Raw genomic sequence first — 230,686 nt, 5'->3', positions numbered from 1 at the left:
AAAAGGAAATTGGGCAAACAGATTGCGTTTTGGTTTGTCATCTAATGATGATACTCCATTTGCTCCATTTGCTTTAGATAATAATTTGAATTTACGAGGTGTTGGTATTTTAGTTGATAGAGGAACAGGAAGCATTGTTTTAAATACAGAGTATCGTTATACTTTGTATGAAAAGAAATGGTTTGTTTTACAAGGAAACATCTTTACGGATGTTGGAACTTGGCGAAAGCCTGGAGGAGGATTAAGTGATTTTGTAGATAGTGATAATGTTAGAATGTATTCTGGTATCGGCTTACGTTTTATCAATAAAAAAATATTCAACGCAATTTTTAGAATTGATTATGGACATGGACTTACAAAGAATGCATCAAAAGGATTTGTATTTGGTATAGGTCAATATTTTTAATCGCAGGGTGATAACCAAGAGTTCAATCTCTAAAGGCTTTTTTTTGTATAAAAAAACGAGGTTGTGAAATACAAACCTCGCTTTTTAAGCTATTCTTTATGTAGAAAAATGTTTTATTTTTTCTTTGGGTGTACTAACTTCATTTCTTTAATTAAGTGTTTTGCTCCTGCATATTTATCAACAATAAATAATACATAGCGAACATCAACCATAATATTTCTACAAATTTCAGGATCGTAATTCATATCACTCATCGTCCCTTCCCATACACGGTCGAAGTTTAATCCAATTAAGTTTCCATGTGCGTCAATTGCAGGGCTTCCTGAGTTACCACCTGTGGTGTGATTTGTACCTAAGAAACATACAGGAACTTTTCCGTTTTTATCAGTGTATTGTCCAAAATCCTTAGCGTCATATAAATCACGTAATTTTTGTGGAACATCGAACTCATAATCACCAGGAACGTATTTTTCAATAACACCATCTAAATAACTTACAGGGTTGTAGTACACAGCATCTCTAGGAGAGTATCCACGAACTTGACCATACGTAACACGCAAAGTACTGTTAGCATCAGGGAAATAGCGTGCATTAGGTAATGCTTCCATTAATGCTTTCATGTATGTTTTTTGTAACGCTGTAATTGGCTGATTTTTCTGTTGAAATTCAGGATTGATTTTAGTATAAAACTCTTCAATCATAGGCTTTGCATATTGGTAAGCAGCATCTTTGTTTAAGTTTTTTACTACTTTTTTAGCGTCTCCTTCTAATAATTGTAAAGCTTTATCTAAATCAGTAAAACTTGTTTTGTCATAAATAGAAGCATCTACATTAGTAGGGTTGTATAATGACATTACATTTTTAAACACTCCTTTATCAACATTTGCATCAAAGTTTTTGTGAATCCCTTTAATTCGATTTACCAAAGAAGTTCTAGCTTCTTCAAACTTTTCAGGTTTGTTTAGGGCTACTTGTTCTAATTGATACGCTCTAAAAGTCATTTGCATCAACTCGTTGGTAACTAAGAAAACCTCAATAAAGTTTCTTCTTTTAATATTAATATCAGCAAAGTCTGCATATAATTTTTCAAACTCAGGAAGAATATTTCCGTAGGTTTTTTCTAATCCTTTTTCCTTTAATGCTTTTTTGAAGGTAGCTTCAAAAGCTTGACGCTCTGCAATAGCATTACTCTTTTTAATTCCTAGATTTTCACCAATCCATTTTTTCCAAGCATTTGCAATACGTGCTTGTTTTGAAGCATATTTAATACGAACAGCATCACTAGCTTTCATTTGTGCATCAATTTCTTTTAATGCAGCTTCACGAATAGCAATGTTACTTGGGTTAAACTCTTGTGTAATATGTTTAATAGCAACAGCTGGTAAATATTCATTAGTACGACCTGGGAAACCAAAAACCATAGTAAAATCACCTTCTTCAATTCCATCTAAAGAAACTGGTAAAAAGTGTTTCGGCTTGTAAGGAACATTGTCTTTGCTGTACTTAGCAGGACGATTGTTTTTATCAGCATAAATTCTGAATAATGAAAAATCTCCAGTATGACGTGGAAAAACCCAATTGTCTGTATCGCTACCAAATTTTCCAATACTACTTGGTGGTGCTCCTACTAAACGTACATCTTCAAATTTTTCAGTAACAAATAAGAAATATTGATTTCCTTTGTAAAAAGGCTTCACCTTAATGTTTTGCCAAGTTTCTTTTTGTACGTTTTTTGTAATTTCATTGATGTTCTTATCAATAGTCGATTGTTTTTCACGCTCAGTCATTGTACTAGTAACACCATTTAACGCTTTGGTAGTTACATCGTCAATACGAACAATAAACTCAACATATAAGCCTTCATTAGGCAATTCTTCTTTTTTACTCATTGCCCAAAAACCATCTTTTAGGTAATCATTTTCTAAAGAAGAGTGTGATTGAATTTGCCCAAAACCACAGTGGTGATTGGTTAATATTAATCCCTCAGGAGAAATAACTTCACTGGTACAACCACCATTAAAATGCCCAATAGCATCTTTTAAACTAGAGTTGTTTACATCGTAAATGTCTTTGGCAGTTAATTTACTTCCTAAAGAAGTCATTTCTTGTTCGTTCATTCCTTCTAAAAGTGAAGGGATCCACATACCACCTTGTTGAGCAGTAACCTGAACGACAATAAATAAGAATAGAATTTTTATGTACTTCATCTGTTAATTTTTAAAGTGATAAAGATACAAATTGAGAGCAAACTACCGAGAGGAAGCTTATATAGAAGTAAGTTAAAATACGTTAAAAATTACTCTTTTTTGATGATAAGAGTATTATGAGTTTTTAAAACTATGACAATTCTATTTCTTTCCTAATGGATATATTTCTTGGTGAATAAAGTCTTTAGGGAATTTTTCATCTCCTTCAAAACCTAACTCAATATCACGCCCGTTGTAAGGAATGTAGTTAGTTTTAAAAATGTAGTCCCATATGCTTAGTGTAATCCCAAAATTTACTCCCATTTTTCTGTTTTCAGGAAGCTCTTTTGCATGATGCCAAATATGCATTTTTGGATTGTTCAAAATATATTTTAACCAACCGTAATCCCAGTTTATATTAGCGTGATTTAAGTGTCCGATAGTAATGTTAAAAAAATGCACAATGGCTACGTCTTGCGCTGTGAATCCGCCCATAATAGCAAGCGGAATGTATTTCATTGAGTTGTATACCACAGGTTCCATCCAATGATAACGAAGGTGTGCGGCAAAGCCCATTTGTTTTACGGAATGGTGCACTTTATGAAAGTTCCATAAAAATTCATAACGATGGAGTAAAGTGTGTGTAAACCACTGCACAAAATCAATAATGATAAAAAATACGATAATTCTTGCCCAATAGGGAAATGTATTAATATCAAACAATTGAAAATTAGCAACTGATAAGCCCACTAAACCTAATATATCATTAAACAATTGCTCTGCTGCGTTTGATAAGGCAATAAGTACAATTAGATTTAATAAAAAGAAATTAAAAAACATGTAAAAAGTGTCCAACCAAAAATCCTTACGAAATAAAGGTTGATTTTTTCGCCAAGGAAAGATAATTTCTAACCCCCAAACAACAAGAGAAATTATGATTAAACCATAAAAATAATTCTCCCAGTTTAACTCCATAAGTACCGATTGCTTAATGTAATTCCAGTAACCAGTATATGAGTTTTTTATGATTTCTAAATATTTACTCATGTGTTTTAGAGGTGAGATATTCCGTAAAATTAATAAATTAAATATGTTTTAAACGTTACCTAAGTTACAATGATTTGTTAAAAACAAAAGAGACTGTCTACAAAGACAGTCTCTTAATTGTATTCGAAAAATTAAAGAGTTTATTTTTTATTTGCTTCTTTAATATATTTTTCTAAAGCCATTGTCATTGAAGGGGTTTCAGGTGTTGGTGCAGCAATATCTACACGTAAACCTCTATCTTCAACAGCTTTGATAGTAGTATTGCCAAATACGGCTATTCGAGTATTATTTTGTTTGAAATCAGGGAAGTTTTTAAATAAACTATCAATTCCTGATGGACTAAAGAATACTAAAATATCGTAAAAAACATCTTCTAAATCAGATAAATCACTCACAACGGTACGATATAAATCTGCACGTTTCCAGTCTACTCCTAACTTGTCTAATTCAGCAGGAATTAAAGGCTTTAGCTTATCAGAAGAAGGAAGTAAAAACTTCTCATCTTTATGTTTCTTAATTAGTTTGGTTAATTCAGGAAATGTTCTGTTACCAACATAAATTTTACGTTTACGGTACACAACGTATTTCTGTAAATAATAAGCTACGGCTTCAGATTGACAGAAGTACTTCATGTCATCAGGAACTGTAAAGCGCATTTCTTCAGCTATTCTAAAAAAATGATCAACAGCATTTCTACTAGTAAGTATGATTGCTGTGTAATTGTTTAAATCAACTTTTTGAGCTCTTACCTCCTTAACAGGAATTCCCTCGACATGAATAAACGATCGAAAGTCAACCTTAACCTTTTGCTTTTCCGCCAAATCAAAATATGGTGATGTTTCTGTCTTCGGTTTAGGTTGAGAGACTAAAATAGTTTTAACTTTCATAAACTTTCTCTTTATTACGTAGTTGTTGTTTTATAAAGAATTAATAGCGGTGCTATTTCAAGGGTGCAAAAGTACAAAATAAAATAAAACAACTTGCTAATTACAAGTTTTTTATTATTTGTTAAAATTAAAAAAGCCCTAAAAATAAGCAAGATAGCGAAAGAGTAAATTAAAAAATGTTTGTTGGTAAATGTATATTGATAAAGTATAATAAAAGGGAGTAACCATATGCTAAGAACATATAAATATCCTGATTTAGTATGTAAAAAATAATTTACAATTGATGATAAACCTAAAACGTTAGCTAATGAATAGTCTATTAAAAAGCGTAGCAAAAAATATAAGATAACAAATAAAAATAATCCTAGAAAAGCTAAAAAACTATGAGAGTATATTTCTGATACTAAAGTCAAGAATAAAAACAGAGAAATAACAATCGATGAAAAAGAAAATAAGAGTAGCTTAAAAGGGGTAAAAAAAGAGGCCCCTTCTTCAGTTCTTTTATGAAAAAAACCAGGAGTTATAAAAGCAACAGTATACCCATATAATTTAGTAGGTTTTAACGATTTCATCATAGCTAATAGCACAATAGCCAATACAATAACTAAGGTAATCCAACTATCATGGTTTGTAATTCGTTCTACTGCTTGCAATTGCTTTTATACTTTTTAATTAACACAAAATTAGTAATAAATAAGTGTATCTTTGCCCAGATTTATATGAAAATTACATGAAGTCAGACGCTTTAGTCATAATTCCTACGTATAACGAGAAAGAAAACATCGAAGCTATTATTCGAGCAACTTTTAGTCAAAAAAAGGTATTTCATGTATTGGTTGTTGATGATAATTCCCCTGACGGAACAGCAGAAATTGTAGAAAATTTACAAGAAGAGTTTCCTAACCAACTTTTTATTGAAAAGAGAGCAGGGAAAAATGGATTAGGTACCGCATACATTCATGGATTCAAATGGGCAATAGCAAAACAATATGATTATATCATAGAAATGGATGCCGACTTCTCACACAACCCCAATGATTTAATTAGATTGTATGATGAATGTGTTAATGAAGGAGCAGATGTGGCTATAGGTTCAAGATATTCTGTTGGGGTAAATGTGGTTAATTGGCCAATGAGTAGGGTATTACTCTCTTATTTTGCATCAAAATATGTACGACTAATTACCAGAATGCCAATTCATGATACTACCGCAGGTTTTGTGTGCTATAAAAGAAAAGTGTTAGAAACAATTAAACTTGATAAAGTTAAATTTGTTGGTTACGCATTTCAAATAGAAATGAAATATAAAGCTTGGAAGCACGGGTTTAATATCAAAGAAGTTTCGGTTATTTTTACCGATAGAGTCTTAGGAAAGTCGAAATTAAGTAAAGGAATAATTAAAGAAGCTGTTTTTGGTGTGATAAAAATGAGAATTAACGGATTACCGAAATAGGAGAATGACCACAATTACGACAAGAGAAGCAAAGAAAGAAGATTTAGAAATCTTGTTAGGGTTTGAACAAGGTATCATAGAAGCTGAAAGACCTTTTGATTCATCATTGAAAGAAGGGAAAATTAGTTACTATAATCTGGAAGAAATGATCTTTGCTGACAATGTACATTTAATTGTAGCTGTAGCTGAAGATGAAATTGTGGGGTCAGGTTATCTCAGAGTAGAGAAATCTGAAAGTTATCGTAAAAATGAATTTAATGGATATATTGGCTTTATGTATGTAAAGCCAAATTTTAGAGGCAAAAGAATAAGTTCACTAATTTTGGAGTCTTTAAAGAGTTGGGCAAAGAGTAAAGAATTAAAAGAACTAAGGTTAGATGTTTATAATGAGAATTTAGCAGCAATAAAATCTTATGAACGCTTTGGTTTTAACAAGAGTTTGATTAACATGAAAATGGAAATTTAGTAGAAAATGAAACAATCATATTTAATTAAAAACGCACAAATCGTAAACGAAAACAAGGTTTTTAAAGGCGATGTTTTAATAGAAGGAGAATTTATTAAGGAAATAGGAGAAAATATAATTCCTACGGATGATGTATTAATGGTTGATGCAGAAGGAAAGTTTTTAATTCCTGGTATGATTGACGATCAAGTACATTTTCGTGAGCCAGGTTTAACACACAAAGCAAATATAGCTACAGAAAGTAAGGCTGCAATTGCAGGAGGAATTACTTCTTTTATTGAAATGCCAAATACAGTACCTCAAGCAACAACTCAAGAATTATTAGCGGACAAGTTTGATATTGCAAGTAAAACATCGTATGCTAACTATTCTTTTATGTTCGGAGGAACTAATGACAATTTAGAAGAGTTGTTAAAAACGAATCCAAAAGACGTTGCGGGAATTAAACTATTCTTAGGGTCTTCAACAGGAAATATGTTAGTTGATAATGAAGAAGTATTAGAGAAAATATTTTCATCAACTAAGATGTTAATCTCTGTGCATTGTGAAGACGAAGTTACCATTAGAAAAAATACAGAAGAATACAAAGCAAAATATGGAGATGATATTCCTGTAAAGTATCACCCACTAATTCGTAGTGAAGAAGCTTGTTATTTATCATCTTCAAAAGCAATTGAATTAGCAAAGAAAACAGGAGCACGTTTACATATTTTCCACTTATCTACAGAAAAAGAAACGCACTTATTCCGAAATGATATTCCGCTAGAGGAAAAACAAATTACGGCAGAGGTTTGTGTACATCACTTATGGTTTACCGATGCTGATTATGATAAAAAAGGAACACATATTAAGTGGAATCCTGCAGTAAAAACCCAAAAAGACAAAGATGGTTTATGGAAAGCGTTGTTAGATGATAGAATTGATATCATTGCAACCGACCATGCACCGCATACTTTAGAAGAAAAGGATAATGTGTATACAAAGGCACCTAGTGGAGGTCCATTAGTACAGCATGCAGTTCCAGCTATTTTAGAAAAGGTGAAAGAAGGAGTGCTGTCAATAGAAAAAGCAGTAGAAAAGATGAGCCACAATCCAGCGAAAATCTTCAAAGTTGAAAAAAGAGGATTTATAAAAGAAGGTTTTTATGCTGACTTGGTTTTAGTTGATGCAGATAAGAAATGGACGGTTGATAAAGAAAATGTATTGTATAAATGCGGATGGTCTCCGTTTGAAGGTGTTGAGTTTTCAAATCAAATAACACACACTTTTGTAAACGGAAACTTAATGTATAACGAGGGAATTTTTAACGAAGAAATTAAAGGGAAACGATTATTATTTAACAGATAAATGAAGTCTTTTTTTTACATATGTATTGGTTTGCTTTTGGTGTCGTGTACCAGTAATACGATATACAAAAAGCCTGACAACTTAATTCCGAAAGATTCTATGATTTCGTTATTAACCGATATGTATATTGCTTCTTCTGCCAAAAATCAAAAAAATAAGTTTTTAAAGAGAGAAAAAAATTATATGTTTTTGGTATACGAAAAGTATAGAATTGATAGTACTCGCTTTGATGCTAGTAATACATATTACACTTCTATGGTTGATGAGTATACTGAACTTTTGAATAAAGTAAAAAAGAACATTGATTCATTAGACGTTTTATATAGAAAAAAGCAGGAAGTTCAAGACTCAATAAAAGGAATTAAAAAGGAAGGAAAATTAAAAAGAGATACAGTTTTAGATAAAGAACTATTATTGAATGATCTTCCTAAAGAATTAATAAAAAGAGAAGATAGAGAGTTTGAAAAAAAGGACTTAAAGAAAATTAAGTAACTTACTTTTTAAACTCTTTAGAAACTCTAACAATTACATCATTAACTGGTTCAAAATTAAAATCAAGTTGTTCTATAATTTTTTTAGAAGTATAGAACGATTTGTTGTGAGCAGATTTTGCAGAGTTTTTAGTTAGTAAAGGTTCCTTACCAGTAAGCTTTGTTAAAAGCCAGTCGATTTTCCAAAAAAATGAAGTAACAAACTTTCCTACTTTTTTAGAGGGTCTCTTTTTATTTAGGTTATCAGCAATACTAAATAAAACATCTTTAAACGATTTGTTTTCTGAAACAAGAATAAAACGTTCATTTTTTATGTTAGAATTCATTAGATCTATCATAGCCTTCACCACATCATTTACTCCAACAAAGCCAGTAACACCTTCAGTGTAAAAGTTAAATCCATTACTTATTTGAGTAAACATTTTACCAGAGCCTTCATTCCAAAAACCTCCTCCTAAAATTACACCAGGATTCACAATTACTACACTTAAATCTTCTTGGCTACCTCTCCAAACTTCCATTTCAGCACCATACTTGGTAATTGCATATCCATGATTTTCATCACTATCAACCCATTCGTTTTCTTCGTTAATTGGTTTTCCATTAATAGCGTTACCAACCGCAGCGATGGAACTTACAAAACAGAATTTATTTACGTTAGTATCAATAGCAAAGTTGATTAAGTTGGCAGTTCCTTCAATGTTTACCTGACGCATTTTTCTATAATCCTTTGGGTTAAAAGAAACCAATGCAGCACAATGATAAACCTGTGTGATGTTATCAAATACAGGTTCTAGGGAAGGTATATCAGTAATGTCAGCTTGTATCCACTCGATTTTAGAAAAATACTGCTGCACATCATCTGTATAAAAAGAAAAGATTTTCTTAACATATTCACGCTTTTTTTCAGTTCTAAAAATAGCTCGAATCTTGTCGTTTTTCTGGCTTAAATGATATAATAAATGTGAGCCTACTAAACCTGTTCCTCCTGTAACTAAAATCATAAAGCGAATTTAGTTTATTTTGGTTGATAAACTTATCTTTGCTTCTTTAAAAATAGAATAAAATGACCAAGAATTTAGTAGAAGAATTACAATGGCGTGGAATGATTCACGACATTATGCCAGGAACCGAAGAACAACTTCAAAAAGAAATGACATCGGTTTATATTGGCTTTGATCCAACTGCAGATTCGTTACACATTGGTAGTTTAGTTCCAATTATTTTACTAGTTCACATTGAAAAAGCAGGGCATCAACCAGTAGCTTTAGTAGGAGGTGCAACAGGTATGATCGGTGATCCTACAGGAAAATCAGATGAGCGTAATTTATTAAATGAAGAAGCTTTAGCTAAAAACGTAGCAGGTTTAAAAAGAACATTAGGTCGCTTTTTAGACTTTGATAACGGAGCTAAAAATTCCCCTTTATTAGTAAACAATTACGATTGGATGAAGGACTTTTCATTTATTGAATTTGTACGTGATGTTGGTAAGAGAATCACTGTAAACTACATGATGGCAAAAGATTCTGTAAAAAAACGTATTACAGGAGAAGCGGGTAACGGAATGAGCTTTACAGAGTTTACGTATCAATTAATTCAAGGGTATGATTTCTATCACTTATATAAAACCTTAAACTGTAAATTACAAATGGGAGGTTCTGACCAATGGGGAAATATTACCACAGGTACAGAACTAGTTCGTAGAATGACACCTGGTGAAGATGCAAAAGCATTTGCAGCTACTTGCCCATTAATTACAAAAGCTGACGGTTCTAAATTTGGAAAGTCTGAAGGAGGAAATGTTTGGTTAGATGCAGATAAAACATCAGTTTACAAGTTTTACCAATTTTGGTTAAACACTTCGGATGAAGATGCTGAAAAGTATATTAAAATATTTACGTTTTTAGATAAAGAAACTATTAATGCTTTAATTGCTGAACATAAAGAAGCACCACATCAAAGAGTTTTACAAAAGAAGTTAGCTGAAGAAGTAACAATTTTTGTACACTCTAAAGAAGAGTTAGATAAAGCAATTGCTGCTTCAAGCATTTTATTTGGTAAGTCAACAGCTGATGATTTAAAAAATTTAGACGAGCAAACTTTTTTAGATGTGTTTGACGGTGTGCCACAAGCAGAGGTGACGTCTGAGGACATAGCTGGAGGATTAGATATGATTGCAGCTTTAGCCGCTAAAACAGGATTCTTAAAATCAAACGGAGATGCGCGAAGAGCCTTAAAAGAGAATTCAATATCAGTAAATAAAGAAAAAGTAAGTGAAGATTTTGTAATCACTTCAAAAGATCTTATAGCTGATAAATACGTGTTATTACAAAGAGGTAAGAAAAATTACTTTTTATTAAAGGTAGCATAAAAAGCTTTTTTAAATAAAATTAAAAGCCCTTAAAAGAAATTTCTTTTAAGGGCTTTTTGTTTGTGATATATAAACAAACAGGGGGAAATCGTTATTAATTTATGATACTGCTTTTAAATCAAACGTTAAAGGGCATCTTTTACAATTAATTCCTTTCTTTTGATACTTATTGCAGCATTTACTTTTAGGTTTAATACAGTTACTCGTGCATGAAGAACTACAAATAGTAGTTTTCTGTAATGTTTTAACAGAGGTTGTAGAGGTAACTTTCTTGGTTTCAGTATAAAAAACAATCATTATCTTTTCGTAAAATCCGTGCAAATATAAGTCTTTTATTTAGAATAAATAAAAATTAACAAATAAAAACTTAATTAAAGTTCTCATTGCCTATTATTTATATGAGGTATTTTTTTAAGAATAACAATCATTTTTAAAAAAGATAAAATTGTCTTTTAAACATGATAATTGTCATTTTTTAGAAAGGCAGATAGCAATAATTTTGGGCAGGTAACAAATAGTAATCACAATGAAAGCATTTAAAATAATTTATTTAGTTGCATTGTTCTTGTTTTTTTCTTGTAAGAAGGAGAATAGCAATTCAAATAGTGTCAATACGACTTCAATAGAAAAAAAAGAAGTAGTAAAGCCTCAAGGGCAAGCATCTTTTGAAGACGAGGTTTCCGATCCTAATGCATTACAGAAAGCAAAAAGCATAGTAGATTTTTCAACACTAGTAACAGCTATTGAGGCTGCAGGAGTACAAGATGCAATTGTAAATGCTGGTCCGTTAACCATTTTTGCTCCGTTAAACACAGCATTTGAAAAGTTGCCAGCAAATACAGTAGAAGATTTACTAAAGCCAGCAAATAAATCAAAATTAGCTTTTGTTTTAAAAAATCATGTTGCCCCAGCAAATTTTCCTTTGGAACAGTTAAAGAAAGAAGCTAAAAAAGGGAGAAAATTATATATGGCATCTGGTAATTACATGCAGGTAGAAAATAAGGAAGGAAAAATTTATGTAGATGGAGTAGAAGTTATTCAAACAGTAAAAGTAAGTAATGGATGGATACATGTTATCGATCAAGTTTTAGTACCGTAAATAACAATAAATTATAAATCAATCAAAAATGAAACACACGCATAAACTATTAATACTAATGTTCTCTTTTGTATTGTTTTCATGCGGAAATGATAAAAAGAATAACCAAGTAGATTATTCATCTAAAAAAGCACCGGTAAAAAAAGAGGTGCAAAAGGAAAAACCTAAAGAGGCCCCTGCTGTAAAAAAAGAAGCTATGGCTAATGTAGATTTATCTAATAAAGGAATAGGGCCAGTAAAGTCGCTAGATATATCTGGTGCGATTGATCAAAAATTAGCGGATGAAGGTAAAGAGTTATTTAAAAACAAATGTTCGGCATGTCACAGAACGAATAGAAAATTTATAGGACCAAATCCGACAGGAGTATTTGATAGAAGATCACCAGAATGGGTAATGAACATGATTATTAATCCAGAAGAAATGCTTAAAAAAGATCCAATAGCAAAAGCATTATTAATAGAGTATAACGGCTCGCCAATGGCAAATCAAAACGTTAGTGAAAAAGAAGCCAGAGCAATCGTAGAATATTTTAGAACTTTAAAATAATTAGTAATGAAAAACATTATAAAGAGTACCTTATTGTTAGTTGCAACTTCCCTATTTTTTATAGGCTGTGGCAATAACGGAGGTAAAGAGCAGAAAAAAGGAGGGGCATTGGAGAATAATGTTGCCGAAAAAGTATATGTGGCTCCAGGAGAACACGATTCACATTACGCCTTTATCTCTGGAGGATACAGTGGAAACTTAACCGTTTACGGTTTGCCATCGGGTAGAATGTTTAAAGAAATTCCTGTGTTTTCGCAATTCCCAACTTCTGGATATGGATATTCAGAAGAAACAAAACCCATGTTGAATACCTCACACGGATTTATACCATGGGGAGATTCTCATCACCCAGATATTTCTCAAACCAATGGGGAAATTGATGGACGATTTATTTTTATTAATGAAAATAACACACCAAGAATCGCAAAGATTGATTTAAGAACTTTTGAAACCACAGAGATTATTGAGGTGCCAAATAGTGCAGGTAACCACAGTTCGTCTTTTGTAACAGAAAATACAGAGTATGTAGTAGCTGGTACACGTTTTTCAGTTCCAGTTCCGCAACGCGATATGCCAATTAAAGAGTACAAAGGAAACTTTCAAGGAGCCTTATCGTTTATTAGTGTAGAGCCAGAGCATGGGCATATGGATATTAAATTTCAAATTTTAATGCCAGGTTTTAATTATGATTTATCGCACCCTGGACGTGGAGCATCTCATGGTTGGTTCTTCTTCTCTACATATAATACAGAAGAGGCTAGTACATTATTAGAAGTAAATGCCTCACAAAATGATAAAGATTTTATTGCAGCTGTTAATTGGAAAAAAATTGAAGAGTATGTAAATAATGGAGGAGGTACAATGATGCCAGCAGAATATGCACATAACGTTTATGATGAGGTAACACATACTGCAACTTCTACAATGAAAAAAGAAGTTAGAGTTGTTAATCCATCTGAAGTTCCAGGAGCAGTGTATTTATTGCCTACTCCAAAGTCACCTCATGGTTGTGATGTTGACCCTACTGGTGAATATATTATAGGTAATGGTAAATTATCTGCGAATTTAACAGTGCATTCATTTACAAAAATGTTAGATGCTATCGAGAACAAAAAGTTTGCTGGTGATGCTTATGGAATTCCAATTTTAAATTTTGAAGATGTTTTGGCCGGTTCTGTTGAGCAGCCTGGATTAGGTCCTTTACACACAGAGTTTGATGATAAAGGTAATGCTTACACGACGTTCTTTATTTCTTCAGAAGTTGTAAAATGGAAATTAGGCACTTGGGAAGTGTTAGACAGAAAGCCAACATATTATTCTGTAGGGCATTTAACTATTCCTGGAGGTAACTCCAGAAAACCGCAAGGTAAATATATGTTTGCCATGAATAAGATTACAAAAGACCGTTATTTGCCAACTGGCCCAGAATTAGAGCACAGTGCACAGTTGTATGATATTTCTGGAGATAAGATGGAACTATTATTAGATTTTCCAACCCATGGAGAGCCACATTATGCTGCAGCTATGGAAGCAGATTTAATTAAGAAGCGTTCTAGAAAAATATATAAACTGGAAGAGAATAACCATCCTTATGCAGCAAAATCTGACGCAGATGTTAAAGTGGTACGAAAAGGTAACGAAGTGCATATTTATATGACAACCATTAGAAGCCACTTCTCTCCAGATAATATTGAAGGGATAAAAGTAGGCGATAAAGTATATTTCCACATAACCAATTTAGAACAGGATTTTGATGTGCCTCATGGATTTGCAGTAATCGGGCAAAACACATCTGAATTATTAATTATGCCAGGACAAACTAAAACGTCAGTTTGGGAACCTACAAAAGTAGGAGTTTGGCCATTTTATTGTACCGATTTCTGTTCAGCTTTACACCAAGAAATGCAAGGATATATTAGAGTATCTCCTAAAGATTCTCCTATAAAATTAAGTTGGTCTTTAGACGGTGAATAGAAACAAATAGAAATAAAGGGTTAGTTTTTTAGATTGAAAAGCTGTTTGAATAAACTTATCATATAACCTTTCAAGCAGCTTTTTTTACTTCAAAAGCCTAGAATCTTAAAAAATAAAATTATGATAAAACATAAAATATTAATGATTTTTGGTTCTTTATTACTGTTGCTGCTTTTTATATTTCCGTTGTGGAACATAACTCTAGAAGCTCCTCAATATCCTACCCCATTAGGAATGGATATATACATAGGTAAGTTTGCAGATATGCATCCACATGATATAAAAAATATTAACTTAATGAACCATTACGTGGGGATGAAATATATACCAGAAACTATTCCTGAGTTTAAAATTTTTCCTCCTGTTATAATTGTAATGGTAATTTTGGGTGTTTTAATAGGTTTAAAAGCTAATTACAAATGGTATTTAAGATGGTTGGTTTTAATGACTCTATTAGGAATAGCAGGGATGTACGATTTTTATTTATGGGAACATAATTACGGACATAATTTAGATCCGAAAGCAATTATGAAGTTTACCAATCCTGATGGAAGTGTTATGGGGTTTCAACCTCCATTATTTGGTAGTAAAGATATCTTAAATTTTAGAGCACACTCTTATCCTCGCTTTGGAGCTTATGCAATGTTTATAGGAATGTTTTTAACCTTTATAGCATATCTTGTAGGTAAAAAGAATCAAAAAGTAAATTATAAGTAAATGAAAGCAACTTTAATGTTTTTTTATGGATGTATGACGGTGTTGTTACTTTCATGTAAAATAGCACCCAAAGAAATTCAGTATGGTACAGATATGTGTCACTCTTGCCAAATGACAATAGTTGAAAAAACACATGCGTCTGAAATTGTTACTAAAAAAGGAAGAGCTTATAAGTACGATGCTATTGAATGTATGTTACAAGATTTAGACAAAAGAGATGTAAGTAAAATTGAGTTGTTTTTAGTAACAGATTATTCGAACCCTGCAACACTTATAAAAGCAAAAGAAGCTACCTTTTTAGTAAGTAAAGAAATAAAAAGCCCTATGGGGGCCAATCTATCGGCCTTTGCAAATAAAGAAGCTATTAATGTGCCTGGAGAGCAATTTAATTGGGATGAAATCAACGATTATATAAAATAATTAAACCAGTTAGAGCTTGTTTTAAGTATAATCCAACTATTATGAGATTACTAATATCATTTTTTTTACTAGCTATAACCAGTAACGGATTTTGTCAGCAAACCATTCAGAAAATGATTGATGCAGCACAAAAGCACGATACTATAATTGTAAAAGAAAATGTGTATAAAGAGCATGACATAACAATTACAAAACCGATAACTATTTTAGGAAAAAAGAATGTAGTAATCGACGCTGAAGCTAAAGGATATGTTTTTAAAGTTTTAGCCGATTCGGTAACTATAAAAAATATCTCAGCAAAAAATGTAGGGAAAAGTTATACCAAAGATTTTGCCGCCATATATATATCAAGAAGTGATCACATAACCATAGAAGATGTAACCCTTACAAATGTGTTTTTTGGCTTGTTGATTGAAAAAAGTAAAAATATAAGAATACGAAATAATTATATTTCGAGTAAAGCAACAACTGAGGCAGGAACAGGGAATGGAATTCATCTTTGGCATTGTTCTAATGCAGAAATAGAACAAAACGAGTTACACAGTTTACGAGACGGGATTTATTTTGAATTTGTAAAAAATAGCGTTGTTAAGAATAACCATAGCCATCATAATTTACGATATGGTTTGCACTTTATGTTTTCAAATAACAATGAGTACTTACAGAATACCTTTAATAATAATGGAGCAGGAGTTGCAGTAATGTTTTCAAAATACATAAAAATGACCCGTAACAAGTTTCTGAAAAACTGGGGAACCGCGTCATACGGATTGTTGTTAAAAGAAATTTATGATGCTGAAATTATTCATAACGAATTTTCAGAAAACACCATAGCTATTAACCTCGAAGGAGCTACGCGAATAAATTATGTTAACAATACATTTAGCAATAATGGTTGGGCATTAAAAGTGGCAGGAGCATGTTACAAAAACGTATTTAAAAAGAATAATTTTTTAAACAATTCATTCGATGTTTCCTACAATAGTAAGTTAAACGATAATAGCTTTAAAGGGAATTATTGGAGTTCATATACAGGTTATGATTTAGATAAAAACGGGATAGGAGATGTGCCTTATCGTCCTGTAAAACTATTTTCATACATCGTAAATAAAACCCCAGAAGCAATAATTTTATTAAGAAGCTTATTTGTAGATATTATCAATTTTTCCGAAAAAGTAACTCCTGTTTTTACACCTAAAAACTTGGTAGATGAGGCACCACTAATGCAGAAAGTATTATGATAGAAATTAGTAATATATGTAAAAAGTTTGGCAAGGTTCAGGTACTAGATCAGCTAGATTTAACAATAAATACTCAAGGTATTTTTGCAATATTAGGGCCAAATGGATCTGGTAAAACCACCTTAATAAAAAGTATTTTAGGAATGGTTTTATTAGATAAAGGAGATATAAAAATAAACGGAAAGTCTGTTTTACAACAGTTTGAGTATAAAAAAGAAATAAGTTACTTACCTCAAATAGCAAATTTCCCAAATAACAATACAGTTAGCGAGTTAATAAAACTTATAAAAAACTTACGTCCAAAATCAACTAATGAACAAGAGTTAATAGAAAGGTTTGGATTAGCTCCTTTTTTAGATAAAAAATTAGGAAACCTATCGGGAGGAACTAAACAAAAAGTAAATATAGTATTAACTTTTATGTTTGATAATGATCTTATTATTTTAGATGAACCTACCACTGGTTTAGATCCTATATCGCTCATTACATTAAAAAAATTAATAGAAGAAGAAAAAGAAAGAGGAAAAACAATATTAATAACCTCACACATAATGAGTTTTGTTGAAGAAATAGCAGATGAAATAGTTTTTTTGTTAGACGGAGAAATTTACTTTAAAGGCAGTAAAGAGGAGCTGTATAACAAAACGAATGAACAAAATTTAGAACAAGCCATAGCTAACTTACTATTAGTAAATCATGATTAAAATTATAACCTACTGTTTTTTCGATTTGGTGAGAAGTAGATGGAGTTATGTGTACTTCAGCTTTTATTTATTACTAAGTTTTGCATTACTGTTTTTAAACAACGATACCTCAAAAGCGGTAATTTCATTAATGAATATTATAACTGTATTAACACCACTAATAGGAACTATATTCGGAGTAATGTATTATTACAATTCACGAGAGTTTATAGAATTACTCTTGTCTCAGCCTATAAAAAGATCGCATATTTTCATTGGACAATATTTAGGGGTCGCAATTTCGTTAAGCTTGAGTTTAATTTTAGGTTTAGGAATTCCGTTTTTATTATACGGAGTGTTGCAAGGTGCTACCTCTAATTTTTTAATGTTACTAACTGTAGGAAGTTTTTTAACATTCATATTTGTAGCATTGGCATATAACATCGCCTTAACACACGAAAATAAAATCAAAGGTTTTGGGTATGCTATATTAGTATGGTTGCTAATGGCGGTTATTTATGATGGTGTATTCCTCATATCTTTAGTAATGTTTCAAGAATATCCGCTAGATAATGCATCACTTATAGCTACAGCCTTTAACCCAATAGATTTATCAAGAATTCTCATATTATTAAAATTAGATATATCTGCATTGTTAGGATATACGGGAGCAGTTTTTAAAAGCTTCTTTGGAACATCTTTGGGGTTAATAACATCACTATTTGTTTTAGTACTATGGGTAGTAATTCCAATATTCTTTATTTATAGAAAAGCACAACGAAAGGATTTTTAAAGTGAAGAAAGAGCTGTTTTAGTGCAGCTTTTGGAGGTGTCGTAAATATGGCTACCGAAAACCACAGGTTGTTAGATAACGGATTCCATGGAAAATTCTCATCAGGATATGAAACCAATGAAAATTCATTTGTAAATATGTTGCAATTACAACACGTTACGAACAAGTGAAGGTTTCGGAGTTGTTGCAAAATTGGAGGTCTTTAGCGACTACTATTTACTAACAGAGGTGGCATATGTAAAAACAGAAAATAAGAATCATGATGAATCTTAACCATTGAATTCACCTTTTACATCAAAAATTTCTGTAGGAGTAGATAAAGAAAAATACTGGGCAAAGGCACTATATAATATCGTATCAAAACAAGAAAACATTGCACCTTCTTTTGGTGAAACTGTAACGAAGGGATACCAAATTTTTGATGTAAAATTAGGAGTTAAACCCTTTAATAAATTAACATTAGGTCTTGCTTGTTTAAATATGTTTGATGAAAATTATCCGAACCATTTAAACTTCTCATATAAAAACTAAGCATATTAGCCAATGACAAGAATTAATGAACCAGAAAGAAATTTTACAGCATTTTTGCAGTATAAGTTTTAGTTTTTGTGTAAGGATGTTTAATTTTGGTGACAAATCCTCAATTAACAATTAAAAAGAAGAACATGAAAAAATCAATTTTATCAATTATTGTATTTGCTGTAGCCCTAATGTTTTCAAATGAAGTAGCAGCTCAGAAATTCGCAAACTTAGATAAAAGTCCAATGGATGCAGCTGCTTACCCAAGCAGTTACAGAATTTCAGATAAGACAGTAAAAGTTGTTTATAGTCGTCCACAATTAAAAGGAAGATCGTTATCAAAATTAGCTCCTATGGGAAAAGTATGGAGAACAGGAGCAAACGAAGCAGCTGAAATTACATTTTATAAAGATGTAACTTTTGGAGATAAAAAAGTAAAAGCAGGAACATATACATTATTTACCATTCCAGGAGAAAAAGAGTGGACCCTTATTTTAAATACAGCCAAAAATGTTTGGGGGTCTTACTTTTATAGTGAAAGTGAAGATGTAGCTAGAGTTACAGCTCCTACTTCTAAATCAGATGAAACAATCGAAGCTTTTTCTATTGTTTTTGAAGGAGAAGGTGATACTTTCAATATGTATATCGGATGGGATAACGTTATTGTTACTGTCCCTGTAAAAGGATAATTACTATTAAATATATAAAAAGCAGGCATTTTAGATGCCTGCTTTTTTGTGGGTTATATTGAAGTTTACAAATAAAAGATAACCAAAACTTCAACAAAATCTTAAGAAAGTTGGCATGATGATTGTTTCAAAGCTTCTCTATATAAATTAAAATTATTATTATGAAAAAAACAGTACTTGTGATTTTATGTATAATCGCATTTTCAGGAGTTAAAGCACAACAAGTTAAATTTGGAGTTAAAGCAGGATTGAATGTTGCTACAATCCATGGGGATAACTTAAATACCGATTCGAAATTGGGACTTCATGCAGGGGGATTAGTGGAATTGAAGTTATCAGATTCATTTTCTATTCAACCAGAAGTTTTGTACTCACAAATGGGTACAGAAAACGATGCTAATAAATTAAAAATAGATTATATTTCGTTACCAGTCATGGCTAAATATTATATTATTGATGGTTTTTCTCTTGAGGTAGGCCCTCAAATATCATTTTTAGTAGATGATGTTGTAAAAACAAATGATGGTGGAAGCTTAGATCCAGATTTAGAAAACTATGATTTGAGCGCAAATATTGGATTAGGTTACCAGTTTAAACAAGGTTTATTTGTGCAAACACGATATAATTTAGGAATAACGGCTATTCAAGAAAATCCAGATATTAAAAATGGTTCCTTTCAAATTTCTGTTGGATATCAGTTTTAACAATACAAAAAACCTCTCAAAAGAGGTTTTTTATTAAACAGTATCTACTTTTCTAAAGAGTATTTTAGCTCAATGCTTGGATCCATTTGATAAGTGTAAATAATTGAATTAAAGTGAAAAGGATGCTCAATCCCCATTTCAAGAGGAATTGTTAAAGAAGACTCATTTCTTGTTAGCCAAATATTACCATAAACATGTACCAATGTATCCAATATTAAGTAATTGTACTGTTCAATGTTTAACGATTTTACAGCTATTTTTTTATTTGGAAGTTGACTAGGAGCTATTGTGTCTATTGTATTTAATGCGATGGCTTTCCTAACATCAATAATAGTGTCAATTTCTTCAGTTATGTGCTTGGAATCAGCAATTGGGTCAATTGATAAACTCATTTTTATTAACACATTTTCTGGAATTACAGCGATATCCTCTGATAGTTGAGGTAGTAAATTAAATAAAATAGGAACATAACACTCTCTGTATAACAAGGCATCTAATGTTTCACTAAACAGTATATGGTACTTTTTAGCTTCAGGAATTTTGAAAGTAACAGCATCAGCAGCATAGTAATTTGTTATATAATCAGAAAGCTCCAGTTTTTTAATAAGGATTTTCGCATATTCTAGAGACTTATCATTAATTTCTAGTAAAGAAAACTGTACTTCTTCAGGACTAAAAAGCGGAGCAATTAGAGTAATAAACGGAGCATACGGTCCGCAACCAGCATAAAAAACATGAATTGTTTCATTAGGATGATTTTGTTGTTTTTCTTGAATCGCTATCACCATAGCTTTTAAAAACTTCACAGTTCGTTTATAATCTAACAAACATTGTGCAGCATGGTTTAATCCTAAAGCTTTTCCTTTTGAAGTTGTTATAGCTGCTAAGTGCTCTATATGATTGTCAAATCCAGTGAGTTGAGTTAATTCTTTAAAGTAAGTATGTATTTCGTTTATTAAATTTTCAATTTCAGATTGTTCAATAGAGTCTTTAAGTAAAGTAGATACTTTTTCTTTAATATCTAAAGCCGTTATAGTTTCGTTCATAGTAGGTTAGTTGTTAAGTTTCCTAAATTATAAAAATAGAACTAGTTAAAAAAGAAGCGAATGAAGTTATGTTAACAGTTTTAGAGATTGAAATGAAATCACTTATTACTCAAAAATAAGCAGTAAGGACATTTTTCAGTTTTTATAATAACTCAATTAATATTTTGCGAATAATACCAAATAAAAGAATTAGTAAAAGCATATAACGTTTAATAATTATGATGTGTAGTAACGTTAAAAGTAATTTTAACAAACATTACATACAATATAAAAAACTCTCTTATTTCAATTTTAAACCTTACAAAGCTTAAATGCTTGTGAGGTTTTTTGTTTATTTAAGCCTTTATAAAGTATTAAAAGAACTAAACTTTTTACTTACCAACAATAACTGTAAATTTGCATCCTTTAAAACAAGCGATTACAAATGCAATACAATCACCAAGAGATAGAAAAAAAGTGGCAAAAGTACTGGGCAAATCAAGGTACATTTAAAGCTGAAAATAATTCTGATAAACCAAAATATTATGTGTTAGATATGTTTCCTTATCCATCAGGAGCAGGATTACACGTAGGGCATCCGTTAGGATATATCGCATCTGATATTTATGCACGTTACAAGCGTCATAAAGGGTTTAATGTATTGCATCCGCAAGGGTATGATTCTTTTGGATTACCTGCTGAACAATATGCGATTCAAACAGGACAGCATCCAGCTATTACTACTGAAACGAATATTAAAACTTACCGTCGTCAGTTAGACAATATTGGGTTTTCATTCGATTGGTCTCGCGAGGTTCGTACTTCAGATCCTAAGTACTACAAATGGACACAGTGGATTTTTATCCAATTGTTCAACTCTTGGTATAATAAAGACACAGATAAAGCAGAAGGTATTGCAACCTTAGTAGCTAAATTTGAAGCAGAAGGGAACGCGAATGTAAATGCTGTTTCTGATGAAGATATTACGGTGTTTTCTGCAGAAGAATGGAAAAACTTCTCTGACAAAGAACAACAAGAAATACTATTACAATACCGTTTAACATTCTTATCTGATACTGAAGTAAACTGGTGTCCGGCACTAGGAACAGTATTAGCAAACGATGAAATTGTCAACGGAGTTTCAGAACGTGGTGGGCATCCAGTAGTGCGTAAAAAAATGACCCAATGGTCTATGCGAATTTCTGCGTATGCACAACGTTTGTTAGACGGATTACAAAATATCGATTGGCCACAACCATTAAAAGATTCTCAAACCAACTGGATTGGTCGCTCGCAAGGAGCGATGGTTTCTTTCGATGTGGATGGACACGATGCTAAAATAGATGTGTTTACGACACGTCCTGATACTATTTTTGGAGTGTCTTTTATGACCTTAGCTCCAGAGCACGACTTGGTAGCGAAAATTACAACTGCTGAGCAAAAAGAAGCGGTAGAAGCTTATGTTGAAGCTACAGCAAAACGTTCTGAGCGTGATCGTATGGCAGATGTAAAAACTATTTCAGGAGTGTTTACTGGTGCGTATGCATTACATCCATTTACAGGAAAACAAATACCTATTTGGATTGGTGATTACGTATTAGCAAGCTACGGTACAGGAGCAGTTATGGCAGTGCCATGTGGTGATCAACGTGATTACGATTTTGCTAAACACTTCGGATTAGAGATTCCGAATATTTTTGCAGATGTTGATATTTCTGAAAAAGCAAATGATGCTAAAGATGGAATTAAATTAGCAAACTCTGATTTTTTAGATGGTTTGAATTATAAAAAAGGAATGAAAACTGTAATCTATGAATTGGAAAAACGTGGATTTGGTTACGGAAAGATAAACTATCGTTTACGAGATGCAGTATTTAGTCGTCAACGTTATTGGGGAGAACCATTCCCAGTATACTACAAAGACGGAATGCCGCAAATGATTGATGCAAAGCATTTGCCAATCGTATTACCAGAAGTTGAGAAATATTTACCTACCGAAGATGGAAAACCACCATTAGGAAATTCAACTGAGTGGGCATGGAACATAGAAACTAATTCTGTAACGAAAAACTCTGAAATAGATAATGAAACTGTTTTTCCATTAGAGTTAAACACCATGCCAGGGTGGGCAGGAAGTTCTTGGTACTTTAACCGTTATATGGATTCAAATAATGAAGGAGAATTTGTAAGCAAAGAAGCGGTTGACTATTGGAAGCAAATAGATTTATATATTGGAGGTTCTGAACATGCTACAGGGCATTTATTATATGCACGTTTTTGGCAAAAATTCTTATTTGATAGAGGATTGTTACCTGTGGATGAATTTGCTAAAAAACTCATCAACCAAGGAATGATCTTAGGAACTTCTGCTATTGTTTATAGAGTAACAGGGACGGATAAATATGTTTCAAAAGGGTTGAAAGATGAGTATGAAACTGATGAATTGAGAGTTGATGTTAAATTGATTAATACATCAGATGAACTGGATTTAGAAGCTCTTAAAAAATGGCAGCCTCAATTTGAAAATGCTGAATTTATCTTAGAGGAAGAAAAATATGTAGTAGGAAGAGAAGTTGAGAAAATGTCTAAACGTTGGTTTAATGTAGTGAATCCAGATGATATTTGTGAAGAATACGGAGCGGATAGTTTACGTTTATTTGAAATGTTCTTAGGTCCGTTAGAGCAAACAAAGCCATGGAAAACATCAGGGATTTCAGGAGTATATTCTTTCTTAAAGAAATTATGGAAATTGTTTACTGATGAAAAAGGTATCAACGTTTCTGATGCAGAACCAACTAAAGACGAGTTAAAAACCTTACATAAAACAATTAAAAAAGTAGAAGAAGATATTGAGAACTTCTCGTTCAATACGTCAGTTTCTACCTTTATGATTGCGGTAAACGAGTTGACTGCTCAAAAGTGTAACAAGAGAGAAATATTAGAGCCATTATTAGTGCTAATTTCTCCGTATGCACCACATATTGCAGAAGAATTATGGAGTCAGTTAGGACATACCGAATCTATTTCAACTGTAGCTTTCCCAAAATTTGAAGAAAAGCATTTAGTTGAAAGTTCTAAGAACTATCCGGTTTCTTTCAATGGAAAAATGCGTTTTACATTAGAATTACCGTTAGATATGAGCAAAGACGAAATTGAAAAAACGGTCATGGCACATGAAAAAACACAACAACAATTACAAGGAAGAGAACCTAAAAAAGTAATTATTGTTCCAGGAAAAATCATAAACATTGTAGGGTAAGCTAACCTTATAAATATAGAAAGTCCACAAGCAATTAATTTGTTTGTGGGCTTTTATTTTTAAACTAAATTCGCAGCTTGTAAAAACAAATTAAAATTTCAACGAATGAAAAAGATTTTTAAAATTAGCTATGCGGTTTTGATGTGCCTAACTCTAGTAATGAGCAGCTGTTCTGATAGCGATAATGACCTAACTGGAATTGCAAACACAAAATTATCAGGAAAAGTATTTGGAACAAGTTTTACGGCTGAAGGAGGAAAAGCATTTATGTCTGGAAATAATGAATTTTCAGTACATGTTACCAATATTCAAGCAGATTGTAGTTCTGATATTTTTGACTATGAGTTAGAAATTACAACTTATGTGAAAGCAGAGTTAGGAACTTATGATAATGTGAATGTAGTTTTTAATAAGAAAGGATCTAATCCTTTAAATTACTTTCAAGGAGCTGCTGAGGTTGTAAGATTTACAAATAATGAAGTTACCATAAAAATAAAAGCAAATTCAAGTGCTGATAACTCAGTAGAAGGCTTTTTTACGGTTCCTTTTTGTGAGTAATGCTAAAAATAGTATCAATTTAAGAAGCTTTTACACTTAGGTAAAAGCTTTTTTTATGTAAAAAAATCAAAAACTTTTCTCAAATTTGCTTTCCCAAAAAAATAAAATATGAAAAAAGTATCTCTCAATAGCTCTTGGTTTTTTGCAATAATTCCAATCGGAATTTTCATTTTTGTAGCACTTCCACAATTTCAAAATATGTATGAATCGTTTCATAAAAGAGAAATTGAAGTACAGCAAAGTGTACGGGAACTAGACTCGTTACAACAGCTTACAAACCCTGCCAGAAGAGATTTAAACAATATTAAACGGCTTGAAATTAGTGTTCCAATTCAAAAGTTAGGTATTGGAAGAGAGCGATACACTTACTATAAAACAGGAGGAATGTTAGCGGTATTAGCTTTTATGTTTATTGGTATGTTTGGTTCTAGTTATTGGGCGCAAAGAAAGAAGAAATCATCTAGTAATAAACAAATAGAGTTTTCTTTTGATGACTTTACAACTGATGCTATTGGGCAACACATTTCATGGAGTGCAGTTAAAGGTTCAGGAAGTAATTTTTTAAGTGAACGTTTACGAAAAACAGCTTTTGGATATAAAATTACTTCGAGTACCTATATGAAGTTTATGGCTTGGAGTTTCTTTTTAATAGGATTAAATTATGTGGCTTGGTCTTATATAGAGTTTTTTGAGTTTTCAAAAGAGTCATTAACCTTTATGCAAGGAGGAAAAATGTTTTTTACCTCAGGAGGTCCTTTTTTGTTAATAGGTGTTTTCTTATTATTTTCTTTTGGAGCTAAAGCACTTTTAAACTCAAAAAAGAGAAAAGTATTAGTTGATGGTGAGATAATACCTTTTCAACAAGTGTATGCGTTACAAGTATTGTCAAAATTTGTAGAAGGAAATAAGTCAGGAGGTTACTATTGTTACGAGGTAAATTTAGTTACACAAAAGGGCGAACGTCATAACTTATTAAACCATGGAGACAAAGAATATTTGTTAAGTGATATGGTAAAAATAAGTAGGTTTTTAAAAGTGCCTGTTTGGAATAATGGTGTCGTCTAAATAATTTATAGGGTAATTGACAAACTTTTATTAATTTACACAAATACAAATCGTAAAAAACCACCATTATTTTATCCTGTAAAAAAAAATCATCGAATATATACTACTTTTCTTCAGTAAGGGAGATACCTGAGAATGTTTGGAAAGAACTTCAATGTACCAATAATTTATATCTACAGCCAGCATATTTAGAAGCTTTAGAACAGAACAATCAACAAATACAGTTTTCTTATATTTTATTGTTTGATGAAAAACAAAAAGCGATAGCTTTTGCTACCATTAAGTTGGTAGATTTTTACTTAGATAGTGTTCAAAACGATTTACAGTCGGTTGTAGAGTGGATACGATGTATAGGGAGGAAATTACATTTATCATCTTCCCAAAAACCTTTTAAAATACTTACATGTGGTAATATTTTTGTGAGTGGGGAGCATGGAATTTTTATCAAACCCAATCAAGATAAGAAAGAGATTGTAAAACAACTTGCTGAAGCTATCGTGGCTTTTGAGAAGGATATCTCAAAAGAAACAATCGATGCTTTTATGCTCAAAGATTTTGTGAATGAATCTCTCTTTATCACTGATGCATTACATAGCGTAGGGTATAATTCATTCAATGTAGATCCAAATATGAAACTAACATTAGATAGTGATTGGGGTACTTTTGATGATTATTTAAAGGCTTTAAAAACAAAGTATAGAGTAAAAGCAAAAAAAGCTTTAGAGAAAAGTACAGATTTACGAACGGAAGACGTAACTATTGAGTCTTTAAAGCAATTATTACCCGAAATGACGTTACTATATAAGAATGTGTCAAATAAGGCGAGCTTTAATCTTGGATACTTTAATGTTGAAACCTATACATCTTTAAAAGAAAATTTAAAGGATGATTATATTATAAAAGTATACTGGCTAGGAGATAAATTAGTTGGTTTCTTGTCAGGAATGATAAATCAAAACTCGTTAGATGCACACTTTGTAGGAATCGATTATACAGTTAATAGAGCCTATGCAGTTTATCAACGAATGTTGTATGACTATATATCGTTGGCAATTGATAGTAATTTAAAAACAATTAATTTTGGAAGAACCGCAAGTGAAATAAAAAGTTCAGTAGGAGCAGTACCACAAGATTTAACGATTTATCTACGACATAGAAAAAGTATTCCAAATCGTATTTTAAGTTTATTTTTGAATAGAATTCAACCAACAGAATTTAGGCTAATAAAGCCTTTTAAAATAAAAGATATAAAGAATTAAATCCTCTTTATTATAGTAACAAATGAAAAACACACAAGAGTTATTAAATATACTTACCCTTGACGACTTAGGTGAAGGCAATTTTAATGGAGTAAGTAGAGATATAGGAAGTCCAAATGTTTTTGGAGGTCAAGTATTAGCACAAGCACTAAATGCAGCGTATAGAACAACACCTAAAGAACGCATTTTACACTCGTTGCACTCGTATTTTTTAGAAGCAGGAAACTTGGAGTTGTCTATTACTTATAATGTGCAAACTATTCGTGATGGAGGTAGTTTTTCTACACGTAGAGTAACAGCACATCAAAAAGATAAAACAATTTTTATTCTGTCTTGTTCTTTTCATAAAAAAGAAGAAGGGTATGAGCATCAAATGCCGATAAAAAAAGATTTAAAACAACCAGAAGAGTTGTTAAGTTGGACAGATATGTTAGATCAATTTGGAGCTTTCTTGCCAAAGAAAATGAAAGACTTTTTAAGTATTGAGCGCCCTATCGATTTTAAACCTGTACAAATTGTAAATCCGTTAGATAGAAAAGATTTACCTCCAGTAGTTGATGTTTGGTTTAAATTAAAAGGAGAAGCTTCTGATTTACCATTAGGAATTAAACAGCAAATATTAACGTATATATCAGACTATAATATTTTAACCGCTTGTTTAAACCCAAATGCTAGTGTAGCTAACTTTGGAAACACACAAATGGCAAGTTTAGACCACTCGATGTGGTTTTATCGTGATTTTGACTTTAATGATTGGATGTTGTTCTCGGTAGAAAGTCCAAACACTAATGGTGCAAGAGGTTTTGCTTGTGGAAATATTTATACTAGAGATGGTAAACTAATAGCTTCGGTAGCGCAAGAAGGTTTGATGCGTCCCATGAAAAAGAAGAAATAGTTATTATTATATAGATAAGAAATAAAAAAGCCGAGTTAATTAACTCGGCTTTTTTATTTGATTAAGCTTCTATCTCAGCTGTCTTGGTGCTGATATGAAACTCTTCATAGGTTTCTAGTAAGCTCATTAACCCAGATACTAAATCTTGTGTCTCAATTAAAATACTAAAGTATAGTGTAGTATTCTTTGGACTTGTTTCGTCTGTTCTAATGCGGTCTACTTGCTTTTCAATAGATTTAGATACATCCTTTAATAACTCTTTCTTTTCGTTAATAATATGTTCTAAATTATCAAAGCTTCTATTTTCAAATGTATTAGCAATATCATCTAATAACTTAGAAAGTGTATTGTCAATACTTTTAAGATCTTTAATTTGTCCTTTTTTAAGGTTCTTATGGTTGTTGTTAACGTGCTTGTATGTAGCTCTAGAAATATAGCTAATAGATTGTGCAACGTCTTGTAAATAACCTAAAATTAAAATATAGAATCTACTTGCTTGTACCGAAGTGTCATCTAATGATTTAATAAAATAGAATACACCGTCTTTTAAACTGTCAATTTCATCGTTTAGTTTGGTAACGTGCTTATCAGTTTTACGTAATTTTACTAAATCGTGAGTAGCAAGGTCTTTTACAACGCTTGAATATAATTTATTAATGCGATTAGCAACACCAGCAATATGATCTGAGCTTTCTTCAATCACACCGTTAATAGTGATTAATTCTGCTCTTTCCATATGTACTTGTTTCTTCTCTTCTTTAGATTTTTTTCTGTGTTGTAATGTGTTTCTTGCAATTAAAAGAGCAACCACTAATAACAATACAGGAATCATTACCATATCCCAGCTAATTAAGTAAGCAACTAAAGCTGCAGTTAAGAAAGCTGTAATGGCTGTTAAGAACCATCCTCCAATAACATTAATTACACCAGCAACTCTATAAACAGCACTTTCACGTCCCCAAGCTCTATCAGCTAAAGAGGTACCCATAGCTACCATAAATGTTACATAAGTAGTTGATAATGGTAACTTCATTGAAGTTGCAATAGAAATTAAAATACCAGCAACAATTAAGTTTACAGATGCTCTTACTAAATCGAAAGCAGGCATTTCATAAGTTTTGTCTTTTGGTAGTTCAATTACAGGTTTTTGAAACTTAGAATCTATAAAGGCTAACGTTTTCTTAGGTACAATAAAGCTAACAACAGCATTTATACCCATAGCACTTCTTACTACAACTCTTGATAATGGGTTTGGTTGAAATTTTTCATGTCCGTCACCTTGACGAGATAAATCGATACCTGTCTTAATTACATTTCTCGCTTTGCTAGAAGTCCATAAAGTGACAACCATTACTGCTCCTGCTAATAATAATAACCATACGTTAGAAGGTACTTTTTTCGCTAAAATCCCCATAGAGAATGCATCAGGAGCAACACCAGATACTTCCCAAGCTTGGTATGAGTTCCAAGCAGCAATTGGTACACCAATAAAGTTTACTAAATCGTTACCAGAAAAGGCCATTGCCAAAGAGAAGGTACCTACACCAATAATCAATTTTAAGATATTGACTTTAAAAAATTGGATTAATACTTGAGATATAGCACTCCAAAAAACAAAGCCGCCAGCAATTATAACAAGTGTATTTCCTTCAATTAAATGTTTTATATCTTTATAAAAAGGAGTTCCTTTCATTCCCTTAACAAAGATAAAATATGTAATAGCCGTGATAGCAAAACCACCAAATAAAGCATTGATATAGTTAGCTCTTTTTTCAAAATTAAACGAATAAATTAAACGAGAAAAGAACTGTACAATTGCTCCAACAGAAAAAGCGACTACTACAGAGAGTAGAATACCATTTATAATCTGAATAGCTTTTTTATGGTTAATGTAGTTCCAAATGTCTGAAATTGACTGAGCGTCGTTAGCTGCAATTTTAATCAATGACACACAAACTGCGGCTCCTAATAACTCAAATACAATTGAAACTGTTGTTGAGGTAGGCATCCCTAATGAATTAAAGATATCTAACAATAAAATATCCGTAATCATAACTGCCATAAAAATAAACATGATGTCTTGGAACATAAACATGCTAGGGTTAAAAATACCCTTACGTGCCACTTCCATCATACCACTTGAGGTAACTGCTCCAAAAAACACCCCAACACTCGCAATTATCATAATATTTCTTACTTTAATTGCTTTTGAACCGATTGCTGAATTTAAAAAGTTAACAGCATCGTTACTAACTCCCACAACCAAGTCTACAATAGCTAAAACAGCTAAAGCGACTAGCATCAAAATATATGGATCTCCCATTCTCTAGTTTTTAATTAAGTTTTGCAAATTTAGTTACACAAGAATGCTCTCATGTTATGTTTATGTTATCATTTAAAGGTGGATATCTACCTGTAATCTATACATTAATTGATTTGTAGCTGCTGCTATATCTAAGTAGCTAATATCGGTTTGTACTTTTAATTTATGACCAACAATGTACTTTGATAATCCTATTGTGTATTGATTTTCAGTCCCTTTTCCTGTAATGTTTTTGTCTAAAGAAATATTAGTGAAACGACCAGATACTTCCCAGTTTTTAGCAAATAAATATCCTGACTGAAGATTTAAACCGCTTCCCACTTGTACAATTTCTCCAGTAAGAGTTCCGTCTGAGTTTTTTGCAATAGGATCTTTTGCATCTCTATATGAATATTCTCCCATAAAAGAAAATCCTTTGTATTTAAACATTGCATCCATAAAAAAGGTTGAAATGTCTGTCTGATAATACCCTTCATCATTAACCATATAAGTACCTTGGTTACTTCTAGTTTTTACGGCATTGTTATTAAAGTCATAACTCATACCAATAGCAAGTTTAGGTGTTTGTTCTCTCTTTAAATCCCCGCCTATATAATCTCCCTTACCTTCAAATTTTCCAAAAGGCAAAAGCTCTAAATGAGCAGTATATTGATGTCCACCAAGGTTTCCTACGGTAACGTTTCTTCCTTCCCCTTGTGAAAAAGCTAAAGCTTCTCTTACGATAAATGTATCAGATAAATTAAAATGATGCCTTAATTGTATCCCCATATCTCTATCAATATTAAATCGTTTATTCAATAAAGAACGATCTACTAATTGCATATTTGCTGAAGAAATAACACGTTCACGGTTTCCTGGTAGTTTGGTTTGTCCAAACCATAACTCGAAGTTTTGATGGAAATTCCATTTTAAAACAGCATCTAAAATATATCTTGGTGCATTTCCTGTGTGTTCTGAAGCTCCACTAATATCTCTATTAGATAGTCCAAGCTCCATTTTATATTTTAATTTAGGGGAAAAAGCAAATCCTTTAAATTTTAAACGAGCTCTTCTTACTAACATTGAAGATGTTGGGTTATATAAACCATCTTTGTTAGAATCCCATTCTGCTGTTGCTAAAAATTGCATTCTAGCACCCATATTCATAGACCAAGTACTATCCTTTCCTACTAGGTTAAATATACCTTTACCAAACTTTGGTGCGTTTGTTTGTTGTGCATGCGTGTAAAGTAATACAAACATACTTACTGAGGTAAGTATTGTCTTACAGTTCATTAGATGTTGTTTATTAGTTTTTGTCGCGGCAAATAACTAACCCTTATGTTAACTTAGTGTTAACCTAATATTAAAAAACTGCCTTAAAAATAAGGCAGTTTATAGTAAGTCAAATAAATAGTCGACAAAAACTAATAAATTTATAATGACTGTACACCTCTAAGTTGAGGTGACTCAAAAGTATTCACTTTTCTTAACGTCAGTATTAAGTGTAATTTAATAAACTGTTATGCAGTGTAGGGTTTGGGTTAACAAAAAGTTACGAGATTAAATATAGTTAGTTATTTTTTTGGGGCCTTCAAGAATAGTTCTTGTAATTTGCATGGTGCCATCTTCGTTAGTTACTACATGCCATTTAATAAGAGTGATTTCATTGTTTTCAATTTCTAAACCAGTAATACATCTTGGATGTACGCAACTACCATCATTAAAATGAGGAAGTGCGTTTTTTGATGGAAACCTAGGACGGTGTGTATGCCCTGTAATAATCATTTGGTTGTTGTTATTTTTAATCCATTTTTCTAAACGACGTTCTACTCTTATTAATCCTTTAAAGTTTTGAGCGGGACTTGTGGGGTCTTTAACTCCGTGTATTTGTAATGGTCGCCATAAAACACGAACTAAAAATCTACTAAACCTCCAAAAAGTATAATTAAACCAATCTGCTTGATGGCCGTGGAGTAAGAGGATAGATTTACCATTATTTTGTACTAGTTTAATTGCTTCAGAAAAAGAAGCATTTGGCATTAACTCTTTTTCTTCTCCATCAATAGTATCAAAATAAGTACTTAGGTTTTTTGTTACATTTTTAGGTTTTTTGTAATCCATATCATGGTTTCCCCAGATAAAATGTAATTTATTTTTTTGATGAAATTTTTGGAGTAATAGGTATATGTCTTTATTAGCATTAAAAATAGTTTCAAACTTATTTTCCCAAAGCTCATCACCATCTCCTAATTCTATATAGGTAAATTCTTTTTGAAAATATTGAGATAAAGCATAGTGGTATATTTTTCTATTACGAGCAAAATCATCAGCAAAACTGTTATCACCCCTATGACAATCAGAAAATAAAATGTATTTAGATTCTTTATGTAAAGGAAGTTTTTTTGCTTTTTTAAAGGCTCTGGTTATTCTATGTTCTGAATACATTAATAATGAAAGTTTATGCTCATATAAAGATGCGAAAAAAATAAAACATACCACCAAAATTCTTGAGTGTTAGAGCGAATAAATTTTTAAAAATTGATTAGGGATTAAATTGGAGGTTTAAAATATTTTGATGTTATAATGTTAATTTTTAATAACTTACAGAAAATTTATAATTAACATTAATACCCTTCAAAAATGAAAAAAAAGTATTTATTACTTTCGTTACTATTGCTGTGCCTTAGTTTTTCTAATGCTTACAGCCAAGAAAAAATGTTTTACGGTACTATTGAAACTAAAGACGCCCTAAAACTTCAAAAAGTAGCTCCTACCGATATTAAGATTCTTTCCTCCACAAATGGCTTTAGTGCTGTAAAGTTAAGTCATCATGCAGCTGAAAAATTGCATCATATGATTTTAACTCATGGCCCGGGGTTTATTTATGAATCTTCTGAAAAAGAAGCATTACAAACTATTCAGAAGCTTCAAAGTAAAAAAGCTTATCAGCAGAGAGCATCATATACTATTAGTGAAGATCAACTTGTAAATCAAAGTATAGGTTTGGTGAATAATACAAATATTGCTAATCATATTGTAGAGCTTGAAAATTATGGTACTAGATATCATACAACTCAAAAGGCAACGCAAGCTGTTCAAGATTTGAAGCAAAAATGGGAAACAATGGCTAATGGTAGATCTGATGTTAGTGTTAGAATAGTTAATCACAGTAGTACTACAATGCCTTCAGTGATTATGACAATTCAAGGAAGCGATCTTCCTAATGAATATGTAATTATAGGGGGACATATTGATTCTGTTAGTCCAGAAAGAGAAACGAATGCTCCTGGTGCTGATGATAATGCTTCTGGTATTGCTACAATTACTGAAATGGCAAGAGTACTTTTTGAAATGAATTTTGAACCAAAAAGAACTATAGAGTTTATGGCGTTTGCTGCCGAAGAAGTTGGTTTAAGAGGTTCAAAAGAAATTGCTCAGGATTATAAGAATAGAAACGTTAATGTTTTATCTTATGTACAGTTTGATATGACAAATTATAAAGGATCACTAAAAGATGTTTATATTTCTGATGATAGTTATAATAGCAGTACCCTTAATGCTTTTTTAGCTAGCCTTATGGATCATTACAATGCTTCAGGAAGTCATCAATTTACTTACGATTATACACGATGTAATTACGGTTGTTCAGATCATTATAGTTGGGCACAACAAGGATATGATGCTGCTTTTCCTTTTGAGGCTTCTTTTAATGGTTCAAGTCCTTATATTCATACAGTGAACGATACATCTAGTAGGTTTCCAACTGCCAACGCCACGCATGCGGCAAAGTTTGCCAAACTTGGTTTAGAGTATTTAATTGAGGTAGCCAAAAGTAAAGGAAGCGTTAGTGTACCAACGTATTGTGAATCAAAAGGAAATAATGTAAATGATGAATATATTCAGAATGTAACACTTGGGTCAATTAATAATAATTCAGGAGCTACAAATGGATATCAAGATTTTACTAGTATTTCTACTGATTTAGAACAAGGGAGTTCCAACACAATTACCGTTACTCCAAAATGGACAGGTACAGTTTATAAAGAAGGATATACTGTTTGGATTGATTATAATCAGGATTCTGATTTTGAAGATAACGGAGAGCAAGTGTGGGTTAAAAGTGCTTCTACTGATAATTCAGTTAATGGAAGCTTTACTGTACCTACTACTGCAAAATTAGGTGTCACAAGAATAAGAGTGTCTATGCGATACAATAATACTCCTTCTTCTTGTGGTTCGTTTGATTATGGTGAGGTTGAAGATTATACTATAAATATTATAGAAGGAGATGGAGGAACGAGTACAAATATTTGTGATGGGGTACCTCAATATGATTCTTCCCAAAACTATCAGGTTGGTGATAAGGTTGTTTATTTTAATGTTTTGTATGAGAGAACTTCAAGTGGATGGAATAATATTGGAAACTGTGGTAGTGCTAAAACCGATAATTTAAATGTAAGGCAAGTTTTAGTAAATGATAAAGATGTAATTGTCTTTTCACCTAACCCTATCGAAGGAAATTCTATAGTTTTACAAGTAAATAATGAGTTGTGGAAAAATAAAGAAGTTGCTATTTATAATGCTAACGGAAGGTTGCTTACAAAAGTAAAAATGAGCTCTAGAAATAGTAATATAGATGTTTCAAAATTATCAGCAGGAATTTATTTTGTGTCTTTAGAAGACACAGGAAAAATGTATACTAAACAATTAGTTAAAAAGTAATTTTAAAAAGAAAATAAAAAAAGCCCAAGGTTTAAACCTTGGGCTTTTGAGTTTTTATTGAAAGATAATTTATCTTACTTTAGGTGTGAATGCTCCTGGAGCATCTTGAGGAGCGTTAGTTGTACCAGCTGCACCAGTGTCATTCCATATATCCCATTCTGAGAATGTATATGTTGGGTTTCCTTGTGTTACTGAAGCTTTACGATTAGCTCTACCATCTTCAAATTCGTGATTTGTTCCTGATCCATCTTCTCCAATAATTCCGAAAATATCAATTACAGTTCCGCTTGGATCTACTAGCTCTAATTGATCATCTCCGTTAGAATCTGCTGCTGCAGAAGTAGACTCCATGTCAGCAGTAACACCATATACACTTGAAAATTCTGTAGCATTTTTTGCAATCACAAAAGTACTTCCAGCAGCAATAGTTTGACCAGATAAGTCAATTGAAGATGTTGATGAAGTAGCATCATTAGTATATCTTCTAATTATCCATCCTGTTAAATCTATGGCATCAGTTCCAGAATTATATAACTCTATAAACCTAGCATTAGCATTATTGTTAGGGTCTGCTAATTCTGAAAAGAAAATAGTATTGGTAGTACCACTACCACCTCCACCACAAGTAGTATAGTCTTCTGTAAAGTTTACATCGCTTTCATTTCTTAAATAGATTTGAACTCCATTAAAGTCAGACATTACTCCTGTAATAGTTCCTCTTTTGTCACTCACAGGGTTGTTAGCAAATGTAGCTTGAGGTCTAACATATGTTGTTAATTCATCTCCGTCACATTCAGAAATTATCTGATTACTACCGTCATAATTTTTAGTGTTGTCTTTGAACTGTACACCTTCAATTTGTACTAACTTTCCTTGGTAGTCTCCTGTTAAAGCCTGTGCTATGGTAATTATTTCAGGAGTAGGTAATGTTCCAGCTGTTGTACTAAGAATATTAGATGGAGAAACATTTAATTGTAATAAGCCATTATACTCACTTAATTTAGCCCCTCCAACAGCGATTTCTATTTCGTCTCCTAACTTTAAATCGTAAGCATCACTAAAACGTAAAGCAATACCAGCTGTTGCATCTTGAGCAAAAGCATTTTGATTTGAAATGTTATCTGTAGAAAGGTCTGAAGTAATTACAAGCTTTAATTTTAAGTTTTGAGTTACTGTAGTTTCACTACCAGTATATAAAGCCTTAACTTCTGCTAAAGAAGCTTCAGTAGGGTTGTTGTTACAACCGTATTCTTCAGTAAAGTTAACGTCATTAGTATCTCTTATGAATAACTGGTAATCACTTCTAAATTTATTTAAAATAGCAGTAACACTTCCTTTTTTATCAGGGATAGGGTAAGATTTAAAAGTAGCAAAACCGCTTGTTCTCATGATAATAGATTCAAAAGTTTCACAACTTGTAAAGTACCTGTTTACTGAAAAAGTATTATCAGGATCTGGGTCAGCATAGGTTAACCCTTTTTCTTCAGACTGTAGCCCTTCTATTTTAACTAAAGTATTAATGTGGTCATCAGTTAATTCACCAATTGTTAAGTTGGTTGGTACTATTTCAGCAATTTCAGAAGATCTATCAATAAAGTCGATATAATCGTTTGCGTCAATTCTATCCGTACTATTTCCATTTAAAACACCTATTTGAAAAGATGCGAAGTATTTACTTAAAGCAAGTCCTTTTAATTTAATGTATATTTTTCTACCTACATTATAACGAGCACCTAAATTAGTATCATCTATTCTTACTTCTAAACCAACAGTTGGGTTTTCTGGTTTATCTTGAATAATGATTGATTTAAAAAAGTTCCCTTCTCTGTCATCAGAAACTACATAACCATACACAGTAACATCCTCTACAAACTCTACAGGATCACCATTGTATTGTGCTATAATTTCGTCTAAAGACTTTAAGTTCTCGTACTGTTTGTCTGGTCCAATAGTTGGTAATTCAAAATCATTATTGTCAACACATGAAGCAGAGATTGCAATAAAAAGTATTGCAAAAATCTTGTATAAATTTATTTTTTTCATTTTGAGTGTTTTTTAGAATCTATAATTTAAGTTTAAGAAATAAGTAGTACCTCTACCGTACCAGTATTTATTTCCAAAGGTTGGTGTCCCGTTAGTATTATCGTCGCGTAATTGGTGATAATTTGCATTTCTTCCTTGCTCGAAACCACCTGTTTTATATTCTTCGTTGAATAAGTTACTAACACTAGCAAATAAACCAATGTATTTACCATCGCCTACTTTCCATGATTTCCCTCCGATGGCATTTACAACCATATAATCATCAAATTGCTCTTGAGTTAATAATTGTCTAGCTAACACTGGGTCGTAATCTGCAAAAGCAGCTCCGTCTGCATCACTTATAAAATTAGCAGTTCTTCTAATAGGAGAAACATCTACATAAGCTTCATCCATATGGTTTGCTGTAACACTAACAAACCAATAATCTGGGTCTCTATATTCAAAACCAAAAGAGTAAGCCTTATGAGGTCCAGCAGCAAGTTTATAATCTTTAAGAGAAGCAGGTCCCATATCTCTTTTACCATTAATAAAACCAGGTGTAGAAGCATTTTCTGTTGTAATAACCAAATTTGGGTTGTTGTTGTAAGTATATTGACCAACGTTTGCCGCTCCCTTTAATTTAATCGTAGGAGTAACTTGTGCTTCAATACCAAATTCAACACCAAAGTGTCTTTTATCAATACCAGTTAATATTTCTTGGATAAAAGCTGAAGTGTCTCCTCCAATACCATCAGCAAAGAAGAAAGAAATTTCAGTAGCATCTTTAATGTCTGTGTAGTAACCTGTAACTCTTGAAGTGATTAAAGGGCTTCTGAAAACATAGCTAACATCTCCAGATAATATTTTTTCACTATTCAATTCAGCAACATCAGCAACTGTAACATTGTTAGCTCTTGAATTGGCAAAAGAGTTACGTAAAGATGGTGCTTTTGTAATATAACCTCCGTTTACATCAATTAAGTGACGACCAGATATTTTATAGGTTAACCCTCCTTTAGCTCCGTAGTTAAAGAAATCTAACTTATCTGATTTTCCGTAAGAGTTAGTTGGAAAGTATCCGTTTTGGAATAAACCTTCTCTTTGGTGTGTAGTATTATTCGCTTGTCCTGCTATATAAAAATCAACTTTGTTGTATTTGAATTGTAACTGAGCAAAACCGCCATATACTTCAGAATTGAAGATATAGTTGTATTTAAAGCGATCTCCTAATCCAATTGTTCTATTAGGAGTTAAAAGGTTACTTTGTTGTTGATCAAAATTATCACCAAAAGTATTCACATCCAAATAACCTGTAGCTCCAAGCATATCTATTGGAGAAGCAAAGTTTTCAGACTTTAACTTTCTATACTCGCCACTTGCTGTTAGTGTAATATTTTCATTTAATTCTGAAGATAAAATCATATTAGCTGTTAATTGCTGATCATCGTTTCTATCTTCATATAAAATTACACGAGCATTTTCTGGACTTCCTTCGTTTCCAATATACAATTCATCCCAATCAATTTGTCCATCATTTTGGAAACCAGTTAATGATTTGTATGCATTTTCATAATCTGGTCCATTTGGGTCTGATAAATACCAGCTTGGTAACTTTCTGTAATACGTAGGGTCAGGATTGTTAGCACCGTTATAATCTAAACGGCTATTACCTATTTCTCCAAACTGAAAACCAATATTAGTGTTTAATGTAGTGTTTTCAGAAAGGTCCCAATAGTGGTTTAACATAACAATAGGTTCATATAATCTCTTAACTCTTGAGTTTCTCATTTTTCCTTTTTGATTTCCCCAGTAAGAGTTATAACGAATTCCTTTAATATCAAAAACCTCTTGAGTATTTGGTGAAGATTTTCCTCTTTCGTTTTCAGCAGCAATCACAGTTAAGTTTAAGCTGTGAGCATCATTAATTTGCTTTTCAAGTGATAAAAAGATGGAGTTAGCATCATAAAAAGTACCATCTACGTATCCTTCATTACCAGCTCTTCTACTACCAGAAACTGTTATAGCCCATCCGTTAGCTAATAAACCAGAAGAGTATGTTGCCATTAGACGGTGGTTGTAACTTCTATTAGAAGAAGCATAAGAAATACGTCCACCTTCACTATATTCAGAAGCTCTTGTGTTAATATTTGTAGAACCTAAAACACCACCAAAAGCATAGTTTGAAGGAGTTAGTCCATTACTAAATTCTTGGTTACGCAATACATCGTTTAAACCTCCCCAGTTACTCCATTGAGGTCTTCCGTTGTATAGTTTGTTCATTTCAATTCCATTAATCAAAACTTTACCGTTTTCAGAATCTAAACCACGTACTCTGTAGAATGAACCACTCCATTCAAAAGCAGCAGTACGTAAATATACATCTCTGGAAGCTTGTAGTAAACCAGAAATATTATCAGCAGCACTTGTGTCATCATTTAATTCATCATCTGTGATAGTGATGGTGCTTAAATCTTGATCTTCAGACAAATCTTCATACATAAAGATTGTACCTAAATCTACTGTTTTTCCAGATAGTTCAACTGGAAAGTTTTGGGTTTCATACCCGTTTAATGATACCGTTACAATTTGTCTTCCGTTTGGTAAACCATTTAGTGCAAAAGCCCCACTAGCATCTGTAGTACCAGAGATGTTAGCTTCTTTTACACTTACAGAAACACCTTGCATAGGATTTTCAGAATCGCCGTTTATTACGATCCCCTTTACAATATTCTGCGCATTCAAGCCAAATAAACCTGAAAAAAGCAATAACATTGTTATCGTAAAATTTCTCATAAATGATTGTTTATAAAATATTTGAATATATTAACTCCCATAGCTGTAAAATTCAGCAAAAGGGAGGCAAAATTACGAAAATTATAGTTATGTTAATATTAAGTTAAAGTTATTAATCTCGGTTTTATGTGAATTATAGGTTTTGGCTTGAAAATTGTTTTTACTTTTGTCGCGTAAAATTTATTAAATGAGAAATATAGCTTTACTTTTAGTTTTAACTCTTGGTGTTTTTTCCTCGCATGCACAGCAAGAGGCAAAAAAATATAAAATAAGAACTGTAGGTTTTTATAACTTGGAAAATCTTTTTGATACTAAGAATGACCCTGAAAAGAATGATGAGGCAAGTCCTATCATGGAAATGAAAGGAGACAAAGAGGAGGTTTATTTAGATAAAATAGATAAATTGGGAGAAGTTATTTCTCAATTAGGAGCTGAAAAAGCTAAGACAAGTCCGGCAATTTTGGGAGTAGCTGAAGTTGAGAATAAGAAAGTTTTAGAAGATTTAGTAGCGTCAGAAAGGTTAAAAAAGAAGCGTTACAGTATTATCCATTTTGATTCTCCTGATAAAAGAGGGATTGATGTAGGATTATTATATCAGCCTCGTTATTTTAAACCGATTCATTTTGAGGCATTCAACCCGAATATCTATGCTGAAAATAAAAAGATTTATACACGTGATATTTTATTAGTTTCTGGATACCTAGATGATGAGTTAGTACATATTATTGTTAACCATTGGCCATCCCGTAGAGGAGGAGAAGCTAAAAGCAGGCCTCTACGTGAAAAAGCTGCTTATAAAGTAAAGCAGATTATAGAAAAAATTAAAGAAAACGATCCAAATCCAAAAGTGTTAATTATGGGAGATTTTAACGATGATCCTATCAATTCTAGCTTTAAAACTGTTTTACAAACGAAGAGTAAGAAGAAAAACGTAAAAGAAGGAGATATTTATAATCCTTATGAAGATATGTTCCGTCGTGGATTTAATACATTAGGATACAGAGATAATATTAATTTATTTGATCAAATTATGTTTACTTCTCCTTTATTGGATAAAGGGAAAAAAGATTTTTCAACCTATAAAATGTTTAAATCAGGAATCTTTAATAAGCGTTTTTTAACCCAAAAGAGTGGACGTTATAAAGGGTATCCTTTTAGGAGTTTTTCTTATGGGAAATATACGGGAGGTTACAGTGATCATTATCCAGTATATATGTACTTGATTAAAGAAGATAAATAAATTAAAAAGGCTTGCAAATTTTGCAAGCCTTTTTAATTTTTACATATATTATTTAGGTAATTATTCATTCTTAGTTGAAATAAAGTGCCTTTTAAAAGGTCGTCTATTTGCCATAATTCAATTGATGATACTGCCATACTTACTTTATTTGAGGGAGTTTGAAGTAGAATAGATCTACAATCTTTACCCTTACTACAAGTAGCACAATTTTTTTGAAGTTTAGAGTCAGTTACTTTGTCTAAAAATAATTCTATTTCTTGCTCAGTCAAATGAAAACCCGTATCCCTAAAAATTAATTGAACTAAGTTTGAGTCGTTTTCTTTCCAATGAAAAGAAATACCTATGTTGTTGTCGTATATTTTAGTAATTCCGTCCATAACTATATTTATTTCGATAACAAATATATGAGTTTATTTGGAATTATTCTAAATAAAAAACAAAGGGGCTTTTACTACTTTAAATCTTTTAACATTAGTTGAATAGAAGTGTATCCATTCCAAGTATTTTCATCTAAGGTATAGGCAATATCAAAATCGTTTTGCGCTGAAGTTATTTTATCTCCCAAACCAAACCCAATCGCATTGTATGTTTTTTGATCTGAGCCGTAAATAATATTTAACTTTAAATGACTATTGTCGGCACCAACTTGCTTTCCATAGCCATTATCTCTTACAGCAGTTGTGGTAAAAACAGGTTTCATATTTTGTGGACCAAAAGGAGCCATTTGTTGAATAATACGGAAAAACTTAGGAGTGATTTCTGATAAGTCAATCTCAGCATCAATAGTAATTTCCGGAGTTAATAAATTTTTATCAATAGTAGTTTTAACTACTTCTTCAAATTTATTTTTAAAATTTTGATATTGCTCAGGTAACAAGGTTAAACCCGCTGCATATTTATGTCCGCCAAATTGTTCAATAAACTCTGAGCATTGTTCTAAAGCATTATATACATCAAATCCTTTTACTGAACGAGCTGAGGCGGCCAATTTTTCACCACTTTTAGTAAAAACCAAGGTAGGTCTGTAGTAAGTTTCTGTTAAACGAGAAGCTACAATACCTATTACCCCTTTGTGCCAGCTTTCATCAAAGACAACTGTGGTGTAATTTTCTTGCTCGTTGTTGTTTTCAATTTGTAATAAAGCTTCTTGTGTAATTGCTCTATCTAGCTCTTTTCTATCGGAATTGAATTTTTCAATAGCAGAAGCAAATTCAACTGCTGAGTCAAAACCCATTTCGGTTAATAATTCGACAGCATAGTTTCCATGTTTCATACGTCCAGCGGCATTTATACGTGGAGCAATGATAAAAACTACGTCTGTAATGGTAAGTTCTTTTTTTTGCAACTGATGAATGATAGCTTTAATACCATTTCTGGGTTGTGAATTAATGACTTGTAGTCCATGATAAGCTAGAACTCTATTTTCACCAGTCATTGGAACAATATCAGCTGCAATTGCAGTTGCCACTAAATCTAAATATGGAATTAGGTCTTCTATCGTTTGATTTCTTTTTGAAGCTAATGCTTGAATCAATTTAAAACCAACACCACAGCCACACAGTTCATCATATGGATAGTTACAATCTATTTGCTTAGGATTTAAAACAGCAACTGCTTTAGGAATTTCATTTCCAGGTTTGTGGTGATCGCAAATAATAAAATCAATTCCTTTTTTAGTAGCATAATCTACTTTATCAATAGCTTTAATACCGCAGTCTAAAGCTATGATGAGAGAAAATCCATTGTCTTCAGCAAAATCAATTCCTTGAAAAGAAACTCCATAGCCTTCTTCATAACGATCAGGAATGTAGGTTGCAATATTAGGATGAATTGTTTTTAGGTAAGAAGATAGCAAAGAAACAGCGGTAGTTCCGTCAACATCATAATCACCAAAAACTAAGATATTTTCGTTATTAGTAATAGCAGTTTCTATACGTTGTACTGCAAGCTCCATATCCTTCATTAAAAAGGGATCATGTAAATCGCTGAGTGATGGGCGAAAGAAATGTTTAGCTTCATCAAAGGTTTCTATCCCACGTTGTACTAAGATTCTAGCCAAGGTTGTATCGATAGATAATTCTTTGGCTAACTGTTTTACTTTAGAGGTGTCTGGTTGCGGTTTTAATGTCCAGCGCATAGCAATTTTATCGAAAATAGATTAGTTATTATGTAAGTGAATAGCAGTAGTTACATCAGCAAATTTTCTAAACATTTCCATAACACCACAGTATTTTTCTATCGATAAATCTACTGCTTTGTTAATTTTTTTTTCGTCTAAATCACTACCGTAAAAATGATAATCCACTAAAACTTTATGATAATATTTTGGGTGCTCTTCAGTTAATTCACCAGTAACAACAATTTTAAAATCATCAATTTTTACACGCATTTTTTCTAGCATAGGTACGATATCTAAACCAGAACAACCTGCTAACGATGAAAGCATCATAGCTTTAGGTCGTAATCCAGTATTATTTCCTCCATGCTCTTCAGAAGTGTCAATTACTATTGGGTGTCCACTAGGGTTGTCACTTTCAAATTGCATGTTTTCTTTCCAAACCGTTGTAACTGTGTTTGTTGCCATATCTTGATAATTTTTTGTTTATTGCGTAAGTAAGTCTCTGTGTGTTTCGACTTAATTATTTAAATAGTAACACAAACTTACAGCAAAAAGTTAGTATTAAAAACTTAAAAAATAAATCTATGCCTTTAGTAACTCCTTTAGATCCGAATCATGATGCGGAAACTAAAAAATTATCTGATTTTTATAATGAAACCTTAGGTTTTTGTCCGAATTCAGTGTTAACCATGCAACGACGACCAGAAATTTCCAAAGCATTTATCAATTTAAATAAAGCAGTAATGGCTAATCACGGTCGCGTAACTTCTGCTTTAAAACGGATGATTGCTTGGGTAAGTAGCAATGCTACTGGTTGTCGTTATTGTCAAGCTCATGCAATTCGTGCAGCGGAGCGTTATGGAGCTGAACAAGAACAATTGGATAATATTTGGGAGTATAAAACCCACCCAGCATTTTCTGATGCTGAACGCGCTGCGTTAGATTTTTCATTGGCAGCTTCTATGGTTCCAAATATGGTAGATGAAAAGATAAAAGAAGAATTGTATAAATATTGGGATGAAGGTGAAATAGTTGAAATGTTAGGTGTGATTTCTCTTTTCGGGTATTTAAATCGTTGGAATGATTCTATGGGAACAAGTATTGAAGATGGAGCGGTTGAAAGTGGTGAGCAATATTTAGGAAAACATGGTTGGGAGAAAGGAAAGCATGTGTAAAGTAGGATTATCAAAATTAAAAAAGCTCGCAATTGCGAGCTTTTTTAATTAAATATTTATGAGAGTTATTTTTTAAGTAAATCTCTGATTTCTGCTAATAATTCTTCTTGACTAGGTCCTTTTGGAGCCTCTGGAGCAGCTTCTTCTTTTTTCTTCATTGCATTTACTGCTTTTACTACCATAAACATTACAAAAGCTACGATGATAAAATCAATAACATTGGTTAAAAACTCACCGTACATAACAGCAACTTCTCCTGTTACTTTACCTGCTTCATCAGCAACACCTTCTTTAATTATATATTTTACGTCCTTAAAGTCGGCTTTGAAAATAAGTCCAATTAAAGGAGAAACAATTCCTCCAGTGAAAGAGGTCACCACTTGTTTGAAAGCAGCACCCATTACAAAACCTACTGCAATGTCCACTAAATTTCCTTTCATTGCAAAGTCTTTAAACTCTTTGAGCATTCCCATATTTTTGAATTTTAATAGTTAATTGAATTGAAAAGTATAAAAAAATTAGTGTTTTACCAATCTTTTGATGCGTTGAGATAAGGCAGTAAGTATTTCATATGAAATAGTTTCACATTTATGAGCCATATATTCTACGTGTTGTTGATGGTTGAAAATAATAACCTCGTCACCTTCATTACAATCAATTTTAGTAACATCAACCATTATCATATCCATACAGACATTTCCAATGATAGGAGCTGGTTGATTATTAATGAAGACAAATCCATTTTTATTTCCTAGTTTTCTTGATATACCATCTGCATGTCCTATAGGAATGGTAGCACTTCTTGTAGGTTGACTAGCAACAAAAGCTCTATTGTATCCAACTGTTTCACCTGGTTGAACTATATTAATCTGAGAAATTATAGATTTAAGCGTATGCGTATTTTTAAGTTGTGTAGTTTCTTGTTCATCATTTCCAAAACCATATAAGCCTATGCCTAGGCGAACCATATCAAATTGAGCTTGCGGATAATTGATAATACCAGATGTATTTAAAATATGTATCATAGGTTGGTATCCTAAGTGCTCATAAACTTGTTTTACTATATAAGCAAAGTTGTTTATTTGACCTGTAGTGAACTCTTGTTCGTTTAAATCTTCACTAGCAGCCAAATGAGAAAACATTGATTCAACTTTCACATTGTTTGATTTTTTTAGCTCTGCTACAATAGTAGGAACATCAGTATGCCAAAAACCTACTCTATTTAATCCTGTGTTAAATTTTAAATGAATAGGATAATTCATCAAAGGCTCTTCGTCAGCAAGTTTTAAAAAAGCATCAAAAATTTTAAAACTGTATAAGTTGGGCTCTAAACGATACTTAACAATATCTTTTAAATTTTGAATTTGAGGATTTAGAACCAAAATAGGGGTTGTAATTCCTGCTTCACGTAAAGCTATTCCTTCATTAGAATAAGCAACAGCAAAATAATCAACATGGTCTTGCACAATTTTGGCAATTTCTGTCGACTCACTTCCGTAACCAAAAGCTTTAACAACAACTAATATTTTTGTTGTAGGCTGTAGCTTTTGTTTAAAATAAGCTAAGTTGTGTAATACAGCTTTAGCATCAATTTCTAATACGGTAACGTGATTGTTATTCATTATTACTTTCTTTTTTATTGTGTGTTTCGTGTTCTTTCATAGCTTTGTAATAAGCAGCTCTACTTAGTGGTTCATACTCTTGAGTTTCTCCCAAAAAAACTAAGTCATCACTTTGAGCTTTTCTGTAACTATAGTGGGCTAAATTCCCTGTACGAGTACATACGGCGTGTACTTTAGTAACATATTCTGCAGTAGCCATTAACGCAGGCATTGGTCCAAAAGGTTTGCCTTTAAAATCCATGTCTAAACCAGCAACAATAACACGAACCCCTCTATTCGCTAAGTCGTTACAAACAGCTACAATTTCGTCGTCAAAAAATTGGGCTTCGTCTATTCCAACAACATCAACATCATTAGCTAATAATCTAATATTAGAAGATGCAGGAACAGGTGTAGAACGAATACTGTTTTTATTGTGAGAAACTACTTCCTCGTCATCGTATCTTGTATCAACTGCAGGTTTAAAAATTTCAACACGTTGTTTAGCAAACTGAGCACGTTTAAGTCTACGAATTAGTTCTTCGGTTTTCCCCGAAAACATTGAGCCACAAATTACCTCAATCCAACCAAATTGTTCTGTATGATTTACTGTATTTTCAAGAAACATTTTGTAATTTTAAGCTCTAATTATTGATTTTTGTATTACTTTCGAATGAGGAACAAATTTATTAAAATTTAACAGCAAAAATTAAAATCAAACGACAACTTATGCACAAAAAACTAGCATCAGATTTAACCAGTTTAGCACACAGTATCTTACAGATGAAAAATAGAGAAGATGTGTTTGAGTTAAAGCAAAAGGCATATGAGGTTTACGAAAAACTTTCGGTTTTAGCGTATGTAGAAGAATACATAAATAACACTCCTAACCCTACAAAAAATAAAGAGGAGTTGTTAAAAGATGTATTGTTAGCAGAAGAAAAAAAGAAGGCAGAGGCTTTAGTTGAAGAAGAAAAGATACATATTGAGTCTGAGAAAGAAGTTGTAAGTAATTTGATAGTTGAGGTAGAAAAGAAAGAAGAGCTAATTTCAGAAGAAATAATAGTAGAAAAGTCTACAGAACAGATAGAAGAAAATATACAGAAGGAAGAGCTTTTAGAGGAAAGAAAAGTACATCACTTAGAAGAAGACTTAAAAGAAGGTTTTGAGCAAGAAGCAGATGAAATAGCTGAGAAAGTAATTCAAGGAATTAATGAAGAAATAATTACTAATGATATCATTGAGCAACCTTTTGATGAATTAGAAGAGTTACTACATGGCGATGCTGAAGATGTAAAAAATGATGTAAAAGATGTAGGAGAAAGAAAAACACCGACTTTAGAAGATGAGTTACAAGATACGATTTCAGTAGATGTAATGACAGATTTATTTACCAAAGCAGAACCTAAGAAATCACTAAACGATCATTTTCAACAAACAATTCAGATAGATTTAAATGATAGAATAGCTTTTGTAAAACATTTATTTGATGGTGATCAAAATGATTTTAATAGAGTTATTTCTCAACTAAATACTTTTAAAACAGAAAAAGAAGCGAAAAAATTCATCAACAAAATGATAAAGCCAGACTATGATTGGTCTGAAAAAGAAGAATATGAAAATAGACTGTTAGAGATTATTGAAAGAAGATTTGCATAGATGGATTCTAACCTTGTAGTTGTACATACACACTTTCACAATAGAAGAACTGGTGTTACAAGAAGTATTGAAAATGTACTTCCTCAGTTAAAAAAGTTGTGTACAACTTATCTGTATGGATATGGTATTGAAGGAGAAAAAATTACAACTTCTAAGCTAAAAGAGTTATTATTCTCTAAAGAAGATATTGTTGTTCATTGTCATCGTAACAATGAAATTTTAAAAATGCTATGGTATAAGGTTTTAGGGGCAAAGTTCAAATTAGTAGCTACACGACATGCAGAAACAGAGCCATCAGGATTTACCAAGTTATTATTGAAGAAATCAGATGAGGTGATTACACTAACAAGCTCAATGCATAAGAGTTTACGGATACCTAACGTAAAGGTGCCGCATGGTGTAGATACAAACCTTTTTATTCCTAATCCAGAAAAAAAGTTAAGTAATATTGCTCAAAAGAATATTATTCTTTGTACAGGTAGAGTAAGAAAAGCAAAAGGGCAAAAAATATTGTTAGAAGCTGTAGTTCCTAAATTAAAAGAAAATAAAGATTGGGCATTGGTTGTGGTTGGAAAAGTAGACAAACCACCTTTCTTGGAAGAGCTAAAAGAAATAGCCGAAAAAAACAAGGTTAAAAGTCAAGTTTATTTTATTGATGAAACATCAGATATTGTTTCATATTACCAAGCAGCTACAATTTCAGTAGTTCCATCTTTTACAGAAGGGTTTTCTTTAGTTTGTGCTGAAGCAATGGCATGTGGAAATACAGTAGTGGCTACAAATAATGTTGGAGTACACTCTGAGTTGATAACGGATTTAGAATCTGGATATTTGTTTACTTCAGGAAACATAGTTGAGCTTCAGGAAATAATTACGAACCTAATAAGTAAGAAGCTTCCTCATTTAGGAGACAATGCTCGAAACGAAATTGAAGAAAATTGGAGCGCGCAAAAAGAAGCTGAAGGTTTGGTTGAAGTATATAAAGAAATCAATAAAAAATCTTAATAATTAAGTATTTTACCTGAAAAAAGATCAAACTTTTTAATTCAATAAATAATAGCTCCGTAGTTATTAATTGACTTTAAAGGAGTGTTTTTTGATATAGGGGGAAAACCCCTTTTTCCTTTTAGTGTCTGCAAGTGAGTTTGTTAAATATCTGTTAATTGATTAACTTTGTTCTCCTAACTCATAATTTCTTACATGAGTTTTTTTTCTAATCTCTCAACGAAACATCCCTTTTAACCTCTTTATTTTGTAACCTCTCTTAAAACGAAAGATTAATACTTTTAGTTATTTAACAACCTCTTTAATAGATATTTTACAGCTGATTTACTTCTTATATCGGCTAGATGTGTAACCCCTTTAATAACAAAAAATTAAAGAATAATACCATGTAAAATATTACAATATGTTGCTTAATGATACAGAACCTGCCTGTCAAAGGAGAGGGTTAAAAACGTTAAAAAACTGCATTGATGAAGGTTTTAAAAGGTGCCGATATAGTATGACGGGTTTTCTTGTCATGCTTTTTTTGTTTTCAATAAATGCAGTGAATGCGCAGTTAGTAAATACAGAAACTACAGTTCAAGCCAATTTTGGTGTTGATGCTGATGTGTATTCAGGAATAGTATCCTTTCCAAATGGAGCAGTTTTCCCATTTGGAACAGACGATTGGTTTTTAGGAGACTCAGGGAAAGGGGTGATAGACGAAACGCCAACAGCAGTAACAGCTAATCTATTAGTAGATGATAACGCTTCTGCTGAAATAAGAATGAGTGTTCCTATTTATACAGTTGTAGATGGAAGACTTTGGATTGATGCTGTATTTATCAGAGATCAGAATGCTCAGGGTAATAATACAGATTCAAATGTATTTACAGGAGGGTCAGATAAAAACAATGATAATCCAAATACTTGGACAATTACAGATGCTTCAGTACCTCAAAAAAATGATATTATAGATGTTTTTGGACATTTAAGGAGAGAGGGAGCTACTGTAGGAACAGATGAATGGGCTTTTTTAGGGGCTTCAACAAGAAATGATAGTGGAGATAGCTATTTAGACTTCGAATATTTTAGGGAAAAAGTAAACTTAGTAGGTGGAACTATTCAATCAGAGGTGGACTTATCAGCTACAGGAGGAAGAACTCCGTATGTATTTAACCCAGACGGTTCAGTACTACAACATGGAGATATTATCCTTTCTGTTAATTATGCTAATGGAGGATCAAATGCAATAATCAAACTATTTGTTTGGGTTGAATTAGTAGGGGTTCCAGATTCTTATTTCGATACACATAATACATTGCCATTTAGACCATTCGAGTTTAAACAAGATAATAATGGGTATATACAATACGATGGAGGTGATGGAGCAGGTAACTATGGGTATGCCGAAATACAATTAAGACAAGGAGCGCCAGATGCTGTGTTCTCTCAAGTAAATGATGCTGGTTCAGTACCAGCAGGACCATGGGGAACAATTGATAAAGGAGGAAATATAGTATCTGACTATTCAGAAACTACTTTTGCAGAAATTGCAATTAACGCATCAGCATTAGGGTTTGATTCGAGTAGTACTCCAGGAATAGATTGTATAAGTCCGTTAGGAAGTGTAATTGTAAAAACAAGATCATCCGACTCGTTTACTGCAGAGTTGAAAGATTTAGCAGGACCATTTAGTTTAGCAGATACACCTGAAGTAGCAGTGGTAATAGAAGGAGAAGATATAGCTTGTACAGAAGAAAGTATAACACTAACAGCAAACGCAACACCAGAAGGAAATACTTTTACGTATGTGTGGTATAAAGATGATGTTGAGATAGAGGGAGAAACAGGGAATACATTACAAGTTACAGAAGCAGGAACTTATAAAGTAGCAGCAACATTAGAGTTTGCTCCCGGTGTAGTAGGATGTACGGCGGAAGATGAGTTCGAAGTAAATGGAGAGCCTTTAATTCCTTTAAATCAAGTTTGTCCAGAAAACCAAACAATACCAGAATGTACATCACAAGAAGATATTAATAATGCTTTTACTACTTGGTTGTCTGGATTTTCAAATTCAGGAGGAAATGGAACTGTAGTGGAGAAATATTACATAGGAGAAAATGAAGTTGATGTAAATACTCTTGAAGCGCCAGATGCTTGTGGAGGAAGTATAACTTTAAGATATGAGGTTTCTGATGAATGTGAGCAAGTAGTTTCTTGTGAAAGAACATTTACAGTTACACCAGATGATGAAGCACCAGTGATTGCCGACCAAGACGATATCATGCTAGAAGAATGTAATCAAGCATGGCCAGAAGTAGTAAGCACTACATGGACTGACAACTGTGGTATCGGCGGAGAAACCTCAGGTAGCATCAATGGAGTAGCCGGAGAAGTAATGGCCGGAGACGATGGTTGTACTCAGTACCGAGACTACACATTCAACGCAACCGATGATTGTGGAAACCAAGCCACACCAGTAGTAATCCGAGTAACAAGACAATACGATGAAACCGTGCCAGTAATTGCCGACCAAGACGATATCATGCTAGAAGAATGTAATCAAGCATGGCCAGAAGTAGTAAGCACTACATGGACCGACAACTGTGGTATCGGCGGAGAAACCTCAGGTAGTATTAATGGAGTAGCCGGAGAAGTAATGGCTGGAGACGATGGTTGTACTCAGTACCGAGACTACACGTTCAATATTACAGACGATTGTGGAAACCAAGCCACACCAGTAGTAATCCGTGTAACAAGACAATACGATGAAACCGCACCAGTGATTGCCGACCAAGACGATATCATGCTAGAAGAATGTAATCAAGCATGGCCAGAAGTAGTAAGCACAACGTGGACTGACAACTGTGGATCGGGGGAGAAACCTCAGGTAGCATCAATGGAGTAGCCGGAGAAGTAATGGCTGGAGACGATGGTTGTACTCAGTACCGAGACTACACATTCAATATTACAGACGATTGTGGAAACCAAGCCACACCAGTAGTAATCCGTGTAACAAGACAATACGATGAAACCGCACCAGTGATTGCCGACCAAGACGATATCATGCTAGAAGAATGTAATCAAGCATGGCCAGAAGTAGTAAGTACTACATGGACCGATAACTGTGGTATCGGCGGAGAAACCTCAGGTAGTATTAATGGAGTAGCCGGAGAAGTAATGGCTGGAGACGATGGTTGTACTCAGTACCGAGACTACACGTTCAATATTACAGACGATTGTGGAAACCAAGCCACACCAGTAGTAATCCGTGTAACAAGACAATACGATGAAACCGCACCAGTGATTGCCGATCAAGACGATATCATGCTAGAAGAATGTAACCAAGCATGGCCAGAAGTAGTAAGCACTACATGGACTGACAACTGTGGTATCGGCGGAGAAACCTCAGGTAGCATCAATGGAGTAGCCGGAGAAGTAATGGCCGGAGACGATGGTTGTACTCAGTACCGAGACTACACATTCAATATTACAGACGATTGTGGAAACCAAGCCACACCAGTAGTAATCCGTGTAACAAGACAATACGATGAAACCGCACCAGTGATTGCCGACCAAGACGATATCATGCTAGAAGAATGTAACCAAGCATGGCCAGAAGTAGTAAGCACTACGTGGACCGATAACTGTGGTATCGGCGGAGAAACCTCAGGTAGCATCAATGGAGTAGCCGGAGAAGTAATGGCCGGAGACGATGGTTGTACTCAGTACCGAGACTACACATTCAATATTACAGACGATTGTGGAAACCAAGCCACACCAGTAGTAATCCGTGTAACAAGACAATACGATGAAACCGCGCCAGTGATTGCCGACCAAGACGATATCATGCTAGAAGAATGTAACCAAGCATGGCCAGAAGTAGTAAGCACAACGTGGACTGACAACTGTGGAATTGGGGGAGAAACCTCAGGTAACATCAATGGAGTAGCCGGAGAAGTAATGGCTGGAGACGATGGTTGTACACAATACAGAGATTACACATTCAATATTACAGACGATTGTGGAAACCAAGCCACACCAGTAGTAATCCGTGTAACAAGACAATACGATGAAACCGCGCCAGTGATTGCCGACCAAGACGATATCATGCTAGAAGAATGTAACCAAGCATGGCCAGAAGTAGTAAGTACTACGTGGACCGACAACTGTGGTATCGGCGGAGAAACCTCAGGTAACATCAATGGAGTAGCCGGAGAAGTAATGGCTGGAGACGATGGTTGTACTCAGTACCGAGACTACACGTTCAATATTACAGACGATTGTGGAAACCAAGCCACACCAGTAGTAATCCGTGTAACAAGACAATACGATGAAACCGCACCAGTGATTTCCGATCAAGACGATATCATGCTAGAAGAATGTAACCAAGCATGGCCAGAAGTAGTAAGCACTACATGGACTGACAACTGTGGTATCGGCGGAGAAACCTCAGGCAGTATCAATGGAGTAGCCGGAGAAGTAATGGCTGGAGACGATGGTTGTACTCAGTACCGAGACTACACGTTCAATATTACAGACGATTGTGGAAACCAAGCCACACCAGTAGTAATCCGTGTAACAAGACAATACGATGAAACCGCACCAGTGATTGCCGACCAAGACGATATCATGCTAGAAGAATGTAACCAAGCATGGCCAGAAGTAGTAAGCACTACGTGGACCGATAACTGTGGTATCGGCGGAGAAACCTCAGGTAGCATCAATGGAGTAGCCGGAGAAGTAATGGCTGGAGACGATGGTTGTACTCAGTACCGAGACTACACATTCAATATTACAGACGATTGTGGAAACCAAGCCACACCAGTAGTAATCCGTGTAACAAGACAATACGATGAAACCGCACCAGTGATTTCCGATCAAGACGATATCATGCTAGAAGAATGTAATCAAGCATGGCCAGAAGTAGTAAGCACTACATGGACCGACAACTGTGGTATCGGCGGAGAAACCTCAGGTAGTATTAATGGAGTAGCCGGAGAAGTAATGGCTGGAGACGATGGTTGTACTCAGTACCGAGACTACACGTTCAATATTACAGACGATTGTGGAAACCAAGCCACACCAGTAGTAATCCGTGTAACAAGACAATACGATGAAACCGCACCAGTGATTGCCGACCAAGACGATATCATGCTAGAAGAATGTAATCAAGCATGGCCAGAAGTAGTAAGTACTACATGGACCGACAACTGTGGTATCGGGGGAGAAACCTCAGGTAGCATCAATGGAGTAGCCGGAGAAGTAATGGCCGGAGACGATGGTTGTACTCAGTACCGAGACTACACATTCAATATTACAGACGATTGTGGAAACCAAGCCACACCAGTAGTAATCCGTGTAACAAGACAATACGATGAAACCGCGCCAGTGATTGCCGATCAAGACGATATCATGCTAGAAGAATGTAATCAAGCATGGCCAGAAGTAGTAAGCACTACATGGACCGACAACTGTGGTATCGGCGGAGAAACCTCAGGTAGCATCAATGGAGTAGCCGGAGAAGTAATGGCCGGAGACGATGGTTGTACTCAGTACCGAGACTACACATTCAACGCAACCGATGATTGTGGAAACCAAGCCACACCAGTAGTAATCCGTGTAACGAGACAATACGATGAAACCGCACCAGTGATTGCCGACCAAGACGATATCATGCTAGAAGAATGTAACCAAGCATGGCCAGAAGTAGTAAGCACTACGTGGACCGACAACTGTGGTATCGGGGGAGAAACCTCAGGTAGCATCAATGGAGTAGCCGGAGAAGTAATGGCCGGAGACGATGGTTGTACTCAGTACCGAGACTACACATTCAATATTACAGACGATTGTGGAAACCAAGCCACACCAGTAGTAATCCGTGTAACAAGACAATACGATGAAACCGCGCCAGTGATTGCCGACCAAGACGATATCATGCTAGAAGAATGTAACCAAGCATGGCCAGAAGTAGTAAGCACTACGTGGACCGATAACTGTGGTATCGGCGGAGAAACCTCAGGTAGCATCAATGGAGTAGCCGGAGAAGTAATGGCTGGAGACGATGGTTGTACTCAGTACCGAGACTACACATTCAATATTACAGACGATTGTGGAAACCAAGCCACACCAGTAGTAATCCGTGTAACAAGACAATACGATGAAACCGCACCAGTGATTGCCGACCAAGACGATATCATGCTAGAAGAATGTAACCAAGCATGGCCAGAAGTAGTAAGCACTACGTGGACCGACAACTGTGGTATCGGGGGAGAAACCTCAGGTAGCATCAATGGAGTAGCCGGAGAAGTAATGGCCGGAGACGATGGTTGTACTCAGTACCGAGACTACACATTCAATATTACAGACGATTGTGGAAACCAAGCCACACCAGTAGTAATCCGTGTAACAAGACAATACGATGAAACCGCGCCAGTGATTGCCGACCAAGACGATATCATGCTAGAAGAATGTAACCAAGCATGGCCAGAAGTAGTAAGCACTACGTGGACCGATAACTGTGGTATCGGCGGAGAAACCTCAGGTAGCATCAATGGAGTAGCCGGAGAAGTAATGGCTGGAGACGATGGTTGTACTCAGTACCGAGACTACACATTCAATATTACAGACGATTGTGGAAACCAAGCCACACCAGTAGTAATCCGTGTAACAAGACAATACGATGAAACCGCACCAGTGATTGCCGACCAAGACGATATCATGCTAGAAGAATGTAACCAAGCATGGCCAGAAGTAGTAAGCACTACGTGGACCGACAACTGTGGTATCGGGGGAGAAACCTCAGGTAGCATCAATGGAGTAGCCGGAGAAGTAATGGCCGGAGACGATGGTTGTACTCAGTACCGAGACTACACATTCAATATTACAGACGATTGTGGAAACCAAGCCACACCAGTAGTAATCCGTGTAACAAGACAATACGATGAAACCGCGCCAGTGATTGCCGACCAAGACGATATCATGCTAGAAGAATGTAACCAAGCATGGCCAGAAGTAGTAAGCACTACGTGGACCGATAACTGTGGTATCGGCGGAGAAACCTCAGGTAGCATCAATGGAGTAGCCGGAGAAGTAATGGCTGGAGACGATGGTTGTACTCAGTACCGAGACTACACATTCAATATTACAGACGATTGTGGAAACCAAGCCACACCAGTAGTAATCCGTGTAACAAGACAATACGATGAAACCGCACCAGTGATTGCCGACCAAGACGATATCATGCTAGAAGAATGTAATCAAGCATGGCCAGAAGTAGTAAGCACAACGTGGACTGACAACTGTGGAATTGGGGGAGAAACCTCAGGTAACATCAATGGAGTAGCCGGAGAAGTAATGGCTGGAGACGATGGTTGTACTCAGTACCGAGACTACACATTCAATATTACAGACGATTGTGGAAACCAAGCCACACCAGTAGTAATCCGTGTAACAAGACAATACGATGAGACTGATCCTGTAATAGTCGATTTACCTGAAAGTCTTGAATTATGTGATGAAGGATTACCAGAAATGTTAAATGCTAGATGGACAGATAACTGTTCAGCTGGTGGAGACTTAGTAGCATATCCTACAAATATAAGAGAAGAAGGTTGTGTTCAGTACGCAGACTATGTTTTCACAGCAACGGATAATTGTGGTAATAGTGTTACTGAAACAGTAACAATGTCAAATAAAACAGATTTATTTGAAAACTGTGAAACTGCATTTGCAAGAGGTAACGATTATACATGTTTCCTAGATGATGGCTTTAACCGTTGGGGTTGGACAAATTACTTTGCAGAAGAAGGTATCTATACAATGCCTTTATATTCAGGAGCAGCGCAATGTGATACTTCTAAGGGTGTACAATCAGGAGAGGTAACAGTTACCTATCAAGATGGGTATGTATCAGTAGAATACAACCTATTCGAAGGATATGTAATGAGTGTTGCACATGTGTATATAGGATGTGAAAAATACCCTAGCAATAAAAAAGGTAAAACAACTGTAGCTCCTGGACAATATAATTTCAATACAAGTACATTGGATTATGTGTCTAATTATACAGTAGGACCTATTGAAGCTAGTGGACCAATATATGTTATTGCTCATGCTGTAACCTGTGAAGAAGTTTGTAGATGTCACGAGTCAGTTGATAATGGTGGAACGTTTACTCCAAGTGGTTCTGTAGAACCTTGTAACGAAGAAGCGCTAGATCCAGTTCAACAGGAACCATTAAGCTTTAGTGCTTACCCTGTACCATTTGAAAATGAGTTGACAGTAGAGTATAATTATAAGTTTGATACCAATGTAGCTATTGAGATTTATACTATGAATGGTATTTTGATTAAAAGGGTAGAAAATAACTCTTATATCAAAGGAGCCAAGGAGCAGATGATAATAGATTTATCAAATGTGCAAAATCAAGCTTTAATTGTAAGAATGATTACAAGTAGAGGTGTTGTTAATAAGAAAATTATAGCAATGCGTCCTAAAAAGAGAAAGTAATCTGAATTATGAGTTGTTTAGAGAGGTCTGTAAAAAAGCTTCTCTAAACATACCTTTGAAACCGTAACTAATCAAACAAAAGAAACGCTAAGACAATCGTCTTAGCGTTTCTAATTTATTAGAGAAGTTTTTATTAAACTTTGAAGGTAAGCATAGGTTTTATTGATTTTTTAGATAAATGCTTAGTAATACTTCCATTAAAAATGTGAGCTAAACCACTTCTTCCGTGGGTTGCTAACGCAATAATGTCTGCATTAATCTTATTGGAAAAGTTTAAAATTCCTTTTTCGATTGAAGAATCGTTGTAAACGTTAATAGTGTAGTTTTTTAAATCATATTTTGCGATAAATTTTTTAATTCGTTTGTTGGTTTCTTGAGTATTTTCAAATTTTTGAGGAGTGTTTATTTTTAATAGATGAATTTTGCTGTCAAAATTCTGAGCAAAGTCTAAAAATCGTTCAAAAGCTTGTGTTTTTTCAGGTTTAAAGCTTGAAGCAAATACAAGGTTTTTAGGAATGAAATGATCCTCGTTTTTTTTAGTAACGATAACTGGGATGTCAGAATTTCTTACAATTTTCTCGGTGTTAGAGCCTATAAGAATTTCCTCTAAATTTGTGTGACCTTTAGCTCCCATAATAATGAGATCAGTTCCATTCTTTTTAGAGTAATCTTGAATTCCATCAAAGGGAGTTTGAAATCGGATAGCATGTTTGATATTGTTGTTTTTTGGAAAAAACTGTTTTTTGTAATCAAGCATTCTGTCACGAACTTTTCTAATATACAACATGCTTTCAGGAATACTAAAATTAGTCCCTGATCCCATGTCTACAAATCCAGTAGGAAGTTCAACCATATGAAGTAGGTGAACTTCGCTATTAGCTTTTTTAGCTATTGTCGAGGCAAGCTTCGAAGCATATTCCGAAGGTTTTGAAAAATCGATTGGTACTAGTATTTTTTTCATAATAAGAAGATTTAAAGAGAGATAGTCTCTTAAATATACGAAAAAACAATTAACAAATAAAAGATATTTGTGTGTTAATGAATAACTTACTATATTTGCAGCAAATTTATTAATCAGATAGATGAAGGGGACGAGAGTCCCCTCTTTTTATACCTAAGATGAATCAAGAACGAGTTAAAGAATTATTACAAGAAGCCTTACAAGAAAACGAATCGTTATATTTAATAGATTTACAATTCTTGGCAGACAATAAAATAAAAGTAATAGTAGACGGTGACTCTGGTGTGCCTCTAAGCGAATGTATTCGTATTAGTAGAAATATAGAGCATAATTTAGATAGAGAAGAAGAAGATTTTTCGTTAGAAGTTACAACACCAGATATCGCTCAGCCATTAACTGTTAAGCGTCAGTATAAAAAGAATATTAATAGAATTCTAAAAGTTAAAACAGCAATTGAAGAATTCGAAGGAACATTAACCGAGGTAACGGAAGATAATATCACGTTACAATGGAAAACAAGAGAACCTAAACCAATAGGTAAAGGGAAACATACGGTAGAGAAAACAAAGACACTAGCGTATCAAGATATTAAAGAAGCAAAAGTGAAGATCATATTTTAATTAGAGAATGAAATGGAAAATATTGCGTTAATAGAATCATTTTCGGAGTTTAAAGATAATAAAAGCATAGACAGAGTAACATTAATGTCTATCTTAGAAGAAGTATTTCGTGCTGCCTTAAAACGTAGATTTGGGTCAGATGAAAACTTTGATATCATTATCAACCCAGATAAAGGAGATTTAGAGATTTGGAGAAACCGTGTGGTGGTAGCAGATGGAATGTCTGAAGACGATAATGAGGAAATTGAACTTTCAGAAGCAAGAAAAATAGAGCCAGATTTTGAAATTGGTGAAGATGTTTCTGAAGAAGTAAAGTTAGTAGATTTAGGTAGACGCGCTATTTTAGCATTGCGTCAAAACTTAATTTCTAAAATTCACGAACACGATAGTACAAACGTTTTCAAGCAATTTAAAGATTTAGAAGGAGAAATTTATAGTGCAGAAGTGCACCATATTCGTCATAATGCTGTAATTTTGTTGGATGACGAAGGAAACGAGATTGTTTTACCAAAGAGTGAGCAAATTCGTTCTGACTTCTTTAGAAAAGGAGATGCAGTTAGAGGAGTGATAAAATCAGTAGAGTTAAGAGGTAACAAACCAGCTATTATTTTATCAAGAACTTCGCCAGCGTTCTTAGTGAAACTATTTGAACAAGAAATTCCTGAAGTTTTCGACGGTTTAATTACTATTGAAGGTGTTGCACGAATTCCTGGAGACAAAGCAAAAATAGCAGTAGATTCTTACGATGATAGAATTGATCCTGTTGGAGCTTGTGTTGGTGTAAAAGGTTCTCGTATTCACGGTATCGTTCGTGAATTAGGAAACGAAAATATAGACGTAATCAATTATACGAAAAACGAACAGTTATTCGTAGCAAGAGCATTAAGTCCTGCAAAAGTAACTTCTGTAGACATTCAAATGTATGAAGAAGAGAAAAACGGTAAAAAAGGACGCGTAAACGTTTTGTTAAAACCAGAAGAAGTATCAAAAGCAATTGGTAGAGCAGGTGTTAACATTCGTTTAGCAAGTGAATTAACAGGGTACGAAATAGATGTTCAGAGAGAAGGAATTGAAGAAGAGGATGTAGAATTAACAGAATTCTCTGACGAAATCGAAGCTTGGGTAATTGAAGAATTCAAGAAAATAGGTTTAGATACTGCAAAGAGTGTTTTAGAAAAAGACGTGTCAATGTTAGTACAAAGAACCGATTTAGAAGAAGAAACAATTTTAGATGTTCAACGAATTTTAAGAGAAGAGTTCGAAGAATAAATATAAATTATAAAAGGAAGCTAGTTTCCTACGAGTATATACTCATGTAAAATCTAGCAAAAAGCAGAAAAAAAGCATAACTATGCGTTTTACGTGTAAAGTGTGTTTTTTCAATAAAAAGTATAAAACAATATATGGCTGAAGGCAAAAAATTAAGACTAAATAAGGTTTTAAGAGAACTAAACATTTCTTTAGATAGAGCTGTAGAACACCTAGCTAAAAATGGCTATGAGATAGAAGCTCGCCCTACTACCAAAATATCAGATAAAGAATATCAAATTTTATTTGATGGTTTTCAAACTGATAAATCTAAAAAGGTGGCCTCTAAAGAAGTTAGCGAAGAAAAGAAAAAAGAGAAAGAGGCAATTCGTCAGCAATTAGAGCAAGAGCAAGAAAGAAAACGATTAGAAGAAGAAGCTAAAAAACAAGAAGTTTTAAAAGCCAAAGCTGAAAAGTTAGAACTTAAAACAGTAGGTAAGATAGATGTTGAAACAGGTAAAGCTGTTGAAGATAAACCTGAGGTAGTAAAATCAGAGCCTACAAAAAAAGAGGAGAAAGTAGAGGAACCTAAGAAAGAAGAACCTGTTCAACCAGTTCAAGAAACTAAAAAAGTGGAAGAATCTGTAAAGGTTGAAGAGAAAAAGCCAGAGCCTCCAAAAACTGAAAAGCCAAAAGAAAAAACAGTTGATACTCCTAAAAAGGAAGTAAAAAAAGAACAGCCTATAGAAGTAAAAAAGACTGTTGAAAAAAAGGTTAAAGAGGTGAAGCAATCAGAAAAAGAAACTGAGGTTACTCCAGAGAACGCTGAGAAAATTAAAACTCAGTACAAGAAATTAGAAGGTCCTAATTTTACAGGTCAAAAAATTGATTTAAAACAATTTGAAAGACCAAAAAAGAAAAAACCAGAAGCTAATAAGACAGACGGAGATAAGAAGAAGCGTAAGAGAATTAGTAAACCTGGAACTCCTGGAACTGGAGCAAAACCACAAGGAAATAATAGGGGAGGAGGTCAAAACCGAGGAGGCCAAAGAGGTGGAAACCGAGGAGGTCAAAGAGGTAGAAGACCAAGTGCAGCTCCGAAAGAAGAACTAACAGAAGCACAAATCCAAAAACAAGTTAGAGAAACCTTAGAAAAACTTCAAGGTAAATCTAAAAAAGGGAAAGGTGCTAAATATCGTAGAGATAAAAGAGATGCTCACCGTCAGCAAAGTGAAGCTGAATTACAAGCAGCACAAGCTGAAAGTAAGGTGTTAAAAGTAACAGAATTCGTTACTGTAAGTGAAGTAGCTACGATGATGGATGTTCCTGTTACTCAAATTATTTCTAGTTGTATGATGCTAGGAATGATGGTAACAATGAACCAACGTTTAGATGCTGAAACATTACAAATTGTTGCAGAAGAATTTAACTATACTGTAGAGTTTGTTGGAGCTGAAGTAGAGGAATCTATAGAAGAAGTAGAAGACAAACCAGAAGATTTAATAACTCGTGCACCTATTATTACGGTAATGGGACACGTAGATCACGGTAAAACATCATTATTAGATTACATCCGTAACGCGAATGTTATTGAAGGTGAATCAGGAGGTATCACGCAGCACATTGGTGCTTATGCAGTGAAGGTAGGAGATCAGAAAATAGCCTTCTTAGATACCCCAGGTCACGAAGCCTTTACAGCGATGCGTGCTCGTGGAGCTCAAGTAACGGATTTAGTTATTATTGTAGTAGCTGCCGATGATGATGTAATGCCGCAAACAAAAGAGGCGATTTCTCACGCGCAAGCGGCAGGAGTGCCAATTATTTTCGCAATAAACAAGATAGATAAGCCTAACGCGAATCCAGATAATATTAAAACACAACTTTCTTCTATGAATTTATTAGTAGAAGATTGGGGAGGTAACATTCAATCACAAGAAATTTCTGCTAAAACAGGACAAGGTGTTGATGAGTTATTAGAAAAAGTATTATTAGAAGCGGAAGTATTAGAGTTAAAAGCAAATCCTAATAAAAATGCAAACGGAGCTGTAGTTGAAGCTTTATTAGATAAAGGTAGAGGGTATGTATCTACAATATTAGTACAAGCAGGTACATTAAAAATTGGAGATTACATCTTAGCAGGAAAACATAGTGGAAAAGTAAGGGCTATGTTTGATGATAAAGGAAGAAAAGTAAAAGAAGCAGGACCTTCTACGCCAGTATCAATTTTAGGTTTAGATGGTGCACCACAAGCAGGTGATAAATTTAATGTATTTGAAGATGAGCGTGAAGCTAAGCAAATAGCAGCAAAACGTTCTCAATTACAACGTGAACAATCTGTTAGAACGCAAAAAACATTAACGCTTGCAGAAATTGGTCGTCGTATTGCATTAGGAGACTTCAAAGAGTTAAATATCATCTTAAAAGGAGATGTGGATGGTTCGGTAGAAGCGTTAACAGATTCGTTCCAAAAACTATCTACAGAAGAAATTCAAGTGAATATTATTCACAAAGGAGTTGGAGCAATTACAGAATCTGACGTGTTATTAGCAACTGCTTCAGATGCAATTATCGTTGGGTTTAACGTACGTCCGCAAGGAAATGCACGTTCGGTAGCAGATAGAGAAGAAGTTGATATTAGAACTTACTCAATCATTTATGATGCTATCAACGACCTGAAAGATGCAATGGAAGGAATGTTATCTCCTGAAATGAAAGAAGAAGTTCTTGGTAATGTTGAAATTAGAGAAGTTTATAAAATTTCTAAGATTGGTAACATTGCAGGATGTATGGTGATGACAGGGAAAATTACAAGAGACTCTAAAGTTCGTGTAATTAGAGATGGAATTGTAGTTCATGATGGTGTATTAGCTTCATTAAAACGTTTTAAAGACGATGTTAAGGAAGTAACTAAAGGATACGATTGTGGTCTTCAAATTAAAGGATATAACGATATTAAAGAAGGAGATACATTAGAAGCTTATACTGAAGTAGCAGTTAAGAAAAAACTTAAGTAATTACTTTAATATAGAATATAAAAGGTGCCTAATTAGGCACCTTTTTTTATGCTTTATGATTAAAAATGACTTTTTTTACCCCATTCATTATCAAGGGTTTTAAAAAAGATGTTATTATCCATTATTACTCGCAAGTGATGTTTAGAGGGATTAAACTGTTGTAAATGAGTGCGGAAAAAAAAATTTGATTGTATACTGAAAACTATATATTGCATATCGTTAAAAAACCCTTCAAATTATTATTTTAATAATAAAAAATTAACAATTTCTTTCTAGATAAGTTTTGTTTACTGTTTTTTAACAAAACAAAGAACACTATTAAGTGTTCTTAAAATTAATTTTTAAACATTCACAACATGAAAAGAATTTTTCTTACCATGGCAATTGCTGCTGGAATTTTAGTAGGTTGCCAAACAAACGAGCAAAATCCAGATTTAGAACCAGAGGCAGATGTAACAACGTTGCAAAAAGCAGAAAAACAATGTTTTGCTAATGATGTTTTAGAGGCAAATATGGCTAATGATCCTAGCTTAAAAAGCAAAATGGAAAATATTGAAAACTTTACAGCATCTTACTTACAAAAAGTTAAATCTGGAGATGTTCAAGCTAGGTTAGTAAATGGAAAAATACAAATACCAGTAGTTTATCACGTAATTTATCGTCAAGCAAGTGAAAACTTATCGTTATCAGTATTACAAGACCAAATTGATGCATTAAATGAAGATTTTAACATGCAGAATCCAAACAGAGGGGCAATGCCTGCTGAGTTTGCTGGAGTTGAAGCAAATGTAAATATCGATTTTGTTATTGAGGACGTAATTAGAGTTCAAAATACAAAAAAGAGAAGCTGGAGACCAGATGATTCAATGAAATTCACTTCTTCAGGAGGTAGTGATGTTGTTAATCCACAAGAATTTTTAAACATTTGGATTGTTAACGTTATGCCATATAGAGGAGGTCAAATTTTAGGGTATGCACAATTCCCTGGGGGTAGCTGGTCTACAGATGGTGTAGTTTTAGCACATAGTTTTGTTGGTCGTAATCAAAGAACGGCTACGCATGAAGTTGGTCACTACTTAAACTTACGTCACATTTGGGGTGATGGTGGATGTGGTGCTAGCGACTTTGTTGCTGATACTCCTGATGCTGATGGAAATAGTAGAGGATGTCCTACTTACCCAGTAATTGAATGCGGAAGTGCTAATATGACTATGAACTTTATGGATTATTCTGATGATAGCTGTATGTATATGTTTACAGAAGGTCAAAAAGCTAGAATGGATGCAGTATTTGCTCCAGGAGGATTTAGAGCTACTATGGCAGACTAATCTGTTTCTAATACGAAATTCATATATTAAGACGTTCTTTATTTAAAAGAGCGTCTTTTTATTATCATAAACTAAAAAGTAAGAATAGATGAAATACCTAAAAATAATAACTCCTGTAGTATTTTTATTAATGATGAACTGTGCTGCACAAAATAAAACAAAAGAGTTTGATAAAATAGCTTATGAAGCTCAAACTAGAGGGAGTGTGGTGAAATTAACTATTGAAGGAAATAACTTATCATACAAAACATATCGAAAAGAAGGAGCTAAAGAAGTAACTAAAGAACAACTAGAAGAGTTAAAAGCTATAATTAATGAGTTGAATTTAGAAGAAATAAGCAATTTAAAGGCGCCAAGTGAAAAAAGAATAACCGATGGGGCTTTGCATGCGGAATTTACTATTAAAATTGCTGATAAGGAATATAGGTCAAGTACATTTGATGCAGGTAACCCACCAAAAGAATTAAAAAAGCTAGAAGATTTTTTATATAAGCTTTCCGATGTAAAAGAATAAATAAACAAAAAACCGAGCAATTTGCTCGGTTTTTTGTTTATTTATTCTTTTTATAAATTTTACTTTTTTTACCGTCTTTATCAATAAAATAGAAACCTTCAGGTAGGTTTTTAATAACATTAGTTTCTTCTATTTTATTGTTGATAGTAGTTTCTTTAATCTTATTCCCGTTTACATCATGAATAGTCAACTGAGTAGGTGTTTTTGAAGAAGAGGAGTTAGCACTAGCGTAAGCCTGATTGTTACTCTCATTAGATTCAGACGTATTTCCATGGTAATCTGCTATAGCATGTAAATAATTAAAGTTTGAAAGGTTATATCCTAAGTAATTATCCCATATATATATTTCTGAGCACATCTCTTTAGTTTGGTTTGGAGCTATGTTTAACGAAGAGCTAGGATAAGGAAGGTTAGCTACAATACTTGAACTATTCAAGCTTGAGCTGTTTGTTAGAATTAAAGCTGTATTATTAATTGTACCGGTTGCAGCTCCTATGTTTTTAATATTAACACAGAATTTATGGTTTTGGTTGGTTCTTAGAGTTAATGCTCCAGATGTGTCTGTACTCGTATAAGTTCCTCCTGCATTGATAGACATACTAGCGACAACAAAATCAGGGTCACCAACAGGACACCCATTGTTAGAAGAAGGACCTGCTTGGTTAGGGCAGTTGTCTTGCCAGTTTTGTACCCCATCACCATCTGAGTCTCTATTGTCTTGTGAGTCGCATGCATCACCAATACCGTCATTATCGATGTCATTTTGATTTGCATTTGAAGTGTTAGGGCAGTTGTCTTCAGTATCATTTATTCCATCTCCATCGGTGTCCGTATTACAAGTAATATCTATTATATCACTAACATTGCTCTCATTTATGAACTCATCAGCATCTTGATCTGAACTATCTTCAGCCTGTATTATTTTTCCATAAAAATTTTGACCATCTACATCCTGAAAATAGTAAACTTCATTTATTTCTAATTTAGAAACTAAATATATATTTAGTTTATGGTGTTTCGAACCTAGATCATTACAAAATGATTCAGTTGCAACAGAAATTGAGTTTCCTAAATCTTTAACTCTGTGGTATTTGTATGATTGACCAAAACAGAATAAAGGAATAGTGAATAAAAATAATAAGGTAATTTTTTTCATAGTTTTTATATTTTATAATTAATCATTATAAAAATCAAGTTTTTTTCTTATTCATAAGTTAACCTGGGATTATCAAAAAGTAAATAAATAGAAATAAAAAAACCGAGCATATTGCTCGGTTTTTAATAAATGATTTATTAGGTAAGCTATTATAATCCAGCTTCTTTCCATGACCAAGTTGAAATATCAACTTTAGTTCCTGTTTTGTAATCAGCTGTAGTAGAAGCAGCTTCTCCATCAATTACTACGTTTGCTAAAGGTCCTCCATCTTTCATGTCAATGTTTTTGTCATACCCTTCTAACCAGATATTAGTAATGGTAGCTCCAGATGTCTTTTTAAATTGTAAAGCGGTACCACCAACAGTTGAAATAGCTGTTAAGTTTTCAAACTGAGGATTGTTGTTTACTTTATCTCCTTCAAAAGCAGTTGAGAAACCAGCAATAGTGTGAGAAATGTAAGTATTTGTTACTTTTCCGTTCCATCCTTCTGTCCAATCTACAGAATCATCTTCGTTATTTTCTAAGTATAGGTTAGTTGCAGAAACAGTTCCTCCAAAAAATTCAACTCCATCATCAGCACCGTTAATTACAGCGATATTTTCAACAACAGTTCCAGACCCTACTGAGTAGAAAGAAACTCCGTTATATTGAGATTCAGTGTTAATTTGAGCACCAGTACCTTTAATTACTAAGTTTTTAATAACTCCAGAGTTATCGTCATCTTGAGTACCACCGTAGATAAATCCTCCAACTTCAGCTGTAACATCTGTACCAGCAGAAGTTGTTGCTTTACCACAAATAGTTAAACCACCCCAATCTCCTGGTTTTCCAGCAGCAGAAGCCATCACTACAGGAGCATCAACAGTTCCATTAATGTTGATTTTTCCACCTTGTAAAACAGCTATATATACATCAGTTCCTTTTGGATCAACAATAATTTTTGTACCCGCTTCAATATTTAACGTAGCTCCGTCTTTTACGATATAAGATCCAGTTAAGTTATAAGTCTTATCAGAAGTTAATGTTACGTTTCCTGTAACTTCACCTACTAAAGGAGTAATTTCAACGATTTCACCATTGATAAATGACCAGCCAGAGATATCAACTTTAGTTCCTGCTTTGTATTCAGTATCTAATTTTGCAGCTTCTCCTTCGATAATAACGTTTGCTAAAGGACCACCGTCTTTCATATCGATATTGTCATCATATCCTTCTAAGAATAAGTTTGTAATAGTAGCACCAGATTGCTTTTTAAATTGTAAAGCAGTACCACCAACAATTGATTTAGCTGTTAAGTTAACTAACTTAGGGTTTTTGTTGTCTTTGTCAGCCTCTACAACAGTTGAGAAACCAGCTTTTGTATTTACTACATAAGAGTTTTCAACTGTACCATTCCATCCTTCAGTCCAGTCAATAGCATCATCTTCTAAGTTTTCTAAATATATATTTTTAGCAGAAACAGTTCCTCCAAAAAATTCAACTCCATCATCAGCTCCATCAAATACAGCAATGTTTTCAACTGTAGTTCCAGAACCTACTGAATAGAAAGAAACTCCATTGTATTGAGATTCAGTGTTAATTTGAGCACCAGTACCTTTAATTACTAAGTTTTTGATAACTCCTGAGTTATCATCATCTTGAGTACCACCATAAATAAATCCACCAACTTCAGCAGTAACATTTGTACCTGCAGTAGTGGTAGCTTTACCACAAATAGTTAAACCACCCCAGTCACCTGGTTTACCTTCACTAGAACTCATAACTACTGGGTTGCTGTTAGTTCCGTTAATGTTAATTTTTCCACCTTGTAAAACAGCAATATAAACATCTGTTCCTTTAGCGTCTGCAACAATACTAGTTCCTGCAGGAATAGTTAATGTAGCCCCGTCTTTAATAACGAAAGAGCTAGTTAAAGAATAAGAGGCATTTGATAATGTATAATCTTCTGAAAGCTCACCACTCATGATTCCGTTTTGTAATTTTTCTACAACATCAGAAACATCTGGAGGTAAAATAGCTGGGTCGTCACTACCACAACTTGTAAAAGTTAAAGCTGCAGCAGAAAGAGCTGCTATACTTAATAATTTGAATGATCTTTTCATTTTGACTTCTTTAGTTTAATTTTATTCTGCAAATTAAGAGCCTGTATTTTTTGTTTCTTTTAACTGAATATTAATTGATTGTTATATAAAACAATGAATATTAATTTAAGGTTAATGAAGCTTAAAATGTGTAATTTAAGCTCAGAGAAACTTGTCTTCCCTTTTTGTAAGACAGTACAGTTTCATTAGTTTCGATTAAAGTGTTTAAATCACGAACTAATTGAGTTTGTTCAATTTTTGGATCTAATAAGTTTTTACCAACTAACTTTGCAGTAAATCCTTTAAAAATTTGTTTGCTTAATACAAGATCTAGAGTTACAAAACCTTTTTCAATAATTTCATCATTATATAGGGTAGCGCTATTATCAAAATCTTCAGGAGCACCCAATGCATAAATCTTATCAGAAGCGTAGTTACCTGTTAAAGTAGCGATAAATTCATTTTCTTTATTGTTAGAATAACTTAAAGAACCATTAACAATAAAGTCTGAAGCTCCTTGTAATTCAGATTCTGATTTTCCTTTAAATTGGTATCTAGGAGATAAATCTTGATTAAACCACATCTTAGTTAAGTTAGCTGTAGCATTTAATACAGTTTCTTCGTCTTCATTCTTTAAAAGATCTAATTTACCTTCAACTTCGAAACCTATAATATCAGCTTGTTCACCTGTATTGAAGAATTTAAAGTAACCTGATGAACCTTGATCTTGTGTTAAGTTTATAGGGTTGTTGATTTGTTTGTAAAAAGCGGTAGCTGAAACTAATTGGCTTCTGCTAGGGAAAAACTCCCATTTTAAATCAACATTATATACGTCGGATTTTTCTAAATCTTCGTTACCCCCAATAACACGACCAGTTGGAGAAACGTATTCGAAAGGAGATAATTCTTTAAATTCAGGTAACGTTTGAGTTACACTTGATGCAAAACGGATAAAGTTTCTGTCGTTTAATTCATATTTTAAGTTTACACTAGGATATAAGCTTTCGTAAACTCTATTAGTTGATCCAAATCTACCAGGACGGTTAGCTACATTCCAAGCCATGTCAATTTCATCTCTCTCAAAACGCAAACCGATATTACCAGATAATTTGTTGTCGAATTTGAAGTCAAAGTTGGTATAAGCAGCTAAAACCAACAACTCACCTTGGTATAAATCTGGTTGTTGTTCTCTTAAAATTAAACCAGCGTTCGTTCCTTGTTGTAATGTTTCTGAAATTTGATCAACAGAAGGAGCTGTAAAATCCTTTGCTCTAAATCCAATAAATAAAGAGTTAAAAGATCTTTCTTTCTTACGGAAGTTTAATCCGTAGTTTAATTTATAAGGTTTTTCTTCGTATTCATCAGCAACATTACCTAAAGACCAGTGATTTTCAATAAAAGCATTGTATTCAGTATCTTCAATTTTTTGAGAAGATTTTCTTTGTTGGTAATCTCCAACATGAGCGAATTGAATTAATGGACTAGAATTAATATCTAAAATGTTTACTTCATTTCTAATACGGTTTGGCTCTTCTGCCAAAACAAAATTATAACCAGCAGCCCAGTTTAATTCATTGTTTTTATTCCACTTGTGTTCTCCCATTAATTGGTTAACAAACATAGTGGTTTGTTTAAAGTTTTGATCTCTTACAAAAGCTCCATCTTCTTGTGGGTCTTGATCAAACACATATCCTTCTCCATTTCTACCTTGTTCATATAATCCATCTTCACCTTTGTTCACAAATAAAGTGTTGTACTTTAGTTTATTGTTGTCGTTTAATTTTAAATCAACTCTTATATAACCAGTAGAGTTTGTTTTAGCAATGAAGTTTTCAACATCAGTAAACGAGTTGTTTAATACGTTAGATCTGTATGCTTTAAATAAACCATTTCTATATTCAGATGATTTAGAATGTGAAGCAGAAGCTAATATTTTCCATTCTTTATTAAATAAATTGAATCTTTTGGCTCCTGATAATGAAATTCCATAATTAATTGGAGTTTCCCCTTTTTTAGTATCCCATCCTTGTAGAGTCATTTGGTTTTGAAGAGCAAATTTCTTTTGGTGAAATCCAAAAGTTACATCATCACTAATGGTAGTTCTTCTGAAATTGTCGACTTCAATAGCGTTTGTGTTAACACCTCCACTGATACCTATAGAAAACATATCTTTTGTGTATTCTTTAGAAGCAATATCTACATTTCCTGATGCTTGGTCAGCATAACTTGAGGTAGCGTATGTTTTACTAATACCTACGTTTTGTATAACATTAGTGTTGAATAAACTTAAATTAACATTTTTATTACTTACGTCGTCTGAAGGAATTGGTAATCCATTCATAGTAGTAGATAAATATCTGTCACCTAAACCACGAATGTATATATCACCTGAGCCTTCACTTTTATTAACACCTGAAATTTTTGTAGTCGCAGCAGCAGCATCAGAAACTCCTTTTTTAGATAGTTCTTGGGCTCCAATACTTTCTTTAATTACTGTAGCTTTTCTTTGTTCTAATAGTAAAGCAGTTTCTTTTTCTCTACTAACAGTTGCGTTAATTTTAACCTCGTCTAATGCTACCCCTTCATTAGCGCCTAATTCTTGGTTTACTATAAGTGTTTCGTTTTCTTTTATTACTATTTGTTTTTCAATAGTTTGATAACCAACGAAACTAAACACAATGGTTTGGTTTCCAGCAGGCACACTAAGTGTGTACTTACCGTCCATATCGGTTGTCCCCCCGATAGAAGTTCCTTTAATAAAGACATTCGCAAAAGGTAACGCCTCTCCGCTCATTTCTTTGTCAGTAACTGTACCATTAACAGTACCTTTGCTTTGAGAAAATGCTAGATTACATAAGCTTAAAAAAGCTATAAATAATATTTTTTTCATTCTAATCTTTGAATTCTGTTTATTTATCCCGCAAAATTCAAGTTAAATAGTAAAGCTAATGTTACGTAGAAATTACGTTTGTATTATTAGAATGTTTAGTTAATGTTAACTGACTTTTGATATGTTATCAAAGTATTAATTGTTTGTAAACTTTATACCAAAAACAAAAGTTCTTGGTGTAGCAGGACCGTAAATGAAATTGCTGTCACGCTCTTTACTTATATCAAACTTTGACTGGTATTCATCAAAAATATTTTTGATTCCGGTAGTAAATTCTAGGTTCGTGTTTAGTTTTTCTAAATTAAATGTATAGCTAGCGTTAATCCCTAAATTAAAAAAAGAAGGAGAACTAAAGTACTCGTCTTCTGTTAAATTTTGGGGAGAAGCTAAATGTAGTACTTCCATACTTCCAGTATATACTAAATTTAAAGCTGTTTTAAATTTTTGGTTTGGAGTATAAGTCGCAGTAGCATATCCGTAAGTGTTTGGTGTACGTAAAAATTCTTTCTTTAAGGGTAGTTTGTCTGAGTTGTTGACAGCTGAGTTGTATTTACTAGATTGGTAGGTGAAACCAGCATCTAGCTGTAGAATTCCATCGTAGTTTAATCGTGTTTCTAAAGTAATTCCTTTTACTACGGCGCCATCACCATTCCTTTTTTCAAAAACTTCACCAAACTCATCTTCTCCAATAGACTCTAAATAAAAAGCATCTTTTAAGTTAGTGTAAAAACTCTCAAAAGTAAATCCGTAAATATAATGCTCGGTAGGTTTGTCGTAGTTGAATGAAAGTGTGTAGCTGTTAGAGCGTTCCCTTTTTAAATCATCTGCTAATAATACTCGAGAAATTCCACCACCAGCAAAAGCTATGTGTAAATCGGTGTCAAAAGCTTGTGGAGCTCTAAAACCTGTTCCCCAAGTTCCTCTAATTTGTGTGTTTTCAAAAGGCTTGTATAGTAAAGATACTCGTGGACTAGCCACGTTGTTTACAATAGTTTTTTCTGTTCCGTCTTGCTTTAAAGCGTTTAATTTATGGTTGTCGTAGCGAATACCTGTTAGTAAATTTAATTGCTTGTTGATTTCCCAGTCGCTTTGGAAAAAGAATCCTAAGTTTTGAGTTAATTGATCTACTTTGTACTCGTATGCTTCTATAACATCAAAAACATCATCTTGTACAAATTCACCGCCTAAAGTCAGTACATTATTTCCTCCTAAAAATTTCTCTAATTTATGATTGAATTGTAAACCTCCTTGAAAAGTCGTTGTCGTAGAGTTACCATATGGTGGTTTAGCTAAATGTTCTGTGTCTTCAGGAGTGTTTATGTCAGGGCGAATTCCTGTGTAGTGTTCTCTATCGGTATATTGTGTAGCTAAATAGGAAATTATAGAGCTTTTGTCATCATTAAAATTAATTTGATAATCAATATTTCCTACATAAACATCATGCACACGTTCTTCTGATTGTAGCGCAAAATGAGGAGCTTTGTCTACCATTTCACCACCATAACGATATTCATTCATTTTACTAAAGTTAACCTCTATTTTTTGATTATCTGTTGGAAGGAAGAATAAATTAGTTCCAAATGAATTATTTTTCAATTCAGGTAATTCAGAAAAATTATCACCATTAGCATCATACAGGTCTCTTTTTCTATTATTGATAAAAAACGAAGCGCCAGCATTTCTGTCTTCATTTACTATTGTAGCATTTCCAGCAATTATGTGATCTGAAACTCCTTTGATATTTTGATAAGTATAACCAATGCTGTAATTATTTTTCTTCGGAATTTTTGTAATTACATTTACAGTTCCTCCTATGGCACTTGAACCATATAAGGCAGAGCCACCACCGCGGACTACTTCTATACGTTCAATCATATTAGTAGGTACTTGTTCTAGACCATATAATCCAGTTAACGGACTAAAAATAGGGCGACCATTAATTAAAATTTGTGAATATCCGCCAGCTAAACCATTCATACGAAGTTGGGTATAGTTACAAGTTTGGCAATCTGTTTCTACACGTAAACCAGTTTGGAATTTTAATCCTTCAGATAAGTTACAAGCTTGTACATCTGATAAGGTTTGGCTATTGATAACATTAACTATAACTGGGCTGTTAGTTCTGCGTTTATCAGTACGTGTGCCAGTAACAGTAACTTGATCTAGAATTTCTGCAGTTTCAGTTAGTATGAAATTTACAGTTTTCTCTTCGTTAGAGTTTATTGTAATAGTCTTTCTTTCTGATAAAAAACCAATAGATGAAGCAACTAAAACAAATTTGTTTTTAGTTGTTTTTAATGTGTAGTTTCCAGATTCATCTGTAGTTGTTCCGTTTTCTGTTCCCTTTATAAATACATTAGCGAAAGGTATAGTTTCTCCTGAAGATGAAGTGACTTTCCCTTTAATTGTTTGTCCGCTTACAATAGTTGATAATAATATAATTACTAAGGTAATATGATTTTTCATGTTGAAAATAGTTTACTGTTAAACAGTTTTTAAAATTAAATATTTTCGCAAATATAAATTAATTTTTAGTCTTAACTAAAAATATGTTTAATTAAATCAAAAACTATATATTTGCATACCTAAAAAAAATAATGATGTTTAGTCAATCTGAAGAAAACTATATAAAAACAATGTATCATTTAGCTGCTGATTACAAAAAAGGAATTAGCACGAATGCGATTGCAAAAAGGTTAGATACAAAAGCTTCTTCAGTAACTGATATGGTTAAAAAATTATCAGAAAAAAACGTAGTTAGCTATAAAAAATACCAAGGAGTAACATTAACTGATTTTGGAAAGAAAATAGCAGCAAATATTGTTCGTAAACATAGATTGTGGGAAGTTTTCTTGGTAAAGAAACTTAATTTTTCTTGGGATGAAGTGCATGAAGTAGCAGAACAGTTAGAACATATTAAATCACCAAAGTTAATTAACGAATTAGATGCTTTTTTAGATTATCCAAAAAGAGATCCGCATGGAGACCCCATTCCAGACAAAGAAGGAAACTTGCAAATAATAGAAAAAAGTTTGTTGTCTACTTTAAATAAAAATGAAGTTGGAGTTTGTGTTGGTGTAGATGATAGTTCTTCGGAGTTTTTACGTTTTTTAGATAAACAAGAAATTGCATTAGGGAAGCAAATAAAAGTCGTAGAAAAGGAGCCTTTTGATGGGTCTTTAGTTATAGAAATGGATGGGAAAACTCTTACAGTATCCAATAAAATAGCAAGTAACTTATATATTCAAAAAACTACATTAAGCAAATAACAGGAAATAATTTTTTATAAATGGATTTATTTAATCAATTAGTAAGTTTTGGTAAAGAACACCCAATTCAAGCAGCACTGTATGCTTCGTTATTCACTTGGGGTTTAACAGCTTTAGGGGCAGCATTAGTATTCTTCTTTAAAAAAATGAATCGGGCTGTTTTAGATGGTATGCTTGGTTTTACAGGAGGAGTAATGGTTGCGGCAAGTTTTTGGAGTTTGTTGTCGCCAGCAATTGATAACAGTCCAGGAGAAGGGTTTGTAAAAGTGTTTCCTTCGGCAATTGGGTTTGCTTTAGGGGCTTTAGCTTTGTTTGGAATGGACAAATGGTTGCCACATTTACATATAAACTTCAAAGAGAATGAAGCAGAGGGTATGAAAACAAATTGGCATAAAACTACTCTGTTGGTTTTGGCAATAACTCTACATAATATTCCTGAAGGTTTGGCTGTAGGTGTTTTGTTTGGGGCAGCTTCAACAATGGTTGGGGTAGAGCAAACCGAAATGATTATCGCAGCTATTTCATTAGCTATTGGTATTGGAATTCAAAATTTCCCAGAAGGATTCGCAGTTGCTATGCCATTAAGAAGACAAGGAGTAAGTCGTTTTAGAAGTTTTTGGTATGGACAATTATCTGCTATCGTTGAGCCTATGGCAGCAGTTTTAGGTGCAGTAGCGGTATCATTTTTTACACCAATTTTGCCATATGCACTTGCTTTTGCTGCGGGAGCAATGATTTTTGTAGTAGTTGAAGAAGTAATTCCAGAAACACAACGTGATAAATATACCGATATAGCCACTTTAGGTTTTATAGGTGGGTTTATAGTAATGATGTCGTTAGATGTTGGTTTAGGCTAGAAAAACTTTAGCATAAAATACAAAAAGTATTATTCCCGCAAAAGCGGGAATCTTTTTTTGGTTAAATTGCTTGCTTAATTATATTTTACTTTGTTAGAAAACCCGTCAACTTTTCAAGTATACAATGCCTCGGCAGGTAGTGGTAAAACCTTTACATTAGTTAAAGAGTATCTAAAAGTTTTGTTGCAATCTGAAGATATTTTTCGTTTTCAAAAAATATTAGCGATTACGTTCACTAACAAGGCTGCGGGTGAAATGAAAGAGCGGGTGTTGCACAATCTACAAGTTTTTTCAGAAGGAGAAAGTAATGATTTACTAGAAATTATCTTAGAAGAAACTTCACTTGATAGAAGTGTCGTAAAAGAACGAAGTAAAAAAATACTAGATGAAATTCTTCGAAACTATTCTGCTTTTTCAATTACTACAATTGATAGCTTTACCCATAAAATTATAAAAAGCTTTGCTTATGATTTAGGATTGCCACTTAATTTTGAAGTAGAAATGGATGCTGTTTCTTTGCTAAATGAAGCGGTAGATGTACTAATTTCAAAAATAGGAAGTGATGAAGCATTGACTAAATTACTTATTGATTTTTCTCTAGATAAAGCAGATGATGATAAATCTTGGGATATCTCTCGTGAATTAAATGAGTTTGCTAAAATTTTGTTGAATGAAGATGATACAAAACATTTTAAAAAATTAGCGGATAAACAACTTACCGATTTTACTAACTTAAAAACAAAGTTGTCAAAACATCAAACGCAAATAAAAAAACGTTGGAAGGAAATCGGAGAAGAAGCTTTGCAAGTTATTCAATCAGTACAGTTAGATCATAAAGATTTTTACCGATCAATGTTGCCAAATCATTTTGTAGCACTGTCTAAAAATCCAGAAAAAGCAAAGTTTTTTGATCAAAGCAAATTAAGAGAGCGAATTGAAGAAGGTTCTTTCTATTCAAAATCAAAGTCAGAAGATGTAAAATCTGTTATTGAAGGAGTTTTGCCAGAGCTTATAAAATTGTATATGGAGTCTGAGCAGTTGTATCAACAGTTTTCAATGAATAAGCTAGCATTGAAAAGTATTATTCCATTAGCAGTTTTAAACAATATCAATCAAGAGTTAACACATCTAAAGGAAGAGAATAATTTACGATTGAATGCGGAGTTTAATCATTTAATTTCTGAAAATATCAAAGACCAACCTGCTCCGTTTATTTATGAGCGAATAGGGCAACGATTTATACATTATTTTATTGATGAAATGCAAGATACATCAACCTTACAATGGCAAAATTTAATCCCGCTAATTGATAATGCACTAGCACAAGAAAATAGTAGTTTGTTGTTGGTGGGTGATGGTAAACAAGCAATTTATCGTTGGCGTGGAGGGAAGTCAGAACAGTTTATTGGATTGGGTTCAGAAAAGGATAATCCATTTCAAATTTCAAAAGAAGTAAAAACTTTAGAAACCAATTTTAGGAGTTATGCTGAAGTGATTGATTTCAATAATCAGTTTTTTCAACATACTGCAAACTTTCTACAAAACGATTCGTATAAAGAATTGTTTGTTGAGGGTAATAAACAGTTAACAACAACTAAAAAAGGAGGATTTGTGTCGCTTTCTTTTTTAGGGAAAGAAGAAGATAAAGAAGAGGAAAAAATTAAGTATCCGAAGAAAATTTTAGAGGTTGTTAAAAACTTAGAAGCTGACTTTACGCTGAATGAGATTTGTATTTTAGTTCGTAAAAAGAAAGATGGAATTGCAGTAGCAAACTATTTGACAGAAAATGGAATAGATATCATTTCTTCAGAAACGTTATTATTAGAAAATAGTTCGAAAGTTAATTTTATAGCAAATGTTTTACAAGTAATTCAGCATCCAAATGACAAGGAAACCTGTCTGGAAATGCTTTATTTTTTGCAAGAACATTTAAGAGTAGCTAAAGATAAACATTTGTTTATCGATAGTTTAATACATCAACCAAATGAAAAACTCTTTTTAGGATTAAAAGAATATGGAATATCTTTTGAATTATCGATGTTTCATCAGTTGCCTTTTTACGAAAAAATAGAAGAGATTATTAGAGGTTTTCAATTAATTACTTCATCAGATGCTTATGTACAGTTCTTTTTAGATGTGGTGCTAGAGCAACAGCGGAAAGGAACAAGTATTCAAGAATTTCTAGATTTCTGGTCAGAAAAAAAAGATAAGCTGAGTATTGTGTCTCCTGAAGGTGGGAATGCGGCACAAGTGATGACGATTCACAAATCGAAAGGATTGGAGTTTCCTGTAGTAATTTTTCCGTATGATCTAGATGTGTACAGACAAGTGAACCCGAAAGTTTGGTTAAATGAGTTGCCAGAAAATTTTGATGGATTTGAAGAGTTGTTGGTTCCATTTAATAAAGATTTGAATTATGTAAATAACCGAGGCTTAGAAATTTATCAGCAACAAAGAGAAGAGTTAGAGTTAGATAACTTTAATCTACTGTATGTTGCTCTTACCAGAGCAGTTGAACAATTGTATATTGTAACAGAAAAGAAGATTTCGTCAAAAGGAGAAGAGAATACTAATTTTTATTCTGGAATTTTTATTAGTTATTTAAAGAAGTTAGGTAAATGGAGTGATGAAATTTTAGAGTATTCTTTTGGAAACAAAGAAAGGGTAAGTACTCCTCAAAAAGAAAATAAATCAGGAGTTAAATTACAGGAAGGTTTTATATCCACTCCTTGGAAGGAACATAATATCCATATGTTAGCAAGTGCGTCAAAATTGTGGGATACAGAACAAGGAAAAGCTATTGAATTTGGTAATTTGATTCATGAAATGATGGCAGAAATCATTACAAAAGAAGATATAGATAAGGTTGTTTATCGTTATGAACAGCAAGGAATATTACCACAAGAAAAATCATTAAAAGTAATAAAAAATATTCAAAGAATAGTTGGACACTCTGAGCTAAAAGAATATTTTTTGGGAGAAGCTGAGGTGTTTAATGAGAGAGAAATTGTAGATGTTGATGGTCAAATTATAATTCCAGATAGATTGGTTTTTAACCAAAACAAAGAAGTAGTGATTATAGATTATAAAACAGGGAAGCCCTCTAAAGTGTACCACCAACAATTATTGAGGTATGCTAGAGTATTGCAAACGATGAATTTTAAGGTGTTAAAAAAACTACTTATATATATTGATAAAGAAATTTTGGTTGAAGAAGTTTAACAACTAACTTTGACCTTTTATTTTATAGCAAACAACTTTCAAACATAAATTATGTACGGGAAAATTAAAGAACAACTACAGCAAGAAATTCAGGACATCAAAGATGCTGGATTATATAAGTCAGAGCGTATTATTACATCATCACAAGATGCAGTGATTAAAATTTCTACAGGAGAAGAAGTGATTAACTTTTGTGCAAACAATTACTTAGGATTATCTAATCACCCAGAAGTAATTCAAGCAGCAAAAGACACAATGGATACGCATGGTTTTGGAATGTCATCTGTACGTTTTATTTGTGGAACGCAAGATATTCACAAGCAACTAGAAAAAAAGATTGCCGATTTTTATACGACAGAAGATACCATTTTATATGCAGCAGCTTTTGATGCCAATGGAGGTGTTTTTGAGCCTTTATTAACCAAAGAAGATGCAATTATTTCTGATAGTTTAAACCATGCATCTATTATTGATGGAGTGCGTTTGTGTAAGGCAGCACGTTATCGTTATGATAATAACGATATGGCATCATTAGAAGAGCAATTAATTGAGGCAAATAAGCAAGGACATCGTTTTAAAATTATTGTAACTGATGGAGTTTTTTCTATGGATGGAATCGTAGCTAAGTTAGATGAAATTTGTGATTTAGCTGATAAGTACGATGCAATGGTAATGGTTGATGAATGTCATGCAGCTGGGTTTATTGGAAAAACAGGACGTGGAACTGTGGAACTAAAAAATGTAATGGATCGTGTTGATATTGTTACAGGAACCTTAGGAAAAGCACTTGGTGGAGCCATGGGAGGATATACTACAGGAAAGAAAGAAATTATTGAGATTTTACGTCAACGTTCTCGTCCATATTTGTTCTCAAACTCGTTAGCACCTGCAATTGTAGGAGCTTCATTAAAAGTATTTGATTTATTATCTAATGACACTACCTTACGTGATAAATTAGAATGGAATACCAACTATTTCCGTACTGAAATGGAGAGAGCAGGGTTTGATTTAGTAGGAGCTGATGCTGCAATTGTTCCTGTAATGTTATACGATGCTAAGTTGTCACAAGTGATGGCAAATAGGTTATTGGAAGAAGGTATTTATGTAATTGGATTTTTCTATCCAGTAGTACCAAAAGAGCAAGCAAGAATTAGAGTACAGTTATCAGCGGCTCATGAAAAAGAGCATTTAGACAAAGCAATAAAAGCATTTATCAAGGTTGGAAAAGAGCTGAAAGTGATATAAATTAGTTGCCCAAAAACTTGCATTTATTGTAAGTTTTTGTAGATTTGTTTTTGTAAATAAGTTTGAACAACTTACATTTGCGTAATATATAAACGAACTTTTAATTTAAATTTTTAATAATGAAACAATTAAAATTAGCTGTGATGGCTTTATTTGCGTTTGCTGCTGTAAACGTTAGCGCACAGGATTCAGACAACCCTTGGGCGGTTGGTTTCGGGGTTAACGCAGTAGACGTTAGGATCCCTACGAAATTTGGAGATTATGCTAAAGATTACATCGGTACTAGTGACTGGAATATCTTACCATCAATTTCAAGAGTAACTGTTGATAGATACTTAAACGATGGGTTTACATTACAATTAGCGGGGTCTTTAAACAAAATTGAAACTTTCCGTACGGAAAATGATATGGATGAGCTTTACTGGGCTATCGATGCTAACGTAAAGTATGACTTAAATAACTTAATAGGTAACACTGGTTGGTGGGATCCTTATGTATACGTTGGTGGAGGTTATACTTCTTTAGCTGATGAAGGTGAAGGTATGTTAAATGCTGGTGCTGGATTCAACGTTTGGTTCAACGATAATTTAGGAATGAACTTCCAAACAGGTGGTAAGAAAGAATTTGCTGATAAAGTTCAAGATCACTTCCAACACTCAATTGGTTTAGTATTTAAGTTCGGAGGAAAAGATACTGATGGAGACGGAGTATATGACAAAGATGATGCTTGTCCAGAAGTTGCTGGATTAAAAGAATTCAACGGATGTCCTGATACTGACGGAGACGGAATCAAAGATTCTGACGATGCATGTCCAGAAGTTGCTGGTTTAGCTGCTTTAAATGGTTGTCCTGATGCTGATGGAGATGGTATCGCTGATAAAGACGATGCTTGTCCAACTGAAAAAGGAACTAAAGCTAATAACGGATGTCCTGATGCTGACGGAGATGGTGTTGTAGACGGAAAAGATAAGTGTCCAAACGAAGCTGGTCCAGCTGCTAACAACGGATGTCCTTGGCCAGATACTGACGGAGACGGAGTATTAGACAAAGACGATAAGTGTCCAAACGAAGCAGGTGTAGCATCTAACAATGGATGTCCTGAAGTAGTAATCAAAGAAGAAGCTGTTAAGAAATTAAATGAGTTCGCAAGAGCTATCTACTTTAACTCAGGAAAATCTACTTTTAGAACTGGTACTACTGGTAAATTAGACTTAATCGCTGGAATCATGAAGGAGTATCCTAAAGCTAACTTTAGCATTCAAGGACACACTGATAGTTCAGGATCTAATTCTTTAAACCAAAGATTATCTGAAAAAAGAGCTAAGGCTGTTTTAGATTACTTAATCACTAAAGGAGGAATCGATTCAAAAAGATTAACTTCTGCTGGATTTGGTGAAGACTACCCAATTGCTGATAACAAAACAAGAGCTGGTAGAGCTGAAAACAGACGTGTTGAGATTAAATTAGTAAAGTAATTTGATTACAATTATAAGATCAATAAAGGCCTCACAAATGTGAGGCTTTTTTTTATGGAAAAATACTACGAAAGGTTTTTTAAATTCCACTAAAAAAATTACCTTTGCACCTTGAAAAAATGAGTTAAAACTCATATAGTAAATAAAATAACTTTAATTACATATAGTAATGTCTACAATAACAGGTAAAGTTTCTCAAATTATTGGTCCAGTAATCGATGTTGAGTTTAATACAGAAAATGCTGAATTACCAAAGATTTATGATTCGTTAGAAATTAAAAAAGCAGACGGTTCAACTTTAGTTTTAGAAGTTCAACAACACATTGGTGAAGATACAGTTCGTACCATTTCTATGGATGCAACTGATGGTTTACAAAGAGGACAAGAAGTAGTTGCTACAGGTAACCCAATTCAAATGCCAATAGGTAATGATATCTACGGTCGTTTATTTAATGTAACAGGTGATGCTATTGATGGATTAGGAGATTTACCTAAAGAAGGTGATGCTGGTTTACCAATTCACCGTCAAGCACCAAAATTTGAAGAATTATCAACTTCTACCGAAGTACTATTTACAGGAATTAAAGTAATCGATTTAATTGAACCTTATGCAAAAGGAGGTAAAATTGGATTGTTTGGAGGAGCAGGAGTAGGAAAAACAGTATTAATTCAGGAGTTAATTAACAACATTGCAAAAGGACACGGAGGTTTATCTGTATTCGCAGGTGTAGGTGAAAGAACTCGTGAAGGAAATGATTTATTACGTGAGATGTTAGAATCAGGAATTATCAAATATGGTGATGATTTCATGCATTCTATGGAAGACGGAGGATGGGATTTATCTAAAGTTGATAAACCAGGAATGAGAGATTCTAAAGCAACTTTCGTATTCGGTCAGATGAATGAGCCACCAGGAGCACGTGCTCGTGTAGCTTTATCTGGATTAACAATTGCTGAATATTTCCGTGATGGAGCAGGTGAAGCACAAGGAAAAGATGTATTATTCTTCGTAGATAATATCTTCCGTTTTACACAAGCAGGTTCAGAGGTATCGGCTTTATTAGGTCGTATGCCATCAGCGGTAGGATACCAACCAACATTAGCAACAGAGATGGGAGCAATGCAAGAGCGTATTACTTCTACTAAGAAAGGGTCTATTACATCTGTGCAAGCGGTTTATGTACCTGCGGATGATTTAACGGATCCAGCACCAGCAACAACGTTTGCTCACTTAGATGCTACTACAGTATTATCTCGTAAAATTGCCGAGTTAGGTATTTATCCAGCGGTAGACCCATTAGATTCTACATCAAGAATTTTAACTGCTGATGTTTTAGGAGATGAGCACTATAACTGTGCACAAAGAGTAAAAGAAATATTACAACGTTATAAAGAATTACAAGATATCATTGCCATCTTAGGTATGGAAGAATTATCTGAGGAAGATAAGTTAGTAGTTCACAGAGCACGTCGTGTACAACGTTTCTTATCTCAACCATTCCACGTAGCAGAGCAATTTACAGGAATTCCAGGTGTATTAGTAGATATTAAAGATACTATCAAAGGATTCAACATGATTATGGATGGTGAATTAGATAAGTATCCTGAAGCAGCATTCAACTTAAAAGGATCAATTAAAGAAGCAATTGATGCTGGAGAAAAAATGTTAGCAGAAGCGTAATTAATTGCCTTAAGCAATAGCTTAAAGCCCCAAAGCATTAAAATATGTATTTAGAAATTGTAACACCAGAAGCTATCTTGTTTTCATCAGAAGTTGATTCTGTAGCAGTACCAGGTGTAAATGGAGAATTCCAAATGTTAAATAATCACGCACCAGTGGTATCTGTTTTAAATGAAGGAAGAGTAAAAGTACATGTACATACTCAAGATCATTTAGTTTTTGATGATTTACATGGAAGTATTGAAAGGTTACCAGAAGATGATAAAGTTTTAACTTTAAAAATTAAGTCTGGAACTATAGAAATGAAAGACAATAAAGCAATTATTCTTGCAGATTAAGACGCTTTGATCATAAAAATAAAAAAAGCCAAACAATATTTGTTTGGCTTTTTTTTGTTCAGTAAAGAATACCAGATTGAATTTAATTATCTTTGCAGTGATGAATGGAACATTTTTATTTATTGGAGGTCCTGAGATTTTTGTAATCTTGTTAATAGTTGTCATGTTATTTGGAGCAGATAAAATTCCAGAAATAGCAAGAGGGCTGGGGAAAGGTATGCGTCAAATTAAGGATGCGACGAACGACATTAAAAAAGAGATTAATGATAGTGCCAAAAAGCAAGGTATAGATACAGATTTTGTAAGAGATATTAATAAAGAAGTAAACGAAGTAAAAGACAATATTGACGATTTTACTGGTCCTATAAAAAGGAATCGTTAAGAAAAAATAAAAATGGTGTAGTTTTCAAACTACACCATTTTTATTTTTGTAGTGTTTTTTACCTGTTTCATAACAAAAGAACTTTGAATGTTAGAAATAACTTCTAATTGTGATAATTTTTTTAATACAAAATCCTGATATTCATTCATGTCTTTTAAAACAACCTTTAATAAAAAATCGTAGACTCCAGCTATGTAAGATACTTCTACTATTTCATCTATTTTGGACATATAATCTTCAAATTCTTTAAAAGCTGTTTCTTGATGTTTAACAAGAGTTACTTGGCAATATACTATTAAACTTTTGTCAATAGTCTCTAAGTTTAATAAAGCAACATATTTATCTATAATTCCATTTACTTCCATCTTTTTTATTCGTTCATGAGTTGGAGTAATAGAAAGATTTACTTTGCTTGCTAGTTGTTTTATAGATTGTTTACAGTCCTTTTGTAACTCTTCTAATAGTTTTTTATCTACATTATCTAACTGATCCATGGTAAGTTTTTCTGTTTTAAAATATTTTCAATATTGTAAATAGGTTTTATTCCTGTTTTATTTTTAAAAATAGTTGTTTTTTCTCTATTTAAACACATTAAATAGTTTTTTGTTCTTTAGAAGTATATTTGTTAAGTGATTTAATAATGTTTAAACTAGGTAAATATGAGTAGAATAAAAGAAATTTATGATAGAATTAGTGAGGCTTCATCTAACTTTTTAGGTTATCCTTTAGCCAAAGATTTTAACTATAGCGAATTTGCGCCTTTTTTAAATTTATGTATTAATAATGTAGGGGATCCAGAGTCACCTTCAACCTTATCAATAGACACTAAAGATGTAGAAAGGGAAGTTATTAGTTTTTTTGCTGATATATTATCCTCTTCAACTAATGATGTATGGGGATATGTTACCAACGGAGGTACAGAAGGAAATCTTTATGGTTTGTATTTAGCAAGAGAAAGTTTTAATAATCCAGTAGTATATTATAGTGAGTCTACACATTATAGTGTTAAAAAGAACTTACACTTACTAAATTTAAAAAATATTGTGGTAAGAAGCCAAGACAATGGAGAGATTGATTATGATGATTTAGAAAGTCTAATAACACTTCATAGAGATAAACCAGCAATTTTCTTTTTAAATATAGGTACAACAATGACTGAAGCTGTAGATGATTTAGATAAAATTAAAGGGATTATAAAAAAGTACGCTATTAAAGATTATTATATCCATTGTGACGCAGCGTTTTTAGGATGTATTGCCCCTTTTGTAGATCCTAAGCCAAAGTTCGACTTTGCCGAAGGAATTGATAGTATTTCGATATCTGGACATAAATTTATTGGTGGACCGATACCTTGTGGAATAGTTTTAGCAAAGCGTAAACATAGAAATAGAATCGTAAATTCGGTTTCGTATGTAGGAACCTTAGATACCACGATTACAGGTTCAAGAAATGGACTGACACCTTTACTCTTATGGGCTTTTATAGAAAAGCACGGAAAAGAAGGATTGATAGCTAGAGCAAGAAAGTCACAAGAGCTTGCGGCATATACAGAGATGAAATTAAGAGAGATAGGAGTTAATGCATGGAGAAATAATGAAGCACTTACAGTGGTGTTAGAAAAACCATCTAATGCTTTGTGTAAGAAATATCAATTGGCTTCAGAGAATGATATGGCCCATATTATCTGTGTTCCTGGTATAGAAAAATGTCAAATAGATGCATTTTTAGAAGACTATACAAAGGAGTTATTTATTGCTGAAAGATTAACTCATAATTAAATCTATATCGCAACCATAAAGTAAAAAAGCAAACCTTAAGGTTTGCTTTTGTTTTTTATAGGACTCTACTAATTGTTAAACCGTCCCGTATGGGTAATAAAACGGTTTCTAAGCGATCATCTTCATTTAAAAGTCTATTATAATCTAAAAGAATTTTAGTGTCAATATCCTTAGGATCTAGCTCCTCAACAACTTTTCCACTCCACAGTACATTATCAGATAAAATAACGCCTCCTTTATTCATTTTATCAATGATCAAATGAAAATAATTTACATAATTTGATTTATCAGCATCTATAAACACTAAATCAAATTTAGAGTCAATAGAAGGAATAATATCTAAAGCGTTACCAACATACTGTGTTATTTGGTTTTTATAGTCAGATTTTTGAAAATATTTGTGTTGAAGCTCCTCTAATTCTTCATTTTTATCAACTGTATAAAGCATACCGTCTTTAGGCAAACCTTCTGCTAAACATAAAGCAGAATACCCAGTATATGTACCTATCTCTAAAATTGATTTAGGTTGAATTAGTTTTGAAATCATAGATAAAACCCTTCCTTGAAAGGCTCCACTTAACATACGAGGGTTTAAAACCTTTTGCCAAGTTTCTCTACTTAACTCTTGTAGTATTTTTGGTTCAGCTTGAGAATGTTTAACAACATAATTATCTAATTCTTCAGGTAAAAAGTGCATGCGGGTTGTTTTTAATGCGCAAAATTAAAAAAACGGAATTTATCACTATAATAAATTCCGTTTCAATCTAACAAAAAATCAAAAAATGGTTTTAAAAAAACCAAAATTGTCTAATTAAGTTTACTTAATTGTTCTTTTAATTCTTCCTTGTCTTTGCTTGACAAGCAAACTTTATTTTTATTACAGTTATTAGTTTTTACTTTCAAAATTTGTGACATTCTTTTGTTTTGTTTAGAGTATAAAGCACATACTTTACATACCAACAAATGCCAATTAAGTTGTAATTTTTCATATACTGAAGCTTCTCCATATTGACTTTTGTCGCAGATGGTTGTTGCTTCATCACATGTAATTTTAAAAAATTTGAACATTGTATCTTTACTTATTAAACCAGTTTTTTTCCATACAGCTTCTTAATTGTGTTCGTGCTCTATGAATGATAACCCATAGGTTTGACGGAGAAATGTTTAGCTCCTTACAAATATCTTCAGTTTCAAACTGTTGTATGGTTTTCATTTTAAAAACCATAGCGTATTTTTCTGGAAGCTTATCAATGCACTCGTCTAACTGATTTTTTAATTCTTCATTTTCAATATCTTTATCAGCATCGTTACCCCAAGTTTGTGGTACTCGTTCTTCAATCCAGCTACCTTCGTTTTCACCACTGTCATAAAAACTCATTCGCACTTCAGCTTGTCCTTTTTTTGAGTTTATTTTTCGATAGTAATCTATTATTTTTCTTTTTAAAATTGAAACCAACCATGTTCGTTCTGTAGACTTTCCTTCAAAATTCTTGGCAGACTTTAACCCAGCTAAAAACGTTTCTTGCACTAAATCTTTAGCAACATTGGAGTTGTTTACACGCACAATAGCATAATTAAACAAGTAATCAGCATAATTGTCTACCCACTTATCAGGAGATAAAGTATTTGAAGGATTTGTTAGATTCATTAAATCAAAGATAAGTTATTTTTTGGTGAAATGAGTAACGTAAACTCTACTTAACCCATTAGGGGTGTTTTTAATAAAATCAATTATTTCTTTAAAGTTTTTCTTTTTATTTAATTTATTTGAGATTTTACTTTTGCTAGTTGTATAGTAAATTTTATTACTGGTAAGGTCTACAAAAGGGCAGTAATCCAACTTTTTTGAATTAAGATTTATTAAATGTTCTGCTGGAAGCCATTCATTATTACTCCCTTTTTTACTAATGTACAGATCTCCTCTGCCTAAATCATCCTTCCTGCCATACGAAGTAAAAATTATAAAACTTTCATCAGGTGCTACGAAAGCATTAAACTCATATTTTTCAGAGTTTACTCCAGAGCCAAGAGAAACAGGCGTAGTATATTTTCCACCGACAAGCCTACTTACATAAATATCTTCTTTACCTTTAGAATTTTCATATTCTGCTGTGAAGAATAAATCACCTTTTTCTGTTACTGAAGGATAAAACTCATTGGCAGAAGTATTAACTGGAGAACCAATATTTATAGGTTCAGACCAATCATGAGAAAAAGACTTTCGTGTTACATACCAAATATCCATATCTTTTTTAACCTCTCCAGAGTCATTATTTTTTCTGTTAGATGCAAAGAAAAGTTTCAGTCCGTCAGGAGATAAAAAAGGTTCTAAGTCTTTATATTGACCAGAAAAATTAACAACTTTAGGTTCTAACCATTTTCCATTTATTTTTTTTGAATAAGCAATAAAAGAGTACTCTTTCAAATAACTTTCAACAGTAAAATAAAACTCATTTTGATTTTTATTCATTGAAAAATCCCTAACATTTGGTAATTCACTAAATAACTGAGGTAAGAATAATTCGGGTTTTTGCGCAAAACCAAAACAGGAAATAAATAAAAAAAGAAATCCAACTTTTTTCATAAAACTACTGTTTAAGAACTTTACAATTAGCTCTACGTCTCATATCAACTAAGTATATGATTTTCCATTTTCCATTATTATTGAAAAGCTGAAAAGAATTTGCTCCACAATGACTAAACTTTTCGTTTAGGTAAAACTCATAAGGTGTCCAAACAGAAGCCAAATTACCATCAATTTTAATATCCCATGATATTAGTTTTTCTAAATAAGTATGTTCAGGTTTTTTATTAGCAATATTGGTAAGTAGTTTGGTCTTACTTTCGGTAACCAAAACATTTTTACCCTCTTTGTTGGTAAAGGTAGTTTGAATTTTAACAGTAGAATTAAGTGTAGAACTTACAAGTGTACTGTCACCTTTATGTAACCCATCAAAAAAGGTTTCAATGGTTTTTTTTATAGCTTTTTTTTCTGAGTTTTCTTGAGCACTCACAACAGTTGTAAGAACAAAAACGATTAATAAAGTAAATATCTTTTGCATGTTAGTTTAGTTTAGCTAGGTAAAACTATTAAAAAAATAAGCGGATAAAGTTTAATTAACAGAAGATTAACTAGGCTAAAAAAGTAAAAAACAAAATGCTTAGAAGTCTAGAATAAATAAAACCATTGAATAATTATGTATTTTTACAATCCATAAAACAAAAGAAATGTCAGTAGCAAAAAAACAATATAAAAGAATTACCACTAAATCTCTTGTTGAAATGAAAGCCAATGGAGAGAAAATCTCAATGCTTACAGCTTACGACTATACCATGGCAAAAATTGTAGATGGTGCAGGAATAGATGTAATTTTAGTGGGAGATTCAGCATCAAATGTAATGGCTGGTCATGAAACTACATTACCTATTACATTAGATCAAATGATATATCATGCAAGTTCTGTAGTAAGAGGAATTGATCGTTGTCTAGTAGTTGTAGACTTACCATTTGGTAGTTATCAATCAGACCCTAAAGAGGCACTACGCTCAGCTATTCGAATAATGAAAGAAAGTGGTGCGCATTCAATAAAATTAGAAGGAGGTAAAGAGATAAAAGACTCTATCAAACGAATTTTAAATGCAGGTATTCCTGTAATGGGACATTTAGGATTAACACCACAATCTATTTATAAGTTCGGAACTTATACAGTAAGAGCAAAAGAGGAGGAGGAAGCAGAAAAGTTAATGAAAGATGCTTTAATGTTAGAAAAACTAGGATGTTTTGCCATTGTATTAGAAAAAGTTCCAGCCAAGTTAGCACAAAAAGTTGCTGAATCTTTAACAATTCCAGTGATAGGAATTGGAGCAGGAGCTGGTGTAGATGGACAAGTATTGGTAACTCACGATATGTTAGGAATGACACATGAGTTTAACCCTCGTTTTTTACGTAGGTACTTGGATTTATATACTGGAATGACAAATGCATTTGAACAGTATATTGCTGATGTAAAAAGTCAAGACTTTCCAAACGAAGAAGAACAATATTAATATAAAAGTCTTCCTTTTGGGAGACTTTTTTGTTTAAGATTATATTTTTAAAATGAAAATACTTCATTTAGACACTAATCACTCTCTGTTAATAAATAAACTAAAGAATTTAGGTTTTGAAAACTATGAAGATTATACCTCTTCAAAATCAGAAATTGAAGCTAAAATTCATTTGTATGATGGAGTTGTTATTCGTAGTCGATTTACCATTGATAAACAATTTTTAGATAAAGCAACAAACCTTAAATTTATAGGACGAGTAGGAGCTGGATTAGAAAACATTGATTGTGATTATGCTGAAAAGAAAGGAGTACACTTAATATCAGCACCAGAAGGAAATCGAAATGCAGTAGGAGAGCATACGTTAGGAATGTTACTTTCTTTGTTTAACAAGCTTAATAAAGCAGATAAAGAGGTACGAGAAGGTAAATGGTTACGAGAAGAAAACAGAGGTGTAGAGTTGGATGGAAAAACTGTTGGAATCATCGGTTATGGTAATATGGGGAAAGCCTTTGCCAAAAAACTTAGAGGATTTGATGTAGAAGTAATCTGCTACGATATTAAACTAGGTGTAGATGATGAAAATGCTCAACAAGTTTCTTTAGAAGAACTTCAAAAAAGAGCTGATGTTTTAAGTTTACATACTCCACAAACAAAATTGACGATGAATATGGTTAATTCAGGTTTTATTAATGGTTTTGAAAAACCATTTTGGTTGTTAAATACAGCTAGAGGAAAATCAGTAGTAACAAAAGATTTAGTAGTAGGCTTACAATCAGGAAAAGTTTTAGGAGCAGGATTGGATGTATTGGAGTATGAGAAAAAATCGTTTGAAAACCTATTTACAAACCAAGAAATGCCCGAGGCATTTAAGTATTTAATAAAAGCAGAAAATGTGTTGCTTTCTCCTCATGTTGCTGGTTGGACCATAGAAAGTAAAGAAAAGTTAGCGCAGACTATTGTAGATAAAATTAAAGAAAAATTTTGTTAACTTGATGCTTCAAAATCATGTAACATGAAATATGAAGCAGCTACAGTAGAAGAATATATTTCTCAAGTCCCTGAAGAACGACAAGAAGTTTTACAAAAGCTTCGTAATCTTATTAAGGAAAACCTACCTAAAGGATTTGAAGAAGGAATCAATTATAATATGATTGGGTATTATGTTCCACATTCAAAATATCCCGAAGGTTATCATTGTAATCCAAAGTTACCCCTTCCTTTTATGAATTTAGCTTCACAAAAAAACTCAATAAATCTATATCATAGCGGAATTTATGCTAAAAAAGAGTTATATGATTGGTTTGTGGCAGAATATCCTAAGTATTCAAAAAGGAAATTAGATATGGGAAAAAGCTGTATTCGTTTTAAAAAGCTGGATGATATTCCGTATGAATTAATAGCAGAATTATGTACAAAAATGACTGTAGATGAATGGATTTCTATCTACGAATCAGCTGTAAAAAAGAAATAAAATGAAGAAAAAAGGTAAAGTAATAGGAATAGGAGGAGTTTTTTTAAAACAGAAGACCCGAAAGCAACGAAAGACTGGTATAAAAATAACTTAGGTTTTAATACTGATGATTGGGGATGTACGTTTTGGTGGAAGGATAACGAAGGTAAAAAGGCATCTACTCAATGGAGTCCGTTTAGTAAAGACACTAATTATTTTGAACCCTCTAGAAAAGATTTTATGTTCAATTACCGAGTAGAAAACTTAGTAGAGTTGTTAGAAGAGTTGAAAGAAAAAGGAGTTACAGTAATGGATAAAATAGAGGAGTATGATTATGGAAAGTTTGGATGGATTGTAGATTTAGACGGAAATAAAATTGAGTTATGGGAGCCAAAAGACGAAGCTTTTTTATAAATTTAGCACCGTCTAATAAATAAAAAAATAAAAAAATGAATGTAATTGATGAAAATGGGAATACTGTTCCTAATCAAGAAAGTAAAAGAATTATTGCTGGTGTTTTAGGTTTAATTTTTGGATATTTAGGAATACATAAATTTGTATTAGGGTATACTAAAGAAGGAATTATACAGCTAATAGCTACTTTTATAACTTGTGGTTTCGCAGGAATTATTCCTTTTATTGAAGGAATCATCTATTTAACAAAATCTGATGAAGAGTTTGTAGAAATTTACCAAGTTAACCATAGAGGTTGGTTCTAAACGTTCTTTCTTAATATTTATACTATGTCTGATACTAAAAATACAAAGGATAACTTAGATAAGGCTAAAGAAGTTATGGATAACATAACGGAGAAAGCTAGTGAGTTGGCTGGAGAAACAGGCGAACACTTGGTAGATATAGTAGAAGATGTAAAAGAAAAAGTTGAAGAAATTATTTCCGATGAATCAATTCAAAAAGCTAAGGAAAAAGCAAACGAATTAACGAACGAAGCCAAAGAAGTGTTAGAAAATATCACTGAAAAAGCTTCAGAAGTGGCAGGAGAGGCGAGTGAACATATCGTTGATTTTGCAGAAGATGCAAACGAAGAATTTCAAGAAACTAAAACCAAAACTAAAAGTTTTTTTCAAAGACTCTTTGGAAAATAAAGATAAAAGAAAAGCGCCTATTGGCGCTTTTTTTATGATGCAATATTATTTGCTTTATTGGTTCTAACAATAGCCTGTTCGTTTTTCCAGTCAATCCATTTTTGACCTTTAATACGACGCATAACATTATCTATTGTACGCATAACAAAAACATTATAAACAGCCTTTCCTAAATTTTTAGGGTTACGAGCAATAGCACGTAAACTCATTGAAAAACCAGGGGTAACATAACGCATATAGTGCCAATAACCTTCAGGCATATACAATACGTTACCATGTTCAAGCTCAGCAATGTGACCTTTAGCATTTTTTAGTGCGGGCCACTTTTCAAAATCAGGATCATTAAAATCAATGTCTTCACGAGTAATTAATGAATGAGGAATTTTATACAAGAACTTATTCTGTTTTTGATCAAACAAAATACATCTCTTTTTCCCTTCAAAATGAAAGTGGAAAATATTAGCTAAATCAATATCATAATGCATAAAAGTATAAGAATCTCGTCCGCCAAAGAATAGCATTGGTAATCCTTTCATTAAGCGCAAACCAAAATCAGGAAAAGTAAAATCTTTTTGTAACTGAGGTACTTCCTTTAAAATATTCCATAAGAAAATTCTGAACTTAGTAGGTTCACGTTTTAGTAAATCTACATATTCACTCATTTTCATGGTTGCGTGAGGTTCATTAAAACCGTCTTTATAATCTACAGGTCTATCATCATATAAAGGAACTGTTTTATCGCCTGCTACTTCTTTCATATAATCTAAAGACCATTTAGAATATGCTGGCCAATCTTCAATAAAACGCTCAATAACTACAGGTTTTTGAGGCTTGAAGTAATTTTTAATAAAGTCTTCTTTAGTAATGGTTTCTACTCTGTCTATTTGTTGCAACTGTAATCCCATACATTCAATTTTTTCGAGAAGCAAAGTTAAGAAAATGTTATGATGTTTTTTTGAGTTAATAATGTTAAAAAATTAAGCCAGATTATGAGTGGGTTTTAAAAATTAACTCTAAAACTAATATTTGGTGTAAAGGGTAATGCGTAAGTATTTATCTCCTTAGCATTATCAGTATTGTTTTCATCAACAACATAATAGGTATTTATAATATTTTTTCTATTGCTAATATTAGTGAAGCCAACTCTTATAGTTGATTTTAGATTTTTTGAAAGGTTAAAATTATAACTTCCAGAAGCATTAATTCTGAAGAAATTAGAATGTCTTTCTTTATTTGGAGTATCATAATTTACAATAACTCTATTACCATCTTGAATGGTTTCATTGTCTTTTACAGGTTTTGTATATGGTGTGCCCGAACGTAAAATAGCACCTAAAGAGAGCTTAAAATTATTGGTAATGTTATAGTTAATAGCACTACTAAAAGAGTGTGTAATATCTAAACTACTAGGAAAAGTATCAGGTGTAAAAGTTTTAAATGTATAATTATTTTCAGCAAAGGTGTAACTCAACCAACTGCTAAATTTTTCAGTTTTTTTATTAATTAAAAATTCAACACCTTTTATCTTATAGTCCCCTATAGAATTTAGTGTTTGAACATTGTTATAAAAACCTTGATTGGCAACAGTAATACCATTAACAAACTTATAAAATCCAGTAAGATCTATTTGTAGGTTGTTTTTTGAATACTCTGCTCCAAAAGATACTTGTTTACTTTTAATAATAGGCGTTTTATCATTGTCAGCCAAAATCCATCTTCTTTTTTCTATACCTAAAAAGTTATCTTGAAAATCTATCTTCTGTGCAGTTGTTTGATTTTTAAACTCTCCTTCTAATTTTAAAAATAGACTATTATAAAGTTGTTGTCTTAAGTTAATCCTTGGTTCTATGATAAGTTTATTAAAATCGTGAAAATAATTAGCACGAAAACCTACTCTAGCATAAGTGTTATTCTTACGATAAACTAGCTCAGAAAAAAGAGCAGATTTAAGTAAAACTTCTTTTACAGATTTGGAAAATGTAGGAGCATTAACCGTTGTTTTGTTGGCAACACCTATTTCATTGAAAACAGCACCGTTTGTAAGTTGAAAAACATCTGAAAAATGATGATTAGTAATAAGCCTAATTTCAGACTCTAAAACCTTGTTAAATTGAGTTTGAAATTGATCAGTCTCTCTGTTAAAGTCTGATGAATTTATTGTATAATCAGAAATAAAAGTAGAGAATTCTGTAGAAAATTTAGGCGACCAATTGGCATTCCAGCTAATATTAGCTCCAAGATTCTCTTGTTTTAAATTACTGTTTTCTTCTACTGTTGAACCATTGTTTGTATATTCTTCTGTGTATTCTAAGTTGTTTTTTATACTTATTAAATTAGCTCTTAATGAATGATTTTTATTGATGTCATATAACACTTTAAAAGAGTAATCATAGAAGTAGAAATCAGTAGAGGCTTCATTTTCTTTATTGGAAGCTATAGAGTTTTCTTGAAAACTTCTGCTAAAATATTTGTCGTAGGTTGGGGTATCAAAAAAATCTGTATAAGATCTCCTTGCTGAAGCATGAATTCCTAGCTTTTTAGTTATAGGAGCCTGTAAAAAAGCGTCTGCACTTAGCAAATTAAAACCAGCACCTCCAGAGAATGTGTCAGTAATTTTGTTGTTGGTTTGCATGTTGACGGTACTGGAAACACCATCACTAAACTTTGTGCTAGTACCATTTTTGGTTACTGTCGCTTTTTCTGTTAAATATGGGTTATATGCAGAAATTAAACCAAAAAAATGACTCGTGTGGTACATCTTAATTCCATCCCAAAGCATTAAGTTTTGATCGTTTGTTCCACCTCGCACATTAATGTTCGATACACTTTCATTCACACTTTCTACACCAGGAAGTACTTTAATCGTTTTTAAAATGTCTGGTTCTATTAACCCTGGAAGAATTCCGAATTTTTTAGTTTTTAAAACAGTGCTTCCATCAATGTTTTTTTGGAGACCAGTAGTTAAAAAGTTAGAAATAATTACTTCTGATAACTCTTCTGACAAACTTTCTAGATATATTTCTTTACACAAGTTTTGAGAGAATAAATCTTTGGCCGGTAGTATAATAGGTTTGTATCCAACATAAGAAATAGTAATGTTTGCATTTGCAGGAACTGAGTTGATATTGAATTTACCGTTAGTATTAGATGTAGTTCCATTACTAGTATTATTAACTAAAATGGTAGCTAAAACCAATGGTTCAAGTGTATTACTGTCTACTATTGTTCCACAAACAGGAATTTTCTTTTTTAAGTATGATACAGTAATAAACCGATTATCTAAAACTTTAAAATTAAAGATAGTAACAGACTCTAAGTAGTTTATAGTTTCAGATAATGATAAGTTATCATCAGGTTTTGCAATGTATACACTTTCTAAATCCTTATCGGAATAAGTAAAAGTTACCTGATGCTTTTTTTCAATTTCAACTAAGACATCTTTCAGTAAAGTTTTGGTAATAATGTCCTGTGCTTTGATAGCAAAGGAAAATAGGAAGAGAAATAAAAAAGTAGTTTTTTTATTGACCATTCTTGTAAATAGTAATGTTTTTTTCTTCTATTTTATATGATAACTGTAAAGGAATTGTAACAGCTTGCAAAGCTACATTTATGTCTTTATGGGTAAAACCACCTGTATAAAGTTGTTCTAAATTAACATCCTTAGTTTTTATAACATAACCATATTGGTTTTGTAAATCGTCTAGTACAAATTGTAAAGGAGTACTTTTAAAATTAGACTCATCTTGTAACCAAGATTTATTATTAATATTAAAAGTATTTAAAGTGTCAATTTTACCATTTACAACCTTAAATATTTTTCCCTTAGCTAATTTAATTAATGAGTTGTTATAGTTTATACTAACTAAACCTTCGTAGGTTTTTACTTCAAAATAATTCTTTCTTTCTTTAACGTTAAATTGGGTTCCTAAAACAGTAACTTTTCCAACAGATGTATTAACGGTAAAAGATTTTCCCTTTTTAACTTTAAAAAAAGCTTCTCCTTTAAGTTGTATGTCTCTGCTCTTTTTCCAATCCTTTTTGTTGAATGATACAGTAGAATTTGCATTTAAAATCACTTCAGATTCGTCCGGTAAGTTAAAGGTTTTTGTTTCTGCATATTGCGTACTAAAGTTTACTGAATTATTGAAAAGTAAGAAATAAGAAGAAACTAGTAAAACAATAACTGCGGCAGCATATTTATAAAAGTTCTTGTAGTTTAATGGAACAACCTTGCTTTTTTTAGTAGTAGCTTTTTTCAATTCAAACTCTTTAAAAGCCTTTTCAATATCCACTTTAGGAGTTTCTATGTGAGAAGAGTAATGCGCTATTTTTTCAAGATTTTTAAAGTTTTTATCTTGCTTTAATAGAGACAGTTCTTCATCGGAGATTTCTCCGTTTAACCATTTTAATATGTATTGTTCATCTTTCATTTTTGTGCTTAACTAACTTTTAGACAATAAAGAAGCAAGTTTCCCTACCTTTATAACAATTCTATTTTTGATCTTAGTTTTTTTAATGCTGAAGACATTCTTTTTTCAACGGCTTTTTGCGAGATATTTAGTAACTCAGCAATTTCTCGATATTTTTTACCGTCTATTCTATTCATTAAAAAAACCTCTCGTTCAGCCTCTGTTAAATTTTCAATAGCGTTTTTTAATTTGGTTTTAAATTCTTCTTCTTCTAATAGATATTCTGGACTTTGGTTATTAATATCCAAATAGGGAGCGTTTTTAGCATAGTTTAAAACAACTTTTTCATGCTTTAATTTGTTTAAAAAAAGGTTGTTTACACTGGTAAATAAGTACGATTTTGCTTTTTCATATGATATTTCTGAACATTTTTCCCACATTTTTAAAAAGGCTTCCTGTATTAAATCTAGGGCAGTATCTTTATCATTAGATTTATAAGATGAAAAGTTGGTAACGAATTGAATATTAGTTTTATAAAACTCGTTAAAGTCTTCTTCATTACACAGTGATTTTTTAGTCATATGAATGCTTTTATAGAGTTAAAATAGAAAAAAAATCCAAAACAAAGGTAGGGTAAAACGATTTATAGTTTTCTAAAGGACAGAAAGAGCTCAAAAAAACAAATGTTTAAATATTAAAATTTATTAAGATGAAAACGATAAAATTAATAACGATAATAGCATTAACTACTCTGACAATTTTTACTTCATGTCAATCTGAAGAAAATGAACAAATAGGTACAAATCCAAATGCAAACTCTTCAACATCACAAACGGCTAAAAATTATGAAAGAACAGCAATGAATGATGGATCAGAAGATGATTTTTTAGACAATAATTCATGTACAGAGTTATTATTTCCGTTAACGGCTACTGTAAATAGTCAAGAAATTACTTTAGTGAGTAGTTTAGATTATGAGAAAGTATTAGGAATAATGGGAGAATTTAATGATGATGATGACACTGTTGTTTTTAACTTCCCTATTAGGGTAAAGTTAAGTAACTATACAGAGTTAACTATAGCTTCAGAATCAGACTTTAACGAATTAAAAGCGAAATGTGAAGAAGCTTCTAATGCAATGGAAGAAGCAATTTCATGTGTAGAGATCAGTTTTCCTATTACAATGTTAACATATGATGTTAAGATTGAACAAACAGGAACAGTTATTGTGCAGTCAGAAAAGCAATTATACAACTTTATGACTAATTTAAATTCAGATGAATACTTTTCTGTTAAATATCCTATTACTGTAACCTTAAGTAATGGAACAACTGTACAAGTAAATAGTGATGCAGAGTTCCAAGATTCAATAGAGGAGTGTACTTCTTATGAAGAGGAGGAAGAAACAGCAGAGGAAGCAGCTGATGAAGTAGAGTCTATTATCAGCAAGTCTAAATTTAAAGTAGAAAGTTTTATAGAAGCAGGAGTAGACAAAGCAAATGAGTATGCAGAGTATACCATAGAATTTACGAATGATTTAAAGTTAGTAGCAAGAAATACGGTTAATACCACATTAGAAAATATTGAAGGAACCTATAGTGTTAGTTCAGATATAAAAGTATTTTTAAACATGCATTTTGCAAGTAATACAGCTTTAAGCGCTTTGAGTAACGATTGGATTATAACGACTTATAGTAGTACAGTGGTTACGTTACAGAGTAAAACAGATGCTTCAGTAACGTTAACATTTAGAAAAATCTAAATAATTAAAGGGTTTTTAAGTTAGTTGATTTTGGAACTTTATGGCTACTCTAGTAGTAGCCTAAAGTTTTAAAAACCAATGATATTGAAATTACGTAAGTAAGATAAAGGAAGAATAATGAGAAAAAAGTTTTTCATAGTTTTACTATTCAGTGTTTTGCTTTGGGGATGTTCTACAGAAAGTGAATCAATAATTAATGATGGTGCTGAGGTTGTAAAAGAGAATAGAAAGCCCACGGGAGCGTCAGCAAATGATTTGTTATCAGACAATGTCTATAAAAAAATGATTGTAGAATTAGCTTATGTTGAAGGGTTTGAACCAACTGATGAAGCAAAGAATAACTTTAAAAGCTTTATTGAAGAAAGAACTTTTAAACCAAACGGCGTAGAGTTATATACGAAATCAATACCTGCTACAGGAAAAGAAGTATACACAATCAATGATGTTGTAACGATTGAAAACCAGTATAGAACTTATTATAACACACAAAATACCATAGCGGTTTGGGCATTGTTTGTAAATGGTAAATCTTCAAAAGATTCCGATTCTTCTTTTGTTTTAGGTACTGCATACTATAATACGTCATTTGTAATTTTTGAAGAAACTATTAGAGAACTAAGCAATGGAACATTTGAGCCAGAAAGAAGCTTATTAGAGTCTAGTGTAATCCATCATGAATTCGGACATATTTTAGGACTTACAAATTTAGGAACCCCTTTACAAACAGACCATGAAGATGCAGATCATCCAAAACATTGTAACGAAGAAAGTTGTTTAATGTATTGGGCAGCAGAAACTAGTCATGGTATTGGGAACTTATTCTCATCAAATCAAATTCCAACACTAGATAGCCAATGTATAGCAGACTTACAAGCTAATGGTGGAAGGTAGATTATAAAATTAAATCGATAAAAAATGAAAAAAATTCAGTTAGTAATATTGTTTATAACGATGATTAGTGCATCTATAGTTGCGCAAGATAGTAGTAAAAAGTCCAAAGCTGGTATTAAAGGTGGATATAACTTATCAGCTGTAAGTTTTGATGGAGATTCGGAAACAGAACAGCTACATGGATTTCATATAGGTTTTTATGGAGAGTCATTTATAGGAAATAATGTTTCACTTCAATTGGAATTACTATACTCACAACAAGGATATAAAATTATAGATGGAGGAGGTACTTATAAGCAGGAATTGGATTATATAAACCTTCCTTTAATGGTAAAAATGTATCCTTCCGAAAACTTTTTTTTAGAAGTAGGACCTCAAATAGGACTTTCAATAGCACATAAAGAAACCTTTGATAGTGGTTTTATACTGTATGACACTTCAAAAGAATTTAATCCTAGAAATTTTGATTGGGGATTGAATTTTGGTGGAGGTTTTAAAACAAATAGTGGAGTAAGTTTAGGAGTAAGGTACCATTTAGGATTGAATGATATTTACGATGAAGATAAACCCAAAAATAGAGTCTGGCAGTTTTATATAGGGTTTGACTTCTAATAAAAAGCGGTGTTTTATACATCGCTTTTTTTAATATTAAGCTCTTTAATTACAAGGGATTTCTTTTAACAGTAGTTAAATAAAGAAGCATAAAACATTATTTCTAAATTTGTAAAAATGAAAGTAAGAAGAAATGATAGAGTTGTCAGAAACATTTTGGAACAATAAGTACTTACATAATAAAACAGGATGGGATTTAGGAAAAATATCTAACCCGTTAAAAGAATATGTTGATCAATTAGAAGATAAAAACCTCCGAATTTTAATACCTGGAGGAGGAAACTCATACGAAGCGGAGTATTTATTTAATAAAGGATTTAAGAATGTTTTTGTAGTTGATATTGCTTCAGCACCGTTAAAAAGAATTCAAAATAGGGTTCCTAGCTTCCCAAAGGAAAATTTAATTCACGCTGATTTTTTTGAGTTAAAAGGTACTTTTGATTTGATTATAGAACAGACTTTTTTCTGCGCTATCAATCCGGAGTTAAGATCAAAGTATGCACAAAAAACACATAAATTACTTGTTAAAAAAGGTAAACTAGTTGGATTGTTATTTGATGCTAAATTAAATGAAGATCATCCTCCTTTTGGAGGTAGTAAACAAGAATATGAGGATTATTTTATGCCTTATTTTTTAGGAAGTATGGAGCCCTGTTACAATTCATCAGGAGGTAGAAAAGGTATGGAGCTGTTTGTGAAAAAGATAAAAAAATAACCGTTAAATTTAATTCAACGGTTATTTTTTATTTGATGTTAGGCTCTTATTTCTTTAGCCTCTTGCTTCTTTTGTTCGTTACGTTCAATTTTATGGTCTGGTCTTGTCCATTTTGGTTTTTCACCTAACGATTGATATTGTGAGTTTTCTGCTTCAACAGATTCTCTTTGTTCATGCTTAAAGAAAGGCTTCTGCGTATTTAAACCTAAATCTTCAAACATTTTCATGTCTTCGTTAATATCAGGATTTGGAGTAGTTAATAATTTATCTCCTGCAAAAATTGAGTTAGCACCTGCAAAGAAACACATTGCTTGACCTTCTCTACTCATTTGCGTTCTACCTGCTGATAAACGTACTTGTGAGTCTGGTAATACAATACGAGCAGTAGCTACCATACGAACCATTTCAAAAATGTTTACAGGAGGTTGTTCCTCTAACGGAGTTCCTTCAACGGCAACTAATGCATTGATAGGTACAGATTCTGGGTGTGGAGAGAAGCGAGTTAAAGTTTCAAGCATTCCAGCTCTGTCTTCTAATGATTCTCCCATACCAATAATACCTCCAGAGCAAACAGTTACATTTGTTTTACGTACATTTTCAATAGTGTCTACTCTATCTTTAAAAGCACGTGTAGAAATTACATCATCGTAATAATCTTCTGAAGTATCAATATTGTGGTTATAAGCATACAAACCAGCTTCCGCTAAACGTTTTGCTTGATTTTCGGTAACCATACCTAAGGTACAGCAAACCTCCATGTCTAGTTTATTAATAGTACGTACCATTTCTAACACTTGGTCAAATTCTGGTCCGTCTTTTACGTTTCTCCAAGCTGCACCCATACAAACTCTTGATGACCCACCTTCTTTGGCACGTAAAGCTTGTGCCTTAACTTGGTTTACAGTCATCAAATCATTTCCTTCAACATTGGTGTGATAACGTGCTGCCTGCGGACAATACCCACAGTCTTCAGAACATCCACCAGTTTTTATAGAAATTAAGGTGCTTACTTGTACTGTATTTGGGTCGTGGTATTTTCTATGCATAGTTGAAGCCTCGTACAAAAGCTCCATTAAAGGCTTATTGTATACTTCTAGAATTTCCTCTTTCGTCCAATCGTGTCTAATTTCAGTCATAAATTCGAGTTGTTTGTGGTGGTAAAAATAAAAAAATCCGCTTCGAAAGCGGAATTTTATGAGTCTTATTTTTCTTCGGAAGAAGAATCGTCTTGATCAATTACTTTTCCATTACTATTTGGAAGTTCTTTTCCTTTTAAATAATCGGGTAGTTGCATACCTGCCATATTAAACATTTCTTGTAATGGTGGTACTGCATTGTACATTCCTGAAATAAAGTTAGATGTTGAGGTTTTTCCATCTTTTCCTCCACCGTTTTCCCATACAGTAACTTTGTCAATCTTAATATTTTTAATAGCTTCAGATTGTAATTTTACTAATTCTGGTAATTTATCAGCAATTAATAATAAAGCAGCGTTTTGAGAATCATTACCAGCTGCTTGAACTATTTGGTCTAAACCAGCTGCTTGTTTGGTTAATACTTCATATAAACCTTGAGCTTCAGCCTGTGCCTTGAATAAAATAGCATCTGCTTCTCCTTTAGCTTTTCTACGAATTCTCTCTGCTTCCGCTTCTGCGTCAATTTCTACTTTGTTTTTATCAATTTGAGCAGGCACAATAATATCAGCCATTTGCGAAGCTCTTTCTCTCTCTGCTCTTGCCTTTTCTGCTTCTTGCTCAGCAGCATAGGCTTCTTCCAATGCTTTTGCCGATTGTACTTTTTCAGATGCAATTGCAGAACGTTCAGCTTCTGCTTCTCGTTGTCTTCTTAATGCGTTCGAGTTAGCTACTTCAATTTTAGCTGTGTTTTCACCATCAACAGCTTTTGCATTAGCAGCAGCAACTTGAGTTCTTTCATCTTGTACTGCATTTGCTTCACCAATAGAACCATCTCTGTTTTTTTCAGCAACCGATTTACGAGCAGCGTTGATTGCATGTGCAGCAGCTTCTTTACCTAAAGCTTCAATATATCCTGATTCGTCAACAATATCAGTAATGTTTACGTTGATTAATTTTAAACCAACCTTTTTCAATTCTGATTCTACACTTTGTGATATGTTAGTTAAAAATTTATCTCTATCAGAGTTAATTTCTTCAATATCCATTGAGGCAACCACTAAACGTAGTTGACCAAAAATAATTTCTTTAGCTAGTTCCTGAACATCGTTCATAGCTAAACCAAGTAAACGCTCAGCAGCATTTTGCATTACTCCAGGCTCGGTAGAAACCCCAATAGTAAAGCGAGAAGGAACATTTACACGAATGTTTTGTTTAGAAAGTGCATTTACCAAGTTTACCTCGATAGAAATTGGTGTTAAGTCTAAGAATTCATAGTCTTGAATAACAGGAAAGATGAATGCAGCACCACCATGAATACATTTAGCAGATTGTCCGCCACCAACTTTACCATATACAACTAAGATTCTGTCAGAAGGACACCTTTTATAGCGTTTTATTAAAGTTATTAATAAGATAAAAATAAATAGAATGGCAATAACAAGTCCAATAGGACCTGCAAATCCAAAGCCATCAATTTGTAATAATGTAAGTTTTAACATAGTCAATTTTTATTTTTGAGATTCAACGATTAATATTCCATTTGAGGTTACTTCGGTTACTTTGACAACCATTCCCTGTGTTAAGTCAGAATCATTATCTGTCAAAGCGTCTAGTTCTCGAAGCGAGTTTTGTACTTTAATATGTACTTTACCCATTTTAGAGCGGTTAGCTCCTATAGTTAAATACACTTCACCAATTTGATTCAGTGCGTTTTTCATTTTTAAGGTGCCACTATCTGTTAACTTACTAATGTAGTAAAATAAGCTAGCCATAATGGTCATCATTACTAAACCACAGATAATAGAAATAAAAAGGGTAGTTGTATTTGAATATCCAGCATCCATACTAGCAATACCGCTCCATCCAAAGATGGTGAAAAATGCAACCATATTTTTAAAGGTAAAAAATTGAAATCCAGCACCTGTATCGGCATCTATTTCAGTATCGATATCGCCTATGTCACCTGTATCAGCGCCTACAAAGCTACTAATAAGAACAAACACAAAAATTAATGTAAAAATACCTGCTATTCCCCAATAAACTTGTTGAAAAGAGGTCAATTCAGAAAACCATTCCATCATAAAGCAATTATTTAAATTAGTGACTAAAAGTATATAAATTGCCTGAAATCGACAATTTTTATTTTGTAATTAAAACAGAAACCGCATTTCCTCCAAAACCAACAGCATTTACTAATATTTTATTGAGTTTTTTTGGAGTGTGTTGAGATTCAGCAAAGGGAACTTCAATGATTTGTTGGTGTTGTAGCATAAGTACGGCTAATTCTAAACTTAACAAGCCAGAAGCCCCAAACGTGTGACCAAGTTTCCATTTATTGGTAGTTAAAAACGGAGTTTTGTTACAAAATATTTTTTGAATCGCATTAATTTCTGATTGATCTCCTTTAATAGTTCCTGGTGCATGCATTACAATAGCGTCAATTTCATCTGGTGAAATAGTACCCAATGCCATTTTCATTGATTTTTGAAAACATTCTGCATCTGTTGTTACAGAAGTATTGTGTTTCAAAACTTCAGTAGCATATCCAACCCCTTCAATAAAAGCGATGGCATTTTCTTTACTTCCATTCTCTAAACAAAATACAGAAGCACCTTCTCCCAGTACCATGGTGTTTTTAGTTTTGTTAAGGTCAAAAGCTTTACATGGATATTCATCATTTTCTTTAGAATATACTTTTAACGCCTGCATTTGCGCGATGGTAAAATCGGTTAGTGAAGCTTCGCTAGCGCCAATCATAAATTTCTCTGACATTCCCGATTGTAACCAAGCTACTCCATTAAGTAACGAATGCAAGCCAGTAGAACAAGTAATAGAATGTGAAATCTCTGGTCCGTTACTTTGTAAATCATGTGCAATCCAAGAGGAAATATTTCCTAAAGTAGTAGTTGGAGAACTTAAAGTAGATGATTTACCTGTTGTTAAAAACTCCTTATGGTATTTTTCAAACAAAGAAGTAGCACCGCGAGAAGAACCAATGTTAATCCCAAAGTTATCCGAAGATTTCCAGTCTGTTTGTTCCATTGCTTTTCTAGCAACAAACAGCGTGTATAAAACAGATGGATCTAAATTTTTATATTTATTATCTGAATTTTGAACCTCTTCAATAGCGTGTTTATCCTCACCAGTCAATTGTGCTACCCATGCTTTAGAATCTTCAATCTCTTTAGAGCTTAAAAAATGTTGCTTATTTAGGTAGTTTTCCCAAATTTTTTTAGGAGTGCTTCCCAAGGCTGAAACAGATGCAAATGATGTTATGGAGATAAGTTCTTTCAACACGATAAAATTTCAGCAAAAATAAAGGTAAAATCAAGTATTCTAAAGAAAATAAAAATATTTATCTTGTGATAAAATTATTGAAGTTATGAGTGAGCAACACCAAAAAAGTTGGTTTGGAAGAAACTGGTTGTGGTTTATACCATTAACTGGATGTTTAGGGTTTGTTTTATTAATTGTTTTAGGTGTGGGAGCAGCATTTTTTGGAGTATCGAAAATAATGACAAGTTCTACTCCTGTTGAATATGCTATTGAGCAGGCATCTAAAAACGAGTTAGTTATTGAAAACTTAGGTCAACCTATTGAAAAATATGGAATTCCATCAGGAAATATTTCTCTTACCAATGATGATGGAAATGTAGATTTTTCTATTCCAATAAGAGGAGATAAAGGAGAAGGTACTTTAATTGTTAGAGGTATTAAAGTAGATGGAGAATGGATTTACGAAGATTTATACGTTCATATTAAAGAAACTAAAGAAGAGATTAATTTATTAGAAAAAGTTCTAGAGACTATCTAGAACTTTTTCAATAGTTGTATATGTTTTTTCAAGTTGCTCTTTCGTAATTACGTAAGGTGGTTGAATGTAAATAGTGTTACCTAGCGGACGTAGGAAAACGCCTTCATCCATAAAAGACTTTAAAAGTTGATCTCGAAGCGTTCCGTAACGACCAGCATTGGTGTTTAAATCAATCGCTAAAATGACACCTTTACATCTTGTAGAGTTTACTTTTGGGTGATTTTCTATCTTTTCTGAAAAAGAGATATTTGAGTTTTGAATAAATTGGATATTGTCTTGAATTTCTTTGGTTTGTAATAACTCAATACTTGCCAATGCAGCACTACAAGCTATTGGGTTTGCAGAATAAGTATGGCAATGAAAAAAACCTTTGGCAATATCGTTATCTAAAAAAGCCCTATAAATTTCTTCGGTACATGAAGTAATTGACATAGGAACCAATCCAGCGGTCAATGCTTTACTTAAGCATATAATGTCTGGTTTGGTAGCGACTTCATCAGAAGCAAAATGATTACCAGTTTTTCCGAAACCAGTCATTACTTCATCAGCAATAGTTAACACGTCATTTTCTTTACAAATAGCTAAGATGCTATTCAAATCTTCGGCTTTGTGAATTTTCATTCCAGCCGCACCTTGTACTAATGGTTCGTATATGAATCCGGCAACATTATGTTCTGAAATAATCTGTTGCAATTTTTGTGCGATAGTTTCATTATTTTCACCGTTTGGCACAGGGATACGTTGAATATCCATTAAAAAATCTTCAAAAGGGCCATTGTATACTGATAATCCAGAAACAGACATCGCTCCGAAGGTATCTCCATGAAAACCATCTTCAAAAGCAATAAACGTGTTACGTTTTTCCCCTTTATTAAAATAGTATTGTAAAGCCATTTTAATTCCCGCTTCTACAGCGGTAGACCCATTATCATTAAAAAAGATTCTATTTTGATTTTTAGGAAGAATTTTAATCAATTCTTCCGATAATTTTACGGCTGGTTCGTGGGTGAAATCACTAAACATTATTTGATCTAATGTCTTCATTTGTTCATACACACGACTTGTGATATAATCATTACAATGCCCAAACATACAGGTGTACCAAGACGAAATAGCATCAATATATTCGTTACCGTGTTCGTCGGTTAGTATGCATCCTTTTGCTTTTACAATTCCTAAACTATTTGGATGTGTTTGATGTTGTTTTAGCGGATGCCACAAATGTTTTTTATCGCGTTCTTGTAAGTTCATAGGTTTCGTTCTTTTGAAAAAGAGCTGTCAAATGTACAATAGAAATACATAAAACCACTCCGAAATAGGCAATAAACAATAGCCACATAATTGAGGCCGAAAACAATTCAGAAAAAAATGCAGGAAAAACTAAAAAAGCTTCTGAAGTGAGTAAGAAAAAGGTATAAGCAATCCAGGTACTTGTATGGGTTTTTGTCTCCAATTCCATCCAAATAAAAGGCAGGTACATTCCTAAAAATAGTAAATGTAACCAAGCTATGAGCATAAACCTGTTCGTTATAACTAAGTTAGAAAAGTAAGGAATACTGCCAAAGCAATTCATAATTCCGATAAATAGTAGTATCCCAAAAAACAATTGGTATGTAAGCTTTTGTTTTGAAAATGATTTCTTTAGTTTTAGGAAAAATAGTGTCAAAATTATTGAGCTAATACCTCCTATAATTTGAATAGCCAGATGATTAAAACTATATTTTAATGAGTGTGTATATAATAGTACAAGAGCACTAATAATTAAGATGATTTGTTTTTTTGATAGTTCAACAGTTGTCCTTTGAAAAAGAATGGCAAGCATCCAAAGAAAAAAGGAACCAAAATACTGAAAGTGTAAGTAGAAAAAAATAGCTTGTTGATACCAAGGAGAGGCTTGCATTTTCATACCCATTAAGGGACCTAGTGCATACGGACCAATGGAAGAAATAAAATGAAAGATAATTCCTGCTTTTATTAATGTTAGGTCTGATTTTTTACCAACCAATTGTTTCCATAGTCTAATTACCAACCAGTAACTAATCCACAAGTGTAAGGTAGAGAATATAATGGTAATCAATGCATACCCTTGTATAATAAACCCTACTAACAAAATGGCAACACAAACTTGTAAAGCAAGATATAATCGATAGGAAGTTTTATTAATTCCATTCGTAAATCTTGTAAAAAGCAGTACAATTAAGGCATTGAAAACAAAACCTAATAACATGATGTGAGAATGGGAGTGCAATACAAACTTAAAAGGAAAGTTAGCAATGCTTCCTGTAAAAGCATAACGCAAAACCAGCCCTATAACTCCTCCTAAAAAACCAAAAATTAAAGGGAAAGACCAAAGATGTTTTGCGGTAATAGGTTTCATTTATAAATTGCTTTTAAATAATTCAGCGTATTCTTTAATCACATTCTTATCGAAATAAGGCTCTTCTTCAATACGTCCAATTACAGGCGCACCTGTCATTTTTTTGATAATATCTTCCGTTGTTTTATGTTCGTTTCCAGAAAAAATTAACGACACTTCAAACCCTTTTTCTTTTAATAATTTAACTGTTAATAGGGTGTGATTGATGCTCCCTAAATAATGACGAGACACTACAATAACTTTATAATCAGGTTTGATAATATCTAACAAGGTGTTTTTATCATTAAGAGGGACTAACAATCCACCAGCCCCTTCAATAACTAAATTATTTTTAGTCGAAGGTTCTTTTATGTCGTCAATTTCAATAGTCACTCCATCAATTTCTGCGGATGCGTGCGGACTCATAGGTGTTTGTAGTGCATATGCGTTTGGATGAAAAACAGTGGTTGAGTTAGAAATTAGTTTTTCTACCTTATGAGTATCAGAATGTTCTAGGTCACCTGACTGAATAGGTTTCCAATAATCTGCTTGCAAAGCTTCTGTGACAATAGCAGCAGCAACGGTTTTTCCTACTTCTGTAGAGATTCCTGTAATAAAATATTTTTTCATTTAAAAATTGTTTTACAATCGTTGCAGATGAATTTCTTACTTTCAAAAAAAGGAAAGAGCATAAAAAAAATGTTTTTACGTTGTAAATCGGCAACTAATATTTTTGTGGAATTACATTTTGGACAATGAATGTCATTTCCTTCTTCATCCTTTACGTAAGCCCTTATTTCGTTATAAATAGTAGCAGCTTTTTCTAAATCATTATTGTGTACCAATAGTTTAACTCCACCAATAGCTTGACTAATTAAAGGGTCAGAATCAATTGTTTTTTCATCCATTAACATGGTTCTGATATCTTCTGAATCTAATTTAGCCTTTATAACTTGTGCTTCAGTAGAGTATTCAAACACAGCTAAAATGGTATAATTATCTTGCATTATATTTTTTAAACAAAAGTAGCAAGGTTCTCTAAAACATTTGTAATTTCTTCTTTAGAATTATATGCGTGTAAACAAAAACGTAATCGTTCTTGGTTTGTAGGAACGGTAGGGGATAGAATAGGCTTTACTTCAAAACCATGTTGTTGTAATTGCAAAGCCATATTTTTTACATGTTCATTGCCAGAGATAATACAGCAATGAATGGCAGAAGTACTTTGAATGAAGTTTAATCGCAACCTATTGGACTCTGAAATAAAATGTTGAATGTTTTGTTGAAGTTGTGCTTTAGAATCGCTAATAACTAATTCGTCGTAAGCAATTTTTATCGTAGCTAGAGCATGAGGAGGTAAACTAGTAGTGTAAATAAAACTACGAGAAAAATTAATAAGATACTGTTGTAGTTGCTTGCTTCCCAAAATAGCTGCTCCATGGCAGCCTAAACCTTTTCCGAAGGTAATAATTCGGGCAAAAACCACATCTTCTAAATGTAATTTTTGAATGAGTCCAAAATCAAATACCCCCAAAGCATGTGCTTCATCTATAACAAAATGCACATTCGTATGTTTTTTGATTATTTGTGATATTGCTGTCAAGTCAGGAGAATCTCCATCCATTGAAAAAACAGATTCGGTAATCACATAAATTTCTGAATCGTTATTCTGAGTAAACCGAAGTATTTTTTCTTCTAAATCTTTTGTGTCATTATGTTTGAACTTAAAAGATTTTGCATTAGATAATAGAATTCCATCTCTTATAGAAGCATGAATAAGTTCATCATACAAAATAATATCACCACGTTGAGGTACCGAAGCAAAAAAACCGATGTTAGCATCGTAACCAGAGTTGAAAACTAAAGCTGTTTCAGAATTATGAAGTTTAGCTAGCTGTTTTTCAACTATTGTATATAGTTTGTGGTTTCCTGAGAGTAAGCGAGATCCTGTAGCTCCGTTAACCTTATGATTGTTATCAACTAAAAACTGATGTGTTTTATTAAAAATAACTTCAGATTTTGCAAAACCTAAATAGTCATTGGAAGAAAAATCAATACGTGAATTTTCTTTACCAAGACCTCTCAAAGAGTTTAGAGTTATCCGTTGTGTGATTTTATGTTGTAGTTTTTTAGGAAATTGCATAGTGTAAAAATAAAAAAAGACTTACAATATTGTAAGTCTTTTTTGCTCCCCCTCTTGGGCTCGAACCAAGGACCCTCTGATTAACAGTCAGATGCTCTAACCAACTGAGCTAAGGAGGAATGTTCATATAGAACAATATATATGTGTTGTAGAAATTATCGGCTTCTACGTTGCCTTTTGCTCCCCCTCTTGGGCTCGAACCAAGGACCCTCTGATTAACAGTCAGATGCTCTAACCAACTGAGCTAAGGAGGAATTTAAAACATGCTTGTCTTAAAATGCGAGTGCAAATTTAAGGGCTTTTTTTATATCTGCAAATTATTTTTAATAAAAAGTACGAGTAAAATCTTTTATTTCTGAAATTCAGTAATTTATTTTTTAAAAAATGTGCTTTTAACTGAAATTTAACAAAAACCTAATACTCGTTAAAGAGTTTAAAATTAGACTAAAAAGGAATGGTATTTTTCGTAAAAGTTGTACTTTTGTCACCATTATTCTTATAGATAGAAAAGTATAACAAAATATATGGACAAGTTTTCGTTCTTAAACGCAGCACATGCAGGTTTTATAGGTGATTTGTATGAACAATATCAAAAAAATCCTGATGCGATAGAACCAAGTTGGAGAAGTTTTTTTCAAGGATATGATTTGGCTAACGAGAATTACTCATTAACAGATGAAGAAGTTTCGGTAGAAGTCCCTGAAGAAGTACGTAAAGAGTTTTTAGTAATCGATTTAATCAATGGTTACCGTACTCGTGGTCATTTGTTTACCAAGACAAACCCAGTACGAGATAGAAGGACATACACTCCAACGTTAGATATTGAGAACTTTGGACTAAATCAATCAGATTTATCCACTGTTTTTAGTGCAGGAGAAATTTTAGGTATAGGGCCTAAAAGTTTAGCAGAAATCATAAACTATTTAAAATCTGTTTTCTGTGAAAGCATCGGAGTAGAGTACATGTATGTACGAAATCCTGAAGAGTTAAAATGGTGGAATGAGCGTTTGAATAAAAATGCTAACCATCCAAGATATGATGTAGAGTCTAAGAAGTATATTCTTACGAAGCTTAATCAAGCATCAACTTTCGAAAGCTTTTTACAAACAAAGTATGTAGGTCAGAAACGATTCTCTGTTGAAGGAGGTGAAACGTTAATTCCAGGGGTAAGTGTGGCGCTTAGAGACGCGGCTGAATTGTATGGAGTAGAAGAATGCGTGTTAGGAATGGCACATCGTGGACGCTTAAACACTTTGGTAAATATCTTTAAAAAACCTATTCGAGATTTATTTAGTGAGTTTGAAGGGAAAGATTTTGAAGATCAAGATATAGATGGAGATGTTAAGTATCACTTAGGTTTAACTTTAAGCAAAGCGTATCAAGGTGGACAAAAGATGAAGATGAATTTAGTTCCAAATCCATCTCACTTAGAAACCGTTGATGCAGTTGCTGAAGGAATAGTTAGAGCTAAAATAGACAAGGACTATGAGGGAAACGAAAATAAGATACTTCCAATTTTAGTACATGGTGATGCGGCTGTAGCAGCTCAGGGAATTGTTTATGAAGTTGTACAAATGGCACAATTAAATGGATACAAAACAGGAGGTACTATTCACGTTGTAGTAAATAACCAAGTAGGTTTTACAACCAATTATTTAGATGCACGTTCAAGTACGTATTGTACTGATGTAGCTAAAGTAACTTTGTCTCCAGTATTACACGTAAATGCTGATGATGCTGAGGCTGTTTGTCACGCTATGGAAATGGCTGTTGAATATCGTATGAAATTCAACAAAGACATTTTTATTGACTTATTAGGATACCGTAAATACGGTCATAATGAAGGTGATGAACCTCGTTTTACACAGCCAAAATTATATAAGGCAATTTCTAAGCATAAAAATGCAAGAGAAATTTATGCTAATAAATTAATTGAAGAAGGAAGTATAACAGTTGACTACTTACAGAAAATAACAGATGAATTTAAGACGCATTTAGAAGCTGAATTTACAGAGTCTAAAAAGAAAGAAACGTCTAAAATTCAAGAGTTCATGCCTGATGTATGGGATGGGTTTGTACGTAAGCAATTACAAGATATGTTACAACCTGTAGATACTACATACTCAGTAGATGATTTAAAAGACATCGCAAGAGTTATTTCAAAAACTCCAGAAGGACATAAGTTTGTTCGTAAAGCAGAACGTATCTTAAAAGGTCGTGAAAAAATGGTTTTTGAAGATAACTTATTAGATTGGGGAACAGCTGAAAACTTAGCATACGGTACGTTATTAGAGGAAGGATACGATGTTCGTATTTCAGGAGAAGATGTAGAAAGAGGAACGTTCTCTCACCGTCATGCAATTATGCGTGATGAAGAAACCTTAGAGCGTGTAAATTTATTAAACACGAATCCTAAGAATAAAGGAGAGATGACTATTTACAACTCTCACTTATCAGAATACGGAGTGTTAGGTTTTGATTATGGATATGCAATGGCAGCTCCAAATACCTTAACCATATGGGAAGCTCAGTTTGGTGATTTTGCTAACGGAGCACAAATTATGTTCGACCAATATATTTCTTCGGCAGAAGATAAGTGGAAGTTACAAAACGGATTGGTAATGTTACTACCTCACGGGTATGAAGGTCAAGGACCAGAACACTCATCAGGAAGAATAGAACGTTTCTTACAATCGTCATCAACTGATAACTGGACAATAGCAAACTGTTCTACGCCAGCAAATATGTATCATATTTTGCGTCGTCAGATGAAGCGTGATTTTAGAAAACCATTAATTGTTTTCACACCAAAAAGTTTATTACGTTTACCAAAAGCAGTAAATTCTATTGAAGATTTAGCAAACGGAACTTTCCAAGAAGTAATTGACGATACTATTAATACGTCAAAAGCCAAGAAAATGGTGTTCTGTACAGGTAAATTTTATTACGACTTATTAGCAGAACGTGAAAAGCTAGGAAGAGAAGATGTAGCTTTAGTTCGTATAGAGCAATTGTTCCCATTACACAATGATAAAATTAAAGAAGTAATGGACAAGTATCCAAATGTAGAACGTTATGTTTGGGCACAAGAAGAGCCAAAAAATATGGGAGCTTGGGGTTATATGTTAGAACGTTTTGAATTAGCTAGGTTAGAATGTGCTTCGGAAGAATATCGTTCGGCACCAGCAGCAGGTTCAAGTGCACGTTTTAAAAGACGTCATCAAGCTATTATAGATAAGGTTTTTGATTAAAAAATAAATGCGTTAGGGATAGAAGCAAGTTACCGTGTAGCGCGAAAAGCCCGACCCGATAGGGAAACGCCCAAATAAAAGAAATAAAATAATTCAGATATATAAAATTTAGAACTGATGGTTTTAGAAATGAAAGTTCCTTCTCCGGGGGAATCAATTACAGAAGTAGAAATCGCAACTTGGTTAGTTGAAGATGGTGATTACGTTGAGAAAGATCAACCAATTGCTGAAGTAGATTCTGACAAAGCAACGTTAGAATTGCCTGCGGAAGAAAGCGGAATAATCACTTTAAAAGCTGAAGAAGGTGATGCAGTAGCTGTAGGAGCTGTGGTTTGTCATATTGATATGGATGCTGCCAAACCTGATGGAGCTGGAGCACCAAAAGCAGCAGCACCAAAAACTGAAGAGAAAAAAGAAGCACCAAAAGCTGACCCTGCAAAAGAAACATATGCAACTGGTACAGCGTCTCCAGCAGCTAAGAAAGTATTGGCTGAAAAAGGAATGAGTGCAGCAGATGTTAAAGGAACTGGTAAAGACGGTCGTGTAACAAAGGAGGATGCTGTAAAAGCAGTACCTTCAATGGGAACTCCAGGAATGGGGTCTCGTGGCACTGAGCGTAAGAAGCTGTCTATGTTACGTCGTAAAGTGGCACAACGTTTAGTTTCTGTAAAGAACGAAACAGCGATGTTAACTACGTTTAACGAAGTAAACATGCAACCAATTTTTGACTTACGTAACGAGTATAAAGAAGAGTTTAAAGCAAAACACGGTGTAGGTTTAGGATTTATGTCATTCTTTACTTTAGCAGTAGTAAGAGCTTTAAAAATGTATCCAGATGTAAACTCTATGATTGATGGAGATTACAAAGTAAGTCACGATTTCCAAGATATTTCTATTGCAGTATCGGGTCCTAAAGGATTAATGGTTCCTGTTATCAGAAATGCTGAAAACTTAACGTTTAGAGGAGTTGAAAGTGAAGTGAAGCGTTTAGCATTACGTGCTCGTGACGGACAAATTACGGTTGATGAAATGACAGGAGGTACTTTTACAATCACTAATGGTGGTGTATTCGGTTCTATGTTATCTACACCAATTATCAACCCTCCACAAAGTGGAATTTTAGGAATGCACAACATCGTTAATCGTCCTATGGCGGTAAATGGTGAGGTAGTTATTCAACCAATTATGTATGTAGCGTTATCGTACGATCACAGAATTATTGATGGTCGTGAGTCTGTTGGATTCTTAGTAGCTGTAAAAGAAGCCTTAGAAAATCCAGTAGAATTATTAATGGATAACAACCCTAAGAAAGCCTTAGAAATGTAAGCCAAAATTTGGTTTTATAGATATTAAAATCCTGCACTTTTGTGCGGGATTTTTTGTATAAGAATTATTATTTTTAAGAAATATACAGTTTATATGTTTTATGTATGAAAAGAGAAATCCCTAACTTGTTATTTAAATCTAAATCACCAGAAATTTCAGGGATTGAAATAATCAGGTTAGAAAAAATTAAAGAAGAGAAAGAGAGTTTTACTCATTCTCCTGAAAAAGCACATCAATTAGAGTTTTATCAATTAGCTTTTTATACAGACGGAGCATCGGAGCAGTTGATAGATTTTGTTTGGCACAAAGTAGAAAAGAATACAGTAATATATGTGTCAAAAGGACAAGTAAATGCGTTTAAATTTAATGAAGATTTAAAAGGTTACTTAATACTTTTTACTGAAGATTATTTAAAAGAGCAACTGACAAAAATTCCAAAAAATACAGCTATTCGTTTATTAACCCCGCAACTTTTTTCTCCAAAGGTTCAAGTTGTTCAAACATCAAACTTATCAGCCTATGTAGAATTAATTTTTGAGGAGTTTTATAAATCGACTGAAAGTTTCAATAAAAAATACATTGTTAATTCTTTATTTAGTATCATTTTTTCTAAGGTTGAAGAGATTAAAAAAAACGAAACAGATTATATTAAAGACTCTGAAAAACTAACACTCTTTTTGAAGTTTCAAACAAAGTTAAAAAAGATGTTTATGAGTAATAAGAATGCAGATTTTTATGCGCAAGAACTAGGCTTGACTTATAAACATTTAAATGTTGTTGTTAAAGAGGTGATTAATAAAACAGCCAAACAGTATATTGATGAGTTTGTAATTTTAGAAGCCAAGAGAAACCTCGTTAATTCTACCATTAAAAGCACAGAGTTGGCTTATTTAATGGGGTTTGAAGAGCCTACTAATTTTGTGAAATATTTTAAGAAGCGTACGGGATTAACCCCAAATGATTTTAAAAAAGAGTATAATAAAGTATAGAGGTTCGATATTTACCATTTTATTCTTTTAATTGACCTATTTACCGCTTTCCGTCTACCATAATTTTGTACTATCATTTTTAAATAAGTAATCACAATGAAAAAAACGATAGTTATAGCAGTAGGTTTTGCAACATTGTTAAGTTGTAATTCAATCCAAACAAATTCAAAATTACAAGGTCAAATTAAAACAGATACTAAAATGGAAAATTTAAAAATTATAGCACAAAATGCACAAGATGCTTTTTTTACAGATTACGATGAAGAAGGAGTAAAAACATATTTCAAAGCTAATTATATTCAGCACAACCCACAGGTACCTACTGGTATTGAACCAGTATTGGGGTTTCTCCCTGTTTTAAAAGAAGCTAAAACAACATATACCAATCACAGGTTGTTACAAGATGGAGAGTATGTGATTTTTCACAATTCGTACCATAATGCAGATGCCTTTGGAGCAAAAGAAGTTGTTGCTTTTGATGTGTGGAGAATAGAAGATGGTAAAGTTGCAGAACATTGGGATAACCTTACCCCTAAAGTTGATAAAACTGCCAGTGGTCGCTCACAAGTTGATGGTGCTACAGAGGTTACTGATTTGGATAAGACAAATTCAAACAAGGAGATCGTAACGAATTTTGTCAATGATGTTTTATTTGGAAAAGCTCCTGAAAGAATCACGAATTATATTAGTACAGAAGAGTATCTTCAGCATAACCCGATGATAAAGGATGGATTAGAGGGGTTAGGAGAAGCAATAAACTATTTAACTTCTCAAAATAATATGTTTCAATATCAAAAACTGCATAAGGTATTAGGTGAAGGTAATTTTGTTCTTACAATGAGTGAAGGTGAATGGAATGGAAAACCTCAAGCTTTTTATGACTTATTTAGGTTAAAGAATGATAAAATTGTTGAACACTGGGATGTTGTACAAGAGATTCCAGAAGAAATGGCTCATACAAACGGTAAGTTCTAGGATTCTTAATCTATTAAGAAATAAAAAAACCGCACAATTTGTGCGGTTTTTTATTTATATCTGAACAATTTTAGTTTTTTAATTGCTCATTCTTTTCATAATAGAGGTTTAAAATCTCTAAATTAGATTTTATTAAGTCTTTTGTTTCTAGTAAGATACTAAAGTACAAGGTAGCATTTTTTGGGCTTGATTCTTCTGTTCTTGTTCTTTCAACCTGAAGTTGAATTGAATCTTCTACATGATTTAGTAATGCAACCTTTCCTTCAACTATTTCTGGAACAATTTTCTCAAAGCTTCTAGAATCAAAAATCTTACTGATAACATTTAATAAATCTATCAGTTTATTATTAATATCTAATAATTCAGCCGCCTGTTTTTTCTTTAAAGCTTTATGATTGTTGTTTACATGTTTGTGGCTAATTTTAGCAATTAAACTAGATGATTGAGCTAGATCTTGTAAGCTCCCTGTTACATCTATATAAAATTTACTTGCTCTTAAATAAGAGTCGTCCAATTCTTTAATAAAGTAGAAAATTTCACTTTGTAAATCTTCAATTTCTGCTTCAAGCTTATTTACATTATTCCTAGCTTTTTTAAGTAGAGCTAAATCTTGATTAATTAGACCTTTAATAGTCATGTCATTAATCTTACAAACCCTTTTTAAAGCTTTAGAAATGTTATCAGCGCTTTCTTCTATAACTCCTTGAATTGAACTTCCTTCTGCTTTACTTAATCTATCCTCTGCTTTTAATTCTTTTGTTTTTTCGTTATGAGCGATATAGTTTCTAGCTAATAATAAAATTGCAAGTAATAATAATACTGCAATTGCAGCTGGTCCGCCCAAATTAATTAACAGTGCCATTATACCAGCAGCTATAAATGCAATAATAGCGGTTCCAAACCAGCCTCCTATTACATTAAAAACCCCTGCAACTCTATATACAGCACTTTCACTCCCCCAAGCTCTATCTGCTAAAGAAGTACCCATTGCAACCATAAATGTTACATAGGTTGTAGATAGTGGTAACTTCATAGAAGTAGCAATAGAAATTAAAACTCCTGCTACCATTAAATTAACCGATGCTCTTACTTGGTCAAAGGCAGGTAACTCATGCGATTTACTCTTAGAAACTGTGATTACAGGTTTTTGAAATTGTTTATCTATTTTTTGAACTACAGACGTTGGTAACACAGTATTGGTATATTTAGAAACTAAGATTGTAAACCTAACAACTGATCTTGATAGTGTATTTGGCTTAAACTTTTCAGCTCCTTCTCCTTGTCTTGACAAACCAATTTCTGTATCAGCCACTGAGCGTGCTTTTTTTGAAAACCACAGTGTTAGTACCATAATTCCTCCTGCTAAAAATAACAATAAAGGTTCTGTAGGTACTTTTTTATCTAAGGCTTCCATAGAGAATGCGGTTGCGTCAATTCCAGAAGTAGTCCAAGCTTCGTATGAATGCCATGCAGCCATTGGTACACCTATAAAGTTTACCAAGTCATTCCCTGCAAAAGCTAATGCCAAACCAAACGTACCAATCGCTATAATAGGAATGAAAATATTCTTTTTTAAAACACTCATATATATTTGAGAAAGGATTGTCAAAGCTATAAATGAAATAAAAATGATCATAATTTCATTTCCCTCTAACACTCCTTTTATATCTTTATAATAAGGTGTTCCTTTTAAACCTTTCATAAAGATAAAGTATGTGATTGCTGTTAATGCACCACCTCCGAATAAAGCGCCTAGATACTTTATTTTCTTATCGTAATGAAAAGAAAAAATTAATCTTGAAACGTATTGCACAAGTGCTCCTACAGAAAATGCAATTATTACTGAGAGTAATATACCTGAAATGATTTGAAATGCTTTTTCTGTATTTATATATATAAGTAAATCTGAAAATGTTTGTGAATCTGAAGCACCTATTTTAATTAATGCCATTGTTACTGCGGCTCCTAACAACTCAAATACAATAGAAACTGTTGTAGAAGTTGGCATTCCTAAAGTGTTAAAGAAATCAAGGAGTAAAATATCTGTAATCATTACCGCCATGAAAATAATCATGATTTCATTAAACATAAATTCTCCAGGGACAAAAATTCCTTTTCTAGCTACCTCCATCATTCCACTAGAAAAAACGGCACCACAAAAGATTCCTAAGCTAGCAACAATCATTATTGTTTTAAAAGGAATTGCTTTAGAACCAATGGCAGAGTTCAAAAAATTAACCGCATCGTTACTAACACCAACAACCAAATCTGCTATTGCCAGTACTACTAGGGCAACAATCATTATTAAGTATATATTTTCCATGTTTTTATTTTTATTGGAAATACAATTCTTACTTTTTGTTCATAAATAAACTTAAACCAATTGCAATAATACCTATAGCAATGGTAATATATGAACCTGTGTTGTCTTGTGCCTTAACTAAATCTAAACTTCCCACTGAAACTTGTGTTTCTGGCTGAAAAAGGGTGTAAACTCCGTACGCTAAAATTACTATTCCAGCAATTAATAACATTGACCTGTAAGTTTTGCTCATAATTAACTGTTTTTCATAAAGATATAAAAAAAAGAGGAGGCAGTTTGAAATGAGTGTTTATGTTTAGTTTATTAATTTTCATTTTTATTATAAATAAAGATGTTTCATGATTTAGAATTATTTAGAGAAAGGTAAGACTGTTGAATATTGGGATGTTATACAGGGTGCTTCAGAAGAAATGATTTATACAAACGGAAAGTTCTAGTGGTTTAAATTTATTATGAAAGTTAAGCCCTGTACAATTTGTACAGGATTTTTGTTTATTTTTTTAGTAACTTTAATAACTATAAAATCAACTGATTATGAAAGTTACTGAAGAAGGATTCACCGTTTACCATAACTTTCCTATAAATGAGTTATCTAATAAAGTTTATAAAGCAATAACTAATCCGGATGACTTGGTTCATTGGTGGCCATTAAAATGTAGTGGCGTACCCAAGTTAGGAGCTGAGTATAATTTTTTCTTTGGCGAACCTTACGATTGGTACGGTGAAGTAGTTAGGAGCGAAAAAAACACCTCTTTTTATATAAAAATGACGAAGTCGGATGAAGATTGGAACCCAACCACTTTTGGTTTTGATTTGTTTGAAAAGGATGAAGGAGTCACATGGGTACATTTTTTTCATAAAGGTTGGACTGAACAAAATAACCACTTTAAACACTCGTCTTATTGTTGGGCATTGTTATTAAATGGACTTAAAAATTACGTAGAAAAAGGAATTATTATACCGTTTGAAGAAAGAAATTAAAAATATAAGATTATGAAATTAGGGGCTTTTTCAATTAGTTTAGCTGTAAAGGATATTGATAAATCAAAAGATTTTTATGAAATGCTTGGATTTACTGTTTTTGCAGGGCAGATAGAAAAGAATTATTTGATTATGAAAAACGGAAACTCATTGATTGGATTGTTTCAAGGGATGTTTGAAAATAATATTCTTACATTTAATCCAGGTTGGGATGAAAGTGCCAATGTATTGGATGATTTTGACGATGTAAGAGATATTCAAAAGCTTTTAAAGGAGAATCATATTAAGTTAAAAAGAGAAGTAGATAAAGATACTGAAGGACCTGGAAGTATTGTTTTCTTTGATCCAGACGGTAATACAATTTTAGTAGATCAACACGTATAAAAAGTAATAGAAACAATTACCGTCTCTATTACTTTAATGTCTAAAAAGGAATGTGAATTATTTACTATTTAAGTTCCAATTGTATTCTAAATAGACAATTTCAGCATTATCATTAGCTTTAACATTAGAATACTTATTAATATAGTCAACTAAAGTATTACGAGAAGTAAAATCTTCTTGGTACCATTGAAATATTTTTGATACTTCGATTTTGGTTAGGGTTATGTTGTTTTTTGTAGGGTCATTTATAAAATCTTTTATCAATTTTTTCAACTCTTTTTCTATATTATTTTTAGTAAAAGCAAAATTTACAAATCTTGGACCAGATTTAGAAGCTGCATTTAAAGCAACATGAATTCTAGGGTCGTCATACCATCTTCGAAGTATTTTATGCTCAATATAGTCTAATGAATACATTTTTTTACCAACAGTTGCAAATGGAATTTTCCAAGCATTTCTTCCTTTACGTTTTATATCGGTTATCTTTTTTAAAGGATAACTATCTAAAATTAATTTAATGGTATATGCATTATAGGCGTTTATCCAAAAAGCTTTGGCTTCATTAGAAGACCATTTATCACTAGGTATAGTGTTTTCTAAATGTTTGATGTAAATATCTAGCAAAGCACGATTTTTTCTCAATCCTTTATAGTCTACATCTCCTTCAGGGCTAACGTAGGTTTTTAAAAGAGCATCATATACATCGGTTTGTGCTTGTAATTGAATACTTACGAAAAGTAGTAAACAAGTAAAAGTGAGGGTAATTGTTTTTCGCATTTTTTAAATTTTAAGTAAATAAATTAGTTTACGGTATTTTTGACGTAGACTGATTTAATTCATTACATAAAATTTCATAGAAGTAAAAAAACAATCTATAAAAAGGTGATTTTTGATTTAAGAAATAAGGTTTTTATTTTTTCCCTATAATTGAACTCAGAGCAACAATAACAATACCAACTGCGATGGTAATGTATGAGTTGGTGTTGTCTTGAGTTTCTATTAGATCTACATCACCGATAGAAATTTGAGTTTCAGGTTTAAAAAGAGTGTATACTCCGTATGCTAAAATCACTATTCCAGAAATAAAAGCAATTGTTTTAAGTGAGTTGTTCATAATAGAATTGTTTCTTTTAAAGATAAGAAAAACAAATTATACAGCTAAATGAATGATTTTAGTTAGTGTTATTTGTCATAAAAGAGTCCTTTTGTCACAAATAAGGAGCATTTCATACCATAGGGGCTTTCATTGTAGATGAGAGGATACAGGTCAGATATTTTTGATGTGGATTAATAAATAAAAATATCAAAAATGATTACGTATTCTTACACAAAAAGACCAGTCTTATTCTTAAGTTTTATGCTCTTTTTCTTTGCTAGTTGTATTGAAGAAGATTTACCTTCTAACATGAAGCAGCAAAACTTCACAGTAAAATCAAATTCAACAAATTTTAAATACGCTATTCAAATAGGAAGTCTTAAAGAAGTTGATGTAACCAAAGAGTATCATGTAGTTTATTTACTAGATGGTGATGATTACTACAATGAATGTATGCAAATAATAAGTTCAGAAAACAATGAGAATATTATTGTAGTAAGTATTGGTTATGTTGGTGATAATGAAAGAGGAACTGATTATTCTTATCCGTACGCTAGAGATTTTGATGGAGATTCAGGAGGTGCAAAGAGATTTATTGACTTTTTAAACTCAGAGTTAATACCTAGAATTGAGGAAGATTACCAAATAAAGAGTTTAACAAAAACAATTTATGGACATTCACTTGGGGGGTATTTTGCTTTATATGTAATGATGCAAGAGGGAAAAGAAAATCCTTTTGATAATGCTATAGTAATAAGCCCTAATTTAATGTGGTATAACTCTTTTATTTTCGATTTAGAGAGCAATGCTAAGGAATTGAATTTATTAGATGGAAAAGGTGTTTATATGTCTATGGGAGACTTAGAAGGAGTTGGTATGAATGCATCTTTTGATGCTTTGACCAGACAACTTGAGCTGAGTAACTATAATGATTTTAACTTCAGTTATGAAAGATTTGAAAACACTTCACATAGAAATAGCCCAATACAAGGATTTAAAAAAGGATTACAAATTATTGAATAAGAACAAAATGAAAAATATCTTATATGTACTACTATTGAGTTGTTTTATGATGAATGCTCAAGAATCTAATACAGGAAAGTGGAAGTTGGAATTAGGTTACACAACTGATATAATCAATGCAAGTTTTGGTGAACATTATGGTTTAGTTTTTAAAGTAAAAAGGAAGTTGTTAGAAAGTAAAAAAATAACTTTAATGGCTGGAGCAGGGTATCAAAATAGTTTTATAAATGAAAATGAAAACATGTTCACAGATCATGTTGATGGTTATACAAGAGATTTATCAGTTATTGGTTTGTTTGATTTTAGTTTTTATCCATTTAACAAAAGAAGGTTTTATATGTCGGTTCAACCTTTTTTAGGGTATACGAATTTGAAATCTAAAGGGAATTTATATATAAATCATCTAAACGTTTATGAGAAATATAAGCACTCATATTCTTATTTTAATTACGGAATGATAAATTCTTTAGGTTATACTTTTAATAGAGTAGCAGTAACTTTTGATATTTGGAGTTCGTTAAAAGGAATTACTGATAGTGGAAGGTTTAGACCAGGGGATTTTGATTCAAGATTGTTTTTTGGAATGGGAGTAGGGTATATGTTATAAAAACATATCTATTTATAGTATTTGTCAAACTCCTCTTTAAATAATTTAAACTTACTTCTAGATACAGGAACCTCATGTGAAACACAGGGAAATGAAATTTTATAGTTTCTTGCGTTTCCAGAGGTTCTTCTTATGTTTTTAATATTGATTATATATGAACGATGTGTGCTTAAAATAAAAGAATAATCAGATAAATTGTTAAGCAGTTTTTGAATTGATATTCTATATGGTTTTACATCTACCGAATTAAGATTTTTAGTGTAAATATCTACATAATTCCCTTCAGATTTAGCAAATAGAAAAGTAGTAAGGTCAAGAATTAATGTTTCGTTTATATTATTCGTTTTTATAGATAAAATAACTTCTTTGTCTTTCTGTTTTAATTCCTTTTCCAATTCTTTATTGTATGCTTTAACACTTCTTAAATTTTCTTTTAAGATGATAACATAATTTATCCATATGATGATAAGTATAGGTATGGTACCTATTAAAATAACATAAGAAAAAGTATTAATTAGACTTAAAAAGAAGTTGCTATGAATGCCAATTTTAAAAGGGTATAAAAAACTATTTTGAAAAAGAGCTATGGAAATAAGTATCCCAATTGTAAAGAAAAACTCTCTTACAGTATTCCAGTTTTCTTTAATTTCAGCAGTGAAAAAAACTTTAGGAACAAATTCAGTAAAAAATAAAATACTCAAAAAAGTAACTACGCTAGCCGTTAAGCAGGCATATGGTTTGTTTGTAATTGTATTTTGAGAAAAGTAATAATTTATTAAGAATATTATGATGCTTAATGTAGAAGCAATAATAAGATTTCTTTTAGTATGAAATAAATAAGGGTAAGGAATTGATAAGTTTTTAAAAAACTTAGATTTCATAACATTAAAGAATTAAAAAAGGCATTATGTTTAATAATGCCTTTTTATTTGTTTTATAGTTCAAAACCAATGTTAACGCCTAGTTTATTGGCTATTAATTTGGTAATTCTTTTCTTAACTTGTGGTATTTTAACACTCTCTAAAACAGTATTAGCAAACGCATACATTAATAGCGCTTTTGCTTCCTTTTTAGGAATACCTCTTTGTTGCATATAAAATAATGCTTGATCATCTAATTGACCGATAGTACAACCATGAGAACATTTTACATCGTCAGCAAAAATCTCTAATTGAGGCTTTGCATTTATAGTTGCTTTATCACTAATTAAAACGTTATTATTTTGTTGATAAGCATTAGTTTTCTGAGCTTCTTTTTCAACAATAACCTTACCATTAAATACACCAGTAGAACGATTAGCATAAATACCTTTGTAGTCTTGGTGACTTTCACAGTTAGGTTCTATATGATTTACTAAAGTATGATGGTCAACATGTTGTTTACCTTCAATAATAGTAATCCCTTTTAAAATAGAGTTAATGTGCTCTCCTTTTTGATAGAAATTTAAGTTGTTTCTAGTAATATTTCCACCAAAAGAAAAAGTATGTACAGAACAGGTACTTTCTTTTTGTTGCTCAATGTATGTGTTGTCAACTAAAGAAGCATCATTATTGTCATTTTGAATCTTATAATAATCTACTGTAGCATGTGTGTCTGTGTAAATCTCAGTCACAGCATTCGTTAATACAGCATTATCATTAAGGTTTTGGTGACGCTCTATAATTTGAACGTGGGCATTTTGCTCTACAACAATTAAGTTACGTGGCTGTAACATGGTTGCATGTTCTTTGCCCGTAGTAAAATTAATTATTTGAATAGGTTTTTCAACCTCAACATTTTTAGGAATGTGAATAAAAGCACCCTCAGTAGCAAAAGCAGTATTTAAGGAAGTTAAATTATCTTGTTTTGCTATTTTGTTAAAATACTTTTCAACAATAGGTCTATATTTTTCTTTTGAAAAAGCAGCAGATAATAAACAAACATCTTTCCCATCATGAGTAGTAGTTGATAAAAAAGAGCTGTATTTTCCATCTACAAAAACTATTTTATAACTATCTATTTCGTGGATGAAATATTTTTTCACATCAGCAAACTCTACAGAAGCATCTCTATCAGGAAAAATACTATAATCTTCTTTTAAAATTGAATTTAAAGAAGTGTATTTCCAAGCTTCTAGCTTTTTAGTAGGAAAGCCTAGTTTTTCAAAATTTTGTAGCGCTTTTGTTCTTATTTCGTGTAAATCTGAATTAATATTTACACTGTCTTCAAAAGCTACGTATGATGATAATATTTTTTCTCTCAACTCCATTGTTTTTAGTTGTAAAGTTTATAAAGTATAAAAGTTTGTAAAGCTGGAAAGTTGCTTGTAATTGTAGGCAACTTTACACTTTTTACTTTTCAACTTTTCTAACTATTAGCCTCTTCTTTAATCCAATCGTACCCTTTTTCTTCAAGCTCTAAAGCAAGAGAAGCGTCACCTGTTTTAACGATTTTTCCATCGTGTAAAACATGTACATAATCAGGAACGATATAATCTAATAAACGTTGATAGTGAGTAATAACCACTACAGCGTTATCTTTAGATTTTAATTTATTAACTCCATTAGCAACAATACGTAACGCATCGATATCTAAACCAGAATCGGTTTCATCTAAAATAGCTAATTTAGGTTCTAACATTGCCATTTGAAAAATCTCATTACGTTTTTTCTCTCCACCAGAAAATCCTTCGTTTAAGGAACGAGATAAGAATTTACGATCGATTTCTAATAATTCTGATTTTTCACGAATCTTCTTAAGCATATCTTTAGCAGGCATCTCTTCTAAACCTTGAGCTTTACGAGATTCGTTAATTGCTGTTTTAATAAAGTTTGTAACAGTAACACCAGGTATTTCTACTGGGTATTGAAATGATAAGAACACACCAGCATGCGCTCTTTCTTCAGGAGCTAATTCGCTAATATCTTCACCTTCTAATTCAATAGAACCAGAAGTCATTTCATAAGTTTCATTACCAGCAATTACAGATGATAAGGTACTTTTACCTGCGCCGTTTGGTCCCATAATCGCATGAACCTCTCCTGCTTTTACTTCTAAGTTAATTCCTTTAAGAATATCTTTATCTTCTACCTGTGCGTGTAAGTTTTCTATTTTTAACATTGCTGTATAGTTACTTTTTTAATAGATTTTGTAATTTTTTGAAATCTTTAGGTGAGTGTTGAATAATCACCTCAGCATTCTTTTCTTTTGCGAAAGCTTCAAACTTTTCCATGCTTTCTATAGTTTGCTCAACATTGTAATTAAATGAAGGAACACCTTTAGTTTCTCTGTTTTCTTCAAAGTGATATAAATCACCTGTTAATAAGATTGGTTTCTCTAAACCAGCTTCAATATATAAAGCTTGATGACCTATTGTATGACCTGGCATGTATTTGATAACTACTGTACCGTCTCCAAAAACATCATGGTCGCCATTAATTTTTTCTACATTCTTCAATTCTTTAATAGAATTGTATGTGTTAGGATCTTTAACTTTTGCAGAATCATTAGTTATAAAATCATACTCATTTTCCTGAACTAACCAAGTTGCATTTTTGAATTGGTTAGCATGACCAGTATGGTCGAAATGAGGGTGAGATAAAGCGATATATTTAAAATCATCAATAGTTAACCCTATAGATTTTAACTGGTTTTTTAATGAATCTTTACGTTGTAACGTAAAAGTACCAGAAGGTTCTGTAAAAGGTTCGTCTACAATTAAGGTTTCAGGTAAACCAGCATCCCACATTAAATTTCCTTTAGGGTGAGATATTACATAAAATGCATCTGAAAACTTTTTAGATTGCCCTGTGTATGTCGTATCTTGAGAAAAAACTTCAAGTTTGTTAACTAAAATTGAACCACCATCTAAAACATGAAGTTTTACTTGAGGCTTTTCAACTGTTTTCTCTTCTGTAGTTTGTTCCTTTTTAGCATTTTTACAACTAAATGTAACAATAGTTATAAGAGCTAATAAAAATATTTTTTTCATTGTATTGCGGTTTAGGTTAGCCTACACTTCCTTCTAAACTAATTTCTAGTAGTTTTTGAGCCTCTACAGCAAATTCCATTGGTAACTTATTTAATACTTCTTTACTAAATCCGTTTACAATTAATGCAATAGCTTTCTCAGTATCAATACCACGTTGATTACAATAGAATAATTGATCTTCACCAATTTTACTTGTTGTAGCTTCGTGTTCAATTTGAGCAGATTTATTTTTAGCTTCTATATAAGGGAAAGTATGTGCACCACATTCGTTCCCCATTAATAATGAATCACATTGTGAGAAGTTACGTGCATTTTCAGCTCTAGAATTTACCTGAACTAAACCACGATAACTATTTTGTGATTTACCTGCTGAAATTCCTTTAGAAATAATAGTCGACTTAGTGTTCTTTCCTAAGTGAATCATCTTAGTACCAGTATCCGCTTGTTGATGGTTGTTAGTTACTGCAATTGAGTAAAACTCTCCGACAGAATTGTTCCCTTTTAAAATACAACTAGGGTATTTCCATGTAATTGCTGAACCTGTTTCAACTTGTGTCCAAGAGATTTTAGCATTGGTTTCACACAATCCTCTTTTGGTTACAAAGTTGAAAACTCCACCTTTTCCTTCTGAATCACCAGGGAACCAGTTTTGAACTGTTGAATATTTTATTTCAGCATCGTCTAAAGCAATAAGCTCAACAACTGCTGCGTGTAATTGATTTTCATCACGTTGCGGAGCAGTACATCCTTCTAAATAAGAAACGTAACTGCTTTCATCAGCAACAACTAAGGTACGTTCGAACTGACCAGTTCCTCCTTCGTTGATACGGAAATAAGTAGATAACTCCATTGGGCAACGAACTCCTTTTGGAATATAACAGAAAGATCCGTCAGAAAATACAGCTGAGTTTAATGCAGCATAAAAGTTATCAGTTGGTGGTACAACAGAACCTATATATTTTTTTACTAATTCTGGATGCTCTTGAATAGCTTCAGAAATAGGCATAAAAATAATTCCTTTTTCAGCTAACGTTTCTTTAAAAGTAGTAGCTACAGAAACAGAATCCATTACAATGTCAACTGCTACATTAGCTAATCTTTTTTGTTCTTCTAAAGAAATTCCTAATTTTTCAAAAGTGGCTAGTAAATCAGGGTCTACTTCATCTAAACTGTTTAGTTTAGGTTTCTTTTTAGGTGCTGAGTAATAAGAAATATCTTGGAAACTCGGTTTTTTATAGGTAACATTAGCCCACTCTGGTTCTTCCATTTGCTCCCAAATTCTAAAAGCATCTAAACGCCATTCAGTCATCCATTCTGGCTCGTTTTTCTTTTTAGAAATGGCACGAACGATATCTTCGTTTATCCCATTAGGAAACTTTTCACTTTCAATATCAGTATAAAAACCATATTCGTATTCTTTGGTTTTTAATTCTTCTCTTAAATCGTCCTCGGTGTATTTACTCATCAGTTTTTTGTATTCTTTTTGTGATGTATAGGCTTATAGAGAGAAACTCTCTCCGCAACCACAAGTTCTGTTAGCATTAGGATTGTTAAATACAAATCCTTTACCGTTTAAACCTCCAGAATATTCTAAAGTTGTTCCAACTAGGTATAAAAAACTCTTTTTGTCAACAACAATTTTTACATCGTTATCTTCAAAAACTTTATCGTTTTCTTGTTGGGTTTTGTCAAAAGTTAAGTCGTATGATAATCCTGAACAACCGCCACTTTTCACTCCAACACGAACAAAGTCGGTTGCAGTATCAAATCCGTCATCGGTCATTAGTTCAATGACTTTCTTTTTTGCTGTGTCTGAAACTTTTATCATCGTTTAAATAGATTAAATCTAAGTGACTGCAAAGATAATGACAAAATATGATTTATATCATTTTTTGAAATGAATATACTTATTAGGCGATAAAAATTGTTTATACTTTAAATCTACTTGCTGATTGTTAGAAGATTATTGTTGAAATTTAGGATTGTTTACAAAATTATCATCGGAAAGACTTAAAAGAAAAGCTTTTAAATCTGCTTTATCTTTATCTGAGAGCTGCACACCTCCTTGGTTAGCTTTTTTCATCAAAGGGTCAATGGTAGAAGATAGTTTTAATCCTTCAGAATAATGATTAATTACTTCTTCTAAAGTAGCAAATCGTCCATCGTGCATATATGGGGCAGTAAATTTTAAGTTTCGTAAGGAAGGACTTCTAAATTTTCCATTATCATTTGGGTCACCTGTAACAGCGCCTAAACCAATATCGGTAAAAGTTTCATCTAAGCCATTGTTATGAAACTTGTTGTCTGTCCATAAAGGATTGTTATCACTCCCATGACAATGAAAACAGTCTCCTCTAGTTTCATCCATAAACACATTAAACCCGTTTTGTTCTTCTGAAGTTAATTCTACCTTACCTAAAAGGTATTGGTCAAATTTTGAATTTCCTGAAATTAGAGTTCTTTCAAACTGAGCGATTGCCTTGGTAACGAAGGTCGAATCTATTTTTGATGCTCCAAAAGCTTGTTGAAAAAGGATTGGGTATTCATCGTGTTCTTGTAGTTTTTTAGCTACATTTTTCCAATCGCTATGCATTTCAATTGGATTACGAACAGGTGAGAATGCTTGACGTTCAATACTGAGTTCTTTTCCGTCCCACATAAAACGTTCATCAAAATTCCAAGCTAAATTAAATAGCGGCATTGAGTTTCGCGTTCCGAATTTACCATCGACTCCTTCACTAAAACGAGTGTCGTCGGTAAAAGCGTTTTTTGGGTCGTGACAACTAGCGCAAGATTGTGTGTTGTCTTTTGATAAAATAGGGTCGAAAAACAATTTTTTTCCCAAAGCTATTCCTTCTTCTGTTAAAGGATTGTTAGTTGGAATAACAGGAGCTATTAATTTTTGTTGAAATAACTCAGGGATTTCTAAGTTAGCAGGAACAGGTGTGTATACACTTTCTTCTTCTCCTTTTGAAGAACAACTGATTAAAAGAAGTAGAAGTAAAGAAAGGTATATACTTTTTAGCATCATTATTATTGAGAAATGTTTCCTAAACTAAATACACCACTTTTACCGTTTTCAGAAATTTCTTTCTGAGCTTCAAAATCCATCATTAAATCAACACTTTTTTCGTTTAAATCCCAATCATTAGGACTTTTAAACCACCCAGCTACATTCATTTTGATTTCTACAGTAGCATTGTTTTTTAAGAGTATAGAGCTAGTTTCAATTCTAAAAGAAGTGTCTAAAATAGAGTCTTTTTCTTTATCGTAAGCTCTTACTGCATGAAAATTATATGGATTTTCTACCCCTAAGGTATCTTTGTATTTACCATCTAGTTGCATGTAGTGATATCCTCCTCCCATCATATCGGGTACATTCCAATCAGCAGAGTTTAGATCTGGATATGTTCCACTTTGATTGTCACTATTATTAAAACCGAAGGTAAAAAGTAGTTTATAGCTTCCTTCTGATATTTTTTTAGAAAGGCTGTGTGTTAAACTGTCTGGTTTACTTACATCAATTAGCTTGTAACTATCAAACTTAGTCGTGTCTCCTGCACCATTAACAAGACTAATGCGTGAGATTAAATAGCGTAGTCTGCTTATAGTAAGTTTACTTCCTGTTTTGTTGGTGAATTCGGTGTTTTCTAAATCAGATTTTTCAATTATAGTACCATCCCAGTTTTGACTAAATTTTAGTTTTACTGAAACTTCTTTGATAGATTCATCATTATCTGAGCTACAAGAAAAAAACAATACACTAAAGAAGAGAGTTAAAAAATATTTCATTTATTATTTTAGTTTGATAATTAATAGGTCTGAAAAACCTTTGTTTGTTGTTATATCTTGATTGTTGCTGCTACTTTCACCTACAGCAATAATATTTCCGTTTGTTAATTCAACTACATCGTAACAAAAATCGATATCTGTACCTCCTATTGTTTTTTGCCATAAAAGGTTTCCGTTTGTATCAATTTTCATAATTAACGCGTCATTTTGACCTTTATTGGTAAAGTTGTTGTCAGCACTTCTTGAGCTTCCAGATATTAAAAAATCTCCGTTCAATGTTTTTTTAATAGATCTACCAACATCAAAACTAGAACCTCCATAATTTTTCTGCCAAAGTAATTTTCCTTGACTGGTTATTTTTATAGCCCATACATCAGCACCACCATTATTTTGAGATATATCTTTATTAGAACTACGTGTATCTCCTACTATAATGAAGTTTCCATCATTTGTTTTTGTTATTGCTCTAGCTTCATCAATTTCTGTACCACCAAAAGATTTTTCCCAAAGTAAATCTCCGCTTTTGTCAGTTTTAACAATCCAAAAGTCGTAAGAGCCTTTGTTGTTTTTGATGTCTACATCATTACTGTCAGAAGAGCCAATTAATAAATAGCCGTCAGTGGCTTCGGCTACATCGTAGCAAGTATCAGTATTTGTTCCTCCAAAGTATTTTCTCCATTCAATATCTCCGCTAGGATTAAGCTTAATCCCCCAATAGTCTCCACCAGCGTGTTTTGCTACTTTTTTTGAATTACCTAAGCCTCCAGATGCAGTAACGTCTAGAATACTCCCGATAAAATAACCTCCATCAGAAGTTTGAATAATTGAAAAACCTTGATCAGCTCCAGAGAAACCAGTAGTTTTTTCCCATACTATTGTACCGTTGTTGTCTAGTTTTAATACCCAAATGTCATCAAATCCTTCGTTTGTATTTACATCTCCATCATTGCTTTTTCCATAGCCCACAATAGCAAAGCCGTTATCACTTGTTTTGATAATTTTAAACGCTTTATCATCTTTTGAACCTCCATAGGTTTTTTGCCATTGAAGATTATCGCTTGCATTAAATTTTAAAACCCAAAAATCATATTGAATTGTGTTTCTAGTGGTTTTTATATCTCCATCAATACTTTGAGTATAACCAGCTACAATATAACCTCCATCAGAAGTGTTTATTACACTTCTACCACTTTCGTTTACAGAACCTCCAAGAGTTTTAACCAAACTGACTTCAGGGGCTTTTGATGAAGAATTAAAATGTATGCCATCATCTTTGCTACAACTACAAATAATGGTTAATACAAAAAGGAATGGTGAAAGTTGCTTGAGCATTTATTGTTTTTTAAGAATAAATAAGCCTCTGTTAATATCGCTTACAACAATTTTACCACTTTTAAAGAAAGGGTATACATTCCAAGCTCCATTAAAATTAGCATTGTCATTTTCTGGATGGGTATCAAAATAAGCCACTTCAGTAATGTTTTTACTTCCAATGTTTGAAATATCAATAAAACGAATACCTGCAGTATAATTAGCTAAATAAAGAGTAGTTCCACTCACGTATAAATTATGATCGATTGCTTTGGTAGGTCCGTTATAAGTAAAATGTTGTTTAGGGTTATCTAAATCGGAAAAATCAAAAATAACTGTTCTTGTATTGTTACCAAATTTTTGCTCATCTAATTCATCTCCTAAAATAAAATATTGTTGATTTTGAGTAAACCAACCTTGATGGGTGTACCCTACATTTGAATATGAAATTTTAGAAATAGTTACTGGATTTGATTTATCGGTAATATCAACAATCACCACTTCGTTTTCATTACTTCCTATCAAAACTTCTTTACCAGCATAATCGGTATCAGGACCGTTATAGGTAACTACTTGGGCATCGTGACTGTAATTATCGGTTCCCCAACCACCTTCGCTTATTGGGCTTTTAGGGTTTTGGATGTTGATAAATAAAGGACCTCCTTTGTAGGTTCCAGTTCTATCAGTACCTACAGGATAAGCATAACCAGTGGCTTCATTAATTACAATATTGTGCGCTTTTCCAAAATCGGTAAAACGTGTATCTGCTGTAAATGTATTGGGAGGATTGGTAACATTTCTTAATCTTGTCAAATCAAATACTTGCATACCATGTCCAGTATCTCCTTGGTTATTGTCGGCAACGATAAACGCATGATTATTATACACTTTTACATCTCTCCAAGCACTGCTAATAGTGGGAGTGGGAAGTTTACCTAGATACACTGGTTTTTCAGTATCAGTTATGTCAACAAAAGCGGTACCATTATCCAAGCCAACAATAGCATATTCTTTGTTAGTTGTTGGGTCTGTCCAACCCCAACTATCATTTACTTCTTTAGCATTAAATGTATTTACAGGGATATTTAATAGGAGATCGTAGCCATTGCAAGGAAAATCACCTGCCATTCCATTTTCGCAAGGTTTTTTATTGGTCTCTATTGGAGTTTCATTTGAAGATGATGAGCAAGAAGTTAAAAATAACATCCCAACTAAAACAAGTAGAATTTTCAGGTTTTTCATAAAATGGGGTTTAAAAGCACTAAATTAAGTAATTAACTATTTATATAACATACAAAAACAATAAAACCCTATTTTTATTTTATGTAGATTACCTTAAGTAAAATAGTTCTTTTTGTTTGTTAGTCGTTATCTTTGCAGCATGTTAGAAGATAAAAATCAAGAAAGAACTTCGTTAGCTGAACTTGGAGAATTTGGATTAATAAACCATTTAACAAAGCATTTTAAAATGTATCATTCTTCAACAGTGAAAGGAGTAGGAGATGATGCTGCTGTAATTAATGCGTCAGGTAAAGAAACTGTAATTACAACTGATTTGTTAGTAGAGGGGATACACTTTGATTTGAGTTATATGCCTTTGAAGCATTTAGGATATAAAGCGGTAATGGTTAACTTATCGGATGTGTATGCGATGAATGCTAATGCGGAACAAATTACAGTATCTATTGCTGTATCTAATCGTTTTCCGTTAGAAGCTATTGAGGAATTGTATGCAGGAATACAACTAGCATGCGATACGTATAAAGTAGATTTAGTAGGAGGAGATACTACTTCTTCAACAAAAGGAATATTAATTTCTGTTACAGCCATTGGTACTGCTAATAAAGAGGATATTGTATACAGAGATGGGGCTAAACCTACCGATTTAATAGTAGTTTCGGGTGATTTAGGAGGAGCATATTTAGGGTTACAAGTATTAGAACGTGAAAAGCAAGTGTTTCAAGTGAATCCTCAAAATCAACCAGATTTAGATAAGTATACTTATATAATTGAACGTCAATTAAAACCTGAGGCACGTAAGGATATTCCTAAGTTATTAGAAGAGTTAGAGGTGAAACCAACTTCAATGATAGATATTTCTGATGGATTATCTTCTGAAATTATGCATATCTGTACGCAAAGTAAAACAGGATGTAAAATATATGAAGATAAATTACCATTAGATCCGCAGGTAATTTCTACTTCTGAAGAGTTTAATATGGATAGTACCATGATAGCTTTAAGTGGTGGAGAAGATTATGAATTGTTGTTTACGGTTTCTATAGATGACTATGACAAAATAAAAGGAAATCCTAATTTAACGGTTGTAGGTCATATTACTGAGAAGAATGAAGGAATGAATTTGGTAACACGTGCTAATCAAGAAATTGAATTAAAAGCACAAGGTTGGAATTCTTTTAATAAAGACTAGAGAAGAACAAAATATAATAGATTATGAGCACCCGTGTTTGGGTGCTTTTTTAGTTTTAAAAAGACTCTTTTTAAATTATTTTGGAATACGAGTTTTGGTATAAAAATTGTATCTTAGTCAGACAGTAAAAAGAATATTAACAAAAAATCAAAAAAGAGAATGGGAATTTTTTCATTTATTAAAAATGCCGGAGCAAAAGTTTTTGGTATCGGGAAAACAACTGAAGAAGAAGCAACAGAGAAAGCTGCAAAATTAGTAGACGCAGTAAATAAACTAGAACTTTCTGTTGAAAACTTAGCTGTTAATGTAGATGATGATAAAGCTACAGTAACAGGGGAAGCAGCAGATTTAGCTACTAAAGAAAAAGTAGTTTTAGTAGTAGGTAATACAGAAGGAATTGCTTCTGTAGAAGATAATATGACCGTTAAAGAGGTTGAAGTTATTGAAGAAGCTGCAATGGCTCAATTCCATACAGTAGTTAGTGGAGATTCATTAAGTAAAATTGCAAAAGAGTTTTATGGAGATGCTATGAAGTACCCAGTAATTTTCGAAGCAAACAAACCAATGTTAACACATCCTGATAAAATTTATCCAGGACAAGTATTAAGAATACCACCTTTAGTGGACTAATCAAAAGTTAATCAACCAGAGGAAAAAGTACTGCATATGCAGTGCTTTTTTAGTTTATGTAAAAGAGATATTTTAAGATTGGTATGGGATAAAAAAGTAATAGAAAAGAAGAATATTATCATCATCTTTGCACTTGTTTTTAAAACTATTAAAAATGAACCAAAGAGCGTTAGCACTTACTGCAGCATCTATCGCAACACTTATTTACGGAATTACATTTACTGTAGCGAAAGAAGTAATGGAAGGGTATATTCAACCTTTTGGTTTTATATTACTTCGTGTTGGTGGAGCTACCATGGTTTTTTGGCTATTAGGACTTTTTGTAAAAGCACCATCTATTGAGAAAGCAGACTATAAAAAAGTAGCAATGGCAGCTTTTTTTGGAATAGCTTTCAATATGCTTACGTTTTTTAAAGGGTTAAGTTATACTACGCCGATCAATGCATCAGTTATGATGGTGACTACTCCTATTTTAGTATTAATTTTTGCTAGTATTCTTTTAAAAGAGAAATTAATTTTAAGAAAAATAGCAGGAGTTATTGTTGGTATGGTAGGAGCCATAATTTTAATAGCTTATGGTAATCCACTTAAAGGAGATGCAACTAATATGGTGTTAGGGAACTTTTTAGTATTTATTAATGCAGCATCGTATGGTATGTATTTGGTAGTCGTAAAAAAATTAATAACAAAATATAATCCTATTGTTTTTGTTAAGTGGCTATACCTTTTTGGATTGATAATGGTACTACCTTTTGGTTTTTTTGAATTGTTAGAAGTGCAGTGGCAAACAATGCCTGTTTCAATTTTCTTAAAAGCGGGTTTTGTAGTATTATTCACTACTTGTATTACTTACTTGTTTAACTTATTTGCATTATCAAAATTAAAACCAACTACAGTAAGTGTTTTTATGTATTTACAACCTGTAGTAGCGGCTATTTATGCATTGATTGTAGGAAGTGATCATTTAGATATAATTAAAATAGGTGCTGCATTATTAATCTTTTTAGGAGTATTTTTAGTAACCAAACGTCCAACAGAAACTCCCAATAAATAAACGTATCTTTGCGGATTATTAAACCGAAGTTATGATACAGTCAATGACGGGTTACGGTAAATCCGTACTACATTTACCCTCTAAAAAAGTAACAATCGAAATTAAATCTTTAAACAGTAAAAATTTAGATTTAAATACTAGAATTCCTTCATACTACAGAGAAAAGGAGTTAAATGTTCGAAAAAAATTAGCAAGTAATTTAGTGCGTGGTAAAGTAGATTTTTCTATTTATGTAGAAATGACTGCAGATGAAACTTCAACTACTGTAAATACAGGTGTAGTACGAGAGTACATGCAGCAATTAAGAAACGTAACTCAAGTAGGAACTTCTGATGATGTTGAGTTAATGAAAATGGCTGTTAGAATGCCAGATGCTTTAAAAACTGAGCGTGAAGAGTTAGATGAAGAAGAGTGGAAGCAAATAGATACTCATATTGATGAAGCATTAAAAGAAATTATTCAATATAGAACTGACGAAGCAAAATCATTAGAAGAAGATTTTAAAACAAGAATACTAAATATTCAATCTGCTTTAGAAGAAGTTAAAAAGTTAGATGGTGATAGAATAGAGCATGTTAAAGAACGCTTACAAAAAGCATTAACAGATTTAAAAGTTGAGGTTGATGAAAATCGTTTTGAACAAGAGTTAATTTACTATTTAGAGAAGTTAGATATTAACGAAGAAAAAGTACGTTTAGCTAATCACTTAGAATATTTCTTACAGCAATTAGCAACCGAAGATTCTAATGGAAAAAAATTAGGGTTTATCGTACAAGAAATAGGAAGAGAAATCAATACTACAGGGTCTAAAGCTAATTTTGCACCAATGCAAAAATTAGTCATCCAAATGAAAGACGAGTTAGAAAAAATAAAAGAGCAAATTTTAAACGTTTTATAAGAATGTCGAAAGAGTTTAAAGGGAAATTATTTGTGTTTTCAGCACCATCAGGTTCAGGTAAAACCACCATTGTACGTCATTTATTGGCGCAAGAACGTTTTAATTTGGAGTTTTCAATCTCTGCTACTTCAAGAGCTCCAAGAGGAGAAGAAGTTGATGGAAAAGATTATTATTTTATATCAGCAAAAGAATTCAAGCAAAAAATAAAAAACGATGAGTTTTTAGAGTGGGAAGAAGTGTATCGTGATAACTTTTATGGAACGTTAAAAACAGAAGTTGAACGAATTTGGGCACAAGGAAAGCATGTAATTTTTGATATTGATGTAGTTGGAGGCTTACGTATAAAAAAGAAATTTCCAGAAGAAACCTTAGCTGTGTTTGTAAAACCCCCAAGTGTTGATGAATTGAAAATTCGTTTAAAGAAAAGAAGTACTGAAAGCGAAGATAAAATCAATATGCGCATCGCGAAAGCATCAGTAGAATTAGCAACAGCACCACAGTTTGATAAAATCATTAAAAACTACGATTTACCTGTAGCATTACAAGAAGCGGAAGATTTAGTGGATGATTTTTTAGGAATAGAAAAGGAAGTGAAAAACGGATAAAGAATAAGTCTAGTATCTATGAATATGAAAAACATAGGATTATACTTCGGAACTTTTAATCCAATTCATATAGGGCATTTAATCATAGCCAATCATCTAGTTGAAAACTCAGATTTAGACGAAATTTGGATGGTGGTAACACCTCATAACCCTTTTAAAAAGAAAAGTTCGCTGTTAGACAATCATCATCGTTTAGAAATGGTGTATTTAGCAACTGAGGAATATGAGAAAATTCAGCCTTCAGATATTGAGTTTAAACTACCGCAACCAAATTATACCATAAATACGCTGGTACATATTTCGGAAAAATTCCCTAATTATAAATTTAGCCTAATTATGGGAGAAGACAATCTGAAAAGTTTACATAAATGGAAAAACTATGAGGTTATTTTAGAAGACTATGATGTTTATGTTTATCCCAGAGTATCAAACGGCGTGGTTGAAAATCAATTTAAAGATCATAAGAAAATTCATAGAGTAGAAGCCCCTATTGTACAAATATCTTCAACCATGGTTCGCAATGCTATAAATGAAGGAAAAAACTGCAAACCTTTGTTGTCTGATAAGGTGTGGAAGTATATAGATGAGATGAATTTTTATAAAAAATAGTTTCGCCGTTTTTTCGTTGTATATTTGAAATCCAAACAAGTATAAAACGTGGCAAAAAATAAAAAAAAGCGAAAGCTAAAACAAAAACTTACGGATAAGTATCGCTTAGTAATTATAAATGAAGATACGTTTCAAGAACGGTTTTCTTTAAAGCTATCACGATTAAATGTTTTTGTATTTGGAGGAGTGTTTTCTATACTTCTCATTGTACTTACTACTTTGTTAATTGCTTTCACAGGTATACGAGAATATATACCAGGATACTCTTCAACAGCTTTAAAAAAGAAAGCTACTCGCTTAACGTATGAAGCAGATTCGTTAAAAACTAGGTTATCGGTTCTTGAAGATTATACAAAAGCTTTAAAACCTGTTTTAACAGGACAAATTGAGCCAGAAAAGATAGATTCAATAACAAATGAAATGAAAACAATAGCTTTTGATGAAAGTAAACTACAAGCATCAAAGGAAGATTCATTGTTTAGAGAAAAAATAGAAAGTAAAGACCTGTTTCCTTTGTATAATGGAGGAGAAAATAGAGTTAAAAATGTATTCTTTTCGCCATTAACAGGAGGTATTTCGCAACCGTTTAATGTTAATGACAAACATTATGCGATTGATATTGTAGCTAAAACAGGCACACCAGTAAAGGCAGTAGCAGATGGTACGGTTATTTTAGCAGAATGGACAGCAGAAACAGGATATGTATTAACAATACAACATTCCAATGAATTTATATCAGTATATAAACATAATGGAACCTTGTTAAAACAGCAAGGAGATGTAGTGAAATCGGGAGAAGCAATAGCGAGTGTAGGTTCTACAGGAGAACTAACCACAGGTCCTCATTTACACTTTGAGTTGTGGAATAACGGGTTTCCAGTAAATCCAACAAACTATATAGATTTTCAGTAAATAGAAAAAGAGCATGAGTATAAAATCAATATTAGCAATTCCATTTGCGAAAATTGTCCGTAAACAAGTATATAAATGGGCAAAAAACCCACATAAAACACAAGAAAAAGTTTTTCAATATTTGGTTACAGAAGGATGTAAAACAGCATTTGGAAAAGACCATGATTTTGTATCAATTAACAATTACGAAGACTTTAAAAAAAGAGTTCCAATTAACGACTATGAAGGTTTACGTAGTTATGTAGATAGAGTTGTAGCAGGAGAAGAGAATGTTTTATGGAAAGGAAAGCCCTTGTATTTTGCCAAAACATCAGGAACAACCTCAGGAGCAAAATATATTCCTATCAGTAAAGAATCCATGCCCACACATATAAAAGCAGCTCGAAATGCTTTGTTGTTTTATATTACAGAAACAAACGATGCTAGCTTTGTTGATGGGAAGATGATTTTTTTACAGGGAAGTCCAGTTTTAGAAGATAAAAGCGGCGTGAAATTAGGGCGGTTAAGTGGAATAGCAGCGCATTATGTTCCAAATTATCTCTTAAAAAATCGTTTACCAAGTTGGGAAACCAACTGTATTGAAGATTGGGATACCAAAGTAGATAAAGTAGTTGAAGAAACCTTGCCAGAGAATATGACGGTGATAAGCGGAATTCCGTCATGGGTACAAATGTATTTTGAACGACTGATTGAGAAAACTGGAAAGACAGTTTCTGAAATTTTTCCAAACTTTAATTTCTTTGTGTATGGAGGTGTAAATTTTGAACCCTACAAGAACAAATTTGAAACGTTAATAGGAAAAAAAATAGACTATGTAGAGTTGTATCCTGCTTCAGAAGGGTTTATTGCATATCAAGATTCACAAACCGAAAAAGGAATGTTGTTGCAGTTAAACTCAGGAATGTTTTATGAATTTATTCCAGCAAATGAATTTTTTGATGAGAATCCAACAAGAATATCATTAAAAGACGTTCAATTAGGGGTGAATTATGTTATTATTTTAAACACCTCGGCGGGTTTATGGGGTTATAATATTGGAGATACTGTAGAATTTACTTCTTTAAAGCCCTACAGAATAAAAGTAACAGGACGTATAAAACACTTTATTTCTGCTTTTGGTGAGCATGTAATAGGGAAAGAGGTTGAAAAAGCATTGAATGATGCTATAAAAGGAACTGATGTGAACGTAAGCGAGTTTACAGTAGCACCGCAAGTAAATCCTGAAAGTGGATTACCCTATCACGAGTGGTTTATTGAGTTTGAAAACGAACCTGAAAACATAGATGAACTAGCATCTAAAATTGATGCTTCTATGCAAGAGCAGAATGTATATTATTTCGATTTAATTGAAGGTAAAATTTTACGTCCTCTTATCATTAGAAAAGTGAAAAAAGGAGGTTTCCATGAATATATGAAATCCATAGGAAAATTTGGAGGTCAGAATAAGATTCCACAATTATCAGACAACCGAAAAATTGCGGATGTATTGCAGAATTTTTTAATTGAATAAAGAAATAAAAATGAAAATTGTAGCCACTAACATAGGAGAAAGGAAAGAAATCGATTGGAAAGGAAAAACTGTTACCACAGGAATTTTTAAATTCCCTGTTGAAACTCCTATTTTTTTAGATGTTGAAAAAGTAAAAGATGATGCTATTTGTAATAGAGAGCATCATGGAGGAATAGATCAAGCGGTATATGCCTATTCAGAGAATCATTATGCGTATTGGAAAGAATTGCACCCTAATTTGGATTGGAAGTATGGAATGTTTGGAGAAAACTTAACTGTTTCGGATTTAGATGAAAGTCAACTGCACGTAGGAGATACCTTTAAAGTGGGAGAAGTTATTATTGAAGTAACTAAACCACGTCAACCTTGTATGAAGCTAGGAGTGCGTTTTAATGATATGAAAATAGTAAAACAGTTTTGGCAACAAAACATACCAGGAGTTTACTTTAAAATATTGCAAACAGGTTTTGTGAAAACTGGTGATAAGTTTGAGCAAATAAAAAGCTGCCCTCAAAACCCAACCATTGCCAAGGTGTATTCTGAAAAAAGAACCAAAAAAGGGATGTAAAGCTATTTTGCTTCTAACTCAAATACTTTTTGCAACATTTTATCATCTCGCTGGTCTACTTTATATAAACCCTCGTCACTAAAAAGTTCACGAGCTATCAATACTTTTAAGTTACTGCGAAGTTGATTTTTTGTTCTTTCAGAAAGTCTAAAGTCTTTTAACTCTGCTAAGAATTTATCAGAAATTTCATTGCTTTTATCAAAGTTGTTAATAAAATCTTCAACGGTTAATGAAGCGAGTTTTTTACGATTATCATCTACATATGAAAAAGCGAAATTATTTAAAGGACGGAAGAAAATCGTAGGAACATAAGCTGAGGTATCCACTGCTACAAAATAATCAGGAATAATTCCACCACCACCATATACTATTTTTCCTTTAGGAGTAGTGTATTTTAAGCTATCAACAGTTTTAATACTATCTTTGGTAAATAACTCTCCATTTTCTAGTCGATGTTCAAAATCGTGGCTATATTCTTCTGAATCTGCGTCTTTTTTATAAGGCTTTTGAATAGAACGTCCTGTTGGAGTATAATACCTAGCCGTAGTCAATCGAACCGCAGAACCATCTCCTAAATCCATTTCCTGTTGTACCAATCCTTTACCAAAGGAACGACGTCCAATGATGATTCCTTTATCGTTATCTTGCAAGGCACCAGCTACAATTTCAGAAGCAGAAGCAGAATTTTCATCTATCAATACATACAAGCCACCGTGTTCAAAATCACCTTTATCAGTAGCAAAAGACTCTACAATATCTCCTTTGTTGTTTTTTGTAAATACAATAAGCTTGTCTTTTTCTAAAAATTCATCTACAATATCATTAGCAATATCAATAAAACCACCACCATTTCCACGAAGATCTAAGACCAAATCAGTCATTCCTTTGGTGAGTAATTTGTTTAAAGAAGATTTAAATTCAATATAGGTGTTACGAGCAAAACGATCTAGTTTTATATAACCAACACTATCGTTTAACATATAAGCAACATCAACACTTTTAATATTTACTTTACCGCGATTAATAGTGATATCAAAAACACTATCATTAGTTTTTCTATAAATTTGCAAATCAACTTTAGTGTTTGGCTTTCCTTTTAAAGCTTTCATTATTTGGGATGTTTGCAGTTTTTTCCCATAGAGTGTATCCTTGTCTGCAAGTAAAATTCTATCACCTGCTTTAATTCCTGCTTCAATACTTGGTCCACCTTTAATAGGTTCTATAACGGTAATAGTATCACCAATCATACGAAATTGAACACCGATTCCTACAAAATTACCTTGCATGTTTTCGGTAACTAATTGTAGGTTTTCCTTAGGTATATATACTGAGTGAGGGTCTAATTTACCTAACATCTCTGCAATGGCTCCGTCTAACAATTCATCAGTGTTAACATCATCAACATAATCACTTTGAATGTAATCAATCAAACGTTTTATTTTTCGTTCACTTGATGAGCTTTTTCCAATAAGACTACTTGAGTTTCCGTTGCTAAAAAAGGTTCCAATAAGAATACCGAAAACCACTGCAATTGATAAATATATAGGTAAATTATTCTTGTTCATAAGGTAAATAAGTCAGTTCAACACCCGCTTTCTCTAAAAAATCTAATCCTGATCGGTCTTTGTATGCCTGTGCGTATACTACACGTTTTATTCCTGCTTGATGTATTAATTTACTACATTGTTGGCAAGGAGAAAGTGTAATATATAAAGTAGCACCTTTACATGATTGTGTAGAAGAAGCTACTTTTAAAATAGCATTGGCTTCGGCGTGTAATACATACCATTTGGTGTATCCTTCTTCGTCTTCACAATAGTTTTCAAAACCAGAAGGAGTACCATTATAGCCATCAGAAATAATCATTCGATCTTTAACAATTAAGGCACCTACTTTTTTACGAATACAGTGTGAAAGTTGTCCCCATTCATTTGCCATTTTTAAATAGGCAATGTCATATTTTAATTGTTTTTTCTTCAAAATTTCTAGTACGATTTTTCTTAGATAAGCTAAGGTAGTTAGATTTGAGTTAGTTAGTCGTTAATTTTTTACCAAAAAACACGATCAAACATCATTTGTAAAGCAAAACCAATTACGATAGAAGAGGTAATTAAAATCCAATCACGACGATTTACACTAAAGATTGATTGCACTAAGGCTCCAATTAATAAAATACCGAGTACAATAATAATTTGAGCTACTTCTACACCTAAGGCAAATTCTATTAGGGGTAAAAATTTATCAGAAGTTTTTCCAATCATAATTTTAAAATAGTTAGAAAAACCAAGTCCATGAATTAATCCGAAAAACAAAGCAAAAAATAAATTTTGATTTTCTTTTCCTACCGATGCTTTTTTTGCGGTTAATACATTCATTAATCCCGTAATAAAAATAGTTAACGGAATTAAGAATTCAATTAAATCTGCTCGTACATTTAATATCCCGTACGCTGAAAGTGCTAGGGTTATTGAATGCCCAATAGTAAACAACGTGATTAACCACAAAACTTTTGTCCACTGTTTAAATTGATATACAACAGCTAATACAATTAAGAATAAAATATGGTCATAGGCTTTAAAATCTAGTACATGAAACAAGCCCATTTTAAAGTAGAAGATAAAATCGTTCATTCGGGGTTTTAAATTTTAATTTGTCGATCTATTTGTTGGTCTAAAGATATAAAAGTTTCGGTTCTTGAAACCCCTTTTATGGTTTGAATATCCTTATTTAACAAATGCATTAAGTCTTCGTTGTTTTTACACAGTATTTTAATGAAAATAGCATAGTTACCTGTAGTGTAATGACTTTCTACGATCTCGGGAATTTCTTTTAAACGTTTAATTGCCGAAGAGTATAAGCTAGAAGAATCTAAAAATACACCAACAAAAGCGGTAGTAGTATACCCTAAAGCTTTTGGATTTAATATCATTTTGTAACCATCAATTAAATCCGATTCGTCTAACTTTCTTAATCGTTGATGAATGGCAGCGCCAGATATACCTACTTCTCGGGCGATACTTAAAATAGGCGTACGTGCATCCTTAACAAGGCGTTTGATAATGATTTTATCAATTCCGTCAATTTTTAATTTTCTAACCATGAAACAAAAATAAGGAAAGTTTGATTATCAATAAAAAATAATAAATTATTGTTTTTCGATAATTTTATTATATTTGAACCCTCATTAATTAATCAAAAATTGAATATGAAATCAACATTAAATATTTTAAAAGTATTTTGTACGCTATTGGTAATTAGTGTAGGTGTAAAACTTTTTGAAATATTTTATAAGATAGTTCATTATACCGTTTATGGAGGAAGTAAAATGGAGATATTTAAATTGACAATTCCAGAAAACTGGAGCGATGAATATTATTATTTTTTGTCTCTGATAGCTTTAGTATTGATGGGGTATGTGATGTTTTTGCTTGTTGAATTTAGAAAAGTAATTTTTAATTTTTCAAAAGATAGTGTTTTTACAAAGGAGAATAGTGACCGACTAGGAAAAGTGGGAAAAGGGTTAATTATTTACGGAATTATAGTCTTGTGTTTTACAACAGTACTAGGTTTAATAATCGAAGGTGGTTCAACTTTAAGTTCAAGTTCAGACCCAGCTTATAGTAGTGGATATATATTTGGGTATACGGTAGGGGCTTCAATAAATAAAGTACTACCAATATTTGTTATAGCATTATTTGTGCAATTTATTTCTTTCATTGTAGGAAAAGGAAATGTACTGAAAGAAGAAAACGACTTAACCATATAAACTAATTATGAGAAAATTAAAAATTTTAAAAAGCTTAATAGACTTTATTTTTATTGTATATAGTTTCATGGTTCCTTTTCTTGCTATAGGTATTCCTCTTATATTTTTTGTAACAGAACAAGGTAGTTTTAAAATTATGGGGTTAGACTTTAATGTAGGTACAAGCATAATTTCAAAAGTATTTGTAGCAATTTTTTTATTGGTGTATGTACTAGTTTATAATGCAATTTATAAGTTTAGAGTAGTGTTAACAGAATTTGTTAGAACTAAGATGTTTTCAGAAAAAGTAATTACGAATTTAAAGGGAACAGGAAATTTATTACTTATTTCAGGTGTTTTGATGATTGTTGCTAGAATTGGGTTAAAGCTAACAACAACATCAACTATAAATTTTGATTTTGGAATTGGAGCTCATTATTTAAGTATCTGTTTTGGACTTTTCTTTTTGGTGCTTTCAGAGGTATTTAGAGTTTCAAAAGAATTAAAACAAGAAAACGATTTAACCATATAAGTATGCCAATTATTGTAAACCTAGATGTAATGCTTGCCAAACGGAAGATGAAAAGCAAAGAATTGGCAGAAATTGTAGGAATTACTACTGCAAACCTGTCCATCTTAAAATCAGGAAAAGCTAAAGCGATTCGTTTTTCAACATTAGAAGCTATTTGTAAAGCATTAGATTGTCAACCCGCAGATATTTTAGAATTTGTAGAGGAGTAAAAACAGAAGATTCTGTACCTTTACAACTATGTATGCGTTGGTAGATTGTAATAACTTTTATGCTTCTTGCGAACGGGTTTTTAATCCGAATTTGCAAGGAAAGCCTGTGGCTATTTTAAGTAATAATGATGGTTGTGTTATTTCAATGAGTGATGAAGCTAAAGACTTGCAACTTCCATTTGGAGCTCCAATTTTTAAGTGGGATCAGTTTTGTAAAAACAATAATATCTCAGTGTTGTCATCAAATTATCCGTTGTACGGTGATATGAGCGCTAGAGTGATGAAGATTTTAGAACAATTTTCTCCAGATGTAGAAGTGTACTCTATTGATGAAGCTTTTTTACAATTCAAAGGTTTTGATGAATATAATTTTAATTCTTACGGAACCGAAATCAGAAGTAGAATTTTACAATGGACAGGTATTCCAACTTGTGTAGGAATTGCACCAACAAAAGCGTTGAGTAAAGTTGCTAATAAAATTGCACGAAAGTTCTTGAAAGAAACAGGTGGAGTGTATGTGATTGATTCCGAAGAAAAAAGGATTAAAGCATTAAAATGGACTCCTATAGAAAGTATTTGGGGAATTGGGAGAGGTATACAGAAGAGACTACTTACTAAAGGATGTAAAAAGGCGTACGATTTTACACAGTTAAATGATGATTGGGTGTTGAAAAACCTTTCAATAACAGGTTGGAAGTTGAAAAAAGATTTAGAAGGAGAGCCTAAAATACAGCTAGATGAGCCTACTAACAAAAAAGCAATAGCGACAACCCGAAGTTTTGAATATACATTTTCGGACTTAGATAATATTAAAGAAAGAATCTCAACGTTTGCCGTAAGTTGTGCAGAAAAATTACGTAAGCAAAACTCAAGTTGCCATATGGTAATTGTACTATTGCGCAGTGATTATCATAAAAAAGAGACTGAACAACATCGAGCAAGTAAAACGGTTGTGTTTCCGTACCCAACAAGTTCCACACTAACAATAAGTAAAAGTGCAGTACAAGCTGTAACTACTATTTTTAAGGAGGGAATAAAGTATAAAAGAGCAGGGGTAATTGTAACAGGGTTGGTGCCTTCAGATAATTATCAATTAGATATGTTTACAAAGGAAGACCCGAAGCATGCCTCTTTAATGAGCGCAATTGATAAAATTAATCAGACTTATAAAGCAGATAAGATTAAATTGGCTAATCAAGATTTACAACGTACTTGGAAGATGCGTCAAGAGCGATTATCACCAAAATACACTACCAATATTAACGATATTATCAAGGTAAAGTAAGTTTAGATAAACAACAAACAATAAGATGTTACGAAAATTAAAGCAAGTAAAAGCATCAGATTCATTAACCTTTTTTTTACCAAAAGAGTTAAATGAAAGCGAGGGAGCTATCTTTATGGATATAGGAATTTCTGCGGGGTTTCCTTCTCCTGCAGATGATTTCAGAGAAACACGTATCTCGTTAGATGAAGAACTTATTAGAAATAAAGAAGCCACTTTTTTTGCACGAGTAAGTGGACAGTCGATGATTGGAGCAGGGTTAGATGATAATGACTTGTTGGTAATTGATAGAAGTATTCCACCTACAAATAATAAGATAGCCGTTTGTTTTTTAGACGGAGAGTTTACGGTAAAACGCTTACGTGTTGAAGGAAATGAGGTGTGGTTACAACCTGAAAATCCAGATTATCCAATTATAAAAATTACCGAAGAAAATAATTTTATCATTTGGGGAATTGTTACCAATGTGATTAAGAAAGTATAAAAGAGAGTCAAGACTGCTTCGTTGTTAGATAAAAGAGTCAAGACGGTAAGTAGAAAATACTTCTAAAAACAAAGAAATCCAGTAATTTACTGGATTTCTTTGTTTTTTAGTCTAAAAGCCTTGTTTCTAAAAATTAACAAAATTCGTCGTACGCTGCTGCTAAATTTTGAGCAATAGCCTCAGCAGAACGTCCTTCGATATGATGACGCTCTAACATGTGTACTAAATTACCATCTTTAAACAAAGCAATTGCAGGTGATGATGGAGGGAAAGGAATCATGTATTCTCTTGCCTTCGCTGTAGATTCTTTTTCTACACCTGCAAATACAGTAGTTAAGTTAGTAGGAGTCTTATTTGCTCCTAAAGAAGCGATAGCACCTGGTCTTGCTGTACCAGCAGCACATCCACAAACAGAGTTTACCATTACTAACGTAGTTCCTTCTTTGGCTAAAGCATTGTCAACATCTTCAGCAGTATATAAAGCTTCAAAACCAGCATCAATTAATTGATCGCGCATTGGTTTTACTAATTCTTCTGGATACATATTTTTGAATTAAAAATTTAAAGCAAAGATACTTCTTTTCACGGCAACAATCAACCCGAAATAAGTATGGAGATAGATTGGTAATGTTTTATCTTTGTGACCTTCTAAAAAAACAAACAATGGGAAAATTTGGAAAATGGCTTGGAGCAGGAGCTGGCTTTACATTAGGTGGGCCAATAGGAGCTATTATTGGGTTTGCTGTAGGAAGTTTTATTGATGGAATTTCTGTAGAAGATTTTGTACAAGAGCAGCAAGAATATCAAAAAAAGACGGGAGGTCAACCAAGAAGGGGAAGAGCTACGTCAGGTGATTTTGAAATAAGCTTATTAATATTGGCATCAGTAGTTATCAAATCTGACGGAAAGATAGATAAGCGTGAGCTGGATTATGTTCGTATGTACTTTGTAAAAATGTATGGTAAAGAACGAGCAAATCATGCATTTAAATTATTCAACGGCATTATTAAGAAACAAGTATCTACACGACAAGTTTGTTTACAGATACGTCAGTATATGTCACATGCTACACGATTACAGTTACTACATTTTTTGTTTGGAATAGCAAAAGCAGATGGACAAGTAACTAGTGTAGAGGAAGAAGAGATTAGAAAGATAGCAAGTTACTTGTATATTAACGAACACGATTACTCTTCAATAAAGGCAATGTTTTATGATGAATCTGATGGGGCTTATAAAATGCTTGAAATAACGAAGGATTCAACTAACGAAGAAGTGAAGAAAGCGTATCGAAAAATGGCTAAAAAGCATCACCCAGATAAGTTACAAAATCTTGGAGAAGAACATAAAGAAGGAGCTAAAGAGAAATTTCAGAAAATACAAGCAGCCTATGAACAGATAAAAAAAGAGCGAGGAATTAGTTAAAATAAAAAAGATAATTATTTCAGTATTATTTAACTACAAAAGGTAAGAAGCATGGGGAAACAGTTAGTAGTAATATTTATTTTTCTTAGCGGTATTTGCTTGGGACAAAGGAAATACACAGCCGATAAGTATTTTGAAGTTTTTGCTTATAAAAAGGCAGCAGAACTATATGAGAAAATTTATGATAAAGGAAATGAGTCGTATGAAATTGTTAGTCGTTTAGGAGATTCACACTATTATAACTCAGAGTTTTTAGAAGCGGAGAAATGGTATAAAATTTTAATGGACAACTATGAGAGTATTACAGCGTCAGAATATTTTTTTAGATATGCACAATCTTTAAAAAGTAATGGAAAAATTAAAGAATCTGATAAATGGCTTTTAAAATTTAGTAAAATTAAAGAGAATGACTCTAGAGGGCAAGCTTTAGAGGAAAATGAAGATTATTTTAATAAATATAGTAACGAGAAAAAGAAAATATTTGTAAACATAACCAATCTCTCTGTAAATACTCAGTATTCGGATTTTGGTGGGTTTATCTATGATAATAAGCTTTATTTTGCTTCTACAAAACCCATTGGAGAAAATGACAAGCTATATAAATGGAACAACCAACCGCATTTAAACATCTATAAAGCAAATGAAGTTTATGATGAAGAAAAACAAATAATTGATTTAGAAGAAGAAAAAATAATTTCATCACTAAGCTCACAGTATCACGAATCTAATGCTGTGATTACTTCTGATGGTAAAACGATGTACTTTACCAGAACAAATTTTAATGGAAAGAAGTTAGAAGGAGGAGATAATCAAATAGCATATCTTAAAATATATAAAGCAGAGCTTATAAATGGAGAATGGGGAAATATAAAAGAACTTCCATTTAATAATGATAATTATTCTGCGGGGCATCCAACTTTAAGCCCAGATGAGAAAACATTGTATTTTATTTCAGATATGCCAAATGGTTTTGGAGAAACAGACATATACAAGGTAGCACTTTTAGAAGATAACACTTACGGAGAACCAGTAAATTTAGGAAAAGAAATAAATACTGAAGGAAGAGAAATGTTTCCTTTCATAGCTAAAAACAACACCTTATATTTTGCTTCAGACGGACATCTAGGTTTAGGCGCCCTTGATATTTTCGAATCAAAAAATAATTCTGATACTTATCAAAAACCAAATAATTTAGGCGCTCCAATAAATGGATCGTATGATGATTTTGCTTTTGTGATAGACGATGAAAGAAATAAAGGTTTCTTCTCCTCTAATAGAAAAGGAGGAAAAGGAGATGATGACATTTATAGCTTTATTTTATATAACTGTAAGGAAGATATAACAGGAATAGTATCGGAAGAAAAAAGTAATAAACCAATATTAGGAGCAACAGTTAAATTAATCGATTCTAACGGTAAGGTTCAAGCACAACAAGTAACAGGGAAAAATGGAGATTATAGGTTTGTTGAAGTTGATTGTGAGAAAAAATTTGTAATTATAGCAGAAAAAGAAGATTATAAAGCTGATACAAAACAATTACAAACCCTTAATGTAAATAAAGAACTTGTTACAACAAACTTATCGTTAAAACCATTAATTATAGAAAATCAAATTGTGATTAACTCGATTTACTTTGATTTTGATGAGTATACAATAAGAAAAGATGCAGAATATGAGTTAGAACATATTGTTTCGGTAATGAAAAATCACCCGGAAATGATTATTAGAATAGAATCACACACAGATAGTAGAGGATCGAAAGAATACAATAAAAAGCTGTCTGATAAAAGAGCAAAATCAACAAAAGCTTACATTGTTTCTAGAGGGATATCTCCAGAAAGAATAGAAAAAACACTAGGTTATGGTGAAGAAAAACTATTAAACAATTGTGATGATACAACAAGTTGTTCTACAAAAGAGCATCAAAAAAATAGAAGATCTTATTTTTATATAGTTAAAAAATAACAATTATAACTTATAAAGTATCAAAAACACCTCAATTTTGAGGTGTTTTTTTATATCTCAAATTCAACAATTACAAGAAAATACGTAATTTCGCACATTAAATTAATAAACCGGCAAAATGAGTAAGAAGTTTACTGAATACAAAGGATTGGATTTACCAAAAGTAGCAGAAGAAATATTAAACTATTGGGAAGAAAACAACATCTTTGAAAAAAGTATTACTACACGTGAAGGAAACGAACCATTTGTGTTTTTTGAAGGACCACCTTCAGCAAACGGTTTACCAGGAATTCACCACGTAATGGCACGCGCCATTAAAGATATTTTTTGTCGTTATAAAACCCAAAAAGGATACCAAGTTAAGCGTAAAGCAGGTTGGGATACTCATGGGTTACCAGTAGAATTGGGTGTAGAGAAAGAATTAGGAATTACTAAAGAAGATATCGGAACAAAAATTACAGTTGAAGAATACAACGAAGCATGTAAAAAAGCTGTAATGCGTTACACTGATATTTGGAATGACTTAACTCAGAAAATGGGGTATTGGGTAGATATGGAAGATCCATATATTACTTATAAACCAAAATATATGGAATCGGTTTGGTGGTTGTTAAAGCAAATCTATGATAAAGATTTATTGTATAAAGGATATACTATTCAACCGTATTCACCAAAAGCAGGAACAGGATTAAGCTCGCACGAGTTAAATCAACCTGGAACGTATCAAGATGTTACGGATACTACAGTAGTAGCTCAGTTTAAAACAGTCAAAGAAACGTTACCAGAATTTTTACAAGTTGAAGGAGATGTACATTTTTTAGCTTGGACAACGACTCCGTGGACACTTCCATCAAATACAGCATTAACGGTTGGTCCAAAAATTGAGTATGTTTTAGTAAAAACATTCAACCAATACACCTTTGAACCAATTCAAGTTGTATTGGCTAAAAATTTAGTAGCTAAACAATTTGCAGGGAAGAAATTTAATGAAGTTGAAGATGTAGCTGAATTAGCAAACTACGCTGAAGGAGACAAGCAAATTCCTTACGCAGTTGTAAAGGAATTTAAAGGAGCAGATTTAGTAGGAATTAAATACGAGCAATTGTTACCATTTGCTTTACCATATCAAAATCCAGAAAATGCTTTTAGAGTAATTTCAGGAGATTTTGTTACAACTGAAGATGGTACAGGTATCGTACACACAGCACCTACCTTTGGGGCTGATGATGCGTTAGTTGCAAAACAAGCAACTCCAGAAGTACCACCAATGTTGGTGTTAGATGAAAACGATAATCCAGTTCCGTTAGTAGATTTACAAGGTAGATTCCGTCCAGAAATGGAAGAATTTGCAGGTAAATATGTGAAGAACGAGTACTATGCTGATGGAGAAGCTCCTGAAAGATCAGTAGATGTTGAGTTAGCGATTCAATTAAAAGAAGAAAATAAAGCCTTTAAGGTTGAAAAATATGTGCACAGTTATCCGAACTGTTGGCGTACCGATAAACCAATTTTATACTATCCATTAGATTCTTGGTTTATCAAGGTAACCGATGTAAAGGATAAAATGTTCGATTTAAACGAAACTATTAACTGGAAACCAAAATCTACAGGAGAAGGACGTTTTGGTAACTGGTTAAAAAATGCGAATGACTGGAACTTATCACGCTCTCGTTTTTGGGGAATTCCATTACCTATTTGGCGTACTGAAGATGGAACAGAGCAAATCTGTATTGGTTCTGTAGCTGAATTAAAAGAAGAAATTCAAAAGTCAGTGGATGCAGGAGTAATGTCTGAAGATATTTTTGCTGATTTTGAAGTTGGAAATATGTCAGAAGAGAACTATGATAAAATCGATTTACATAAAAATGTAGTAGATAAAATCACGTTAGTTTCGGCATCAGGAAAACCAATGAAGCGTGAAAGTGATTTAATTGATGTTTGGTTCGATTCTGGTTCTATGCCTTATGCACAATGGCATTATCCGTTTGAAAATAAAGAATTAATAGATAATAAAGAAAGTTACCCAGCGAATTTTATTGCAGAAGGGGTAGATCAAACTCGTGGATGGTTCTATACCTTACATGCGATAGGAACCATGGTGTTTGACTCTGTAGCCTATAAAAATGTAGTATCTAACGGATTGGTGTTAGATAAAAATGGACAAAAAATGTCAAAGCGTTTAGGAAATGCGGTAGATCCTTTTACTACGTTGTCAGAATATGGTCCAGATGCTACTCGCTGGTACATGATTTCAAATGCAAATCCATGGGATAACTTAAAATTTGACTTAGCAGGAATAGAAGAGGTGAAACGTAAGTTCTTCGGTACTTTATACAATACCTATTCATTCTTCTCTTTATATGCCAATATTGATAATTTCACCTATAGCGAAGCTGAAATAGCTATTAATGAACGACCAGAGATTGACCGTTGGATTTTATCTGAATTAAATACCCTAGTTCAAAAAGTTGATAAATTTTATTCAGAATATGAACCTACTAAGGCAACTAGAGCTATTTCTGATTTTGTACAAGATCACTTAAGTAATTGGTATGTACGTTTGTGTAGAAGACGTTTTTGGAAAGGAGAGTACGCACAAGACAAAATTTCTGCATACCAAACGTTATACACTTGTATGTTAACGGTAGCTAAATTAGGTTCTCCGGTAGCGCCTTTCTTTATGGATCGTTTGTATAAAGATTTAATAAAAGCTACAGGAAAAGAAAGTTTTGAAAGTGTACACATAGCAGAGTTTCCAAAATACAATGCTGATTTAGTAGATAAGTCGTTAGAGCGTAAAATGGAAAATGCACAAACAATCTCGTCATTAGTTTTATCTCTAAGAGCAAAAGAGAAAATTAAAGTGCGTCAACCATTACAAAAAATCATGATTCCAGTATTAGATGCAACTCAAAAAGAAGAAATTTTAGCGGTGGCAGACTTAATAAAGTCAGAAGTTAACGTTAAAGAGATAGAGTTATTAGACGATGCTTCAGGAATTTTAGTAAAACAAATCAAGCCAAATTTTAAAGCTTTAGGGCCGAAATTTGGTAAGGATATGAAGTTGATTGCTAACAAGATACAAGGGTTTTCACAAGAAGATATCATCAAAATAGAAAAAGAAGGTGAAATTTCTGTGGAAATTAACGATAAAATGATTACTTTAGGAACCGCTGATGTGGAGATTTCATCGAAAGATATCGAAGGGTGGTTGGTAGCCAACGCAGAAGGGTTAACCGTAGCTTTAGATGTTACAATAAACGACGAATTACGCAAAGAAGGTGTGGCAAGAGAATTAGTTAATAGAATTCAAAACGCACGAAAAGACACAGGTTTAGAAGTAACCGATAAAATAAAATTAACCATTTTGCAGGCTGATGATTTAAGAGAATCGGTATTGGCAAATGAAAACTACATTAAAGCAGAAACATTAACAAACGAATTAGTTTTTGTTGATGTTTTAAGTAATGGTACAGAAATTGAGTTTGATACCATTAAAAGTAGAATGTTAATTGAAAAAATATAGCATTATGGATGATGTTAAAATAAGATATTCAGATAGTGATTTACAAGAGTTTAAGGAAATCATTCAAAAGAAAATTGAAAAAGCTGAAGAAGATTTAAGATTGCTACAAGCATCATATAAAAATGGTTCGGATAACGGAACCGATGATACGTCGCCAACATTTAAATCTTTTGAAGAAGGATCTGATACGATGGCTAAAGAGGCAAATATGCAGTTAGCTATTCGTCAAGAAAAGTTTATTCGCGATTTAAAAAATGCCTTAGTTCGTATTGAAAATAAAACCTATGGTATTTGTAGAGTTACTGGTAAGCTAATTCAAAAAGAACGTTTAAAGTTAGTACCACATGCTACTTTAAGTATCGAAGCAAAACGAAAACAATAACTTTTAAAGTTAAAATAAATAGAGCCTCTTTTAGAGGCTTTTTTTGTATGAAAAAATATCTATTGTTATTACTTATACTAAGTGTCCAATTTCTTTACTGTCAAGAAAAAATAATGCAGAAAAGAAGAATGTTAGTAAACGAACTCGAAGTCGTTACTTACGGTTTGGATGACATTGTAATTGAAAATTCAAAAGATGAACAACTCGAAGTAATTTTATTAGATGAAAATCCATATACACATAATATACTATTCAAAAAAGAAGGAGAAGTTTTTACAATAGCATTTGAATTAAATATTCCAACATTAAAAAATGAAGTCTTTCGAAAATATATAACGAGGAGGCTAGAAAGAGCTAGGGCAGTTATAAAAGTTCCCAAAAACAAACATATAAGCATTCATGGAAAAACTATCGGAGTAACTTCAAAAAGTTATAAAGGAGATGTAAATATTTATATAGAAAGAGGAAATATAAAATTAACTACTGTTCAGGGAAATTCAAACATAGATATTTTTCAGGGAAATGTTTTTGCGCAAATAACTTCAAAAAGTAAGTTAGATTTAAAAACTAATAATGGAACAATTCTTATAAATGGAGAAAGAAAAACCTCTCTGTTTTCTAAAGAAATGCCATCTGCTTCTAAAACATTTACTGTAAACTCTATTCATGCAAATATTAATATTGAATTAAAGTAATTAACAAAAATTTATAACAATTACACGTAACAAAATACAAGTTATTTTGTCTAATGGTTAATTAAAAACTAAGAAATGAATAAAAGTATACTAACCACAGCAGCCATTGCAGCATTACTATTAACAAGCTGTAATTCTACTAAAAAGACAACAAACGATTTAGCTGTTCAAATCCCAATTGTAACAACTTTAGATTTAACAAAAGTTACTAATGATAAAGTACCTGTAACAATTAACCCAGGTAGGTTTACAGTTGAAAAAGTAACATATCGACTGCCAAGAGTTGTTCAAGGAACATATTCTGTGAGTGATTTTGGTAAATATGTAGACAGCTTTAAGGCTTTAGATTATGAAGGAAACGAATTAGAAGCTACAAAAGTTGATACGAATACTTGGGAAATTACAAACGCTCAAAAATTAGATAAAGTAACTTATTTAGTAAATGATACTTTTGATATGGAAGTTTCAGGAGGGATTGGAGGAGAAACTCCATTTTCACCAGCAGGAACAAATATTGAGTCTACAAACTATGTGCTAAATCTTCACGGATTTGTGGGGTATTTTGATTCTTTAAAAAACAACCAATATAAGTTAGATGTTGTTTCGCCTACCAACTTTAAAAGAACTTCCGCTTTACAAGAAGTTGGAACAAAAACAAGTGAAGACGGTTCAACTTTAACGTCGAGTTATTTTGCACCACGTTATTTTGATATTACTGACAATCCTATGTTTTATGGAAACCTAGATGTTGAAGAATTTAAAGTAGGAGATATTAAAATTGTGTTAAGTGTATATTCTCCAAACAAAAAACACTCAGCTGAAAAAATTAAAGCTGTGATGGAAAAAATGATGCAAGCGCAAAAAGCATATTTAGGAAGCATCAACAGTACGGCACGTTACGATATTTATTTATATCTATCTGACGGAACAGAAAAAGCACCTAAAGGATTTGGGGCCTTAGAACACCATACATCAACCGTAGTAGTGTTACCAGAAGCAATGCCAGATGAAGCGTTGGCAAAAAGTATGATTGATGTTGTGTCTCATGAGTTTTTTCATATTGTAACTCCGTTAAGTGTACATTCAGAAGACGTACATTATTTCGATTACAACCAGCCAACATTCTCTAAGCATTTATGGATGTATGAAGGAATTACAGAATACTTTGCTACATTATTTCAAGTAAACCAAGGTTTGGTAACAGAAGATGAATTTTACAGCAAAATTATGGGTAAAATTAAAACAGCATCTTCTATGAACGACTCTATGAGTTTTACCAAAATGAGTGAAAATGTGTTAGACGAACCTTATGCTTCACAGTATTACAATGTGTATCAAAAAGGAGCTTTAATAGGTATGTGTATCGATATTTTAATGCGTGAAGAAAGCAATGGAGATAGAGGTGTATTATCATTAATGAAAGAGTTGTCATTAAAATATGGGAAAAACAAACCATTTGAAGATGATAAGCTAATAGAAGAAATTACTGAGATGACCTATCCATCAATAGGAGCGTTTTTAAATACACACGTAGTAGGAGGTACACCAATTAATTATAATGAGTTTTTTGCTAAAGTAGGGTTAGAGCTAAATGAGTCTAAAGTGAAAACAAATTATATCCAAAATAATGGAGCAATTATTGTTAGACCAGATAAAGCGACACAAACTATCCGATTTACAGAAGCAGTAAATGACAATAGTTTTTGGGCTGAAAATGGAGCACAACCTAACGATGCAATTAAAGAAGTAGATGGTGTTGCGGTAACAAAAGAAAATGCAAACCAGATTTTTACTAAAATGTTTATGTGGCAACCAGGAAATGAAGTTGAGGTAAAATTAGAAAGAGATGGTAAAGAGGTTGTTATTAAAACAACTTTAACTCAATCATATACAACAGGAGCTAGTTTAAAAGATGATCCTAATGCAACACAAAAGCAAAAAGAATTAAGAAAAGCTTGGTTAAAAGGATAGTCACCTTTTTTAATCGATAAGTTTAAGACCAATATGTTTAAATGGCTATTGGTCTTTTTCATTCTATAAATCAGAAGAAAAAACATAAAAATAGTTTTCTTATTTTTGTTTCCATTAAATAAAAAAAATGTCTAAAAAACACATAGCAATACTTACCGTAATTCTGGCAATTTTAATTGATCAAATTAGTAAAATTTACATCAAAACACATTTTCAGTTAGGAGAAGAAGTTGTTGTTTTTAATGATTGGTTTAGAATCCATTTTACTGAAAATAACGGAATGGCGTGGGGCTTTGAATTTGGTGGTAAAGCAGGAAAATTATTTTTAACTTTATTTAGAGTTGTTGCGGTTACAGGTATTGTGTATTGGTTATGGCAATCTATCAAGCGAAAAGCGCATACAGCCGTTATTATAGCGATAGCATTAATTTTAGCAGGAGCAGTCGGAAATATTATCGATTCTGTTTTTTATGGTGTAATTTTCGATTCTTCATACCACAACGTGGCAACACTTTTTTCAGATAATCCTTACGGAGAGCTATTTCATGGAAAAGTGGTTGATATGTTATACTTTCCTATTTATGAAGGAGAAAACTTTACTTTTTTCAATGCTATTTTTAATGGTGCAGATTCTTGGATTACTATAGGAGTGGCTTTGTTATTTATTTTCAATAAACAGGCATTTCCTAAAGAAGAAAAAGAAACAAAACAAGTTTCGTAAAACACGTTAGATACTTTTCCTATATTTATAGAAAAAGAAAACAATGCGTTTATTAAAATATCTTGCTGTTTTTGTATTAGGGTTTTTAATTGCAAAATTTTGGTATGGAAAGAAAGAGGAAAAGTACGAGCAAGAAGAAATTCAAGTGGTTTTAAACGGAATCCAGAACTTAAGTAAGCTAGTAGTTTCAGAAGGGAACTTTTCTGAAATGTATAGCTTTACAGATGCAAAGAAATACTTTTATGGATATCTTACATTTGAGAAAAAAGCAATGCTTTCTGTGAATGCCAAAGTTGAGGTGGGATATGATTTATCGAAATTAGATATTCAGATAGACAGTATTGGGAAGCAAATAATCATTAATAAAATACCTAAAGAAGAAATTCTCATTTCTCCACATATTAAGTATTTTGATTTGCAGCAAAGTCAGTTTAATACTTTTTCTAAGCAAGAACTAAACAAGCTCAACGCTAAAGCTGTTGAAAAGATTAAATCGACAATTATTGTATCTAAACTGCAAGAAGACGCTAAAACACGTTTATTTGAAGAATTATCTAAGATTTACCAACTTTCTAAAATTTACAATTGGAAAGTGGTGGATAATACCAACTCAGAGATGTTTGAACCTTTACTATTAAAAGATTAACTGAGAATAACATAATTAATCTAAAGTGCTATTCATAAATGAATAGCACTTATTGATATAATTATAGTCCTCCTGGTTCTTGCATGCACATATCAATACAACCTGTAGGCTGTAAGCTAAAGCAATTATCCCAATTTGGGCAACGTCCAGCTATAAATTCACTTAATGCAATTTCTCTACATTCAGCTCTATAGCCAGGAGTATTGTTAAGACAATAATCTGGCACTTGCCCTCCGTTAATTTGTTTTTGATCCTTTTTTGTTAAAACTTTTCCAACATTTACAATTTGTTTTCTCATAATATAAAAATTAAGTATTTGTAAAGCTGCAATCATTTAAAGACACTTGCAGTTTGTGTCTATTCTTCGCGAAAGAATTTAGTTTTTTTAGATAATTTAGGTTTTAGGTAATTGATGAAAATTGAGGTATAGTGTAACTCAAATTTTTCAAAAAACTTCAATTTAGGATATAAAGCCAAAACAAATCTAGATGTGATAAATTATAACATAATTTTAACATTTCTAAAAGGAAAACTACTCCTAGTTAAGAGACTTGTTTAGCTTTTAGGCTATCAATTATGAGTTTTAGATACTATTTAATTGGTATTATAGAGAGAAGTAGCAAAAAAGACATAACTATTCATTTAAGCGAAATAATTAAACAAGAAAAGAATAGTTAGAAAAAATATTTAATTAGGTAATTTCTTACTTAATACACCATAAATAAAAGCTCCTATAAGAGCTCCTAAGAGCACAATAATCATTGGGATTGTTCCTTGTCCAATCAAAACAAGAATAGGGGCAGGACAAGCGCCTGCTAGTGCCCAACCTAAACCGAAGATAGTGCCTCCAACTAAAGTTCTAATGAAACCTTTTTTCTTTTCTTTAATATTAATTTGGTTACCTAAGTAATCTTTAACTTTCCCAGTTTTAAAGAAGTACATAAATACAGCAGAGAGGGCTACGGCAGAACCAATAATACCATACATATGAAATGATTGAAACTTGAACATCTCATAAATTCGATACCAAGAAACCGCTTCTGATTTTGATAAAATAATTCCGAAAACTATTCCAATAACTAAAAATTTCAAATTCTTCATCTTAACCAAATATTAGAGGGAACAGTACCCAGATCATTATTAAACCACCAATAAAAAAACCAACCACAGCAATTAAAGAAGGTAATTGAAAGCTGCTTAATCCTGTAATTGCGTGCCCTGAAGTACAACCATCTGCGTAACGAGTTCCAAAACCAATTAAAAGTCCTGCAATTAATAAAATAGCAAAGCCTTTTAGGGTTAACATATTATCAATACTAAAGATTTCATTTGGTACATAGGTTTTTCCTGCTTCAGCAAAACCTAATTCTGCTAATTCGTTAACAGTGGTAGGGTTTAAATCAATTCCAGGTGTTGCAGATAAATAGTTAATAGCTATATATCCTCCAATTAATAAACCAACTAAAAAGATAATGGCCCAGTCACGTTCTTTCCAATCTTTTTTAAAATAGTCTGATACTTTACCAGCGCCAGCCATGGTACACATAGTTTCTAAGTTTGTTGATACACCAAAGTTTTTTCCGAAGTAAAAAAACAAGAAAAGTACGATAGCTATAAGTGGCCCAGATACATACCAAGGCCAAGGTTGTAATATAAAATCCATTATAATATATTTTTTAAATAAGTGATAATGGTTTTTGTTGCCCCTACATTTTTTAAAATGTAATTGTGGTTAACTTCCCCCATTTGCTGTCTTAGTTTTTTGCCTGATTTCAATAAAGCAAAATTACTAGAAAAATCGTTAGTATTTATAACGGTTTTTGCACCACCAATTTTAAGTAAATCAACTGCTTCTTGGAATTTGCTGTATTTGTTACCACCAAAAACAACAGGAATACCATATGTGGCAGGTTCTAAAATATTGTGTAAACCCGTAGCTAAACCACCTCCTACATAGGCAACATCAGCGTATGAATATATTTTGGTAAGTAAGCCAATAGTGTCAATGATAAAAACTTGATATTCTGATAACTCTTTGTTTACTTTTTCAGAGTAAAGAGCAGTTTTTTTGTTGATAGAATCTTGTAATTCTTTAATTTGCTTTCTTTGAATGTTATGTGGGGCAATGATAAATTTTTCATCACTGGAAGCATGATTATTTATATAATCTACAATAAGTTCTTCGTCTTCTTTCCAAGTACTTCCCGCAACAACAGTGTAATAATTATTTTTAAATTCAGTAATAAAATCTAAAGAGTTATTTTTTTGTAAAATATCGTATACACGGTCAAATCGCGTATCACCAGCAATGGTTACGTTATTAAAATTAATAGAATTTAATAAGTCTTTAGAAGTTTTGTTTTGTACAAAAAAGTGATTAAAAGCCATTAGTTTATTACGTATAAAACCTCCATGCCATTTAAAAAAGGATTGTTTTTTTCTGAAAATTCCTGAAATTAAAATCGTAGGAACATTATGTTTTTTTAATTCTGAAAGAAGATTAGGCCAAAACTCATACTTTATCATAATAGCCATATCTGGATGTACTTTTTTGATGAATTTTTTAACGTTCGATTTTGTGTCTAATGGTAAATAGCAAATAACATCAGCTAATGGATAGTTTTTTCTGATTTCATAACCAGAAGGAGAGAAAAAAGTAACAACTATTTTGTAACCTGTATAAAGCTGCTTTAACTCTTCAATAATAGGTCTTCCTTGTTCAAATTCCCCTAAAGAAGCAGCATGAAACCAAATTACTTTATCAGTTTTGGAAATACTGTCTAGTCTTGAAAATGTTTCTTTTCTTCCTTCATAAAATAACTTTATCTTTTTGTTGAATAAAGCCATAAACGGAAGTAGAACTGATACTATAGAAAGAAGTAAATTGTATAAGAAATTCATTATGCGAATTTATGAAATAAAAAAATCAGTGAAGTTACTCACTGATTTTTTATTCTATGTTGAAATATGTTATGATTCCATTTCAAAATCTTCCATGAACTTAGTGGTATAATTACCCGCTACGTAATCTGGATGATCCATTAATTGTCTGTGGAAAGGAATTGTTGTTTTTACACCTTCAATAACATACTCATCTAATGCACGTTTCATTTTGTTAATCGCTTCTTCACGAGTTTGTGCAGTAACAATTAACTTAGAAATCATTGAATCGTAGTTTGGTGGAATCATATATCCTGCATATACGTGAGTATCGATACGAACACCATGACCACCTGGAGCATGATAAGAGGTTATTTTTCCTGGAGCAGGTCTAAATCCGTTATAAGGATCTTCTGCATTAATTCTACATTCAATTGAGTGTAATTGTGGCTTGTAGTTTTTACCAGAAATTGGCACACCAGCCGCAACTAAAATTTGTTCACGAATTAAATCGTAGTCTACAACTTCTTCAGTAATTGGATGCTCTACCTGAATACGAGTATTCATCTCCATAAAGTAGAAGTTACGATGTTTGTCTACTAAGAACTCAACTGTACCAGCACCTTCATACTTAATATATTCAGCAGCTTTTACAGCAGCAGCTCCCATAGCATCACGTAATTCTTCTGTCATGAATGGAGAAGGAGTTTCCTCAGTTAATTTTTGGTGACGACGTTGAACTGAACAATCTCTTTCAGATAAGTGACAAGCTTTACCATAAGCATCACCTACTACTTGGATTTCAATATGGCGAGGTTCTTCAATTAACTTCTCCATATACATATCGTCATTTCCAAAAGCAGCTTTAGATTCTTGTCTAGCAGAATCCCAAGCATCTTTTAAATCTTCAGCTTTCCAAACAGCACGCATACCTTTACCACCACCACCGGCAGATGCTTTTAACATTACAGGGTATCCTGTTTCTACAGCGACTTTTTCACATTCTTCAAATGTGGTAATTACACCGTCACTACCTGGTACACACGGTACTCCAGCAGCTTTCATGGTAGCTTTAGCGTTCGCTTTGTCTCCCATTTTATCAATCATCTCAGGAGAAGCTCCGATAAACTTAATTTCGTGCTCTTCACATAGTTTTGAGAATTTAGCGTTTTCTGCTAAGAAACCATATCCTGGGTGAATTCCGTCAGCGTTTGTAATCTCTGCAGCTGCTATGATGCGATCCATTTTTAAATAAGACTCGCTACTTGGAGCAGGTCCAATACACACCGCTTCATCAGCAAATCGTACGTGTAAGCTTTCAGCATCTGCTTTAGAATAAACAGCTACTGTTTTTATCCCCATCTCTTTACAGGTTCTAATTACACGTAGCGCGATTTCGCCTCTATTGGCAATTAATATCTTTTTAAACATGTCTTTTAGTTTATGAGTTTATTGGGTTTAGTTGTTTAAGAGTTTAGCATAGCTAAACTTCTAAACTTAAAACTTCTAAACCAAAAATTATGATGGGTCTACTAAAAATAATGGTTGATCAAATTCTACTGGAGAAGAATCATCCACTAATACTTTAACTATTTTACCAGATACTTCTGATTCAATTTCGTTAAATAATTTCATTGCTTCGATGATACAAACAGTATCACCAACTTTTACTTCTGTTCCTACTTCAGCAAAATTAGGTTTATCTGGAGAAGGTTTTCTGTAGAAAGTACCTATGATAGGTGATTTTATAGTTACGTATTTTGAGTCGTCTGTAGATTCAGCTGCTACTGGGGCTGCAGCTGGTGTAGCCGGTTGTGCAACAGGGGCAGGAGTTATCATTTGTGGAGCTGCTGCTGGAGCAGGAGCTTGAATAATAGTAGTTTCAGGAGTGTCACTTCCAGTTTTAATGGTGATTTTAATATCTTCCATTTCTAGCTTTACTTCACTTGCACCTGACTTAGCTACAAACTTTATAAGACTTTGAATTTCTTTAATGTCCATTTTCCTAAATTTTAGTTGTTTAGTTATGAGTTATATGCCCATTTTAAGTAGATAGCTCCCCATGTGAAGCCCCCACCAAATGCGGCAAAAATTAAATTATCTCCTTTTTTCAACTCTTTTTCATAGTCAGCAAGTAACAACGGTAAAGTAGCAGAAGTAGTATTTCCGTACTTATGAATATTCATCATTACTTTATCATCTTCTAAGCCTACTCTATTAGCAGTAGCTTCGATGATTCTTTTATTAGCTTGGTGTGGTACTAACCACTGAATGTCATCTTTTGTTAAGTTGTTTCTGGTTAACATTTTTTCAGAAACATCTGCCATGTTAGAAACAGCAAACTTAAATACAGTTCTTCCTTCTTGATGAACAAAATGTTGCTTGCTTTTAACAGTGTCTTCTGATGCTGGTAAAATTGATCCACCTGCATCGATTTTTAAGAATTCTCGACCAATTCCGTCGCTTCTTAAATACTCATCTTGTAACCCTAAACCGTCGTTATTAGGTTCAAATAAAACAGCACCTGCCCCATCTCCAAAGATGATACAAGTAGCTCTATCGCTATAATCAATAATTGATGACATTTTATCGGCACCAATTAACAATACTTTTTTATATCTCCCGCTTTCAATATAACTAGAGGCAGTTGACATACCGTATAAAAAACTAGAGCAAGCCGCTTGTAAATCATAAGAAAAAGCATTTACGGCTCCTATTTTAGAAGCTGTATAAGCTGCTGTTGAAGCTACAGGCATATCTGGAGTAGCAGTTGCTACAATAACCATGTCGATATCTTCAGGGTTTGTATTTGATTTTTGAAGTAAATCTTCTGCTGCTTTTATTGCCATGAAAGAAGTTCCAAGACCTTCGCCTTTTAAAATCCTTCTTTCTTTGATTCCTGTTCTCGTAGTAATCCACTCATCATTGGTGTCTACCATTGTCTCTAGCTCCTTGTTAGTTAGAGCATATTCTGGAATATATTTTCCTACCGCTGTTATAGCTGCAGTTATTTTAGTCATAGTTGTTTGTTTTGTAGTAAAACGAGTTTTCAAAGTAATGAAAATTATTTCACTTTTTTATGGAAAAAAACATCAAAAAGAGTATTTTTTGATGTAAAAACATAAAAAAACCCTCAAAGTAGAGGGTTTTTTAATTTTTTAAACTAGTTTTTAAGCCTCAGCAGCAGCACTTTCTAATACTACTTGACCTCTGTAATAAAGTTTTCCTTCATGCCAGTGAGCTCTGTGGTATAAATGAGCTTCTCCAGTTGTAGGATCAACAGCTATTTGAGGTACAGAAGCTTTATAGTGAGTTCTTCTTTTATCTCTTCTAGTTTTAGATATTTTTCTCTTTGGATGTGCCATTTTATGTCTTATTTATCTGTTAGTAAATCCTTTAATTTATCCCATCTAGGGTCTGTTGATGTTTCTTCAACAGTTTTTTCTTCGTTTATTTTTAATTCCTCTAATTTTCTTAAAGCATCCGATTGCATACTACCATCAATAACATTTGGGCGTACTCTTTTGCTCGGTACTGATAACACAATTAACTCATATATATATTGAGCAACATTTACTTGATAGGCTTCATGTGGAAGTATCAAGATTTCATCGTGTTCATCATTAAACTCAGGTCCAAACTTAACAACTAAATCTAAATTACCATTGATTGGTAAATCAAATAACTCATTGGTAATATCACAAGGAACATTAACTGTTCCGCTTATGTTAAAAGCTAGCTCTAATAAAGTGCTTTTTTTAACAAATGTAATATCAGCTTTTATGTTAGCGTTGTTAAACTCGTCAAACTGAAATGCTTCAAAGAACGTTTTGTCAATTTGATATTCAAACAAATGACTTCCTTCTTTTAAACCTACAAAAGGTATGTTGAATTGTTTTAAGTCTTTCATCTACAACTATCAATTTGAGCGTGCAAAGATATAAAAAATGTTTTTACTTTTATGTTTTGAGTAAAAAAAATGAACTATTTTGCTTTTAATGCGTTTTTTGTAAGTTCTTGATACTCTTTTCGGTTCTTAAATATTTGTAATGAGGTAAATAAGGCTTCTTTAAAAGATGTGGGATTGGCATTATTTTTACCAGCAATATCAAATCCAGTTCCATGGTCTGGAGAGGTTCTTACCTTGCTCAAACCAGCAGTGAAATTTACACCATTTCCAAACGATAAAGCTTTGAATGGAGCCAAACCTTGGTCGTGATACATGGCTAAAACTCCGTCAAATTGTTTATAGGTTTTTGAACCAAAGAAACCGTCGGCTGCATACGGACCAAAAACTAATTTACCAGTCTCTTTAATTTCAGTAATAGTAGGGCGAATAATTTCGTCATCTTCAGTACCAATAATTCCATTGTCGCCACAATGTGGATTTAGCCCTAGTACAGCTATTTTAGGTTTGCTAATGTTAAAATCTTGTTTTAAAGAGTTGTACATGATTTCAACTTTAGATTTTATAAGCTCTGGTGTAATCGTTTCAGCTACTTTTGAAACAGGAATATGACCAGTTATTAAACCAATACGTAATTCATTTGTCATTAAAATCATTAAACTTCTTCCATCAAAGTTTTCTTCTAGGTATTCTGTATGCCCAGGGAACTTAAATTCTTCAGATTGAATATTTTCTTTGTTAATAGGAGCTGTAACAATAAGATCTATTTGATTCTTTTTTAAAGCCCCAACAGCTGCTTGTAATGATTTCAAGGCAAATTTACCACCTTCTTCAGTAGTTTTACCTAAGTCTACCTTAACCTCTTCTTTCCAACTGTTTAATAAATTAACTTTACCATGCACAAGTTTATCTAAAGAAGTAATTCCATGAATACTGGTATTAAGTCTTAACGTCTTTTTATGATATGAAATCAATTTGTTTGAAGCAAATAAAACTGGAGTACAAAAATCAAGCATTCGTTTGTCTTCAAATGTCTTTAAAATAATTTCGATACCAATTCCATTGATGTCCCCAACCGAAATTCCGACAATAATTTTGTTTGCTTTATCCATAGTTTACTTTCGTAGGTAAAGTTGTATTTTTGATGCTAACAAAAGTAACTAAATTTTTATAGAATGTTTACCGGAATAATAGAAACTCTTGGAATTGTAAAAGGGATTGAGCGTGAAAAAGAGAATTTACACCTTACAATAAGAAGTACAATAACCAATGAATTAAAAATAGATCAGAGCGTAGCACACAATGGTGTTTGCTTAACAGTTGTGGCAATTGATAAGGATGAATATACAGTTACAGCTATAAAAGAAACACTAGATAAAACGAATATAGGTGATTTACAGATAGGAGATGAGATAAACCTTGAAAGAGCAATGAAGTTAGGTGCTCGATTAGATGGGCACATAGTACAGGGACATGTAGATGGAACAGGGGTTTGTAAAAATATAGAAGATGCTGAAGGTAGTACAGTTTTTACTTTTTCATATGATTTTGATGGCTCTAATGTTACGATTGAAAAAGGTTCGATTACTATAAACGGAGTAAGTTTAACGGTGGTAAACTCTAAAAAGGATGAGTTTAGTGTGGCTATTATTCCATACACTTACGAGCATACAACCTTTAAAAACTTTAAAATAGGTACCAAAGTGAATTTAGAATTTGATGTGATTGGGAAATATGTGGCTAGATTACATGCTTTAAGAGGATAAGATAAAATTATAAAAATTGCATGAAAACCATGGAACTATTTAAGTCTATTGCTTTATGTTTTTCTGGAGGAGGATATAGAGCTGCTTGTTTTTCTTTAGGAACATTGTCTTTACTAGAAAAAGTAGGTTTACTAGAAAATGTAAAAGCAATTTCCACCGTTTCTGGAGGAACAATTACTGGAGTTAAGTATGCACAATCTCAAATTGAAGGAAAAGAGTTTCAAACTTTTTTTGATGAGTATTATGCGTGGTTAGCCAAGGATGAGTTAACAAGTAATGCACTTAGTCATTTGAGATGGCCTTTAATTTGGAACCAGCCCGAAAATAAGCACAAGCGAAAAAATCCGATTAATGCTTTTGCTATAGAATATAACAAGCTAACGAATCAAGCGACTTTAGGGCAAGTTCAAGATGTAATAAGCCAAGGTAAAACACATTTAGAAAGGGTGGTGTTTAATGCTACGGATTTTGATAGTACACATCAATTTAGGTTTCAAAATATTAAAGGAAACCAAAAAAGGTTTGGAAATGGGAAAGCACATAGTAAGTATAAAGAAGTAATAGATGATATAAAGTTAGGAGATGTAATTGCAGCGTCAACAGCTTTTCCAGGCGGATTTGAACCTATGGGGTTTCCGTATGATTTTAGTCCTAATCATAATAATTTAGAAGAAATAGGATTGATGGATGGGGGCATTGTTGATAATCAAGGAGCCTCTGTTTTTGTGTCAGAAGCACAAAATCAATGCGACGGTAAGCCAGAACTTCATGATTTATATTTCTTGTGTGATGTTTCTTCACCATATCCTGGAGAAGGCTTTAAGTTTGCTTCTGATTCATGGTTTAGTAAATATGTATCATACGTGTCCAGTGCTTTTACCTTATTATTTATGTTAATAATTACAGTGTTTTTTGGAGTGCAAAAAATGATGGTTTGGTATACAATAAGCGTTGTAATATTGGCTTTTTTGGTATTTATACACTTTTTATTTTTCTCTTTATCTAAATTGATGCAAAATGAAACAGGTGTAGACCAAAGATTATATTTACCGCCAAGGAGAGTTGGTTTTTATATACTTAATAGGGCAAAATCTTTAGTTCGTATGGCAAGTGTAGTTTTTCTTAAGAATGATAGAAGGCAACATGCAAATGCTATTTACAGTACTTTTCCAAATAAAATAATTACATCTACAGTTTATGAGTTACGATGTAAAGATACTTCAGGAAATCAAACAACCCGACCAGAGAACGAGAGAGGTTGGGAGGAAATAAAGAAATATACAGGAGAGATAAGCGAAGCAATTATTAAAAATTCAAATAAAAGTACATCGTTCGGCACTACTTTATGGTTTACTCAAAAAGACAAGAAAAATAACATGTTAAACAATGTTATTGCATGTGGAGAGTATACAACCTGTTATAATTTGCTGTCTTATTTGATTATTCAATACGGAGATAAGGCTACTGAACTACCAGTTTTTAAAGAGTTATTATCTCTTTGGAAGAAATTTCAAGAAAACCCCAAGTTTTTAGTAGAAGAGCGTCAAGAAAAAATAAAAACCATGAACAAATAAGTGTTCATGGTTTTTTTTATGTTTAAAAAATTAAGGTTTTTATAGTGTCAACAATAGTTTTAACAACTTTGTTTTTAAAATGGCCTAAACTTATTTTTGAGATACCAGCAGCTTGTAAAGTTTTCATTTTGAATAAATCTTTTTGACTTTCTACCAGCCATTCAAAATCTTCTACAGTAAGCTTACCTTGTGCTAATAAAGAAGTCCATCTTTCTAGTTTGTCCTTTGATTCATTTAAAAACAGTTCAATGTCTTTTTTTGACTCTTTTGAGAACTCATTAAACTTTTCACTAAATAATGAGACTAGTGATTTTTTTAATTCTTGTAATATTTTATCGAAATCCATAGCGTATTAATTGTTTGAAAGAAGTTGTAATAATTTGTTTTTTGTAGCAGGTTCTTTTTTGCTTTCGTATTCAAGTAACAGATTAAATGCCTCAGTTATTTGCTTTTTAGCTTCCGTGATAAAAAAAGGTGAAAGCTTGTCTTTTTCTTTCCATCGTTTTAAAAAACCAGCAAGTAAGTTTTTGTCTTGGTTAGCTAATAACAACCACATCTTGTAGGTTATTTCATTGTTAGGCTTGTATTTTTCGTATTCAACAATTTTAGCAATTTCATTTTGTAGTTTTTCAATTTCTTTACTGTTTTCTTCATAAGAGTTTTCAGCTTTATCTATAAGTTGATTAGCGTCTATTTTTATTTCAATAGTTTTTTGAAAAGAATATTGATCATAAGGAGCTGTTTTAAGGATGCTGCAAGAAGAAATAAAAGCAGTAATAAACATTAAGATAAAGAAGGGCTTGTTGTTTTTCATTTTGATAGTTAGGTTAATTTTTAAAGCTAGTAAATTTAACACTTTATAAATCATAATAAAGGGAAAAAACACCCAGAAAAAAGAAGTGTTTTTCAGGAATGATAAAAAAAGGAGTGTTAGGTTTTATGAGAAAAGTCATGTAAATCAACGAGTTATATTCGTATCTTTGAGAAGGATGTAAATTAATTAAGTTATGGATATATCAGTCTTTTTACTAAAGTTTTGGGGATGGTACTGTATTATTTTCTTTTTTGTGCTAAGTTTTAATCCTAAAAGAGTAAAACAAATAGTAGATAATTTACAGGATGCAAGGTTTTTAATTATTCTTTCACTCTTTGCTATTATAATTGGTTTACTAAATGTTTTAGTTCATAATGTATGGGAGGCAAATATTAAACTTTTGATTACTCTGTTTGGTTGGCTAGCTTTAATTAAGGGAATCGTTTTATTTACTTTTCCCAAGCAAATGATTAACTTATTAAAACAAACCAATTTGAAATTTATACAAGCTCTATATATGATGTTGTTTTTTTTAGGGCTGTTTTTGTTGAATGAAGCTTACGGGATTGTTCCTTTTTAATCGAATTTAAACAGAAATGAAAAAAGATTTTATTACTAACTGATTTTTCTGAAGGGTTATATAATGCAATAGCATATGCTTTAGAACTTTTTTGAACAGGAAGATGTGGCTTTTATAAACAAAAAGCATGTATTTTTTGACACTATATTCTCTAAACCATTAGTAAAAGAAGTAGGGAATAGATTAAAGATACCTGTGTTGGTGTTACATGATTTAAGAAACTAAAAAGTAAAACAATGAGAAACGTAGGGGTTTGGTTAGATAAAGAGAAAGCTCTTGTTGTAACCATTGAAAATGGGATAGAAAATATGAAAACGATTCAATCTAATATAGAAACGTTTCGTATTCATGGAGGTTCAGGAACTCGATTTAAAGGAGGTCCGCAAGATGTGGTTCAGGATAGTAAGTACTTAGAAAGGGAAAAGCATCAAACAAAAAGATATTTTGATAAACTAGCAGAAGGAGTTAACAATGCTGATTCGTTAGCTATTTTTGGTCCAGCAGAAACTTTTGAAAAATTTAAGAAAGAGCTTGAAAGCTCTCATAAAGAACTAGACGCAAAGGTTAAAACAGTGAAAAGGGTTGATAGTATGACGGATAATCAAGTAAAAGCTTTGGTTAGAGATTTCTTTAATAATGAAAACTAGTCCAAATAAAATAACAATAGTAAAGGCTTCTGGAGAGGCTGTGCTTTTTTCGTTAACTAAATTAAAAAAGTCACTTAAAAGAACTGGGGCAAATGATACTTTAGTGTCTGAAATTTTAAAAATAGTTCAAGATGAGCTATATGAGGGAATTACTACTAAAGAAATTTACAATAGAGCTTTTGCTTTACTAAAGAAAAAAAAGAATGTATTTGCTTCAAAATACAAATTAAAAAAAGCAATATACGAGTTAGGACCAACAGGTTTTCCTTTTGAACATTTTATAGCAGCAATTTTGAAATATTCTGGATATAAAGTAAAAATAGGAGAGATTTTACAAGGAGAATGTATACAGCATGAGGTTGATGTGTTGGCACATAAAAATAATGAAACTACCGTTGTAGAATGTAAATTTCACAGTGAGCAAGGATTAGTGTGTAATGTTAAAATCCCGTTGTATATCCATTCTCGTTACCAGGATGTGAAAAATCATTGGAACACTTTTAATAAGCATAAAACGACCTTAACTCAAGGTTGGGTAGTGACAAATACACGATTTACAAATGATGCTGAGCAATATGGTAATTGCGCAGGTTTGTATTTGCTGAGTTGGGATTACCCGAAAGAAAATAGCCTAAAAGATATAATTGATAGGTTAGGACTATACCCTATAACGGTCTCTACACTATTAACTAAAAGAGAAAAACAGTTTTTGTTAAATAGAGATGTAGTGTTGTGTAGAGAATTGATAAAAGATAGTTTTTACTTAGATCATTTAGGAGTTTCTGATATTAGAAAGAAAAGAATTCTTGAAGAAATACAACAGTTGTGTAATGCTTAAAAAGTAATAGTGCTTAATTTTACTAAGGCTCATTTTTTAGGGGCAACAGGTACAGTTATAGGATCAAAGTTTTTGCTCGAAATGAAAAGTAAAAACGGAGCATAAAATATTAGCTCCGTTTTTTGTAACTTTAAGAAGCGATGTAACGCTTTACTACCCATAAAGGAACATGTAAATCATGAGTGAATAACTCTTCAGTAACACTTCCCACTAAAAGAGAAGTGAAGTTGTTGTGACCTTTATCGGCAACAAACAAAATATCCGTTTTATCCTTCTCAGCAACAGCTCTTATTTTTTCAGGAATACTGTCTTCACCAGCTGAAGCTTTTATAGTTTCTACGTTTGAGGCTTTCATTTTATTAAGTAGTTTTTCAAACTGTAATCCTACATGTTTTTCTACTTTTTCACGAGCTTTATCTACTTTGATATAAGGGAAAAATAGCTGAGGAATTTTAAAAACATTTAATACTTTTAAGACAGATCCTTTTTTTTTGTTAATAGAAGAAGCAGTATTAAAAGCTTTAAGAGAAGCCGAAGAAAAATCGGTTGCAATCATTAGGTTTTCTGGATTTAGGTTGGCTTCTTTAGGAATGGAAAGAATATTACATTTTGCCATTCGTAATAACTTTCCTGAAACCGAACCAGAACCTTTATATGTGTTTTTATTGCCAAGAATAATTAAATCAGCATGATATTTGTTAGCAACATAACTAATTAAACTTTCTGTATAAGCATCGTCAGAAACTAATAACTCATAATTACAATAGGCATTAAAATGTTTGTTAATGCTGTTGTCTAACTCCTCTTCAATAATATCTTCAATACTAATGTTTTCTAACTGTTCAGAAAATAAGTTGCTTATTTCATATTTTTTTACATTATGAATAAAATATACATTTTCTGTTTCATGGTTTTTTGCAAGCATGCTACAATACTTAATAAGTGTAACATCTAGTTCAGAAAGGTCTAAGGCTACTAGTATATTTTTAATTTTCATAATTTAAGATTTTTGTTTTTTCGAATCTATTAATCTTTTCACAGTTTCTTGGTATTCTTCCTTTTCTTTTTGGTTTAGGCGTTTAAGATGTTCTTTGTAATCTTCTCTTAATCCTTTAAAAAGAGAATAGCACATTAATAACAAAAGTAAAGTAAAAGGAAGTCCGGTTGCAATAGATGCTGTTTGAAGTGCTTTTAAGCCTCCTCCTAATAATAATACAGCTGCTACAGCGCCTTCTGCAAGTGCCCAAAATATTCTTTGCCCTACAGGAGCGTCAATTTTTCCGCCTGAAGTTAAGCTATCAACTACTAATGAACCAGAATCTGATGAGGTAACAAAGAAACTAGCAATAAGTATAATGGCAATAATATTTAACGCCATTGAAAAAGGGAAATCTTCTAAGAAGACAAAAAGAGCGGTAGCAACATTGTCATTTACACCGTCTGCAATAGTAGGATCTCCGCCTAAAATTTCATGTAACGAGGTTGCTCCAAAAGCCGTAATCCAAAATAAGGTAATCAATGTGGGAACAATCAATACTCCAAGAATAAACTCTCTAATAGTCCTTCCTTTAGAAACACGGGCAATAAACATACCTACGAAAGGAGACCAAGCAATCCACCATCCCCAATAAAAAATAGTCCATGAGTTTTGCCATTCTGTTCCAGTATAGGCTTCAGCCCAAGTAGAAAGGTTGATTAAGTCGTTAACATAGCTACCAGTATTTTGGACAAATGACTTTAAAATGAAAATAGTAGGCCCTAGAATTACTACAGCAAGTAATAAAAGTACTGCAATACGCATATTCATTTCACTTAAAAATTTAACACCTTTATCAACTCCTGAAATAACAGAAATAGTAGCTATTAATGTAATTCCTACAATTAACCATATTTGTAATGAAATACCAGAATCTAAACCAAAAACATGTTCCAAACCAGCAGCAACTTGCTTAACACCTAGTCCTAACGAAGTTGCTAAACCAAAAACAGTAGCTAAAACAGCAAAAATGTCTATAATATCACCAATTCTACCATGAATTCTATCTCCTAAAAATGGGTAGAAAACAGAGCGAATTGTTAAGGGAAGTCCTCTGGAATATGTAAAATAAGCTAAAGATAACCCCACCAAGGCATAAATACCCCAAGCATGCAATCCCCAATGTAAAAAAGTAACATTCATGGCTTCTTTGGCAGCAGCAGCGGTATTAGGATCAGCTAAAGGAGGAGAAGAAAAATGATAAACAGGTTCAGCAATACTCCAAAAGAGTAGTCCAATACCCATACCAGCACTAAAGAGCATTGAAAACCAAGAGGTGGTTGAGAATTCTGGTTTAGCTTTTGCTCCACCAATACGTAAGTTTCCGTACTTACTAAAAGCTAAGTAAAGCATAAATGTTACAAAAATATTCACAGCCAAGATAAATAGCCAACCAGTTTTGTTAGCTATAAAATTCTGTGTTATATCAAAATATGATTGAGCTCTTTCTTTAAAAAGCAAAGTTAAAGCTACACTAAGTATAATTACAATTGAAGATGTGAAGAATACAGGTCCGTTAACATCGAGTCCAAAAATTGATTTCCGTTCGTCACTTCTAATTATTTTTTTTGCTTTCTTCATGTGTTAATGTTTTATTCTATTAAAAATAATATCCAATATTTATGTTAAATCTCATATCCCAATTAGCATTAGGAGTTCCGTTGGCTAAAGCATTTGTCCATACAGGTCCTAACCAAGGATGATCTTTTCCTGCTGCAAAGTCTATATAAGTATAAACATTGCCAGCTGTTACCAAGAACCCAAAAACATTCATAATACTGTCTTCAAAATTCTCAGCTGTTTTACCCATATAACCAAAATCATTATAAACTTGTATACTAGAAATAGGCTTCCATTTCACAGGGAAGGTATATGCAGCGCCTAAAGTATATGTTGTTGCTTCTGTTGCAGTAAGGTAAGGAGCTCCATAAGCAGTTAAGGCTATAAGATCTTTATAAGTAGTATTCTTTGTGTTGTATTTGTATTTAGATACTTGTGCTTTAGCATCAAAGTTTTTCACGTTTAATTGATAGTGTAAGGCAAAGGCATGATGACTAGAGGTGTCTTCGGTGTCTAAATTATAGAGACCACCATATTGTGCAGAAAACCCTATTTTGTGTTGTGTGTTTTTATTTCCGAAGTGATAATTTACTTTCCCATTTAATTGGTTTGTTTCTTTATACCTTAAGTCTAAGGTACCATCTCCATCAATGTCTATAGAGGCAACATCGTATGAGTATCGACTATCAGAAACATCAGAGTTGCTTCCAAAATTAAGTTCTTCAGCATTTTTTAAAAAAGCGAAAGCATATTCCCATTTTTCGCCTTTGTGGGTGAATTTTAATCCCATATCATGGTCGTCTTCTAAACCAAGGTAATAGTTAATACCAAAAAACCAACTATGAGAATTGTATTGAGTAATACCAAAAGGTACTTGTGTTAATCCTAATTGAATGTTGTCTTTTTCATTAAAATCATACCCTATCCAACCTTGTTTGAGCATACCGCCTCCAAAACTTTGAGAATAAAAACGGTACTCGGCATTAAGTTTTATTCCTTTGTATTTTGCTTTAGCGTTAATTCTGAAGACGTCGAAACCGAAATCGCCTCCACGTTTTTTTTGACCATCTTTCCAAGAAGATAGGTTATAGTTAAATCGTAGTGCTCCGCCAATTTTAACCTCAGGCTTTTCTTGTGAAAACATAACTGTAACAAAAGAAAAAGCGACTAAGACTAGGCTTTTTTTTGTGAAATTCATTATTTATTTTAATAAATGTAAAGAAAGCGTACTCGTAAAAGCACATTTTCAAGTGAAAGGATAAGAGAAAGCTCTTTCTAGCTTAAAAAAATGATGATTATTCTGAGGGAGGAATGAATTTATCTGACTGATTTCTAAAAACTAAAAAGTTAAAACTGAAAATTCGTTTATTCTTTTTGTCTTTGAGTTTTTTTATCATAAGGCTGCAAAGGTACTGATTAAAAAGAGGTTTTCAAAAAAGAGAACCTTTAAGTGTTGAGCTTTTGAATTAAAATGACTGTTGATGTATCTCATATCCAATTCTGTTTTTGAAGCTTTTAATGATTATTTACTGAGAAGTATGTTATGAAGCGAGGGTTATTAATGAAATATGTTAGACTTGAGAGAGTTTAGGTTAAGAAGTTAAATTGATTTAAAAAATATTGATCTTTAGTGTTTTAAGTAATGGTTTTTGTTTTTATGTTTCTAAAATTCAATATATTAGTATAATAAATATCGTGCGCAAATGAAAACCTCAATGGAAAGAAAGAACTTGTACGGTTATATCATAAATAGCATTATGGTTATAGCGTTGGGTATTATTTATTTAAAACAAATAAATTTTAATACCAGTGATGCTTGGTGGAATTGGGTTTCATTAGGGTTAATAGTTGTTATTTTAGGAATGTTAACAACAGTTTTCTTTGTTTTAAAGGCGCAGATAAAGGCAAAAAAAAAATCGGAAGAAGAGCTTGTAAAAAGTCAAGAATTATTACACTCTATAATTAATAATACAACAAATGCTATCTCTGTAAAAAAAATTAATGGGGAGTATATGTTGGTGAATAAAAAGTATCAATCAATTTTTGAAGCATATGGTAAAGATTTAATAGGAAAAACGGATCATGACATTTTACCAAAAGAATTAGCAGATAGATATCTCGAAGCCGATTTAGAGGCTATGAAGCTAGGTGAAGAAATTCAAATAGAAGAAGAGATTGAGCAGCCTGATGGAAAACATACGTACTTATCTGTTAAGTTTCCTTTATTCGATATTTCAAACAGAGTTTATGCTATTGGAAGTATATCTACAGATATTACAGAAAGAAAAACAATTATGGAGTCGCAAAAGGCTGCGGATACTTTTTTTAATATGTCTATAGATAGTTTGGTTATAGCATCTAATGAGAGGTTTTTAAAAGTAAATACTTCGTTAAGTGATCTTCTAGGGTATACAAAAGAAGAGCTTTTGAATACTCCGTTTGCTACTTACATTTTTCCTGAAGATATTGAAAAAACAAAAGAGGCAATTAAGAAGCTAGAAGAGGGTGCGAATTTAATAAGTTTTAATAACCGATGGATTTGTAAGGATAAAAGTATTAAATGGTTGTCTTGGAATGCTACTTCAGATACGAATACGGGAACATTATATGCTGTGGTTAGAGATATAACCAAAGACTTATTATTTCAAGAAGAGAATGAAAAAAGAATGAATGAGCTGTATGAAAATCAACAAAAGTTGAATATGATTATAGAAAACATTAGTGATGGAGTGTTAGTAGCAAATACGGATAAACAGGTTATATTGGCTAATGAGGTTGCTAATGAGCTTTTTGGGATAGAAGATGATTCAAAAATATCTATTGATTTTTCAGATCATTTTAAAGTGTTGAACTCATATGATGGTAAAGTTTTTCCAGTTCAAAACTTACCAGCTGAACTAGCCTTGGAAGGTAAAGTAACCAACGATATTGATGTGTTATTGATGCATAAAGAAACGAATGAAATAAGAAGAGTGTTGTTGAGTGGAAGACCTATAATTGATAATGGGAATCACATTGCAGCAGTGGTTGTAACTATAAAAGATATAAGCAGATATAAAAAATTAGAAACGGAATTAAAAAGAAAAGATCAAGAGTCAAGAAGAAGAATTGGGTTTAAAAAAAATGATTCAAAAGAAAAGAAAGAATAACGCTGTTTTTAGAGTTAAAAAGGTGTTTCTTTTTCTTAGGAAGATAGTAAGTCTAAATATTAGCAAAAAACAACACTAAAATTAAAATAAGAAGTCCTATTAAAAAACTGCTATAGGCCAGTTCTAAATAAAAATACCCACGTTTCATCTCTTTTTCTAATAAAAACATAGTTCGAACTTGATTGCCTATTTGTAATTCTTGACTGTTTAAAACTTTGTTATAAGCTTTTTCGTATTCTTCTAATGTTTTGCCACTTGACATTCCTATCATAAAAAGGTTTTCCTCTCTCTTTTTGTATTTAGAAACAACATCTCTTTTAAACCGTTTGTAAAAGGCTAAGCTGTTTGGTTTAGAGGCTAATATGGAAAAAATTAAAGAAATAAAAGATGTTATAATTAATATAATGGCAATTTTAACACCGAAGTTAATCTCAGTAATGTAGTTGAAGAAAATAACAGAAGCTGAAAGTATTGTAGCGTTCACTTTTAGCATAATAGCTGCTTTTCTATCAATTAAGTTTAAAGTACTCAGGTAGAACTTATTTTGGTTTCGTTGGTAAGTAGCGAAAGATTTTCTAGGCTCTTTTTTTGTGGTAAATAAACCTATGCTTTCTTTAAGTTCGGTTTCTTTAGTAGTCATCTCTATAAAGTTTGTGCGATAAAGGTTTACTGAGAGTGATGTAACTAATGAAGAGTTGTAGTGTTAGTTTTGTTTCATCTTATTTCTTTATTGTTGATTAATTCAACATGTTTGTTATACTGTAAAATTAAATCGCTAGTAAATTATTAGTTTATTTCTTTTTGAAAAACCTTTTCGAGGAGTGACTTAAAGATACGAAAAAAATGTGTTTTAAAGATGTTTTATGTGTAATGTGTTGGTGTTTAGTGAGTAGGAGTGTTTTTTAAAAACAAAAAAGCACCAACTAAATGTTGATGCTTTAAAGGTGGTCCCACATGGACTCGAAGTAATTGTTTGTTGTTGTGTGTGAAAATTCAAAAACCCAATAAAATATAGGTTTTACAAGGGTTTGTTGTGTGTTTTTGTTTTGTGTAAATACAGTTAAAAATAGTTTTTCTTTCCCGTTCTCTTTCCCTTTTTGTTATATTTGGGAAAAATTGTAATTATGTATTTTTATCTTAAACAACCCAAGTCAGACAAAGCTACAGTAATTGATTTAATTTATCATTTAAAAGCTGAAAAGAAAAACTTCAAATACAGTACAGGACAAAAAATAATTCCTGCGGATTGGGATTTCTCTGCCCGATACCCAAAATTAAAACGTGGAGCATCTGGAAAAAAGAATAAACAAATAGCTCTTGTTTTGGATAATTATAGGAAACATTTAGAAGATGCGATTTCTGATTTTAAAATTCAAAACCGACATTTAACAAGAGAAGATTTAAAACTAATTTTTGAGAAAAAATTTAATGCAAATTATAAGGATGATAAGATACCTTTTAATGTTAAAGATGCTATTGAAGTATTTATTGAAAATAAGAAAAAAGGAGGTGGAGTGTCGGATAATTGGAAGAAGAAATATACCAATTTAAAGAATAAGATAACCTTATTTGATGTTTATAAGAAAAGGCAAACAGTTTTTACAGATTTAAACGAAAATTGGTTAGATGCTTATTGCGGTTTTTTACGTGATTTCCCGAACTTGGTAGATAAGAAAAAAGCTAAAGAAATAAAGTCTATAGTTCCAAAAGTAGGTCAATCAGACAATACATTATATAGGCATGTTAATTTATTATTCACATTTTTAAAATGGGTAAGAAAAAATTATAAAATTGAAATTCAGGAATTAACAAATCCAGTTGATGAATACGATACCGATGATATTCATTTGACAGACGAAGAAATAAAGAAAATAGAAAGGGTTTATTTAAGAAGTGAAGTTCTACAGAGAGCTAGAGATATTTTTTTGATAGGTGTATATTCAGGACAACGCTTTTCGGATTATTCTGTTTTTGAAAAAGAAGATATAGTGCAAACTAAAAAAGGAGAAATAATAATCAAAAGGGCAGATAAAACAGAAAAAGAAAGTTTTATTCCCTTGCATAATAAATTAAGGGTATTATTGGATAGGTTTGATTGGAAAATACCTCAAATGTCTACACAAAAATTTAATCCATACATTAAGGAAGTGTGTATGAGGGCTAAAATTAATAATATAGTAAAGAAAACTACGCATAGAGGGAATAAAAAAGAAGTTGAGTATCAGGAAAAGTGGAAAATGGTAGTCAGCCACACAGCGAGAAGAACGTTCATAACATTATCTTCGGAAAAAGGAATGCCCGACCACATCATTATGAAAATTACAGGGATAAGGAATACAGAAACTTTAGCCAAGTATAAAAAAACAAGTCAAGACTCTGTATTTGATTATATGAATATTACTTGGGGTTAAAACGTTCTTTTAATCACTTTAAAAATTTGATACACTTCATTAAGGTCTAACTCAAAATCTGAATACTCGGGGCTTTTATTTCTACTATGGCAAATAATCGTCCCGTTTTCTTTATCCAGTCCGATAATATCCTTGTGAAAAACATTCTGCTTAGAAAGAATAATCCATCCGTATAAAGTAGGATTGAATCCATCCATCCAATGATGGCGTCCAAGTTCTCTACCCAACACCAAAGCTCTATTAGGGGTATCATTAATTCCGCCACCGTTCATACTATCATTTTTAGTCCTAAACGCTTCGTAATTACCACGACCGTACTTCTCTACATTAAAAGTTACTTCCTCCCATTCATAAATCACATTTGCATCATCTAGTGTTTCTAAAAAAGAAGAATAGGCATCAAAAGGAATCAATCGTGTAGTTACGTTAAAACTACCATCAGGTTTTTCTACAAAAACATTTCCATTTGCATTGACCATAGTGTCCTTGTTGACAAGTTCCCCCTCTCCTGTAAGCAAATACATATAGTTAATCTCTTTATATCTATTAGTAATCGCTTTGGCAAGCTTTGGACTTATTTTACTTCTTCCATTTCTTACATAGTAGATACGAGAATTGCTATTATCTCCAATCTCTACTGATAAGCGGTTTGCTTTGATACCTAAATGGTCTAATAACTCCTGTAAAATTTCCGAACTGGTTTTCAACATCTTATCAATTTCTTTAAATTATTTTGTCCACAATTTATTCTAAAAGTTGACAATTGATTTTATTTTTGTGTCATAATTATCCACAAATATAACAATTAACGATAGATTATTGGTATTTGTGAGCAAAAAATAAAAAATAGCACAAAAATTTAAAAATTGAATATGACCCAAGCAGACTTATTAAAAGTAAACCTTAAAGCCTTAACCATTTTTAATGCCAATGATACGATGCTTACTGTAGATGGTTGCGCAAAGTATTTAAAGGTACACCCTAATACGGTTAAAAACCGCATCCATAAAAACACCATTCAAGCAATCTTTCAAGACGGTAAATACCATATCCCTAAAATTCAATTTTTAGAAAAGATAGTAGAGAGTTTTGAACAATAACCATGAAAAAGAAAGCGCAAAAAAACGCAAAAAGCGCAAAAACACCACAGCGATAAGTAAGCACTTATTGTAAGTAACTCACAACATTCAGGTTGTGGGTTACTTAAAAAAAAGCTTTAAAGATGCAAAAAAGAGTAAACCATTTTATTATGAATTACTCTTTTTATTAAAGTTTAATGATTAGTTTTTTATAACACTAAAGTAGTGTTATAAACATCTTTATCGCATATGCAATTTATGAAAAAAATATTGATTTACAGTATATTGTAACAATAGGCTAAAAAGTTTAGTGATTAGCTCCTTTACTAACCACCAAACTTATATTCACAACATAAAACTTAGTATTATAAAAATATTGTGCAATGTTAAAAGCACTTACTAAGTATTAGAAAAACAAAGGTACAAAAAACGGTTAGCTGTCACTAACCGTTTAAAAAATTGCTATGAAAAAGAAAAAAATTCTGCAAGGACGCAGAACCTTTTAAGAACCTCGAAGATATGAAAAAAAATAATACATCGCTCACAGCGATAGGATTGTACAATCAAAAAGTACATGAGTATTTACAAAACACAACGTTGGATGCGATAACCCAACTAGCTATCAAGCTATTTAAAGACAATGCGCAGCGCAATAAGCTAAACAATACGCAATACAACAAAGCCGTAGAGGAATTTAATACCCAACACGGGTATTTGCTTTTAAAAAAGGGAAAAGAGCATGAAAAAGCGATAAGTAAACACTACAACTATATCAACTATCCTTTTTTAGATAGAAGCGCTATGAAAAGCACGATGGATAACTACCGTCAATATGTACATAGCTATAATCAGCAAGCTGTAGAATATAACAAAGCCATAGCTGAGTATAACAAAACGGTCATAGCTCCTAACACTCCAACACTAGCCCAACAAGTTGCAGACTTTACAAAGAAACACCGTAGTGAATTTACAAGTACTTACAACAAAGAGGTAGCAAAATTCAATGCGCAAAAAAACGCAAACTATATCGCAAAAAAGCGCAAACCAACTATCAAGTACACCACGGAGCTTTTATTTAATGTCTTGGTAGGCTTTTATATCGCCCAATTAAAACAACGCAATTCATATCTCTTAGAAATGAATCGTCCAACCAGTGTATTAAAAAAAGCCTTACCAAAGCTAACCATAGACCATCGCAAATTAGCGACACATACCATCGCAGAGATACCAAGACTTGCTATTTGCAAAAAAACAGCGCAAAACCACATCAAACGCCTTAGAGAAGCCAACATCTTAATCAACTATGCATATATCAACCAATACAAACCGATAACGGTTAATTTCCACCCTGAAATTCTAACAATTTTAGACGGAAATCCACCAAAACCCAAAAGAATTGAAAACCAATCTTTTAAACAGGAGAACTGGAAAGAATTACCAGATAATAATGATACTACTAGAACCTTTTTATTAAAAGAAAAAGAAATAAAAGACTGTGTACATAACACAGAGTTTCAAAAGGAAGAATTTATATGTCCTGCGGACGGCTTCTACAAGAACACCACAGTGATAAGTAAGAAAACAACCACTCGCCCGCGCCAAACTTTCAAAGCAGTCAAAGCCCTATTGCCTGATTTTTTAAAGCAAGAAAAACCAAACCAAGGCACAAACAGTCCGCTTACGCATAATTTTTTAGCTCGATTGCAAGACGATAGAGAACTAGCCCAACAATTAGCAGATGGTGTGTATGACAGTTACAAAGGATTGCGTTATGACTATTTGCAAAAAATAGAACTCTACGCAAATGTAACGACTGAAGAGTTTAAGGCAGTTTTACTACAAGATTGTATCAAAACATCTGCAAAACTTTGGAAACAGCACAATGTCTATGTAGGCGAATGGAAAAAAGCCATCAATTACCTAAACAACGAACTATTTACAAACATTACTCAAAAAGCAACCCTAATTCAAAAGCTCAAAGAATATCGTTGGAAACTAGAGTTTGCCCGCAAATGGTTTATCAAATCAGAAGTAACCGCATTGTATCCCTCATTGTACTTTGATAAAACACGTACCCAAACCCATGAGATAGGCTTTTTCGGCTTGCATAAAGTTTGGAAAACCCATGTAAAGTATCAGGAACAAAAGGCAATAGAAAAAGCGCAACGACAAACGCAACAAAACGCAAGAAATCGCAAAGCGACCTATCAAAAGAAAATTACAACAGCCATCAAGAAATATGAAAAAGGCAATTATACAGCAAAACAGCTATATACCTATGTACAAACCAACCTACCACATAGCTATCTGTCAGTATTGCCAACTATGATAACCCATAAACATCAAAACAGAACTTAAAAGCAAGTTGTAACCTTATACTAAGATTAACATAAAAATGTGTAAACTTATTTTAAGACACACTCTATATAAAACTAAAACACCTAATTAAAAATATGTTATCAATGGATTTTAGAATGACTCATAAATTAACTAATACAAATTACTTTTTTTCTATATAGAAATATGATCTTCTGTTTAGTTGGTGTTCTTTTTCGGTACACTTATTTTGATTTAAGTCATTACAGTTGTTTAACAGCTGTTCTTCGCCATAACCAATAGCACTTTTTATTCTTTTAGAAGAAATACCTCTTGATAATATATAGTCTCTTGTAGATTTGGCTCTTTTGTCTGATAATAATTTATTATATGTTTGCGATCCTCTACTATCTGTATGAGACTCAATTCTTAAACTTATATCAGGGTTGTCTTTTAATACAGAAACGATATGTTCTAATTCATATTCGGCGTCTTCACGAATATTATACAGGTCAAAATCAAAGTAAATAGGATTTATAATAATTTGATCATCTATTATTAAAGATTCAAGTTGGATGTTCTCAGTAATTAACCTTTTGTTAATGTCAAGTGTTTTTGTGTTTTTTTGAGAATTTCGGTAATCTTTTTTTGAGGCAACGACTACAAAACTTTTTTCACAATCTACTTTTTCAAATAAATAACTACCATCTTTATTGGTTGTTTTAGTCAAAATGGGCTTTCCTTGTTTGTTTATAAGCTGAACGATAGCATTGGGAATAGGTGTACCTGTTCTTGAGTCTGATATAACTCCTTTAATATTCTCTTTACAGTCGTATATTTTAAAACTATAAATATCATCATCTCCCTTACCTTCTTTTCTGTTGGAAGAAAAGTAACCTTGAGTATGTTTGTCGTTAATAATGAAAGCAAAATCATCAAAAGGACTATTTACAGGGCTTCCTAAATTTACTGGTTTTGTATAAGAGTTATTCGTGATTTTTACCTCAAAAACATCTAAACCTCCTAAGCCAATATGTCCATCAGAAGAAAAATACAAAACATTATCATTTCCTATAAAAGGAAACATTTCTTTGCTTTCTGTATTAATAGTCTTACCAAGGTTTTCAGGTTTTCCAAAAGCATCATTTTTCAAAATTGCTATTTTATAAATATCGGTGCCTCCGTAGCCGTTAGGCATATCAGAAACAAAGTAAAGTGTTTTTTCGTCAGGGCTGAGGGCGGGATGTCCGCAAGAAAAATTATTACTATTAAAAGGAAGTTCTTTCACCTCACCCCAAATATTTCCTTTTTTAGTAGTCTTATAAATTTTAAGATGGGAAATATTATTTTCATCTCCAACTAATCGCTTACCATCAAAATTGTCTCTAGTAAAATAAGCTGTTTTTCCATCTTTAGAAATAACAATGTTTGATTCGTGATATTTAGTGCTTAACCCTTTAAGAAGGATAGGTTTCTCTACATCCAAAATTTTAATAGAGTCGGTACTTTGTTTTGCTTTATAAATGTTTAAATATGGTTGTTTATTCCATCTATAGAGTTTTTTGTCTTTTTCTGTTTTAGGTTGAGTTGAAGAAAAGTATAAATAATTACCATAAATAGACCCTCCAAAGTCTGAATAAGAAGTGTTGCTAGATAGGTTGTGAATATTTATATATGTTTTGTCTCGATTAGAGTATTCAACAAAATAATTAGTATTTTCTTCTAGAGCTTTTACTCGACTATCATTTTTATTTAGCTTTAATAACCATTTGTCAGATTCTTTTACCTTACTATTGGTTTTTAAAACCTGAGCATACCTAAATATATGTTGGGGTTTGGCAGTGTCTTCGTATAATTTCATTAGCTCTTGATAGTTTTTTTCTGCCAAAGTGTACTCAAAATTAAAGTAATACGAATCTCCCAATCTACTTAATACAGTATAAGAATTATCTCCTTTATTGTAAATAGTTTGATATAATTCAGCAGATTTTTTATAAGAAAACTCTTCAAAATACTTATTGGCAGCATACTTTCGCTGACCGCTAATAGTGGTCGGTATAAATGCTATTATAAGTAAAAAATATATTGCTTTTTTCATCTTATTTATATGTAATTTAAAAAAACCTAGGAGATTTCATTGCAGGTTCTTTGAAAATTTCCCACTTTATCATTAATTCATAGGTTCCAGAGTTGTAGTTGCTGTAATTAGAGGTGGTGAGGTCATAAGCCAATCCTATGTGTAAATTTCTGGAAGCTTGAAGACCTATTAGAGCACTAATAGAATCGTCCCATCTCCAAGCGATACCAGCTGTAAATTTTTCATTGAAAAGAAAGTTAGCAGATACATCTAATGATAGAGGTGCTCCACTTACAATTTTCGTTAAAAATGCAGGTTTAAACTTAATACTTTCGTTTAAATTAAATACATATCCACCAATTAGAAATAAGTGTATTCGTTCTTTTGCAATATCCCCTCCATTATTAGAATCATCATAATGATCAGTACTAATAAAGTTAGGGATAGCAGCTCCTAAATACCAGTTGGAAGTGTAATAATAAATACCTGCTCCAATGGTTGGTAAAAGTTTATTAATATTACCCGTTAAGCTCTTATCATCTCTGTCCTTAACAAGCCCCTTGCTCCAGTCAACATTTAAATGCCTTCCTCCAAGTTTTAATCCAAAAGCCAAATTACCCTCATCACTGGTACGAACTGTATAAGAAGCATTAATATCTAAAAAAAATTCATTAGCAGGCCCTATTCTATCGTTAGTTAGATTAATACCTAGTCCAACTCCGCTAAAACCTAACGGAGTGTCAAAACTTAATGTTTGGGTGTCTGGAGCCCCTTCAACACCAACCCATTGAGTTCTTGCGAGTGCATTTATTATAGTATGTCCGCTTGATCCAGCATATGCAGGGTTTACACTCATTGTGTTATACATATATTGGGTGTATTGAGGGTCTTGTTGAGCATTTGCATTTATTAATATTTGAACTAGGAATATTAATGTGCATAAGTGTTTTAATTTCATATTATTTTTTTTATCTATTAATGTATAACCAGCCTACTTTTGGTTTTGATCCATCACCTAAATCGATAACATAAAAATAGGTGCCTGAAGGTAATTTTTCATCAACATTAATTGTTGTTCGTCCATTAGATATCCCTTTAAAAACAATATCTCTATTATTATAGCCAGAAGCTTTGTATACAGTATTTCCCCATCTATTAAAGATTTCAACAGTATTGTTACTGTATTCAGGTCTATCTACACAAGAGATAAAGAAAATATCATTATCACCATCACTACCAGGAGTCATGATATTATAGGGAGTACCACAGGGTTTTGTATTAGGGTCTAGGTAGTCAGGAATACCATTATCATCGGTGTCAAGAGCATCGTTAGTTGTTGGGTCAGGGTCTCCGGGATTTTCATCTGAAGTATTAATACCGTCGTTATCATCATCAATATCTTGAAAATCTGGAATACCATCTCCATCATTATCAGGAATGTCTACAGGAGTGCCTCCGTTATCTGTGTCATAAGTATCATCCAAACCATCTCCATCTGAATCATTGCCAGAAGGAAGGCTGTCAGGTACTCCATCACTATTACTATCATTTCCTTCAATAACATCAGGAACTCCATCATTATCACTATCGCTATCAAGACTATCAGGAATCCCGTCTTCATCAGTATCTGTGTTGCCATCCCCTTCATCAATATCCAAAATTCCATCATTATCATCATCAATATCGGTGATGTCTGGAACTCCATCATTATCAGAATCTAATAAACTGTATAGATGAGTATCTGTAGCTGAAGCAGTATTTCCAGTAGTATCTATTGTCGTAACACTTGCTTCTACAGTGGTATCAGGATCGGCTGCTAATTCTGAACCTGGCACACTAATACTGTAATTTCCACTAGCGTCTACGGTACCAGTATAGGTATTTCCGTTGATTGTTAGAGTTACCGTGTCTCCTGTATTAAAATCTCCACTTACAGTTCCGGTTACTGGAATGTTCATTCCTGCTTCTGTTGCGTCAATGATATTGTCTGGAGTGATGTCATCAATAACAATAGAAAGGGTAGGAGCTGTGGTATCTACATTGTACAGATGAGCATCTGTAGCTGAAGCAGTATTTCCAGCAATATCTGTTGTCGTAACACTTGCCTCTACAGTGGTATCTGGGTCGGCTGCTAATTCTGAACCAGGGACACTGATGCTATAGTTTCCACTAGCGTCTACGGTACCGGTATAGGTATTCCCGTTAATTGTTAGGGTTACGGTGTCTCCTGTATTAAAATCACCTCCTACTGTTCCGGTTACTGGAATGTTCGTTCCTGCTTCTGCTGCATTGATAATATTGTCTGCCGTTATGTTGTCTACACTAATGGTAGGTACTGGAGCGGTCGTGTCTATATCATAAACATGATTCGTGTTGGCGGAGCAAGTTGCATATGACAGGAAACTAGCCTCTACAGTGATATCTGGGTCGGCTGCTAAGTCTGATCCTGGGACATCAATGCTGTAGTTCCCACTGGCATCTACCGTTCTGGTATAGGTGTTTCCGTTGATTGTTAATGTTACGGTGTCGCCTGTGTTGAAGTCGCCTCCTACGGTTCCGCTTACTGGAATAGTTGTTCCTGCTTCTGCAGCATTGACAATATTGTCTGCGGTGATATCATTTATAGCTAAGTTAACTACTCCTCCTACAGTAATAGTTGCAGTTGCAGATCTCACTTCCGCACACGCTCCACTTTGTACTACTGCACGATATTGTGTGGTAGCCGTTAGGTTGGTCGCTGTTAAGGTAGTGGTGGTATTGGCGATATCGGTATCAGTGGTAAAGTTATCGGTAGAACTCTCCCAACGGATGATGTTTCCTGTATGTCCACTTAGGGTAAGTGTTGTTGAGTTGGTTCCCGTACAGACATTGGTACTTCCCGCAATACTTCCACCTACCGAAGTAGGATCCACGGTAATAGTTGCAGTTGCAGAGCTCACTTCCGCACACGCTCCACTTTGTACTACCGCACGATATTGTGTGGTAGCCGTTAGGTTGGTCGCTGTTAAGGTAGTGGTGGTATTGGCGATATCGGTATCAGTGGTAAAGTTATCGGTAGAACTCTCCCAACGGATGATGTTTCCTGTATGTCCACTTAGGGTAAGTGTTGTTGAGTTGGTTCCCGTACAGACATTGGTACTTCCCGCAATACTTCCACCTACCGAAGTAGGATCCACGGTAATAGTTGCAGTTGCAGATCTCACTTCCGCACACGCTCCACTTTGTACTACTGCACGATATTGTGTGGTAGCCGTTAGGTTGGTCGCTGTTAAGGTAGTGGTGGTATTGGCGATATCGGTATCAGTGGTAAAGTTATCGGTAGAACTCTCCCAACGGATGATGTTTCCTGTATGTCCACTTAGGGTAAGTGTTGTTGAGTTGGTTCCCGTACAGACATTGGTACTTCCCGCAATACTTCCACCTACCGAAGTAGGATCCACGGTAATAGTTGCAGTTGCAGAGCTCACTTCCGCACACGCTCCACTTTGTACTACCGCACGATATTGTGTGGTAGCCGTTAGGTTGGTCGCTGTTAAGGTAGTGGTGGTATTGGCGATATCGGTATCAGTGGTAAAGTTATCGGTAGAACTCTCCCAACGGATGATGTTTCCTGTATGTCCACTTAGGGTAAGTGTTGTTGAGTTGGTTCCCGTACAGACATTGGTACTTCCCGCAATACTTCCACCTACCGAAGTAGGATCCACGGTAATAGTTGCAGTTGCAGAGCTCACTTCCGCACACGCTCCACTTTGTACTACCGCACGATATTGTGTGGTAGCCGTTAGGTTGGTCGCTGTTAAGGTAGTGGTGGTATTGGCGATATCGGTATCAGTGGTAAAGTTATCGGTAGAACTCTCCCAACGGATGATGTTTCCTGTATGTCCACTTAGGGTAAGTGTTGTTGAGTTGGTTCCCGTACAGACATTGGTACTTCCCGCAATACTTCCACCTACCGAAGTAGGATCCACGGTAATAGTTGCAGTTGCAGATCTCACTTCCGCACACGCTCCACTTTGTACTACTGCACGATATTGTGTGGTAGCCGTTAGGTTGGTCGCTGTTAAGGTAGTGGTGGTATTGGCGATATCGGTATCAGTGGTAAAGTTATCGGTAGAACTCTCCCAACGGATGATGTTTCCTGTATGTCCACTTAGGGTAAGTGTTGTTGAGTTGGTTCCCGTACAGACATTGGTACTTCCCGCAATACTTCCACCTACCGAAGTAGGATCCACGGTAATAGTTGCAGTTGCAGAGCTCACTTCCGCACACGCTCCACTTTGTACTACTGCACGATATTGTGTGGTAGCCGTTAGGTTGGTCGCTGTTAAGGTAGTGGTGGTATTGGCGATATCGGTATCAGTGGTAAAGTTATCGGTAGAACTCTCCCAACGGATGATGTTTCCTGTATGTCCACTTAGGGTAAGTGTTGTTGAGTTGGTTCCCGTACAGACATTGGTACTTCCCGCAATACTTCCACCTACCGAAGTAGGATCCACGGTAATAGTTGCAGTTGCAGAGCTCACTTCCGCACACGCTCCACTTTGTACTACCGCACGATATTGTGTGGTAGCCGTTAGGTTGGTCGCTGTTAAGGTAGTGGTGGTATTGGCGATATCGGTATCAGTGGTAAAGTTATCGGTAGAACTCTCCCAACGGATGATGTTTCCTGTATGTCCACTTAGGGTAAGTGTTGTTGAGTTGGTTCCCGTACAGACATTGGTACTTCCCGCAATACTTCCACCTACCGAAGTAGGATCCACGGTAATAGTTGCAGTTGCAGATCTCACTTCCGCACACGCTCCACTTTGTACTACTGCACGATATTGTGTGGTAGCCGTTAGGTTGGTCGCTGTTAAGGTAGTGGTGGTATTGGCGATATCGGTATCAGTGGTAAAGTTATCGGTAGAACTCTCCCAACGGATGATGTTTCCTGTATGTCCACTTAGGGTAAGTGTTGTTGAGTTGGTTCCCGTACAGACATTGGTACTTCCCGCAATACTTCCACCTACCGAAGTAGGATCCACGGTAATAGTTGCAGTTGCAGAGCTCACTTCCGCACACGCTCCACTTTGTACTACCGCACGATATTGTGTGGTAGCCGTTAGGTTGGTCGCTGTTAAGGTAGTGGTGGTATTGGCGATATCGGTATCAGTGGTAAAGTTATCGGTAGAACTCTCCCAACGGATGATGTTTCCTGTATGTCCACTTAGGGTAAGTGTTGTTGAGTTGGTTCCCGTACAGACATTGGTACTTCCCGCAATACTTCCACCTACCGAAGTAGGATCCACGGTAATAGTTGCAGTTGCAGATCTCACTTCCGCACACGCTCCACTTTGTACTACTGCACGATATTGTGTGGTAGCCGTTAGGTTGGTCGCTGTTAAGGTAGTGGTGGTATTGGCGATATCGGTATCAGTGGTAAAGTTATCGGTAGAACTCTCCCAACGGATGATGTTTCCTGTATGTCCACTTAGGGTAAGTGTTGTTGAGTTGGTTCCCGTACAGACATTGGTACTTCCCGCAATACTTCCACCTACCGAAGTAGGATCCACGGTAATAGTTGCAGTTGCAGAGCTCACTTCCGCACACGCTCCACTTTGTACTACCGCACGATATTGTGTGGTAGCCGTTAGGTTGGTCGCTGTTAAGGTAGTGGTGGTATTGGCGATATCGGTATCAGTGGTAAAGTTATCGGTAGAACTCTCCCAACGGATGATGTTTCCTGTATGTCCACTTAGGGTAAGTGTTGTTGAGTTGGTTCCCGTACAGACATTGGTACTTCCCGCAATACTTCCACCTACCGAAGTAGGATCCACGGTAATAGTTGCAGTTGCAGATCTCACTTCCGCACACGCTCCACTTTGTACTACTGCACGATATTGTGTGGTAGCCGTTAGGTTGGTCGCTGTTAAGGTAGTGGTGGTATTGGCGATATCGGTATCAGTGGTAAAGTTATCGGTAGAACTCTCCCAACGGATGATGTTTCCTGTATGTCCACTTAGGGTAAGTGTTGTTGAGTTGGTTCCCGTACAGACATTGGTACTTCCCGCAATACTTCCACCTACCGAAGTAGGATCCACGGTAATAGTTGCAGTTGCAGAGCTCACTTCCGCACACGCTCCACTTTGTACTACCGCACGATATTGTGTGGTAGCCGTTAGGTTGGTCGCTGTTAAGGTAGTGGTGGTATTGGCGATATCGGTATCAGTGGTAAAGTTATCGGTAGAACTCTCCCAACGGATGATGTTTCCTGTATGTCCACTTAGGGTAAGTGTTGTTGAGTTGGTTCCCGTACAGACATTGGTACTTCCCGCAATACTTCCACCTACCGAAGTAGGATCCACGGTAATAGTTGCAGTTGCAGAGCTTACTTCCGCACACGCTCCACTTTGTACTACTGCATGATATTGTGTGGTAGCCGTTAGGTTGGTCGCTGTTAAGGTAGTGGTGGTATTGGCGATATCGGTATCAGTGGTAAAGTTATCGGTAGAACTCTCCCAACGGATGATGTTTCCTGTATGTCCACTTAGGGTAAGTGTTGTTGAGTTGGTTCCCGTACAGACATTGGTACTTCCCGCAATACTTCCACCTACCGAAGTAGGATCCACGGTAATAGTTGCAGTTGCAGAGCTCACTTCCGCACACGCTCCACTTTGTACTACCGCACGATATTGTGTGGTAGCCGTTAGGTTGGTCGCTGTTAAGGTAGTGGTGGTATTGGCGATATCGGTATCAGTGGTAAAGTTATCGGTAGAACTCTCCCAACGGATGATGTTTCCTGTATGTCCACTTAGGGTAAGTGTTGTTGAGTTGGTTCCCGTACAGACATTGGTACTTCCCGCAATACTTCCACCTACCGAAGTAGGATCCACGGTAATAGTTGCAGTTGCAGAGCTCACTTCCGCACACGCTCCACTTTGTACTACTGCACGATATTGTGTGGTAGCCGTTAGGTTGGTCGCTGTTAAGGTAGTGGTGGTATTGGCGATATCGGTATCAGTGGTAAAGTTATCGGTAGAACTCTCCCAACGGATGATGTTTCCTGTATGTCCACTTAGGGTAAGTGTTGTTGAGTTGGTTCCCGTACAGACATTGGTACTTCCCGCAATACTTCCACCTACCGAAGTAGGATCCACGGTAATAGTTGCAGTTGCAGAGCTCACTTCCGCACACGCTCCACTTTGTACTACGCACGATATTGTGTGGTAGCCGTTAGGTTGGTCGCTGTTAAGGTAGTGGTGGTATTGGCGATATCGGTATCAGTGGTAAAGTTATCGGTAGAACTCTCCCAACGGATGATGTTTCCTGTATGTCCACTTAGGGTAAGTGTTGTTGAGTTGGTTCCCGTACAGACATTGGTACTTCCCGCAATACTTCCACCTACCGAAGTAGGATCCACGGTAATAGTTGCAGTTGCAGAGCTCACTTCCGCACACGCTCCACTTTGTACTACTGCACGATATTGTGTGGTAGCCGTTAGGTTGGTCGCTGTTAAGGTAGTGGTGGTATTGGCGATATCGGTATCAGTGGTAAAGTTATCGGTAGAACTCTCCCAACGGATGATGTTTCCTGTATGTCCACTTAGGGTAAGTGTTGTTGAGTTGGTTCCCGTACAGACATTGGTACTTCCCGCAATACTTCCACCTACCGAAGTAGGATCCACGGTAATAGTTGCAGTTGCAGAGCTCACTTCCGCACACGCTCCACTTTGTACTACCGCACGATATTGTGTGGTAGCCGTTAGGTTGGTCGCTGTTAAGGTAGTGGTGGTATTGGCGATATCGGTATCAGTGGTAAAGTTATCGGTAGAACTCTCCCAACGGATGATGTTTCCTGTATGTCCACTTAGGGTAAGTGTTGTTGAGTTGGTTCCCGTACAGACATTGGTACTTCCCGCAATACTTCCACCTACCGAAGTAGGATCCACGGTAATAGTTGCAGTTGCAGATCTCACTTCCGCACACGCTCCACTTTGTACTACTGCACGATATTGTGTGGTAGCCGTTAGGTTGGTCGCTGTTAAGGTAGTGGTGGTATTGGCGATATCGGTATCAGTGGTAAAGTTATCGGTAGAACTCTCCCAACGGATGATGTTTCCTGTATGTCCACTTAGGGTAAGTGTTGTTGAGTTGGTTCCCGTACAGACATTGGTACTTCCCGCAATACTTCCACCTACCGAAGTAGGATCCACGGTAATAGTTGCAGTTGCAGAGCTCACTTCCGCACACGCTCCACTTTGTACTACCGCACGATATTGTGTGGTAGCCGTTAGGTTGGTCGCTGTTAAGGTAGTGGTGGTATTGGCGATATCGGTATCAGTGGTAAAGTTATCGGTAGAACTCTCCCAACGGATGATGTTTCCTGTATGTCCACTTAGGGTAAGTGTTGTTGAGTTGGTTCCCGTACAGACATTGGTACTTCCCGCAATACTTCCACCTACCGAAGTAGGATCCACGGTAATAGTTGCAGTTGCAGATCTCACTTCCGCACACGCTCCACTTTGTACTACTGCACGATATTGTGTGGTAGCCGTTAGGTTGGTCGCTGTTAAGGTAGTGGTGGTATTGGCGATATCGGTATCAGTGGTAAAGTTATCGGTAGAACTCTCCCAACGGATGATGTTTCCTGTATGTCCACTTAGGGTAAGTGTTGTTGAGTTGGTTCCCGTACAGACATTGGTACTTCCCGCAATACTTCCACCTACCGAAGTAGGATCCACGGTAATAGTTGCAGTTGCAGAGCTCACTTCCGCACACGCTCCACTTTGTACTACCGCACGATATTGTGTGGTAGCCGTTAGGTTGGTCGCTGTTAAGGTAGTGGTGGTATTGGCGATATCGGTATCAGTGGTAAAGTTATCGGTAGAACTCTCCCAACGGATGATGTTTCCTGTATGTCCACTTAGGGTAAGTGTTGTTGAGTTGGTTCCCGTACAGACATTGGTACTTCCCGCAATACTTCCACCTACCGAAGTAGGATCCACGGTAATAGTTGCAGTTGCAGATCTCACTTCCGCACACGCTCCACTTTGTACTACTGCACGATATTGTGTGGTAGCCGTTAGGTTGGTCGCTGTTAAGGTAGTGGTGGTATTGGCGATATCGGTATCAGTGGTAAAGTTATCGGTAGAACTCTCCCAACGGATGATGTTTCCTGTATGTCCACTTAGGGTAAGTGTTGTTGAGTTGGTTCCCGTACAGACATTGGTACTTCCCGCAATACTTCCACCTACCGAAGTAGGATCCACGGTAATAGTTGCAGTTGCAGAGCTCACTTCCGCACACGCTCCACTTTGTACTACCGCACGATATTGTGTGGTAGCCGTTAGGTTGGTCGCTGTTAAGGTAGTGGTGGTATTGGCGATATCGGTATCAGTGGTAAAGTTATCGGTAGAACTCTCCCAACGGATGATGTTTCCTGTATGTCCACTTAGGGTAAGTGTTGTTGAGTTGGTTCCCGTACAGACATTGGTACTTCCCGCAATACTTCCACCTACCGAAGTAGGATCCACGGTAATAGTTGCAGTTGCAGAGCTTACTTCCGCACACGCTCCACTTTGTACTACTGCATGATATTGTGTGGTAGCCGTTAGGTTGGTCGCTGTTAAGGTAGTGGTGGTATTGGCGATATCGGTATCAGTGGTAAAGTTATCGGTAGAACTCTCCCAACGGATGATGTTTCCTGTATGTCCACTTAGGGTAAGTGTTGTTGAGTTGGTTCCCGTACAGACATTGGTACTTCCCGCAATACTTCCACCTACCGAAGTAGGATCCACGGTAATAGTTGCAGTTGCAGAGCTCACTTCCGCACACGCTCCACTTTGTACTACCGCACGATATTGTGTGGTAGCCGTTAGGTTGGTCGCTGTTAAGGTAGTGGTGGTATTGGCGATATCGGTATCAGTGGTAAAGTTATCGGTAGAACTCTCCCAACGGATGATGTTTCCTGTATGTCCACTTAGGGTAAGTGTTGTTGAGTTGGTTCCCGTACAGACATTGGTACTTCCCGCAATACTTCCACCTACCGAAGTAGGATCCACGGTAATAGTTGCAGTTGCAGAGCTCACTTCCGCACACGCTCCACTTTGTACTACTGCACGATATTGTGTGGTAGCCGTTAGGTTGGTCGCTGTTAAGGTAGTGGTGGTATTGGCGATATCGGTATCAGTGGTAAAGTTATCGGTAGAACTCTCCCAACGGATGATGTTTCCTGTATGTCCACTTAGGGTAAGTGTTGTTGAGTTGGTTCCCGTACAGACATTGGTACTTCCCGCAATACTTCCACCTACCGAAGTAGGATCCACGGTAATAGTTGCAGTTGCAGAGCTCACTTCCGCACACGCTCCACTTTGTACTACCGCACGATATTGTGTGGTAGCCGTTAGGTTGGTCGCTGTTAAGGTAGTGGTGGTATTGGCGATATCGGTATCAGTGGTAAAGTTATCGGTAGAACTCTCCCAACGGATGATGTTTCCTGTATGTCCACTTAGGGTAAGTGTTGTTGAGTTGGTTCCCGTACAGACATTGGTACTTCCCGCAATACTTCCACCTACCGAAGTAGGATCCACGGTAATAGTTGCAGTTGCAGAGCTCACTTCCGCACACGCTCCACTTTGTACTACTGCACGATATTGTGTGGTAGCCGTTAGGTTGGTCGCTGTTAAGGTAGTGGTGGTATTGGCGATATCGGTATCAGTGGTAAAGTTATCGGTAGAACTCTCCCAACGGATGATGTTTCCTGTATGTCCACTTAGGGTAAGTGTTGTTGAGTTGGTTCCCGTACAGACATTGGTACTTCCCGCAATACTTCCACCTACCGAAGTAGGATCCACGGTAATAGTTGCAGTTGCAGAGCTCACTTCCGCACACGCTCCACTTTGTACTACCGCACGATATTGTGTGGTAGCCGTTAGGTTGGTCGCTGTTAAGGTAGTGGTGGTATTGGCGATATCGGTATCAGTGGTAAAGTTATCGGTAGAACTCTCCCAACGGATGATGTTTCCTGTATGTCCACTTAGGGTAAGTGTTGTTGAGTTGGTTCCCGTACAGACATTGGTACTTCCCGCAATACTTCCACCTACCGAAGTAGGATCCACGGTAATAGTTGCAGTTGCAGATCTCACTTCCGCACACGCTCCACTTTGTACTACTGCACGATATTGTGTGGTAGCCGTTAGGTTGGTCGCTGTTAAGGTAGTGGTGGTATTGGCGATATCGGTATCAGTGGTAAAGTTATCGGTAGAACTCTCCCAACGGATGATGTTTCCTGTATGTCCACTTAGGGTAAGTGTTGTTGAGTTGGTTCCCGTACAGACATTGGTACTTCCCGCAATACTTCCACCTACCGAAGTAGGATCCACGGTAATAGTTGCAGTTGCAGAGCTCACTTCCGCACACGCTCCACTTTGTACTACCGCACGATATTGTGTGGTAGCCGTTAGGTTGGTCGCTGTTAAGGTAGTGGTGGTATTGGCGATATCGGTATCAGTGGTAAAGTTATCGGTAGAACTCTCCCAACGGATGATGTTTCCTGTATGTCCACTTAGGGTAAGTGTTGTTGAGTTGGTTCCCGTACAGACATTGGTACTTCCCGCAATACTTCCACCTACCGAAGTAGGATCCACGGTAATAGTTGCAGTTGCAGAGCTTACTTCCGCACACGCTCCACTTTGTACTACTGCACGATATTGTGTGGTAGCCGTTAGGTTGGTCGCTGTTAAGGTAGTGGTGGTATTGGCGATATCGGTATCAGTGGTAAAGTTATCGGTAGAACTCTCCCAACGGATGATGTTTCCTGTATGTCCACTTAGGGTAAGTGTTGTTGAGTTGGTTCCCGTACAGACATTGGTACTTCCCGCAATACTTCCACCTACCGAAGTAGGATCCACGGTAATAGTTGCAGTTGCAGAGCTCACTTCCGCACACGCTCCACTTTGTACTACCGCACGATATTGTGTGGTAGCCGTTAGGTTGGTCGCTGTTAAGGTAGTGGTGGTATTGGCGATATCGGTATCAGTGGTAAAGTTATCGGTAGAACTCTCCCAACGGATGATGTTTCCTGTATGTCCACTTAGGGTAAGTGTTGTTGAGTTGGTTCCCGTACAGACATTGGTACTTCCCGCAATACTTCCACCTACCGAAGTAGGATCCACGGTAATAGTTGCAGTTGCAGAGCTCACTTCCGCACACGCTCCACTTTGTACTACCGCACGATATTGTGTGGTAGCCGTTAGGTTGGTCGCTGTTAAGGTAGTGGTGGTATTGGCGATATCGGTATCAGTGGTAAAGTTATCGGTAGAACTCTCCCAACGGATGATGTTTCCTGTATGTCCACTTAGGGTAAGTGTTGTTGAGTTGGTTCCCGTACAGACATTGGTACTTCCCGCAATACTTCCACCTACCGAAGTAGGTATAATTGTAAGAGATACTTCATCTGAAGCTAAAGTCTGACAGGTATTAAGTGTACTTATTACTATTAATCTATATTTATTAGTGGAAGCTGTTATTGGTGGATTGGTTAAGGTTAATGAAGGGGTAGTTGCATTGCTATATATTCCTCCATTAGAAATACTATTCCAAGCTCCAATACCTGCTACTTGCTCTAGCCATTGATATACCAATCCTGTTGTAGTACTTGTACTACCACTGTAATCAGGATTTGTTCCTGGAGCGGTTCCTGTATAAGTAGTTGTACTTAAGGAGCTTGCTGCTGCTGTAAAAGTAACATTGCTTCCTAAACATATAGTACTATCACTTGGTTGTGTGTCTATTTGTATTTGAGTAGCAATTATTTCATTACCTGTGGTTTCTTGCCCTTGATCACTTCCTACATCTGCTGCTCCAGAAGCATTAACAAGGTTAGGCACTCCATTACTATCTATGCTTCCTTGAGATGCTATATCTATTCTTCCATTTCCGTCTAATTGACCAGAAGTAACATTTTCACTTGCTTCTATGGCATCGTAACATCCATCATTATCACTATCTAAATCTAAATGATTCGGAATTCCATCATTGTCGGAATCTAAAAAACCACCACATATTAGAGCTAAGTTGATAGGAGATTTTGTATTTCCAGATTTTAGATCAAGTTTTAATGATGTTGTGGTTGTTTTAATTTCCCAAACTTCAGACGCCGCAATAGCTCCTAACGCATCAAAGTTCAAAATTCCTCCGGAGTTAGAGTTAATAGTTAAATCACCATTTGGGTCAGCTACTGTAAATTCTCCTGTTGAAGTTAATTCCCAAGTATCTCCTGCATCAAAATTTCCAGTTATACCAACTTCATGCTTTAGAGAAACTGTCACTGGGGATGAAAAAGTAAAAGTTGCTGTTCCTCCTTGAGTAACTAAAATATCTCCATTAGCATTACCTTCGTCTACTGTACCTGTTGTAGTAATTGTTACATCTATTATTTTTTCTGTATCCTGATCATAATAACTTCCAGAGGTTAAGGTGCTTCCAATTCCTGTTAAATTTAATGGAGTTCCTGTACAAGCTAATGATTCTTCTGAGTCTAATATTCCATCATTATCATCATCTAGGTCTAGTCTATCGGCTATTCCATCACCATCAGGGTCTGTTCCTGATCCATTAATGGTAATTACTAAATTAGCTGTATCAGAAGACACACCGTCAGAAATTTCATAAAAAAAAGTGTCTGTTAATGTTTGACCTATAAGTAAGCCTGCTACTGCAGGGTTTGTAGTGTCAACAATATATTCATAGTCTCCATCTGAATTCATAACAATTGTACCGTAGGTTCCGGGGTATGAAGTGTTAAGGTTGGCGGCGTTTAGATTACCTAAAGTAGTACCAAGTCTTATGGTAGTAACAGAGCCAGAACCTTGCCAATAAATATCTGAAACACCAGCAATTTGCTCAAGAGGATCAGGGTCTGTAACATTAGGTCCATAATTATAACTTAACCGCAATTGGTTGATTGGTTGTTCAAAAAACACATTAATATTCCCTGTAGCATCACTAGGTATAGCATTACCTATTCCATAAAAAGTATTTCCTCCTGTATCTACTACTCCTCCAGTTGTGACATATTTGTATGTGGCATTTACTCCATCTAATGCTCCTTCAATTTTTATTTGATCTTGCCATGAACTTCCCTGAGAAAAATCGATATCTGTCAATAAAAAACCTAAATTGAATACTGGTTGATCAAAGTCTATGACTAAAACAGTGTCGTCAGTGGGATTAGTCGTACCATCTATATTGTATAATAAATAACCAGTATGACCTCCGTTGGTAGTATAGTCTACCGATTGATTAAAGGATGTGCCAAATCCACCTGGGTCTAAGGTTGTAAATGAGAGACCTACACCGTCGACAGTTTTAGATTTTCCATCGACAGTTTCTCCGCTTGTAAAATTACTTTCCCAAAATAATGTTGATAAACCTCTGTCTACAGTATCAGAACCTCCTGTGCCTGGGTCTATAATTACATTCCCTGTGGCACTTGCATCAATAAAAGCAGTTAGAGAGTCGGTATTGTCAATAGCATCAGGAGCTTCATCTACACCGTTAATTGTTATAGTTAATATACCGTAGTCTTTTATTCCTAAAGCATCGGCAACAGTGTATGAAATTATATCATCTAAGTTTTCTCCGTTTCTTAAACCAGTAACAGAAGCATTTGTTTCATCAACATCATAAGTATAAGTACCATTTGCTTGTATTGTAATTGTACCATATAATGTGGTATATGTGTTATTAACCATAGATGGGTACACGTCTACTTCGGTAACAGATATTGCTGTTGAACCAGAATCATTTGCCAAAACATTGCCCGTGACTGTCCCTGTAGAGTTTGCTGAGATACTATTGGTTTCATCAACAACAGTTGGCGGTGTTGTATAAACTCTTATTATAGTTTGTGCAGTTGTAAAGTCTCCATTAGTGTCAAAAATAGTAACATCCATTGTTCGTACTCCGTCTGTATAAGGGCTTTGTAAGTCTCCATAAAACAAAGTTGATAAAAATGTTTCGAATTCAGAGTTCGCAATTGGATTACCTGAGGTTTCCGTTATATTGAAAGAAGTGTTTGTTAATTGGGTTATTTGTATTGTAGCCCCCCCTATGGTATAAGTAAATGGACCGGAAACAGGTACTTGTAACCATAATAAGTCAAAACCTCCTCCATTATTAATAGCTAACAATTCACCAGAGGGAAAGTCAACAATACCTGAAAAATTTAGGGTTGCACTTAAAACCCCCGCATCTGTTGTGACCTGTGGGTTTACTGTTACAGGGAACACATTAGAAGTTGTTGGTTGTAGCTGAAAATCATAATTATTTCCAGGGGTTATGTTATTTAAGTCTAAAGCAGGAGCAGCCATCATCATGTTAAAAGAAGAAGAGGAAGATTTTTGTCTTGTTCTACTTTTATTGGCTGTTGTTATTTTTTCTGTGAAGAAAGAGTTGGTTATGGAGCTTAGAGGATTACCCGAAGAATTTAGCTTATTGTCTTGCAGTGGTTTGTATGATAAAATTTTGTTAAGGTTGCCTTTTTTTAGTTTGTCTTTTACAGATACTTGACCATTAATAGTTATAGTAAATGTTAATAAAATTATATATAGTATGCTATTATATATATTATAGTAAGGGAGCTTATTTTTCATATAAAGCTAATTTTTATTTAAAACAGAGTATGATACAAATACAGAATTGTAATTATATATTAACCATATTGATGGTGTAAATTATGTGTAAATTGAATACAAAAACTATATAAAAACATATTAGAGTGTTTTTATAGTTAGTTGTGGTTTATAATTACGTTAAATTTGTATGGATATATTTTAGAGTAAATCCCACAAACTGTTTGAAAGGATTGAAAAAACTCATTAAATATATTTTGTAATTTTTTTGAGAGCTTAGTAACTACCTCTTTTTTAAAAGTAGAGGTCTGAGTTTTACATAGGAGAATGATAAAACCTAATGTGAATTTTACGTTAGATTTGAGAGAATAAAGGTGTTTCATAATTGGGAGACTTGGATTTAGTTTATACTTGTAATACTGTTATTTCATCTATAATTTCATTTAATGAGACAATTTAAAGGGAGCTATCGCTAAAAAAATATTTTTAATAATTCAGTATAAATATATAAAAAAAATTAACATTTTTTTATGTTTTTTATAAGAGAGGAATTTACTAATAGAGCTGATACTATTATACACAGTATTTAAAGCATTATTAATGAACATAATTTACAATAAAAAGAAGCTTTTCGAGAAATACTATTACTTACGAGTAGTCTGAGTAACAATTAATGAAATAATCGAAATTTGTCTATTGAGGTTGCTAAACATAAAAAAGCTATGCCCTAGTGAGGTTAGACAGTTTTTAGAAGTGTATGATTTGTAAACAATAAAATCTTACATTTGTTTTTATGGACATAAAATTGACAGAACAAGAGAAGATAAAGATTCTAAATTCCGATGATATTTACGGAATTATGCAACGCATTTTATTAAGAGATAATAAAATAGACCAAAATCGTGAGCACTTTTGGGTTATTGGTTTAGCAAATAACAACCGTATTCTTTTTATTGAGCTAATAAGTTTAGGAACTGTCAATGCAACCTTGGTAGAGCCTATGGAGGTATTTAGCTTTGCGCTGCAAAAAAGAGCTGTTAAAATCATATTATGTCATAATCATCCTAGTGGGGAATTAAAACCTTCTGAGGCTGATAAAGATATTTCTGACCGTTTAATACAAGTAGGTATTATTGTAGATACCGAAGTGGTAGACCACCTTATAATATCCGACAAAAGCTATCTAAGTTTTGAAGATACTGGATTACTAGACGAACTTAAAAAAAGCACTAAATATGTACCTAAATATGTGTTAGAACAGCGTCTAAAAAAAGAAGCTGCTGAAATAGCTGAAAAGAAAAAAGCCATTGAAATTGCTAAAGCTTTTAAAAGAAGCGGATTAGATAACGAGTTAATTGCTAAAAACACAGGTCTTACGATTGAAGAAGTAAAAAAACTACGAGTGAAAAGGTCGTAAAACAAATTTCTAATTATAAGGTAACAAAATTAATTCGTTAATACTTTTATTTTCCCTAATCAGACTAATCGAATAAAGTAAAGAAGCAAAAAGACAAATACTACTTAACAAGAAATAAAAAACTTTTGTTTATTAGATAAAGTAACTTATTTTAAAGAAGAAAATACATTAAAAAAAAGGGGGATTCTCCCCTTTTTTTAAATTAAGGATAAAGAAATGTAAAGCTAAAGGCTACGTTTATAGCGTGTTTTTGGCTTCTCTTATTCACTTTTTTTAAAAGTAAAGAAATCTTTATTGGTTTTTGAAACTGAAAAAATCGTATATTAGCTACGTTTAAACAGACAAACTATATATAGTTTCTTACAGTTTTATTTTAAACTGATGGATGTAATCACGGTTATCAAACTAACCTTTGCATTTTACCCCATAATTTTATCTTACCCTTATTTACTAGCATTCTCCCACAATAAGCATCATTACTATTTGTATGCTTGTCGTAGATAGAGTATGCTAAAAATTAACTAACGTATTTTAAAATTATCTATTATGAAAAATTTTTTATTAGCAGCTATTTTTTTAGCTTCAGGAACAGCTTTTGCACAGTTCGCTAATCCATTACCAACACCTAAAGCTAATTGTCTTGGATGTTCAGTTTCGCAAGTAGGACCTTCCTATGGAAATAGAGGAGCCGTAATTAACACAAGTTATGTAGATCAAACAGGACATATGAATGACGCAAGTGTTGTTCAAACCGGAGTTGGAAACCTGTCTAAAATTGATCAAGATGGTCAGAATCAAGGGTTTTCAGGAGGTTTGGGAAATGAAGCTACTGTATATCAAAGAGGAAGAAAGAACGAAACCGACATTAAACAACATGGAGATTATAACTCTGGTTTTGTAAATCAAGTAGGATATAAAAACTATGCACAACAAGATGTTGGTGTAGGTTGGGCAGAAAACAACAGAGCTTATGCTTATCAAACAGGACGTCAAAACACTTCTATTCAAAAACAACGTTATGATAATAATGTAGCTATTGTAGCACAATCAGGTAGAAGAAACTTTGCTCATCAAGATCAAAGCACAGGAACTAATGGTGCGCCAGGAAGTGTAGCGGGTATTTTACAAATTGGTAATTATAATAAAGCTAAACAAGTTCAAAGAGGTAGCTTTAATATAGATGGTATTGCTCAGTTTGGCAACGGAAATGTAGCTTCTACAAATCAATCTTCAAATGGAGGTTTAAATATTTCTGGTATTGCACAAACAGGTTGGGGTAACAAAGCTTGCGTTGATCAAAATGCAGATGCAGGGATTAACTTAAGTTTAATTAGTCAATTTGGTGTAGAAAATCATGCTTCTGTTATTCAAGATGCACAAGGTTCTGGAAACGCTAGTTTTATTGGACAGGCAGGTTACATGAACAAAGCTTGTGTTGAACAAACAGGATTATAAATTTTTAATTAAGCAACAAAGATAAGGGAGAATGGGAGGGTTTTCTTTTCCTCTCCCTTATTAATAAGAAACTAAAGTAATGATGAGAAGGATAAAAATGATATTGTGTATAATCCTATTAATATTTAGTTTAAAAGCTATGACACAACAAAATACATCTACTTACTTTGTGTCTGTACCTCAAATAGGAAGTGATGCTTCTTTTCTAGTTTTAGAAAAAAATATTAACTCATTAAATAATTTACAAGATTATGATAAATCGATTGATAATTATGATTTATCAATAAATCAGTTAGGAGTTAATAATGTTGCAGAAGTTAAAAACGGAATAAATGACATACAGTTGATTGGGCAAAAAGGTAGAGATAACTATTATAATTTCATAGATTATTATAATAACTCACCAACAAAAATAAATACTCTTCAAGAAGGTAATGCTAATTCATTGCTTATTTATGGAACAAACTCTTTGATGGAAAATGTAAAAATCATTCAAAAATCTAATTATAAAACAATTATAGTTAGGAATTATTAAAAAATGTTAAGGTTTATTTTTTTTAGAAACGTTTTAAAATATGTCACTCTATTGTTACTGTGTATAACTACAAGCTTTGCTCAAGAAATAAGCAATGTTAAAGCTAAAATACTTGTTCTTAAAAAAGATAATTTTATAACTGTAAAAGCAGAAGCTGAAAACGAAGGAGTGTTGTTTAAAGATGAGCTTAATTATAACTTATTAGTACTAAAAAAGAATAAAGAAGGAAACTATTCTAACAATAAACAATCGGGAGAATTTTCTTTAAAACCTAACGAGAAAAAAGAGCTTTCATTAATAAGATTGAGTTTAAACCCTGATGAAGAATTAAGAGCTTATTTATTTATAAGGCACAGGAAAAAATTAATAGATAAAGACACTCTAGTAATAATACCTAAAAAGGTAGGTGTAATGAATAAAGAAAAAATAGATGAGTCTAATTTTATATTAAAAGGATTGGTTATTGAAGAAGCAATAACAAAAATAGGAAAAGACTTTTATGACTTTTTTTATCAAGAGTATCTGCTCTCAGGCTTAAAATATCCTTTTATCATAAAAATAAAAGAAAAACCAGGATTAAGAAGAACTACAGTTTTAATTATTGAAGCTGATGATAAAAAGATTTTTGAGTTTATGACTATGCCAGGAGAAGATTTTCTTAAACGAGCTGTTAAAGCATCTTTGGTAAGATTAAGTAGTTATTCAAAACAGAGAAACACATTATTAAGTTATAAAATTTAAAAAAGTAAATTATGAAAATAGTAACCAAACTTATAACAATAGTTTTATTTTTACTAAGCTCATTTGCTTTTTCACAAGAACTAGTTTATAAACCGGTAAATCCGTTTTTTGGAGGAAACAATCCATTCGGGTATCAGCAAATTTTGGCTTCAGCTAATGCACAAAACGACTTTCAAGAAGAAGGACAAGATCCTTTTCAACAGCCTTCAGATTTAGAAAATTTTACAAATAGCTTAAACAGGCAATTACTAAATTCATTGTCGCAAGACCTATTTCAAGAACAGTTTGGAGATCAAGGATTAACTGTAGGAACTTATGTATTTGGGTCTTTAGTAGTAGAAGTTACACCTACAAGCGGGGGATTATCAGTGAATATTTTAAACACACAAACTGGTGAACAAACACAGATAATAATACCAAACAATTAAAACAAAACGATTAACTATAACTTAAATTTTATGAGAAAACTATTACTCAAATTATTATTCTCTTTATTAAGTTTTATCTTGTTTTCTAGTTGTGGAGCATACCTTAATCAGCCATTTCAGACAACGAATGCTAGAATAGGAGAAAACACCTCTTTACAAAACGATTTAATTAAAAACATTAAACCTGTCGAAAAAATAATCGTAGGAGTTTATAAATTTAGAGATCAAACAGGACAATACAAGCCTACTGAAAACGGTTCTACATTTAGTACTGCGGTAACGCAAGGAGGTACATCAATTTTATTAAAATCATTAGAAGAATCAAAATGGTTTACTCCAATAGAAAGAGAAAACATTGCTAACTTATTAAATGAACGACAAATAATAAGGTCTACAAGGCAAGAATACCAAGGAGTTAATTCTACAAAAATGCCACCATTACTTTTTGCTGGAATTATTTTAGAAGGAGGTGTGGTTTCTTATGATTCTAATATTATTACAGGGGGTTCAGGAGTTCGATATTTTGGAGCGGGAGCATCTAACCAATATAGAGAGGATAGAATAACAGTGTATTTAAGAGCTGTATCTACATCAAACGGACAAATCTTAAAAAATATTTATGTCTCAAAAACAATACTCTCGCAAGGAATTTCAGCAAACTTATATAGATATGTTTCTTTAAGAAGATTGTTAGAAGTAGAAACTGGAGTAACCAAAAACGAACCTATGCAATTAGCTGTAAAAGAAGCTATAGATAAAGCAGTAGAGCAGTTAATTATAGAAGGTGTTGTAGATGGTTTATGGACTCCTCAAGGAGGTGATACGGTTGTTAATCTCTTTAAAAAAGAATATTTAAAAGAAAAAAATGAAGCAGATAATACTTTATTGTTTAATAGAAAACAAGAAAAAAGAAGGGCTATTAATTCAATGAGTGTTATGGGAGGAACTTCAATAATTTCTGGTGATTATTCAAATCCAGTTGCAAGGTTTGGGTTTGACTTAAAATATAGGTACTTTTTTAAGGATCCAAGATTTAGTTTTGGAGGAAGTATAGGTAAGTTTTCACTAGAAAATGAAAGATCTTTTGAGAATACATTTTTAACATCAAGTCTATTTTTAGAATACAATATGTTGCCTTATGATAGGTTAACACCTTATGCGTATGTTGGGATTGGATCGGTTTTAGAAAAAAACCTAGATAATCCTATGTTTAAATTTCAGTATGGTCTGGGATTAGAGTATTTAATAACCAATAAAATAGGTTTAACTCTTTATGGAGAAAACTATCTTTTAGGCTCAGATAATTTAGATAAGTTAGTTAGAGGAAAAAGAAACGATTTTATTTGGAGAATAGGAGCAGGTATAAATGTTTATTTTTAAGAAAAAAAGTAATGAAAAGCATAATAAAAATAACAATACTTTTAATGTGTGTAACCTTATTTAACTGTAGTGAAGATACTGTGGATTTTGTTGAATTTGGCACTATTAAAGGGCGTGTAGTTAAAAAGAGAAGTTTTGAACCAATAGCCAATGCTAAAATTACATTGTCACCAACCAATAATACAACTTTTACAGATGAAGATGGTTACTTTCTAATGGAAAATGTGCCAGCACAAGACTATTCCGTAAGTGCAACTAAAGAAGGATTTTTAACAGGTTTTGAACCTGTGGGTTTAGGAGCAGAGGCAGAAATTAATGTAGTTTTTGAATTAGATATAGAAACAGCTTTAAACGACCCTCCAACTGCTCCAGAATTAAGATCCCCAGTAAGTGGTATAGAAGATGTAAATAACACGGTAGAATTAAGTTTTAAATCAACCGACCCAGATGAAGATGAAATAACATACAGAATAGAGATTAAAAACGACTTTAATAATGATGTTATATCTTTTGAAAATGTAAAAGACACTTTGTATACGGTAACCGATTTAAAATTTGGAGTAAAATATTTTTGGCAAGTAGCTGCTTCAGATAATATTAATGCAGAAGTATTAAGTACTGTAAGTACATTTAAAGTAACATCAACACCTGATAATAGATACTTTTATACAAGACAGGAAGAGGGAAATAATGTTATTTACTCAGGAGACTATATTAATGAAGCGCCAATAAATGAACTTTTGTTAACCTCCCCAACCACAAACTCCTGGAGACCTAGAAAAAATTCAGCAGCGAATTTGGTTGCCTTCTTACGGACAGACAATAACGAAACTCACATTTATACAATGAATACAGATGGTTCAGGTGTTAAAAAAGTTACTTCTAATGTTCCTGTAGTTGCGTTTGATTTAAACGAAGTTGATTTCTCTTGGTCTTCAAATGGAGATCGAATCATATATCCGCATTACGATAAATTATATTTGATAAATAAAGATGGAAGCGGTTTACAGCAAATATATCAAACAATAGATGGTAATTATATTACTGAATGCGATTGGAGTAATGATGAATCTAAAATAGCACTGAAAACCAATAATACAAGTGGGTATAATGTACAAATCTATACGATTGATATGACAGGAAATATAATTGACAATGTTTTAACAGGAGTACAAGGAGCTGCAGGAGGGATTAATTTTACAATAGATGGAAGCTCGCTGTTATACACTAGAGATATTTCTGAATATGAATCGAGTAATTATAGACTACTAAATAGTCATATCTTTTTATATGAGTTTGCTACAGCAGAAGTTACTGATTTATCAGAAGGAAAAGCTGATGGAACAAATGATTTAGACCCACGCTTATCACCTAATGAGGCTGAAATTATCTTTGTGAATACATCCAATGATGGAATTTCCACAAGAACAATTTATAAAGTACCTTTTAGTGAAGGGTCTACAACAAGAACAGCATTGTTTGAAAATGCTACAATGCCAGATTGGGAGTAAAAGAGAACTAACAATTACTGAGAGAGCGAGCGTTAAAAACGTTCGCTTTTTTCTTGGTTAAAACTTAATAATAGTAATATTTTATCATTGATTATAAAAAGAAATGAAGAATTGATTACTGGTTTTAAAAGAGTTTGGGATAATTATTATTTTAATTGGAGGTGAAATTGCTTTTGCTATTGAAGTTAAGGAGTTTTTTGGGTTTGATAATTAATTTAATGTTAGTATTAGAAAATTAAGGAGAAGTAAAAGCAAATAATTCAATTTAAAAAACATCTATTTTTAACTAACACTTACTTACAACAAATCACCACAAAACTTACCCTTAAAAAAACAAAACACTATTAATTAGTTGATTAAAATTGCTTTTGTGATCCAGAGAGTTTCCGTTATCAAAGAAAAAAGTGTGTTTGTAGCTCTGCGAAAAAGATATTGACAGACTTTTAATCATGATTTTATAACGATAAAAAATTAGAAGATTGTAGAGATATAGTTATTATTGGTTTTTGGGTAGGTTTAAGAGTCTCTGACTTTCTTAACTTACTTGAAATTAACACGGATGATGAATTTATAACTGTTCAACATAAAAAGACAAAAAACTCATCCGGGATTAAAGAGGTTACTCCTTTAGACCATAAAATAGAAGGAGTAATTAATAAAAGAGGAATGCTAAGAATGATAACAGATGTAAAACCTTAATTTGTGATGCTTTTTGGAAAAAGAATAATGGATAGGGGTGGTTAATTTAAAAAATAAAGAAGCGAAACTAAAAAGGGTAAGGTGTTTATTTATATTTTTTCTTTCCCCTCTGCTTTCCTTGTTAAAAAACAAACCCTTGAAAATCAACATTTTCAAGGGTTTAAAAGTGGTCCCACATGGGCTCGAACCATGGACCCCCTGATTATGAGTCAGGTGCTCTAACCAACTGAGCTATAGGACCCGTTAAATTTGGATTGCAAAAATAAAAACTTTTTTAAATAAAAACCTATTTTTTTACACTTTTCTGCTCATTAAATTTTTTCCAAAAGCGCGTAACCCTTCTTTATGGTTATTAGAAATGTTAAGGTGGTTTAAGCTTTCGAAAGACTTATCTGTGTAGTACTCAATAAGTTTGTGTGTCTCTTCTGGGATGTTATTTTCTTTAAAAATAGCCGAAACAGTGGTTACTTTTTCAGTATTATTTTTTTGCTTTCCGTTGTAAAGATTTAGTAAATTTTCTTTGTCAGTGCTATTTGCAACTTCTAAAGCTTTTAAGTAAAGGTAGGTTTTCTTGTTTTCAATAATGTCACCGCCAACTTGTTTTCCAAAAGATTCAGGATCTCCGAAAGTGTCTAAGTAATCATCTTGTAATTGAAAAGCAATACCTAGGTTTAAACCATAGTTGTATAAGTGTTGAGCTTGTTCTTCATCTGCTTTTGCAACAATAGCGCCCATTTTTAAAGCAGCAGCAACTAAAACAGATGTTTTTAATGTAATCATTTTAATATACTCATCAATGGTTACATCATTTCTAGTTTCAAAGTCAACATCTAATTGCTGTCCATCACAAACCTCCAAAGCAGTTTTGCTAAATAATTGTGCCAGCTTTTGAAAAATTTCAGGTTCATAATTTTCAAAATATTGATAAGCTAGAATAAGCATAGCGTCACCTGACAGAATCCCAGTATTTATATTCCACTTTTCATGTACAGTTTCCTTTCCTCTTCTTAAAGGAGCGTCATCCATTATGTCATCATGCACTAAAGTAAAGTTATGAAAAACTTCAACAGCAAATGCAGCTGGTAATGCTTTTTGATAATCGTTTGAAAATACATCAGCAGCAATTAAGGTTAATATTGGACGAATTCTTTTTCCTCCTAATCTTAAGATGTAATCTATTGGTTGGTAAAGGTTTTTAGGTTCTCTTGTAAATTTCTGAGATTCTAAAAAAGTTATAAAGTCTGATTGATATGATAATATGTCCAAATTTGAAAATTTTTGTAAAAATAAGGTAAAGATAAATTTTAACTATAACGTAATGTTAAAAAAAGATTAAAACTCTGGAAACTTTTTTTGTTTCTAGAGTTTCCTATTGTACATTTGCAAACAATTATGAGAGATAAAATAATTAATAAAGCTGGAGAAATGTTTTTAACCCTTGGGTTTAAAAGCACAACGATGGATGATATTGCGAAAGAGCTTGGAATGTCTAAAAAAACATTATACAAGTATTTTTCAAATAAAACAGCTTTGGTAGATGCTAGTACGGAATCGGTTCATAATACAATAAGTGAAACGATTGATATGGTTAAAAGCCAAAATTACAATGCTGTAGAAGAGGAGTTTGCTGTGAAGGCAATTTTTAAAGAAATGTTTAAAAATGCAAAAACTTCACCTATGTACCAATTAAAGAAGTACTATCCAGAAACGTATACAAAGCTAATAGAACGTGAGGTTTGCATGTTTAGAGACTGTAATGTAGATAATTTAAAGAAAGGAATTGAACAAGGTTTATACAGAGCAAACATAAAAGGAGACCTTTTAGTCAACTTTTATTTTACACTGGTTTTTGGTGTATTTGAAAGCGAACTATACAGCAACGATATGCAAGAGGTTATGGAAATTGAATATGAAATTTTAGAGTATCATATTAGGGCTATAGCTACTCCAAAAGGAGTACAAGAATTAGAAAAACAATTAAAAAACATAAACAAAAACTAAAAACAATGAGGAAATACATATATGGTGTATTTGTGTTCTTTTTTACGGGGTACCTATTTGCTCAAGAAAAAGAAATGAGTTTATCAATGCAAGAGGCAATTGATTATGCTATAAAAAACAGTTACGAGAATAAAGTGTCTTTAAATGATATAGAAGCAGCTAAAAAGAAAAAATGGGAAACTACTACAATAGGTTTACCGCAAATTAATGGAAAAGTTGATTATCAAAACTGGATAAAACAACAAGTTTCTTTACTGCCAGTTGCAGCTTTTGATAATACACAAAGTACCATAGATATTGTAGAGGAATATTTTGATGGAGTCGTAAGAAATGGAAATGAAGTAACAACACCAACAGGCTTTATTCCTTTGCGATTTGGAACAAAGCAAACAATGAATGCATCAGTCACATTATCTCAATTAATTTTTGATGGTTCGTATTTGGTAGGGTTACAATCGGCAAAAACATACTTGAAAATATCTGAACAAGCAAAGGAGAAAACAGAATTAGCAACGCGTGAAGCTGTTATTAATGCTTATGGAAATGTATTAGTTACTGAAAAATCAATTGAGATTTTAGAGAATAACAAGAAAATATTAGAGAAAAACTTGAATGAAACTCAAAAAACCTACGACAATGGGTTGACAGAGTTAGAAAATGTAGAGCAGTTACAAATTACTTTAGGAAACGTTGAAAGTAATCTAAGGAATGCTGAACGATTAAAAGAAATAGCATACCAAATGTTAAATGTTTCTCTAGGTAACTCAATTGATACCAAATTAACACTAACTTCTACCTTAGATAATTTGGTTATTGATAATACCGATTTAAGCTTATTAGCTACTCAATTTAATATTGATAATCATATCGATTATAAAATAGCTCAAAACGATAGAGAAAGTAAACGTTTATTAATGAAGTTAGAACAAAGTAAAGCTTTACCAAGTTTATCAGCATTTATAAATTATGGAGCTAATGCCAATTCAGACGATTTTAATTTCTTAGATAGTAATCAAAAGTGGTTTGACTATTCGTTATTTGGAGTAACCTTAAATGTGCCTATTTTTAGTAGTTTGGGAAGAAGTTCAAGAACGGCGCAAGCAAAAATAGCATTAGAAAGTGCAGATATCCGCTTAGAAGAAGCAAAGCAAAAGTTAAACCTACAAGTACAAAGAGCTAAAAGCGAGTATCAATTAGGAATTGAAAACTACGAAACAGCGAAGAAAAATTTAGCGTTAGCTGAACGAATAGAAAAAAAGCAACAAGTAAAGTTTTTTGAAGGAATTTCTTCAAGCTTCGATTTACTACAAGCACAAAATCAGTTATACACACAACAGAACAATTATGTACAATCTATGTTGAACGTAATTGCTAAGAAAGCACAATTAGAAAACGCATTAAACATACCACTAAAATAAAATCAACTATAATGAGAAAAATATATTCACTATTCGCAATTACATTGCTTTTAGCCTCATGTGGAGGTAAAAAAGAGCAATCTGTACAAGACGTAATAGCTTCTAATGATTTAGCTAAAATTAGAGAGAAAAAAGCGTCGTTAGATACACAAATGCAAACACTATCTGATGAGATTAAGATTTTAAACGACAAAATTTCTGAATTAGATACAAACAAAAAAGTTCCATTAATTACAGTTCTTTCAGCAAAGGAAGAGGTTTTTGATCACTATTTAGAATTGCAAGGAGCTGTACAAACAAAACAAAATGTATTAATTTACCCAGAAATGCCAGGGCTTCTAGTACGTATTTATGTGAAAGAAGGACAGTATGTTAAAAAAGGACAAACCTTAGCAAAAATTGACGATGGAGGTTTAGCTAATCAATTAGCTCAAATAGAAGCGCAAGCTGCATTAGCAGAAACAACGTATAAGCGTCAAAAGCGTTTATGGGACCAAAAAATAGGATCTGAAATTCAGTTTTTACAAGCAAAAACTAATTATGAAGCACAAACCAATGCGGTTAGTCAATTAAGAAGACAATTAGCAAAATCGGTAATTACTGCACCTTTTTCAGGAGTAATTGATGATGTAATTAAAGAGCAAGGAACTGTAGTTGCTCCAGGAATGGGGTCAGAAGTTTTTAGAATTGTAAACCTAAAAAACATGTATATCGAAACAGATGTACCTGAAAGTTACATTACTTCTATTAAGAAAGGAAAAAATGTAGAAGTTGAGTTTCCTGTTTTAGGAGAAAAGTTAACTTCTAAAATTCGTCAAGCAGGTAATTTTATTAATCCAGCCAATAGAACGTTTAAAGTAGAAGTAGGTGTGCCTAACCATGAGGGTAAGATTAAGCCTAACTTAACAGCAAAGTTAAAAATCAACGATTACTCTAATGAGAAAGCAATTTTAATTCCTCAAAGTATTATTTCAGAAAATGCTAATGGAGAACAGTATGTGTATGTGGTAGAAGATATCAAAGATGAGGTCGGAACTGCTAAGCAAACAATTATAACTACAGGGAAAACGCAAGGAGATATTATTGAAGTTTTAAGCGGAATTGAAAGCGGAACAAAAATTATTGAAGAAGGAGCTCGTAGTGTAAAAAACGGACAAGAGGTTAAGGTATTAACTCTTTCAGAAGAAGCAAAATAAGACACCAAAAATTATTCGTCTAATGACTGATAAAAAACAAAAAAAGCAAGTAGATAAAGAGTTTGGTTTATCTTCTTGGGCAATAAATAATAAAACAACTATCTACGTAATGATGGTTATGATACTTATAACAGGTATTTCTGCCTTTTTAAGTATGCCAAGAGAAAATTTCCCAGAAATTAGAGAAACCAAAATTTATATAAGTTCTCTGTATCCAGGAAATACAGCAGAAGACATTGAAAAGTTGATAACTGATCCGTTAGAAGATAGGCTTAAAACGGTAAGTAATGTAGTAGAAATTACGTCTACATCGCAGGAAGATTACTCAATGGTAATTGTTGAGTTTGACGAAAATATATCAGTAGATCAAGCTAAACAAAAGGTAAAAGATGAAATAGATCAAGAAACGTCAGGAGAAGATTGGCCTACATTTAACGGAGCCAAAGTAGAACCAAATGTTTTTGAGCTAAGTATTTCTGAAGAAATGCCAATTTTAAACATCAATATCTCGGGAGATTATCCAGTAGATAAATTAAAAGAATTTGGTGAGTATTTAGAAGATGAAATTGAAGATTTACAAGAGATTAAAAAAGTAGATATCCGTGGTGCAGAAGAAAAAGAAGTTGAGGTAGCTGTTGATATTTACAAAATGATGGCAGCACAAGTAAGTTTCCAAGATGTTATCAATTCGATAAATGGAGGTAACTTAACAATGTCGGCAGGTAATTTAATTGCTAGTGGACAGCGACGTACTGTTAGAATTTTAGGAGAGATTGAAGATCCGCAAGAATTACAAGACTTTGTCGTAAAATCAGAAAAAGGAAACTCAATTTACCTTAAAAACATAGCAAAGGTTTCTTTTAAAGATAAAGATAAAACTACCTACGCGCGTGAGTTTGGAGAAGCGGTAGTGATGTTGGATGTTAAAAAACGTTCAGGAAAAAACATGGTGGAGGCTGCTGAAAAAATTCAGAAAATTGTAGAAGATACCAAAGCTAACATATTTCCAAGTAATTTAAAAGTAACCATTGCTAACGATCAATCTTCAAAAACTATTGGTCAGGTAGATGATTTGGTAAATAATATCATCTTTGGGGTTATCCTAGTAGTTTTAGTATTAATGTTCTTCTTAGGGTTCAAAAATGCCCTATTTGTTGGATTTGCAATACCAATGTCAATGTTCATGTCATTAATGATCTTGAGTTGGCTAGGATATACCATGAATACTATGATTCTTTTTGGATTAATTATGGGACTTGGAATGTTAGTAGATAACGGAATTGTTGTTGTTGAAAACGTTTACCGTTTAATGGATGAAGGGATGCCTAGAATTGAGGCAGCTAAGAAAGGTATCGGTGAAATTGCTTTTCCAATTATTATCTCAACCTTAACTACAGTGGCAGCCTTTGTTCCATTAGGAATGTGGCCAGGAACTATGGGGCAGTTTATGATTTATTTTCCTGTAACATTATCTGTAGTATTAGGTTCGTCATTGTTTGTGGCAATATTTTTTAACTCAGTGTTAGTATCACAATTTATGAGTGTTGAAGATAAAAATATGCCATTAAGACGTATCATAATCTTGTCATCAGTAATGGCGGTGATAGGGTTGTTGATAGCATTTTTAGGAGGAACGTATAGGGCGTTAGGAACGGTAATGATATTTACAGCCATTATGTTGTGGGTGTATCGATTGGCATTACGCCCATGGGCAAATCGTTTTCAAAATACAGTATTACCACGATGGGAACGTTTTTATGAAAGAATGTTAAGAGCAGCTCTAAGAGGCTGGAGGCCGTATGTTATTTCTTTAGGTACGTTTGTTTTATTATTTATTGCTTTTGGAGGTTTTGGAGCCTCAATAGGAAGTCAACGTACAAAAGTTGAGTTTTTCCCAGATAACACACCAAACCAGATTATTGTGTATATCGAGTATCCTCAAGGAACTGACATTGAAAAGACAAATCTGATAATGAAAGATTTGGAAGAGCGTGTATATAAAGTATTAAACTCACCAGAATATGTAGACAACGGTTATAATTTCTTAGTAGAAAGTGCTGTTTCACAAGTAGGAGCAGGATCGGGAAATCCACAAACTGATGGAGGTTCAACCGCAGAAATGCCTCATAGAGGGAAAATTACTGCTTCCATGCGTGAATATAAATTTCGTAGAGGAGCAGATAGTAAAGAATTACAAAGAAAAGTAACCGAAGCATTAAGAGGAATTTACCCTGGATTAGAAATTTCTGTAGAAAAAGAAGCAGTAGGTCCACCAGCAGGATATCCTATCAATATTGAGTTAGAAGGAAATGATTATGCAGAATTAATTAATACTGCTGAAAAAATGAGAGATTTCATCAACTCAAAAAGTATTGCTGGTATTGATGAGTTAAAGATTGATGTAAATAAATCTAAACCATCGATGTTAGTAAATGTTGATCGCAAAAAAGCTGGAGAACTTGGAGTGAATTCATCACAAGTAGGAAACCAGTTGCGTAATGCTATTTTTGGTTCGAAAGCAGGAGTTTATAAAGAAGATGGAGATGACTACGATATCTACGTTCGCTTTAATAAAGAAAACAGATATAATAAAAGTGCAATTTTCAATCAGAAAATTACTTTTAGAGATATGTCTTCAGGTACTATTAAAGAAATACCTGTGTCAGCAGTAGCAAAACAAACAAATACCTCAGGGTTTAGTGCCATTAAGCATAAAGATGTAAAAAGAGTGGTAACGGTATATTCAGCTTTAGCCCCAGGATATACAGATGCTGCAGCGATTGTGTCAAAAATTCAAAATGAAATGAAGACGTTTACTGAAAAACCAGATTCAGTAAAAGTTGATTACACAGGGCAAATTGAAGAGCAAAACAAACAAATGGCGTTCTTAATGAAAGCATTTTTTGGAGGTTTAGGATTAATTTTCTTGATTTTAATTTTCCAGTTTAACTCAGTTTCTAAGCCAGCAATTATTATGCTAGCTATCTTCTTGAGTTTAATAGGTGTATTTGGAGGGTTAATTATAACAGCTAAGCCGTTTGTAATTATGATGACCATGATGGGAATTATTTCGCTGGCTGGTATTGTAGTAAACAATGGGGTGGTATTACTTGATTATACCCAGTTACTGATAGATAGAAAGAAAGTAGAGCAAGGATTGTCTGAAGATGAATTTGTAGATGTGCATACTTTGGGAGAAGCTGTAATTAGAGGAGGAAAAGCACGTTTACGTCCAGTATTATTAACGGCTATCACAACCATTTTAGGGTTAATTCCATTAGCAACAGGTTTAAATATTAATTTCTTTACCTTAGCTAGTGAGTTAAATCCGCATATATATGTAGGAGGGGATAACGTAATTTTCTGGGGTCCATTAGCATGGACTGTTATTTACGGATTATTTATAGCGACCTTCTTAACATTAATTGTAGTACCGATATTATTCTACTTAATCACTAAGTTTAAAATGTGGTTACGTAGCGTTTTATAATTGATTTTTTGTTAACTGTAAAAAGGGTTAAAAGTAAATTACTTTTAACCCTTTTTTAATGGTATAAAACAAAAAGTTAATCAGGCAGTCGATCTCTGTCCTTTTTTGTCCTGTTAAATCGATAAGTAAAAGTTACAGAAGAGTATCTACCAACAGGTTTGTCATACCTTGTTGCGATGTAATTTTCACCAGTAATTAACTGTTTACTTACTCTAGAATCAAAAATATTGTTCATGTTTAAAGTAAGTGTGGCTTTGTCGTTCCAAAAATCTTTGCTCACACCTATATTAGCTCTATACTGAGCTTCAGTAAAAATTTGTCCGCTCTGTCTTTCTCCAAGATAATTTAAGCTAGATTGAATGGTTAATCTTGAAAATTTCATTCTAGAATTTAAACGAGTAGACCATGTGTTGTCATCAACAGTATATATTCCTCTTTGATCGAAAGAATAATAGTTGAATTCACTTGATAACCTCCACCATTTATAAGGAGAATATCGAATGGCTAATTCAGCACCAAATCTTTTTTCTATTCCTGAGTTGATAGGTTTGGATATTAAAGCTCCAAAAGAGTTTGTTGTAACCAAAGTTTCAAACACATTAGTAGTTCGTTGGTAATATATTGATGGGTTTAAAGTGAATTTACTCCATCTTTTTAATAAGCCTAATTCGAAAGAATTCGTGTACATAGGGTTTAAATCAGGATTACCTACACGTATATTTCTACGGTCTGAAATTCCACCAAAAGGATTTAAGTGCCAAAAGCTAGGGCGTCTAATTCTTCTACTATAACTTAATTGCAAATTAGTAGCTTGATTAAAGCTGTATGTAAAATGGGCAGTAGGGAATAAATCAGTATACTTTTTACTAGTTTTAAATTGATTATTTCTATCGGTGCTTCCAGTATTGGCATGTTCAGCACGTAAACCTAGTAAGTATTGAAGTTTGTTTTTTTTGTTTCCATATTGAACATAAGCTCCATAAATACGTTCATTATATTTTAATAAGTTGTTTAAACTATCAATTATAACAGCATTATCCCAAACTTTATAGTCGCTATCAATATTTCTAATTTCTCCTTTTATTCCCATTTCCACATGTGATTTTTCTGAGATAGGTAGTTTAAAGTCAGTTTGGAATAAAAAATCTTTACTACTTTCAATGTCTCTACTTTGTAGAATGTTTATAGCTGAGGTTGTAGGAAACTGTTGTTGCTCTTTAACTAATTCATTTTCGTCATCATTCCAAAAATCGTATTGAAAATTAGCGGTAAATTTTTGTCCTTTTTTAGCAAATGTTTTTACGTAATTTAATTCAATTTGATTTGCTTTTTGAGGCTCTCTATATGATTCTTGTGTAGTAAGAATGCTATCTGTTTGTTGTGTGTTGTCTAAAAAATTAAAGGTATAATCAACATTGTTTTTACTTGTATTGTTTCTATGGTAGTAACTTAGAGTAAGTGTGTTTTTATCATTAATGTAATAATCGCTTCCAAAATAAAGATTAAAAGTATTACGACTTCTAGTAGTATTAGTTACTCTGTTAGAATAAGAGGTTATTGTACCATTATCGAGATTAGTTCTGTTCAAGTAACCATTTCCATCGAAAGACATATAACGATATCCAATATTAGAAAATAAATTGAATTTCTCTTTTTTGTAGTTCATATTGTAGTTGATGCTATGATTGTCAGGAATTCCTGTGGTTAGCTGTAAAGAGCTACCAAAACCACCGTTTTTATTTTTCTTTAAGATGATATTGATAATTCCGGCAGTCCCACTAGCATCATATTTAGCAGAAGGGTTGGTAACTACTTCAACTTTCTCGATATTCTCTGACGGAATTGATTCTAAACCATTATTAGCGGTTAAAACAGATGGTTTTCCATTAATTAAAATACGAACATTTGGGTTTCCTCGTAAGCTTATACCACCTTCAATATCTACACTTACTGACGGAACATTATTTAAAACATCATTAACAGAACCACCTTTAGAAACTAAATCTTTACCAACATTGAATACACGTTTATCTAGTTTGTACTCCGTGGTAGATTTCTCGGCTGTAATTTCTACTTCATCTAAGGCTTGTAAGTCCTCTTGAAGAAGAATAGTTTGAAGTGATTGGTTTTTAGTTAGTGAAACATTATTCATTGAATGGTTTTTAAAACCAATAAACTCTACTTTAATATTATACTGACCTTTTTTAATATTCATTAAAAATTCTCCTTGGCTATTAGTAGATTCTCCAGCAATAACTTCATTAGTTGTTGGGTTGGTTAAAATTATAGTGGCAAATTCTAAAGGTTGTTTGGTGTTTCTTTCTACAACTTTACCTGTAAGTGTTATTTGAGCAGATAACTGAATAGAAATAAATAGTAGTAGAATAAATAAAGGCTTTTTCATTATTACTTAATATTTGAATTATGCAGCAAAGATGAATTTAAAAGGCATGCGGGTTTGTTGTAATAGATAAAACACTACAAATAATCGACGTATAAAGAACTATTCAATAGGTGAAGAATTTAAGGTTTAAAAAAGCTTTGTTCAGGGGGTAAAAGGCTAAGTTTGTCGATTTGGAGTTATAAGTACACAAGCTATTTATATATTTACAAACTATGATTACAAGAGCAGCAGTTATTAAGTTTTTTTCAGAGAACAGGGTGTTACAACATGTACTATTTTGGAGTGTGTTCCTTGTTTTAGACTTTCCTAAAGATTCACTTATATATCAAGAAGAGTTTTCTTTTTTAGGAACTTTTGTAATGTCTATGTGTCATATGATTCCTAAGATAATTATATCATACTTCTTAGCTTATTATGTTATTCCAAAATTTTTATTGAAGAAAAAATATGTAATGACAGTTGTTTTATTTTTAATAGGAACATATTTATTGGCAGCGTTTAATAGAGTTTTGGTTGTACATGTAGGAGAAACATTAATAAGAAAAGGAGTTTTTACACAAGAACCTATTTTAGAGATTTTAACCGATTGGAAAAAATTGTTGTTTAAATATATTCCCAATATGTATTTAACAACGTTGGTCTTTCTTTCTGTAAAGTATTTTCTAGATTATAAAAGAGTTAAAGAAAAAGAACTGGTGTTTGAAAAAGAAAAAACGGAAGCAGAATTAAAAACATTAAAAGCACAATTAAATCCACATTTCTTATTCAATACCCTTAATAACATTTATAGTTTGTCTTTGAGTAACTCGCCAAAAACACCAGCTTCAATAGGTAAGCTATCAGAAATGTTAGATTATGTATTGTATAGGTGTAATACTAAGTTAGTGTTACTTTCTAACGAAATTAAATTGATAGAAAATTATATAGAGTTAGAAAAACTAAGGTACGATTCACGCTTAAAAGTTTCCTTGATAAATAAGGTAGAAAAAGATATCAAAATACCACCATTGATATTATTATCGTTAGTTGAAAATGCGTTTAAACATGGTGCAGGAGAAGATAGCGGATCACCAGAAATTAAGATTGAGTTTTTAAGCTCAGAGAATAGTTTTAAGTTTAAAATATCTAATACGGTTTCCAAAGATTATGTCCTAAAAAAAGAGAGTATAGGCTTATCAAACGTTAGAAAGCAATTAGATTTAATCTATCAAGACCAATATAGTTTGACAATAGAGAATGAAGAAAATAAATTTAAAGTAGTTTTAAAGGTTTATTCAAATTAAGTAGTTGATGAAAGTAAAATGTTTAGTGGTTGATGATGAACCTTTAGCAAGAGAATTAATAGAGAATCATATATCAAAAATACCAGCACTTGAAGTAGTAGGGAGCTGTGACAATGCATTGAAAGCATTTGAAGTTATAAGCTCTCAAAAAGTAGATTTATTGTTTTTAGATATAAAAATGCCAAATATTACAGGAATAGACTTTTTAAAAACAATTAAAAATCCTCCAAAAACAATTTTCACAACGGCTTATAGAGATTACGCACTTGAAAGTTATGATTTGGAAGTACTAGATTATTTATTAAAACCAATAACTTTCGAGCGTTTTTTTAAAGCAGTAGATCGTTTTTTGAGGTCAATAAAGGAGAGTGATATACCTATAACTCAAGAAAGTGAAAATACAGAAGAGTTTTTGTTATTGAAATCAGGAAGTAAGTACCACAAAGTCTTTATTGGAGATATATTATTTATAGAAAGCTTAAAAGATTATGTAAAAGTTCATACTGTTAATGATAAACGTGTTGTAACCAAGTATAAGATAAGCGATTTTGAAGAAAAGTTAAACAGTGATTTTTTAAGAGTTCACAGATCTTATATTATCAATACGACTAAAATATCAGCTTTTACAATTAACGATATTGAAATAAATTCAAAAGAAATTCCAATAGGAGCTAGTTACAAAGAAAAGGTAATCTCTTTTTTGAATCAATGGAAATAGAATTTATATTTTCGTGCTATGAACAAACCGGTTTTTACAGTTGAAGAAATAAAAAGAAAGATTGAGCAGTATTGTGTGTATCAAGATCGATGTCATAAGGAGGTAGAAGGAAAACTGAAAGAATACCGTTTAATTCCAGAAGCAAGAGAACATATTTTATTACACTTGCTAGAACACAATTTTTTAAATGAAGAACGCTTTGCCAAAAGTTTTGCTAGAGGAAAGTTCAGAATAAAAAAGTGGGGAAAAGACCGAATTGTTAGGGAGTTGAAATTCAGAGAAATTTCTGCTTACAATATAAAATCTGCCTTGAAAGAAATTGATGAACAAGAGTATATCAAAACTCTTTACGAATTGGTAGAGAAAAAAAACACATCAGTCTCAGAAACCAATCATTTCAAACGAAAAAAGAAAATTGCTGACTATCTTTTATACAGAGGGTTTGAAAGTAATTTAATTTACGAAGCTTTAAAAACTATTGATTCTTAAATAAGCTGTCAAGGTTTATTTCACTATCAAATTGCTTCTTAGTGTAAACTGTATTAATCTTATCGTTAACACTGCTAAAAAGCATCATAATTTTTTCAACTTGACTGTTAACCTGTTGCGCAGAGATAGCAGGGATAAAGGTCATATCTGCTAAACGTAAAGTTTCATTTTCAAAAACATTAATACGAGCTTTAAAAGCAGGTGTTTTAAGGAGTTCTATATTTAAACTGTCCTTTAGTTGTTTTGTAAGTGTTTTTAGTTCTAAAGCATTGTTTAAAGCTTCAGTGGGAGTTGTGTTTTTCAACTCTTGCAAAAAATCCTCAACAATAAAGTATTCTTTCCAAGGTTTAATTTCATCAACGTATTTTTCATTTATTTTAGAGTAATCAGTATGCTTAACCGAAATATTCATTTCAGTTTTAGTAGGTAACTCTTCTTTTTGCTCATTCTTCTTTTTACAAGAAGTAACTAAAAAAAATAAAGAAGCAATAACAAATAAAAAACGACTCATTTTAATAAAATAATTAAGCGATAAAAGTACATATTTTACTTGGTATTCTTTACGGAATTAAATTAGAAGTTTGAAATCAGTAAATTAGCTGTCTCTTTTGTAGATAGTTAAAAAAGAACAAATGCTTTTTGCGAAATCTTAAATTTAATAACTTTGCAAACATCTATTTTTGAATAATTTAAAATGAGTGAAACGATATTAATTTTAGGAGCTTGCGGGCAAATAGGAACAGAATTAACCCAAAAATTACGTTCTATTTATGGAGCGGATAATGTAATAGCTTCCGATATTAGAGAAGGGGATGCAGAAATGATGAATTCAGGACCTTTTGAAATCATCGATGCTACCAATCAAGAGCAAATTTTAAGTGTTGTTCAAAAACATAAAGTAACTCAAGTATATTTAATGGCTGCAATGTTATCAGCAACTGCAGAAAAATATCCATTAAAAGGTTGGGATTTAAACATGACTTCGTTATTAGCGGTGTTAGAGTTGGCAAAAGAAAAGCATATTCAAAAAATATATTGGCCTAGTTCAATGGCTGCTTTTGGACCAACATCACCAAAAATGAATACGCCACAGCAAACCATTATGGAACCTTCTACGGTTTATGGAATAAGTAAAGTAGCAGGAGAACACTGGTGTAATTATTACCACGATAAATATGGGGTTGATGTACGAAGCATTCGTTATCCAGGAATTATAAGCTGGAAAACGTTACCAGGTGGAGGAACTACTGATTATGCTGTTGATATTTATTTTGATGCTTTGAAAAAAGGAACTTTTGAGTGCTTTTTGTCAGAAAATACACGTCTACCAATGATGTATATGGACGATGCTATCAATGCAACTATCCAGTTAATGCAAGCAGATGAAGAAAATATTAAAACAAGAACTTCATATAACTTAGCGGCAATTAGTTTTACACCAGCTGAAATAGCGACTGAAATTAAAAAATACATTCCAGAATTTACCATAACGTATAATCCAGATTTTAGACAAGCGATTGCTGATAGTTGGCCTCAAGTAATTGATGATTCAGCAGCAAGAAAAGATTGGGGATGGAGGCATAAGTTTGACTTAGCTTCTATGACTAAAGATATTATTACCAATTTACAAGCTAAGACTGAAGAGTCAGCAAAAGTGTAAGGTTGTATCTATGTTTTCGTCTATGTTATTCAAGTTTTATAATGAATTGTAACTTAGGTTACCTAAGATTTATTATAGATAAAATACTTTTGTAATAACAATACATTTACGATGAAAAAAATTATTCAAAATAGCTTAGAAAAGGCATTCTCTTACAGTGAATATAGAGATTTAGTAAGTGACTTAATAGCACAAGGAAAATCTACAGGACCTAATCAATCAGATGATTTATTAAACTATAGTAAGTTAAATGATAAACGTATGAAGCGTTTAGACAAAACGGTAAAATTAACCGAAGAAACACTTGCTAAAATTAAAGATGTAAAAGAACCGCAAACTTGGTTAGTGTTAACTGAAGGATGGTGTGGTGATGCAGCACAAAACCTACCGGTAATAAATAAAATAGCAGAAGAAAATCCAAACATTAATTTAAAACTAGTTTTACGAGATGAAAACTTAGAATTAATGGACGAATTTTTAACGAATGGGGGAAGATCAATTCCTAAATTAATTGCTTTAAATAAAGAGAATGAAGTAATCAATACGTGGGGACCAAGACCTACCATAGCAACTAAAATGGTTGTTGATTATAAAGAGAAACATGGTAGTTTAGATGCTGATTTTAAAACAGATTTACAAGTTTGGTACAATAAAAATAAAGGAGAAAATACACAAGAAGATATAGTGTCAATGCTTCAATAATAAAACATATAAAATAACTAGAAACTCCCCTTTTTGTTTTTGTCAAAAAGGGGAATTGTTTTCTGTATCTTTGCGCTCATAATGAATAAATATGTTTGTAGAATTCAGTAGTTTATCAGAAGAGGCAAAAGTTTGGGTATACCCATCAAGTCGAAAATTTTACCCACAAGAAATTGACGGGCTGAAAGAAAAATTACACCATTTTGTAGAAGAGTGGAAGCCTGAAGATACTGATTTCAAAGTTTCTTTTGAATTGAAATACAATCGTTTCATTATTTTTTCTGTTGAAGAAGGTTCAGTATTAACGAATGCAGATATTGATAAACAAGTAGCATTTATTTTACAACTACAAAAGGAATATGAAGTGGAGTTGTTAGATAAAATGAATGTGTGTTTTAAGCAAGGAGAATTTATTCAGTACAAAGACGTCAAAGAGTTTAAAAAGTTGCTTAAAAACAAGTCTGTATCCGCTAAAACAATAGTTTTTGATAATTTAGTACAAACTAAAGTAGAATTAGAAAATTATTGGGAAGTGCCAATTACAGAAAGTTGGTATAGTAGATTTTTATAGGCTATTGATAAACTCATCAACACTCAATGCATTATCTACAGAAAAATCTCCAATCTTGGTTCTTCTTAAAACAGATAAATGTGCTCCAGAATTTAACACTTCCCCATAATCGTTGGCAATAGAGCGAATATAAGTTCCTTTACTGCACACAATTCTAAATTCTACGTTTGGTAAATCAATTTTGGTAATTTCAAATTCGTTGATTTCCACTTCGCGAGCCTTAATTTCAGTAGTTTCACCTTTGCGAGCTAATTCATACAAGCGCTTTCCGTCTTTTTTAATAGCTGAAAAAATTGGTGGTTTTTGCTGAATTTTACCAATAAACTGCTCTGTAGTTTTGTGTAGTAACTCTTCTGTTATATGCTCTGTAGGGAATGTTTCGTTAATTTCAGTTTCTAAATCATAACTAGGTGTGGTAGCACCCACAACAAACGTACCTGTGTATTCTTTTACTTGCCCTTGATATTCGTTAATGTTTTTGGTTTGTTTTCCAGTACAAATAATTAACAAGCCAGTAGCTAAAGGATCAAGAGTTCCAGCATGTCCCACTTTAATTTTTTTGATATTAAAATGCTTACGAATATGCCAGCGAAGTTTATTCACTACTTGAAAGGAAGTCCACTCTAAAGGTTTATCAATTAGTAAAACCTGTCCGTTTTTGTAATCTTCTGCAGTCATCTAGAAAAATAAAGAGTAGCCAATGGCAATTAAACCTACAATAGCGCAGTATAATGAGAAGTATGATAATTTACTCTTTTTAACTAAGGCTATCATCCAAGTACACGCTAATAATCCAGAGATAAAAGCAGCAACAAATCCAGCAGATAATGGAACGATCTCTGAGCTTTGAAAGTTAATATCTCCACTTAAAATATCTTTAGCAACTTTTCCTAAAATTAAAGGTACCACCATTAAAAATGAAAAACGAGCCGCTTTAGTTCGGTCTACACCTAATAATACAGATGTTGAAATAGTAGCTCCTGAACGTGAAATTCCAGGTAACATGGCAATTGCTTGAGAGATTCCTATGATAACTGAGCTTTTAAAAGAAACACTTTTGTTAGTGTTCTTAGCTTTATCAGCCAATAAAAGCAACACAGCAGTTACTAAAAGCATAAAACCTACTAATAAAACTTTTCCTCCAAAAAAACTTTCCAATTCTTTTTCAAAGGCTAAACCAATTACCACAGCAGGAATCATAGACAGCACAATTTTTACAGAAAACTGCATTTCTTCATTCCATTTAAATTGAAATAAACCTCTAAAAATCTCAGCAATTTCCTTTCTAAACACTACGACAGTACTTAATGCTGTTGCAGCATGTAAAACTACGGTGAAAGTTAAGCTCTCTTGAGGCACAGAAGTGTCTCCAAATAAAGCTTTTGCTAATTCTAAATGACCACTAGAGGATACAGGTAAAAATTCAGTAAGACCCTGGATAATTCCAAGGATAATTGCTTCTAATAAATCCATGCTTATTTTTTAGGATTGGCAAAAATAGCATAAATTTCTATACCTAATCCGATAATTACTAAGGTAGGAGCTAAACGAATTCTACGCCAACTATATATTTCTGGATTAAACACATTAGGATCATCACTACCGCCACCTGCCATTAAAATAAATCCTAAGGCAATTACAGCGATACCAATAAGCATAATGATATAGTTTCGTTTACCGAATAGAAATTCCTGTTTTGGTGAATTGTCTTTTTTCATAAATATTTTAGTAATACAAATCGTTAGTTTGTAAATTTAAGAATCGTTGTGTAGCAAAGAAGGTACTAATCCACGTAATAAAAAATGCAACCAATATAACTCCCCCAGCTACATACCCTAAAGCAACGTAATCTGTAAGTAGCTCTAATGTAGGAATGTATTTGTCTACATAATAAATTAAAATACCTAATCCGCTTATTGCTATAAAAGCTCCTAATAATCCTAGTTTTATACTTTGCCAAATAAAAGGTTTGCGAATAAAGCTTTTTGTGGCACCCACCATTTGCATGGTTTTTATATTGAATCGTTTTGAATAAATCGATAATCGGATAGAACTGTTTATTAAAATAATAGCAACCAACCCGAAAAAACCACTTAATACTAAGAGCCAAAAACTAATACGTTGAATATTTTTGGTAAGTAATTGTACTAACGGTTTGTCGTAACTTACTTCGGCTACAAATTTGTTTTTATCAAAAGATTTTTCAAGCTCACTCATTTTTTCAGGAGTTACGTAATCAGCTTTTAGATAAATGTCTATTCCGTTTTTTAACGGATTATCTCCTAAAAACTGTAAAAAATCTTCACCTAAATCTTTTTTATACTCTTTGGCAGCGTCTTCTTTAGAAATATAAACTACCTTATTAACAAACTCTTCTTTTTTAATAGACTCTTTAAGACTCTTAATATTTTTATCAGCAACTTCATCTTTTAAGAAAAGGGTCATAACTACTTTCTCCTTAAAATGATTTGCAACTTTTGTTGATTTTAAAAGGACTAGACCTAAAACACCAATCATAAAAAGTACAAGTGCAATACTTACTACTACTGATATGTATGAAGATTGTAATCGGCGTTTTTGAAAAGAATCAAAAGAGGTTGTCATTAGTAAATACTGATTTTAAGGCGTTGCAAGATACAAATATTTAATTTTTAAATACTTCCTATTCTTCTATCTCTTGGCATAACTCAATAAGTACACCATTGGTAGTTTTAGGATGTAAAAAAGCTACTAGTTTATTATCGGCTCCTTTTTTAGGAGTTTCATTCAAAACTGTAAAACCTTCACCTTGTAAACGTTTAATTTCTTCTTTTATGTTATCAACAGCAAAAGCAATGTGATGAATTCCTTCTCCCTTTTTTTCTATAAACTTGGCTATAGGGCTGTCAGGTTTCGTAGCTTCTAATAATTCAATTTTATTAGGGCCAGATTTAAAAAATGAAGTTTTTACACCTTCGCTAGCAACTTCTTCAATTTTATAATGTGATTCTCCAAAAAGAGAAGCAAATAACGAGTTAGATTTTTCTAAATCTTTAACGGCTATACCAATATGTTCAATTTTGTTCATAAGGTAAAAGTAATAAAAAGTCTTCTTAAAAGCTTCATAAAAAAACAAGAGTATATGCCATGAAAAATGAATAGTTAAAACATTTGTAGAGGTAAGGGGTTTTTCCTGTTTGTGGGTTGTAGAAGGTTAAGTAACCAGTTGATAACTCAGGTTTTAAAAGGTTTCTGTACGATTCTGTTTTTTTTATTAAGAAATAAGCCTTTATATTTAGAAAATCAAAAAATCAATTTTATTATGAAAAACACTAACCGACTTAAATTATTATTATTAACTCTTGTAATGAGTTTTGCTATTTCATGCGATAAGATAAATGGCAATAAATGTGATTGTGATGATTGGCAGTCTCAAGTGCCAGAAGGTACTTTTTGTTATTCTGATGAAGGAAGAACAAAAGAAATGCTAAACTACAAGGAAGTTATTCAAATGCTATCAAGTTATGATAGAACAAGAATTGCTCCACTAGAAGAAGCTTTAGGGTATGAAGATACACGTGCTAATACATTTGATTTTGTACAGTTCAAAAAGTACTTGGGACACGTAGAAAATTTGAGTAAAAAATCAAAAATTAAAATTACGGGAATTAGTTTTATTTCTACAGCTAAAGAAAATCATAATGATACTGGAAAAAACTACAGTAGCTTAATTTATATTCCTACAACTACAATTGATGGAAAGCAAATAGCTTTTGACCCTGTACAATCTGCAAAACAAGGAAAATTAGTAACGTTTAAAGAAATGCTAGAAAAGCATGGGTATAAATGGATATATAATACAAGAGAAGAGTTTGAGAAGGGAAAGAGAGATGATTACAATTATAGATTCAAAACTGTGAGAGAAAATAAAGCAGGATTTATGTTTGCTTCACCTCAAGATGATGAGTTATTAAGTGGAGCAGGAAACCTTGGTCAGTTAGCGCCACCTCATTAATACTTTATAAATGAAACTTGATTTTTTTATTCTTTTTTTGCAATCTGGAGCAGCAGCTCTTAGTGTATTTATATACAACAAATATAAAACAAAGTTTTTGTTCTTGTTAATGTTGTTTTTAGGGATGACGGCAGTTACTGAAGTTTATGCAAACTATGTTAAGTCTAAAGGAGGATCAAGTTTAAATTACTACCATTTGTATGTATTTATAGCATTTTTTCTTGTGTCTATAATTTATTTGAATATTATTAAAGATAGAAAAAAGAAAAAGGTGTTTTATTTCTTTGGGATAGGGTACACCCTTTTTTGGATAGCCATTTTTTTTAGAAGAGAATTATTTCCTTATTTAATAATTTTTGGAAATTTACTTGTAAGCATATATATATTATTATATCTGAGAGAGTTGTTATTATCAGATAAAATATTAAACTATAAAAAACTACCATCTTTTTGGGTAAGTGTGGGTTTTCTGATATTTTATATGTCATCAATACCTTTTTTTACCTTTTATAAATATATGATTGATAGGGATTTGTTTTTTGTTTTACATATATTAATTATCATAATGAATTTATTTATAATTTACGGATTAACTTGCAGCGAGAAGGAAGTGAAATATTAATCATATCTACTATAATTGTTATAGTCATTGTAGCTTTTTTAGTAATTCTTTTTACGGTGTTTCAACGTCGTAAGAATAAACTGTTGCAAGAAAGGGACAAAAATAAAAAACGTTATGAACGAGAGATTGCCGAGGCACAGATAGAAATAAGAGAAGAAACGTTAAGAAATATTAGTTGGGAGTTGCACGATAATATAGGACAACTCCTAACTTTAGCTAAAATACAGTTACAGCATGCTTCTCCTGAAAACATGGGAGAAATATCTGAAATTATAGCAAAAAGCTTAACAGAAGTAAGAGCTCTGTCAAAAATTATTAACCCTGATTTTATAAATAATATAAAACTAAAAGAGGCTCTAAACTTAGAAGTAGAGCGATTTAATAGGTTAAACTATATTGATGCTAAGTTAACAATTACAGGAGAAGAACAAGAGATTAATCAAAAACACGGAATTGTTATTTTTAGAATTCTTCAAGAGTTTTTTTCTAATACTATAAAGCATTCTAAGGCATCTAAATTAGACGTGTTTTTGAGTTATAAAGAAGATTCAATAGAGGTGAAAGCTCAAGATAATGGGGTAGGGTTTGATATGGAAAGAGCTAGGTTAAAAGGTTTAGGACTACAAAACATAAAAGCAAGAGCTAAACTAATTAACGCAGAGACCAAGTTTATGTCAGAGCCCCAAAAAGGCACAAGTTTAATAATAAATTACTATATTTAAAGAACCTTAGTGTATTTCCCCAACAACTAATAACCAATATAACCCACGAAATTATGAAATACTCAGTTGTTGTTGTAGATGATCATACGTTATTGTCACAAGCTATTGAAGGTATGGTAAATACTTTTGATAAATTTAAGGTGCTTTACACTTGCAAAAACGGTAAAGAAGTCGAAGAAAAGTTTTTAGCATCACCTAAAAATATACCAGATTTAGTTTTAGTGGATGTTAATATGCCAGTGATGAATGGTATTGAGACTACAGAATGGATAGTAAACAATTATCCTCAAGTTCATGTTATGGCATTGTCTGTAGAAGATGCTGACGGTACTATTTTAAAAATGTTAAAAGCTGGTGCTGTAGGGTATTTGTTAAAAGATACCAAAAAAGAAATTTTAGAGAAAGCGTTGTTAGAAATGATGGACAACGGATTTTAT

202 protein-coding genes, 3 tRNA genes and 1 pseudogene (2 of these 206 only partly in view) are annotated in these 230,686 nt (G+C 33.0%); 114 read left to right on the top strand and 92 right to left on the bottom strand.

Annotation, left to right across the window (positions count from 1 at the left end):
• Positions 1-406 carry the end of a POTRA domain-containing protein gene (locus D6T69_RS01555; RefSeq protein WP_125066133.1) on the top strand. 893 nt of this gene lie to the left of the window's left edge, so the window shows 406 of its 1,299 coding nt (coding positions 894-1,299); its start codon lies beyond the left edge, outside the window; its stop codon occupies positions 404-406.
• 113 nt (positions 407-519) lie between these two features.
• On the opposite strand, the gene D6T69_RS01550 is transcribed toward D6T69_RS01555, so the two are convergent.
• The 4 genes from D6T69_RS01550 to D6T69_RS16215 form a co-directional block, all read right to left on the bottom strand.
• A complete protein-coding gene (locus tag D6T69_RS01550; protein WP_125066132.1) occupies positions 520-2,613 on the bottom strand; it encodes a S46 family peptidase in 2,094 nt (697 codons plus the stop codon).
• A 141-nt stretch (positions 2,614-2,754) separates the two neighbouring features.
• Positions 2,755-3,639 carry a sterol desaturase family protein gene (locus D6T69_RS01545; RefSeq protein WP_125066131.1) on the bottom strand — a complete coding sequence of 295 codons (885 nt, stop codon included), beginning with the start codon at positions 3,637-3,639 and terminating at the stop codon, positions 2,755-2,757.
• 140 nt (positions 3,640-3,779) lie between these two features.
• Positions 3,780-4,526 carry a uroporphyrinogen-III synthase gene (locus D6T69_RS01540; RefSeq protein ID WP_125066130.1) on the bottom strand — a complete coding sequence of 249 codons (747 nt, stop codon included), beginning with the start codon at positions 4,524-4,526 and terminating at the stop codon, positions 3,780-3,782.
• A 14-nt stretch (positions 4,527-4,540) separates the two neighbouring features.
• A complete protein-coding gene (locus tag D6T69_RS16215) occupies positions 4,541-5,179 on the bottom strand; it encodes a DUF4271 domain-containing protein (RefSeq protein ID WP_125066129.1) in 639 nt (212 codons plus the stop codon).
• A 77-nt stretch (positions 5,180-5,256) separates the two neighbouring features.
• On the opposite strand from D6T69_RS16215, the gene D6T69_RS01530 reads away from it, so the two are divergent.
• The 4 genes from D6T69_RS01530 to D6T69_RS01515 are packed head-to-tail and all read left to right on the top strand — an operon-like array spanning position 5,257 to position 8,284.
• On the top strand, positions 5,257-5,979 hold the full coding sequence (locus tag D6T69_RS01530; RefSeq protein WP_125066128.1) for a polyprenol monophosphomannose synthase: 723 nt from the start codon (positions 5,257-5,259) through the stop codon (positions 5,977-5,979).
• Between the two features lie 4 nt (positions 5,980-5,983).
• Positions 5,984-6,445 (top strand): GNAT family N-acetyltransferase, encoded by a 462-nt coding sequence (locus tag D6T69_RS01525; RefSeq protein ID WP_125066127.1) that lies wholly within the window; start codon positions 5,984-5,986, stop codon positions 6,443-6,445.
• Between the two features lie 6 nt (positions 6,446-6,451).
• Complete coding sequence (locus D6T69_RS01520) at positions 6,452-7,792, top strand: dihydroorotase (RefSeq protein WP_125066126.1); 1,341 nt, start codon at positions 6,452-6,454, stop codon at positions 7,790-7,792.
• On the top strand, positions 7,793-8,284 hold the full coding sequence (locus tag D6T69_RS01515; protein ID WP_125066125.1) for a DUF4296 domain-containing protein: 492 nt from the start codon (positions 7,793-7,795) through the stop codon (positions 8,282-8,284).
• A 1-nt stretch (position 8,285) separates the two neighbouring features.
• Here the strand turns inward: D6T69_RS01515 and D6T69_RS01510 are convergent, their stop codons facing one another.
• Positions 8,286-9,287, bottom strand: coding sequence for an SDR family oxidoreductase (locus D6T69_RS01510; protein ID WP_125066124.1), 1,002 nt, complete (start codon positions 9,285-9,287; stop codon positions 8,286-8,288).
• 62 nt (positions 9,288-9,349) lie between these two features.
• Here D6T69_RS01510 and tyrS point away from each other — a divergent pair, with 62 nt between their 5' ends.
• The 13 genes from tyrS to D6T69_RS01450 all read left to right on the top strand — a co-directional run bounded on the left by tyrS (position 9,350) and on the right by D6T69_RS01450 (position 20,040).
• Positions 9,350-10,654 carry a tyrosine--tRNA ligase gene (gene tyrS, locus D6T69_RS01505; RefSeq protein WP_125066123.1) on the top strand — a complete coding sequence of 435 codons (1,305 nt, stop codon included), beginning with the start codon at positions 9,350-9,352 and terminating at the stop codon, positions 10,652-10,654.
• Between the two features lie 526 nt (positions 10,655-11,180).
• Positions 11,181-11,753: a fasciclin domain-containing protein gene (locus D6T69_RS01500; RefSeq protein WP_125066122.1), complete on the top strand. Its 573-nt coding sequence runs from the start codon at positions 11,181-11,183 to the stop codon at positions 11,751-11,753.
• Between the two features lie 28 nt (positions 11,754-11,781).
• Positions 11,782-12,300 carry a c-type cytochrome gene (locus tag D6T69_RS01495; RefSeq protein ID WP_125066121.1) on the top strand — a complete coding sequence of 173 codons (519 nt, stop codon included), beginning with the start codon at positions 11,782-11,784 and terminating at the stop codon, positions 12,298-12,300.
• 6 nt (positions 12,301-12,306) lie between these two features.
• Positions 12,307-14,274: a Sec-dependent nitrous-oxide reductase gene (gene nosZ, locus D6T69_RS01490; protein WP_125066120.1), complete on the top strand. Its 1,968-nt coding sequence runs from the start codon at positions 12,307-12,309 to the stop codon at positions 14,272-14,274.
• Between the two features lie 120 nt (positions 14,275-14,394).
• A complete protein-coding gene (locus D6T69_RS01485) occupies positions 14,395-14,991 on the top strand; it encodes a hypothetical protein (protein WP_125066119.1) in 597 nt (198 codons plus the stop codon).
• Complete coding sequence (locus tag D6T69_RS01480) at positions 14,992-15,411, top strand: nitrous oxide reductase accessory protein NosL (RefSeq protein WP_240628343.1); 420 nt, start codon at positions 14,992-14,994, stop codon at positions 15,409-15,411. It abuts the gene before it with no gap.
• Positions 15,412-15,452: 41 nt separating this feature from the next.
• Entirely contained in the window at positions 15,453-16,652 is a 1,200-nt protein-coding gene (locus tag D6T69_RS01475; RefSeq protein WP_125066118.1) for a nitrous oxide reductase family maturation protein NosD, read from the top strand.
• A complete protein-coding gene (locus D6T69_RS01470) occupies positions 16,649-17,356 on the top strand; it encodes an ABC transporter ATP-binding protein (protein ID WP_125066117.1) in 708 nt (235 codons plus the stop codon). Before D6T69_RS01475 ends, D6T69_RS01470 begins: the two co-directional genes overlap by 4 nt.
• Positions 17,349-18,128 carry an ABC transporter permease subunit gene (locus D6T69_RS01465; protein WP_125066116.1) on the top strand — a complete coding sequence of 260 codons (780 nt, stop codon included), beginning with the start codon at positions 17,349-17,351 and terminating at the stop codon, positions 18,126-18,128. The genes D6T69_RS01470 and D6T69_RS01465 overlap by 8 nt, the downstream gene beginning before the upstream one ends.
• 47 nt (positions 18,129-18,175) lie before the next feature.
• Positions 18,176-18,298, top strand: coding sequence for a hypothetical protein (locus D6T69_RS16130; protein ID WP_262706662.1), 123 nt, complete (start codon positions 18,176-18,178; stop codon positions 18,296-18,298).
• A gap of 106 nt (positions 18,299-18,404) precedes the next feature.
• Complete coding sequence (locus D6T69_RS01460) at positions 18,405-18,659, top strand: hypothetical protein (RefSeq protein WP_125066115.1); 255 nt, start codon at positions 18,405-18,407, stop codon at positions 18,657-18,659.
• Positions 18,660-18,793: 134 nt separating this feature from the next.
• Complete coding sequence (locus tag D6T69_RS01455) at positions 18,794-19,336, top strand: DUF2911 domain-containing protein (RefSeq protein WP_125066114.1); 543 nt, start codon at positions 18,794-18,796, stop codon at positions 19,334-19,336.
• A gap of 179 nt (positions 19,337-19,515) precedes the next feature.
• Positions 19,516-20,040, top strand: coding sequence for a porin family protein (locus D6T69_RS01450; protein WP_240628342.1), 525 nt, complete (start codon positions 19,516-19,518; stop codon positions 20,038-20,040).
• A gap of 44 nt (positions 20,041-20,084) precedes the next feature.
• On the opposite strand, the gene D6T69_RS01445 is transcribed toward D6T69_RS01450, so the two are convergent.
• Positions 20,085-21,086 carry an SAM-dependent methyltransferase gene (locus D6T69_RS01445; RefSeq protein ID WP_125066112.1) on the bottom strand — a complete coding sequence of 334 codons (1,002 nt, stop codon included), beginning with the start codon at positions 21,084-21,086 and terminating at the stop codon, positions 20,085-20,087.
• A gap of 424 nt (positions 21,087-21,510) precedes the next feature.
• On the opposite strand from D6T69_RS01445, the gene leuS reads away from it, so the two are divergent.
• The 5 genes from leuS to D6T69_RS01420 all read left to right on the top strand — a co-directional run bounded on the left by leuS (position 21,511) and on the right by D6T69_RS01420 (position 28,101).
• Positions 21,511-24,324, top strand: a complete 2,814-nt coding sequence (gene leuS, locus D6T69_RS01440; protein ID WP_125066111.1) for a leucine--tRNA ligase — start codon at positions 21,511-21,513, stop codon at positions 24,322-24,324.
• Between the two features lie 105 nt (positions 24,325-24,429).
• Positions 24,430-24,882 (top strand): hypothetical protein, encoded by a 453-nt coding sequence (locus D6T69_RS01435; protein ID WP_125066110.1) that lies wholly within the window; start codon positions 24,430-24,432, stop codon positions 24,880-24,882.
• Positions 24,883-24,990: 108 nt separating this feature from the next.
• Positions 24,991-25,947: a hypothetical protein gene (locus tag D6T69_RS01430; RefSeq protein ID WP_125066109.1), complete on the top strand. Its 957-nt coding sequence runs from the start codon at positions 24,991-24,993 to the stop codon at positions 25,945-25,947.
• 239 nt (positions 25,948-26,186) lie between these two features.
• Positions 26,187-27,206: a GNAT family N-acetyltransferase gene (locus tag D6T69_RS01425; protein ID WP_240628341.1), complete on the top strand. Its 1,020-nt coding sequence runs from the start codon at positions 26,187-26,189 to the stop codon at positions 27,204-27,206.
• Positions 27,207-27,228: 22 nt separating this feature from the next.
• Positions 27,229-28,101: an acyl-CoA thioesterase gene (locus D6T69_RS01420; RefSeq protein ID WP_125066107.1), complete on the top strand. Its 873-nt coding sequence runs from the start codon at positions 27,229-27,231 to the stop codon at positions 28,099-28,101.
• A 61-nt stretch (positions 28,102-28,162) separates the two neighbouring features.
• Here D6T69_RS01420 and D6T69_RS01415 read toward each other — a convergent pair whose 3' ends face one another.
• The 3 genes from D6T69_RS01415 to D6T69_RS01405 all read right to left on the bottom strand — a co-directional run bounded on the left by D6T69_RS01415 (position 28,163) and on the right by D6T69_RS01405 (position 32,851).
• Positions 28,163-30,424, bottom strand: a complete 2,262-nt coding sequence (locus D6T69_RS01415; RefSeq protein ID WP_125066106.1) for an inorganic phosphate transporter — start codon at positions 30,422-30,424, stop codon at positions 28,163-28,165.
• Positions 30,425-30,496: 72 nt separating this feature from the next.
• Positions 30,497-31,699: a porin gene (locus D6T69_RS01410; protein WP_125066105.1), complete on the bottom strand. Its 1,203-nt coding sequence runs from the start codon at positions 31,697-31,699 to the stop codon at positions 30,497-30,499.
• Between the two features lie 267 nt (positions 31,700-31,966).
• Entirely contained in the window at positions 31,967-32,851 is an 885-nt protein-coding gene (locus D6T69_RS01405) for a metallophosphoesterase (protein ID WP_125066104.1), read from the bottom strand.
• A 195-nt stretch (positions 32,852-33,046) separates the two neighbouring features.
• On the opposite strand from D6T69_RS01405, the gene D6T69_RS01400 reads away from it, so the two are divergent.
• Positions 33,047-35,128 carry a M20/M25/M40 family metallo-hydrolase gene (locus D6T69_RS01400; protein ID WP_125066103.1) on the top strand — a complete coding sequence of 694 codons (2,082 nt, stop codon included), beginning with the start codon at positions 33,047-33,049 and terminating at the stop codon, positions 35,126-35,128.
• 69 nt (positions 35,129-35,197) lie between these two features.
• Here D6T69_RS01400 and D6T69_RS01395 read toward each other — a convergent pair whose 3' ends face one another.
• Complete coding sequence (locus D6T69_RS01395; RefSeq protein WP_125066102.1) at positions 35,198-37,171, bottom strand: DUF5689 domain-containing protein; 1,974 nt, start codon at positions 37,169-37,171, stop codon at positions 35,198-35,200.
• A 12-nt stretch (positions 37,172-37,183) separates the two neighbouring features.
• Entirely contained in the window at positions 37,184-39,943 is a 2,760-nt protein-coding gene (locus D6T69_RS01390) for a carboxypeptidase-like regulatory domain-containing protein (RefSeq protein ID WP_125066101.1), read from the bottom strand.
• Between the two features lie 187 nt (positions 39,944-40,130).
• Between D6T69_RS01390 and D6T69_RS01385 the strand changes: the two genes are divergently transcribed.
• Complete coding sequence (locus D6T69_RS01385) at positions 40,131-41,183, top strand: endonuclease/exonuclease/phosphatase family protein (RefSeq protein WP_125066100.1); 1,053 nt, start codon at positions 40,131-40,133, stop codon at positions 41,181-41,183.
• A 32-nt stretch (positions 41,184-41,215) separates the two neighbouring features.
• Here the strand turns inward: D6T69_RS01385 and D6T69_RS01380 are convergent, their stop codons facing one another.
• From D6T69_RS01380 to D6T69_RS01370, 3 genes are all read right to left on the bottom strand, one after another.
• Positions 41,216-41,560 (bottom strand): hypothetical protein, encoded by a 345-nt coding sequence (locus tag D6T69_RS01380; protein ID WP_125066099.1) that lies wholly within the window; start codon positions 41,558-41,560, stop codon positions 41,216-41,218.
• 74 nt (positions 41,561-41,634) lie between these two features.
• Positions 41,635-43,320, bottom strand: coding sequence for a single-stranded-DNA-specific exonuclease RecJ (gene recJ / locus D6T69_RS01375; RefSeq protein ID WP_125066098.1), 1,686 nt, complete (start codon positions 43,318-43,320; stop codon positions 41,635-41,637).
• 21 nt (positions 43,321-43,341) lie between these two features.
• Entirely contained in the window at positions 43,342-43,767 is a 426-nt protein-coding gene (locus tag D6T69_RS01370; protein ID WP_028891787.1) for an OsmC family protein, read from the bottom strand.
• 119 nt (positions 43,768-43,886) lie between these two features.
• Between D6T69_RS01370 and D6T69_RS01365 the strand changes: the two genes are divergently transcribed.
• On the top strand, positions 43,887-44,477 hold the full coding sequence (locus D6T69_RS01365; protein WP_125066097.1) for a carboxymuconolactone decarboxylase family protein: 591 nt from the start codon (positions 43,887-43,889) through the stop codon (positions 44,475-44,477).
• 65 nt (positions 44,478-44,542) lie between these two features.
• Here the strand turns inward: D6T69_RS01365 and mscL are convergent, their stop codons facing one another.
• From mscL to D6T69_RS01350, 3 genes are read right to left on the bottom strand one after another with little or no spacing between them, the layout of a single operon-like run.
• A complete protein-coding gene (gene mscL, locus D6T69_RS01360; RefSeq protein WP_125069126.1) occupies positions 44,543-44,944 on the bottom strand; it encodes a large-conductance mechanosensitive channel protein MscL in 402 nt (133 codons plus the stop codon).
• A 51-nt stretch (positions 44,945-44,995) separates the two neighbouring features.
• On the bottom strand, positions 44,996-46,099 hold the full coding sequence (gene alr, locus D6T69_RS01355) for an alanine racemase (RefSeq protein WP_125066096.1): 1,104 nt from the start codon (positions 46,097-46,099) through the stop codon (positions 44,996-44,998).
• Positions 46,092-46,706, bottom strand: a complete 615-nt coding sequence (locus tag D6T69_RS01350) for a thymidine kinase (RefSeq protein WP_125066095.1) — start codon at positions 46,704-46,706, stop codon at positions 46,092-46,094. Before D6T69_RS01350 ends, alr begins: the two co-directional genes overlap by 8 nt.
• Before the next feature lie 101 nt (positions 46,707-46,807).
• On the opposite strand from D6T69_RS01350, the gene D6T69_RS01345 reads away from it, so the two are divergent.
• The 4 genes from D6T69_RS01345 (at position 46,808) to D6T69_RS01330 (ending at position 57,235) form a co-directional block, all read left to right on the top strand.
• Positions 46,808-47,737: a hypothetical protein gene (locus D6T69_RS01345; RefSeq protein WP_125066094.1), complete on the top strand. Its 930-nt coding sequence runs from the start codon at positions 46,808-46,810 to the stop codon at positions 47,735-47,737.
• The gene (locus D6T69_RS01340; RefSeq protein WP_125066093.1) at positions 47,738-48,742 is read left to right on the top strand and encodes a glycosyltransferase family 4 protein; all 1,005 of its coding nucleotides are present in this window, start codon (positions 47,738-47,740) and stop codon (positions 48,740-48,742) included.
• 499 nt (positions 48,743-49,241) lie between these two features.
• Positions 49,242-51,632, top strand: a complete 2,391-nt coding sequence (locus D6T69_RS01335) for a hypothetical protein (protein WP_125066092.1) — start codon at positions 49,242-49,244, stop codon at positions 51,630-51,632.
• Positions 51,633-51,643: 11 nt separating this feature from the next.
• A complete protein-coding gene (locus tag D6T69_RS01330) occupies positions 51,644-57,235 on the top strand; it encodes a T9SS type A sorting domain-containing protein (RefSeq protein WP_125066091.1) in 5,592 nt (1,863 codons plus the stop codon).
• A gap of 133 nt (positions 57,236-57,368) precedes the next feature.
• On the opposite strand, the gene D6T69_RS01325 is transcribed toward D6T69_RS01330, so the two are convergent.
• Complete coding sequence (locus tag D6T69_RS01325; protein ID WP_125066090.1) at positions 57,369-58,196, bottom strand: universal stress protein; 828 nt, start codon at positions 58,194-58,196, stop codon at positions 57,369-57,371.
• A gap of 158 nt (positions 58,197-58,354) precedes the next feature.
• Between D6T69_RS01325 and rimP the strand changes: the two genes are divergently transcribed.
• The 5 genes from rimP to D6T69_RS01300 all read left to right on the top strand — a co-directional run bounded on the left by rimP (position 58,355) and on the right by D6T69_RS01300 (position 64,920).
• A complete protein-coding gene (gene rimP, locus D6T69_RS01320; protein ID WP_125066089.1) occupies positions 58,355-58,816 on the top strand; it encodes a ribosome assembly cofactor RimP in 462 nt (153 codons plus the stop codon).
• A 12-nt stretch (positions 58,817-58,828) separates the two neighbouring features.
• Positions 58,829-60,085 carry a transcription termination factor NusA gene (gene nusA, locus D6T69_RS01315; RefSeq protein ID WP_125066088.1) on the top strand — a complete coding sequence of 419 codons (1,257 nt, stop codon included), beginning with the start codon at positions 58,829-58,831 and terminating at the stop codon, positions 60,083-60,085.
• Positions 60,086-60,219: 134 nt separating this feature from the next.
• The gene (gene infB, locus D6T69_RS01310) at positions 60,220-63,078 is read left to right on the top strand and encodes a translation initiation factor IF-2 (protein ID WP_125066087.1); all 2,859 of its coding nucleotides are present in this window, start codon (positions 60,220-60,222) and stop codon (positions 63,076-63,078) included.
• Between the two features lie 356 nt (positions 63,079-63,434).
• On the top strand, positions 63,435-64,406 hold the full coding sequence (locus D6T69_RS01305) for a zinc metalloprotease (RefSeq protein ID WP_125066086.1): 972 nt from the start codon (positions 63,435-63,437) through the stop codon (positions 64,404-64,406).
• An 88-nt stretch (positions 64,407-64,494) separates the two neighbouring features.
• On the top strand, positions 64,495-64,920 hold the full coding sequence (locus tag D6T69_RS01300; RefSeq protein ID WP_125066085.1) for a hypothetical protein: 426 nt from the start codon (positions 64,495-64,497) through the stop codon (positions 64,918-64,920).
• Positions 64,921-64,957: 37 nt separating this feature from the next.
• Here the strand turns inward: D6T69_RS01300 and D6T69_RS01295 are convergent, their stop codons facing one another.
• The 4 genes from D6T69_RS01295 to D6T69_RS16125 all read right to left on the bottom strand — a co-directional run bounded on the left by D6T69_RS01295 (position 64,958) and on the right by D6T69_RS16125 (position 73,513).
• Positions 64,958-66,076 carry a thrombospondin type 3 repeat-containing protein gene (locus D6T69_RS01295; protein WP_125066084.1) on the bottom strand — a complete coding sequence of 373 codons (1,119 nt, stop codon included), beginning with the start codon at positions 66,074-66,076 and terminating at the stop codon, positions 64,958-64,960.
• Positions 66,077-66,225: 149 nt separating this feature from the next.
• On the bottom strand, positions 66,226-68,178 hold the full coding sequence (locus tag D6T69_RS01290) for a hypothetical protein (protein WP_125066083.1): 1,953 nt from the start codon (positions 68,176-68,178) through the stop codon (positions 66,226-66,228).
• Between the two features lie 121 nt (positions 68,179-68,299).
• The gene (locus tag D6T69_RS01285) at positions 68,300-71,047 is read right to left on the bottom strand and encodes a TonB-dependent receptor (protein WP_125066082.1); all 2,748 of its coding nucleotides are present in this window, start codon (positions 71,045-71,047) and stop codon (positions 68,300-68,302) included.
• Between the two features lie 135 nt (positions 71,048-71,182).
• Positions 71,183-73,513 carry a TonB-dependent receptor gene (locus tag D6T69_RS16125; protein WP_125066081.1) on the bottom strand — a complete coding sequence of 777 codons (2,331 nt, stop codon included), beginning with the start codon at positions 73,511-73,513 and terminating at the stop codon, positions 71,183-71,185.
• A gap of 134 nt (positions 73,514-73,647) precedes the next feature.
• Here D6T69_RS16125 and D6T69_RS01275 point away from each other — a divergent pair, with 134 nt between their 5' ends.
• The 8 genes from D6T69_RS01275 to D6T69_RS01240 all read left to right on the top strand — a co-directional run bounded on the left by D6T69_RS01275 (position 73,648) and on the right by D6T69_RS01240 (position 83,516).
• Positions 73,648-74,316, top strand: a complete 669-nt coding sequence (locus D6T69_RS01275; protein ID WP_125066080.1) for a metal-dependent transcriptional regulator — start codon at positions 73,648-73,650, stop codon at positions 74,314-74,316.
• 20 nt (positions 74,317-74,336) lie between these two features.
• On the top strand, positions 74,337-75,173 hold the full coding sequence (locus D6T69_RS01270; protein WP_125066079.1) for a ZIP family metal transporter: 837 nt from the start codon (positions 74,337-74,339) through the stop codon (positions 75,171-75,173).
• A 90-nt stretch (positions 75,174-75,263) separates the two neighbouring features.
• Positions 75,264-78,395: a UvrD-helicase domain-containing protein gene (locus D6T69_RS01265; protein ID WP_125066078.1), complete on the top strand. Its 3,132-nt coding sequence runs from the start codon at positions 75,264-75,266 to the stop codon at positions 78,393-78,395.
• A gap of 51 nt (positions 78,396-78,446) precedes the next feature.
• Positions 78,447-79,640 carry a glycine C-acetyltransferase gene (gene kbl / locus D6T69_RS01260; protein ID WP_125066077.1) on the top strand — a complete coding sequence of 398 codons (1,194 nt, stop codon included), beginning with the start codon at positions 78,447-78,449 and terminating at the stop codon, positions 79,638-79,640.
• A 119-nt stretch (positions 79,641-79,759) separates the two neighbouring features.
• Positions 79,760-81,115 (top strand): OmpA family protein, encoded by a 1,356-nt coding sequence (locus D6T69_RS01255; protein WP_125066076.1) that lies wholly within the window; start codon positions 79,760-79,762, stop codon positions 81,113-81,115.
• A 169-nt stretch (positions 81,116-81,284) separates the two neighbouring features.
• Positions 81,285-82,796, top strand: coding sequence for a F0F1 ATP synthase subunit beta (gene atpD, locus D6T69_RS01250; protein ID WP_125066075.1), 1,512 nt, complete (start codon positions 81,285-81,287; stop codon positions 82,794-82,796).
• 44 nt (positions 82,797-82,840) lie between these two features.
• The gene (locus tag D6T69_RS01245; RefSeq protein ID WP_125066074.1) at positions 82,841-83,134 is read left to right on the top strand and encodes a FoF1 ATP synthase subunit delta/epsilon; all 294 of its coding nucleotides are present in this window, start codon (positions 82,841-82,843) and stop codon (positions 83,132-83,134) included.
• A gap of 100 nt (positions 83,135-83,234) precedes the next feature.
• Complete coding sequence (locus D6T69_RS01240) at positions 83,235-83,516, top strand: Sec-independent protein translocase subunit TatA/TatB (RefSeq protein ID WP_125069124.1); 282 nt, start codon at positions 83,235-83,237, stop codon at positions 83,514-83,516.
• A 29-nt stretch (positions 83,517-83,545) separates the two neighbouring features.
• Here D6T69_RS01240 and D6T69_RS01235 read toward each other — a convergent pair whose 3' ends face one another.
• Positions 83,546-84,010, bottom strand: a complete 465-nt coding sequence (locus D6T69_RS01235) for an Lrp/AsnC family transcriptional regulator (protein ID WP_125066073.1) — start codon at positions 84,008-84,010, stop codon at positions 83,546-83,548.
• Between the two features lie 165 nt (positions 84,011-84,175).
• Here D6T69_RS01235 and D6T69_RS01230 point away from each other — a divergent pair, with 165 nt between their 5' ends.
• Positions 84,176-85,294: a histidine decarboxylase gene (locus D6T69_RS01230; protein ID WP_125066072.1), complete on the top strand. Its 1,119-nt coding sequence runs from the start codon at positions 84,176-84,178 to the stop codon at positions 85,292-85,294.
• A 55-nt stretch (positions 85,295-85,349) separates the two neighbouring features.
• Here D6T69_RS01230 and D6T69_RS01225 read toward each other — a convergent pair whose 3' ends face one another.
• From D6T69_RS01225 to D6T69_RS01205, 5 genes are all read right to left on the bottom strand, one after another.
• The gene (locus tag D6T69_RS01225; protein WP_125066071.1) at positions 85,350-85,991 is read right to left on the bottom strand and encodes an O-methyltransferase; all 642 of its coding nucleotides are present in this window, start codon (positions 85,989-85,991) and stop codon (positions 85,350-85,352) included.
• A gap of 110 nt (positions 85,992-86,101) precedes the next feature.
• Positions 86,102-86,362, bottom strand: coding sequence for a hypothetical protein (locus D6T69_RS01220; protein ID WP_125066070.1), 261 nt, complete (start codon positions 86,360-86,362; stop codon positions 86,102-86,104).
• 7 nt (positions 86,363-86,369) lie between these two features.
• Positions 86,370-86,942 (bottom strand): sigma-70 family RNA polymerase sigma factor, encoded by a 573-nt coding sequence (locus D6T69_RS01215; RefSeq protein ID WP_125066069.1) that lies wholly within the window; start codon positions 86,940-86,942, stop codon positions 86,370-86,372.
• Positions 86,943-86,957: 15 nt separating this feature from the next.
• On the bottom strand, positions 86,958-87,878 hold the full coding sequence (locus D6T69_RS01210; RefSeq protein WP_125066068.1) for a TolB family protein: 921 nt from the start codon (positions 87,876-87,878) through the stop codon (positions 86,958-86,960).
• A 4-nt stretch (positions 87,879-87,882) separates the two neighbouring features.
• Entirely contained in the window at positions 87,883-88,356 is a 474-nt protein-coding gene (locus tag D6T69_RS01205; RefSeq protein ID WP_125066067.1) for a nuclear transport factor 2 family protein, read from the bottom strand.
• Between the two features lie 166 nt (positions 88,357-88,522).
• Here D6T69_RS01205 and panB point away from each other — a divergent pair, with 166 nt between their 5' ends.
• From panB to D6T69_RS01175, 6 genes and pseudogenes are all read left to right on the top strand, one after another.
• Entirely contained in the window at positions 88,523-89,341 is an 819-nt protein-coding gene (panB, locus tag D6T69_RS01200; RefSeq protein ID WP_125066066.1) for a 3-methyl-2-oxobutanoate hydroxymethyltransferase, read from the top strand.
• A 52-nt stretch (positions 89,342-89,393) separates the two neighbouring features.
• Positions 89,394-90,332 (top strand): 2-hydroxyacid dehydrogenase, encoded by a 939-nt coding sequence (locus tag D6T69_RS01195; protein ID WP_125066065.1) that lies wholly within the window; start codon positions 89,394-89,396, stop codon positions 90,330-90,332.
• A gap of 24 nt (positions 90,333-90,356) precedes the next feature.
• On the top strand, positions 90,357-90,815 hold the full coding sequence (locus D6T69_RS01190; protein WP_125066064.1) for a DUF1801 domain-containing protein: 459 nt from the start codon (positions 90,357-90,359) through the stop codon (positions 90,813-90,815).
• Position 90,816: 1 nt separating this feature from the next.
• Positions 90,817-91,208: pseudogene (locus D6T69_RS01185) on the top strand (VOC family protein).
• Positions 91,209-91,243: 35 nt separating this feature from the next.
• Entirely contained in the window at positions 91,244-91,513 is a 270-nt protein-coding gene (locus D6T69_RS01180) for a TM2 domain-containing protein (RefSeq protein ID WP_125066063.1), read from the top strand.
• A 24-nt stretch (positions 91,514-91,537) separates the two neighbouring features.
• Positions 91,538-91,900, top strand: a complete 363-nt coding sequence (locus D6T69_RS01175) for a hypothetical protein (protein ID WP_125066062.1) — start codon at positions 91,538-91,540, stop codon at positions 91,898-91,900.
• A gap of 32 nt (positions 91,901-91,932) precedes the next feature.
• On the opposite strand, the gene D6T69_RS01170 is transcribed toward D6T69_RS01175, so the two are convergent.
• From D6T69_RS01170 to D6T69_RS01155, 4 genes are all read right to left on the bottom strand, one after another.
• Positions 91,933-92,805 carry a cupin-like domain-containing protein gene (locus tag D6T69_RS01170; protein WP_125066061.1) on the bottom strand — a complete coding sequence of 291 codons (873 nt, stop codon included), beginning with the start codon at positions 92,803-92,805 and terminating at the stop codon, positions 91,933-91,935.
• Between the two features lie 95 nt (positions 92,806-92,900).
• On the bottom strand, positions 92,901-95,429 hold the full coding sequence (locus D6T69_RS01165) for a TonB-dependent receptor (protein ID WP_125066060.1): 2,529 nt from the start codon (positions 95,427-95,429) through the stop codon (positions 92,901-92,903).
• Positions 95,419-96,330, bottom strand: coding sequence for a FecR family protein (locus D6T69_RS01160; protein WP_125066059.1), 912 nt, complete (start codon positions 96,328-96,330; stop codon positions 95,419-95,421). Before D6T69_RS01160 ends, D6T69_RS01165 begins: the two co-directional genes overlap by 11 nt.
• Positions 96,331-96,380: 50 nt before the next feature.
• The gene (locus tag D6T69_RS01155) at positions 96,381-96,890 is read right to left on the bottom strand and encodes an RNA polymerase sigma factor (protein WP_125066058.1); all 510 of its coding nucleotides are present in this window, start codon (positions 96,888-96,890) and stop codon (positions 96,381-96,383) included.
• A gap of 128 nt (positions 96,891-97,018) precedes the next feature.
• On the opposite strand from D6T69_RS01155, the gene D6T69_RS01150 reads away from it, so the two are divergent.
• From D6T69_RS01150 to D6T69_RS01135, 4 genes are all read left to right on the top strand, one after another.
• Positions 97,019-98,071, top strand: coding sequence for a hypothetical protein (locus tag D6T69_RS01150; protein WP_125066057.1), 1,053 nt, complete (start codon positions 97,019-97,021; stop codon positions 98,069-98,071).
• A 117-nt stretch (positions 98,072-98,188) separates the two neighbouring features.
• Positions 98,189-98,962, top strand: coding sequence for a membrane metalloprotease (locus tag D6T69_RS01145; RefSeq protein ID WP_125066056.1), 774 nt, complete (start codon positions 98,189-98,191; stop codon positions 98,960-98,962).
• 24 nt (positions 98,963-98,986) lie between these two features.
• Entirely contained in the window at positions 98,987-99,574 is a 588-nt protein-coding gene (locus D6T69_RS01140; RefSeq protein WP_125066055.1) for a porin family protein, read from the top strand.
• 136 nt (positions 99,575-99,710) lie between these two features.
• Positions 99,711-100,289: a methyltransferase domain-containing protein gene (locus D6T69_RS01135; protein ID WP_369918587.1), complete on the top strand. Its 579-nt coding sequence runs from the start codon at positions 99,711-99,713 to the stop codon at positions 100,287-100,289.
• Between the two features lie 38 nt (positions 100,290-100,327).
• Here the strand turns inward: D6T69_RS01135 and bioB are convergent, their stop codons facing one another.
• The 4 genes from bioB to D6T69_RS01115 form a co-directional block, all read right to left on the bottom strand.
• Entirely contained in the window at positions 100,328-101,425 is a 1,098-nt protein-coding gene (gene bioB, locus D6T69_RS01130) for a biotin synthase BioB (RefSeq protein WP_073182195.1), read from the bottom strand.
• 65 nt (positions 101,426-101,490) lie between these two features.
• Positions 101,491-102,924 (bottom strand): flotillin family protein, encoded by a 1,434-nt coding sequence (locus D6T69_RS01125; RefSeq protein ID WP_125066053.1) that lies wholly within the window; start codon positions 102,922-102,924, stop codon positions 101,491-101,493.
• 9 nt (positions 102,925-102,933) lie between these two features.
• Complete coding sequence (locus D6T69_RS01120; RefSeq protein WP_125066052.1) at positions 102,934-103,506, bottom strand: hypothetical protein; 573 nt, start codon at positions 103,504-103,506, stop codon at positions 102,934-102,936.
• Between the two features lie 58 nt (positions 103,507-103,564).
• A complete protein-coding gene (locus D6T69_RS01115; RefSeq protein WP_125066051.1) occupies positions 103,565-104,719 on the bottom strand; it encodes a beta-ketoacyl synthase N-terminal-like domain-containing protein in 1,155 nt (384 codons plus the stop codon).
• Positions 104,720-104,807: 88 nt separating this feature from the next.
• Between D6T69_RS01115 and D6T69_RS01110 the strand changes: the two genes are divergently transcribed.
• Positions 104,808-105,239 carry a cytochrome c oxidase assembly factor Coa1 family protein gene (locus tag D6T69_RS01110; RefSeq protein WP_125066050.1) on the top strand — a complete coding sequence of 144 codons (432 nt, stop codon included), beginning with the start codon at positions 104,808-104,810 and terminating at the stop codon, positions 105,237-105,239.
• On the opposite strand, the gene bioA is transcribed toward D6T69_RS01110, so the two are convergent.
• From bioA to D6T69_RS01075, 7 genes are all read right to left on the bottom strand, one after another.
• The gene (gene bioA, locus D6T69_RS01105; RefSeq protein WP_125066049.1) at positions 105,225-106,490 is read right to left on the bottom strand and encodes an adenosylmethionine--8-amino-7-oxononanoate transaminase; all 1,266 of its coding nucleotides are present in this window, start codon (positions 106,488-106,490) and stop codon (positions 105,225-105,227) included. The genes D6T69_RS01110 and bioA overlap by 15 nt on opposite strands.
• A complete protein-coding gene (locus tag D6T69_RS01100; RefSeq protein WP_125066048.1) occupies positions 106,468-107,616 on the bottom strand; it encodes a hypothetical protein in 1,149 nt (382 codons plus the stop codon). The genes bioA and D6T69_RS01100 overlap by 23 nt, the downstream gene beginning before the upstream one ends.
• On the bottom strand, positions 107,617-108,225 hold the full coding sequence (gene bioD, locus D6T69_RS01095; RefSeq protein WP_125066047.1) for a dethiobiotin synthase: 609 nt from the start codon (positions 108,223-108,225) through the stop codon (positions 107,617-107,619).
• On the bottom strand, positions 108,222-108,602 hold the full coding sequence (locus D6T69_RS01090) for a putative signal transducing protein (RefSeq protein ID WP_125066046.1): 381 nt from the start codon (positions 108,600-108,602) through the stop codon (positions 108,222-108,224). Before D6T69_RS01090 ends, bioD begins: the two co-directional genes overlap by 4 nt.
• Before the next feature lie 8 nt (positions 108,603-108,610).
• The gene (locus D6T69_RS01085; protein ID WP_125066045.1) at positions 108,611-109,738 is read right to left on the bottom strand and encodes an aminotransferase class I/II-fold pyridoxal phosphate-dependent enzyme; all 1,128 of its coding nucleotides are present in this window, start codon (positions 109,736-109,738) and stop codon (positions 108,611-108,613) included.
• 45 nt (positions 109,739-109,783) lie between these two features.
• Positions 109,784-109,857 (bottom strand) — tRNA-Asn (locus D6T69_RS01080).
• A 61-nt stretch (positions 109,858-109,918) separates the two neighbouring features.
• Positions 109,919-109,992 (bottom strand) — tRNA-Asn (locus D6T69_RS01075).
• Between the two features lie 270 nt (positions 109,993-110,262).
• Between D6T69_RS01075 and D6T69_RS01070 the strand changes: the two genes are divergently transcribed.
• From D6T69_RS01070 to D6T69_RS01055, 4 genes are all read left to right on the top strand, one after another.
• A complete protein-coding gene (locus tag D6T69_RS01070) occupies positions 110,263-112,989 on the top strand; it encodes a 2-oxoglutarate dehydrogenase E1 component (RefSeq protein ID WP_125066044.1) in 2,727 nt (908 codons plus the stop codon).
• A 117-nt stretch (positions 112,990-113,106) separates the two neighbouring features.
• Positions 113,107-114,315, top strand: coding sequence for a 2-oxoglutarate dehydrogenase complex dihydrolipoyllysine-residue succinyltransferase (odhB, locus tag D6T69_RS01065; RefSeq protein ID WP_206197828.1), 1,209 nt, complete (start codon positions 113,107-113,109; stop codon positions 114,313-114,315).
• 104 nt (positions 114,316-114,419) lie between these two features.
• Positions 114,420-115,304: a helix-turn-helix domain-containing protein gene (locus D6T69_RS01060; protein ID WP_125066042.1), complete on the top strand. Its 885-nt coding sequence runs from the start codon at positions 114,420-114,422 to the stop codon at positions 115,302-115,304.
• 96 nt (positions 115,305-115,400) lie between these two features.
• The gene (locus tag D6T69_RS01055) at positions 115,401-116,279 is read left to right on the top strand and encodes a nuclear transport factor 2 family protein (RefSeq protein WP_125066041.1); all 879 of its coding nucleotides are present in this window, start codon (positions 115,401-115,403) and stop codon (positions 116,277-116,279) included.
• Between the two features lie 70 nt (positions 116,280-116,349).
• On the opposite strand, the gene D6T69_RS01050 is transcribed toward D6T69_RS01055, so the two are convergent.
• Together D6T69_RS01050 and D6T69_RS01045 are read right to left on the bottom strand one after the other, a co-directional pair.
• Positions 116,350-118,602, bottom strand: coding sequence for an inorganic phosphate transporter (locus D6T69_RS01050; protein WP_125066040.1), 2,253 nt, complete (start codon positions 118,600-118,602; stop codon positions 116,350-116,352).
• Positions 118,603-118,630: 28 nt separating this feature from the next.
• Complete coding sequence (locus D6T69_RS01045; RefSeq protein WP_125066039.1) at positions 118,631-118,834, bottom strand: hypothetical protein; 204 nt, start codon at positions 118,832-118,834, stop codon at positions 118,631-118,633.
• Between the two features lie 302 nt (positions 118,835-119,136).
• On the opposite strand from D6T69_RS01045, the gene D6T69_RS01040 reads away from it, so the two are divergent.
• A complete protein-coding gene (locus D6T69_RS01040; protein WP_125066038.1) occupies positions 119,137-119,583 on the top strand; it encodes an SRPBCC family protein in 447 nt (148 codons plus the stop codon).
• A gap of 12 nt (positions 119,584-119,595) precedes the next feature.
• Positions 119,596-119,967, top strand: a complete 372-nt coding sequence (locus tag D6T69_RS01035; protein ID WP_125066037.1) for a VOC family protein — start codon at positions 119,596-119,598, stop codon at positions 119,965-119,967.
• A 57-nt stretch (positions 119,968-120,024) separates the two neighbouring features.
• Here D6T69_RS01035 and D6T69_RS01030 read toward each other — a convergent pair whose 3' ends face one another.
• Positions 120,025-120,744 (bottom strand): DUF547 domain-containing protein, encoded by a 720-nt coding sequence (locus D6T69_RS01030; RefSeq protein WP_125066036.1) that lies wholly within the window; start codon positions 120,742-120,744, stop codon positions 120,025-120,027.
• 133 nt (positions 120,745-120,877) lie between these two features.
• On the bottom strand, positions 120,878-121,081 hold the full coding sequence (locus tag D6T69_RS01025; protein WP_125066035.1) for a hypothetical protein: 204 nt from the start codon (positions 121,079-121,081) through the stop codon (positions 120,878-120,880).
• Between the two features lie 195 nt (positions 121,082-121,276).
• On the opposite strand from D6T69_RS01025, the gene D6T69_RS01020 reads away from it, so the two are divergent.
• Together D6T69_RS01020 and D6T69_RS01015 are read left to right on the top strand one after the other, a co-directional pair.
• The gene (locus tag D6T69_RS01020; RefSeq protein WP_125066034.1) at positions 121,277-122,086 is read left to right on the top strand and encodes an alpha/beta hydrolase; all 810 of its coding nucleotides are present in this window, start codon (positions 121,277-121,279) and stop codon (positions 122,084-122,086) included.
• Positions 122,087-122,093: 7 nt separating this feature from the next.
• Positions 122,094-122,693 carry a hypothetical protein gene (locus tag D6T69_RS01015; protein WP_125066033.1) on the top strand — a complete coding sequence of 200 codons (600 nt, stop codon included), beginning with the start codon at positions 122,094-122,096 and terminating at the stop codon, positions 122,691-122,693.
• An 8-nt stretch (positions 122,694-122,701) separates the two neighbouring features.
• Here D6T69_RS01015 and D6T69_RS01010 read toward each other — a convergent pair whose 3' ends face one another.
• The 10 genes from D6T69_RS01010 to D6T69_RS00965 all read right to left on the bottom strand — a co-directional run bounded on the left by D6T69_RS01010 (position 122,702) and on the right by D6T69_RS00965 (position 133,008).
• A complete protein-coding gene (locus tag D6T69_RS01010) occupies positions 122,702-123,574 on the bottom strand; it encodes a LytTR family DNA-binding domain-containing protein (protein WP_125066032.1) in 873 nt (290 codons plus the stop codon).
• 53 nt (positions 123,575-123,627) lie between these two features.
• Complete coding sequence (gene sufD, locus D6T69_RS01005; protein ID WP_125066031.1) at positions 123,628-124,941, bottom strand: Fe-S cluster assembly protein SufD; 1,314 nt, start codon at positions 124,939-124,941, stop codon at positions 123,628-123,630.
• Positions 124,942-125,039: 98 nt separating this feature from the next.
• The gene (sufC, locus tag D6T69_RS01000) at positions 125,040-125,792 is read right to left on the bottom strand and encodes a Fe-S cluster assembly ATPase SufC (protein WP_125066030.1); all 753 of its coding nucleotides are present in this window, start codon (positions 125,790-125,792) and stop codon (positions 125,040-125,042) included.
• A 10-nt stretch (positions 125,793-125,802) separates the two neighbouring features.
• The gene (locus tag D6T69_RS00995; protein ID WP_125066029.1) at positions 125,803-126,663 is read right to left on the bottom strand and encodes an N-acyl homoserine lactonase family protein; all 861 of its coding nucleotides are present in this window, start codon (positions 126,661-126,663) and stop codon (positions 125,803-125,805) included.
• 16 nt (positions 126,664-126,679) lie between these two features.
• Entirely contained in the window at positions 126,680-128,128 is a 1,449-nt protein-coding gene (gene sufB, locus D6T69_RS00990; protein ID WP_125066028.1) for a Fe-S cluster assembly protein SufB, read from the bottom strand.
• A gap of 33 nt (positions 128,129-128,161) precedes the next feature.
• Positions 128,162-128,491 (bottom strand): HesB/IscA family protein, encoded by a 330-nt coding sequence (locus D6T69_RS00985; protein ID WP_125066027.1) that lies wholly within the window; start codon positions 128,489-128,491, stop codon positions 128,162-128,164.
• A gap of 135 nt (positions 128,492-128,626) precedes the next feature.
• A complete protein-coding gene (locus D6T69_RS00980; protein ID WP_206197827.1) occupies positions 128,627-129,694 on the bottom strand; it encodes a cytochrome-c peroxidase in 1,068 nt (355 codons plus the stop codon).
• Positions 129,695-129,696: 2 nt separating this feature from the next.
• Positions 129,697-130,455, bottom strand: coding sequence for an MbnP family protein (locus tag D6T69_RS00975; protein ID WP_125066026.1), 759 nt, complete (start codon positions 130,453-130,455; stop codon positions 129,697-129,699).
• Positions 130,456-130,458: 3 nt separating this feature from the next.
• Positions 130,459-131,787: a hypothetical protein gene (locus D6T69_RS00970; RefSeq protein WP_125066025.1), complete on the bottom strand. Its 1,329-nt coding sequence runs from the start codon at positions 131,785-131,787 to the stop codon at positions 130,459-130,461.
• Positions 131,788-133,008, bottom strand: a complete 1,221-nt coding sequence (locus D6T69_RS00965) for a choice-of-anchor B family protein (RefSeq protein WP_125066024.1) — start codon at positions 133,006-133,008, stop codon at positions 131,788-131,790.
• 139 nt (positions 133,009-133,147) lie between these two features.
• Between D6T69_RS00965 and thiL the strand changes: the two genes are divergently transcribed.
• From thiL to D6T69_RS00920, 9 genes are all read left to right on the top strand, one after another.
• Positions 133,148-134,197: a thiamine-phosphate kinase gene (gene thiL / locus D6T69_RS00960; RefSeq protein WP_125066023.1), complete on the top strand. Its 1,050-nt coding sequence runs from the start codon at positions 133,148-133,150 to the stop codon at positions 134,195-134,197.
• 159 nt (positions 134,198-134,356) lie between these two features.
• The gene (gene lysM / locus D6T69_RS00955; protein ID WP_125066022.1) at positions 134,357-134,827 is read left to right on the top strand and encodes a peptidoglycan-binding protein LysM; all 471 of its coding nucleotides are present in this window, start codon (positions 134,357-134,359) and stop codon (positions 134,825-134,827) included.
• A 154-nt stretch (positions 134,828-134,981) separates the two neighbouring features.
• Positions 134,982-135,881, top strand: a complete 900-nt coding sequence (locus tag D6T69_RS00950; protein WP_125066021.1) for a DMT family transporter — start codon at positions 134,982-134,984, stop codon at positions 135,879-135,881.
• A 31-nt stretch (positions 135,882-135,912) separates the two neighbouring features.
• Positions 135,913-136,779, top strand: coding sequence for a YicC/YloC family endoribonuclease (locus tag D6T69_RS00945; RefSeq protein ID WP_231128374.1), 867 nt, complete (start codon positions 135,913-135,915; stop codon positions 136,777-136,779).
• Positions 136,780-136,781: 2 nt separating this feature from the next.
• A complete protein-coding gene (gene gmk, locus D6T69_RS00940; protein WP_125066020.1) occupies positions 136,782-137,384 on the top strand; it encodes a guanylate kinase in 603 nt (200 codons plus the stop codon).
• A 24-nt stretch (positions 137,385-137,408) separates the two neighbouring features.
• A complete protein-coding gene (nadD, locus tag D6T69_RS00935) occupies positions 137,409-137,993 on the top strand; it encodes a nicotinate (nicotinamide) nucleotide adenylyltransferase (RefSeq protein ID WP_125066019.1) in 585 nt (194 codons plus the stop codon).
• A gap of 48 nt (positions 137,994-138,041) precedes the next feature.
• Complete coding sequence (locus tag D6T69_RS00930) at positions 138,042-138,905, top strand: M23 family metallopeptidase (RefSeq protein ID WP_125066018.1); 864 nt, start codon at positions 138,042-138,044, stop codon at positions 138,903-138,905.
• A 13-nt stretch (positions 138,906-138,918) separates the two neighbouring features.
• Positions 138,919-140,415, top strand: coding sequence for a GH3 auxin-responsive promoter family protein (locus D6T69_RS00925; protein ID WP_125066017.1), 1,497 nt, complete (start codon positions 138,919-138,921; stop codon positions 140,413-140,415).
• Positions 140,416-140,425: 10 nt separating this feature from the next.
• Positions 140,426-140,983, top strand: a complete 558-nt coding sequence (locus D6T69_RS00920) for an MOSC domain-containing protein (RefSeq protein WP_125066016.1) — start codon at positions 140,426-140,428, stop codon at positions 140,981-140,983.
• A 2-nt stretch (positions 140,984-140,985) separates the two neighbouring features.
• On the opposite strand, the gene D6T69_RS00915 is transcribed toward D6T69_RS00920, so the two are convergent.
• From D6T69_RS00915 to D6T69_RS00900, 4 genes are all read right to left on the bottom strand, one after another.
• Positions 140,986-142,548: a S41 family peptidase gene (locus tag D6T69_RS00915; protein WP_125066015.1), complete on the bottom strand. Its 1,563-nt coding sequence runs from the start codon at positions 142,546-142,548 to the stop codon at positions 140,986-140,988.
• Positions 142,535-142,966: a deoxycytidylate deaminase gene (locus tag D6T69_RS00910; RefSeq protein ID WP_047789925.1), complete on the bottom strand. Its 432-nt coding sequence runs from the start codon at positions 142,964-142,966 to the stop codon at positions 142,535-142,537. Before D6T69_RS00910 ends, D6T69_RS00915 begins: the two co-directional genes overlap by 14 nt.
• A gap of 65 nt (positions 142,967-143,031) precedes the next feature.
• Positions 143,032-143,613 (bottom strand): HupE/UreJ family protein, encoded by a 582-nt coding sequence (locus tag D6T69_RS00905; protein ID WP_125066014.1) that lies wholly within the window; start codon positions 143,611-143,613, stop codon positions 143,032-143,034.
• Between the two features lie 8 nt (positions 143,614-143,621).
• Positions 143,622-144,083: an Lrp/AsnC ligand binding domain-containing protein gene (locus D6T69_RS00900; protein ID WP_047789927.1), complete on the bottom strand. Its 462-nt coding sequence runs from the start codon at positions 144,081-144,083 to the stop codon at positions 143,622-143,624.
• A gap of 105 nt (positions 144,084-144,188) precedes the next feature.
• Between D6T69_RS00900 and D6T69_RS00895 the strand changes: the two genes are divergently transcribed.
• From D6T69_RS00895 to D6T69_RS00875, 5 genes are read left to right on the top strand one after another with little or no spacing between them, the layout of a single operon-like run.
• On the top strand, positions 144,189-144,749 hold the full coding sequence (locus D6T69_RS00895) for a DUF2975 domain-containing protein (RefSeq protein ID WP_125066013.1): 561 nt from the start codon (positions 144,189-144,191) through the stop codon (positions 144,747-144,749).
• 7 nt (positions 144,750-144,756) lie between these two features.
• Entirely contained in the window at positions 144,757-145,260 is a 504-nt protein-coding gene (locus D6T69_RS00890; RefSeq protein ID WP_125066012.1) for a DUF2975 domain-containing protein, read from the top strand.
• Between the two features lie 2 nt (positions 145,261-145,262).
• On the top strand, positions 145,263-145,469 hold the full coding sequence (locus tag D6T69_RS00885) for a helix-turn-helix domain-containing protein (protein WP_047789930.1): 207 nt from the start codon (positions 145,263-145,265) through the stop codon (positions 145,467-145,469).
• A gap of 28 nt (positions 145,470-145,497) precedes the next feature.
• Complete coding sequence (locus D6T69_RS00880) at positions 145,498-146,754, top strand: Y-family DNA polymerase (RefSeq protein ID WP_125066011.1); 1,257 nt, start codon at positions 145,498-145,500, stop codon at positions 146,752-146,754.
• A 25-nt stretch (positions 146,755-146,779) separates the two neighbouring features.
• Positions 146,780-147,238 carry a LexA family protein gene (locus D6T69_RS00875; protein WP_125066010.1) on the top strand — a complete coding sequence of 153 codons (459 nt, stop codon included), beginning with the start codon at positions 146,780-146,782 and terminating at the stop codon, positions 147,236-147,238.
• Between the two features lie 133 nt (positions 147,239-147,371).
• On the opposite strand, the gene D6T69_RS00870 is transcribed toward D6T69_RS00875, so the two are convergent.
• On the bottom strand, positions 147,372-147,782 hold the full coding sequence (locus D6T69_RS00870) for a BrxA/BrxB family bacilliredoxin (protein ID WP_125066009.1): 411 nt from the start codon (positions 147,780-147,782) through the stop codon (positions 147,372-147,374).
• Between the two features lie 119 nt (positions 147,783-147,901).
• Between D6T69_RS00870 and D6T69_RS00865 the strand changes: the two genes are divergently transcribed.
• The 8 genes from D6T69_RS00865 to D6T69_RS00830 all read left to right on the top strand — a co-directional run bounded on the left by D6T69_RS00865 (position 147,902) and on the right by D6T69_RS00830 (position 158,569).
• Positions 147,902-148,663, top strand: a complete 762-nt coding sequence (locus tag D6T69_RS00865; RefSeq protein ID WP_125066008.1) for a TerB family tellurite resistance protein — start codon at positions 147,902-147,904, stop codon at positions 148,661-148,663.
• A gap of 51 nt (positions 148,664-148,714) precedes the next feature.
• Positions 148,715-150,628, top strand: coding sequence for an OmpA family protein (locus tag D6T69_RS00860; RefSeq protein ID WP_125066007.1), 1,914 nt, complete (start codon positions 148,715-148,717; stop codon positions 150,626-150,628).
• Between the two features lie 118 nt (positions 150,629-150,746).
• Positions 150,747-154,154 (top strand): isoleucine--tRNA ligase, encoded by a 3,408-nt coding sequence (gene ileS, locus D6T69_RS00855; RefSeq protein WP_125066006.1) that lies wholly within the window; start codon positions 150,747-150,749, stop codon positions 154,152-154,154.
• A 4-nt stretch (positions 154,155-154,158) separates the two neighbouring features.
• Positions 154,159-154,536, top strand: a complete 378-nt coding sequence (locus tag D6T69_RS00850; RefSeq protein ID WP_047790047.1) for a TraR/DksA family transcriptional regulator — start codon at positions 154,159-154,161, stop codon at positions 154,534-154,536.
• A gap of 113 nt (positions 154,537-154,649) precedes the next feature.
• A complete protein-coding gene (locus tag D6T69_RS00845) occupies positions 154,650-155,231 on the top strand; it encodes a DUF4097 family beta strand repeat-containing protein (RefSeq protein ID WP_125066005.1) in 582 nt (193 codons plus the stop codon).
• A gap of 75 nt (positions 155,232-155,306) precedes the next feature.
• Positions 155,307-157,202 carry a M61 family metallopeptidase gene (locus tag D6T69_RS00840; protein ID WP_125066004.1) on the top strand — a complete coding sequence of 632 codons (1,896 nt, stop codon included), beginning with the start codon at positions 155,307-155,309 and terminating at the stop codon, positions 157,200-157,202.
• A 127-nt stretch (positions 157,203-157,329) separates the two neighbouring features.
• A complete protein-coding gene (locus D6T69_RS00835; RefSeq protein ID WP_125066003.1) occupies positions 157,330-157,923 on the top strand; it encodes a lipoprotein signal peptidase in 594 nt (197 codons plus the stop codon).
• Between the two features lie 43 nt (positions 157,924-157,966).
• Complete coding sequence (locus D6T69_RS00830) at positions 157,967-158,569, top strand: DUF4230 domain-containing protein (RefSeq protein ID WP_125066002.1); 603 nt, start codon at positions 157,967-157,969, stop codon at positions 158,567-158,569.
• A gap of 61 nt (positions 158,570-158,630) precedes the next feature.
• Here the strand turns inward: D6T69_RS00830 and D6T69_RS00825 are convergent, their stop codons facing one another.
• The 10 genes from D6T69_RS00825 to pdxA all read right to left on the bottom strand — a co-directional run bounded on the left by D6T69_RS00825 (position 158,631) and on the right by pdxA (position 166,468).
• Positions 158,631-158,867 (bottom strand): hypothetical protein, encoded by a 237-nt coding sequence (locus D6T69_RS00825; RefSeq protein WP_125066001.1) that lies wholly within the window; start codon positions 158,865-158,867, stop codon positions 158,631-158,633.
• Between the two features lie 389 nt (positions 158,868-159,256).
• Positions 159,257-159,670, bottom strand: coding sequence for a DUF6691 family protein (locus D6T69_RS00820; RefSeq protein ID WP_125066000.1), 414 nt, complete (start codon positions 159,668-159,670; stop codon positions 159,257-159,259).
• A gap of 1 nt (position 159,671) precedes the next feature.
• Positions 159,672-160,232, bottom strand: coding sequence for a YeeE/YedE family protein (locus D6T69_RS00815; protein WP_125065999.1), 561 nt, complete (start codon positions 160,230-160,232; stop codon positions 159,672-159,674).
• A complete protein-coding gene (locus D6T69_RS00810) occupies positions 160,232-161,470 on the bottom strand; it encodes a 3-deoxy-D-manno-octulosonic acid transferase (RefSeq protein WP_125065998.1) in 1,239 nt (412 codons plus the stop codon). Before D6T69_RS00810 ends, D6T69_RS00815 begins: the two co-directional genes overlap by 1 nt.
• A 69-nt stretch (positions 161,471-161,539) precedes the next feature.
• Positions 161,540-162,880 (bottom strand): acetyl-CoA carboxylase biotin carboxylase subunit, encoded by a 1,341-nt coding sequence (accC, locus tag D6T69_RS00805; protein ID WP_073182137.1) that lies wholly within the window; start codon positions 162,878-162,880, stop codon positions 161,540-161,542.
• 87 nt (positions 162,881-162,967) lie between these two features.
• Complete coding sequence (gene accB, locus D6T69_RS00800; protein ID WP_125065997.1) at positions 162,968-163,450, bottom strand: acetyl-CoA carboxylase biotin carboxyl carrier protein; 483 nt, start codon at positions 163,448-163,450, stop codon at positions 162,968-162,970.
• 23 nt (positions 163,451-163,473) lie between these two features.
• Positions 163,474-164,469 carry a beta-ketoacyl-ACP synthase III gene (locus D6T69_RS00795; RefSeq protein WP_125065996.1) on the bottom strand — a complete coding sequence of 332 codons (996 nt, stop codon included), beginning with the start codon at positions 164,467-164,469 and terminating at the stop codon, positions 163,474-163,476.
• Positions 164,470-164,619: 150 nt separating this feature from the next.
• On the bottom strand, positions 164,620-164,814 hold the full coding sequence (gene rpmF, locus D6T69_RS00790) for a 50S ribosomal protein L32 (protein WP_047789948.1): 195 nt from the start codon (positions 164,812-164,814) through the stop codon (positions 164,620-164,622).
• 8 nt (positions 164,815-164,822) lie between these two features.
• Positions 164,823-165,359 (bottom strand): YceD family protein, encoded by a 537-nt coding sequence (locus tag D6T69_RS00785; protein WP_125065995.1) that lies wholly within the window; start codon positions 165,357-165,359, stop codon positions 164,823-164,825.
• A 74-nt stretch (positions 165,360-165,433) separates the two neighbouring features.
• Positions 165,434-166,468: a 4-hydroxythreonine-4-phosphate dehydrogenase PdxA gene (gene pdxA / locus D6T69_RS00780; RefSeq protein WP_125065994.1), complete on the bottom strand. Its 1,035-nt coding sequence runs from the start codon at positions 166,466-166,468 to the stop codon at positions 165,434-165,436.
• Between the two features lie 63 nt (positions 166,469-166,531).
• Between pdxA and D6T69_RS00775 the strand changes: the two genes are divergently transcribed.
• Both D6T69_RS00775 and D6T69_RS00770 read left to right on the top strand, forming a co-directional pair.
• The gene (locus D6T69_RS00775) at positions 166,532-167,122 is read left to right on the top strand and encodes a riboflavin synthase (RefSeq protein WP_125065993.1); all 591 of its coding nucleotides are present in this window, start codon (positions 166,532-166,534) and stop codon (positions 167,120-167,122) included.
• Between the two features lie 29 nt (positions 167,123-167,151).
• The gene (locus D6T69_RS00770) at positions 167,152-168,696 is read left to right on the top strand and encodes a patatin-like phospholipase family protein (protein WP_164506667.1); all 1,545 of its coding nucleotides are present in this window, start codon (positions 167,152-167,154) and stop codon (positions 168,694-168,696) included.
• A 22-nt stretch (positions 168,697-168,718) separates the two neighbouring features.
• Here D6T69_RS00770 and D6T69_RS00765 read toward each other — a convergent pair whose 3' ends face one another.
• Together D6T69_RS00765 and D6T69_RS00760 are read right to left on the bottom strand one after the other, a co-directional pair.
• Entirely contained in the window at positions 168,719-169,042 is a 324-nt protein-coding gene (locus D6T69_RS00765) for a hypothetical protein (RefSeq protein WP_125065991.1), read from the bottom strand.
• A gap of 6 nt (positions 169,043-169,048) precedes the next feature.
• On the bottom strand, positions 169,049-169,510 hold the full coding sequence (locus tag D6T69_RS00760) for a hypothetical protein (protein WP_125065990.1): 462 nt from the start codon (positions 169,508-169,510) through the stop codon (positions 169,049-169,051).
• Positions 169,511-170,326: 816 nt separating this feature from the next.
• Between D6T69_RS00760 and D6T69_RS00750 the strand changes: the two genes are divergently transcribed.
• Positions 170,327-170,737 (top strand): hypothetical protein, encoded by a 411-nt coding sequence (locus tag D6T69_RS00750; RefSeq protein WP_125065988.1) that lies wholly within the window; start codon positions 170,327-170,329, stop codon positions 170,735-170,737.
• Positions 170,727-171,575: a restriction endonuclease gene (locus D6T69_RS00745; RefSeq protein ID WP_125065987.1), complete on the top strand. Its 849-nt coding sequence runs from the start codon at positions 170,727-170,729 to the stop codon at positions 171,573-171,575. The genes D6T69_RS00750 and D6T69_RS00745 overlap by 11 nt, the downstream gene beginning before the upstream one ends.
• A gap of 130 nt (positions 171,576-171,705) precedes the next feature.
• On the opposite strand, the gene D6T69_RS00740 is transcribed toward D6T69_RS00745, so the two are convergent.
• The 3 genes from D6T69_RS00740 to D6T69_RS00730 are packed head-to-tail and all read right to left on the bottom strand — an operon-like array spanning position 171,706 to position 175,369.
• Positions 171,706-172,572, bottom strand: coding sequence for a universal stress protein (locus D6T69_RS00740; protein WP_125065986.1), 867 nt, complete (start codon positions 172,570-172,572; stop codon positions 171,706-171,708).
• A 3-nt stretch (positions 172,573-172,575) separates the two neighbouring features.
• On the bottom strand, positions 172,576-174,192 hold the full coding sequence (locus D6T69_RS00735) for a BCCT family transporter (RefSeq protein ID WP_125065985.1): 1,617 nt from the start codon (positions 174,190-174,192) through the stop codon (positions 172,576-172,578).
• Positions 174,193-174,211: 19 nt separating this feature from the next.
• Entirely contained in the window at positions 174,212-175,369 is a 1,158-nt protein-coding gene (locus D6T69_RS00730; RefSeq protein WP_125065984.1) for a hypothetical protein, read from the bottom strand.
• A gap of 517 nt (positions 175,370-175,886) precedes the next feature.
• Between D6T69_RS00730 and D6T69_RS00725 the strand changes: the two genes are divergently transcribed.
• A complete protein-coding gene (locus D6T69_RS00725; protein WP_164506666.1) occupies positions 175,887-177,320 on the top strand; it encodes a PAS domain-containing protein in 1,434 nt (477 codons plus the stop codon).
• A gap of 52 nt (positions 177,321-177,372) precedes the next feature.
• Here D6T69_RS00725 and D6T69_RS00720 read toward each other — a convergent pair whose 3' ends face one another.
• Positions 177,373-177,960 carry a hypothetical protein gene (locus tag D6T69_RS00720; RefSeq protein ID WP_125065982.1) on the bottom strand — a complete coding sequence of 196 codons (588 nt, stop codon included), beginning with the start codon at positions 177,958-177,960 and terminating at the stop codon, positions 177,373-177,375.
• A 484-nt stretch (positions 177,961-178,444) separates the two neighbouring features.
• On the opposite strand from D6T69_RS00720, the gene D6T69_RS00715 reads away from it, so the two are divergent.
• Positions 178,445-179,731 (top strand): tyrosine-type recombinase/integrase, encoded by a 1,287-nt coding sequence (locus D6T69_RS00715; RefSeq protein WP_125065981.1) that lies wholly within the window; start codon positions 178,445-178,447, stop codon positions 179,729-179,731.
• Here D6T69_RS00715 and D6T69_RS00710 read toward each other — a convergent pair.
• Positions 179,728-180,441, bottom strand: coding sequence for a hypothetical protein (locus D6T69_RS00710; protein WP_125065980.1), 714 nt, complete (start codon positions 180,439-180,441; stop codon positions 179,728-179,730). The genes D6T69_RS00715 and D6T69_RS00710 overlap by 4 nt on opposite strands.
• 162 nt (positions 180,442-180,603) lie before the next feature.
• Between D6T69_RS00710 and D6T69_RS00705 the strand changes: the two genes are divergently transcribed.
• Both D6T69_RS00705 and D6T69_RS00700 read left to right on the top strand, forming a co-directional pair.
• A complete protein-coding gene (locus tag D6T69_RS00705; protein WP_099214612.1) occupies positions 180,604-180,831 on the top strand; it encodes a helix-turn-helix domain-containing protein in 228 nt (75 codons plus the stop codon).
• Between the two features lie 498 nt (positions 180,832-181,329).
• Complete coding sequence (locus D6T69_RS00700; RefSeq protein ID WP_125065979.1) at positions 181,330-183,168, top strand: hypothetical protein; 1,839 nt, start codon at positions 181,330-181,332, stop codon at positions 183,166-183,168.
• Between the two features lie 142 nt (positions 183,169-183,310).
• Here D6T69_RS00700 and D6T69_RS00695 read toward each other — a convergent pair whose 3' ends face one another.
• The 4 genes from D6T69_RS00695 to D6T69_RS00680 are packed head-to-tail and all read right to left on the bottom strand — an operon-like array spanning position 183,311 to position 200,834.
• Positions 183,311-185,224 carry an OmpA family protein gene (locus D6T69_RS00695; protein ID WP_125065978.1) on the bottom strand — a complete coding sequence of 638 codons (1,914 nt, stop codon included), beginning with the start codon at positions 185,222-185,224 and terminating at the stop codon, positions 183,311-183,313.
• Between the two features lie 16 nt (positions 185,225-185,240).
• On the bottom strand, positions 185,241-186,161 hold the full coding sequence (locus tag D6T69_RS00690) for a PorP/SprF family type IX secretion system membrane protein (RefSeq protein ID WP_125065977.1): 921 nt from the start codon (positions 186,159-186,161) through the stop codon (positions 185,241-185,243).
• A 10-nt stretch (positions 186,162-186,171) separates the two neighbouring features.
• Positions 186,172-192,366, bottom strand: coding sequence for a gliding motility-associated C-terminal domain-containing protein (locus D6T69_RS00685; protein ID WP_125065976.1), 6,195 nt, complete (start codon positions 192,364-192,366; stop codon positions 186,172-186,174).
• 23 nt (positions 192,367-192,389) lie between these two features.
• Positions 192,390-200,834 (bottom strand): beta strand repeat-containing protein, encoded by an 8,445-nt coding sequence (locus tag D6T69_RS00680; protein WP_125065975.1) that lies wholly within the window; start codon positions 200,832-200,834, stop codon positions 192,390-192,392.
• Positions 200,835-201,606: 772 nt separating this feature from the next.
• Here D6T69_RS00680 and D6T69_RS00675 point away from each other — a divergent pair.
• The 7 genes from D6T69_RS00675 to D6T69_RS00645 all read left to right on the top strand — a co-directional run bounded on the left by D6T69_RS00675 (position 201,607) and on the right by D6T69_RS00645 (position 208,280).
• A complete protein-coding gene (locus tag D6T69_RS00675; RefSeq protein WP_125065974.1) occupies positions 201,607-202,230 on the top strand; it encodes a JAB domain-containing protein in 624 nt (207 codons plus the stop codon).
• Between the two features lie 546 nt (positions 202,231-202,776).
• Positions 202,777-203,685, top strand: coding sequence for a hypothetical protein (locus D6T69_RS00670; RefSeq protein ID WP_125065973.1), 909 nt, complete (start codon positions 202,777-202,779; stop codon positions 203,683-203,685).
• 139 nt (positions 203,686-203,824) lie between these two features.
• The gene (locus tag D6T69_RS00665; RefSeq protein WP_125065972.1) at positions 203,825-204,220 is read left to right on the top strand and encodes a hypothetical protein; all 396 of its coding nucleotides are present in this window, start codon (positions 203,825-203,827) and stop codon (positions 204,218-204,220) included.
• Between the two features lie 51 nt (positions 204,221-204,271).
• On the top strand, positions 204,272-204,961 hold the full coding sequence (locus tag D6T69_RS00660; protein ID WP_164506665.1) for a CsgE family curli-type amyloid fiber assembly protein: 690 nt from the start codon (positions 204,272-204,274) through the stop codon (positions 204,959-204,961).
• Between the two features lie 11 nt (positions 204,962-204,972).
• Positions 204,973-205,389, top strand: a complete 417-nt coding sequence (locus tag D6T69_RS00655) for a curli assembly protein CsgF (protein ID WP_121146286.1) — start codon at positions 204,973-204,975, stop codon at positions 205,387-205,389.
• 30 nt (positions 205,390-205,419) lie between these two features.
• Positions 205,420-206,769, top strand: a complete 1,350-nt coding sequence (locus D6T69_RS00650; RefSeq protein ID WP_125065970.1) for a CsgG/HfaB family protein — start codon at positions 205,420-205,422, stop codon at positions 206,767-206,769.
• A gap of 11 nt (positions 206,770-206,780) precedes the next feature.
• Positions 206,781-208,280, top strand: a complete 1,500-nt coding sequence (locus D6T69_RS00645; RefSeq protein WP_125065969.1) for a carboxypeptidase regulatory-like domain-containing protein — start codon at positions 206,781-206,783, stop codon at positions 208,278-208,280.
• Positions 208,281-209,146: 866 nt separating this feature from the next.
• Here D6T69_RS00645 and D6T69_RS00640 read toward each other — a convergent pair.
• Together D6T69_RS00640 and D6T69_RS00635 are read right to left on the bottom strand one after the other, a co-directional pair.
• Positions 209,147-209,220, bottom strand: a tRNA-Ile gene (locus D6T69_RS00640).
• Positions 209,221-209,273: 53 nt separating this feature from the next.
• Entirely contained in the window at positions 209,274-210,245 is a 972-nt protein-coding gene (locus D6T69_RS00635) for a polyprenyl synthetase family protein (protein ID WP_125065968.1), read from the bottom strand.
• Between the two features lie 126 nt (positions 210,246-210,371).
• Here D6T69_RS00635 and D6T69_RS00630 point away from each other — a divergent pair, with 126 nt between their 5' ends.
• From D6T69_RS00630 to D6T69_RS00615, 4 genes are read left to right on the top strand one after another with little or no spacing between them, the layout of a single operon-like run.
• Entirely contained in the window at positions 210,372-210,980 is a 609-nt protein-coding gene (locus D6T69_RS00630) for a TetR/AcrR family transcriptional regulator (protein WP_125065967.1), read from the top strand.
• A 5-nt stretch (positions 210,981-210,985) separates the two neighbouring features.
• Positions 210,986-212,398, top strand: a complete 1,413-nt coding sequence (locus D6T69_RS00625) for a TolC family protein (RefSeq protein ID WP_125065966.1) — start codon at positions 210,986-210,988, stop codon at positions 212,396-212,398.
• Between the two features lie 11 nt (positions 212,399-212,409).
• Positions 212,410-213,594 carry an efflux RND transporter periplasmic adaptor subunit gene (locus D6T69_RS00620; protein WP_125065965.1) on the top strand — a complete coding sequence of 395 codons (1,185 nt, stop codon included), beginning with the start codon at positions 212,410-212,412 and terminating at the stop codon, positions 213,592-213,594.
• A gap of 22 nt (positions 213,595-213,616) precedes the next feature.
• Positions 213,617-217,084, top strand: coding sequence for an efflux RND transporter permease subunit (locus D6T69_RS00615; RefSeq protein WP_125065964.1), 3,468 nt, complete (start codon positions 213,617-213,619; stop codon positions 217,082-217,084).
• Between the two features lie 76 nt (positions 217,085-217,160).
• Here D6T69_RS00615 and D6T69_RS00610 read toward each other — a convergent pair whose 3' ends face one another.
• A complete protein-coding gene (locus tag D6T69_RS00610; protein WP_125065963.1) occupies positions 217,161-219,488 on the bottom strand; it encodes an outer membrane beta-barrel family protein in 2,328 nt (775 codons plus the stop codon).
• A gap of 212 nt (positions 219,489-219,700) precedes the next feature.
• Here D6T69_RS00610 and D6T69_RS00605 point away from each other — a divergent pair, with 212 nt between their 5' ends.
• Genes D6T69_RS00605 through D6T69_RS00595 form a run of 3 tightly spaced genes read left to right on the top strand, consistent with a single transcriptional unit; the run spans position 219,701 to position 221,978 of the window.
• A complete protein-coding gene (locus tag D6T69_RS00605; RefSeq protein WP_240628338.1) occupies positions 219,701-220,771 on the top strand; it encodes a sensor histidine kinase in 1,071 nt (356 codons plus the stop codon).
• A 7-nt stretch (positions 220,772-220,778) separates the two neighbouring features.
• Positions 220,779-221,489, top strand: a complete 711-nt coding sequence (locus tag D6T69_RS00600) for a LytR/AlgR family response regulator transcription factor (protein ID WP_125065962.1) — start codon at positions 220,779-220,781, stop codon at positions 221,487-221,489.
• 18 nt (positions 221,490-221,507) lie between these two features.
• On the top strand, positions 221,508-221,978 hold the full coding sequence (locus D6T69_RS00595) for a regulatory protein RecX (protein WP_125065961.1): 471 nt from the start codon (positions 221,508-221,510) through the stop codon (positions 221,976-221,978).
• On the opposite strand, the gene D6T69_RS00590 is transcribed toward D6T69_RS00595, so the two are convergent.
• On the bottom strand, positions 221,965-222,489 hold the full coding sequence (locus tag D6T69_RS00590; protein ID WP_125065960.1) for a hypothetical protein: 525 nt from the start codon (positions 222,487-222,489) through the stop codon (positions 221,965-221,967). The two genes, D6T69_RS00595 and D6T69_RS00590, sit on opposite strands and share 14 nt — an antisense overlap.
• A gap of 183 nt (positions 222,490-222,672) precedes the next feature.
• Between D6T69_RS00590 and D6T69_RS00585 the strand changes: the two genes are divergently transcribed.
• The 3 genes from D6T69_RS00585 (at position 222,673) to D6T69_RS00575 (ending at position 224,911) form a co-directional block, all read left to right on the top strand.
• Positions 222,673-223,638, top strand: coding sequence for an NAD-dependent epimerase/dehydratase family protein (locus D6T69_RS00585; RefSeq protein WP_125065959.1), 966 nt, complete (start codon positions 222,673-222,675; stop codon positions 223,636-223,638).
• Positions 223,639-223,749: 111 nt separating this feature from the next.
• A complete protein-coding gene (locus D6T69_RS00580) occupies positions 223,750-224,340 on the top strand; it encodes a thioredoxin family protein (RefSeq protein ID WP_125065958.1) in 591 nt (196 codons plus the stop codon).
• Between the two features lie 91 nt (positions 224,341-224,431).
• Positions 224,432-224,911: an ABC transporter ATPase gene (locus tag D6T69_RS00575; protein ID WP_125065957.1), complete on the top strand. Its 480-nt coding sequence runs from the start codon at positions 224,432-224,434 to the stop codon at positions 224,909-224,911.
• Here the strand turns inward: D6T69_RS00575 and truB are convergent.
• The 5 genes from truB to mce are packed head-to-tail and all read right to left on the bottom strand — an operon-like array spanning position 224,906 to position 227,978.
• The gene (gene truB, locus D6T69_RS00570; RefSeq protein WP_125065956.1) at positions 224,906-225,589 is read right to left on the bottom strand and encodes a tRNA pseudouridine(55) synthase TruB; all 684 of its coding nucleotides are present in this window, start codon (positions 225,587-225,589) and stop codon (positions 224,906-224,908) included. The genes D6T69_RS00575 and truB overlap by 6 nt on opposite strands.
• On the bottom strand, positions 225,590-226,384 hold the full coding sequence (locus tag D6T69_RS00565) for an undecaprenyl-diphosphate phosphatase (protein ID WP_125065955.1): 795 nt from the start codon (positions 226,382-226,384) through the stop codon (positions 225,590-225,592). It lies immediately after the preceding gene.
• 2 nt (positions 226,385-226,386) lie between these two features.
• Positions 226,387-226,629 (bottom strand): DUF3098 domain-containing protein, encoded by a 243-nt coding sequence (locus tag D6T69_RS00560; RefSeq protein ID WP_047789969.1) that lies wholly within the window; start codon positions 226,627-226,629, stop codon positions 226,387-226,389.
• A 7-nt stretch (positions 226,630-226,636) separates the two neighbouring features.
• Positions 226,637-227,515, bottom strand: coding sequence for a cell division protein FtsX (locus D6T69_RS00555; protein WP_125065954.1), 879 nt, complete (start codon positions 227,513-227,515; stop codon positions 226,637-226,639).
• Between the two features lie 58 nt (positions 227,516-227,573).
• Positions 227,574-227,978: a methylmalonyl-CoA epimerase gene (gene mce, locus D6T69_RS00550; protein WP_125065953.1), complete on the bottom strand. Its 405-nt coding sequence runs from the start codon at positions 227,976-227,978 to the stop codon at positions 227,574-227,576.
• A gap of 234 nt (positions 227,979-228,212) precedes the next feature.
• Between mce and D6T69_RS00545 the strand changes: the two genes are divergently transcribed.
• The 4 genes in view from D6T69_RS00545 to D6T69_RS00530 are tightly spaced (at most 50 nt apart) and all read left to right on the top strand, a layout consistent with a single transcriptional unit that may run on beyond the window.
• A complete protein-coding gene (locus D6T69_RS00545; RefSeq protein ID WP_125065952.1) occupies positions 228,213-228,905 on the top strand; it encodes a hypothetical protein in 693 nt (230 codons plus the stop codon).
• A 10-nt stretch (positions 228,906-228,915) separates the two neighbouring features.
• On the top strand, positions 228,916-229,527 hold the full coding sequence (locus D6T69_RS00540) for a hypothetical protein (protein ID WP_125065951.1): 612 nt from the start codon (positions 228,916-228,918) through the stop codon (positions 229,525-229,527).
• Positions 229,500-230,249: a sensor histidine kinase gene (locus D6T69_RS00535; protein WP_125065950.1), complete on the top strand. Its 750-nt coding sequence runs from the start codon at positions 229,500-229,502 to the stop codon at positions 230,247-230,249. Before D6T69_RS00540 ends, D6T69_RS00535 begins: the two co-directional genes overlap by 28 nt.
• Positions 230,250-230,299: 50 nt before the next feature.
• Positions 230,300-230,686, top strand: partial view of a response regulator transcription factor gene (locus tag D6T69_RS00530; protein WP_099215718.1) — the 5' portion only. It continues 261 nt past the right edge of the window; 387 of the gene's 648 nt are visible here — the first part of the coding sequence; the start codon lies at positions 230,300-230,302; its stop codon lies off the right edge, out of view.

The sequence above is a fragment of the Tenacibaculum singaporense genome (assembly GCF_003867015.1).
Taxonomy (GTDB): Bacteria; Bacteroidota; Bacteroidia; order Flavobacteriales; family Flavobacteriaceae; genus Polaribacter; species Polaribacter singaporensis.
The sequence above is the reverse complement of the archived record's forward strand: the minus strand, read 5'-3'. Positions and strand labels throughout refer to the sequence as shown.

Excerpts from the sequence above, each read along its gene's own strand:
- D6T69_RS01550 (WP_125066132.1), bottom strand. The coding sequence starts at position 2,613 with ATGAAGTACATAAAAATTCTATTCTTATTTATTGTCGTTCAGGTTACT.
- D6T69_RS01545 (WP_125066131.1), bottom strand. The coding sequence starts at position 3,639 with ATGAGTAAATATTTAGAAATCATAAAAAACTCATATACTGGTTACTGG.
- D6T69_RS01540 (WP_125066130.1), bottom strand. The coding sequence starts at position 4,526 with ATGAAAGTTAAAACTATTTTAGTCTCTCAACCTAAACCGAAGACAGAA.
- D6T69_RS01530 (WP_125066128.1), top strand. The coding sequence starts at position 5,257 with ATGAAGTCAGACGCTTTAGTCATAATTCCTACGTATAACGAGAAAGAA.
- D6T69_RS01525 (WP_125066127.1), top strand. The coding sequence starts at position 5,984 with ATGACCACAATTACGACAAGAGAAGCAAAGAAAGAAGATTTAGAAATC.
- D6T69_RS01520 (WP_125066126.1), top strand. The coding sequence starts at position 6,452 with ATGAAACAATCATATTTAATTAAAAACGCACAAATCGTAAACGAAAAC.
- D6T69_RS01515 (WP_125066125.1), top strand. The coding sequence starts at position 7,793 with ATGAAGTCTTTTTTTTACATATGTATTGGTTTGCTTTTGGTGTCGTGT.
- D6T69_RS01510 (WP_125066124.1), bottom strand. The coding sequence starts at position 9,287 with ATGATTTTAGTTACAGGAGGAACAGGTTTAGTAGGCTCACATTTATTA.
- tyrS (WP_125066123.1), top strand. The coding sequence starts at position 9,350 with ATGACCAAGAATTTAGTAGAAGAATTACAATGGCGTGGAATGATTCAC.
- D6T69_RS01500 (WP_125066122.1), top strand. The coding sequence starts at position 11,181 with ATGAAAGCATTTAAAATAATTTATTTAGTTGCATTGTTCTTGTTTTTT.
- D6T69_RS01495 (WP_125066121.1), top strand. The coding sequence starts at position 11,782 with ATGAAACACACGCATAAACTATTAATACTAATGTTCTCTTTTGTATTG.
- nosZ (WP_125066120.1), top strand. The coding sequence starts at position 12,307 with ATGAAAAACATTATAAAGAGTACCTTATTGTTAGTTGCAACTTCCCTA.
- D6T69_RS01485 (WP_125066119.1), top strand. The coding sequence starts at position 14,395 with ATGATAAAACATAAAATATTAATGATTTTTGGTTCTTTATTACTGTTG.
- D6T69_RS01480 (WP_240628343.1), top strand. The coding sequence starts at position 14,992 with ATGAAAGCAACTTTAATGTTTTTTTATGGATGTATGACGGTGTTGTTA.
- D6T69_RS01475 (WP_125066118.1), top strand. The coding sequence starts at position 15,453 with ATGAGATTACTAATATCATTTTTTTTACTAGCTATAACCAGTAACGGA.
- D6T69_RS01470 (WP_125066117.1), top strand. The coding sequence starts at position 16,649 with ATGATAGAAATTAGTAATATATGTAAAAAGTTTGGCAAGGTTCAGGTA.
- D6T69_RS01465 (WP_125066116.1), top strand. The coding sequence starts at position 17,349 with ATGATTAAAATTATAACCTACTGTTTTTTCGATTTGGTGAGAAGTAGA.
- D6T69_RS16130 (WP_262706662.1), top strand. The coding sequence starts at position 18,176 with ATGGCTACCGAAAACCACAGGTTGTTAGATAACGGATTCCATGGAAAA.
- D6T69_RS01455 (WP_125066114.1), top strand. The coding sequence starts at position 18,794 with ATGAAAAAATCAATTTTATCAATTATTGTATTTGCTGTAGCCCTAATG.
- D6T69_RS01445 (WP_125066112.1), bottom strand. The coding sequence starts at position 21,086 with ATGAACGAAACTATAACGGCTTTAGATATTAAAGAAAAAGTATCTACT.
- leuS (WP_125066111.1), top strand. The coding sequence starts at position 21,511 with ATGCAATACAATCACCAAGAGATAGAAAAAAAGTGGCAAAAGTACTGG.
- D6T69_RS01435 (WP_125066110.1), top strand. The coding sequence starts at position 24,430 with ATGAAAAAGATTTTTAAAATTAGCTATGCGGTTTTGATGTGCCTAACT.
- D6T69_RS01430 (WP_125066109.1), top strand. The coding sequence starts at position 24,991 with ATGAAAAAAGTATCTCTCAATAGCTCTTGGTTTTTTGCAATAATTCCA.
- D6T69_RS01420 (WP_125066107.1), top strand. The coding sequence starts at position 27,229 with ATGAAAAACACACAAGAGTTATTAAATATACTTACCCTTGACGACTTA.
- D6T69_RS01415 (WP_125066106.1), bottom strand. The coding sequence starts at position 30,424 with ATGGGAGATCCATATATTTTGATGCTAGTCGCTTTAGCTGTTTTAGCT.
- D6T69_RS01410 (WP_125066105.1), bottom strand. The coding sequence starts at position 31,699 with ATGAACTGTAAGACAATACTTACCTCAGTAAGTATGTTTGTATTACTT.
- D6T69_RS01405 (WP_125066104.1), bottom strand. The coding sequence starts at position 32,851 with ATGTATTCAGAACATAGAATAACCAGAGCCTTTAAAAAAGCAAAAAAA.
- D6T69_RS01400 (WP_125066103.1), top strand. The coding sequence starts at position 33,047 with ATGAAAAAAAAGTATTTATTACTTTCGTTACTATTGCTGTGCCTTAGT.
- D6T69_RS01395 (WP_125066102.1), bottom strand. The coding sequence starts at position 37,171 with ATGAAAAAAATAAATTTATACAAGATTTTTGCAATACTTTTTATTGCA.
- D6T69_RS01390 (WP_125066101.1), bottom strand. The coding sequence starts at position 39,943 with ATGAGAAATTTTACGATAACAATGTTATTGCTTTTTTCAGGTTTATTT.
- D6T69_RS01385 (WP_125066100.1), top strand. The coding sequence starts at position 40,131 with ATGAGAAATATAGCTTTACTTTTAGTTTTAACTCTTGGTGTTTTTTCC.
- D6T69_RS01380 (WP_125066099.1), bottom strand. The coding sequence starts at position 41,560 with ATGGACGGAATTACTAAAATATACGACAACAACATAGGTATTTCTTTT.
- recJ (WP_125066098.1), bottom strand. The coding sequence starts at position 43,320 with ATGCGCTGGACATTAAAACCGCAACCAGACACCTCTAAAGTAAAACAG.
- D6T69_RS01370 (WP_028891787.1), bottom strand. The coding sequence starts at position 43,767 with ATGGCAACAAACACAGTTACAACGGTTTGGAAAGAAAACATGCAATTT.
- D6T69_RS01365 (WP_125066097.1), top strand. The coding sequence starts at position 43,887 with ATGCCTTTAGTAACTCCTTTAGATCCGAATCATGATGCGGAAACTAAA.
- mscL (WP_125069126.1), bottom strand. The coding sequence starts at position 44,944 with ATGCTCAAAGAGTTTAAAGACTTTGCAATGAAAGGAAATTTAGTGGAC.
- alr (WP_125066096.1), bottom strand. The coding sequence starts at position 46,099 with ATGAATAACAATCACGTTACCGTATTAGAAATTGATGCTAAAGCTGTA.
- D6T69_RS01350 (WP_125066095.1), bottom strand. The coding sequence starts at position 46,706 with ATGTTTCTTGAAAATACAGTAAATCATACAGAACAATTTGGTTGGATT.
- D6T69_RS01345 (WP_125066094.1), top strand. The coding sequence starts at position 46,808 with ATGCACAAAAAACTAGCATCAGATTTAACCAGTTTAGCACACAGTATC.
- D6T69_RS01340 (WP_125066093.1), top strand. The coding sequence starts at position 47,738 with ATGGATTCTAACCTTGTAGTTGTACATACACACTTTCACAATAGAAGA.
- D6T69_RS01335 (WP_125066092.1), top strand. The coding sequence starts at position 49,242 with ATGACGGGTTTTCTTGTCATGCTTTTTTTGTTTTCAATAAATGCAGTG.
- D6T69_RS01330 (WP_125066091.1), top strand. The coding sequence starts at position 51,644 with ATGGCTGGAGACGATGGTTGTACTCAGTACCGAGACTACACATTCAAT.
- D6T69_RS01325 (WP_125066090.1), bottom strand. The coding sequence starts at position 58,196 with ATGAAAAAAATACTAGTACCAATCGATTTTTCAAAACCTTCGGAATAT.
- rimP (WP_125066089.1), top strand. The coding sequence starts at position 58,355 with ATGAATCAAGAACGAGTTAAAGAATTATTACAAGAAGCCTTACAAGAA.
- nusA (WP_125066088.1), top strand. The coding sequence starts at position 58,829 with ATGGAAAATATTGCGTTAATAGAATCATTTTCGGAGTTTAAAGATAAT.
- infB (WP_125066087.1), top strand. The coding sequence starts at position 60,220 with ATGGCTGAAGGCAAAAAATTAAGACTAAATAAGGTTTTAAGAGAACTA.
- D6T69_RS01305 (WP_125066086.1), top strand. The coding sequence starts at position 63,435 with ATGAAAAGAATTTTTCTTACCATGGCAATTGCTGCTGGAATTTTAGTA.
- D6T69_RS01300 (WP_125066085.1), top strand. The coding sequence starts at position 64,495 with ATGAAATACCTAAAAATAATAACTCCTGTAGTATTTTTATTAATGATG.
- D6T69_RS01295 (WP_125066084.1), bottom strand. The coding sequence starts at position 66,076 with ATGAAAAAAATTACCTTATTATTTTTATTCACTATTCCTTTATTCTGT.
- D6T69_RS01290 (WP_125066083.1), bottom strand. The coding sequence starts at position 68,178 with ATGAAAAGATCATTCAAATTATTAAGTATAGCAGCTCTTTCTGCTGCA.
- D6T69_RS01285 (WP_125066082.1), bottom strand. The coding sequence starts at position 71,047 with ATGAAAAAAATATTATTTATAGCTTTTTTAAGCTTATGTAATCTAGCA.
- D6T69_RS16125 (WP_125066081.1), bottom strand. The coding sequence starts at position 73,513 with ATGAAAAATCATATTACCTTAGTAATTATATTATTATCAACTATTGTA.
- D6T69_RS01275 (WP_125066080.1), top strand. The coding sequence starts at position 73,648 with ATGTTTAGTCAATCTGAAGAAAACTATATAAAAACAATGTATCATTTA.
- D6T69_RS01270 (WP_125066079.1), top strand. The coding sequence starts at position 74,337 with ATGGATTTATTTAATCAATTAGTAAGTTTTGGTAAAGAACACCCAATT.
- kbl (WP_125066077.1), top strand. The coding sequence starts at position 78,447 with ATGTACGGGAAAATTAAAGAACAACTACAGCAAGAAATTCAGGACATC.
- D6T69_RS01255 (WP_125066076.1), top strand. The coding sequence starts at position 79,760 with ATGAAACAATTAAAATTAGCTGTGATGGCTTTATTTGCGTTTGCTGCT.
- atpD (WP_125066075.1), top strand. The coding sequence starts at position 81,285 with ATGTCTACAATAACAGGTAAAGTTTCTCAAATTATTGGTCCAGTAATC.
- D6T69_RS01245 (WP_125066074.1), top strand. The coding sequence starts at position 82,841 with ATGTATTTAGAAATTGTAACACCAGAAGCTATCTTGTTTTCATCAGAA.
- D6T69_RS01240 (WP_125069124.1), top strand. The coding sequence starts at position 83,235 with ATGAATGGAACATTTTTATTTATTGGAGGTCCTGAGATTTTTGTAATC.
- D6T69_RS01235 (WP_125066073.1), bottom strand. The coding sequence starts at position 84,010 with ATGGATCAGTTAGATAATGTAGATAAAAAACTATTAGAAGAGTTACAA.
- D6T69_RS01230 (WP_125066072.1), top strand. The coding sequence starts at position 84,176 with ATGAGTAGAATAAAAGAAATTTATGATAGAATTAGTGAGGCTTCATCT.
- D6T69_RS01225 (WP_125066071.1), bottom strand. The coding sequence starts at position 85,991 with ATGCACTTTTTACCTGAAGAATTAGATAATTATGTTGTTAAACATTCT.
- D6T69_RS01220 (WP_125066070.1), bottom strand. The coding sequence starts at position 86,362 with ATGTTCAAATTTTTTAAAATTACATGTGATGAAGCAACAACCATCTGC.
- D6T69_RS01215 (WP_125066069.1), bottom strand. The coding sequence starts at position 86,942 with ATGAATCTAACAAATCCTTCAAATACTTTATCTCCTGATAAGTGGGTA.
- D6T69_RS01210 (WP_125066068.1), bottom strand. The coding sequence starts at position 87,878 with ATGAAAAAAGTTGGATTTCTTTTTTTATTTATTTCCTGTTTTGGTTTT.
- D6T69_RS01205 (WP_125066067.1), bottom strand. The coding sequence starts at position 88,356 with ATGCAAAAGATATTTACTTTATTAATCGTTTTTGTTCTTACAACTGTT.
- panB (WP_125066066.1), top strand. The coding sequence starts at position 88,523 with ATGTCAGTAGCAAAAAAACAATATAAAAGAATTACCACTAAATCTCTT.
- D6T69_RS01195 (WP_125066065.1), top strand. The coding sequence starts at position 89,394 with ATGAAAATACTTCATTTAGACACTAATCACTCTCTGTTAATAAATAAA.
- D6T69_RS01190 (WP_125066064.1), top strand. The coding sequence starts at position 90,357 with ATGAAATATGAAGCAGCTACAGTAGAAGAATATATTTCTCAAGTCCCT.
- D6T69_RS01180 (WP_125066063.1), top strand. The coding sequence starts at position 91,244 with ATGAATGTAATTGATGAAAATGGGAATACTGTTCCTAATCAAGAAAGT.
- D6T69_RS01175 (WP_125066062.1), top strand. The coding sequence starts at position 91,538 with ATGTCTGATACTAAAAATACAAAGGATAACTTAGATAAGGCTAAAGAA.
- D6T69_RS01170 (WP_125066061.1), bottom strand. The coding sequence starts at position 92,805 with ATGGGATTACAGTTGCAACAAATAGACAGAGTAGAAACCATTACTAAA.
- D6T69_RS01165 (WP_125066060.1), bottom strand. The coding sequence starts at position 95,429 with ATGGTCAATAAAAAAACTACTTTTTTATTTCTCTTCCTATTTTCCTTT.
- D6T69_RS01160 (WP_125066059.1), bottom strand. The coding sequence starts at position 96,330 with ATGAAAGATGAACAATACATATTAAAATGGTTAAACGGAGAAATCTCC.
- D6T69_RS01155 (WP_125066058.1), bottom strand. The coding sequence starts at position 96,890 with ATGACTAAAAAATCACTGTGTAATGAAGAAGACTTTAACGAGTTTTAT.
- D6T69_RS01150 (WP_125066057.1), top strand. The coding sequence starts at position 97,019 with ATGAAAACGATAAAATTAATAACGATAATAGCATTAACTACTCTGACA.
- D6T69_RS01145 (WP_125066056.1), top strand. The coding sequence starts at position 98,189 with ATGAGAAAAAAGTTTTTCATAGTTTTACTATTCAGTGTTTTGCTTTGG.
- D6T69_RS01140 (WP_125066055.1), top strand. The coding sequence starts at position 98,987 with ATGAAAAAAATTCAGTTAGTAATATTGTTTATAACGATGATTAGTGCA.
- bioB (WP_073182195.1), bottom strand. The coding sequence starts at position 101,425 with ATGACTGAAATTAGACACGATTGGACGAAAGAGGAAATTCTAGAAGTA.
- D6T69_RS01125 (WP_125066053.1), bottom strand. The coding sequence starts at position 102,924 with ATGTTAAAACTTACATTATTACAAATTGATGGCTTTGGATTTGCAGGT.
- D6T69_RS01120 (WP_125066052.1), bottom strand. The coding sequence starts at position 103,506 with ATGATGGAATGGTTTTCTGAATTGACCTCTTTTCAACAAGTTTATTGG.
- D6T69_RS01110 (WP_125066050.1), top strand. The coding sequence starts at position 104,808 with ATGAGTGAGCAACACCAAAAAAGTTGGTTTGGAAGAAACTGGTTGTGG.
- bioA (WP_125066049.1), bottom strand. The coding sequence starts at position 106,490 with ATGAACTTACAAGAACGCGATAAAAAACATTTGTGGCATCCGCTAAAA.
- D6T69_RS01100 (WP_125066048.1), bottom strand. The coding sequence starts at position 107,616 with ATGAAACCTATTACCGCAAAACATCTTTGGTCTTTCCCTTTAATTTTT.
- bioD (WP_125066047.1), bottom strand. The coding sequence starts at position 108,225 with ATGAAAAAATATTTTATTACAGGAATCTCTACAGAAGTAGGAAAAACC.
- D6T69_RS01090 (WP_125066046.1), bottom strand. The coding sequence starts at position 108,602 with ATGCAAGATAATTATACCATTTTAGCTGTGTTTGAATACTCTACTGAA.
- D6T69_RS01085 (WP_125066045.1), bottom strand. The coding sequence starts at position 109,738 with ATGCAATTTCCTAAAAAACTACAACATAAAATCACACAACGGATAACT.
- D6T69_RS01070 (WP_125066044.1), top strand. The coding sequence starts at position 110,263 with ATGGACAAGTTTTCGTTCTTAAACGCAGCACATGCAGGTTTTATAGGT.
- odhB (WP_206197828.1), top strand. The coding sequence starts at position 113,107 with ATGGTTTTAGAAATGAAAGTTCCTTCTCCGGGGGAATCAATTACAGAA.
- D6T69_RS01060 (WP_125066042.1), top strand. The coding sequence starts at position 114,420 with ATGAAAAGAGAAATCCCTAACTTGTTATTTAAATCTAAATCACCAGAA.
- D6T69_RS01055 (WP_125066041.1), top strand. The coding sequence starts at position 115,401 with ATGAAAAAAACGATAGTTATAGCAGTAGGTTTTGCAACATTGTTAAGT.
- D6T69_RS01050 (WP_125066040.1), bottom strand. The coding sequence starts at position 118,602 with ATGGAAAATATATACTTAATAATGATTGTTGCCCTAGTAGTACTGGCA.
- D6T69_RS01045 (WP_125066039.1), bottom strand. The coding sequence starts at position 118,834 with ATGAGCAAAACTTACAGGTCAATGTTATTAATTGCTGGAATAGTAATT.
- D6T69_RS01040 (WP_125066038.1), top strand. The coding sequence starts at position 119,137 with ATGAAAGTTACTGAAGAAGGATTCACCGTTTACCATAACTTTCCTATA.
- D6T69_RS01035 (WP_125066037.1), top strand. The coding sequence starts at position 119,596 with ATGAAATTAGGGGCTTTTTCAATTAGTTTAGCTGTAAAGGATATTGAT.
- D6T69_RS01030 (WP_125066036.1), bottom strand. The coding sequence starts at position 120,744 with ATGCGAAAAACAATTACCCTCACTTTTACTTGTTTACTACTTTTCGTA.
- D6T69_RS01025 (WP_125066035.1), bottom strand. The coding sequence starts at position 121,081 with ATGAACAACTCACTTAAAACAATTGCTTTTATTTCTGGAATAGTGATT.
- D6T69_RS01020 (WP_125066034.1), top strand. The coding sequence starts at position 121,277 with ATGATTACGTATTCTTACACAAAAAGACCAGTCTTATTCTTAAGTTTT.
- D6T69_RS01015 (WP_125066033.1), top strand. The coding sequence starts at position 122,094 with ATGAAAAATATCTTATATGTACTACTATTGAGTTGTTTTATGATGAAT.
- D6T69_RS01010 (WP_125066032.1), bottom strand. The coding sequence starts at position 123,574 with ATGAAATCTAAGTTTTTTAAAAACTTATCAATTCCTTACCCTTATTTA.
- sufD (WP_125066031.1), bottom strand. The coding sequence starts at position 124,941 with ATGGAGTTGAGAGAAAAAATATTATCATCATACGTAGCTTTTGAAGAC.
- sufC (WP_125066030.1), bottom strand. The coding sequence starts at position 125,792 with ATGTTAAAAATAGAAAACTTACACGCACAGGTAGAAGATAAAGATATT.
- D6T69_RS00995 (WP_125066029.1), bottom strand. The coding sequence starts at position 126,663 with ATGAAAAAAATATTTTTATTAGCTCTTATAACTATTGTTACATTTAGT.
- sufB (WP_125066028.1), bottom strand. The coding sequence starts at position 128,128 with ATGAGTAAATACACCGAGGACGATTTAAGAGAAGAATTAAAAACCAAA.
- D6T69_RS00985 (WP_125066027.1), bottom strand. The coding sequence starts at position 128,491 with ATGATAAAAGTTTCAGACACAGCAAAAAAGAAAGTCATTGAACTAATG.
- D6T69_RS00980 (WP_206197827.1), bottom strand. The coding sequence starts at position 129,694 with ATGATGCTAAAAAGTATATACCTTTCTTTACTTCTACTTCTTTTAATC.
- D6T69_RS00975 (WP_125066026.1), bottom strand. The coding sequence starts at position 130,455 with ATGAAATATTTTTTAACTCTCTTCTTTAGTGTATTGTTTTTTTCTTGT.
- D6T69_RS00970 (WP_125066025.1), bottom strand. The coding sequence starts at position 131,787 with ATGCTCAAGCAACTTTCACCATTCCTTTTTGTATTAACCATTATTTGT.
- D6T69_RS00965 (WP_125066024.1), bottom strand. The coding sequence starts at position 133,008 with ATGAAAAACCTGAAAATTCTACTTGTTTTAGTTGGGATGTTATTTTTA.
- thiL (WP_125066023.1), top strand. The coding sequence starts at position 133,148 with ATGTTAGAAGATAAAAATCAAGAAAGAACTTCGTTAGCTGAACTTGGA.
- lysM (WP_125066022.1), top strand. The coding sequence starts at position 134,357 with ATGGGAATTTTTTCATTTATTAAAAATGCCGGAGCAAAAGTTTTTGGT.
- D6T69_RS00950 (WP_125066021.1), top strand. The coding sequence starts at position 134,982 with ATGAACCAAAGAGCGTTAGCACTTACTGCAGCATCTATCGCAACACTT.
- D6T69_RS00945 (WP_231128374.1), top strand. The coding sequence starts at position 135,913 with ATGATACAGTCAATGACGGGTTACGGTAAATCCGTACTACATTTACCC.
- gmk (WP_125066020.1), top strand. The coding sequence starts at position 136,782 with ATGTCGAAAGAGTTTAAAGGGAAATTATTTGTGTTTTCAGCACCATCA.
- nadD (WP_125066019.1), top strand. The coding sequence starts at position 137,409 with ATGAAAAACATAGGATTATACTTCGGAACTTTTAATCCAATTCATATA.
- D6T69_RS00925 (WP_125066017.1), top strand. The coding sequence starts at position 138,919 with ATGAGTATAAAATCAATATTAGCAATTCCATTTGCGAAAATTGTCCGT.
- D6T69_RS00920 (WP_125066016.1), top strand. The coding sequence starts at position 140,426 with ATGAAAATTGTAGCCACTAACATAGGAGAAAGGAAAGAAATCGATTGG.
- D6T69_RS00915 (WP_125066015.1), bottom strand. The coding sequence starts at position 142,548 with ATGAACAAGAATAATTTACCTATATATTTATCAATTGCAGTGGTTTTC.
- D6T69_RS00905 (WP_125066014.1), bottom strand. The coding sequence starts at position 143,613 with ATGAACGATTTTATCTTCTACTTTAAAATGGGCTTGTTTCATGTACTA.
- D6T69_RS00900 (WP_047789927.1), bottom strand. The coding sequence starts at position 144,083 with ATGGTTAGAAAATTAAAAATTGACGGAATTGATAAAATCATTATCAAA.
- D6T69_RS00895 (WP_125066013.1), top strand. The coding sequence starts at position 144,189 with ATGAAATCAACATTAAATATTTTAAAAGTATTTTGTACGCTATTGGTA.
- D6T69_RS00890 (WP_125066012.1), top strand. The coding sequence starts at position 144,757 with ATGAGAAAATTAAAAATTTTAAAAAGCTTAATAGACTTTATTTTTATT.
- D6T69_RS00885 (WP_047789930.1), top strand. The coding sequence starts at position 145,263 with ATGCCAATTATTGTAAACCTAGATGTAATGCTTGCCAAACGGAAGATG.
- D6T69_RS00880 (WP_125066011.1), top strand. The coding sequence starts at position 145,498 with ATGTATGCGTTGGTAGATTGTAATAACTTTTATGCTTCTTGCGAACGG.
- D6T69_RS00875 (WP_125066010.1), top strand. The coding sequence starts at position 146,780 with ATGTTACGAAAATTAAAGCAAGTAAAAGCATCAGATTCATTAACCTTT.
- D6T69_RS00870 (WP_125066009.1), bottom strand. The coding sequence starts at position 147,782 with ATGTATCCAGAAGAATTAGTAAAACCAATGCGCGATCAATTAATTGAT.
- D6T69_RS00865 (WP_125066008.1), top strand. The coding sequence starts at position 147,902 with ATGGGAAAATTTGGAAAATGGCTTGGAGCAGGAGCTGGCTTTACATTA.
- D6T69_RS00860 (WP_125066007.1), top strand. The coding sequence starts at position 148,715 with ATGGGGAAACAGTTAGTAGTAATATTTATTTTTCTTAGCGGTATTTGC.
- ileS (WP_125066006.1), top strand. The coding sequence starts at position 150,747 with ATGAGTAAGAAGTTTACTGAATACAAAGGATTGGATTTACCAAAAGTA.
- D6T69_RS00850 (WP_047790047.1), top strand. The coding sequence starts at position 154,159 with ATGGATGATGTTAAAATAAGATATTCAGATAGTGATTTACAAGAGTTT.
- D6T69_RS00845 (WP_125066005.1), top strand. The coding sequence starts at position 154,650 with ATGCAGAAAAGAAGAATGTTAGTAAACGAACTCGAAGTCGTTACTTAC.
- D6T69_RS00840 (WP_125066004.1), top strand. The coding sequence starts at position 155,307 with ATGAATAAAAGTATACTAACCACAGCAGCCATTGCAGCATTACTATTA.
- D6T69_RS00835 (WP_125066003.1), top strand. The coding sequence starts at position 157,330 with ATGTCTAAAAAACACATAGCAATACTTACCGTAATTCTGGCAATTTTA.
- D6T69_RS00830 (WP_125066002.1), top strand. The coding sequence starts at position 157,967 with ATGCGTTTATTAAAATATCTTGCTGTTTTTGTATTAGGGTTTTTAATT.
- D6T69_RS00825 (WP_125066001.1), bottom strand. The coding sequence starts at position 158,867 with ATGAGAAAACAAATTGTAAATGTTGGAAAAGTTTTAACAAAAAAGGAT.
- D6T69_RS00820 (WP_125066000.1), bottom strand. The coding sequence starts at position 159,670 with ATGAAGAATTTGAAATTTTTAGTTATTGGAATAGTTTTCGGAATTATT.
- D6T69_RS00815 (WP_125065999.1), bottom strand. The coding sequence starts at position 160,232 with ATGGATTTTATATTACAACCTTGGCCTTGGTATGTATCTGGGCCACTT.
- D6T69_RS00810 (WP_125065998.1), bottom strand. The coding sequence starts at position 161,470 with ATGAATTTCTTATACAATTTACTTCTTTCTATAGTATCAGTTCTACTT.
- accC (WP_073182137.1), bottom strand. The coding sequence starts at position 162,880 with ATGTTTAAAAAGATATTAATTGCCAATAGAGGCGAAATCGCGCTACGT.
- accB (WP_125065997.1), bottom strand. The coding sequence starts at position 163,450 with ATGGACATTAAAGAAATTCAAAGTCTTATAAAGTTTGTAGCTAAGTCA.
- D6T69_RS00795 (WP_125065996.1), bottom strand. The coding sequence starts at position 164,469 with ATGACTAAAATAACTGCAGCTATAACAGCGGTAGGAAAATATATTCCA.
- rpmF (WP_047789948.1), bottom strand. The coding sequence starts at position 164,814 with ATGGCACATCCAAAGAGAAAAATATCTAAAACTAGAAGAGATAAAAGA.
- D6T69_RS00785 (WP_125065995.1), bottom strand. The coding sequence starts at position 165,359 with ATGAAAGACTTAAAACAATTCAACATACCTTTTGTAGGTTTAAAAGAA.
- pdxA (WP_125065994.1), bottom strand. The coding sequence starts at position 166,468 with ATGGATAAAGCAAACAAAATTATTGTCGGAATTTCGGTTGGGGACATC.
- D6T69_RS00775 (WP_125065993.1), top strand. The coding sequence starts at position 166,532 with ATGTTTACCGGAATAATAGAAACTCTTGGAATTGTAAAAGGGATTGAG.
- D6T69_RS00770 (WP_164506667.1), top strand. The coding sequence starts at position 167,152 with ATGGAACTATTTAAGTCTATTGCTTTATGTTTTTCTGGAGGAGGATAT.
- D6T69_RS00765 (WP_125065991.1), bottom strand. The coding sequence starts at position 169,042 with ATGGATTTCGATAAAATATTACAAGAATTAAAAAAATCACTAGTCTCA.
- D6T69_RS00760 (WP_125065990.1), bottom strand. The coding sequence starts at position 169,510 with ATGAAAAACAACAAGCCCTTCTTTATCTTAATGTTTATTACTGCTTTT.
- D6T69_RS00750 (WP_125065988.1), top strand. The coding sequence starts at position 170,327 with ATGAGAAACGTAGGGGTTTGGTTAGATAAAGAGAAAGCTCTTGTTGTA.
- D6T69_RS00745 (WP_125065987.1), top strand. The coding sequence starts at position 170,727 with ATGAAAACTAGTCCAAATAAAATAACAATAGTAAAGGCTTCTGGAGAG.
- D6T69_RS00740 (WP_125065986.1), bottom strand. The coding sequence starts at position 172,572 with ATGAAAATTAAAAATATACTAGTAGCCTTAGACCTTTCTGAACTAGAT.
- D6T69_RS00735 (WP_125065985.1), bottom strand. The coding sequence starts at position 174,192 with ATGAAGAAAGCAAAAAAAATAATTAGAAGTGACGAACGGAAATCAATT.
- D6T69_RS00730 (WP_125065984.1), bottom strand. The coding sequence starts at position 175,369 with ATGAATTTCACAAAAAAAAGCCTAGTCTTAGTCGCTTTTTCTTTTGTT.
- D6T69_RS00725 (WP_164506666.1), top strand. The coding sequence starts at position 175,887 with ATGGAAAGAAAGAACTTGTACGGTTATATCATAAATAGCATTATGGTT.
- D6T69_RS00720 (WP_125065982.1), bottom strand. The coding sequence starts at position 177,960 with ATGACTACTAAAGAAACCGAACTTAAAGAAAGCATAGGTTTATTTACC.
- D6T69_RS00715 (WP_125065981.1), top strand. The coding sequence starts at position 178,445 with ATGTATTTTTATCTTAAACAACCCAAGTCAGACAAAGCTACAGTAATT.
- D6T69_RS00710 (WP_125065980.1), bottom strand. The coding sequence starts at position 180,441 with ATGTTGAAAACCAGTTCGGAAATTTTACAGGAGTTATTAGACCATTTA.
- D6T69_RS00705 (WP_099214612.1), top strand. The coding sequence starts at position 180,604 with ATGACCCAAGCAGACTTATTAAAAGTAAACCTTAAAGCCTTAACCATT.
- D6T69_RS00700 (WP_125065979.1), top strand. The coding sequence starts at position 181,330 with ATGAAAAAAAATAATACATCGCTCACAGCGATAGGATTGTACAATCAA.
- D6T69_RS00695 (WP_125065978.1), bottom strand. The coding sequence starts at position 185,224 with ATGAAAAAAGCAATATATTTTTTACTTATAATAGCATTTATACCGACC.
- D6T69_RS00690 (WP_125065977.1), bottom strand. The coding sequence starts at position 186,161 with ATGAAATTAAAACACTTATGCACATTAATATTCCTAGTTCAAATATTA.
- D6T69_RS00680 (WP_125065975.1), bottom strand. The coding sequence starts at position 200,834 with ATGAAAAATAAGCTCCCTTACTATAATATATATAATAGCATACTATAT.
- D6T69_RS00675 (WP_125065974.1), top strand. The coding sequence starts at position 201,607 with ATGGACATAAAATTGACAGAACAAGAGAAGATAAAGATTCTAAATTCC.
- D6T69_RS00670 (WP_125065973.1), top strand. The coding sequence starts at position 202,777 with ATGAAAAATTTTTTATTAGCAGCTATTTTTTTAGCTTCAGGAACAGCT.
- D6T69_RS00665 (WP_125065972.1), top strand. The coding sequence starts at position 203,825 with ATGACACAACAAAATACATCTACTTACTTTGTGTCTGTACCTCAAATA.
- D6T69_RS00655 (WP_121146286.1), top strand. The coding sequence starts at position 204,973 with ATGAAAATAGTAACCAAACTTATAACAATAGTTTTATTTTTACTAAGC.
- D6T69_RS00650 (WP_125065970.1), top strand. The coding sequence starts at position 205,420 with ATGAGAAAACTATTACTCAAATTATTATTCTCTTTATTAAGTTTTATC.
- D6T69_RS00645 (WP_125065969.1), top strand. The coding sequence starts at position 206,781 with ATGAAAAGCATAATAAAAATAACAATACTTTTAATGTGTGTAACCTTA.
- D6T69_RS00630 (WP_125065967.1), top strand. The coding sequence starts at position 210,372 with ATGAGAGATAAAATAATTAATAAAGCTGGAGAAATGTTTTTAACCCTT.
- D6T69_RS00625 (WP_125065966.1), top strand. The coding sequence starts at position 210,986 with ATGAGGAAATACATATATGGTGTATTTGTGTTCTTTTTTACGGGGTAC.
- D6T69_RS00620 (WP_125065965.1), top strand. The coding sequence starts at position 212,410 with ATGAGAAAAATATATTCACTATTCGCAATTACATTGCTTTTAGCCTCA.
- D6T69_RS00615 (WP_125065964.1), top strand. The coding sequence starts at position 213,617 with ATGACTGATAAAAAACAAAAAAAGCAAGTAGATAAAGAGTTTGGTTTA.
- D6T69_RS00610 (WP_125065963.1), bottom strand. The coding sequence starts at position 219,488 with ATGAAAAAGCCTTTATTTATTCTACTACTATTTATTTCTATTCAGTTA.
- D6T69_RS00605 (WP_240628338.1), top strand. The coding sequence starts at position 219,701 with ATGATTACAAGAGCAGCAGTTATTAAGTTTTTTTCAGAGAACAGGGTG.
- D6T69_RS00600 (WP_125065962.1), top strand. The coding sequence starts at position 220,779 with ATGAAAGTAAAATGTTTAGTGGTTGATGATGAACCTTTAGCAAGAGAA.
- D6T69_RS00595 (WP_125065961.1), top strand. The coding sequence starts at position 221,508 with ATGAACAAACCGGTTTTTACAGTTGAAGAAATAAAAAGAAAGATTGAG.
- D6T69_RS00590 (WP_125065960.1), bottom strand. The coding sequence starts at position 222,489 with ATGAGTCGTTTTTTATTTGTTATTGCTTCTTTATTTTTTTTAGTTACT.
- D6T69_RS00585 (WP_125065959.1), top strand. The coding sequence starts at position 222,673 with ATGAGTGAAACGATATTAATTTTAGGAGCTTGCGGGCAAATAGGAACA.
- D6T69_RS00580 (WP_125065958.1), top strand. The coding sequence starts at position 223,750 with ATGAAAAAAATTATTCAAAATAGCTTAGAAAAGGCATTCTCTTACAGT.
- D6T69_RS00575 (WP_125065957.1), top strand. The coding sequence starts at position 224,432 with ATGTTTGTAGAATTCAGTAGTTTATCAGAAGAGGCAAAAGTTTGGGTA.
- truB (WP_125065956.1), bottom strand. The coding sequence starts at position 225,589 with ATGACTGCAGAAGATTACAAAAACGGACAGGTTTTACTAATTGATAAA.
- D6T69_RS00565 (WP_125065955.1), bottom strand. The coding sequence starts at position 226,384 with ATGGATTTATTAGAAGCAATTATCCTTGGAATTATCCAGGGTCTTACT.
- D6T69_RS00560 (WP_047789969.1), bottom strand. The coding sequence starts at position 226,629 with ATGAAAAAAGACAATTCACCAAAACAGGAATTTCTATTCGGTAAACGA.
- D6T69_RS00555 (WP_125065954.1), bottom strand. The coding sequence starts at position 227,515 with ATGACAACCTCTTTTGATTCTTTTCAAAAACGCCGATTACAATCTTCA.
- mce (WP_125065953.1), bottom strand. The coding sequence starts at position 227,978 with ATGAACAAAATTGAACATATTGGTATAGCCGTTAAAGATTTAGAAAAA.
- D6T69_RS00545 (WP_125065952.1), top strand. The coding sequence starts at position 228,213 with ATGAAAAACACTAACCGACTTAAATTATTATTATTAACTCTTGTAATG.
- D6T69_RS00540 (WP_125065951.1), top strand. The coding sequence starts at position 228,916 with ATGAAACTTGATTTTTTTATTCTTTTTTTGCAATCTGGAGCAGCAGCT.